General features: G+C 71.5%; 200 protein-coding genes, 3 tRNA genes and 6 pseudogenes (2 of these 209 cut by a window edge). 85 read left to right on the top strand and 124 right to left on the bottom strand.

Annotation, left to right across the window (positions count from 1 at the left end):
* A protein-coding gene (locus tag DJ476_RS19400) for an NADH-quinone oxidoreductase subunit D (protein WP_103418028.1) crosses the window boundary here: on the top strand, positions 1-509 show its end. The gene continues 634 nt to the left of window position 1, outside the view; 509 of the gene's 1,143 nt are visible here — the last part of the coding sequence; the start codon falls outside the window, past its left edge; its stop codon occupies positions 507-509.
* A gap of 52 nt (positions 510-561) precedes the next feature.
* Here the strand turns inward: DJ476_RS19400 and DJ476_RS19395 are convergent, their stop codons facing one another.
* The 4 genes from DJ476_RS19395 to DJ476_RS19380 form a co-directional block, all read right to left on the bottom strand.
* Complete coding sequence (locus DJ476_RS19395; protein ID WP_167480391.1) at positions 562-1,656, bottom strand: hypothetical protein; 1,095 nt, start codon at positions 1,654-1,656, stop codon at positions 562-564.
* A 141-nt stretch (positions 1,657-1,797) separates the two neighbouring features.
* Complete coding sequence (locus DJ476_RS19390; protein WP_112491142.1) at positions 1,798-2,763, bottom strand: ABC transporter substrate-binding protein; 966 nt, start codon at positions 2,761-2,763, stop codon at positions 1,798-1,800.
* Positions 2,764-2,838: 75 nt separating this feature from the next.
* Positions 2,839-3,513 (bottom strand): ABC transporter permease, encoded by a 675-nt coding sequence (locus DJ476_RS19385; protein ID WP_070204493.1) that lies wholly within the window; start codon positions 3,511-3,513, stop codon positions 2,839-2,841.
* 3 nt (positions 3,514-3,516) lie between these two features.
* Positions 3,517-4,335, bottom strand: coding sequence for an ABC transporter permease (locus tag DJ476_RS19380; protein ID WP_112491141.1), 819 nt, complete (start codon positions 4,333-4,335; stop codon positions 3,517-3,519).
* A gap of 191 nt (positions 4,336-4,526) precedes the next feature.
* On the opposite strand from DJ476_RS19380, the gene DJ476_RS19375 reads away from it, so the two are divergent.
* Positions 4,527-5,693 (top strand): ABC transporter ATP-binding protein, encoded by a 1,167-nt coding sequence (locus DJ476_RS19375; protein WP_103418024.1) that lies wholly within the window; start codon positions 4,527-4,529, stop codon positions 5,691-5,693.
* A 39-nt stretch (positions 5,694-5,732) separates the two neighbouring features.
* Here DJ476_RS19375 and DJ476_RS19370 read toward each other — a convergent pair whose 3' ends face one another.
* The gene (locus tag DJ476_RS19370; RefSeq protein WP_103418023.1) at positions 5,733-6,854 is read right to left on the bottom strand and encodes an alpha/beta hydrolase; all 1,122 of its coding nucleotides are present in this window, start codon (positions 6,852-6,854) and stop codon (positions 5,733-5,735) included.
* 189 nt (positions 6,855-7,043) lie between these two features.
* On the opposite strand from DJ476_RS19370, the gene DJ476_RS19365 reads away from it, so the two are divergent.
* Genes DJ476_RS19365 through DJ476_RS19355 form a run of 3 tightly spaced genes read left to right on the top strand, consistent with a single transcriptional unit; the run spans position 7,044 to position 10,231 of the window.
* Positions 7,044-8,867 carry a phosphatidylglycerol lysyltransferase domain-containing protein gene (locus DJ476_RS19365; protein ID WP_103418022.1) on the top strand — a complete coding sequence of 608 codons (1,824 nt, stop codon included), beginning with the start codon at positions 7,044-7,046 and terminating at the stop codon, positions 8,865-8,867.
* A gap of 33 nt (positions 8,868-8,900) precedes the next feature.
* A complete protein-coding gene (folP, locus tag DJ476_RS19360; protein WP_103418021.1) occupies positions 8,901-9,761 on the top strand; it encodes a dihydropteroate synthase in 861 nt (286 codons plus the stop codon).
* The gene (locus tag DJ476_RS19355; RefSeq protein WP_103418020.1) at positions 9,758-10,231 is read left to right on the top strand and encodes a nuclear transport factor 2 family protein; all 474 of its coding nucleotides are present in this window, start codon (positions 9,758-9,760) and stop codon (positions 10,229-10,231) included. Before folP ends, DJ476_RS19355 begins: the two co-directional genes overlap by 4 nt.
* A 16-nt stretch (positions 10,232-10,247) precedes the next feature.
* On the opposite strand, the gene DJ476_RS19350 is transcribed toward DJ476_RS19355, so the two are convergent.
* Positions 10,248-11,369, bottom strand: coding sequence for a hypothetical protein (locus DJ476_RS19350; RefSeq protein WP_162638757.1), 1,122 nt, complete (start codon positions 11,367-11,369; stop codon positions 10,248-10,250).
* Between the two features lie 283 nt (positions 11,370-11,652).
* Here DJ476_RS19350 and folB point away from each other — a divergent pair, with 283 nt between their 5' ends.
* The 3 genes from folB to DJ476_RS19335 all read left to right on the top strand — a co-directional run bounded on the left by folB (position 11,653) and on the right by DJ476_RS19335 (position 13,187).
* The gene (gene folB / locus DJ476_RS19345; protein ID WP_019762424.1) at positions 11,653-12,012 is read left to right on the top strand and encodes a dihydroneopterin aldolase; all 360 of its coding nucleotides are present in this window, start codon (positions 11,653-11,655) and stop codon (positions 12,010-12,012) included.
* Positions 12,009-12,620, top strand: coding sequence for a 2-amino-4-hydroxy-6-hydroxymethyldihydropteridine diphosphokinase (folK, locus tag DJ476_RS19340; protein ID WP_070204485.1), 612 nt, complete (start codon positions 12,009-12,011; stop codon positions 12,618-12,620). The genes folB and folK overlap by 4 nt, the downstream gene beginning before the upstream one ends.
* Before the next feature lie 75 nt (positions 12,621-12,695).
* Positions 12,696-13,187, top strand: coding sequence for a DUF3180 domain-containing protein (locus DJ476_RS19335; RefSeq protein WP_029394957.1), 492 nt, complete (start codon positions 12,696-12,698; stop codon positions 13,185-13,187).
* Between the two features lie 60 nt (positions 13,188-13,247).
* Here DJ476_RS19335 and folE read toward each other — a convergent pair whose 3' ends face one another.
* From folE to dacB, 6 genes and pseudogenes are all read right to left on the bottom strand, one after another.
* The gene (gene folE / locus DJ476_RS19330; protein WP_019762419.1) at positions 13,248-13,853 is read right to left on the bottom strand and encodes a GTP cyclohydrolase I FolE; all 606 of its coding nucleotides are present in this window, start codon (positions 13,851-13,853) and stop codon (positions 13,248-13,250) included.
* Positions 13,854-14,017: 164 nt separating this feature from the next.
* Positions 14,018-16,078: an ATP-dependent zinc metalloprotease FtsH gene (gene ftsH / locus DJ476_RS19325; RefSeq protein ID WP_112491139.1), complete on the bottom strand. Its 2,061-nt coding sequence runs from the start codon at positions 16,076-16,078 to the stop codon at positions 14,018-14,020.
* A 186-nt stretch (positions 16,079-16,264) separates the two neighbouring features.
* The gene (gene hpt, locus DJ476_RS19320) at positions 16,265-16,804 is read right to left on the bottom strand and encodes a hypoxanthine phosphoribosyltransferase (protein WP_070204534.1); all 540 of its coding nucleotides are present in this window, start codon (positions 16,802-16,804) and stop codon (positions 16,265-16,267) included.
* A gap of 103 nt (positions 16,805-16,907) precedes the next feature.
* Positions 16,908-18,058 (bottom strand): annotated as a pseudogene (gene tilS, locus DJ476_RS19315) (tRNA lysidine(34) synthetase TilS).
* Positions 18,059-18,245: 187 nt separating this feature from the next.
* Positions 18,246-19,382, bottom strand: coding sequence for a zinc-dependent metalloprotease (locus tag DJ476_RS19310; RefSeq protein WP_103418015.1), 1,137 nt, complete (start codon positions 19,380-19,382; stop codon positions 18,246-18,248).
* 94 nt (positions 19,383-19,476) lie between these two features.
* On the bottom strand, positions 19,477-20,961 hold the full coding sequence (gene dacB, locus DJ476_RS19305) for a D-alanyl-D-alanine carboxypeptidase/D-alanyl-D-alanine endopeptidase (RefSeq protein WP_112491138.1): 1,485 nt from the start codon (positions 20,959-20,961) through the stop codon (positions 19,477-19,479).
* Between the two features lie 86 nt (positions 20,962-21,047).
* On the opposite strand from dacB, the gene DJ476_RS19300 reads away from it, so the two are divergent.
* The 3 genes from DJ476_RS19300 to DJ476_RS19290 all read left to right on the top strand — a co-directional run bounded on the left by DJ476_RS19300 (position 21,048) and on the right by DJ476_RS19290 (position 24,528).
* Positions 21,048-21,542, top strand: coding sequence for an inorganic diphosphatase (locus DJ476_RS19300; RefSeq protein WP_018489364.1), 495 nt, complete (start codon positions 21,048-21,050; stop codon positions 21,540-21,542).
* Between the two features lie 176 nt (positions 21,543-21,718).
* On the top strand, positions 21,719-23,422 hold the full coding sequence (locus tag DJ476_RS19295; RefSeq protein ID WP_103418013.1) for a threonine/serine exporter family protein: 1,704 nt from the start codon (positions 21,719-21,721) through the stop codon (positions 23,420-23,422).
* Positions 23,423-23,562: 140 nt separating this feature from the next.
* Complete coding sequence (locus tag DJ476_RS19290; RefSeq protein WP_103418012.1) at positions 23,563-24,528, top strand: DUF368 domain-containing protein; 966 nt, start codon at positions 23,563-23,565, stop codon at positions 24,526-24,528.
* Between the two features lie 32 nt (positions 24,529-24,560).
* Here DJ476_RS19290 and DJ476_RS19285 read toward each other — a convergent pair whose 3' ends face one another.
* Positions 24,561-25,232 carry a DedA family protein gene (locus tag DJ476_RS19285; protein ID WP_103418011.1) on the bottom strand — a complete coding sequence of 224 codons (672 nt, stop codon included), beginning with the start codon at positions 25,230-25,232 and terminating at the stop codon, positions 24,561-24,563.
* Positions 25,233-25,382: 150 nt separating this feature from the next.
* On the opposite strand from DJ476_RS19285, the gene DJ476_RS19280 reads away from it, so the two are divergent.
* The 4 genes from DJ476_RS19280 to DJ476_RS19265 all read left to right on the top strand — a co-directional run bounded on the left by DJ476_RS19280 (position 25,383) and on the right by DJ476_RS19265 (position 29,460).
* Complete coding sequence (locus DJ476_RS19280; RefSeq protein ID WP_019762066.1) at positions 25,383-25,748, top strand: YbjQ family protein; 366 nt, start codon at positions 25,383-25,385, stop codon at positions 25,746-25,748.
* Between the two features lie 164 nt (positions 25,749-25,912).
* The gene (locus DJ476_RS19275) at positions 25,913-27,211 is read left to right on the top strand and encodes an ion channel protein (RefSeq protein WP_112491137.1); all 1,299 of its coding nucleotides are present in this window, start codon (positions 25,913-25,915) and stop codon (positions 27,209-27,211) included.
* A 163-nt stretch (positions 27,212-27,374) separates the two neighbouring features.
* Positions 27,375-27,998: an NAD(P)H:quinone oxidoreductase gene (gene wrbA / locus DJ476_RS19270; protein ID WP_019762064.1), complete on the top strand. Its 624-nt coding sequence runs from the start codon at positions 27,375-27,377 to the stop codon at positions 27,996-27,998.
* Positions 27,999-28,032: 34 nt separating this feature from the next.
* Entirely contained in the window at positions 28,033-29,460 is a 1,428-nt protein-coding gene (locus DJ476_RS19265) for a glutamate decarboxylase (protein ID WP_103418009.1), read from the top strand.
* Positions 29,461-29,470: 10 nt separating this feature from the next.
* Here DJ476_RS19265 and DJ476_RS19260 read toward each other — a convergent pair whose 3' ends face one another.
* The 5 genes from DJ476_RS19260 to DJ476_RS19240 all read right to left on the bottom strand — a co-directional run bounded on the left by DJ476_RS19260 (position 29,471) and on the right by DJ476_RS19240 (position 34,577).
* On the bottom strand, positions 29,471-30,334 hold the full coding sequence (locus DJ476_RS19260; RefSeq protein WP_404827520.1) for an ABC transporter permease: 864 nt from the start codon (positions 30,332-30,334) through the stop codon (positions 29,471-29,473).
* Positions 30,331-31,368 (bottom strand): ATP-binding cassette domain-containing protein, encoded by a 1,038-nt coding sequence (locus DJ476_RS19255; protein WP_112492567.1) that lies wholly within the window; start codon positions 31,366-31,368, stop codon positions 30,331-30,333. The genes DJ476_RS19260 and DJ476_RS19255 overlap by 4 nt, the downstream gene beginning before the upstream one ends.
* Positions 31,369-31,454: 86 nt before the next feature.
* Complete coding sequence (locus DJ476_RS19250) at positions 31,455-32,096, bottom strand: PadR family transcriptional regulator (protein ID WP_103418008.1); 642 nt, start codon at positions 32,094-32,096, stop codon at positions 31,455-31,457.
* A gap of 83 nt (positions 32,097-32,179) precedes the next feature.
* On the bottom strand, positions 32,180-33,637 hold the full coding sequence (locus DJ476_RS19245) for an aldehyde dehydrogenase family protein (RefSeq protein WP_112491136.1): 1,458 nt from the start codon (positions 33,635-33,637) through the stop codon (positions 32,180-32,182).
* Between the two features lie 58 nt (positions 33,638-33,695).
* Positions 33,696-34,577 (bottom strand): helix-turn-helix domain-containing protein, encoded by an 882-nt coding sequence (locus DJ476_RS19240; RefSeq protein WP_206304466.1) that lies wholly within the window; start codon positions 34,575-34,577, stop codon positions 33,696-33,698.
* Positions 34,578-34,927: 350 nt separating this feature from the next.
* On the opposite strand from DJ476_RS19240, the gene DJ476_RS19235 reads away from it, so the two are divergent.
* Positions 34,928-35,434, top strand: a complete 507-nt coding sequence (locus tag DJ476_RS19235) for an ATP-binding protein (protein WP_070204474.1) — start codon at positions 34,928-34,930, stop codon at positions 35,432-35,434.
* Positions 35,435-35,533: 99 nt separating this feature from the next.
* On the opposite strand, the gene DJ476_RS19230 is transcribed toward DJ476_RS19235, so the two are convergent.
* Positions 35,534-35,776, bottom strand: coding sequence for a DUF397 domain-containing protein (locus DJ476_RS19230; protein ID WP_019762059.1), 243 nt, complete (start codon positions 35,774-35,776; stop codon positions 35,534-35,536).
* 255 nt (positions 35,777-36,031) lie between these two features.
* On the opposite strand from DJ476_RS19230, the gene DJ476_RS19225 reads away from it, so the two are divergent.
* A complete protein-coding gene (locus tag DJ476_RS19225) occupies positions 36,032-36,580 on the top strand; it encodes a hypothetical protein (RefSeq protein ID WP_112491134.1) in 549 nt (182 codons plus the stop codon).
* A 99-nt stretch (positions 36,581-36,679) separates the two neighbouring features.
* On the opposite strand, the gene DJ476_RS19220 is transcribed toward DJ476_RS19225, so the two are convergent.
* On the bottom strand, positions 36,680-38,806 hold the full coding sequence (locus DJ476_RS19220) for an FUSC family protein (RefSeq protein WP_103418004.1): 2,127 nt from the start codon (positions 38,804-38,806) through the stop codon (positions 36,680-36,682).
* 36 nt (positions 38,807-38,842) lie between these two features.
* Positions 38,843-40,072 (bottom strand): DUF2786 domain-containing protein, encoded by a 1,230-nt coding sequence (locus tag DJ476_RS19215; RefSeq protein ID WP_112491133.1) that lies wholly within the window; start codon positions 40,070-40,072, stop codon positions 38,843-38,845.
* Positions 40,073-40,276: 204 nt separating this feature from the next.
* On the opposite strand from DJ476_RS19215, the gene DJ476_RS19210 reads away from it, so the two are divergent.
* Positions 40,277-41,950: a bifunctional 3'-5' exonuclease/DNA polymerase gene (locus tag DJ476_RS19210; RefSeq protein WP_103418002.1), complete on the top strand. Its 1,674-nt coding sequence runs from the start codon at positions 40,277-40,279 to the stop codon at positions 41,948-41,950.
* 63 nt (positions 41,951-42,013) lie between these two features.
* Here the strand turns inward: DJ476_RS19210 and DJ476_RS19205 are convergent, their stop codons facing one another.
* The 4 genes from DJ476_RS19205 to DJ476_RS19190 all read right to left on the bottom strand — a co-directional run bounded on the left by DJ476_RS19205 (position 42,014) and on the right by DJ476_RS19190 (position 46,275).
* Positions 42,014-42,922: a hypothetical protein gene (locus DJ476_RS19205; protein WP_103418001.1), complete on the bottom strand. Its 909-nt coding sequence runs from the start codon at positions 42,920-42,922 to the stop codon at positions 42,014-42,016.
* 178 nt (positions 42,923-43,100) lie between these two features.
* Positions 43,101-43,610 (bottom strand): SigE family RNA polymerase sigma factor, encoded by a 510-nt coding sequence (locus DJ476_RS19200; RefSeq protein WP_070204467.1) that lies wholly within the window; start codon positions 43,608-43,610, stop codon positions 43,101-43,103.
* Positions 43,611-43,793: 183 nt separating this feature from the next.
* Positions 43,794-44,654 carry a dioxygenase family protein gene (locus DJ476_RS19195; protein WP_103418000.1) on the bottom strand — a complete coding sequence of 287 codons (861 nt, stop codon included), beginning with the start codon at positions 44,652-44,654 and terminating at the stop codon, positions 43,794-43,796.
* 238 nt (positions 44,655-44,892) lie between these two features.
* Positions 44,893-46,275, bottom strand: coding sequence for a carbohydrate-binding protein (locus DJ476_RS19190; RefSeq protein ID WP_112491132.1), 1,383 nt, complete (start codon positions 46,273-46,275; stop codon positions 44,893-44,895).
* Between the two features lie 225 nt (positions 46,276-46,500).
* Here DJ476_RS19190 and DJ476_RS19185 point away from each other — a divergent pair, with 225 nt between their 5' ends.
* The 4 genes from DJ476_RS19185 to DJ476_RS19170 all read left to right on the top strand — a co-directional run bounded on the left by DJ476_RS19185 (position 46,501) and on the right by DJ476_RS19170 (position 49,747).
* The gene (locus DJ476_RS19185) at positions 46,501-47,184 is read left to right on the top strand and encodes a phosphotransferase (RefSeq protein WP_112491131.1); all 684 of its coding nucleotides are present in this window, start codon (positions 46,501-46,503) and stop codon (positions 47,182-47,184) included.
* A 154-nt stretch (positions 47,185-47,338) separates the two neighbouring features.
* Positions 47,339-48,286 carry an ABC transporter ATP-binding protein gene (locus DJ476_RS19180; RefSeq protein ID WP_112491130.1) on the top strand — a complete coding sequence of 316 codons (948 nt, stop codon included), beginning with the start codon at positions 47,339-47,341 and terminating at the stop codon, positions 48,284-48,286.
* Entirely contained in the window at positions 48,283-49,269 is a 987-nt protein-coding gene (locus tag DJ476_RS19175) for an ABC transporter permease subunit (protein ID WP_112491129.1), read from the top strand. Before DJ476_RS19180 ends, DJ476_RS19175 begins: the two co-directional genes overlap by 4 nt.
* A gap of 46 nt (positions 49,270-49,315) precedes the next feature.
* On the top strand, positions 49,316-49,747 hold the full coding sequence (locus tag DJ476_RS19170; protein WP_112491128.1) for a GntR family transcriptional regulator: 432 nt from the start codon (positions 49,316-49,318) through the stop codon (positions 49,745-49,747).
* 78 nt (positions 49,748-49,825) lie between these two features.
* On the opposite strand, the gene DJ476_RS35680 is transcribed toward DJ476_RS19170, so the two are convergent.
* The 5 genes from DJ476_RS35680 to DJ476_RS19145 form a co-directional block, all read right to left on the bottom strand.
* Positions 49,826-52,312 carry a serine/threonine protein kinase gene (locus DJ476_RS35680; RefSeq protein WP_318294742.1) on the bottom strand — a complete coding sequence of 829 codons (2,487 nt, stop codon included), beginning with the start codon at positions 52,310-52,312 and terminating at the stop codon, positions 49,826-49,828.
* Positions 52,313-52,585: 273 nt separating this feature from the next.
* Positions 52,586-55,570: a hypothetical protein gene (locus tag DJ476_RS19160; RefSeq protein ID WP_112491127.1), complete on the bottom strand. Its 2,985-nt coding sequence runs from the start codon at positions 55,568-55,570 to the stop codon at positions 52,586-52,588.
* A gap of 12 nt (positions 55,571-55,582) precedes the next feature.
* Complete coding sequence (locus DJ476_RS19155) at positions 55,583-57,427, bottom strand: HSP90 family protein (RefSeq protein ID WP_112491126.1); 1,845 nt, start codon at positions 57,425-57,427, stop codon at positions 55,583-55,585.
* Positions 57,428-57,638: 211 nt separating this feature from the next.
* Entirely contained in the window at positions 57,639-58,628 is a 990-nt protein-coding gene (locus DJ476_RS19150) for a hypothetical protein (RefSeq protein WP_112491125.1), read from the bottom strand.
* A 255-nt stretch (positions 58,629-58,883) separates the two neighbouring features.
* Positions 58,884-60,158: a DNA-methyltransferase gene (locus DJ476_RS19145; RefSeq protein WP_112491124.1), complete on the bottom strand. Its 1,275-nt coding sequence runs from the start codon at positions 60,156-60,158 to the stop codon at positions 58,884-58,886.
* 197 nt (positions 60,159-60,355) lie between these two features.
* On the opposite strand from DJ476_RS19145, the gene DJ476_RS19140 reads away from it, so the two are divergent.
* Together DJ476_RS19140 and DJ476_RS19135 are read left to right on the top strand one after the other, a co-directional pair.
* Positions 60,356-62,224 (top strand): AAA family ATPase, encoded by a 1,869-nt coding sequence (locus tag DJ476_RS19140; protein WP_112491123.1) that lies wholly within the window; start codon positions 60,356-60,358, stop codon positions 62,222-62,224.
* Positions 62,221-64,335, top strand: coding sequence for a hypothetical protein (locus DJ476_RS19135; RefSeq protein WP_112491122.1), 2,115 nt, complete (start codon positions 62,221-62,223; stop codon positions 64,333-64,335). Before DJ476_RS19140 ends, DJ476_RS19135 begins: the two co-directional genes overlap by 4 nt.
* 112 nt (positions 64,336-64,447) lie before the next feature.
* Here DJ476_RS19135 and DJ476_RS19130 read toward each other — a convergent pair.
* The 11 genes from DJ476_RS19130 to DJ476_RS19080 all read right to left on the bottom strand — a co-directional run bounded on the left by DJ476_RS19130 (position 64,448) and on the right by DJ476_RS19080 (position 81,954).
* A tRNA-Thr gene (locus DJ476_RS19130) sits at positions 64,448-64,521 on the bottom strand.
* Between the two features lie 118 nt (positions 64,522-64,639).
* Positions 64,640-66,172 carry an alpha/beta hydrolase gene (locus DJ476_RS19125; protein WP_103417967.1) on the bottom strand — a complete coding sequence of 511 codons (1,533 nt, stop codon included), beginning with the start codon at positions 66,170-66,172 and terminating at the stop codon, positions 64,640-64,642.
* Positions 66,173-66,253: 81 nt separating this feature from the next.
* The gene (locus DJ476_RS19120; protein WP_103417966.1) at positions 66,254-67,468 is read right to left on the bottom strand and encodes a DNA polymerase III subunit delta'; all 1,215 of its coding nucleotides are present in this window, start codon (positions 67,466-67,468) and stop codon (positions 66,254-66,256) included.
* Positions 67,469-67,576: 108 nt separating this feature from the next.
* Positions 67,577-70,975, bottom strand: coding sequence for a dTMP kinase (tmk, locus tag DJ476_RS19115; RefSeq protein WP_112491121.1), 3,399 nt, complete (start codon positions 70,973-70,975; stop codon positions 67,577-67,579).
* A gap of 179 nt (positions 70,976-71,154) precedes the next feature.
* Positions 71,155-74,028, bottom strand: coding sequence for a type I DNA topoisomerase (gene topA, locus DJ476_RS19110; protein WP_112491120.1), 2,874 nt, complete (start codon positions 74,026-74,028; stop codon positions 71,155-71,157).
* Positions 74,029-74,309: 281 nt separating this feature from the next.
* Complete coding sequence (locus DJ476_RS19105; protein ID WP_070204529.1) at positions 74,310-74,507, bottom strand: hypothetical protein; 198 nt, start codon at positions 74,505-74,507, stop codon at positions 74,310-74,312.
* An 808-nt stretch (positions 74,508-75,315) separates the two neighbouring features.
* Complete coding sequence (locus tag DJ476_RS19100; RefSeq protein WP_112491119.1) at positions 75,316-76,854, bottom strand: DUF7059 domain-containing protein; 1,539 nt, start codon at positions 76,852-76,854, stop codon at positions 75,316-75,318.
* 134 nt (positions 76,855-76,988) lie between these two features.
* A complete protein-coding gene (locus DJ476_RS19095; RefSeq protein WP_112491118.1) occupies positions 76,989-77,636 on the bottom strand; it encodes a small secreted protein in 648 nt (215 codons plus the stop codon).
* Positions 77,637-78,018: 382 nt separating this feature from the next.
* On the bottom strand, positions 78,019-80,472 hold the full coding sequence (locus tag DJ476_RS19090; RefSeq protein WP_112491117.1) for a sodium-translocating pyrophosphatase: 2,454 nt from the start codon (positions 80,470-80,472) through the stop codon (positions 78,019-78,021).
* Positions 80,473-80,926: 454 nt separating this feature from the next.
* Positions 80,927-81,376: an ATP-binding protein gene (locus DJ476_RS19085; protein ID WP_103417960.1), complete on the bottom strand. Its 450-nt coding sequence runs from the start codon at positions 81,374-81,376 to the stop codon at positions 80,927-80,929.
* Between the two features lie 224 nt (positions 81,377-81,600).
* Positions 81,601-81,954 carry an STAS domain-containing protein gene (locus DJ476_RS19080; RefSeq protein WP_003967428.1) on the bottom strand — a complete coding sequence of 118 codons (354 nt, stop codon included), beginning with the start codon at positions 81,952-81,954 and terminating at the stop codon, positions 81,601-81,603.
* Positions 81,955-82,033: 79 nt separating this feature from the next.
* Here DJ476_RS19080 and DJ476_RS19075 point away from each other — a divergent pair, with 79 nt between their 5' ends.
* Positions 82,034-84,514: a DEAD/DEAH box helicase gene (locus tag DJ476_RS19075; RefSeq protein ID WP_112491116.1), complete on the top strand. Its 2,481-nt coding sequence runs from the start codon at positions 82,034-82,036 to the stop codon at positions 84,512-84,514.
* A gap of 14 nt (positions 84,515-84,528) precedes the next feature.
* Here the strand turns inward: DJ476_RS19075 and DJ476_RS19070 are convergent, their stop codons facing one another.
* From DJ476_RS19070 to ssd, 7 genes and pseudogenes are all read right to left on the bottom strand, one after another.
* Positions 84,529-84,876 (bottom strand): Rv3654c family TadE-like protein, encoded by a 348-nt coding sequence (locus DJ476_RS19070; protein ID WP_103417958.1) that lies wholly within the window; start codon positions 84,874-84,876, stop codon positions 84,529-84,531.
* A gap of 154 nt (positions 84,877-85,030) precedes the next feature.
* Positions 85,031-85,387, bottom strand: coding sequence for a TadE family type IV pilus minor pilin (locus DJ476_RS19065; RefSeq protein WP_404827519.1), 357 nt, complete (start codon positions 85,385-85,387; stop codon positions 85,031-85,033).
* A gap of 106 nt (positions 85,388-85,493) precedes the next feature.
* The gene (locus DJ476_RS19060) at positions 85,494-85,721 is read right to left on the bottom strand and encodes a DUF4244 domain-containing protein (RefSeq protein WP_103417956.1); all 228 of its coding nucleotides are present in this window, start codon (positions 85,719-85,721) and stop codon (positions 85,494-85,496) included.
* Positions 85,722-85,804: 83 nt separating this feature from the next.
* A complete protein-coding gene (locus DJ476_RS19055) occupies positions 85,805-86,677 on the bottom strand; it encodes a type II secretion system F family protein (protein ID WP_103418039.1) in 873 nt (290 codons plus the stop codon).
* A 32-nt stretch (positions 86,678-86,709) separates the two neighbouring features.
* Positions 86,710-87,584: pseudogene (locus DJ476_RS19050) on the bottom strand (type II secretion system F family protein).
* 23 nt (positions 87,585-87,607) lie between these two features.
* A complete protein-coding gene (locus DJ476_RS19045) occupies positions 87,608-88,756 on the bottom strand; it encodes a TadA family conjugal transfer-associated ATPase (RefSeq protein WP_103417954.1) in 1,149 nt (382 codons plus the stop codon).
* On the bottom strand, positions 88,753-89,895 hold the full coding sequence (gene ssd, locus DJ476_RS19040; protein WP_112491115.1) for a septum site-determining protein Ssd: 1,143 nt from the start codon (positions 89,893-89,895) through the stop codon (positions 88,753-88,755). The genes DJ476_RS19045 and ssd overlap by 4 nt, the downstream gene beginning before the upstream one ends.
* 501 nt (positions 89,896-90,396) lie before the next feature.
* On the opposite strand from ssd, the gene DJ476_RS19035 reads away from it, so the two are divergent.
* On the top strand, positions 90,397-91,245 hold the full coding sequence (locus tag DJ476_RS19035; RefSeq protein ID WP_070204432.1) for an HAD family hydrolase: 849 nt from the start codon (positions 90,397-90,399) through the stop codon (positions 91,243-91,245).
* Positions 91,246-91,676: 431 nt separating this feature from the next.
* On the opposite strand, the gene DJ476_RS19030 is transcribed toward DJ476_RS19035, so the two are convergent.
* The gene (locus DJ476_RS19030) at positions 91,677-92,501 is read right to left on the bottom strand and encodes a Fic family protein (RefSeq protein WP_112491114.1); all 825 of its coding nucleotides are present in this window, start codon (positions 92,499-92,501) and stop codon (positions 91,677-91,679) included.
* A gap of 102 nt (positions 92,502-92,603) precedes the next feature.
* On the opposite strand from DJ476_RS19030, the gene DJ476_RS19025 reads away from it, so the two are divergent.
* A complete protein-coding gene (locus DJ476_RS19025; protein ID WP_103417951.1) occupies positions 92,604-93,599 on the top strand; it encodes an ATP-binding protein in 996 nt (331 codons plus the stop codon).
* 239 nt (positions 93,600-93,838) lie between these two features.
* Here the strand turns inward: DJ476_RS19025 and DJ476_RS19020 are convergent, their stop codons facing one another.
* Positions 93,839-95,173: a polysaccharide deacetylase family protein gene (locus DJ476_RS19020; protein ID WP_070204429.1), complete on the bottom strand. Its 1,335-nt coding sequence runs from the start codon at positions 95,171-95,173 to the stop codon at positions 93,839-93,841.
* 244 nt (positions 95,174-95,417) lie between these two features.
* Here DJ476_RS19020 and DJ476_RS19015 point away from each other — a divergent pair, with 244 nt between their 5' ends.
* The 6 genes and pseudogenes from DJ476_RS19015 to DJ476_RS35675 all read left to right on the top strand — a co-directional run bounded on the left by DJ476_RS19015 (position 95,418) and on the right by DJ476_RS35675 (position 103,880).
* Positions 95,418-98,057: a SulP family inorganic anion transporter gene (locus DJ476_RS19015; RefSeq protein WP_112491113.1), complete on the top strand. Its 2,640-nt coding sequence runs from the start codon at positions 95,418-95,420 to the stop codon at positions 98,055-98,057.
* A 235-nt stretch (positions 98,058-98,292) separates the two neighbouring features.
* Positions 98,293-100,290 (top strand): acetate--CoA ligase, encoded by a 1,998-nt coding sequence (gene acs / locus DJ476_RS19010; RefSeq protein ID WP_112491112.1) that lies wholly within the window; start codon positions 98,293-98,295, stop codon positions 100,288-100,290.
* A 236-nt stretch (positions 100,291-100,526) separates the two neighbouring features.
* Positions 100,527-101,938: pseudogene (gene nhaA / locus DJ476_RS19005) on the top strand (Na+/H+ antiporter NhaA).
* Between the two features lie 40 nt (positions 101,939-101,978).
* Positions 101,979-102,512: a phage holin family protein gene (locus DJ476_RS19000; RefSeq protein WP_018489467.1), complete on the top strand. Its 534-nt coding sequence runs from the start codon at positions 101,979-101,981 to the stop codon at positions 102,510-102,512.
* Positions 102,509-103,531, top strand: a complete 1,023-nt coding sequence (locus tag DJ476_RS18995; RefSeq protein ID WP_112491111.1) for an alpha/beta fold hydrolase — start codon at positions 102,509-102,511, stop codon at positions 103,529-103,531. The genes DJ476_RS19000 and DJ476_RS18995 overlap by 4 nt, the downstream gene beginning before the upstream one ends.
* A gap of 115 nt (positions 103,532-103,646) precedes the next feature.
* Entirely contained in the window at positions 103,647-103,880 is a 234-nt protein-coding gene (locus DJ476_RS35675; protein WP_078949752.1) for a hypothetical protein, read from the top strand.
* Positions 103,881-103,994: 114 nt separating this feature from the next.
* Here the strand turns inward: DJ476_RS35675 and DJ476_RS18985 are convergent, their stop codons facing one another.
* From DJ476_RS18985 to nth, 3 genes are all read right to left on the bottom strand, one after another.
* Positions 103,995-105,194: a MarP family serine protease gene (locus DJ476_RS18985; RefSeq protein ID WP_070204527.1), complete on the bottom strand. Its 1,200-nt coding sequence runs from the start codon at positions 105,192-105,194 to the stop codon at positions 103,995-103,997.
* Positions 105,195-105,285: 91 nt separating this feature from the next.
* Complete coding sequence (locus DJ476_RS18980) at positions 105,286-106,230, bottom strand: NUDIX hydrolase (protein WP_404827518.1); 945 nt, start codon at positions 106,228-106,230, stop codon at positions 105,286-105,288.
* Positions 106,231-106,340: 110 nt separating this feature from the next.
* Positions 106,341-107,291 (bottom strand): endonuclease III, encoded by a 951-nt coding sequence (gene nth / locus DJ476_RS18975; protein ID WP_318294741.1) that lies wholly within the window; start codon positions 107,289-107,291, stop codon positions 106,341-106,343.
* Positions 107,292-107,640: 349 nt separating this feature from the next.
* Here nth and DJ476_RS18970 point away from each other — a divergent pair, with 349 nt between their 5' ends.
* Positions 107,641-108,315 carry a Crp/Fnr family transcriptional regulator gene (locus DJ476_RS18970; protein WP_003967450.1) on the top strand — a complete coding sequence of 225 codons (675 nt, stop codon included), beginning with the start codon at positions 107,641-107,643 and terminating at the stop codon, positions 108,313-108,315.
* 114 nt (positions 108,316-108,429) lie between these two features.
* Here DJ476_RS18970 and DJ476_RS18965 read toward each other — a convergent pair whose 3' ends face one another.
* The 4 genes from DJ476_RS18965 to DJ476_RS18950 form a co-directional block, all read right to left on the bottom strand.
* On the bottom strand, positions 108,430-109,260 hold the full coding sequence (locus tag DJ476_RS18965; protein WP_112491110.1) for an MBL fold metallo-hydrolase: 831 nt from the start codon (positions 109,258-109,260) through the stop codon (positions 108,430-108,432).
* Positions 109,257-110,168: an NUDIX hydrolase gene (locus DJ476_RS18960; protein WP_112491109.1), complete on the bottom strand. Its 912-nt coding sequence runs from the start codon at positions 110,166-110,168 to the stop codon at positions 109,257-109,259. Before DJ476_RS18960 ends, DJ476_RS18965 begins: the two co-directional genes overlap by 4 nt.
* A 175-nt stretch (positions 110,169-110,343) precedes the next feature.
* Positions 110,344-110,814, bottom strand: coding sequence for a RidA family protein (locus DJ476_RS18955; protein ID WP_018489474.1), 471 nt, complete (start codon positions 110,812-110,814; stop codon positions 110,344-110,346).
* Positions 110,814-110,972, bottom strand: a complete 159-nt coding sequence (locus DJ476_RS18950; RefSeq protein WP_003967454.1) for a DUF4177 domain-containing protein — start codon at positions 110,970-110,972, stop codon at positions 110,814-110,816. Before DJ476_RS18950 ends, DJ476_RS18955 begins: the two co-directional genes overlap by 1 nt.
* 72 nt (positions 110,973-111,044) lie before the next feature.
* Between DJ476_RS18950 and DJ476_RS18945 the strand changes: the two genes are divergently transcribed.
* Together DJ476_RS18945 and DJ476_RS18940 are read left to right on the top strand one after the other, a co-directional pair.
* Positions 111,045-112,037, top strand: a complete 993-nt coding sequence (locus DJ476_RS18945; RefSeq protein WP_112491108.1) for an ArsA family ATPase — start codon at positions 111,045-111,047, stop codon at positions 112,035-112,037.
* The gene (locus DJ476_RS18940; RefSeq protein WP_318294740.1) at positions 112,034-113,620 is read left to right on the top strand and encodes an ArsA family ATPase; all 1,587 of its coding nucleotides are present in this window, start codon (positions 112,034-112,036) and stop codon (positions 113,618-113,620) included. Before DJ476_RS18945 ends, DJ476_RS18940 begins: the two co-directional genes overlap by 4 nt.
* A 152-nt stretch (positions 113,621-113,772) precedes the next feature.
* Here DJ476_RS18940 and DJ476_RS18935 read toward each other — a convergent pair whose 3' ends face one another.
* Positions 113,773-114,123: a WhiB family transcriptional regulator gene (locus DJ476_RS18935; protein WP_018489477.1), complete on the bottom strand. Its 351-nt coding sequence runs from the start codon at positions 114,121-114,123 to the stop codon at positions 113,773-113,775.
* A gap of 635 nt (positions 114,124-114,758) precedes the next feature.
* Between DJ476_RS18935 and DJ476_RS18925 the strand changes: the two genes are divergently transcribed.
* Positions 114,759-117,017 carry a transglycosylase domain-containing protein gene (locus tag DJ476_RS18925; protein WP_103417945.1) on the top strand — a complete coding sequence of 753 codons (2,259 nt, stop codon included), beginning with the start codon at positions 114,759-114,761 and terminating at the stop codon, positions 117,015-117,017.
* A gap of 317 nt (positions 117,018-117,334) precedes the next feature.
* Here DJ476_RS18925 and DJ476_RS18920 read toward each other — a convergent pair whose 3' ends face one another.
* On the bottom strand, positions 117,335-117,799 hold the full coding sequence (locus DJ476_RS18920; protein ID WP_019762656.1) for a GatB/YqeY domain-containing protein: 465 nt from the start codon (positions 117,797-117,799) through the stop codon (positions 117,335-117,337).
* Between the two features lie 79 nt (positions 117,800-117,878).
* Between DJ476_RS18920 and DJ476_RS18915 the strand changes: the two genes are divergently transcribed.
* Positions 117,879-118,817, top strand: a complete 939-nt coding sequence (locus DJ476_RS18915) for a metallophosphoesterase (protein WP_103417944.1) — start codon at positions 117,879-117,881, stop codon at positions 118,815-118,817.
* 90 nt (positions 118,818-118,907) lie between these two features.
* Positions 118,908-118,981: transfer RNA gene (locus DJ476_RS18910), tRNA-Pro, on the top strand.
* Positions 118,982-119,084: 103 nt separating this feature from the next.
* Here the strand turns inward: DJ476_RS18910 and DJ476_RS36075 are convergent.
* Both DJ476_RS36075 and DJ476_RS18900 read right to left on the bottom strand, forming a co-directional pair.
* Positions 119,085-119,297, bottom strand: a complete 213-nt coding sequence (locus DJ476_RS36075; protein ID WP_162638755.1) for a hypothetical protein — start codon at positions 119,295-119,297, stop codon at positions 119,085-119,087.
* Positions 119,298-119,390: 93 nt separating this feature from the next.
* The gene (locus DJ476_RS18900) at positions 119,391-119,966 is read right to left on the bottom strand and encodes a rhodanese-like domain-containing protein (RefSeq protein ID WP_103417929.1); all 576 of its coding nucleotides are present in this window, start codon (positions 119,964-119,966) and stop codon (positions 119,391-119,393) included.
* A gap of 83 nt (positions 119,967-120,049) precedes the next feature.
* On the opposite strand from DJ476_RS18900, the gene DJ476_RS18895 reads away from it, so the two are divergent.
* Positions 120,050-120,337 carry a metal-sensitive transcriptional regulator gene (locus DJ476_RS18895; RefSeq protein ID WP_010056191.1) on the top strand — a complete coding sequence of 96 codons (288 nt, stop codon included), beginning with the start codon at positions 120,050-120,052 and terminating at the stop codon, positions 120,335-120,337.
* A 44-nt stretch (positions 120,338-120,381) separates the two neighbouring features.
* Here the strand turns inward: DJ476_RS18895 and DJ476_RS18890 are convergent, their stop codons facing one another.
* The 3 genes from DJ476_RS18890 to DJ476_RS18880 form a co-directional block, all read right to left on the bottom strand.
* Positions 120,382-121,125 (bottom strand): sulfite exporter TauE/SafE family protein, encoded by a 744-nt coding sequence (locus tag DJ476_RS18890; protein WP_112491107.1) that lies wholly within the window; start codon positions 121,123-121,125, stop codon positions 120,382-120,384.
* A complete protein-coding gene (locus tag DJ476_RS18885; RefSeq protein ID WP_208853514.1) occupies positions 121,122-121,487 on the bottom strand; it encodes a rhodanese-like domain-containing protein in 366 nt (121 codons plus the stop codon). The genes DJ476_RS18890 and DJ476_RS18885 overlap by 4 nt, the downstream gene beginning before the upstream one ends.
* A gap of 61 nt (positions 121,488-121,548) precedes the next feature.
* Positions 121,549-122,913, bottom strand: a complete 1,365-nt coding sequence (locus DJ476_RS18880; RefSeq protein ID WP_112491105.1) for an MBL fold metallo-hydrolase — start codon at positions 122,911-122,913, stop codon at positions 121,549-121,551.
* 159 nt (positions 122,914-123,072) lie between these two features.
* On the opposite strand from DJ476_RS18880, the gene DJ476_RS18875 reads away from it, so the two are divergent.
* Positions 123,073-123,471: a DUF302 domain-containing protein gene (locus tag DJ476_RS18875; RefSeq protein ID WP_070204384.1), complete on the top strand. Its 399-nt coding sequence runs from the start codon at positions 123,073-123,075 to the stop codon at positions 123,469-123,471.
* A gap of 121 nt (positions 123,472-123,592) precedes the next feature.
* Here the strand turns inward: DJ476_RS18875 and DJ476_RS35665 are convergent.
* Positions 123,593-123,976 (bottom strand): annotated as a pseudogene (locus tag DJ476_RS35665) (MerR family transcriptional regulator); the annotation flags it as partial.
* Positions 123,977-124,008: 32 nt separating this feature from the next.
* On the opposite strand from DJ476_RS35665, the gene DJ476_RS18865 reads away from it, so the two are divergent.
* Positions 124,009-125,496, top strand: coding sequence for a SulP family inorganic anion transporter (locus DJ476_RS18865; protein ID WP_112491103.1), 1,488 nt, complete (start codon positions 124,009-124,011; stop codon positions 125,494-125,496).
* A 41-nt stretch (positions 125,497-125,537) separates the two neighbouring features.
* Here the strand turns inward: DJ476_RS18865 and DJ476_RS18860 are convergent, their stop codons facing one another.
* Together DJ476_RS18860 and DJ476_RS18855 are read right to left on the bottom strand one after the other, a co-directional pair.
* A complete protein-coding gene (locus tag DJ476_RS18860; protein ID WP_318294739.1) occupies positions 125,538-125,993 on the bottom strand; it encodes a VOC family protein in 456 nt (151 codons plus the stop codon).
* Positions 125,935-126,501, bottom strand: a complete 567-nt coding sequence (locus tag DJ476_RS18855) for a DUF317 domain-containing protein (protein WP_318294890.1) — start codon at positions 126,499-126,501, stop codon at positions 125,935-125,937. The genes DJ476_RS18860 and DJ476_RS18855 overlap by 59 nt, the downstream gene beginning before the upstream one ends.
* 668 nt (positions 126,502-127,169) lie before the next feature.
* On the opposite strand from DJ476_RS18855, the gene DJ476_RS18850 reads away from it, so the two are divergent.
* Together DJ476_RS18850 and DJ476_RS18845 are read left to right on the top strand one after the other, a co-directional pair.
* A complete protein-coding gene (locus DJ476_RS18850) occupies positions 127,170-127,850 on the top strand; it encodes an HAD family hydrolase (protein ID WP_112491102.1) in 681 nt (226 codons plus the stop codon).
* A 336-nt stretch (positions 127,851-128,186) separates the two neighbouring features.
* The gene (locus DJ476_RS18845) at positions 128,187-129,005 is read left to right on the top strand and encodes an SGNH/GDSL hydrolase family protein (RefSeq protein WP_112491101.1); all 819 of its coding nucleotides are present in this window, start codon (positions 128,187-128,189) and stop codon (positions 129,003-129,005) included.
* A 109-nt stretch (positions 129,006-129,114) separates the two neighbouring features.
* Here DJ476_RS18845 and DJ476_RS18840 read toward each other — a convergent pair whose 3' ends face one another.
* On the bottom strand, positions 129,115-129,525 hold the full coding sequence (locus tag DJ476_RS18840) for a nuclear transport factor 2 family protein (protein WP_208853513.1): 411 nt from the start codon (positions 129,523-129,525) through the stop codon (positions 129,115-129,117).
* 139 nt (positions 129,526-129,664) lie between these two features.
* Complete coding sequence (locus tag DJ476_RS18835) at positions 129,665-130,507, bottom strand: class I SAM-dependent methyltransferase (protein ID WP_103421533.1); 843 nt, start codon at positions 130,505-130,507, stop codon at positions 129,665-129,667.
* Between the two features lie 124 nt (positions 130,508-130,631).
* On the opposite strand from DJ476_RS18835, the gene DJ476_RS18830 reads away from it, so the two are divergent.
* Positions 130,632-132,461 (top strand): S9 family peptidase, encoded by a 1,830-nt coding sequence (locus DJ476_RS18830; RefSeq protein ID WP_112491100.1) that lies wholly within the window; start codon positions 130,632-130,634, stop codon positions 132,459-132,461.
* A 62-nt stretch (positions 132,462-132,523) separates the two neighbouring features.
* Positions 132,524-133,402 (top strand): annotated as a pseudogene (locus DJ476_RS18825) (SURF1 family protein); the annotation flags it as partial.
* Between the two features lie 445 nt (positions 133,403-133,847).
* Here DJ476_RS18825 and DJ476_RS18820 read toward each other — a convergent pair.
* From DJ476_RS18820 to DJ476_RS18785, 8 genes are all read right to left on the bottom strand, one after another.
* The gene (locus DJ476_RS18820) at positions 133,848-135,311 is read right to left on the bottom strand and encodes a hypothetical protein (RefSeq protein ID WP_112491098.1); all 1,464 of its coding nucleotides are present in this window, start codon (positions 135,309-135,311) and stop codon (positions 133,848-133,850) included.
* Between the two features lie 59 nt (positions 135,312-135,370).
* The gene (locus tag DJ476_RS18815) at positions 135,371-136,033 is read right to left on the bottom strand and encodes a SigE family RNA polymerase sigma factor (RefSeq protein WP_103421537.1); all 663 of its coding nucleotides are present in this window, start codon (positions 136,031-136,033) and stop codon (positions 135,371-135,373) included.
* Positions 136,034-136,361: 328 nt separating this feature from the next.
* A complete protein-coding gene (locus DJ476_RS18810; protein WP_112491097.1) occupies positions 136,362-137,438 on the bottom strand; it encodes an aspartate-semialdehyde dehydrogenase in 1,077 nt (358 codons plus the stop codon).
* Positions 137,435-138,706, bottom strand: coding sequence for an aspartate kinase (locus tag DJ476_RS18805; RefSeq protein WP_070204375.1), 1,272 nt, complete (start codon positions 138,704-138,706; stop codon positions 137,435-137,437). Before DJ476_RS18805 ends, DJ476_RS18810 begins: the two co-directional genes overlap by 4 nt.
* Positions 138,707-139,015: 309 nt before the next feature.
* Positions 139,016-139,798, bottom strand: coding sequence for a DUF1838 family protein (locus DJ476_RS18800; protein WP_112491096.1), 783 nt, complete (start codon positions 139,796-139,798; stop codon positions 139,016-139,018).
* Positions 139,799-139,880: 82 nt separating this feature from the next.
* Entirely contained in the window at positions 139,881-140,540 is a 660-nt protein-coding gene (locus tag DJ476_RS18795; RefSeq protein ID WP_070204373.1) for a DUF5063 domain-containing protein, read from the bottom strand.
* A 92-nt stretch (positions 140,541-140,632) separates the two neighbouring features.
* Entirely contained in the window at positions 140,633-141,232 is a 600-nt protein-coding gene (gene recR, locus DJ476_RS18790; protein ID WP_019762627.1) for a recombination mediator RecR, read from the bottom strand.
* 101 nt (positions 141,233-141,333) lie between these two features.
* Positions 141,334-141,678 (bottom strand): YbaB/EbfC family nucleoid-associated protein, encoded by a 345-nt coding sequence (locus DJ476_RS18785; protein ID WP_079167639.1) that lies wholly within the window; start codon positions 141,676-141,678, stop codon positions 141,334-141,336.
* Positions 141,679-142,223: 545 nt separating this feature from the next.
* On the opposite strand from DJ476_RS18785, the gene DJ476_RS18780 reads away from it, so the two are divergent.
* Positions 142,224-143,072, top strand: a complete 849-nt coding sequence (locus DJ476_RS18780; RefSeq protein ID WP_162638875.1) for an SLATT domain-containing protein — start codon at positions 142,224-142,226, stop codon at positions 143,070-143,072.
* Positions 143,073-143,341: 269 nt separating this feature from the next.
* On the opposite strand, the gene DJ476_RS18775 is transcribed toward DJ476_RS18780, so the two are convergent.
* The 3 genes from DJ476_RS18775 to DJ476_RS18765 form a co-directional block, all read right to left on the bottom strand.
* Entirely contained in the window at positions 143,342-143,992 is a 651-nt protein-coding gene (locus DJ476_RS18775) for a hypothetical protein (protein ID WP_070204370.1), read from the bottom strand.
* Between the two features lie 244 nt (positions 143,993-144,236).
* Complete coding sequence (locus DJ476_RS18770; RefSeq protein ID WP_103421541.1) at positions 144,237-144,929, bottom strand: GntR family transcriptional regulator; 693 nt, start codon at positions 144,927-144,929, stop codon at positions 144,237-144,239.
* Between the two features lie 142 nt (positions 144,930-145,071).
* Positions 145,072-146,445: an aspartate aminotransferase family protein gene (locus DJ476_RS18765; RefSeq protein WP_103421556.1), complete on the bottom strand. Its 1,374-nt coding sequence runs from the start codon at positions 146,443-146,445 to the stop codon at positions 145,072-145,074.
* A 158-nt stretch (positions 146,446-146,603) separates the two neighbouring features.
* Between DJ476_RS18765 and DJ476_RS18760 the strand changes: the two genes are divergently transcribed.
* The 3 genes from DJ476_RS18760 (at position 146,604) to DJ476_RS18750 (ending at position 149,878) form a co-directional block, all read left to right on the top strand.
* On the top strand, positions 146,604-147,212 hold the full coding sequence (locus tag DJ476_RS18760; RefSeq protein ID WP_112491095.1) for a DJ-1/PfpI family protein: 609 nt from the start codon (positions 146,604-146,606) through the stop codon (positions 147,210-147,212).
* Between the two features lie 4 nt (positions 147,213-147,216).
* Positions 147,217-147,738: a MarR family winged helix-turn-helix transcriptional regulator gene (locus DJ476_RS18755; protein WP_103421557.1), complete on the top strand. Its 522-nt coding sequence runs from the start codon at positions 147,217-147,219 to the stop codon at positions 147,736-147,738.
* A 373-nt stretch (positions 147,739-148,111) separates the two neighbouring features.
* Positions 148,112-149,878: a serine/threonine-protein kinase gene (locus DJ476_RS18750; RefSeq protein ID WP_112491094.1), complete on the top strand. Its 1,767-nt coding sequence runs from the start codon at positions 148,112-148,114 to the stop codon at positions 149,876-149,878.
* Between the two features lie 5 nt (positions 149,879-149,883).
* Here the strand turns inward: DJ476_RS18750 and DJ476_RS18745 are convergent, their stop codons facing one another.
* On the bottom strand, positions 149,884-151,224 hold the full coding sequence (locus tag DJ476_RS18745) for an MFS transporter (RefSeq protein ID WP_103421543.1): 1,341 nt from the start codon (positions 151,222-151,224) through the stop codon (positions 149,884-149,886).
* A 282-nt stretch (positions 151,225-151,506) separates the two neighbouring features.
* Between DJ476_RS18745 and DJ476_RS18740 the strand changes: the two genes are divergently transcribed.
* Positions 151,507-152,193 carry an MFS transporter gene (locus tag DJ476_RS18740; protein ID WP_112491093.1) on the top strand — a complete coding sequence of 229 codons (687 nt, stop codon included), beginning with the start codon at positions 151,507-151,509 and terminating at the stop codon, positions 152,191-152,193.
* A gap of 164 nt (positions 152,194-152,357) precedes the next feature.
* On the top strand, positions 152,358-152,903 hold the full coding sequence (locus DJ476_RS18735) for a TetR/AcrR family transcriptional regulator (RefSeq protein WP_019763161.1): 546 nt from the start codon (positions 152,358-152,360) through the stop codon (positions 152,901-152,903).
* A 219-nt stretch (positions 152,904-153,122) separates the two neighbouring features.
* Here the strand turns inward: DJ476_RS18735 and DJ476_RS18730 are convergent, their stop codons facing one another.
* A complete protein-coding gene (locus DJ476_RS18730; protein ID WP_112491092.1) occupies positions 153,123-154,640 on the bottom strand; it encodes a helix-turn-helix domain-containing protein in 1,518 nt (505 codons plus the stop codon).
* Between the two features lie 442 nt (positions 154,641-155,082).
* Between DJ476_RS18730 and dnaN the strand changes: the two genes are divergently transcribed.
* A complete protein-coding gene (gene dnaN / locus DJ476_RS18725; RefSeq protein ID WP_112491091.1) occupies positions 155,083-156,285 on the top strand; it encodes a DNA polymerase III subunit beta in 1,203 nt (400 codons plus the stop codon).
* 119 nt (positions 156,286-156,404) lie between these two features.
* Here dnaN and DJ476_RS18720 read toward each other — a convergent pair whose 3' ends face one another.
* Positions 156,405-157,295 carry a glycoside hydrolase family 19 protein gene (locus tag DJ476_RS18720; RefSeq protein WP_112491090.1) on the bottom strand — a complete coding sequence of 297 codons (891 nt, stop codon included), beginning with the start codon at positions 157,293-157,295 and terminating at the stop codon, positions 156,405-156,407.
* A gap of 546 nt (positions 157,296-157,841) precedes the next feature.
* On the opposite strand from DJ476_RS18720, the gene DJ476_RS18715 reads away from it, so the two are divergent.
* Positions 157,842-158,795, top strand: coding sequence for an aldo/keto reductase (locus tag DJ476_RS18715; RefSeq protein ID WP_103421547.1), 954 nt, complete (start codon positions 157,842-157,844; stop codon positions 158,793-158,795).
* A gap of 63 nt (positions 158,796-158,858) precedes the next feature.
* The gene (locus tag DJ476_RS18710) at positions 158,859-160,103 is read left to right on the top strand and encodes a serine hydrolase domain-containing protein (protein WP_103421548.1); all 1,245 of its coding nucleotides are present in this window, start codon (positions 158,859-158,861) and stop codon (positions 160,101-160,103) included.
* A 260-nt stretch (positions 160,104-160,363) separates the two neighbouring features.
* On the opposite strand, the gene DJ476_RS35660 is transcribed toward DJ476_RS18710, so the two are convergent.
* A complete protein-coding gene (locus DJ476_RS35660) occupies positions 160,364-161,299 on the bottom strand; it encodes a TetR family transcriptional regulator (protein ID WP_318294738.1) in 936 nt (311 codons plus the stop codon).
* Positions 161,300-161,420: 121 nt separating this feature from the next.
* Between DJ476_RS35660 and DJ476_RS18700 the strand changes: the two genes are divergently transcribed.
* The 10 genes from DJ476_RS18700 to DJ476_RS18655 all read left to right on the top strand — a co-directional run bounded on the left by DJ476_RS18700 (position 161,421) and on the right by DJ476_RS18655 (position 169,618).
* Positions 161,421-162,533: an IS701 family transposase gene (locus DJ476_RS18700; protein WP_241565784.1), complete on the top strand. Its 1,113-nt coding sequence runs from the start codon at positions 161,421-161,423 to the stop codon at positions 162,531-162,533.
* 122 nt (positions 162,534-162,655) lie between these two features.
* Positions 162,656-163,099 carry a MarR family winged helix-turn-helix transcriptional regulator gene (locus DJ476_RS18695; protein WP_018489542.1) on the top strand — a complete coding sequence of 148 codons (444 nt, stop codon included), beginning with the start codon at positions 162,656-162,658 and terminating at the stop codon, positions 163,097-163,099.
* A gap of 342 nt (positions 163,100-163,441) precedes the next feature.
* Complete coding sequence (locus DJ476_RS18690; protein ID WP_112491089.1) at positions 163,442-164,890, top strand: AMP-binding protein; 1,449 nt, start codon at positions 163,442-163,444, stop codon at positions 164,888-164,890.
* Entirely contained in the window at positions 164,887-165,147 is a 261-nt protein-coding gene (locus DJ476_RS18685) for an acyl carrier protein (protein ID WP_070204340.1), read from the top strand. Before DJ476_RS18690 ends, DJ476_RS18685 begins: the two co-directional genes overlap by 4 nt.
* Positions 165,148-165,303: 156 nt before the next feature.
* Positions 165,304-165,678, top strand: coding sequence for an ectoine synthase (locus DJ476_RS18680; protein WP_053560542.1), 375 nt, complete (start codon positions 165,304-165,306; stop codon positions 165,676-165,678).
* 84 nt (positions 165,679-165,762) lie between these two features.
* A complete protein-coding gene (locus DJ476_RS18675) occupies positions 165,763-166,893 on the top strand; it encodes an acyl-CoA dehydrogenase family protein (protein ID WP_103421552.1) in 1,131 nt (376 codons plus the stop codon).
* A 15-nt stretch (positions 166,894-166,908) separates the two neighbouring features.
* The gene (locus tag DJ476_RS18670; protein WP_103421553.1) at positions 166,909-167,628 is read left to right on the top strand and encodes a transglutaminase-like domain-containing protein; all 720 of its coding nucleotides are present in this window, start codon (positions 166,909-166,911) and stop codon (positions 167,626-167,628) included.
* Positions 167,629-167,761: 133 nt separating this feature from the next.
* Positions 167,762-168,577, top strand: coding sequence for a maleate cis-trans isomerase family protein (locus DJ476_RS18665; RefSeq protein WP_053560541.1), 816 nt, complete (start codon positions 167,762-167,764; stop codon positions 168,575-168,577).
* Entirely contained in the window at positions 168,574-168,816 is a 243-nt protein-coding gene (locus DJ476_RS18660) for a DUF6253 family protein (protein ID WP_019763170.1), read from the top strand. Before DJ476_RS18665 ends, DJ476_RS18660 begins: the two co-directional genes overlap by 4 nt.
* A 55-nt stretch (positions 168,817-168,871) precedes the next feature.
* Complete coding sequence (locus tag DJ476_RS18655; RefSeq protein ID WP_103419323.1) at positions 168,872-169,618, top strand: 4'-phosphopantetheinyl transferase family protein; 747 nt, start codon at positions 168,872-168,874, stop codon at positions 169,616-169,618.
* 80 nt (positions 169,619-169,698) lie between these two features.
* On the opposite strand, the gene DJ476_RS18650 is transcribed toward DJ476_RS18655, so the two are convergent.
* Positions 169,699-170,580: a ScbA/BarX family gamma-butyrolactone biosynthesis protein gene (locus DJ476_RS18650; RefSeq protein ID WP_318294889.1), complete on the bottom strand. Its 882-nt coding sequence runs from the start codon at positions 170,578-170,580 to the stop codon at positions 169,699-169,701.
* A 338-nt stretch (positions 170,581-170,918) separates the two neighbouring features.
* Between DJ476_RS18650 and DJ476_RS18645 the strand changes: the two genes are divergently transcribed.
* The 3 genes from DJ476_RS18645 (at position 170,919) to DJ476_RS18635 (ending at position 173,296) form a co-directional block, all read left to right on the top strand.
* Positions 170,919-171,551, top strand: a complete 633-nt coding sequence (locus DJ476_RS18645) for a ScbR family autoregulator-binding transcription factor (protein WP_029395135.1) — start codon at positions 170,919-170,921, stop codon at positions 171,549-171,551.
* Positions 171,552-171,776: 225 nt separating this feature from the next.
* Positions 171,777-172,496, top strand: coding sequence for an HAD family hydrolase (locus tag DJ476_RS18640; protein ID WP_112491087.1), 720 nt, complete (start codon positions 171,777-171,779; stop codon positions 172,494-172,496).
* Entirely contained in the window at positions 172,493-173,296 is an 804-nt protein-coding gene (locus DJ476_RS18635; RefSeq protein ID WP_112491086.1) for an SDR family NAD(P)-dependent oxidoreductase, read from the top strand. Before DJ476_RS18640 ends, DJ476_RS18635 begins: the two co-directional genes overlap by 4 nt.
* Before the next feature lie 161 nt (positions 173,297-173,457).
* Here the strand turns inward: DJ476_RS18635 and DJ476_RS18630 are convergent, their stop codons facing one another.
* From DJ476_RS18630 to DJ476_RS18605, 6 genes are all read right to left on the bottom strand, one after another.
* The gene (locus tag DJ476_RS18630; protein WP_103419327.1) at positions 173,458-173,874 is read right to left on the bottom strand and encodes a DMT family transporter; all 417 of its coding nucleotides are present in this window, start codon (positions 173,872-173,874) and stop codon (positions 173,458-173,460) included.
* 81 nt (positions 173,875-173,955) lie between these two features.
* Positions 173,956-174,276: a DMT family transporter gene (locus DJ476_RS18625; protein WP_019763176.1), complete on the bottom strand. Its 321-nt coding sequence runs from the start codon at positions 174,274-174,276 to the stop codon at positions 173,956-173,958.
* Between the two features lie 204 nt (positions 174,277-174,480).
* Positions 174,481-174,960, bottom strand: a complete 480-nt coding sequence (locus DJ476_RS18620; protein WP_103419328.1) for a nucleoside deaminase — start codon at positions 174,958-174,960, stop codon at positions 174,481-174,483.
* Positions 174,961-175,085: 125 nt separating this feature from the next.
* Positions 175,086-176,201: an oxidoreductase gene (locus tag DJ476_RS18615; protein WP_103419329.1), complete on the bottom strand. Its 1,116-nt coding sequence runs from the start codon at positions 176,199-176,201 to the stop codon at positions 175,086-175,088.
* A 1-nt stretch (position 176,202) separates the two neighbouring features.
* Positions 176,203-176,859: a DsbA family oxidoreductase gene (locus DJ476_RS18610; protein WP_112491085.1), complete on the bottom strand. Its 657-nt coding sequence runs from the start codon at positions 176,857-176,859 to the stop codon at positions 176,203-176,205.
* A 235-nt stretch (positions 176,860-177,094) separates the two neighbouring features.
* Positions 177,095-178,378, bottom strand: coding sequence for an adenylosuccinate synthase (locus DJ476_RS18605; RefSeq protein WP_026237801.1), 1,284 nt, complete (start codon positions 178,376-178,378; stop codon positions 177,095-177,097).
* A gap of 186 nt (positions 178,379-178,564) precedes the next feature.
* Between DJ476_RS18605 and DJ476_RS18600 the strand changes: the two genes are divergently transcribed.
* The 3 genes from DJ476_RS18600 to DJ476_RS18590 all read left to right on the top strand — a co-directional run bounded on the left by DJ476_RS18600 (position 178,565) and on the right by DJ476_RS18590 (position 180,384).
* The gene (locus DJ476_RS18600; RefSeq protein WP_112491084.1) at positions 178,565-179,446 is read left to right on the top strand and encodes a diacylglycerol kinase family protein; all 882 of its coding nucleotides are present in this window, start codon (positions 178,565-178,567) and stop codon (positions 179,444-179,446) included.
* Between the two features lie 57 nt (positions 179,447-179,503).
* Positions 179,504-179,791, top strand: coding sequence for a DUF1876 domain-containing protein (locus DJ476_RS18595; protein WP_053562909.1), 288 nt, complete (start codon positions 179,504-179,506; stop codon positions 179,789-179,791).
* A gap of 254 nt (positions 179,792-180,045) precedes the next feature.
* A complete protein-coding gene (locus DJ476_RS18590; protein WP_112491083.1) occupies positions 180,046-180,384 on the top strand; it encodes a hypothetical protein in 339 nt (112 codons plus the stop codon).
* A gap of 29 nt (positions 180,385-180,413) precedes the next feature.
* On the opposite strand, the gene DJ476_RS18585 is transcribed toward DJ476_RS18590, so the two are convergent.
* The 17 genes from DJ476_RS18585 to DJ476_RS18505 all read right to left on the bottom strand — a co-directional run bounded on the left by DJ476_RS18585 (position 180,414) and on the right by DJ476_RS18505 (position 198,395).
* On the bottom strand, positions 180,414-181,619 hold the full coding sequence (locus DJ476_RS18585; protein ID WP_112491082.1) for a cytochrome P450: 1,206 nt from the start codon (positions 181,617-181,619) through the stop codon (positions 180,414-180,416).
* Between the two features lie 153 nt (positions 181,620-181,772).
* Positions 181,773-182,435: a response regulator gene (locus DJ476_RS18580; protein WP_103419334.1), complete on the bottom strand. Its 663-nt coding sequence runs from the start codon at positions 182,433-182,435 to the stop codon at positions 181,773-181,775.
* On the bottom strand, positions 182,432-183,784 hold the full coding sequence (locus DJ476_RS18575) for a sensor histidine kinase (protein ID WP_112491081.1): 1,353 nt from the start codon (positions 183,782-183,784) through the stop codon (positions 182,432-182,434). The genes DJ476_RS18580 and DJ476_RS18575 overlap by 4 nt, the downstream gene beginning before the upstream one ends.
* Before the next feature lie 230 nt (positions 183,785-184,014).
* Positions 184,015-184,836, bottom strand: a complete 822-nt coding sequence (locus DJ476_RS18570) for an NmrA family NAD(P)-binding protein (protein WP_112491080.1) — start codon at positions 184,834-184,836, stop codon at positions 184,015-184,017.
* 89 nt (positions 184,837-184,925) lie between these two features.
* Positions 184,926-185,828 carry an alpha/beta hydrolase gene (locus tag DJ476_RS18565; RefSeq protein WP_103419337.1) on the bottom strand — a complete coding sequence of 301 codons (903 nt, stop codon included), beginning with the start codon at positions 185,826-185,828 and terminating at the stop codon, positions 184,926-184,928.
* A 240-nt stretch (positions 185,829-186,068) separates the two neighbouring features.
* Complete coding sequence (kynU, locus tag DJ476_RS18560) at positions 186,069-187,298, bottom strand: kynureninase (protein WP_112491079.1); 1,230 nt, start codon at positions 187,296-187,298, stop codon at positions 186,069-186,071.
* The gene (locus tag DJ476_RS18555; protein ID WP_103419339.1) at positions 187,291-188,139 is read right to left on the bottom strand and encodes a tryptophan 2,3-dioxygenase family protein; all 849 of its coding nucleotides are present in this window, start codon (positions 188,137-188,139) and stop codon (positions 187,291-187,293) included. The genes kynU and DJ476_RS18555 overlap by 8 nt, the downstream gene beginning before the upstream one ends.
* A gap of 128 nt (positions 188,140-188,267) precedes the next feature.
* Positions 188,268-188,681 (bottom strand): DUF3151 domain-containing protein, encoded by a 414-nt coding sequence (locus tag DJ476_RS18550; protein ID WP_112491078.1) that lies wholly within the window; start codon positions 188,679-188,681, stop codon positions 188,268-188,270.
* Between the two features lie 3 nt (positions 188,682-188,684).
* Positions 188,685-190,235, bottom strand: a complete 1,551-nt coding sequence (locus tag DJ476_RS18545) for an MFS transporter (protein ID WP_112491077.1) — start codon at positions 190,233-190,235, stop codon at positions 188,685-188,687.
* 60 nt (positions 190,236-190,295) lie between these two features.
* Positions 190,296-191,507: a MalY/PatB family protein gene (locus DJ476_RS18540; RefSeq protein WP_112491076.1), complete on the bottom strand. Its 1,212-nt coding sequence runs from the start codon at positions 191,505-191,507 to the stop codon at positions 190,296-190,298.
* 104 nt (positions 191,508-191,611) lie between these two features.
* Positions 191,612-192,643, bottom strand: a complete 1,032-nt coding sequence (gene fbaA, locus DJ476_RS18535; RefSeq protein WP_019766158.1) for a class II fructose-bisphosphate aldolase — start codon at positions 192,641-192,643, stop codon at positions 191,612-191,614.
* Between the two features lie 152 nt (positions 192,644-192,795).
* A complete protein-coding gene (pyrE, locus tag DJ476_RS18530) occupies positions 192,796-193,335 on the bottom strand; it encodes an orotate phosphoribosyltransferase (RefSeq protein WP_070204355.1) in 540 nt (179 codons plus the stop codon).
* Positions 193,336-193,431: 96 nt separating this feature from the next.
* Entirely contained in the window at positions 193,432-194,226 is a 795-nt protein-coding gene (locus tag DJ476_RS18525; protein WP_112491075.1) for an aldose epimerase family protein, read from the bottom strand.
* 34 nt (positions 194,227-194,260) lie between these two features.
* Complete coding sequence (locus DJ476_RS18520; RefSeq protein ID WP_208853512.1) at positions 194,261-195,361, bottom strand: SRPBCC domain-containing protein; 1,101 nt, start codon at positions 195,359-195,361, stop codon at positions 194,261-194,263.
* 126 nt (positions 195,362-195,487) lie between these two features.
* On the bottom strand, positions 195,488-197,116 hold the full coding sequence (locus tag DJ476_RS18515; RefSeq protein ID WP_112491073.1) for a polyamine aminopropyltransferase: 1,629 nt from the start codon (positions 197,114-197,116) through the stop codon (positions 195,488-195,490).
* A 125-nt stretch (positions 197,117-197,241) separates the two neighbouring features.
* Complete coding sequence (locus tag DJ476_RS18510) at positions 197,242-197,763, bottom strand: DUF2617 family protein (RefSeq protein ID WP_070204318.1); 522 nt, start codon at positions 197,761-197,763, stop codon at positions 197,242-197,244.
* Between the two features lie 356 nt (positions 197,764-198,119).
* On the bottom strand, positions 198,120-198,395 hold the full coding sequence (locus tag DJ476_RS18505; RefSeq protein ID WP_318294737.1) for a hypothetical protein: 276 nt from the start codon (positions 198,393-198,395) through the stop codon (positions 198,120-198,122).
* Positions 198,396-198,615: 220 nt separating this feature from the next.
* Here DJ476_RS18505 and DJ476_RS18500 point away from each other — a divergent pair, with 220 nt between their 5' ends.
* On the top strand, positions 198,616-199,800 hold the full coding sequence (locus DJ476_RS18500) for a pyridoxal phosphate-dependent aminotransferase (RefSeq protein WP_103419345.1): 1,185 nt from the start codon (positions 198,616-198,618) through the stop codon (positions 199,798-199,800).
* Between the two features lie 73 nt (positions 199,801-199,873).
* On the opposite strand, the gene DJ476_RS18495 is transcribed toward DJ476_RS18500, so the two are convergent.
* Both DJ476_RS18495 and clpB read right to left on the bottom strand, forming a co-directional pair.
* The gene (locus DJ476_RS18495) at positions 199,874-200,425 is read right to left on the bottom strand and encodes a type III secretion system chaperone family protein (RefSeq protein WP_084747317.1); all 552 of its coding nucleotides are present in this window, start codon (positions 200,423-200,425) and stop codon (positions 199,874-199,876) included.
* 287 nt (positions 200,426-200,712) lie between these two features.
* Complete coding sequence (clpB, locus tag DJ476_RS18490; protein ID WP_070204315.1) at positions 200,713-203,319, bottom strand: ATP-dependent chaperone ClpB; 2,607 nt, start codon at positions 203,317-203,319, stop codon at positions 200,713-200,715.
* A 182-nt stretch (positions 203,320-203,501) separates the two neighbouring features.
* Here clpB and DJ476_RS18485 point away from each other — a divergent pair, with 182 nt between their 5' ends.
* Positions 203,502-203,903, top strand: a complete 402-nt coding sequence (locus DJ476_RS18485) for a pyridoxamine 5'-phosphate oxidase family protein (protein WP_029395306.1) — start codon at positions 203,502-203,504, stop codon at positions 203,901-203,903.
* A 128-nt stretch (positions 203,904-204,031) separates the two neighbouring features.
* On the opposite strand, the gene DJ476_RS18480 is transcribed toward DJ476_RS18485, so the two are convergent.
* Both DJ476_RS18480 and DJ476_RS35655 read right to left on the bottom strand, forming a co-directional pair.
* Entirely contained in the window at positions 204,032-204,352 is a 321-nt protein-coding gene (locus tag DJ476_RS18480; RefSeq protein WP_015609572.1) for a Rieske (2Fe-2S) protein, read from the bottom strand.
* Positions 204,349-204,654: a hypothetical protein gene (locus DJ476_RS35655; RefSeq protein WP_244210375.1), complete on the bottom strand. Its 306-nt coding sequence runs from the start codon at positions 204,652-204,654 to the stop codon at positions 204,349-204,351. The genes DJ476_RS18480 and DJ476_RS35655 overlap by 4 nt, the downstream gene beginning before the upstream one ends.
* Positions 204,655-204,802: 148 nt before the next feature.
* On the opposite strand from DJ476_RS35655, the gene DJ476_RS18470 reads away from it, so the two are divergent.
* Positions 204,803-205,648 (top strand): helix-turn-helix transcriptional regulator, encoded by an 846-nt coding sequence (locus DJ476_RS18470; RefSeq protein ID WP_070204354.1) that lies wholly within the window; start codon positions 204,803-204,805, stop codon positions 205,646-205,648.
* Positions 205,649-205,822: 174 nt separating this feature from the next.
* On the top strand, positions 205,823-206,812 hold the full coding sequence (locus DJ476_RS18465; protein ID WP_103419347.1) for a helix-turn-helix domain-containing protein: 990 nt from the start codon (positions 205,823-205,825) through the stop codon (positions 206,810-206,812).
* 122 nt (positions 206,813-206,934) lie between these two features.
* On the opposite strand, the gene DJ476_RS18460 is transcribed toward DJ476_RS18465, so the two are convergent.
* The 4 genes from DJ476_RS18460 to dnaK form a co-directional block, all read right to left on the bottom strand.
* A complete protein-coding gene (locus tag DJ476_RS18460) occupies positions 206,935-207,390 on the bottom strand; it encodes a heat shock protein transcriptional repressor HspR (RefSeq protein WP_018489588.1) in 456 nt (151 codons plus the stop codon).
* Position 207,391: 1 nt separating this feature from the next.
* Positions 207,392-208,582 carry a molecular chaperone DnaJ gene (dnaJ, locus tag DJ476_RS18455; protein WP_103419348.1) on the bottom strand — a complete coding sequence of 397 codons (1,191 nt, stop codon included), beginning with the start codon at positions 208,580-208,582 and terminating at the stop codon, positions 207,392-207,394.
* 96 nt (positions 208,583-208,678) lie between these two features.
* Positions 208,679-209,329: a nucleotide exchange factor GrpE gene (gene grpE / locus DJ476_RS18450; RefSeq protein ID WP_112491071.1), complete on the bottom strand. Its 651-nt coding sequence runs from the start codon at positions 209,327-209,329 to the stop codon at positions 208,679-208,681.
* Positions 209,326-211,179, bottom strand: a complete 1,854-nt coding sequence (gene dnaK / locus DJ476_RS18445; protein ID WP_070204309.1) for a molecular chaperone DnaK — start codon at positions 211,177-211,179, stop codon at positions 209,326-209,328. The genes grpE and dnaK overlap by 4 nt, the downstream gene beginning before the upstream one ends.
* A gap of 624 nt (positions 211,180-211,803) precedes the next feature.
* Between dnaK and DJ476_RS18435 the strand changes: the two are divergent.
* A pseudogene (locus tag DJ476_RS18435) lies at positions 211,804-212,432 on the top strand (sugar transferase).
* Between the two features lie 97 nt (positions 212,433-212,529).
* Positions 212,530-214,797 (top strand): (Fe-S)-binding protein, encoded by a 2,268-nt coding sequence (locus tag DJ476_RS18430; protein ID WP_103419350.1) that lies wholly within the window; start codon positions 212,530-212,532, stop codon positions 214,795-214,797.
* 251 nt (positions 214,798-215,048) lie between these two features.
* Here DJ476_RS18430 and DJ476_RS18425 read toward each other — a convergent pair whose 3' ends face one another.
* Complete coding sequence (locus DJ476_RS18425) at positions 215,049-216,257, bottom strand: IS701 family transposase (protein ID WP_079167082.1); 1,209 nt, start codon at positions 216,255-216,257, stop codon at positions 215,049-215,051.
* A 142-nt stretch (positions 216,258-216,399) separates the two neighbouring features.
* Between DJ476_RS18425 and DJ476_RS18420 the strand changes: the two genes are divergently transcribed.
* Complete coding sequence (locus DJ476_RS18420) at positions 216,400-217,368, top strand: Yip1 family protein (RefSeq protein ID WP_070204307.1); 969 nt, start codon at positions 216,400-216,402, stop codon at positions 217,366-217,368.
* Between the two features lie 66 nt (positions 217,369-217,434).
* On the opposite strand, the gene DJ476_RS18415 is transcribed toward DJ476_RS18420, so the two are convergent.
* Both DJ476_RS18415 and dcd read right to left on the bottom strand, forming a co-directional pair.
* The gene (locus DJ476_RS18415; RefSeq protein WP_070204306.1) at positions 217,435-217,935 is read right to left on the bottom strand and encodes a phosphoribosyltransferase; all 501 of its coding nucleotides are present in this window, start codon (positions 217,933-217,935) and stop codon (positions 217,435-217,437) included.
* Between the two features lie 6 nt (positions 217,936-217,941).
* The gene (gene dcd / locus DJ476_RS18410; protein WP_112491070.1) at positions 217,942-218,517 is read right to left on the bottom strand and encodes a dCTP deaminase; all 576 of its coding nucleotides are present in this window, start codon (positions 218,515-218,517) and stop codon (positions 217,942-217,944) included.
* Positions 218,518-219,176: 659 nt separating this feature from the next.
* Between dcd and DJ476_RS18405 the strand changes: the two genes are divergently transcribed.
* Positions 219,177-219,247: transfer RNA gene (locus tag DJ476_RS18405), tRNA-Gly, on the top strand.
* 218 nt (positions 219,248-219,465) lie between these two features.
* On the opposite strand, the gene DJ476_RS18400 is transcribed toward DJ476_RS18405, so the two are convergent.
* Positions 219,466-220,632 carry a hypothetical protein gene (locus DJ476_RS18400; RefSeq protein ID WP_112491069.1) on the bottom strand — a complete coding sequence of 389 codons (1,167 nt, stop codon included), beginning with the start codon at positions 220,630-220,632 and terminating at the stop codon, positions 219,466-219,468.
* Between the two features lie 487 nt (positions 220,633-221,119).
* On the opposite strand from DJ476_RS18400, the gene DJ476_RS18395 reads away from it, so the two are divergent.
* Positions 221,120-221,314 (top strand): hypothetical protein, encoded by a 195-nt coding sequence (locus DJ476_RS18395; RefSeq protein WP_162638751.1) that lies wholly within the window; start codon positions 221,120-221,122, stop codon positions 221,312-221,314.
* 153 nt (positions 221,315-221,467) lie between these two features.
* Here DJ476_RS18395 and DJ476_RS18390 read toward each other — a convergent pair whose 3' ends face one another.
* From DJ476_RS18390 to DJ476_RS18380, 3 genes are all read right to left on the bottom strand, one after another.
* A complete protein-coding gene (locus DJ476_RS18390) occupies positions 221,468-222,604 on the bottom strand; it encodes a tyrosine-type recombinase/integrase (protein WP_112491067.1) in 1,137 nt (378 codons plus the stop codon).
* The gene (locus DJ476_RS18385) at positions 222,604-222,822 is read right to left on the bottom strand and encodes a helix-turn-helix domain-containing protein (protein WP_112491066.1); all 219 of its coding nucleotides are present in this window, start codon (positions 222,820-222,822) and stop codon (positions 222,604-222,606) included. Before DJ476_RS18385 ends, DJ476_RS18390 begins: the two co-directional genes overlap by 1 nt.
* Before the next feature lie 188 nt (positions 222,823-223,010).
* Positions 223,011-223,496 (bottom strand): helix-turn-helix domain-containing protein, encoded by a 486-nt coding sequence (locus DJ476_RS18380; protein WP_112491065.1) that lies wholly within the window; start codon positions 223,494-223,496, stop codon positions 223,011-223,013.
* A gap of 306 nt (positions 223,497-223,802) precedes the next feature.
* On the opposite strand from DJ476_RS18380, the gene DJ476_RS18375 reads away from it, so the two are divergent.
* The 4 genes from DJ476_RS18375 to DJ476_RS18360 all read left to right on the top strand — a co-directional run bounded on the left by DJ476_RS18375 (position 223,803) and on the right by DJ476_RS18360 (position 228,444).
* A complete protein-coding gene (locus tag DJ476_RS18375) occupies positions 223,803-225,020 on the top strand; it encodes a DUF3631 domain-containing protein (RefSeq protein ID WP_112491064.1) in 1,218 nt (405 codons plus the stop codon).
* Between the two features lie 181 nt (positions 225,021-225,201).
* Positions 225,202-225,999: a DUF2637 domain-containing protein gene (locus DJ476_RS18370; protein WP_112491063.1), complete on the top strand. Its 798-nt coding sequence runs from the start codon at positions 225,202-225,204 to the stop codon at positions 225,997-225,999.
* Between the two features lie 82 nt (positions 226,000-226,081).
* The gene (locus DJ476_RS18365) at positions 226,082-226,744 is read left to right on the top strand and encodes a MobC family plasmid mobilization relaxosome protein (RefSeq protein ID WP_404827517.1); all 663 of its coding nucleotides are present in this window, start codon (positions 226,082-226,084) and stop codon (positions 226,742-226,744) included.
* Positions 226,741-228,444, top strand: coding sequence for a relaxase/mobilization nuclease domain-containing protein (locus tag DJ476_RS18360; protein WP_112491061.1), 1,704 nt, complete (start codon positions 226,741-226,743; stop codon positions 228,442-228,444). Before DJ476_RS18365 ends, DJ476_RS18360 begins: the two co-directional genes overlap by 4 nt.
* A gap of 32 nt (positions 228,445-228,476) precedes the next feature.
* Here DJ476_RS18360 and DJ476_RS18355 read toward each other — a convergent pair whose 3' ends face one another.
* Positions 228,477-229,319, bottom strand: a complete 843-nt coding sequence (locus tag DJ476_RS18355) for an NAD(P)-dependent oxidoreductase (protein ID WP_112491060.1) — start codon at positions 229,317-229,319, stop codon at positions 228,477-228,479.
* A 300-nt stretch (positions 229,320-229,619) separates the two neighbouring features.
* Here DJ476_RS18355 and DJ476_RS18350 point away from each other — a divergent pair, with 300 nt between their 5' ends.
* Positions 229,620-229,665, top strand: partial view of a helix-turn-helix domain-containing protein gene (locus DJ476_RS18350; RefSeq protein WP_112491059.1) — the 5' end (the start) only. The gene runs 1,184 nt beyond the window's last position; the window shows 46 of its 1,230 coding nt (coding positions 1-46); it begins with the start codon at positions 229,620-229,622; the stop codon falls past the right edge of the window.

Genomic DNA, 229,665 nt, shown 5'->3' with positions numbered 1-229,665 from the left:
TCGGCGTGCTCTCCGCCGACGCGGTGCACGCGTACGGGGTGTCGGGGCCGATCGCCCGCGCCTCGGGCGTCGACTTCGACCTGCGGCGCGACGAGCCGTATCTCGCGTACGGGGAGCTGCAGGACACCCTGAAGGTGGTCACCCGGACCGAGGGCGACTGCCTGGCCCGGTTCGAGTGCCTGCTGGAGCAGACCCTCAACTCCCTGGACCTGGCCGACGCCTGCCTGGACCGGCTGGCCGGGCTGGAGCCGGGGCCGGTCAACCAGCGGCTGCCCAAGGTGCTGAAGGCGCCCGAGGGCCACACGTACGCCTGGACGGAGAACCCGCTCGGCGTCAACGGCTACTACCTGGTCTCCAAGGGCGAGAAGACCCCGTACCGCCTGAAGCTGCGCTCCGCGTCCTTCAACAACATCCAGGCGCTCACCGAACTGCTGCCGGGGACGCTGGTCTCCGACATGGTGGCGATCCTGGGCTCGCTCTTCTTCGTCGTCGGGGACATCGACAAGTAGCGGACCGCTTCCGCGGGCTTCTACTTCTGCGGGCTCCTGCTTCCGCGGGCTCCTAGGAGACCGCGCCGCGCAGCTCCGCCACGTCGATCTGCTCGGTCTCGTCGTGCGCGGTGAGGTCGATGACCTTGCCGACGGCCCGGTGCTGCGCCGCGCCCGTGCGGTGGACGGCGAGCGCCTCCTCGCCGACGACGTCCGCGAGGTCCTCGTTCTGCACGGACTCGATGGCGGCCTTCGCCTTCTGGCCGTTCTGCGTGCCGAAGAAGTCGAAGCTGCCCTGGGGGACCAGGTGGCGGCGGGCCGCCGCGTACGGCACGACGGCCGAGGCGGCGGGGACCGTACGCGGTACGTGGACGGGTGCGGCGGAGGCCGGGAGCGGGGAGGCGGGGGCCGGGAGTTGCGGGGCCGGGGCGGGCGGGGCGGTCGACGGGCGGCTCTGGCGGTGCTCGTCCGCCCCGGTGGCCGCCGCGTCCTTCCCCTGCGGGCCTTCCCCCTCCGCGCGCTTCTCCGGGCCCTGCGCCGGGCCCTTCTTCGCGGCCTGCTTCGAGGCGACCAGCTGCTGGGCCACTTCCGCGGCGCGGCGGGCCTCCTGGCGGGCGGCGTTACGGCTGAGGTTCCGCAGGGCCTCGTCGGCGCGGCGGTAGGCGTCCGGGGTGGGCGTCGACCGTCCGGCGGTCAGCTCGGGGGCCGGGGCGGACGACTCGACGGCGAGCTGCCTGCGGCCCTCCAGCGCGCTGGCCCGCTCGGTCTCGGCGTTGGCGTACCGGCGGAGCAGCCCCGCGTGCTCGCCGCGCAGTCCGGCCAGCTCGACGCGCTTGCGGCGGAGCTTGGTCTCCAGACGGGTGCGCAGCTCGCGCGACTCCTCCAGGTCCTGCTCCAGCTCGGCTATGCGCTCCTCGGCCCGCCACTCGTCCCGGGTGCGGGCCCGGGTCAGCTCGGCGACCCGCAGCCCCGCGGCCCGGTCCCAGCTGCGCATCAGATACGCGCCGGTCAGCGCGGCGGCGGCCACGGCGGCCACCAGACCGCGCAGCACGAGGGGTTCGGCCAGGAACCAGGCGCCGGTGGCACCGACGACCGACACTCCCGCCACCACGGAGGGCGGCAGGATTCTGTGAAGGGGTGGCGAATGGCGGTGGCGTCCACGTGGCATGGCCTGAAATTTACCGTGTGTACGCGCTACTTGGGGGGCCGCCCGGCAATCTTTCCCGGGTGGTTACCCGACGGCCCCCCGAAACCCCCTGTTCCTTGATCGAAAAAGCCGTCGATCAAGCACACCGCGGTCTGGCCACGCCTACTTCTTGATGAGGCCCTTCGACTCCAGATACTCCTTGGCCACATCGGCGGGCTTCGCGCGCTCGGCGTCGACCTTGCGGTTCAGCTCGGCGAGATCCTCCGTGGTGAGCGCGTCGGTGAGCTTCTGCAGCGCGGTGGCGATCTCCGGGGCGCCCGCGTCCTTGGCGTTGAGGACCGGCAGGACGTTGTCGGCGTTCTGGAGCTTCTTGTCGTCCTCCAGGAACACCAGCCCGTCCAGGACCGCGTCGGTGGTCGTCGTCAGGACCAGCTCGACCTTGCCGTCCCGGACGGCCTGCTTGGACTGCGGGGTGCCGACGCCCTTGGGGTCGATACCCGTCACATCGATGCCGTACGTCTTCCTGAGACCGGGTGCGCAGAAGGGCCGTACCTCGCACTCGTCGCCCGCCGCGATCTTCACCTTCAGCTTCGACTTCCCGAGATCGGAAAGGGTCTTGAGGTTGTGCTTCGCGGCGAATTCCTCGGATACCGCGAAGGCGTTCTGGTCGACGGCCTTCCCGGCCGGGAGCACCTTGAGACCCAGCGGACCGGCGAGCTTCTCCAGGGCGGCGACCGTGGCGGCGGTGTCCGGGGAGGCGAGGGGGTTGTTCTGGGCCTTGTCCGCCCCGTTCACCTTGGCGTTGAGGAATTCGGTGATGGTGGCCGCGTATTCGGGGACGACATCGATCTCGCCCTTCTCCAGCGAGGGCTCGTACAGCTCACGGTTCTTCACCGTGGTGACCGAGGTGCTGTATCCGGCGTCGTCCAGAATCTGGGCGTACAGCTCGGCGAGCACCTTGGACTCGGTGAAGGCGGCCGAGCCGACGACGAGCGAGCCCTTCTTGCCGTCGCCGCCCGAGGAGCCGCTCCGCTCCTGCTCCAGGGTGTCGCCGCCGCAGGCCGCCAGCGACCCTGCCAGCGCCACCATGCCGATGACCGCTCCGGCTATCCGCGAGGTCCTGCTCATGTGTTGCTCTCCGTCCGAACAGAGGAAAAGTGACCAGTGAGAAGAAGTGGGGGGGTGGGGGCGAGAGGTGCGTGCTCAGGCGGGCCGGCGGCGGCGCAGCGGGGACAGGGCCCGGTCCAGCGCCACCAGCGCCCCTTCCACCAGCAGGGCCAGCGCGGCGACCAGGACCGCACCCGCGAAGACCTGGGCGGTGTCGTAGGTGTTGAACCCGGCGGTGATGATCCGGCCGAGGCCGCCGAGGCCGACCATGGCGGCGATCGAGGCGGTGGCCACGACCTGGACGGCGGCGGAGCGCAGCCCGGTCATGATCAACGGGTAGGCGAGCGGCAGCTCGACCCGGACGAAGAGCTGCGCGCCGGACATCCCCATGCCCCGGGCGGCCTCCACCACGGACCGGTCCACCTCCCGCATCCCCACATAGGCGTTGGTCAGCAGCGGCGGTACGGCGAAGAGCACCAGCGCGATGACCGTGGGCCAGTAACCGGAGTTGCGCAGGGGCGTGAGCATGAAGAGGGCCAGCACCGCGAAGACCGGGACGGCCCGCCCCACGTTGGAGATGTTGACCGCGAGCGCGCCGCCCTTGCCGATGTGGCCCAGCCAGAGGGCGATCGGCAGGGCGATGGCGCAGGCCACCGCGAGGGCGGCCCCGCTCACGTACAGATGCTCGCCGAGGCGCTGTGCGGCGCCGCCGTCGCCCGACCAGTTGGTCCCGGTGGTGAGCCAGGTCCAGGCGTCGCCGATGACTCCCACGGGTCAGCCCGCCTCCACCTTCACCGGGGCGGGTGTCCCCGCCGGACCGCCCGAACCGCCAGGAGCGTCGCCCGGAACACCCGAAGCACCGCCCGGAGCACCGGGCGAGCCCTTCGGCCCGCCTGTGCCGCCCGTACGCGTCTCCCCCGTCGCCGCCGGTATACGCGTCCAGGGCGTCAGCAGCCGCTGGAGGCCCAGGAGCAGCAGGTCGGCGGTGACCGCGAGGAGCACGCAGAGCACGGAGGCGGTGAGCACCTGGGCCTTGAAGAAGCTCGGCAGCGCGTCCTCGATGAGATTGCCGAGGCCCCCCTTGCCGACGAGCGAGCCGACCGTGGTCAGCGCGACCGTCGACACGGTGGCTATGCGCAGTCCCGCCATCAGCGCGGGCAGCGCGAGCGGCAGCTCCACCTCCCACAGCAGCCGCCACGGCCCGTAACCCATGCCCCGGGCGGCCTCCTTGGCCTCCTGGGGCACCGCTTCGAGACCGGCCAGGATGTTCCGTACGAGGATGGTCAGCGAATAGAGCACCAGGCCCGTGACGACGAGCGCGGCGGAGAGCCCGAACAGGGGCAGCAGCAGCGAGAACATCGCCAGCGAGGGCACCGTGTAGAGGACCGTCGTCAGCCCGAGCACCGGTCCGGCGAAGCCACGGCCCCGGCGGGCGAGCAGCGCCAGCGGGAAGGCGACCGCGAGCCCGATGAGCACCGAGACCACCGTGATCCCGATGTGCTGCACGGTGGCGTCGGTCAACTCCTGGCTGCGGGAGCGCAGATACTCGCCGCAGATCCAGTCGTTCGTCGCCAGGCAGTTCGCTCCGGCCATCCGGCCCCCACCTCCCGATTCCCTGTCGTGTCCCGTGGCGCCCGTATTCCCCGGCACGTTCCGCCGTGTTCCCCGTCGCGCCCGATGTCGAACGGATGTCTGGCGAGCCTATCCTCGACCACTGACAATCGCGGAGGCTGTCGCATTCCGGCAACACGCCCTTCACGAAACGCCCGCCACAATGGGGACCCATGATCCGTTTCGAGCACGTCACCAAGCGGTACGCGGACGGCACCACCGCCGTCGACGACCTTTCCTTCGAGGTCGCCGAGGGCGAACTGGTCACGCTCGTCGGACCTTCCGGCTGCGGCAAGACGACCACCATGAAGATGGTGAACCGGCTGATCGAACCGACCGAGGGCACGATATTCCTCGACGGGGACGACATATCCGCCATCGACCCCGTCGAACTCCGCCGCCGTATCGGCTATGTGATCCAGCAGGTGGGCCTCTTCCCGCACAAGACCGTCCTGGAGAACACCGCGACCGTCCCCCATCTCCTGGGCTGGAAGCGCGGAAAGGCACGGGCCCGCGCCGCCGAACTCCTCGACCTCGTCGGACTCGACCCCTCCGTCTACGGTGACCGCTATCCGGAACAGCTCTCCGGCGGACAGCGCCAACGCGTCGGTGTCGCCCGCGCCCTGGCCGCCGATCCGCCCGTCCTGCTGATGGACGAGCCTTTCGGAGCGGTCGACCCGGTGGTCCGCGAGCGGCTCCAGAACGAATTCCTGAAACTCCAGGCCCAGGTCCGTAAAACCGTCCTGTTCGTCACCCACGACATCGAGGAGGCCGTCCGCCTCGGTGACCGTATCGCCGTCTACGGGCACGGCCGCATCGAGCAGTTCGACTCCCCCGCCACCGTCCTCGGCGCCCCCGCCACCCCGTACGTGGCCGACTTCGTCGGCGCCGACCGCGGGCTCAAGCGGCTCTCGGTCACCCCGATCGAGGAGAGCGACCTCGAGCGGCCCCCGGTCGTCCACCTCGACGACACCCTCGCGGAGGCCACCGCCCGGCTCCGCTCCGAGGGCGCGCGCTGGGCGGTCGTCCTGGACGGCCGGGAGAACCTGCACGGCTGGATCCCGGCCGACACCCCCGCCGACGGCACGGCCTCCGTACGCGAGCACGCCCGCCGGATGGAGGCCTGGCTTCCGCTCGGCGCCCCGCTGAAGCAGGCGTTCGCCACCATGCTCCAGCACGACGCCGGGTGGATCGCGGTCATCGACGAGGGGGGCGAGGGCCGCTTCCTCGGCGTCCTGACCCCCGCCCGGCTGCACGAGGCGCTGCGCCGCTCGATCGACGCCGACGCCCAGGCGCTGCCGCGCGCGGAGGTGGCGGTGGAGACGGTGGCCACGGCGTGAGCCTCCCGGCGCCCACCACCGCATGAGCCACCCGGGCCCTCACTGCGCGCTGAGACGCCCGCTCAGCCACTCCAGGGCCGGCGGGATCTCCCGGCGCCAGGTCGTGAAGTTGTGCCCGCCGCTCTCCAGCACGATCGAGGAGACCTGCGCGGGCGCCTTCACCTTGTCGATGAACTTCATCGTGCTCTTCAGGTTCCCCTCGCCCTGCCGGGACGTCGTCACCAGGAAGGACCCCCCGGACGGCGGCCGGTTCTCCAGCGTCCACATCAGGTTCGCCCGGTCCCGCAGCGCCTGGTTCCCGTGGAACAGGTCGCCGGTCGTCGGGTCCTCGGCCGCCTTGTAGTACGCCGACAGCCCGGCGCTCGCCGCGTACCGGTCCGGGTGGTGCAGGCCGATCTTCAGCGCGCAGTAGCCGCCGGTCGAGTTGCCGATGATCCCCCAGTTACGGGCCTGCTTCCCGACCCGGTACGTCTGCGAGACCGCCTCCGGGAGGTCCTTCGCGAAGAACGTCTCCGTCTGCGGCCCCTTCGGGATGTCCACGCACTCGGTGTCCCGGGGCGGGGCCACCGTCGGCCGCAGCATCACCAGGATCATCGGCTGCGCCTTGCCCGCCTTCACCCGCTCGTGCGCCGTACGGGGGTAGCGCAGGCCCTTGAAGAGGTTCTCCGCCGTCCCCGGGTAGCCGGTCAGCACCACGACCGCCGGGAACGTCCGGTCGGCGTACGCGCGCTGGAAGTACTCCGGGGGCAGGTAGACGTACGCCGGTGACTCGATGCCCGACTGCCGCCCCGAGACCACCACCTTGTCGATCCGCCCGCCCGCCGACGGCACCCCGCCGCCGGGGACGTCCGGCTTCTGCGTGCCGATCCGCGTCATGTGGCGCGAGCCGGCCGCCCCGTCCCGGTGGTCGGTGACCACGCCCAGCTCCTGCTCCTGGCCGAAGAGGTCGGCCCAGGAACCGTAGAAGAGGAACGCGTTGTTGGCGGCCAGGCCGACCGCGGCGAACAGCGTCAGCTGGGTCGCCAGCAGCAGCCCCACCCGGCCCGTCACGGCGGCGGCGCTCCGCCGGGCCAGGCGTGGCCAGAACCAGACCGTGGCGGCGAACAACGCCACGGCCGAGGCGATCGCGACCGCCAGAACTACCTTGCTGGTGAGACCCATGAGTGAGCTTCTCTCCACGTTCTCGTCGAGGCCCCCGGCGGGCACTCTCCGCACCGGTGAGCAGGAAATTTCCGGAATGTGGATGAACCCTCGCCACCCAACGCCCGTCCTACAGGGCGCACATCGTCCGTAGGGCCACGCCGACGGACCGAAGAATCTCTGCAATCTCATCTGGAGCCACGGGAAGCGATGTCTGTCACGGTAGATGGGGATAAATCGGTGTCGGTTCCACCACGTCTGCGGCGGCTGCTGCGCGGGCCCCGCCCCGAATCCGTACCGACGGTCGTCGGCACCGCCTGCACCGTCGTCGGGCTGATCGACGTCGCGGCCGGGGTCTTCCCGCGCTTCCGGCACAGCCGGATGCACTCCCTGGCCGAGGTGCTCCCCGGGGCGCTCGGCCCGTTCGCCGCCGCGCTCTCGCTGAGCGCGGGCATCCTGCTGCTCCTGCTCGCGCACGGGCTGAAGCGGCACAAGCGGCGGGCCTGGCGGGCGGCGGTGGTGCTGCTCCCGGCGGGGGCCGTGGCGCAGTTCGCGTACCGCCACTCGATCGTCGGCGTGCTGGTCTCCCTGACGCTCTGCGCGCTCCTGATCCGCCACCGCGACCAGTTCCGCGCGCTGCCCGACCCGCGCAGCCGCTGGCGGGCGCTGGCCAACTTCGTGCTGCTCGGGGCCTCTTCGCTGGCGCTCGGCCTGGTCATCGTCTCCGTCCACCCCGGCCGGGTCGTCGGTGACCCGTCCATCGCGGACCGGCTCCAGCACGTGCTGTACGGCCTGTTCGGCGTGGAGGGACCGGTCGACTACGCGGGGCGCACCAGCTGGACCGTGGCGTACTCCCTGGGCGCGCTCGGCCTGCTCACCGCCGTCACGACGATCTACCTGGCCTTCCGGCCCGAGCACCCGGCCGCCCGGCTCACCGAGGACGACGAGAGCCGGCTGCGGGCGCTGCTGGCCACCCACGGCGGGCGGGACTCGCTCGGCCACTTCGCGCTCCGCCGCGACAAGGCCGTCGTCTTCTCCCCCAGCGGCAAGGCCGCCGTCTGCTACCGGGTCGTCTCCGGGGTGATGCTGGCCGGCGGGGACCCGATCGGCGACGTGGAGGCCTGGCCGGGCGCGATCGAGCGGTTCATGGACGAGGCGAAGGCGCACTCCTGGACCCCGGCCGTGATGGGGTGCAGCGAGCGCGGCGGCGAGGTCTGGACCCGCGAGACCGGGCTCACCGCCCTGGAGCTGGGCGACGAGGCGGTGGTGGACGTCGCGGATTTCTCGCTCGCCGGGCGGGCCATGCGGAACGTGCGCCAGATGGTGGGGCGCATCGAACGCAACGGCTACGAGACCCGGGTCCGGCGGGCACGTGACATCGGCGCCACCGAGCTGGAGCGCATCCGCCGGGCCGCCGCCGACTGGCGCGGCACCGACACCGAGCGCGGCTTCTCCATGGCGCTCGGCCGGATCGGCGACCCCGCCGACGGCGACTGCGTGATCGCCACCGCCCACCTCCCCGGCTCCGAGGAGGGACCGCACGGCGACCTGAAGGCGGTCCTCCACTTCGTCCCCTGGGGGCGCGACGGGATGTCGCTGGAGCTGATGCGTCGCGACCGCTCGGCCGACCCCGGCATGAACGAGCTGCTGATCGTCGCCTCGCTCCAGGCCGCCGGGAAGCTCGGCGTCAAGCAGGTCTCGCTGAACTTCGCGATGTTCCGCTCGGCCCTGGCCCGCGGCGAGCGGCTCGGCGCGGGACCGGTGCTGCGCTGCTGGCGCGGGCTGCTGATCTTCCTCTCGCGCTGGTTCCAGATCGAGTCGCTGTACAAGTTCAACGCCAAGTTCCGGCCGCGCTGGGAGCCGCGCTTCATGGTCTTCCGCTCCAGCCGGGACCTGCCCCGGATCGGGATCGCGGCGATGCAGGCGGAGGGGTTCGTCAACTTCTCGCTGCCCCGCCCGTTCCGCCCGCGCGCTCAGCGCCCCTGCGGTCACACACCGCGTACGGCCCAGGAGCACGAGGTACGCGCTGCGTGACGGGCGGGCCGGACAGGCGCCTACGCTGGTGGCATGAGTACGACACGCGCGCGGGGCACGGTCCGAGGGCTGCCGGGGTGGGACCGCTGTGCGGTCATGGGCGTCGTCAACGTGACGCCCGACTCCTTCTCCGACGGGGGCCGCTGGTTCGACACGACGGTCGCGGTCAAGCACGGCCTCGACCTGGTCTCCGAGGGCGCCGACCTGGTCGACGTCGGCGGTGAGTCGACCCGGCCGGGCGCCACCCGGGTGGACGAGTCCGAGGAGCTGCGGCGGGTCATCCCGGTCGTGAAGGGGCTCGCCTCCGAGGGCGTCACCGTCTCCGTGGACACCATGCGCGCCCGGGTCGCGGAACAGGCCGTCGCCGCCGGGGCCGTCCTGGTCAACGACGTGAGCGGCGGCCTCGCGGACCCGGACATGGTCCCGGCCGTCGCCGCCGCCGGGGTGCCGTTCGTGGTGATGCACTGGCGCGGCTTCAGTGAGTCGATGAACAGCCTCGCGGTGTACGAGGACGTGGTCGCCGAGGTCCTCGCGGAGCTGCGGCAGCGGATGGACGCGGTGGTCGCGGGCGGACTCGACCCGGACCGGGTGGTGATCGACCCGGGTCTCGGCTTCGCGAAGCTGGCCCCGCACGACCTGGCCCTCGTCGCGCGCCTGGAGGAGCTGCACGCGCTGGGCCGGCCCCTCCTGGTGGCCGCCTCCCGCAAACGGTTCCTCGGCCATGTGCTGGCCGGGCCCGGCGCCACCCCGCCGCCCGCCCGCGAACGGGACGCGGCGACCGCGGCCGTCTCCGCCCTCGCCGCCCGGGCCGGGGCCTGGGCGGTCCGGGTCCACGAGGTGGGGGCCACCGCCGACGCCGTACGGGTCGCCCGCGCCGTCGAGGGAGCCGCGTGAACGAGGAGCACGCACGGGCCGCCGCCGACATCGCGGAGGTGGAGGCGGCCAACACCGCGTTCTACGAGGCGGTGGAGCGCGGTGACCACGAGGCCCTCTCCGGCCTCTGGCTGCCGGGCGAGGACCTCACCGTCTCCTGCGTCCACCCGGGGTGGCCGGTGCTCACGGGCCGGGGCGACGTGCTCCGCAGCTATGCGCTGATCATGGCGAACACCGAGTACATCCAGTTCTTCCTCACCGACGTCAACATCGCCATGACCGGCGACACCGCCCTGGTGACCTGCACCGAGAACATCCTCAGCGGCGGCCCCGCCGAGGACGGCGACGCCCTGGGCCCGCTGGTCGGCCAGCTGGTGGTCGCCACGAACGTGTTCCGGCGCACCCCCGACGGCTGGAAGCTCTGGTCGCACCACGGCTCGCCCGTCCTGGCGGAGACCGGCGAGGAGGACGACGAGGAGCCGTCCTCCTGACCTGATGGCCGGCGGCTCAGCGGTTCCAGGCCGGGAGGCCGGGGACGCCGGGCACGGTCAGCGGCTTCTCGGCGAAGAGATCGCCGCTGGTCGACGCGGTGACCGAACCGGGCACCACCTGGCCGTCGTCCAGGATCCCGGCCAGATCGTCGGTGAAGTCGCCGTTGACCGTCAGCGTGCTGGTGCTGACCACGGTCACCGTGTACGTGAGGGTGTCGCCGGCGTTCACCGGCCCGGCGGACGAGGCCGATTCCTCGACCGCGTACGAGGGCTCGGGGCACTCCCCGGCGTCCTGAACGGCCGTCGCGCCGTAGAAGCCGTTGCCGGTCGCCTCGACCACCGTGACGGGCAGCAGGGCGGTCGAGGCCTCCGTCGGCCCGTCGGTGAGCCGGTAGATGTCCCCGTTCGAGACGAAGCCGTACACGCTGCCGCCCGAGAGGGCCCCGCCGAAGACCTGCGGCACGGTGCCGATCTGCGTGACGGTGTTGTCCGGATGGATGCGGAAGACCGCCGACGGATCGCCGGCGGCCGAACCCGCCGCCGTGGCGAAGGCCAGGACGTCCCCGTCGTCGAGCGTCGGGAAGTCACCGGCCGAGACGAACCCGGCGGGGAACGAGGCGGGGTACAGGCTGCTCACCCCGGTGGCCGGGTCGATCAGGAAGATCTGCTCGGAGACGAAGGAACCGGCGATCAGCGTGCCGTCCGCCCGCGCGGTCAGACCGTTGACGGCGGAGTTCCCCTGCGACACCCGCAGATCGTCGAGCGGGCCGGTGACCGGCACCGACGCCGTCTCGGCACCGGTGACGGTGTCGATGGTGCAGAGCGTGGTCATGTCGGCCCCGGGGAAGTTGACCCCGTACAACGTCGACCCGTCCGGGCTGAACGCGATGTCGCCGTAGTCACGGGCGAGCGGCGCGGAGGACAGGACGTCCTCGTCGGGGCTGTACTGCACCAGCTGCGGGTCGGCGCCGCCGGTGTTGGCCCACACCGGGCCCGGCGGGCACTCCGCGAGTGCCGCCCGGGTCACCTGCCCGGACCCCGTCGGCGGCCCCGCCGCCACCGCCGCCCCGCCGGACGCCGTCACCGCGAGCGCGAGAGCGACCGCCGCACCCAGCAACCGTCCCCTGCCGGGAGACATCGAATTCCGCCTCATCAGACCTCCGTCATGCCGTCGGCGCGTCGGCGCGCCTCCGTCGGCACCGGGTCGAACTGCTGTATGCCTCCCACGCGGCACCCGCGGTGAAGACCGGGTTCACTCGCACAGGTGCGCACTCCGTCCGGCGGGTATCACCCCCTGAGGGGCCCGTCCGCGGCCCCCGCGGAGCAGGGCTGTCGGTGCGCGCGGGTAGATTCGGAAGGAGCGTCCCGTCGCCCGCACGCGGCCGGACGCCCTTGGACCAACGACAGCAGGAGTGATTCGCGTGGATCGTGTCGCGCTGCGCGGCCTCAAGGCCCGTGGGCACCACGGCGTCTTCCCCAAGGAGCGGGAAGAGGGCCAGACCTTCATCGTCGACCTGGTGCTCGGCCTCGACACCCGCCCCGCGGCAGCCACCGACGACCTGGCCCGCACCGTGCACTACGGCGTGGTGGCCGAGGAGGTCGTCGAGGTGGTGACGGGCGAGCCGGTCGATCTGATCGAGACGCTCGCCGAGCGCATCGCCCAGCGGTGCCTGAAGCACGAAGGGGTCCAGGAGGTCGAGGTCGTGGTGCACAAGCCGGACGCACCGATCACCGTCCCCTTCGACGACGTGACCATCACCATCACCCGGAGCCGAGCATGACCGCGTTTTCCACGGAGGGGCAGAGCGACCCGACCGTACAGCCGGTGCCCACCGCCGTCGTCAAGCAGGTGGACGCCGCCGACATCACCCTCTCCAACCCCAAGATGGCCGTGATCGCCCTCGGCTCCAACCTGGGCAACCGGCTGGAGACCCTCCAGGGCGCCGTGGACGCGCTGGAGGACACCCCGGGCCTGCGGGTCAAGGCCGTCTCCCCGGTCTACGAGACGGAGCCCTGGGGCGTCGCCCCGGACTCCCAGCCGTCGTACTTCAACGCGGTCATCCTCGTGAAGACCACGCTGCCCCCGGCCTCCCTGCTGGAGCGCGGCCAGGCCGTCGAGGAGGCCTTCGACCGGGTCCGCGAGGAGCGGTGGGGCCCGCGCACGATCGACGTCGACATCGTGTCGTACGCCGACGTCCTCTCCGACGACCCGGTGCTCACCCTCCCCCACCCCCGCGCCCACGAGCGGGCCTTCGTCCTCGCCCCCTGGCACGACATGGACCCCGAGGCCCAGCTCCCCGGCGCCGGCCCGGTCGCCGACCTCCTCGCGGGCGTCGGCCGCGAAGGCGTCCAGCACCGCGCCGACCTGGAACTGCGCCTGCCTGAGTAATCGTTAGGCTCGACGGGCACGAGCTGGAACAACAGCAGGCAACAGGCGGACAGGCGACGAAGGGCGGCTCACGCGGTGAAGCAACTACGGCTCGGGGTGCTGGTGGGCCTCTTCGCCGCCGCCGGTGTCCTCTCCTGGGGCGGCGCCCGCCTCTGGGACTCCCTCGGCACGCTCCCGAGCGTCCCGCTGGCCGCCTCCATCGTGCTCGCCGTGATCGCGGTGATCCTCCTGGCCACCGCCCTCTCCCTCCGCGCCCGCCTCCGCGCCCAGCGCGAACGCCGCCCCGGCGCCAAGGGCGTCGAACCCCTGATGGCCGCGCGAGCGGTCGTCTTCGGCCAGGCGAGCGCCCTGGTCACCGCCCTGGTCGCCGGGATGTACGGCGGCACGGGCGTCTTCCTGCTCTCCTTCCTCGACGTACCGCCCCGCCGCGACCAGGCCATCTACGCCGGCGCGGCGGTGGTGGCGGGCATCGGCGTCATCGCCGCCGCCTTCTTCCTGGAACGCGTCTGCCGCCTCCCCGAGAACGGCGACAACGACCACGACGGCACGGGGGCGGCGGCCGCGTAGAGCGGGCCGGGCTCGTGCCGTCGTCGGTCGATGGGGGTTCCGGAGGCGCTGCGAGGCGGGTCAGTTCGCCATGATGAGGCTCATCGCCTCGGCGCGCGTCGCGGGGTCGCGGAGCTGGCCGCGTACGGCCGAGGTCAGGGTCTTCGCGCCGGGCTTGCGGATACCGCGCATGGACATGCACATGTGCTCGCACTCGATGACGACGATGACGCCGCGCGGCTCCAGGATCGTCATGAGGGACTCGGCGATCTGGGTCGTCAACCGCTCCTGGACCTGCGGGCGGCGGGCGTAGACGTCGACCAGGCGGGCCAGCTTGGACAGGCCGGTGATCTTGCCGGTGGTCGCCGGGATGTAACCGACGTGCGCGACGCCCCTGAACGGCACCAGATGGTGCTCACAGGTGCTGAACACCTCGATGTCCTTGACCAGCACCATCTCGTCGTGGCCCAGGTCGAACGTGGTCGTCAGCACATCCTCGGGCTGCTGGTACAGGCCCGCGAATATCTCCTTGTACGCTCGCGCCACCCGCCCCGGTGTCTCCCTCAGGCCCTCGCGGTCCGGGTCCTCGCCGACGGCGATGAGGAGTTCACGTACGGCCGCCTCGGCCCGCTTCTCGTCGAATTCGCCGATCGATCCCTGGCCGTCCAGCGTCACCGGGTCGGTCATCTGTGCCTCGTTCCTCTGTGCTGCCCCGTGCGCGGTTCGCACGTGGACATCGCAGGCATACGGAAAAGCCGCGCCCCCACAGGCTAAAACCTGGGGGGCGCGGCATCCATTCCGGGCCTGGTGGGGCCTCCGTGACGGAGGTCTCAGCAGAGAGAAGGAGGGGGCTAGCTCTCGGGGCGGTCCTCGGGGAGCGACTCCGGGGTGGGAGTGATGTCCTTGGTGAGGTCCGTCGTCGGGGCGATCTCCGGCGGGGTGGCCGAGCCGTTGGCGGTGGAGGCGCCGTTGGTGAGGGCCAGCTCCTTGGGAGAGAGGACCGGGGGCCGCGTCGACGGGGTGCGCCGGGCGGAGCCGGTCCACGCCGGGCGGGCGGGACGCTTGACGATCGGGGCGAAGATCTCCGCGATCTCCTCCTTGTTGAGCGTCTCCTTCTCCAGGAGCTCCAGCACGAGGGCGTCGAGGATGTCCCGGTTCTCGACGAGGATCTCCCACGCGTCGTTGTGGGCGGTCTCGATGAGCTTCTTGACCTCTTCGTCGACCAGCGCGGCGACCTCTTCCGAGTAGTCGCGCTGGTGGCCCATCTCGCGGCCCAGGAAGGGCTCCGAGTTGTCGCCGCCGAACTTGATCGCGCCGAGCCGCTCCGTCATGCCGTACTGCGTGACCATCGCGCGGGCCGTCGCCGTGGCCTTCTCGATGTCGTTGGCGGCGCCGGTGGTCGGGTCGTGGAAGACCAGCTCCTCGGCCGCGCGCCCGCCCAGCATGTACGCGAGCTGGTCGAGCATCTCGTTGCGGGTCGTGGAGTACTTGTCCTCCTCCGGGAGCACCATCGTGTAACCGAGGGCGCGGCCACGGGAGAGGATCGTGATCTTGTGGACCGGGTCCGACTGGGGAGAGGCCGCCGCGACCAGGGCGTGTCCGCCCTCGTGGTACGCGGTGATCTTCTTCTCCCTCTCGGACATGATCCGGGTCCGCTTCTGCGGACCGGCCACGACCCGGTCGATGGCCTCGTCGAGGCTCTCGTTGTCGATGAGCTTCTTGTCGCTGCGCGCCGTCAGGAGCGCGGCCTCGTTCAGCACGTTCGACAGGTCGGCACCGGTGAAGCCGGGCGTGCGGCGGGCGACGGCGCCGAGGTCGACGTCCTTCGCGACGGGCTTGCCCTTCTGGTGGACCTTGAGGATCTCCAGACGGCCCTGCATGTCGGGGCGGTCGACGGCGATCTGCCGGTCGAAGCGGCCCGGGCGCAGGAGTGCGGGGTCGAGGATGTCCGGGCGGTTCGTGGCGGCGATCAGGATGACCCCGCCCTTCACGTCGAACCCGTCCATCTCGACGAGCAGCTGGTTGAGCGTCTGCTCGCGCTCGTCGTGACCGCCGCCCATGCCGGCGCCGCGGTGGCGGCCGACGGCGTCGATCTCGTCGACGAAGACGATCGCCGGGGCGTTCGCCTTGGCCTGCTCGAAGAGGTCGCGGACCCGGGAGGCACCGACACCGACGAACATCTCGACGAAGTCGGAACCGGAGATCGAGTAGAACGGCACCCCGGCCTCGCCGGCGACGGCGCGGGCGAGCAGCGTCTTGCCCGTACCGGGCGGCCCGTAGAGCAGGACGCCCTTGGGGATCTTGGCGCCGACGGCCTGGAACTTCGCCGGCTCCTGGAGGAACTCCTTGATCTCGTGGAGCTCCTGCACGGCCTCCTCGGACCCCGCCACATCGGCGAAGGTCGTCTTCGGGGTGTCCTTGGTGATCAGCTTGGCCTTGGACTTGCCGAACTGCATGACCTTGGAGCCGCCGCCCTGCATCTGATTCATCAGGAACAGGAAGACGACGACGATCAGGACGAAGGGCAGCAGCGAGAGGAGGATCGAGATGAAGGGCGACTGCTTCGACGGCGAGACGGTGTAACCCTTCTCGATGTCACCCGCCTCGAACTTCTGCTGGAGCGTGTCGGCGAGCTGGACGCCCTGGTTGCCGATGTAGCTCGCCTGGAACTTGGTGCCGGACTCGCCGGCCAGCTTCTGGCCCTTCTTCAGCTCGATCTTGAGGATTTGTTCGTCACCGGTGGTCAGCTTGGCCTGCTCCACCTGGTCCTTGCTGATCGCCTGGATCACCTTGGCGGTGTCCACCGTCTTGTAGCCGCCCGACGAGCCGACGACCTGCATCAACACGACCACGGCGAGGACGGCCAGCACGATCCACATGACCGGCCCACGGAAGTATCGCTTCACGTCCATCCATACGGAGCGAAGACGCCCCGTCCCTCCTGCCCGTAGGTAAATGCTGCTGTGTGTGAAAGCCCTGCTTGAAAAGAGTGCTCTTCGGACGGTACCCCAGCATGGAGGCCCGCGACCGCTGCGTGCGGCGGAGAAACCCGCTTTCGCAGCTTCAACGGCTCGCGGGCCGCAAGGGTTCCCCGGCGGTCAGCCGCCGTAGACGTGCGGGGCGAGCGTGCCGACGAAGGGGAGGTTGCGGTACTTCTCCGCGTAGTCCAGCCCGTAGCCGACGACGAACTCGTTGGGGATGTCGAAGCCGATCCACTTCACGTCGATGGCGACCTTGGCGGCGTCCGGCTTGCGCAGCAGGGTGCAGACCTCCAGCGACGCCGGCTCCCGGGAGCCCAGGTTGGACAGCAGCCAGGACAGCGTCAGGCCGGAGTCGATGATGTCCTCGACGATCAGGACGTGCTTGCCCTTGATGTCGGTGTCCAGGTCCTTGAGGATCCGCACGACACCGGAGGACTGGGTGCCCGCCCCGTACGACGAGACGGCCATCCAGTCCATCGTGACGGGGGTGGACAGCGCGCGCGCCAGGTCCGCCATGACCATCACCGCGCCCTTGAGGACGCCGACGATCAGCAGGTCCTTGCCCGCGTACTCCGCGTCGATCTTCGCGGCCAGCTCGACGAGCTTCGCGTCGATCTCTTCCTTGGTGAGGAGCACCGACTGGAGGTCGTTGCCCATGTCCTTCTCGTTCACCCGCGTCTCTTTCTTGCCTGCCGGGCCCCGGGGGTGCGCCCCCCGGGGCCCGGCCCGGCTGTTCGCCTGCGTTTGTGCCGCTCGCGCGTCAGCTCTGCCGAATGACCAGTCTGCCACCCTGCCGCCGGGCCTCGACGCGGCCGGGCAGGTTGATGGCCCGCTGGCCGCGCCAGCCGGTGATCAGGCGGTCGACTTCTTCGAGGTGGCGGGCGAAGAGGGAGCCGGCCGGCGCCCCGGCCTCGATGACGGCCCGGCGCAGCACCCGGCGGCGCACGGCGGGCGGCAGGACGTAGAGCTTGGCGCACTCCAGCTGGCCGGTCTCGTCGCGTACGGAGCGCTCCGCCTCGGCGGCCCAGGTGTCGAGGGCGTCGGCGTCGTCGCGGGAGAGCTGGGCCGTCCGGGCGAGGGCTTCGACGACGCCCTTGCCGAGCGCCTTCTCCAGGGCGGGCAGGCCCTCGTGGCGGAGGCGGGAGCGGGTGTAGGCGGGGTCGATGTTGTGCGGGTCGTCCCAGACGGGGATCGACTGGACCAGGCAGGCCTTGCGGGCGGTCTGCCGGTCGAGCTGGAGGAAGGGGCGGCGGTAGCGGCCGGCCGGTCCGGATGCGGCGGCCATGCCGGAGAGCGAGCGGATGCCGGAGCCGCGGGCGAGGCCGAGGAGGACGGTCTCGGCCTGGTCGTCGCGGGTGTGGCCGAGGAGCACGGCGGCGGCTCCGTGGCGCTCGGCGGCGGCGTCCAGCGCGGCGTAGCGGGCGTCGCGGGCGGCGGCCTCGGGGCCGCCCTCGCGTCCGACGTGCACGGCGACGGCCTCGACGGGGTCGAGGTCCATGGCGGCGAGCCGGGTGACGACCTCGGCGGCGCGGAGGCCGGATCCCGGCTGGAGGTTGTGGTCGACGGTGATGCCGCCGGCCCGGACGCCGAGCTTGCGGGCCTCGAAGGCGAGGGCCGAGGCGAGCGCCATGGAGTCGGCGCCGCCGGAGCAGGCGACGAGGACCAGCGGGGCGGCCGGCCGGTCGGAGAGAGCGGGCCGGTCGGGGAAGGCGGGCCGGTCCGAGAGGGCGGGGCTGCCCGCCGTGCCGGCCTCGGCGTAGCGGGGGCGGCGGCCGGGGCGGACGCGGTGGTGCGCCGGGGCTCCTGGGCGGGAGCGCCGTGGCCGTCGTGGCGGTGGAATTCGGTGAGGACGTCGTGGAGTACGCGGCGGACCGCCAGGCGTATCGCCGCGACCGCAGGATGGGGACCCATGTCCGGTGCCCTTCGTGGAGTTTCGGGAGGAGCGCCGAGCGCCGGAACGCGTGAGTCCCGTCACTCAGAGTGCGTCGATGGTGACAGAGGCAAGCTGTTCATCGAGCATTGCACGCCTTCCCATGCCCTCATGGTCCCTCGGATGGGTGATTGAAGGGCAGATTCCCGGACGTGGGCCGGAAAAGGGTCACGATTCCGCCTTGCGGTGCACCCTTGCGACCCACTCCGCGGGTTTGGCGATCTCCGCCTTGGTGGGGAGGGTGTTGGGCGAGGTCCAGACGCGGTTGAAGCCGTCCATGCCGACCTCGTCGACGACCGATCGTACGAACTTCTCGCCGTCCTTGTACTGGCGGAGCTTGGCGTCCAGACCGAGCAGCTTGCGCAGCGCCTGGTCGAGCCGGCCGGCGCCCTGGGCGCGGCGCCTCTGGAACTTCTCGCGGATCTCGGCGACGGAGCCGACGACCTCGGGGCCGACGCCGTCCATCACGTAGTCCGCGTGGCCTTCGAGGAGGGACATGACGGCGGTGAGGCGGCCGAGGACCTCGCGCTGGGCGGGGGTCTGGACGACGTCGACGAGGCTGCGTCCGCCGTCCTCGCCCTTCTCGCCCTCGGGGCGGCCCGCGCCGGAGAGGGACTGGGCGGCCTCGCGGAGCCGCTCCAGGAAGGTCATCGGGTCGACGTCGGTCTCGTCCAGGAACGTCTGGATCTCGCCCTGGAGGTGGTCGCGGAGCCAGGGGACGCCGGTGAACTGGGTGCGGTGGGTCTCCTCGTGGAGGGCGACCCAGAGCCGGAAGTCGTGCGGGTCGACGTCGAGTTCCCGCTCGACGTGGACGATGTTCGGGGCGACCAGGAGCAGCCGTCCGCCGCCGTCGGCGGAGCCGGGCAGCTCCCGGGTGGCGGGGGCGAAGGTCTCGTACTGGCCGAGGATCCGGGAGGCGAGGAACGAGAGCAGCATGCCCAGCTCGACGCCGGTGACCTTGCCGCCGACCGCGCCGAGGACGGCTCCGCCGGGTCCGCCCGGGCGGCGGCTCTCCATCTTGGCGAGCAGCGGGCGGAGCAGTTCGCGGAAGCCCGCGACGTTGGCCTTGATCCAGCCGGCCCGGTCGACGACCAGGACGGGGGTGTCCTCCGGTTCGGTCCCCTCGGGGATCATCCGGGTGAAGGCGCGGACGTGCTCCTCGGAGGCCTTGGCGTGCCGACGCAGCTCCGCGACGACGGCTCGGGCGTCCTCGCGGCTGATCTCGGGTCCGGGCCGGACCAGTCGGGTCGCGGTCGCGACCGCGAGGTTCCAGTCGACCATCTCTGCACCACCGATGCTCGTCATGCGTCAACCGTACGTGAGGGGGTCGCCCGGTGGTGGGGTGTTGAGCGGCTCTTCGGGTGCCGGGCGCTCCCCCGGCACCCGGGATCGTCCGGCCTCAGCCCGCCGTGCCGCCCGCGCCGGTGAGTGCGGCGGCCAGGGCGTCGAGGGCGGCTTCGGCGTCGGCGGGCACGGTGGAGCCGGAGGCGAGGAAGGCGAAGGCGAGCAACCGGCCCTGCGGGTCGACGACGGTTCCGGCGAGGGAATTGACGCCGGTGAGGGTGCCGGTCTTGGCGCGGATCAGGCCGGGGGTGCCGGTGGTGTCCCGGTAGCGGGTGCTGAGGGTGCCGGTGAAGCCGGCGACGGGGAGGCCGGTGAGGACGGGGCGCAGTCCGGGCCGCTCGGGGTCGGCGGCGCGGGCGAGGAGCGTGGTGAGGAGGGCCGGGGTGACCCGGCCCTGGCGGTCGAGTCCGCTGCCGTCCGCGAGGCGGGCTCCGGCGGTCGGCACCCGGAGCTTCTTGAGTTCGGTGGTGACGGCCCGGCGGGCGCCCGCGAAGTCGGCGCTCTCGCCCTTGGCGATGGCGGTCTGCCGGGCGAGCGCCTCCGCGATGTCGTTGTCGCTGTTGGTGAGGGTGCGCTCGACGAGGGCGGAGAGCGGGGCGGAACGGTGGGTGGCGACGGTACGGGCTCCGGCGGCCGGACGGGCCGCGCGGGGCTCGCCCCCGACCGTGACGCCCGCCGCCGTCAGCTCGGCGGCGAAGGCGCGGGCGGCGTCCCCGGCCGGGTCCTTGCTGCGGTCGGCGGGCCCGCGGTCGCTGTCGTTGAGCCGGCCCTCGTCGACCATCAGGGCCGTGACGGGCGCGATGTTGGGGTTCTTCCCGATGGGGTGGCGTACGGGTCCGGTGTAGCGGGAGGTGTCGTAGGCGAGCCGTACGGGGTCCTCGCCGTCACCGCCCAGGGCCTTGGCGGCGGTGGTGGCGAGCGAGCGCAGGGCGGCGGTGTCCAGGGTGGGGTCGCCGCCGCCGACGAGGGTGAGGGTGCGGCCGTCCTCGGAGAGCCGGACGGTGGTGGCGATGCGGTGGTCGGGGCCGAGGGCGGAGAGCGCGGCGGTGGCGGTGGCGATCTTGACGGTGGAGGCCGGGGTCATCGGGGTGGCCGCGCCGCGTCCGTACAACTGCTCGCCGGTGGCGGTGTCGACGACGGAGGCGGCGACCTGGGTGCCGAGTTCGGGTGCGGCGATGAGCGGGGCGAGGGCGGTGCGCAGACTCGCGGGATCCTGCGGGGCGGAACGGGTGACGGTGTCGAGCGCGCCGAGGACGGCGGGGGCGCTGGGGGCCGGTTCGGGGGCGCCGGGGAGCCTGCGACCGTGATGTACGCCACCTGTGGGGTGCTCGGCGGCTGCGAGCTGCCGCTCGGCCTTACGCTGACCGTTGTCCCAGGGACCGGCGGCGAGGACGGCGCCGGTGGCCACGACCAGGCCGAGCACGGCGGAGCCTGCGACGACCTGCCAGGTGTTGGACCCGTTGCGCTTGCTCTTCAGGTTCTTGATCCGGCCCCACGGGTCCGACGGGCGGTTCGACGGTTCTTCCACCGGCTCGGCCACCGTTGACCAGCCCCTTTCGCGAGCACTCTTCTGCGTGGGGGACACTTAACCACCAGTCGTATGTGTTGATCATGGAGGAGCCACCCGTGGAGTTCGACGTCACCATCGAGATCCCGAAGGGTTCGCGGAACAAGTACGAGGTGGACCACGAGACCGGTCGGATCCGCCTGGACCGTCGACTCTTCACCTCGACCAGCTACCCGGCCGACTACGGCTTCGTCGAGAACACCCTCGGCGAGGACGGCGACCCGCTGGACGCGCTGGTCATCCTGGACGAGCCGACCTTCCCCGGCTGCCTCATCACCTGCCGCGCCATCGGCATGTTCCGGATGACGGACGAGGCCGGCGGCGACGACAAGCTGCTGTGCGTCCCGGCGTCCGACCCGCGCGTGGAGCACCTGCGCGACATCCACCACGTGTCGGAGTTCGACCGCCTGGAGATCCAGCACTTCTTCGAGGTCTACAAGGACCTGGAGCCGGGCAAGTCCGTCGAGGGCGCCGACTGGGTCGGCCGCGCCGAGGCGGAGGCCGAGATCGAGGCCTCGTACAAGCGTCTCGAGGCCCAGGGCGGCAAGCACTGACGTCCCTCTTCCGGTTCCGTTCGTGAGCCGGACGGCCGTACGGGAACGGGCGGCACACCTTCACGGGTGTGCCGCCCGTTCCCGTGTCCGCCCCCGCCCGTCATGCGGTGGCCATGTCCGTGGCCATACTGGGCAGACGTGCGCCCGGAGAGACAGCCGAGGAGGAACGAGGTCGAGTGGTGGCGGAATCGGGCGGTCCGGAGGACCAGAAGCCCCAGTCCGACGAGGCACGGAGCGCTTTCGCCCCGCCTGCCGGGACCATGCAGCCGGTGCCGCCGCCCGAGGAGGACCATCCGACCTCGGAGTTCGCGATCCCGACCGGGGTGCACCCCGAGCCGGGCGGTACGCAGGGTTCCGGCGGCGGGTCCGGGGGCGGCTCCCAGTCGGACACGCTGGGTTCCGCTTTCACCCCGCCGAGCACCTACCGGGCCCAGCAGGCGCCGCCCGCGTTCACCCCGGCGCAGGGCATTCCGATGGTCAAGCTGACCAAGGAGGCGCCCTGGCAGGACCGGATGCGCACGATGCTGCGGATGCCGGTGACCGAGCGCCCGGCCCCGGAGTCGATCCAGCGCACGGACGACGACACGGGCCCCGCCGTGCCGCGCGTGCTCGACCTGACCCTCCGTATCGGGGAGCTGCTGCTGGCGGGCGGTGAGGGGGCCGAGGACGTCGAGGCGGCGATGTTCGCGGTGACCCGTTCGTACGGGCTGGACCGCAGCGAGCCGACGGTCACCTTCACCCTGCTGTCCATCTCGCACCAGCCGTCGCTGGTCGACGACCCGGTGACGGCGAGCCGTACCGTACGCCGCCGGGGCACCGACTACACCCGGCTGGCGGCGGTCTTCCGGCTGGTGGACGACATCACCAGCGAGGACACCGAGGTCTCCCTGGAGGAGGCCTACCGGCGGCTGGCGGAGATCCGCAGGAACCGGCACCCGTACCCCGGCTGGGTGCTGACGGCGGCCGCCGGGCTGCTGGCCGGTTCGGCCTCCGTGCTGGTCGGCGGTGGGGTGCTGGTCTTCCTCGTGGCGGCGGCGGGCGCGATGCTCGGCGACCGGCTGGCGTGGCTGTGCGCCGGGCGCGGGCTGCCGGAGTTCTACCAGTTCACGGTGGCCGCGATGCCGCCCGCCGCGCTGGGGGTGGCGCTGACGCTGACCCACTCCACGGACGTCCGGCCCTCCGCGGTGATCACCGGTGGGCTCTTCGCGCTGCTGCCCGGGCGGGCGCTGGTGGCGGGCGTGCAGGACGGGCTGACCGGCTACTACATCACCGCCGCGGCCCGGCTGCTCGAGGTCATGTACTTCTTCATCGGCATCGTCGCGGGCGTGCTGATCGTCCTGTACCTGGGGGTGCAGCTGGGCGCCCAGCTCAACCCGGAGGCGCAGTTCACCCCGTACAACGAGCCGGCGCTCCAGATCCTGGCCTCGATGGGGCTGAGCCTGGCCTTCGCGGTCCTGCTCCAGCAGGAGCGCTCGACGGTGCTGGCGGTGACCCTGAACGGCGGGGTGGCCTGGATCATCTTCGGGGCGATGGCCCGGACCGGGGGGATCTCGCCGGTCGCGGCGACGGCGGCGGCGGCCGGCCTGGTGGGCCTGTTCGGCCAGCTCTTCTCCCGCTACCGGTTCACTTCCTCGCTGCCGTACATCACGGCGGCGATCGGTCCGCTGCTGCCCGGTTCGGCCACGTACTTCGGTCTGCTGGGCGTGGCCCAGAACGACATCACCCGGGGGCTGACCTCGCTGTCCACGGCGGTCGCGACGGCGCTGGCCATCGCGATCGGGGTGAACCTGGGGAGCGAGATCTCCCGGCTGTTCATGGGGGCGCCGGGGGCGGTCGGCGGGGAGCGCCGCCGGGCGGCGAAGCGGACCCGGGGGTTCTGAGGAGGAGGCGGTCACCTCCGTCCCGCCCGCCGACCCCTCCCTCGTAGGCCTGGGCGGCGCGCCGCCTAGGATGGTCGCCTGCTCCCCTCAAGGCCGAGAGCCGCATCAGGGCCGACAGCCGACAGCCGAAACAGGAGATCATGGCGAAGCCATCCGGCCACCACGTCTTCAACGCCTTCCGCGGCGCTCTCATCGGCACCGCGGAGGCCGTCCCCGGTGTCAGCGGTGGCACCGTCGCGCTGATCACCGGCGTGTACGAGAAGCTGATCGACGGCGCCGGCCACATCACCAGCGCGCTGCGCATGGGCGCGTCCGACCTGCCTCGCGGCCGCGGGGCAGTGCGCGCCAGGGCCGAGCTGAGGAACGTCGACTGGGCCGTCCTGCTTCCGCTCCTGGTGGGCATGGCGGTGGCACTGGTACTCGCGGCCAAACTGATCGCACCGTTGGTCGAGGAGCACCCCCAGTACGCGTACGCCCTGTTCTTCGGCCTGGTGCTCGCCTCTCTGTGGGTGCCGTACTCAGGCTCCGGCAAGCGCTGGACCGTCGGGAACTACGCGCTCTGCGTGATCGTCGCACTGGGTGCCTTCGCCCTGACGGGGCTGCCGCCCGGCGAGATGCCGACCCATCCCGTGGTGGTCGCGCTGGCCGGTTCGATCGCGATCTGCGCCCTGGTGCTTCCCGGTATCTCCGGCTCGTTCCTGTTGCTGACCATGGGTCTGTACGAGCCGACGATCGAAGCCGTCAACGAGCGTGACTTCGGCTATCTCGCCGCCTTCGCCCTGGGCTGTGCGGCCGGGCTCGCACTCTTCGTCAAGCTGCTCAAGTGGCTGCTGGCGAACTACCACCACATGACGCTGGTCGTCATGACCGGTCTGATGGCAGGCTCACTGCGTGCGTTGTGGCCGTGGCAGGACCAGGACCGCGGCCTGCAGGCGCCCAGCGGCTCGGTCGGCCTGACCTGCGCCCTGTTCGCGCTCGGGGCCGCCGTGGTGATCGCTGTTCTGGTGGTGGAACACCGGGCGCAGAGCAGGAAGGCGGAGCCGGTTCCCCCCGCGCCGAAGCGCGGCCGACATGCGCGCGTCTCCTCCGGCTCCAGGCGCGGCTGAGCCAGGTCGGCCGCGCCCCTGAGACAGGATCCTCACCGACCGGCCCCTACGGGGCCGGTCGGCTCGTCAACCCCGGCGGCCTTCTTGCTCTGGCGGCGGGCCCTCAGGACCTCGACCGCGATCGGCAGCACGGAGATCAGCACGATCAGGATGAGGATCTTCTCGATGTGCTCGTGCACGAAGTCGATCTTGCCGAGCATCGCGCCGAGCACGGTGACGCCCACGCCCCAGAGCAGCGCGCCCACGATGTTGTAGATCACGAACAGGCGGTAGTTCATCCGGGAGACGCCCGCGATGATCGGCGTGAACGTACGCACGATGGGCACGAAGCGGGCCAGGACCAGGGACTTCGGGCCGTGCTTCTCGAAGAAGACGTGGGCCTTCTCCACGTTCTCCTGCTTGAAGAGGCGGGAGTCCGGGCGCTTGAAGAGGGCCGGGCCGACCTTGCGGCCGAAGAGATAGCCCACCTGGTCACCGAGGATCGCGGCGATGGCGATCAGGGTGCAGACGAGCCAGAGCGGGTACTTCAGCTGCCCGGTGGTGACCAGCAGACCCGTGGTGAAGAGCAGGGAGTCGCCGGGAAGGAAGAAGCCGATCAGGAGTCCGGACTCGGCGAAGACGATGAGCAGGAGGCCGGGAAGGCCGAACGTGTTGAGCAGATAGTCCGGGTCCAGCCAACTCGGTCCGAGGGCGAGCGTGTTCAAGGTTCGGGTCTCCAGGGTGAAGGGGGCGGCGGGGGCGCGTGGCGACCAAAGCTACCGACGCCCGATGAACGCCTTTGGTTCCTGTGGCGCACAGCGGGGATGCGCATCGTACAGAGCAGGCCGAAGCTGATCCCAGGAGGTGCCACAAACATGGGCATTGAGGAGTTCGGCGGCGGGCAGACCGCGCAGGCGGACGTGCTGGTCGTCACCACGAACGACGTACCGGGTTACCAGGTGACGCAGGTCATCGGTGAGGTCTTCGGACTGACCGTACGGTCGCGCCACCTCGGGAGCCAGATCGGCGCCGGGCTGAAGTCGATGATCGGCGGCGAGCTGAAGGGGCTGACCAAGACCCTGGTCGAGACCCGCAACCAGGCCATGGAGCGGCTGGTGGAGCAGGCGCGGGCGCGCGGCGCCAACGCGGTGCTCATGATGCGGTTCGACGTCACGGAGGCGGCGGACGTGGGGACGGAGGTCTGCGCGTACGGGACGGCGGCGGTGATCAGCAAGGTGTGAGCCCCGGGGGCAGCGGGGGCGGCCACGGGAGCCGCTCGGCGTGACGGCGGGAAGCGGTTCGGCGTGCCGACGGCGGGGAGCGGGTCGGTGTGACGTGGCGCCATCCGGGCCGCCGTCGAGGCGTTATGACCGGTTCGCGAACCTTGTGAATCTATGGTGAGCCGGTGGCTGCCCCTGAACCCTCCGCGCCCCCGTCCCCCGCTCCCCCGCACCCCGCCGCCGCCCCCGCCCGGCGGCTGGCGCTGCTCGTGGCGCCCGCGATCGCCGTCGGCGTGGTGTGCGCGCTGATCCTGCTGGGGGTCAGCCTGCTGGCCGAGCGGCTTCAGGACGTGCTCTGGGAGACCCTGCCCGACGCGCTCGGCGTGGGGCGGTTCTCCTCGCTCTGGATGATCGTCATGCTCACCGCGACCGGCCTCGCGGTGGGCCTGGTCCTGCGGGCCGTCCCCGGGCACGGCGGGCCCGACCCGGCCACCACCGGGCTGGTGGACGCCCCGATGCGGCCCGGCGTCGTTCCCGGGCTGCTCCTGGTGACCGTGCTCGCGCTGGCGGGCGGGGTGAGCCTCGGGCCGGAGAACCCGATCACCGCCGCCAACATCGCGCTCGCCTACTGGCTCGGCCGACGGGCCGCGCCCGGCGCACCGGCCGAGCTGTGGGTGGCGCTCGCGGCGGCCGGGACGATCGGGGCGCTCTTCGGCACGCCGATCGCCGCCGCGCTGATCCTCTCCGAGACGCTGGCCTCGCAGCCGGGCCCCGGGGCGTTCTGGGACCGGCTGTTCGCCCCGCTCGCGGCCGGTACGGCCGGTGCGCTGACCATGTCGCTGATCGCGGAACCCAGCTTCGACCTCTCGCTCCCCGCCTACTCGGGCCCGCACTTGGGCGACCTCCTCGCCGCCCTCCTGATCGCCTCGGCGGGCGCGGTGCTCGGCCTGCTGGCGGTGTACGCGTTCCCGTGGGCGCACCGGGCCTTCCGGGCGCTGCGGTACCCGGTGCTCGCGCTGACGCTCGGCGGGCTGGTGCTGGGGCTGCTCGGGGCGCTGGGCGGCCATCTCACCCTCTTCAAGGGGCTGGACGAGGTCAAGGAGATCGCCGGGGACCCGGACGGGTGGTCGGCCGGGGAGTTCGCGGTGATGGCGGTGGTGAAGACGGCCGCGCTGGTGGTGGCGGCCACCTGCGGCTTCCGGGGCGGGCGGATCTTCCCGGCGGTCTTCGCGGGGGTGGCGCTCGGGCTCTGCGCCCACGCTCTGGTCGGGGCCGTACCGCCGGCGCTCGCCGTCTCCTGCGGGGTGCTGGGCGTGCTGCTCGCGGTGACCCGGCAGGGGTGGGTGAGCCTGTTCACGGCGGCGGTGCTGGTCAGCGACGCGTCCGTGCTGCCGCTGCTCTGCGCCGCCACCCTGCCGGCCTGGCTGCTGGTGACCGGGCGGGCCCAGATGCAGCTGGACGGGGAGGGCCGGGCGCTGCGGTGAGGCCCCGAGCCCCACGTACGCGTACGGGATGGGGAAGACGCACACGTACGGAAGCGGGGTGGCTCCGTCCGGCGCGCCGGACCTCGCGAACCTCCGTATCGTCTGATGCGTACCGAAATGTACGCATGCGCAGCGCTGTCGCTGCTCCGACGGAGGTCCCCGCATGTCCACGCCCGTCAACGTCGCCGTCATCTACTACTCGTCCACCGGCACCATCGCCACGATCGCCCGGGCCATCGCCGAGGACGCGGAGCGGGCCGGGGCGCAGGTGCGGCTGCGCAAGGCGGCGGAACTCGCCCCGCAGGCGGCCATCGACTCCAACCCGGCGTGGGCTGCCAACGCGGAGGCGACCGCCTCCGTCCCCGAGGTCTCGCCGGACGACATGGTCTGGGCGGACGCGGTGATCTTCGGTACGCCGACCCGGTACGGGAACGTCACCGCGCAGCTCAAGCAGTTCATCGACACGCTCGGCGGGCTCTGGCAGTCCGGGCAGCTGGCCGACAAGGTCTACAGCGGCTTCACCGCCAGCTCCACCGCCCACGGCGGCCAGGAGTCCACGCTGCTCGCGCTGTACAACACGATCCACCACTTCGGCGGCATCCTCGTCGCCCCCGGGTACACCGACCCGTCGAAGTTCGTCGACGGCAATCCGTACGGCACCTCGCACGTGTCCGGGCAGGGCGACATCCCGGTCGGTGACGTGACCCTGACCGCCGCCCGGGTGCAGGCGGAGCGCGTCGTGAAGTTCACCCGGGCGCTGAAGGCCGGGCTCGCCGCCGAGAGCTGAGAAACCGAAGCCGACCGAGGAAGAGGACTGCCCCATGCCGCTCCACCGAGGCGCCCAGCCGCAGCGGGACGAACACTCCGAGGAGCGGCGCCGGCTCGCCCTCAACCCCTTCTACGGCGAGGCCGACCCGACGGCGGCGATGACCACCGCGCCGCCCCGGCACAAGCTCCCGGACGGGCCGCTGTCGCCCCTGACGGCGTACCGGCTGGTCCATGACGAGCTGATGCTCGACGGCAACTCCCGGCTCAACCTGGCCACCTTCGTCACCACCTGGATGGAGCCCCAGGCCGGGGTGCTGATGGGTGAGTGCCAGGACAAGAACATGATCGACAAGGACGAGTACCCGCGCACAGCAGAGCTGGAGCGGCGGTGCGTGGCGATGCTCGCGGACCTGTGGAACGCGCCCGATCCGGCGACCGCCGTGGGGTGTTCGACCACCGGGTCGAGCGAGGCGTGCATGCTGGCCGGGCTCGCCCTCAAGCGCCGCTGGGCCAAGCGGAACGCGGACCGCTATCCGGCGACCGCCCGGCCCAATCTGGTGATGGGCGTCAACGTGCAGGTCTGCTGGGAGAAGTTCTGCAACTTCTGGGAGGTGGAGGCCCGTCAGGTCCCGATGGACGGCGAGCGCTTCCATCTCGACCCGCAGGCCGCCGCCGAGCTGTGCGACGAGAACACCATCGGGGTCGTCGGGATCCTGGGCTCCACCTTCGACGGCTCCTACGAGCCCATCGCGGACCTGTGCGCGGCCCTGGACGCCCTCCAGGAGCGCACCGGCCTCGACATCCCCGTCCATGTCGACGGGGCCTCGGGCGGGATGGTGGCGCCCTTCCTGGACCCGGAGCTGAAGTGGGACTTCCGGCTGCCGCGCGTCTCGTCGATCAACACCTCGGGCCACAAGTACGGGCTGGTCTACCCGGGGGTCGGCTGGGCCCTGTGGCGTACGTCGGACGAGCTGCCGGAGGAGCTGGTCTTCCGGGTCAACTACCTGGGCGGCGACATGCCGACCTTCGCGCTGAACTTCTCGCGGCCCGGGGCGCAGGTGGTCGCGCAGTACTACACGTTCCTGCGCCTCGGGCGCGACGGCTACCGGGCGGTCCAGCAGTCCGCCCGGGACGTGGCCTGCGGGCTCGCCCGGTCGGTGGCGGAGCTGGGCGACTTCCGGCTCCTCACCCGGGGCGACGAGCTGCCGGTCTTCGCCTTCACGACGAACCCGGACGTCCACGCGTACGACGTCTTCGACGTCTCCCGCCGGCTGCGCGAGCACGGGTGGCTGGTCCCGGCCTACACCTTCCCCGCCAACCGCCAGGACCTGTCGGTGCTGCGGGTGGTCTGCCGCAACGGCTTCTCCTCCGACCTGGCCGCCCTGCTGATCGAGGACCTGAAGCTGCTGCTCCCCGAACTACGTTCGCAGAAGCATCCGTTGAGCCATGACCGGGCGGCCCGGACGGCATTCCACCACTGACACCCCGTGGCTAGCGGCTGAGCCGGGCGAACTTCCCCACCGCCAGCGGGAAGAACACCGCGATGATCGCCAACGGCCAGAGGACCGAAAGGAGTTGGGCGTGCTCGGCGGCCCAGGAGCCGGTGGCGCCGCCCGGGTTGCCGAACAACTCCCGTACGGCGGTGGCGGTGGCGGACATCGGGTTCCACTCGACCACCGCGCCCAGCCACCCCGGCATCGACGCCGGGGTGGCGAAGACGTTGGAGAGGAAGCCGACCGGCCAGACCAGGATCTGGACCGCCGTGACCAGCTCGGGGCGGCCCGCCACCATGGCCAGGTGGATGCCGACCCAGAGCATCGCGAACCGGAGCAGGAGCAGCAGCCCCACCGCGGCCAGCGCCGACGCGGCCCCGTTGTGCCAGCGCCAGCCGACCGCGTGACCGACCCCGGTCATCACGGCGAGCGCGGCCACCGACTGGAGCATGTCCGCGGCGCTCCGGCCGACCAGGACCGCGCCCGGGACCATCGGCAGGGCGCGGAACCGGTCGATGACGCCCTTGTTCAGGTCCTGGGTGACCGCGAACATCGTGCTCTCCAGGCCGAAGGCCATGGTCAGCGCGAGCATCCCGGGGACCAGGAACTCGGTGGGGTCGCCGTCCACGCCCCGGCCGCCGCCGACCAGGTACGTGAACATCAGGAGCAGCATCACCGGGAAGGCCAGGCCCACGACCACCTCGACCGGCTGCCGGGCCCAGTGGGCGAGTTCGCGGCGGGTCATCGTCCAGGAGTCGGCCAGGGCCCAGGCCAGGCGACTGCCGCCACCGCCGCCGCCCTGTTCCGCGGGTGCGGTCGGGGTCGCCTTCGCGCTGTCGCCGTACGCCGTCGTCGTGCTCATGCCGCCGCCTCCGTCCCGTGGGCCGTACGTCCGGCCGTTCCGTGCGCCGTACGTCCGCCGGCCCCGTCCTCCGTACGTCCGGCCGTCCCGTGCGCCGTACGTTCACCGGCGGGCCTGCCCGTCAGGGACAGGAACACCTCGTCCAGCGTCGGGCGGCGCACCGCGATGTCCTCCGCCTCGATGCCCGCCTCCTGGAGCGCCCGGACCGCCCGCGTGAGCGCCGCCATCCGGTCCGGGGCGGGGGCGCTGAGCAGCCGGCGGTCCGGGTCGAGCGCCGGGTCCCCGGGGCCCAGGAGCGCGGCCGCCTCCGCCAGGCGGGTGGCGTCGCGCAGGACGATGTCGATCCGGTCGCCGCCGACGAGCGCCTTGAGCTGGTCGGAGGTGCCCTCCGCGGCGACCCTGCCCCCGTCGATCAGGGAGATCCGGTCGGCCAGTTGGTCCGCCTCATCCAGATACTGCGTGGTCAGCAGGACGGTGGTGCCGCCGCCGACCAGGGACCGTACGGCGTCCCAGACCTCGGCCCGGCCGCGCGGGTCGAGGCCGGTCGTGGGCTCGTCCAGGAAGAGGACGGCCGGTTCGGTGATCAGCGAGGCGGCCAGGTCGAGCCGTCGGCGCATCCCGCCGCTGTACTGCTTGACCGCCTTGCGGCCGGTGTCCGCGAGCCCGAACCGCGCCAGGAGTTCGTCGGCCCGGCTGCCCGCCCGGCGTGCGCCCAGGTGGTACAGCCGCCCGAACATCTCCAGGTTCTGCCGTCCGCCGAGTTGCTCGTCCACCGCCGCGTGCTGCCCGAGCAGGCCGATCCTGCGCCGTACGTCGGAGGCCCGCTCGCGGACGTCGAACCCGGCCACCGTGACCCGGCCCGCGTCGGGGCGCAGCAGCGTCGACATGATCCGTACGGCGGTGGTCTTGCCCGCCCCGTTGGGGCCGAGCACCGCGTGGACGGTGCCCGCGCCGACCGTGAGGTCCAGCCCGTCGAGGGCGCGTTTTTCCCCGTACCTCTTGTGGACACCGTCCAGGACGATCGCCTCGGTCACGTTCCCCGCCACCCTTCCGCAGCCTCGTAGTCAAACTTGACTAGCGGCTCAAAAGTAAACCGGTCCGGCCCATTCGTCAAACTTGATTAGCTGTCGTCCCCGGGGTCCGGGACCCCCGTCGCGTACGGGTTCTCCTCGCCCTCGGCCAGCACCCCGACGAACGGGTCGCCCTCGCCCGCGAAGGTGTACGCGCCGCCCTCGATCCGCTCGATCAGCCCCCGGGTCCACTCCGCGCCCGCGTCGGCCGAGTGCACCCACAGGTTCATGATCTCGCCGATGTGGCCGAGGGATTCGGGGCCCTCCTCGGGCGTGTAGTACTCGGTGACCGAGTCCCGCCACTCCTTGATGCCCTCCACCCGCTCCTTGAGCAGCGCGACCGCCTCGTCGCGGGGCAGGTCGACGATGAACCCGATCGCCGCCGAGAGGACGTCGAGGTTCTGGTCGTACGAGCGGATCGCGTCACGCAGGAGGGTGCGGTACTCCGCGAGCCCCTCCTCGGTGACCTCGTACTCGGTGCGCGGCGGGCCACCGGCGGTGGAGGGGGCCGTCTCGTGCGCGAGGAGCAGTCCCTGCTTCGCCATCTGCTTCAGGGCGTGGTAGATCGAGCCGGGCTTGGCGTTGGACCACTCGTGGGCGCCCCAGTACTCCAGGTCGTTGCGGACCTGGTAGCCGTGCGCGCGGCCGTGCATCCGCACAGCGCCGAGGACCAGCAGCCGGATCGCGGACATGGCGCCCACCCCTTCCTATTCAACTTTGACTAGGGTAGCCCGGGCGGCCGGAAGGGGGGATCCGCCGGGGCCCCGGGGGCAGCTCAGAAGGGGAAGACCGCGCGGCCGTGCTGGATCGACAGCCACTTCAGCGTCGTGAACGCCTCCACAACCGCCTCACCGTTCAGCCGCCCCATACCGGACGTCTTCTCGCCGCCGAACGCCACCAACGGGTCGTCCTGGACGGTGGAGTCGTTGACGTGGAACATCCCGCTGACGATCCGCTGCGCGAACCGCACCCCGCGCTCCGCGTCGCCCGTGTGCACGGCACCGCTCAGCCCGTAGGGGCTGTCGTTGACGATCCGTACGGCGTCGTCCTCGCCGTCGAACGTCATCAGCAGGGCCACCGGGCCGAGGATCTCCTGCCCGGGCAGCGGGGAGTTCTCCGGGAGGTCGGTGAGGACGGTCGGCTCCACGACGTTGCCGCGGGTCCGCCCCCGGACGAGCGCGGTGGCTCCGTCCGCGACGGCCCGGTCGACCAGGGCGGTCAGGGCGTCGGCGGTCAGGGCGTCGACGACCGGGCCGATCCGGGTCTCCGGGTCCCGCGGGTCGCCGGACTTCAGGGCGGCCACGGCGGCGGTGAAACGGGCGGTGAACTCCTCGGCCACCGCGCGGTCCACCAGGATGCGGTTGGCCGCCATGCTGATCTGGCCCTGGTAGAGGAAGCGGCTGAAGACCGCCGCCCGGACCGCGTAGTCGATGTCGGCGTCCTCCAGCACCACCAGGGCGCTGTTGCCGCTCAGTTCGAGGATGGTCCGCTTGAGGTGTCCGGCGGCGGTGCCGGCTATGTGGCGGCCGACCCGGTCGGAGCCGCTGAACGAGATCAGCTTGGGGACGGGGTGCTCGATGAACGTGTCACCGATCTCGGCGCTGTCGGTGATCAGGACGTTGAGCAGTCCGGCCGGCAGCCCGGCGTCCTCGAAGATCTTCGCGATCAGCCCGCCGCCCACGACGGGCGCGCTCTGGTGGGGCTTCACGACGACCGCGTTGCCGAGCCCGAGCGCGGGCGCGACCGACTTCATCGTCACCAGGAAAGGGAAGTTGAAGGCGCTGATCACACCTATGACGCCGACGGGGAGCCGGTAGAGGCGGTTCTCCCGGCCGTCGGAGACCGCGGGCAGCAGCCGACCGGTGGGGCGCAGCGACTGCCGGATCGCCTCGCGCAGCACCTCCGTCGCGCTGCGGACCTCGTAGGCGGCGCGCAGCCGGGTGCCGCCCAGCTCGTCGATGATCGCCTCGACGATCTCCTCGGTGCGCTCCCCGACGATGCGCAGGGCCCGCTCCAGGACGGCCCGCCGCTCGTACGGATTGGTGGCGGCCCACTCCTGCTGCGCCCGCTCGGCCGCCCGGTAGGCCTGGTCGACCTCCAGCGCGGTCGCCACGGTGATGGCCGCGAGCTTCTCGCCGTTGTAGGGATTGAAATCGATGATGTCCCATGAGCCGCTGCCCGTGCGCCACTCGCCATCGATGTACTGGTGGGCCAGTTCATGGAAGAAGGACATGCAATCCCTTACTGCAGGCGTTCGCAGACTCCTGATGTGACGTCATCGTAACGAGAAATCACGTCAGTTGGAGGAGTCCGCGCAGGAGATCGCGGCTCTCCTCGGGCCCGGGGCTGTCCTTGCGCAGGCACCCCATGGCCTTTTCGTACTGCGCGACTTCCTCGGGCTTGTCCAGATAGAGCGCACTTGTCAGCTGCTCCAAATAGACAATGTCCGACAGATCGGATTCCGGGAATCGGAGCAGCGTGAACGAACCGCTCTCGCCCGCATGCCCTCCGTAACTGAAGGGCATCACTTGGAGCGTGATGTTCGGTTGCTCCGACATATCGATCAGATGCCGCAATTGGGCGCGCATCACGTCGCGTTCGCCGTACGGGCGGCGAAGCGCGGCCTCGTCCAGCACGGCGTGGAAGACCGGCGCGCGCTCGGAGACGAGGACCTTCTGGCGCTCCAGGCGCAGCGCGACCCGGCGCTCGATGTCGGCCTCCGACGCTCCGCGCATGCCGCGGGAGACGACGGCATGGGCATAGGCCTCGGTCTGCAACAGACCGTGCACGAACTGGACTTCGTAGATACGGATGAGGGAGGCCGCTCCCTCCAGACCCACATAGGTCTGGAACCAGCCGGGCAGCGCATTGCCGTAACTGTGCCACCAGCCCGCCACATTGGCCTCGCGGGCCAGACCGAGGAGCGCATCGCGCTCCGCGACGTCCGCGACACCGTAGAGCGTGAGCAGATCCTCGACGTCCCTGGCCTTGAAGCTCACCCGTCCCAACTCCATGCGGCTGATCTTCGATTCGGAGGCCCGGATGGAGTAGCCGGCCGCCTCACGGGTGATACCGCGCGACTCCCGCAGCCTTCTGAGCTGAGAGCCCAGCAGGATGCGCCGCACCACTGATCCACTCGACTCGCCTGCCGACACTGGCCCAACCCTCCCCATCGCCTACCGGGCACTCGGGGCGCCCCCAGAACCCCTCGACCCCGAAGCCAAGGATTCTGCCACCAAAACGCTTCAGCCCGTACTCATTCGATTACGGAAATGGGAAGACGTCCGGAAAGCTCCGAAACTGCCCGACGGAAGAAATACCCCGGAATCACCACGCTACCGGGCAGGTCCGGCGCGTGCACGTGCATCTGCCCTTGCATCTGCTGTGCGCATTGGGAAGCATGACCCCTGCGCACCTGCGTGCTCGTGTTGTGCCGCTGTACCCCCCGCAGTACCGCTGACAGGCAGTGCCGCTACAGCCGCGAATCCCGGGAGTGCCTCGTATGGGGACGAATGGATCGACGATGCTCGAGCCGTTACGGCAGGGGCTTCCCCCGACCGACCCCTCAGGGGTCGCCGGCTCGGCCTCCTGCGCTCTGCCCGCCCGCTACGAAGCGGTCGGCGGAGCACGGCAGTTCACCAGGTCCACCCTGGACCGGTGGGAGCTGAGCGACCGCTTCGACGACGTCGCCCTCGTGGTGTCCGAACTCGTCACCAACGCCCTGCGCCACGCGCTGCCGAGCGACCCGCCCCGGGAGTTCCAGGACCCGCCGGTGCGGCTCCATCTGATGCGCTGGAGCTCGCGGCTGGTCTGCGCGGTGCGCGATCCCAGCCGGGAGAGCCCAGTGGCGGGCGAGGCGGCGGATTCGGCCGAATCGGGCCGTGGGCTGTTCCTGGTGGAGTGCGTCAGCGACAGCTGGGGGTGGCACCCCTCGCCCGCGCCGGCCGGTGAATTCCCGTCGGTGCCGCTGTACGGCAAGGTCGTCTGGGCCCTGTTCCGGCTCTCGGACTGCGCGAAGAACGGGATGTGAGGGGCCCTTCGGGGCCCCGGGCCGCCGGAGCGGTTCGGCCTCCGGACGTGGGAGCAGGTCGGCCTCCGGAGCGGTTCGGTGTACGACCGCCGGAACGTTTCAGCCGCCGGTCGCCAGGTGGTCGAACTCGCCATCCTTGACGCCGAGCAGCAGCGCCTCGATCTCGGCCGGTGTATAGACGAGCGCGGGCCCGTCGGGATGGCGTGAGTTCCGCATCGCCACATCCCCTCCGGGCAGTTTCGCGAACTCCACACAAGATCCCTGGGAGTTGCTGTGCCTGCTCTTCTGCCAGACGACTCCGTGAAGCTCTGTGGCCGCCATGCCGTTGTACACGTGGTGCACAGGACGCTCCCCGAGTTGCAAGGTGCAAGTGTCAACTAGATCGGATCATAGCTCTGTTCATATGCGCATGCATGAGCAGATGCACGTGCACGCCGAGTGTTGCTTCGATTACAGGCTTTCCGCAGTGGAGGGTATCCGCCCTCGAGGAGAGACGAACAGCACGCGTATTCCGCTCCCGCTTACCGGAGTTGATGAGAAAAACCTTGGTAACGTGACGCGGTCTTTCGACCGGAAAACAGCAAGGGGGAACTCCACGTGACCAGGTTCGCAACCACCGGGGGTGTCGTGGTGGCCGCGCTCGCCGCCGCGCTGACGCTGACGGCGTGCGGCAGCGACGACGACGGGGGCAAGGGCTCGGGGCCGGACGCCGCGTCGAGCGCGAAGCCCGGCGACGGCCAGGGCTCGAAGGGCTCCGGCGTGGACGCCGCGGCGCTGGAGGGCACCTGGGTGGGGCTGACGGACGGCAAGAACGTCACCGTCTCCATCACCGCGGGCAAGGTCGCCCTCGTCGCCGACCAGGCCGTGTGCCAGGGCGACGTGAAGGACATGGGCGAGGTGATGCTCGCGCTGAAGTGCACCGGCGGCTCCACCGACCGCACGATGGGCACGATCGAGTCCAACGACGGCAGGAAGCTGGTCCTGTCGTGGGACGGCGGGGTGAAGGACACCCTGTCCAAGGCCGAACAGGGCAAGCTGCCGACGGACCTGCCGTCGCTGCCCTCGGACCTGCCGACGGACCTCCCGACGGGCGTGCCCTCGGATCTGCCGACGCTTCCGGAGATGCCCGAGCTGCCGTCCTCCTGAGAACGGCCCGTACGGGAGCGGTCTGTACGGGAACGGCCCGTACGGGAGCGGCCCGTACGGGAGCGGTTTCTGCGGGCGCGGCCTCCGCCGGGGCTCGGCTCAGTTCTTCGCGAGGGTGCTGCTCACCCGGGTGGAGCCGCCGCGCTCGTCCAGGGCGCGGGTGAACTCCTCCAGCGCCTCCAGGAGCAGGGCCGCGCCCCGGCGCACCACCGGGTCGCCCACCGGGGTCGTGCCGTCCTCCGTCGGGGTCGCCACGTCCCAGTGGGCGACCGCGTCCACCACCGGCTGCCAGTCGGGCAGGCGCCGCTCCCGTACCGCCTTGGCGCCCTTCTCGGTGGCCCGGCGCAGCGCCTCCGCCAGCTGGGCGGCGCCGGGCACCGGGTCGGCCGACCGGGCCGGAAGGTGGGCCTCCAGCACCATCGCGGAGCGGCCGAGCTGGGCCAGGGCGTGCTGGGCGTCGGTGGCGGCGGCCCGCGAGATGCCCCGGTGGCGTACGGGTTCGTGCTGGGCGGTCGCCAGCGCCTCCTGCCAGGCGACCCTGGCCTCCCGGGTGGCGATGAGGGCGTCCCGTACCTCCTCCAGGTCGCGGTGGGCCGGGTCGGCGTACCGGTCGACCACCGTCGCCGCGTACCGCCCGTCCGCCACCAGCCACTCGGCCAGCCGGTTGCGCAGCCGCGGGGTCTCCCAGGCCGGGTAGATCGCGTACGAGACCATCGCGAGGAGCCCGCCGACCAGCGTGAGCACGATGCGTTCGGTCACGGTCTGGGACCAGTCGTCGCCCGCCATGCCGAGCAGGAAGACGACGTAGGCGGTGACACAGACCTGGCTGACCGCGTACCCGGTGCGCATCAGCAGGTACATCAGCCCGGCGCAGACCACCGACAGCAGCGCGGAGAGCCGGGCGTCGGGGTGGGCGGTCTGCACGATCGCGGTGGCGAGGCCGACACCGACGAGGGTGCCGCCGAAGCGGGCCACGGAGCGGCCGTACGTCTGCGAGAACTCCGGGCGCATCACCATGACGGCGGTCATCGGCGCCCAGTAGCCGTGGCCGAGCGGCATCGCCTCACCGACGAAGTACCCGCACACGGCGACCACCGCGACCCGGATCGCGTGGCGCAGGATCGGGGAGCCGTGGTGCAGCTCCCGGCGGATCGCCTTGAGCACGACCGGCACGAGCCGCAGCAGGGTGGGGCGGTGGCGGGTGTCGGGGGCGAGGTGTTCGGGGAGCCCGCTGTCGGTGCCGGTACCCTCCGCGATCTCCAGGACGTCGTCGAGCAGGGCGGCGAGCCGGTCGGCGGCGCGGAGGGCGGGGCCGACGAGGATCACGTCGTTGTCGGGGGTCTTGAGGACGCCGAGGTCGGTGGCGGAGAGGTGGACGGGTTCGCCGTGCCGGACCGCCCGGGCGGCGGCGTCGAGCACGGAGCCGGCCGCGCCCAGCAGCTCGTTCACCCAGGCCCGCTCCAGGCCGTCGGCGGGGACGCCCATCGCCGGGTCGGCCAGCGAGGCGAGGACCGGGCGGAGCCGTTCCGCGATGCCCCGGGCGCCCTGCAGCTCGACGGGGCGGCGGCGGGCCTGGCGCGGGGTGACGGCGGCGGCGCTGCGGGCGGTCATCAGGGGCAGCGGGTCGAAGGGGGCGACCGGGTCGTGGCGCAGCCGCCGGGCGTAGTCGGCCTCGGCGGCCAGCGCGTCAGCGAGCGCGTCGCGCTGGGCGCCCCATCTCCGTACCGGGAACAGGACGATCAGCACCGCCTGGACCACCCCGCCGGCCAGGATCATCCCGGCATGGGCGGCGGCGTCCGCCACGGAGGTGGGCAGGGTGATCGTGACCAGCATGATCGCGACGTTGGACGAGGCGATGATCCCGCCCGTCGGCCCCGCCGCCCAGGCCAGCCCGGCGAGGAAGGTCCAGGCGCCGAGCAGGCAGAGGAAGAGCACGGGGTGCGAGGCGGAGACGTATCCGACGAAGGTCGACACGGCGAGGCTGGCGCCGGAGACGAGGGCGAGCACGGGGCGCGGGCGCCAGCTGCGCTGGAAGGTGGCGATGGCCGCCTGGAAGGCGCCGAACGCCGAGCTGGCCGCGATCTCGGGCCCGAAGAGGACCAGGCTCGTGCCGACGACGAGGGCGAGCCCGGCCGCCCCGCGGAAGGCGATGAGCGGTTCGAGTCGCTGCCGCTCGATCTCCAGCCCCGAGCGGGCGGTCTCCTTCAGCGCCCGGAGCCAGCTCATGGGCCGAGCCTAGCCCGAATTACGGACAAGCCTGACTTACGCCATGATTTCGCCGCCGCCGCGTCCGTGTCCGTTACCGCCGCGTCCGCGGTGGCCCTTCCCGGGGCCGCCCATGCGGGCCCGGTCGGCGGCCTCGGTGCCGTGGTTCCAGCCGTCCAGGTCGGTGGCGCCCCGGACCCGGGTGGTGGTGGTCCGGGGGAACATCCGCTCGGTGGTCTCGGTGACGGCGACGTCCCGGGCGGCGAGGACGGGGAGCAGGACGGTGGGGGCGGCGGCGCTCTCCGGGTCGGCCCCGGTGGCCGTGGCCGCGTCCGCCGTGGCCCGTTCGGCGCTGTCCGCGAGCCGGGAGCCGAGCCGCTGGGCGTACGCCATCAGGAACGACTGCCGGAAGGTCTTGGTCCGCTTACGGCCGGAGGCGCGCTGCCCGGCCTCCGCCCGGGTCATCGCGGCCGTCCCCTGCACCAGCAGCGAGGTGAACAGCAGCTCGACGACCTCCAGGTCCGGCTCGAAGCCGACGACGGTGCTGAAGCCGAGGTCGCCGTTCCACACGGCCTGGCAGCGGTTGGCGGAGGCGACGGCGTCGAGCAGGATCGCCTTCGCGCTCTCGTACGGGGGCTCCACCCCGATCCGGCACGCCCCGGGGCTCCCGGCGCTGTGGCTGCGGGCAGCTATGAGCGCCTCGTCGATGCTGTGCCGGGCCATCAGCTCCTGCGCCTTGGCCGTCAGCGCCTCGGCCTCCTCCGGGAAGCCGGTCGCCTCCGCCTTGGCCAGCAGCGCCCGGATCCGGGTGAGCATGCGCGGCTCGTCGGCGGCGGGCGAGCGGTGGAGGTGGTCGGCGGCGGTCCCGGGGGCCGGGCCGACGGGCTCGATCGCGGGGAGCCGGAGCAGTAGCCGGAACAGCTCCAGCAGGTCGGAGGCGTAACTGAACCGGTCCGGCTTGTTGCGCGGTGCGGGCGGCCGTCCGGGCAGCTCGTCGAGCTGGGCCCGCCAGCGGGGCGGCAGCTCCCCGTACCGGGCGGTCTCGGCGGCGATCAGCGTGGCCGCCAGCACCGCCCGCCGCTCGTCCAGCTCCAGCCGGACGAACCGGACCAGGTCGGCGGGGAGCCAGCCCCGCCCCCAGGCCCGGGTCACGAACTCCTCGCCGCGCCGGTGCAGCGCGTCGTCCGCGTCCGGGGCGGCGGCGAGCAGGGAGGCCCCGGTGTCCAGGGCCGCGTCGCCCTCCGCGTACAGCGCCGCCGCGCAGGCCTGGTCGATCACCGATTCCATCCGCCCAGGGTAGGCGGCCCTCCACCGGCCACCCCGGTCCCGGTCCTGCCGCTCAGGGCGGGCGGCCCGGCTCCGGACCCGTCGCCCGCGCCGGGGGCGCCGCCCGCACTGGGGGCGGCGGCTGTGCCGGGGGCGGCGGGTCCGGGGCCCGATGGCGGGTCCGGGCTCCGGGGCGTTGTCAGTGGTGGGTGCCAGACTCGCCCCATGACCGAACGGTGGGCGGTGGCGGCCGCGGACGGGGGTGGGGACGGGGCGCTGCTCGTTCCGCTGGCGGCGGACGGCACGCCCGCCGGTCCCGTGCTGGCCGAGCCCGATCTCGTCGAGTCCGTCCGCTCCCGGCCCGGGGTGGGGCGGTGGGTCTGGCGGTCCACCGACGGGATCTACCCCCGGCTGCTCGCCGCCGGGGTCCGCGTCGAGCGGTGTTACGACATCGAGTGCGCCGAGCTGCTGCTGCTCGGGCACGCGGGGCGGCTCGGCGAGCCCCGGTCCGCGGCCGCCGCACTGGCCCGGCTGGAGAACGCGCCCGTGCCGCCGGACCCGCCCGCCCGCTCCGCCGAACCCGGCGCGCAGTCCTCCCTCTTCGAGCCCTCCTCCGGCCCCGGCGTCCCCTTCGCGGGGCTGCTGCGGGTCTACGCGGACCAGGTGCGCCGCCACGACACCGCCGAGCACCCGGACCGGATGCGGCTGCTGACCGCGTCGGAGTCGGCGGGGATGCTGGTCGCGGCCGAGATGCACCGGGCAGGGCTGCCCTGGCGGGCCGATGTCCACCGGGAGGTGCTGCACGGGCTGCTGGGCGAGCGGTACGCGGGCGGGGGCGAGCCCCGGAGGCTGGCGGAGCTGGCGGACGAGGTGTCGGCGGCCTTCGGCAGGAGGGTCCGGCCCGATCTGCCCGCCGATGTGGTGAAGGCGTTCGCGCGGGCGGGGATCGCGGTGAAGTCGACCCGGCGGTGGGAGCTGGCGGAGCTGGACCACCCGGCGGTCGAGCCGCTGATCGCGTACAAGAAGCTGTACCGGATCTGGACGGCCCACGGCTGGAGCTGGCTCCAGGACTGGGTGCGCGAGGGCCGCTTCCGCCCCGAGTACCAGCCGGGCGGCACGGTCAGCGGCCGCTGGACGACCAACGGCGGCGGGGCCCTCCAGATCCCCAAGGTCATCCGGCAGGCCGTCGTCGCCGACGAGGGGTGGCGGCTGGTCGTCGCGGACGCCGACCAGCTGGAGCCGCGGGTGCTGGCCGCGATCTCCCGCGACCGGGGCCTGATGGAGGTGGCCGGTCATGACGGCGACCTCTACAAGGCCCTCTCCGACCGGGCGTTCCACGGTGACCGCGAACACGCCAAGCTGGCGCTGCTCGGCGCGATCTACGGCCAGACGTCCGGGGACGGGCTGAAGAACCTGGCCGCCCTGCGCCGCCGCTTCCCGCTCGCCGTCGCCTACGTGGACGACGCGGCCCGGGCGGGCGAGGAGGGGCGGACGGTGCGGACCTGGCTGGGCCGCACCAGCCCGCCGGTCGCCCTGGCGGGCCAGGACGAGGAGGCGGGCATCCCCCAGGAGGGCGGCGAGCCCTCCTCCGACGGCGGCCTGGCCCGGGCCCGGGGCCGTTTCACCCGCAACTTCGTGGTCCAGGGCAGCGCCGCCGACTGGGCCCTGCTCCTGCTGGCCGGGCTGCGCCGCACCCTCCATGAGCAGGGGCTCCGCGCCGAGCTGGTCTTCTTCCAGCACGACGAGGTGATCGTGCACTGCCCGGCCGAGGAGAGCGCCGCCGTGACCGAGGCGATCCGGGCCGCCGGCGAGCAGGCCGGGCGGATCGCCTTCGGGGAGACCCCGGTGCGGTTCCCGTTCACCACGGCGGTGGCGGAGCGGTACTCCGACGCGAAGTGACGCGGGACGGGGTGGGGCAGGGTGGGGCGGAGGGCGCTCCGGCCCACGGGGTCTGCCGGAGTGTCACTTCTGCTGGAGCCTCAGCCACTCCGGGCTGGTCGCCAGCGCGGTGAGCTGCTTCATGGTCAGCGCGGGCTCCGGCCGGGTGGCGGGTGTCGACTGCGCCCCGGAGTTGAAGGCCGAGACCACCACCCGCATGCCGTCGGGCCGCATCGTGTCCGCCGTCCACCAGACGACCCCCTTGCCGCCCTTCTCGCCGGGCACCTGGGAGGTGGCGAGCAGCGTGCCGTCGGGCAGCGTCATGGCGTCCTTGTACAGCTGCTCGGCGACGTCCCGCATGTCGTGCTGCACGTTTATCTGCACGAGGCTCTTGCCCTGTCCGTCGTCGACGACGACCGAGGCGAACTCGCCCCCGCTGTCGACCTTCTCCCCGACCGTGATCCCCTGGGGCAGCAGCTTCAGGAAGGTCGGCATCAGCAGGGTGTAGTCGAGCGGGGGTGCCGGCGAGCCGACGGGCCCCCCGCTCGGCGGCTCCTGCGACCGCTCACCCGCGGGCGGTGTGACCTGCCGGGTGGGTGTCGGCTCCGGCTGGGACCGGGTGGGGGCGGGGCCCGGCTGCGTGGGGGTGGCGTCCGGCCGGGTGCTCGGGGTGCCCTCGGCGTCGGGTTCCGGTGTGCCGGCGGCGGGCGAGGCTCCGTCGGGGGCGCCCGTCAGCGTGGCCGCCACCGGCCCGCTGCCCGCCACGTCCGAACCTCCTCCGGGGCCACCGCCCAGCAGACCGGCGCCGAACGCCCCGCCTCCGCCGACGAGGGCCAGGGCGAGCACGGAGCCCGCCACCGCGGCGCCCCTGCGGCGGCGGAGCGAGCGCTGTCCCTGGGCGAGGGCTCCGTCCACCACGGCGGTGCGGGCGGTGAGGTCGAAGGTCGCTCCGGTCCGGCGGAGCTGCTCGCTGAGTTCGTCTTCAAAGGGCATGGGAAACCACCACTTCTCGTTCTGGCAAGGTACTGATTCGGCAGGTGCTGGCTTGGCAGTGCTGGCTCGGCAGCTACTGATTCGGCGGGTACTGGCTCGCCGGATGGATGTACTGGCCGGACGCGCACCCCGGGTGCGCGGCGGGCGGCAGGCAGGCGGATGGGCGCCGGGCTCCGGGTCAGTGGGCGGCGAACTCCGCGATGCTGCCACCCAGTTGGGTGCGGAGCCGCCCGAGGGCCCGCACGCAGCGGGTCCGTACGGCGGCGGGGCTGACCTGGAGCGTGCTGGCGGTCTCCTCGATGCTGCGGTCCTCCCAATACCTCAGGACCACCACCGCCCGGTCCTTGGGCGCCAGTTGGGCGAGCGCCCGGAGCAGCGTCATCCGCAGCGCCGGATCGTCGGGGTCGGCCCGCGTGGCCTCGGGCAGCTCGGCCAGCGGGCGTTCCGTGGCGGAGCGGCGGCGCCGGTGGGTGAGGAATATCCGCACGAGCACGGTCTGCGCGTATGCCGCCGGATTGTCGATCCGGCGCGTCCGCCCCCAGTGGACGTACATCCGGCTCAGTGTCTCCTGCACCAGATCCTCGGCGAGATGCACATCACCACTGGTCAGCAGACAGGCCGACCGGTAGAGATGGCTCGCCCGCGCGGCGGCGAACTCCTTGAACTCCTCGGCACGCGATGTCCTCATGCCTTCCCCCGTCCATCGTTTCCGTCCTCCGTTCCGGCCTTTCACCTCATCGACGCTCCAGGGAAGGCCAAATGTTTCAGACCGCCGACGACGAGTCCCCCGGGCATGCGAAAGCGCCCCGTTCACGCGCCGGACGGCGTGAACGGGGCGCGGGGCGGTGGTGCGCGTCCGCTGCTGCCGTCGCTACCCGCGTTCCCACAGCGCGGGGACGTTCGGCGGCTCCCAGCCCGTCATGGACTGGTGTGCCTGCCGGCAGCGGTAGGCGACCCCGCCGTAGGTGACGCGGTCTCCCGCGCGGTAGGAAGTCCCGGGCGCCCAGGTGCCGCCCGGCGGATCGGTGGGCGGATCGGTCGGGCCGGGCGTCTGGGCGACGTCCAGCACGAAGTCGAAGGTGCCCTGGCGCCCGTTGCCGACGTTGCGGACGTTCATCAGCAGCCTCGGGTCGTACAGGGCGTCGGTGTTGTTCCGCGGCTCACCCGGGAAGTACAGCTGCGTGGTGAGGACGCGGCCCCCGGGGGCCTGCGCCTTCACATGGATGTGCCGCGTACGGCCCGGGTAGAGGCCCGGCACGATGGTGGTGAGGCTGAACGAGCCGTCGGCACCGGTGAACTGGTGCCCCCGGAAGGCGTACTGCACCATGTCGTACGAGCCGTTGGTGTCGGCCTGCCAGAAGTCGAGCAGCGCCCCGGAGACCGGCCGGCAGGACCGGCCGAAGACGTAGCCGCTCACGGTGAGCGGTACGCCGGGGGTGCCCGATGTCACCAGGCTGGTGCGCCGCGGGGAGTTGGGCTTGAAGTACGGGCCCTCCATCTGCGGCGGGGTCGGGTCGTCGCCGTCGTCGCACTGCGGGGTGGGGTCCAGCAGGACGTCCCCTCCCGATGATGCGGCGTCCCGGGCGAGCGCGACGCCTCCTCCGGCGAGCAGAGGAGCCGCGCTCGCGACGATCGCGGCCTTCAGGAGACCTTTGCGGCTGATGCGCCGCCGGTCGGTGGAGGCCTCGTCGGTCCCGGAGGCGTCCGGCTCGTGGGGGGTTGCGTTGTCCATTTGTGGGGTCATGACAGTTTCCTCGGAGTCCTCGGTGCGGGGAGCGGAGAGGTTCAGGAGGTTCGGTGACGCCGGATGTCGTTTGATCTGGTGCCCCAGCCCTGGCCCCGGCCCCAGCCCCGGCCCCGGCTCGGGCGGCGGTGGGTTCCGCCGCCGCCCGAGGTCCGGAACAGAAGGCCGGAGTCAGAAGGCAGAGGGCAGGAGCAGGGGGGTCAGGAGTCTTGGCCCGGGCGGGCCGTCAGACGCGCTGCCAGAGGGCCGGGACCACGTCCGGGGTCCAGCCGGGCTGGGCCGTGTGCGCCTGGAGGCAGCGGTAGGTGGAGCCGCCGTACGTCACCGTGGAGCCGACGGCGTAGGAGGTGCCGGTCGCCCAGGTGCCGCCCGGCTGCTCGGTGGGCGGCTGGGTGGTGGGCGTGTTGGTCGGGGTCGGCTGGCCGCCGCCGCTGGTGACGAGCGTCAGCCCGTACGCCTGCAGGGCCGGGAGGAGCGGCTGGAAGTACGTCGTACCGCCGGAGCGGCAGTTGCCGGAGCCACCGGAGGTGACGCCCTGCGCCTGGCTGCCGGAGATGTACGCTCCGCCGGAGTCGCCCGGCTCGGCGCAGACGCTGGTGCGGGTCACGCCGGAGATGGTGCCCTCCGGGTAGGTGACGCTGGTGTTGAGCTGCTGGATCGTGCCGCAGTGCCAGCCGGTGGTGGAGCCGGAGCGGCAGACCGAGGCGCCGACGACGGACGGGGTGGAGCCGGCGACGGTCACATCGCCGCGGCCGTAGCCGTTGACCAGGGGCTTGGGCACCCAGTTGGCGTTGGTGGCGACCCAGGCGTAGTCACGGCCCGGGAAGGTCGAGCCCTGGAAGCTGCCCTGGGCCTGCTGGTTGACGCCGGTGGTCGTGGTGCCCACCCGGCCGCAGTGGCCGGCGGTGACGAACCCGTTCTGGGTGCCGCGCGTCACGGAGAAGCCGACGGAACAGCGGCCTCCGCCGCCCATGTAGTACGCGTCGCCGCCCCGGATGTCCGCGAGGGCGCGGGGCTGCTCGGTGGTGCGGGCGACGGTGATCAGCTGGTCGCTGACGCCCGCGGCCTTCGCGAACGCCTCGCCGGCCCGGACGTCCGTGGCGTTGACGACGACCCGGTTGGCCTCGACGTCGACGTACCAGACGGGCACGTTCTTCGGGGCCTTGCTCCGCGCCGCCTTGTCGAGGGCGTCCTTGGCCGCTTCGAGGCGGTCCAGGCTGTGGCCGACGACCTCGGCCCTGGCGCCCGCCTTCGTGATGAGCGCGGCCGCGGAGGCGTCGGTGGTGGAGACGGTGAGGTCCGCCTTGTCCCCGCTGACCCGGACCCCGGCGTAGCTGGCGCCGAGGGACTTCTCCAGGCCGGTGGCGATGGCGGCGGCGCGGTACTCGCCGGCTATCCGGGTCCTGGCCTCGTTCTCGTCGAGCCCGAGGTCGCGTTCCATGGCGGCGAGCAGTCCGGGCGAGAGGCTGTCGGCGGAGACGGCCGGGGCGGCGGAGTCCGCGGGGCCGGCGGACGCCACTCCGGTCAGTCCCGCGAGGGCGAGCGCGCCCACGGCCACCGTGGCGGTAGCGGTGGCGAGCACGCGTCTGCGGAGCTTGGTGTTCTCCACGTAACTCTCCTTGTTTCAGGGGGGTGTCCGGTCCGGAAGGGGGTTGGTCCGGACCAGGGAATTGCCGACACCGTAGCGGCGCGCGGACCGGGCACAGGAGATCCCGTTCACCCCCTCCTCCCGCGTTATGGGGCCCTTCCGGAGCGGCATACCCCCGGGGTCGCGGCCTCGCGCCGAGGGGCCGGTGTCTCCCCTTCACCGGTACGCCCGGGTAGGTTCGGCCCCATGCACACAGGGCAACTCCTGGGCTCGGGACGCACCGCCGACGTGTACGAACTCGACGGCTCCTGGGTCCTTCGCCGCTACCGCGACCGCTCCTGCACCACGGAGGAGCTGGCCGTGATGTCGTACGTCCGTGCCTTCGGGTATCCGGTGCCGCGCATCGGACCGCCCGCCGACGGGGCCCGCCCCACCGATCTGGTGCTCCAGCGGCTCTCCGGCCCGACCATGTCCGAGGCGCTGCTCGCGGGGACTCTGGGCACCGCCGAGGGGGGCGCGCTGCTCGCCCGGCTGCTGCGCGAACTGCACGCGATCCCGCCCCGCGTCTCGGCCGACCCGGGTGACTGCATCCTCCACCTCGACCTGCACCCGGCGAACGTGATGCTGACGGAGCGGGGTCCGGTGGTGATCGACTGGTCCACCGCCGCCGAGGGCCCGCCCGGCTTCGACCGGGCCATGTCGGCGCTGACCCTGGCCCGGGTGGCGCTCGACCCGGAGTTCCCGGCACCGGAGGCTCAGGCCCGTACGCTGCTGGCCTCCCTGCTGGCGGAGCTGGCCGACGACGGGGGCGCCGACGCCGCCGACCTGGCCCGCGCCCGCGCCCACCAGCAGGAGAACCCGTTCCTGACGGCCCCCGAACGCGACTGCCTGGAGGCGGCGGTGGGACTGGCGCTGAGCTGCGCGCCGTAGGAATCCGAGTCCGCGCGGACCGCGCCTGACACACCCCCTGCCCCTGCCCCCATCCCCCTGCCCCCCGGAGGCACGCCCACCTCGCACGCTTGACAGCCATTCCCTCAGAACACCATGATTCCATTAATTGACTAATGGAATCGAGGCGAGGCGCGTGGCAGACACGAGCACTTCGAGCGGGACCACGGGCAGCTGGGCACTGGAAGCCCGCGGCCTGGGCAAGCGCTACTTCGGCGACCGCTGGGCGCTGCGCGACTGCTCCTTCCGGATCCCGGCCGGGCGCATCTGCGGGCTGGTCGGCCCGAACGGGGCCGGCAAGAGCACCCTGCTCGGACTGGCGACCCGTCAGGTGCAGCCCACCACCGGCGCGTTGAGCATCTTCGGGACGCCGGTGGACAACCCCTCCGTGATGCCGAGGTTCGCCTTCCTCGGTCAGGAGAAGCCGCTCTTCAAGCGGTTCACCGTCGCCGACACCCTGCGGATGGGCGCCGAACTCAACCCCGGCTGGGACGCCTTGGCGGCCGAGCGGATCGTCCGCTCCGGCAACATCGCGATGCACACGCGGATCGGCGCGCTCTCCGGCGGCCAGCGCACCCGGGTGGCCTTCGCGCTCGCCTTCGGCAAGCGCCCCGACCTGCTGCTCCTCGACGAGCCGATGTCGGACCTCGACCCGCTGGCCCGCGACGAGATGAGCACGCTGCTGATGGCGGAGGCCGTCGAGCGCGGCACCACCGTGGTGATGTCCTCGCATCTGCTCACCGAGCTGGAGGACATGTGCGACTACCTGCTGGTGGTCGCGGAGGGCAGGATCCGGATGGCCGGTGACGCCGACGCGCTCGTCCCCGCCCACACCCTGGTGACGGGCGTGGTCCGGGACGGCCGCCTGCCGTCCGAACTCGACCGGCACACCGTGGTCGAAACCCGCGTCCAGGGACGGCAGTTCCACGCGATGATCCGGCCCAAGGGCCCGCTGCCCGCCGACTGGGAGAGCGCCGAACCCTCCCTGGAGGAGGTCCTGCTCGCCCACCTCCGCTCACCGGGCGCGCCCTCGCTCTACACCCAGGGCGCCCGCGTCGAAGCCGAAGGGAACCAGGCCGCATGAGCACCCCCACCTCCACCTCCCCCGTCGACGAGGGCCGCGCCGAACTCCGCCCCCGGCGCCGCCTGTTGCGCGGCCTCCCCTGGCTCGTCCTGCGCCAGCACCGCATCGCCCTGATCTACGTCCTCGGCCTCTCCGTGCTCGGCACGCTCGCGATCCTCTACCAGCGCCACGAGATGGCCGGGGCGCTGGACGCGGCCGGCTGGCCGGGGAAGGAGGTCCGGTACGCGGTCGAGGACACCCGGGGGTACGGCTACATCGTCGCCCTCCTCGGCGGCATCCCGCTGATCCTCGCCTTCTTCGTCGGCGCCCCGCTGATCTCGGCCGACCAGGAGAACGGCACCGCACAGCTGGTCACCACCCAGTCCGTGACCCGCCGCCAGTGGATCGTCGCCAAACTGGGCTTCGCCTACGGACTCGCACTGGTCTGCGGGGTGATGCTCTCGGCCGCGTTCACCTGGTGGTGGGAGCCGCACCGCGCCTTCTTCTCCAGCAAGTGGGTCGAGGGCACGATCTTCGACAGCACCGGCCCGGTCCTGCCCGCGCTCCTCCTCTTCACCACAGCCCTCGGCGTCACCGTCGGCGTCGTGGTGCGCCGCCTGCTGCCCGCCATGGTGGTGACGTTCCTCTTCACCGTCGTCACCCAGTTCGTCTGGGACGAGCTGCGGGTCGAGCTCGGCTCCACCCGGATGTTCACCTACCCGCTGGACAGCGAACTCCCGTCCCGCTTCGACGAGTCGTACGAGGTCGACCGCTGGGTCGGCAACGCGAAGGGCGACCTCTTCGGCTGGGGCACCTGCGCCGAGGCCACCGACGAGGCCCAGAACGCGTGCATCGCGAAGCACGGGATCATCAACAACGTCATCGAGTACCTCGACTACGACCAGATGGCGGCGATGCAGTGGACCGCGGCCGGCATCCTGCTCGCCGGTACGGCGCTCCTGACGGGGTTCGTCCTGTGGCGGGTCTCGGCCCGCCCGCTGTAGGGGCGGTGCGCATCCTCTACGTAAAGTGTCGGCAATCGAGCGGAAGGTGAAGTCCGTGGTCGTGTTCCGCATCGACCGGCGCAGCGGGGTGGCGACGTATCTCCAGATCGTCCGCCAGGTCGAGCAGGCGCTGCGCATGGGGGCCCTGGAGGAGGGCGACCGGCTGCCCACCGCCGCCCAGGTCGCCGCGGACACCAAGGTCAACCCGAACACCACGCTGAAGGCCTACCGCGAGCTGGAGCGGGCGGGCCTGGCCGAGGTGCGCCAGGGGGCGGGCACGTTCATCACCCGCTCGCTGGCCCGCCCCCAGACCGCCCCGGACTCGCCGCTCCGCGCGTCCCTGGCCGAGTGGATGGACCGGGCCAGGGCGGAGGGGCTCTCGGGCCAGGACGTCTCGGACCTGTTCCACTCGGCGTTCGGGGCGGCGTATCCGGGCGAGGCGTTCGGGACCGGGTACGCGGGGAAGCCGGAGGGCTGACCTCCCGCTTCCCCGGCGCTCACCCGACGCTCGACGCTTCCCCGGCGCTTGTCGGACCGGCTTTCCGCAGCCGGTCGGTCAGGCCCGGTTGTAGCGGTAGCCGCTGCCGTGGGCCGGGCCGACGTCGTGCAGGATGCCGGACCCGGCGACGGTGTAGAAGGAGGGATCCCCGTCGCGGCACATCCCGGTGGAGCGCGCCTTGTCCACGGTGGCGGTACCGACGTTGATGCGCTGCCCGCCGTCGGCCACGGAGGTGAGCTTCGCCGTGTACTCGCAGTGCCCCGTGCCCTGTACGTCGGCGATGAGGGTCACCGCGACCTGCCCCGGGGCCGCCCGGCGGATGACCACGGTGTGGGGCTGGAGCGCGTCGTACTGCGACGCCCGCGTCCAGGTCCCGACGAAGTGCTGCGGCACACGGTTGTCCGCGGCCGGCGGGTCGGGGTCCGTGGTGGGCGGCTTCGGCGCGGTACCGGACCCTGAGCCGGACCCGCTGCCCGACCCCGAGCCGGAACCTGTTCCAGAACCCGAGCCGGAACCCGATCCCCCGGCCCCGGAGCCGCTGCCCGATCCGCCACCGGACGCGCCGGAGCCGCTCCCGCCGGACGGGGAGGCCGCCGAGCCGTCCGCTCCGCCCGATCCGGAACCGCTGCCCCCGGAAGCGGCGGCACCCCCGGAACCGGAAGCCTCCCCGGCGCCCGCGTCACCGCCTCCGTCCCCCTTCTCCCGGCCCTTCCCGTCGCCGTCCCCCTCTTCCTCCGTCTTCTCCTTGTCCTTGCCCTTGCCGTCCTTGTCGTCCTCGCCACCGCCGGTGGGTCCCGCCGAGGGCGGGGCGGAGGCGCCGTCGCCGGCTCCGGCGGGCGCGGCAGCGTCGGTGTCACGGCCGTCAGCACCGCCGCCCGGCCGGTGCTGCAGGAAGGCGACGGTGGAGCCGGTTGCCAGTACGGCGAGGACCGCGGCCGCCACGACCCACATGCGCCGACGGCGACGCGGGGCCTTGCCCCCGGACTCCCCGGCGGAGACCACGAGAGCGGGCGGAGGCGGGACCGCCGCTTCCGGTGCCGCTTGCGCCTCTGCGGCGCCCTTCGAGCCTTCGGGGGCGCCCTTCGGACCGGGGTCGGCCTCGGATGCGCGTACGTCTTCCGCCTCGGGATCGCGTACGGGCTCCGATCCAGCGACGGCCCCGGGCTCGCTCACGGCTTCCGCCCCGGGGTCGCGTACGGGCTCCGATCCAGCGACGGCCCCCGGCTCCCGTGCAGCTTCCGCCCCCGGCTCCCGTACGGCCTCCGATCCGGGCTCGCGTACGCCCTCCGCCTCAAGCGCCCGCTCAGCCTCCGATACGGCTACGGGTACGACCCCCGCCCCATCCCCCGATACGGCCCCCGCTTCCGCCCCGACGTCAGGCCCCTCCCCAGCTCCAGCCTCCACCTCGGCCCCGCCCACCGGCTCCGGCCGCAGGTCGGCCGTAGCGACATCCGGGCGCGCCCCCGACGCTTCCACCACCCCAGCAGCCCCAGCAGCCGCGGTCCCTGCAGCCCCCGCAGTCCCGGCAGCCCCAGACGCCCCGGACACCCCCGCCCCCGCGCTCTCCGCCCTCGGCACATCCGCGTCCAGCAGCACCGCCGCCTGCCGGGCCAGCCGGGCGAGGAGCTGGGGCGGCAGCCACGCGCCGCCGCGCAGGGCGGCACCCGGGCTCTCCGACGTACCGATGTCCGCCAACAGAGCGTCCACACCGGGACGTTCGGCGGGCTTCTTCGTCAGGCAGCGGCCGATCAGCTCGCGCAGCGGGGCGTCGCCCACCCCGGTGAGGTCCGGGGCGGACTCGACGATCCGGTACATCACGGCATGCTGGTTGCTCGCCCCGTTCCCGAACGGCAGCTGGCCCGTGGCCGCGTACATCAGGACGCAGCCGAGTGCGAAGACGTCCGCCCCCGTGCCGGTCTCCTCGCCGAGGATCTGCTCGGGCGCCATGAACCCGGGCGAGCCGATGACCATCCCGGTGCTGGTCAGCAGCGACTCGACGGATACCTGGAGCGCGCGGGCGATGCCGAAGTCGATGACGCGGGGGCCGTCGACGGTGAGCAGCACGTTGGACGGCTTCAGGTCGCGGTGCACGATCCCGGCGGCGTGGATGCCGCGCAGCGCCCGCAACAGCCCCTCGGCCAGGGCGTGTACGGAGTCGGCGGGCAGTGGCCCGTGCTCCCGTACGGCCTGTTCGAGGGAGGGTCCGGGCACATAGCCGGTCGCCACCCACGGGTGGTCGGCGTCGGGATCGGCGTCCAGGACCGGGGCGGTGTAGCGCCCGCCGACGCGGCGGGCGGACTCGATCTCGCGGCGGAAGCGGGCCCGGAACTCCCCGCTGGAGATGTGCTCCTCGTGGACGACCTTGACGGCGACCGTACGGCCCCCCGCCGAACGCGCCAGATAGACACGGCCCATGCCGCCCGCGCCGAGCCGGCCGAGCAGCGGGTAGGGCCCGATCCGGTCCGGATCACCGGCCACGAGGGGGCGTATGCCCTCCATGGCCGTGTACCGCTCGTCGCCGTGCTGTTCCCTGCTGCCGCTCATGCTGACCCGATCCCCCGATGGCCCGTTCCCCCGCGGTCACCCGCGCACGGCACAGGATAGAAGCCGTGCCCGTACGAGCGTACGACCGGCCCGGTGATCACCGACCTCAACTGAGCGCCCACATCCGCCCGTTACGGACACACACCACCAGCACGGGCACGGGCACGGTCACGGTCACGGGACCAGTACCGACACCGACTCCCGGCACCAACCCCGAGGTCCAGCAACAGCGGCGGGGGCAGGGGCGACAGCGCGTCCCCACCCCCGCCCCCTTTACGCCTCGTCGCGCAACTGCGCCGCCAGGGAGGCCAGCGGCTCGCGCTCGTCGGTGTGGCCGAGGGCCGCCAGCCGGTCCACCGCCGCGTCGAGACGGGTGAGCGCGGCGGCGGGCCGCTCCAGGTAGACCCCCTCCACGATGCCCGCGAGCCGGACGCACTCCGCCCACTCACCGGCGCCGCCCGTCTCCGGCCCCGGCTCCCCGACGAGGGCGAGGGCCTTCTCCAGGGCGGCGAGGGCGTCGTCGTACTGCCCGGCATAGGCGTTGACCCGCCCGTGCTCGTAGGCCAGGGCGCTGTCCAGGGACCGGCCCACGGGCTCGAACCCGGCCGCACGGGCCTCGTCGGCGATCCGTCCGGCCGTGGCGAGATGGGCGAGGGCGGCGTCCAGCCCGTCGGGCCCCTCCTGCTGGGCCTGGAGGCGGGCGAGTTCGCGCAGGCAGTTGCTGAGCTGCTCGTGGCGCGGGGCCAGGGCGTGGGCGGCGAGCGCCCGGCCGACCGCCTCACCGGCCCGCTCGAACTCGCCGGACTCCGCCAGCAGCATCGCCGTCTCGGCGGCGATCATGGCGTGGCTGCCCGGGTCGTCCTCCCAGCCGGCCGACTCGGCGGCGAGGGTGACGAACTCCGCCGTGGCGGCCTTGAGGTCGTCCCCCGCGTGCAGCGCACGGGCCCGGACCAGCCGCAGCTGGGCCACCAGCCGGTCGTCCACCTTCCCCGCCGCCACGTCCGGTTCGGTCAGCAGCGAGTCGAGCAGCGCGATGCAGTCCTCGATCCGGCCCAGGTCGAGGCAGAGCTGGGCCGCGTTGCTGTACGCGCAGAACGCGTCCGTCCGCTTCTCCGCCCGCAGCTCCGCCTCGGCCGCCCGGGTCAGGTGGGTCAGGGCCTCGTCGGGGCGGCCGAGGTGCATGCAGGCCTCGGCGAGATCGCCGTGCAGCCGGCCGGTGTCGACCGCGTCGGCGGGCCAGGCCGCGGCCAGGCGCAGCCCCTCCGTCAGATCCGCGTACGCGGCCGACGCGTCCCGCAGACCGAGCTGGAGCCGGCCGCGCAGACCGAGGACGCGCGGCAGATGCCAGGCGGGGCCGTGCTCCGTCAGCCGCTCGCGGAGGGCGTCGGCCTCGGTGACGGCGGCCGGGAGGTCGCCGGAGAGCGCGTACGTACCGGCGCGCAGCAGCATCGCGCCGGAGACCTGCCCGTCGATGGAGTGCCGGAGGGCGAAGGTCTCCAGCAGCTCGACCTCGGCCAGGACCGGGGCGACATGCTCCTGGTCCCCCGAGGCCTGGAGGCGCAGCCCGAGCGCGGAGGCCCGCAGCCGCAGCAGCCGCCCCTCGATGTACGGAGCGAGACCGGGCGTCTCCTCGTGCAGCCGGACCAGGCCCGCGTGGGCCTCGGTCAGAGCGTCGGCCATCACCTTCCCCTCCCCGCCTTCCGAGGGAGTCTCAGCGGGGATCTCGGCGGCGGCGAGCAGCGCGCAGGCGCGGGCGAGCGCCGCGTCACCCGGCGCACCGGCGTCGTCGTACAGCCCGGCGGCCTCCTCCTGGAGATCGACGGCGACGGCGAACTCGTCCCGCTCCGCCGCTCGGTTGGCCTCGTCGGAGAGCAGGTCCGCGCAGAGCCGGACGTACGGGCCGACGGCCGGGTCGTCCGGGTGGGTGTAGCCGGGGGCGGCGACGAGGGTACGCAGCCGGGCCCAGCACGCCCGCGCGTCCGGGTGCCCCAGCTCGTCCAGTTCCCGTGCGCGCAGGATGAGTTCGGGCACGGCCTCCGGAAGGGCTTCGACGGTCCGGGGGGCGGTGGGCGCGGCCGCCGTACCGGAGCCGGTGGCCGCGTCCGTACGGGAGGCGCCCTCGGCCAGGTCGTCCAGCCCACGGCTGCGCAGGGTCAGCTCCAGCGCGTCCAGGAGCGGGGCCCGGTCGAGCCGCTCCCGGCGGTGCTCGGAGTGGAGGGTGGTGCCGTTACGGGTGTCGAAGCGGGCGGCGAGGCCCTCGCCCCGCTCCCGTACCTCGGCACGCAGCGAGGCCACGGTCCAGCCGCGCCCGGCGTACCCGGCGACGGGCAGCTCACCGTGGCCGAGGCTCTCGACCCGGCTCAGCAGCACCTCGACGCCGGTCAGGAAGTGGAGCAGGTCGAGCGGGGACTCCACCTCGTCGAACAGGTTCCGGTTCTCCGCGAGGAGTTCGACGCCCCGGCCCTCGTTGCCGGTCAGCGCGCAGAACTCCAGGTGACGCCCGACCTCACCGGCCATCCCCGGGTTGCGGCGGCAGGCGCGGTACCCGGCGAGGTGCAGCTCGCGCGCCCGGTCGGCGCGGCCGGTGCGCACCAGGGGGAGCAGGGCGTACGAGACGGAGCGGGCGGGCTCCTCCTGGCAGGACTCCTTGCCCGCCAGGACGGGCGCCCAGATCTCCAGGGCGCGTTCGTCGTCGCCCGCGTCGGCCCGGTGGAGGGCGCGCTCGCGGATCTCGCAGGCCTCGCAGTCGCTGAGCGGGGTGCGGCGGCGGGCCGCCCACAGCTCGTAGGCGAGGGTGGTGTCCTCGCCCACGTGGGCGGCGAGCTGGTAGGCCTGCCCGTAGTACGGCTGGAGGCCGAGCCCGGCCTTCTCGTACCGGTCGCGCATCTCCCCCAGCCACTGGCGCAGGCTGGTCAGCGGTATCTCGGGCAGCGCGATCAGGGCGTTGGCCACCCACTTGAACCGCCAGAAGAGCTGGTGGCGCAGGCGCTCGTCGAAGGCGTCGGGCTGCTCGTCGAAGAGGGTGAGCAGCCGGGCGAAGACGACGGGCGACTTCCGGGGGTCGGAGCCGTAGGTGTACGCCTCCTGGAGTTCGAGGAGGGCGTGGATGAGCGGTACGGGCTCGTCGAACCGCTCGGCGGCGTCGACGAGTTCCTCGGCGGTGACGGTCCTGGTCCGGCCGTAGGGACGCCGGTGGTTCTCCTGGAGGGCGTGGAGCAGCTCGTCGGTGCTCTGGGGGTGGGGTGCGTCGGTCGGCATCGTCGGCTGTCCTTAGCTGTCCTCGCGCAGGGAGCTGTCCTTGCGCAGGGCGTGGGCGAGAAGGTCGAGGAAGGAGCGGTTGATCAGGCTCGACTCGGCGGGCCTGAGCGGGCGCCGGGAAAGCAGCGCGGCCTGCCCGTAGAGGGCTTCGGCGCTGGTACGGGCGAGTTCCGGCTCGTCGATGGCGACGGCGGTGCGCACCAGCGGGTTGAGCTGGTTGAGGATCAGCTGGGCGCGCGGGGCCTCCTGGCGCAGGGCGCCGAGGATGTCGCCCCAGAGGCCGCCCTCCTGCTCGCGGGCGAGCTGGGAGCGGGTCCGCTCGTGCCGGGCCTCGCGGCTGTCGACGAGGAGGGCGGGCGCGGAGGCGGGGTGGAAGGTGCGCAGCGCGACATCGCAGTCGAAGACGGCGAGGGCGTCGCGGGCCAGGGCGAGGTAGGCCGCGGCGGCGAGTTCGGTCTCCCGGTCGACGGGGTCGAGGTGGGCGGTGAGGGTGGCCGGGTCGAGGTCGGCGACGCTCGCGCCGGGCCGGATCTCGGGGAGCCGGTGGACCAGTTCGCGGTCGTAGGTGTAGCCGCCGTTGACGACGCCGAGCCCGGCGGCCGACGCGATGGCCGCGACCTGACGGAACTCCTCCACGCTCGAGGTCACCAGCACCGTGCGGTGGGTGCGCGCGAACTCGTCGAGGGTGGTGTGCCCGTCGGTCGTCTCGAACGGCAGCCAGGGCAGCAGCAGCCGCAGGATCTCGTCGTCGTGCACGGCCAGGGACTTCACGGCCAGGTGGTGCGTCTGCAGGAACCGCCCGAGCAGCTCGGGATCGCTGGCGGCGGCCCGCGCGATCCACTCCCGCAGCCGCTCGGCGAGGGCGTCGCGTACGGCGGCGAGGGTGTCGTCCTCGTACAGCGCCTCGCGGGACGCGGTCGGGCGCAGGCTCTCGGCGTCGATGACACAGCGGACGAAGAAGGCCCACTCGGGCAGGATCTCGTCGGCCTGCTCGGAGAGCAGCATGCCCTTGACGTGCACCCGGTGCCCGTGGCGGCGCCCGGCCGGCACCGCCTCGGGCAGCACACAGGCGATGCCCTTCAGCCCGACGGCCGGGAGGTCCAGCTCGATGGTGTCCAGCGGCGCGAACCCGAAGACCTCCTGGCCGTACGCCGCGAGCGCGCGGGACCGGGCGCCCGGCGTCGGATACGTACGCGCCCAGGGCGCCGGCTCGGGGTTGACGGAGACCCCGGCCCCTCCCGAACCGTCGTCGAAGACCACCGGATGCCGCAGCAGCGACCCGAAGTGCCGCCCGAGCGCCTGCACCTGGGTGGGCCGGGTCCACTCGCCCGCATCGCTGCGCGGGGTCAGCGTGACGGTGGTCCCGGGCCGCGTCCGCGCGGAGGCGGGCAGGGTCCGGACGCTGTAGCTGCCGTCCCCGTGCCCGCGCCACTCCACGGCGGGGGCGTCGGGGGTGCGGGCGGACCGGCTGAGGACATGGATCTCATCGGCGACGAGAAAACAGGACAGCAGCCCGATCCCGAACTGCCCGATGAAGTCCCCGCGCTGCTCGGCGATCCCCTCGGCCCGCTTGCTGCTGCGCCCGATGGTGGCGAGGAAGGTGTGCACGTCGGCCTCGCTGAGCCCGACCCCGTCGTCCTCGACGCGCACGACGGACCCGTCGGCGTACAGACGGATGCCGAAGGCGTCGGCGGGGGCGGCCGGTTCGAGGGCGTGCCGGGCGGTCAGCGCGTCCACGGCGTTCTGGAGAAGCTCACGCAGATAGACGCGGGGGCTGGAGTAGAGGTGGTGGGAGAGGAGATCGACGAGGCCGCGCAGATCGACTTGGAAGGCGCGGTCGGCGGGGGTCAGGGTCATGGAAGCGTCCAGGGAAGAAGATCAAGGGCAACGGGTAAGAGCGCGGGCACGGACGAGAACCGGCCTGCGCGGGCACGGATCGGAACCGCCCTGCGCGGGCACGAACCGGAACCGGCCTACGCGGGCACGAACCGGGACCGCCCCGCGGGGACATGAACCGGAACGGACCTACGCGGACACGGACCGGAACCGGCCCGCGGGGGCACCGGCCTCAGCCGCGACGGGCGCGCCGGTCGAACTGCTCCTCCGGGTCGGCGAAGTAGTCCCAGGGCCACTCGGTGCGGGCGCCGTCGAGCGCCTGGAAGACGCGGCGGACGGTGTGGCGCTCACCGGCGAGGGAGAGGGCCATGGCGAACGTGTTGAAGTCGTACTGCCACCCGGGGCTGCGTACGTAGGAGGGGTGGAGGATGCTGTGCTCGGCCGCGGCCCGCAGCTCCGCCCGGATCTCGTCCGTTTCGAGGCAGTCCCCGCCGTCCGACTCGACCCACTCCTCGATACGGGCCATGGCGATCACACAGCCGAGCCGATGCCCCTGAGGAGCCCGCTGGAGCGCCTCACGGGCGAAGGCCAGCGCCTCCCCCTGCTCGCCGCCCCACCGGGGCTGCAACTGCGAGAGCCAGTCGATGTGGATGTCCAGGTCCAGCGGCTCCCGCCGCAGGGCGGCGTCGAACCGGGCCCGGTTCACCTCGTCCCCCAGCGACATCCCCCGCCCGGAGGTGAGCAGCCACCGCCAGGGCGTGACCCACCCGCTCTCCAGCTCCACGGCGGCCAGCAGTTGTTCCTCCGCGATGGCGAGCCGCTCGCCGAAGACCTGCCACTGCTCCCGCGTGACATCGACGGCCCGCGCCGAGGTTCGGGCCTCCCACCCCCAGGTGACATGGCGCGCCCCGGATATCAGCAGAGCGGCGGCCCGGTGCTCGGCATCCCCCTCCACGGCCTGCCCGATCCACTCCTCCACCCCGCCCACACCGACCAGCTCCCCGAGCACCTGGTGGTCCCGCCCGAGGTCGAAGGGCTCGAGCCCCGCCTTGACCCCCTCCCAGTCCCCTCTCCCGGCAGCCTGCACCACCGCAAGCACCCGCCGGTCCCCGAGCGCCCGCAGCCTGTAGCTCTCGCCCTTCCGCCTCCGCTCCCCCGGCAGGGCATACGGATCCCCCGCCCCCGCTCTCTCCCCGCCCCTGCCGAACAACTTCCCGAGCATGCCCGAGCCCTCCCCTGATGCCGCGTGATCTTCGGGTGCAGCATAAGGGGGGCCTCTGACAGGGGCTCTACGGGATATTCACAGGGGCTTCACGTGGGGGGGAAGTGGCGGATGGCCTCAACCGTCCCTCGAAGGAAGGTGCCGATCCCGCAGGGGAACACCGGACCAGCCGACGAAACCCCAGGTCAGCACTGACCTGGGGTTTGCACGGGCCGCTTCAGGGTTCAAGAACTCGCTGCCCGGCAAGAAAAATCGTCAGGCGATGCCGGTCATCGGAAGAGTCTGGGCAGTCGCTGTCGAAGACGGTGCAGCAGCAGCCACGAATCCACTGTTGGGTGCGGCCGCGATGGCCTCCTGCGCTGTAGCCAGGTAGCGGGGAGACACATCAATACCGACGAAACGCCGACCGAGCGCGCGAGCCGCAACACCAGAGCTGCCACTACCGACGAATGGATCGAGGACCAGATCATTGACGTCGGTGCTCAGCGCGATGCAACGGCCGGGCAGAGCCGTGGGGAACTGAGCACCGTGCCCACCCCGGCCACTGGACGTGGGCATGACCCAGACATCCGACAGCTTGTCCGACTCCCACCCGACGTTTCGCCCGCCGAGCGCCGGCCCGGTGGTGCGGTAGGCGAGCTTGTTGAACTTCGGGGCCCGGGTCGTCGAAAGGTGCAGAACGTACTCCAGCCCTCGGCTGACACGCGAGTTCTGCGGTTCAGGGGTACTGCTTGTCTTTACCCAACTAATGACGCTTTTGACGTAGTAGCCGATCCGACTGGCCCGCTCAGCAACCTGGGAGGGGATCATGCACTGCTCCCCATCCTCGAGGTAGGAGTGCCCAGCGCTGTACCGGCGGCAATCGTAGTCGCCCCAGGAACGCCCGTCCTTGCCCTGCATCGCCCTGAGTGTTTCGGCGGCGTTACTACGGATCTGAGTACGGGTGTTGTAGGTATCACCCAGATTCCACCAGACCGACCCATTCGCGCTCACCTTTGAGCGAAGCTGGTGCAAAATTTGCACCGTGTGCCTCACAAAGCCCTCAGGGGTTTGCTCGTGGCCGTAGACGGCCTCCTCGCCATCCGCCCAGACGACGCTCGTGGCGTCCTCGTAGATGCGCACACCCCAATACGGAGATGACGTAACAACGCACTGAACGGACATATCAGCCAGATAATGCAGACGGTCCAGCACATTACCCTGGAGGAGCTCGAACTCCTCCGGCTCGGCTCCCGGCGTTGCCGACGAAGGAGAAAGAGAGGCAAGGTAGGGCAGAACTTTGCTGCGGGGAACGAAAGTCTCGCTGAATGCATCCTGATCCAAAAGCAACAAGACATCGTCGACCGACACCTCACGGACACGGGCACGCCCCACAACGCGCCGAATGAAGGCCGGAGACATGCCGACGACCGGCGCAACCGCCTCCACCGGGAATTTGTCGGAACGCCCCTCCCAAGCGGAACGGTCCAGCGTGACTACGGGGGTCTTCGGCTTGATATCGGGCAGCCGAGGATTTGAAGCGGTAGCCACAGCGTTCCCCTCTGTAACATATGTGGTATCGACGGTCGAACCCTACCGCAGGCGCCGACCCGACCAGGATACGGACGCCGCTGTCCCGCTAGTCTGTGTCGGTGCCGTGGCGCCCTTCCGTGTAGCACCAGGGCAGGGAGGGCGCCACCCACAGACCGATCGACCGCCGCAGGCACGCGGCCAGACAGGGGGAGCAGATGCCACGTTGTTCGCAGGAGGCGCTGGAAGAAGCGCTGCTTCAGCTGGCCGAGCACGCCGGGGGCAACAAGCACCGGTCGAATTGGATGTCCAATTTCCTGGCCGCTTGCCGAGTCAAGGCGGCAGGCTATTCGAACACCATCCAGGGCGCCAACCAGGCCGTGGAGGACCTCTTCGTACTGCTGCCCGACAGCAGGGAGCACGGCCGTATCAATCCATTCGTGGCACCCGACTCCGTCAGCCGCTGGTTGAAGATCGCCGACTCCGGCCGGTCCACTGTTTGGAACACCGGGACCCGCAGCGGCAGACAGCGGGTTTTGTTCAATAAGGAGCACTTCAAGCACGGCTTGCGGGACGATGCCATCGATATCCTGCTGAAAGGAATCGGCAACACGACGCTCCCCGGTCGGGACGCACTGGCCCTGTTCCTCACCCGCAATCACGACTGGCACGAAGAGCCGTCCCGAGAGAAGTTGCACCAAGTAGCCCGTCACCAAATCGGGCTGAGCCAAGATGAATTTATACGAATTACTTCGAACAGGATGCTGAAGCACCCCGTCCTGGGTGAGCCGGAGTGGAGTCCCGATCTGATCGAAGCACCCATGCATCAGTCTCAAGCCCCCAGCCGTCGCACCGGGGCACCGGCTCACGAGCAGGAGGCTCTGCCGGAACCGGAGCACAGGCCTCAGCAGAAGAGCACGGCGGACGCGCAGGATGACGAAGGGTTCGGCTGGACAGAAGGCGTATGCCACCACTCCCTGCGCGATGTGGATATTGAAACCCTGACTCGTCAGGTATTGGAGAGCCTCGCAAGTCAGCACATAGTTCTGCCCGATGCAGAGCGACTTGTACAGCGTTGTGTGAGTGCCCTTCTCGTTGGCAACCTCGTACTCCAGGGACCACCCGGAACCGGCAAGACCACTTTGGCGCGACTGCTTGCGGATGCCTTCGAGGTCGACTGGATCGGGACCACCGCCACGAGCGAGTGGTCCCCGTATCACGTCGTCGGTGGCTTCCGCACGGCCTCCGACGGAGGTCTGGCTGCAGCCCATGGCGAGGTGACCCGTGCCGTCCTGCAGTGTGCCCGCATCGTCCAGCAGGACAGCCGAGCAGATGTGGAAGGAGAGGCGAGCGACGATTCGTTGGCCGGCTATCAGGCAGCCTGGCTGTTCATTGACGAGTTCAATCGCGCCGACATCGACAAGGCGATCGGCTCTCTGTTCACTGTGCTGTCCTCCTTTGACGCACAGCACTTGCAGAAGACTCCGGTGGAGCTCTGGTTCGAATCCACCCCGAGCCGGCAGAAGCTGTGGGTCCCGGCCCGCTTCCGGATCATCGCCACGATGAACGATCTGGACACTTCTTTCGTCAACCAGATCTCGCAGGGCCTGACCCGACGCTTTCAGTTCATCACCGTCGGAGTGCCCACGGAGCGCGCGAGCTCCCAGCAGGAACTCACTGACGAGCTTTGCCAGGCTCTCGCATCGGCCCATCGCTGGCTGAGCACTACCTACGGTCAGGTCCTCCGCCCCGGTTCGCTGGAAGAGGCGAGGGAGGCGTCCCAGACTGAGATGAAGCGTTTGCAGAGCATCGTCGACGGGCTGCGACAGCCCGATACAGGACCGGGTTGGCCGGTGGGCACCGCCCAGGTAGTGGATGTCCTGCGTCTGATGCTGCTCCAGTGGGCAAGCAATCCGGCCGGAGACCTGGCGACCGTGCTCGACGATGCCGTGGCCGACCGCATGGTGCCGCAGATGGCAGGCGTAGGCAACGAATGGCAGACATTCGTCGAGCTCTTCGAGGCCCAGGGCTTCACCGCTGCGGCTCGGGCCCTGCGCCATCTGGCCGACCCCCACCACACACCGTGAACGCCTCCGTAGCGCCGGACGATGGTTCCAGCCGGCTCGAGCGGGATCTCAGCGAGGAGCGTCACACAGGGGCCGCTACCAGTGGCGCCCTGAGCACGGTGGCGCGGCGCGCGGCCATCGCCACCGCTCTCACAGTCGTCGGCCGGTACTTCTCTACAGGGCTCCAGCCACTGACTCCGCAAGTGGCGCTCGGCCACGCCGACCGAAATGGTCACGTCGGCGTGGAGTCGACAGATGCCTTGCTGAATGCCCTGCGGCTGCGGGCAGGGCTCGCAGCCGCTCGGCGCATACGGCTGATTCTCGAGCAGATCGCGGGCAGAGCAACCTTCCAGTACGAGCTGCGGGCCGCAGAGAGCACCGGACAGGTTACCGGTCAGCTGGACGTGAGCCGGTACCTGACGGCGCGCGGTGCTGTCACGGATGTGCCGACGTATCCAGTACTCAGGGTGCAGCGGACGGAGCGCACTCCGGAGAACGTCCTCGCTGCTTACGCCACGCGCTGGATTCTGCGCGAGCTACACACATGCGTGGCAGCGATCCGTATCCCTTCGGACGGGCCCGAGCAGCGCCGCTATCAAGAAGAACGGCAGGCGCTGGAGCGCGCCCTGCAACTACCGTGGCTGAAGGCATGCGTCCCGGCGGCAGCCCGGATGCGCCATCGGAAGGCCGAACGCGACCTGCTCGGCTCAGTGAAGCGACGACTGCAGCGCCGCGAGATAGCGAACACCGCACCTTATACGGAGCTGGTCGCCTGGGTTGAAAGTGTCCTTGTCGACGAGCCCGTGGTCGACTCCGGGGACCTGGAGTGGGATTTCTACGACGATCGGTTCGACACCCGTTTGTTCGAATTGTGGTGCCTGCACATGCTGGCAGCGGAAATCTCCCGGCAGCTCGTGGTACCTGTACCAAAGCTGGACCCGGGTTGGCGCACCGGCCGCCCGGCATACACCTGGCACCAATACGCGGGAACGATCGAACTGTATTTTCAGCGATCCCTGTCTCTCATTGCGCCCGGGCGGCCTGCACGCTGGCGCCGCGACGACAACAGGCCGCTCGGTGGGGTGCCCGACATGGTCATCCGGACAGTACGACGCGACAACCCGGCCGCTGAGCGCTTCGCGGTGATCGACCCCAAACTGCGTCAACGTGGCGGCCCGCCGACAGAGGAGCTGTACAAGATCCTCGGCTACCTTGACAACTTCGGCCTCTCCGCCGGCCCGCTCGGCGCGGTCCTGTTCCATACGACCGGTACAGAGAACCTGAGCGGTTACACCTACCGCGCACACGACCCAGGCAGAGAAGGCTCCGACGCCGACGGGGAAGGACGGCTGTACGCAGTCCGGCTCAACCCTGCCACACCTGAGGCAAGCCAGGAAGCACTGGCTCCGCTTGCGACCACCATCCTTGGCCTGCTCGACATCCCCCGACTGGACCAGTACGCGAACGAAGGACCTGCCACCGACGACGAGGGTGAGCGGTTCTACCGCGCGAAGCAGGCCGAGCTTCAAGCCTGTACAGACACGATCCCGCCTCAGCTCCTCAACCAGTCACGTCATCGCGTCCGCATGGCGCTCGGTGACGCGCGTTGGCAAAGCCTTGGCGAACAGGCCCAGGCCATGCTTGCAACCGCCGAGTACATCGGATTCTCCCTGCTCGCAGACTCCGATGCCGGGCGAGGGAGGACGGGATACGACTACTCCGGCCCTGTGATCGGGATGTGCGCCAGCATCGAGAGCGTTTTGCACGACCGCATCATCTCCCCTGCCACGACACACGACACCACCCTCCATGGAGAGTGCGCGAAAGCAACACTCGGCAATGTCATCCGCATCATCGAAGACAGTCTCAGCGGTATCAGCAACCCTCAGCCGAAGCACCTGGCAGTACTCGCCCACCTTGACACCACGGGCGTGGACAAGAATGCCGTGCGCAACCTTGTCCCACCCCTGCGGCGGATCAGCCAGAGCTTTCGTAACCCAGCTGCCCACCGGCATGTGCTGACACAGCAGACCTGGACCAGGTTGTGGCAGATCGCGGTCAGCGAAGACAGAATCCTGACGCAAGTGATCGATGCTGTGACACCGCTGTCCAGCACAGGCGACGGCAACTGAATCGGTTCCGGCATAGCGCTGCCACCGCGGCACCAAGGGCGCAAGCCCTCCTCGGGTGACCGGGGAATCAAAAACCCCGGGTCAGTGACTATCTGACCCGGGGTTTCATCGGAGCCGCCTTCGGGATTCGAACCCGAGACCTACGCATTACGAGTGCGTTGCTCTGGCCAACTGAGCTAAGGCGGCACGCCCTGTCGCACTATGGTGCGATCAGCAGCGGGGCCAAGTCTACACAGTTTCCGGGGGTGCTCCGCACACCGCGTCCCCGGGGGCGTCTGTGCTGGTCAGGGCCGGTGTGGGGAGGTCAGGTGCACTTCTTGCCGTCGGTGGGCGGGGTGCCCTCCAGGAGGTAGGTGTTGATCGCCGTGTCGATGCAGTCGCTGCCCCGGCCGTACGCGGTGTGGCCGTCGCCGTCGTAGGTGAGCAGGGTGCCGGAGTCGAGCTGGGCGGCGAGGGCCTCGGACCACTTGTAGGGGGTGGCCGGGTCGCGGGTGGTGCCGACCACGAGGATCGGGGCGGCGCCCTTCGCCTCGGTGCGGTGGGCGGTGCCGGTGGGCTTGGTGGGCCAGTAGGCGCAGTTCAGGGAGGCCCAGGCGAAGCCCCGGCCGAAGACCGGGGAGGCTTTCTCGAAGTCCGGGACCGCCTTCTCCACCGCGTCGGGGCCGTCGAAGGCGGGCGGGAGGTCGAGGCAGTTCACGGCGGCGTTGGCGAACATCAGGTTCGCGTACTTCCCGTCCAGGTCGCGCTCGTAGTAGCTGTCGGCCAGCGAGAGGAGGCCTGAGCCGTCGCTGCGCTGGGCGCCCTCCAGCGCCTCGCGGAGCTGGGGCCAGGCCGCCTCGTCGTACATCGCCGCGATCACTCCGGTCGTCGCCAGGGACTCGCCGAGCTTGCGGTCCTCGTCGCCCGTCGGGATTGGCTCGGCGTCCAGGTCCTTGAAGAGCTGCTTCAGCGCCGTCGCCGCGTCCGCCGTGGACGTCGTGCCCAGAGGGCAGTCCGGCTGCTTGACGCAGTCGGCGGCGAAGGACTGGAACGCCCCCTCGAACCCCGCCGTCTGGTCGCGGTTCAGATCGACCGCCGGGAGGGACGGGTCCATCGCGCCGTCCAGGACCAGGCGGCCGGCCCGGTCCGGGAAGAGGTCCGCGTACGTGGCGCCCAGGAACGTGCCGTACGAGGCGCCGACGTAGTTCAGCTTCCCGTCGCCCAGCAGGGAGCGCAGCACGTCCATGTCGCGGGCCGTGTCGACGGTGGAGACGTACGGGAGGATCTCGCCGCTCCGCTTCTCGCAGCCCTGCGCGAACTTCTCGAAGGCGTCGGTGAGCTTCCGGACCTCCGCCTCGTCGTCCGGGGTCTGGTCGACCTGGGTGTAGGCGTCCATCTCCTTGCCCGTCAGGCACTCCACCGGCTCGCTGCGGGCCACGCCGCGCGGGTCGATGGCCACCATGTCGTAGCGGGCGCGCACCGGGGCCGGGTAGCCGAGCGCCGCGTACCCCTGGAGATAGCCGATCGCGGAGCCGCCGGGGCCGCCCGGGTTCACCAGGAGCGAGCCGATCCGCTTGCCGGGGCCGGTGGCCTTCTTACGGGAGACGGCGAGGTCGATGTCGCCGTCGGACGGCTTGTCGTAGTCCTTCGGCGCCTTCATCGTCGCGCACTCGAACCCCTCCACCCCGCAGTCGCGCCAGCTCAGCTTCTGCGCGTAGTACGAGTCCAGCCCGGCGGGGGCGGCCGTGCCGGTGGCGGAGGCGCTCGGCGACGAGCCTCCGCCGCTGCAACCGGAGGCGAGCAGACCGGCCGTGCCGATCCCGATGGCGAAGGTGCGGAGCAGGCGCCTGGTGTTCATTCTGGGAGCGTATCCGGCAGGTGACGAGTCGTCCGATTCCCTGCTCATTCGGGTGAACCGGAGCCGGGCCCCCCAGGTCCGTCAGCCCGCTCTCAACGACATCGTCATCGCCTCCACCGCCAGCAGCGGCGCCACATTGCGGTCCATCGCCCGGCGGCACGCGATCACCGCCTCGATCCTGCGCAGCGTCTGCGCGGGCGTCGACGACTCCGCGATCCGGTCCAGCGTGTCCTGCACATCCGCATTGGCGATGGCGATCCGCGAACCGAGCTGGAGCGCCAGCACATCCCGGTAGAACCCGGTCAGCTCGGTCAGCGCCAGGTCCAGGCTGTCGCGCTGCGTACGCGTCTTGCGGCGCTTCTGCTTGTCCTCCAGCTCCTTCATCGCCCCCGCCGTGCCGCGCGGCATCCGGCCCCCCGCGGCCGCGCCGAGCGCCGCCTTGAGGTCCTCGGTCTCCTTGGCGTCGACCTCCTCCGCCTGCTGCTTGGCGTCCTCGGTGGCCGTGTCGATCAGCTCCTGGGCCGCCTTGAGGCAGCCGCCGACATCGGCGACCCGCAGCGGAACCTTGAGCACCGCCGCCCGGCGTGCCCGCGCCCGCTCGTCCGTGGCCAGCCGGCGCGCCCGGCCGATGTGCCCCTGGGTGGCCCGCGCCGCGGCGTGGGCGCGCTCCGGGTCGACGCCGTCGCGGCGGATCAGGACGTCCGCCACGGCCTCAACCGGCGGGGTGCTCAGGGTGAGGTGGCGGCAGCGGGAACGGATCGTGGGCAGCACGTCCTCCAGCGAGGGCGCGCACAGCAGCCAGACCGTGCGCGGCGCAGGCTCCTCGACCGCCTTCAGCAGCACGTTGCCCGCGCCCTCGGTGAGCCGGTCGGCGTCCTCCATCACGATGACCTGCCACCGGCCGACCGCCGGGGAGAGCTGGGCGCGGCGGACCAGGTCGCGGGTCTCCTTCACACCGATGGAGAGCAGGTCCGTGCGGATGACCTGGACGTCGGCGTGCGTACCGATCAGGCTCGTGTGGCAGCCGTCGCAGAAGCCACAGCCCGGCTCCCCGCCCAGCGCCCGGTCCGGGCTGGTGCACTGGAGCGCGGCGGCGAAGGCCCGGGCGGCGGTGGCCCGCCCGGAACCCGGCGGTCCGGTGAACAGCCAGGCGTGGGTCATCTTCGAGCCCTGCGCCTCGGGGTCCTCCGGCCTGCCGTCGGAGACCGCCGTGACCAGCGCGTCGGCGTCCCTGGCGGCGGCGGAGAGCTGCTCCCTCACCCGGTCCTGCCCGACCAGGTCGTCCCATACGGTCATCGGTCACCGCCTTTCGGATTCCATTGTGGGGGACGCCACTGACAGTCCGGCCCGCCCACCCCCTCGGGGGCGGACGGGCCGGATGCCGGACGTCGGTGTGCCTGTACGTCAGCCGCGCGGGCGGCGCCCCCGGCCGCCGGTGGGGCCGTCGTCGTCGTGCCCGCCGAGCAGTTCGTCCGCCAGCGTCGGCAGGTCGTCGAGCGGGGTCTCCTCGGCCCAGTCCGGACGGGGGCGCTTGCGGCGGCTGCGGGAACCGCCGTCCGCCGGGGCGGCCGCCTGCGGGTCCTCGATCTGCGGCAGCTCCCGGGTGCGCTCGTTCTCGCTCTCCGCCGGGGAGGGGTCCGGCGCCTCGTCCCGGAAGTAGCCCTTGGGCACCCGGTCGGCGGGACGGGAGGGCTGATCGCCGCGTACGGGCGGCAGCACGGCAGTCTCGTCGGCGTCAGGAGCGGCACCGACGGCACGCGGGTCCCGTGAACCTCCCGAGTTCCGCGAGTCCCGGGGATCGGTGGAGTCGGAGGCTCCGGCTTCACGTGCGCCCCAGGCGCTGCGGGCACCACCGGCGTCACGGGAGTCCCGCGCAGCACGCGGGTCCCGCGCAGCACGGCCGCCCCCGGCGTCACCGCCCTGGCGCCCCTCCTCCGTGACCCGCGGCAGCATCGCCGTCACGTCGTCGTCCGGGCGGGACGCCCCCGCACCGGACTCCTCCGAACCGGCCCCCTCCGGACGCGACGCCCCCGGACGCGCCGTCGGCACCGGCTGCGTGATCTCGTTCGGGTTCACGATCGGTGTGGGCACCGTGAGCTCGTTCTCCGGAACGGTCGGCCCGTGCCCCTCCGACCGCGAGGACGCCTCGGACCGGGAGTCACGAGAAGCGCGCTCCGCCTCCGTACGCGCCGCCTCCGCCCGAGCCGCCTCCGTACGCGCCGCGGCCTCCGCCTCGGCCCTCCGGCGGGCCTCCTCGGCCCGTACCAGCGCCTCTTCGGCCTTCCGCTGCTTCTCCAGGCGGAGCGCCTCGGCCTCCTTGCGCTGCCGGGCCTCCTCCTCGGCCTGCTTGCGGAGGCGTTCCTGCTCGGCCTCGCGGGCCCGCTCCTCGGCCTCCAGCCGGCGGCGGTCCTCCTCGGCGCGGCGGCGGGCCTCCTCGGCGCGCTGCCGGGCCTCCTCCGCCTGGCGCTCGGCCTCGCGCTGCCGCGCCTCCTCCAGCTCGCGCTGCTTGCGCTCCTCCTCCTCGGCGCGCAGCCGGGCGAGCTGCTCCTGGCGCTCCTTCTCCAGGCGCTCCTCCTCGGCCTTGCGGGCGGCCTCTTCCTCCGCCTTGCGCCGCGCCTCCTCCTCGGCCTTGCGCCGGGCCTCCTCGATGGCCTGGATCTCGGCCTCGGAGAGCGGAAGGAGCTGGTCAAGCCGGTGACGTACGACCGTGGTGATCGCCTCGGGCTCCTGCCCGGAGTCCACCACCAGGTAGCGCGTCGGGTCTGCGGCGGCCAGGGTCAGGAACCCGGACCGGACCCGCTCGTGGAACTCCGCGGGCTCCGACTCCAACCGGTCCGGCGCCTCCGTGAACCGCTCGCGCGCGGTCTGCGGGTCGACGTCCAGCAGCACCGTCAGATGCGGTACGAGGCCGCTCGTCGCCCACCGGGAGATCCGGGCGATCTCGGTCGGCGCCAGGTCGCGGCCCGCGCCCTGGTAGGCGACGGAGGAGTCGATGTAGCGGTCGGAGATGACGATCGCGCCCCGCTCCAGCGCCGGGCGGACCACGGAGTCGACGTGCTCGGCGCGGTCGGCGGCGTACAGCAGCGCCTCGGCGCGGTTGGAGAGACCGGCGGAGGAGACGTCCAGCAGGATCGACCGCAGCCGCTTGCCGACCGGGGTGGCCCCGGGCTCACGGGTGACGACGACCTCGTGGCCCTTGGACCGGATCCAGTCGGCGAGCGCCTCGACCTGGGTGGACTTGCCCGCTCCGTCGCCGCCCTCCAGGGCGAGGAAGAAGCCGGTGGCCGCCGGGGCGACCGCCGGGTCGCCGCCGCGCAGCGCCTCGCGCAGATCGCGGCGGAGCGGTACGCCCGACCGGTCGTCGGTCTTCGCGACGACGATCGCGGCCAGCGGCAGCAGCAGGGCGCCGACCAGCATCAGGGTGAAGGCGGCACCGCCGTGGGCGAAGACGAAGTCGCCGGAGGCGGAGGCCAGCCGGTGCTGCCCGATCGCGGCGGCGAGCAGCGGACCCGCGACCGTGCCGAGCGCGACGAGCACCCTGACGAGCGCCTGGAGGTGCTCGGTGGTCCGGCCCTGCCGGGCCGGCTCGGTCTCCTGGTCGATGATCGCGTGCCCGATGTTGGCGGTGACCCCGGCCGCGTAGCCGGCCAGCAGCGCGATCGCGATCCCGGTCGCCGTGTCCGGCACCAGGCCGAGCGCGAGGAGCGCGATGCCCGTGGTGGCGGTGGCCAGTGCGAGGAGGCGCCGCCGCGACAGGGTGGGCAGCACCTTCTGCGCCGTACGGATACCGAGGGCGGTACCGCCGGTCAGCGCGAGGATCAGCAGCGCGTACGTGACGGGCCCGCCGCCCAGGTCGTAGGCGTGCAGGACGGATACGGCGGCGGCCGCGGCGATCGCTCCGGCGACGGCGGCGCAGACGGCGACGGTCAGCGGGAGCGCGCCCGTACGACCCTTGTCGGGGCGGCCGTCGTGGGTGGGGCGGCGCAGCCCTTCCAGGGGCGAGCGCGGCCGGGGGGTGGCGGTGTCGGGCAGTTCGAGGAAGTACAGGGTCGAGATGGAGGCCGAGAACAGACCGGCCGCCACATAGGAGCCCAGCGCCGCCTGGTGGAAGGAGAACCACTCCAGGCCCGTGCCCAGGAGGTTGCCGATCAGTGTGGCGGCCAGCAGGACCACCGCGGCGGCGGGGACGGCGAGGAAGTTCGTACGGAGCGACAGCCTGCGCAGGGCGTCGAGGTGGTCGGGGAGCGGGCGGACGGCGGCGCCTTCGAGCGGCGGGGCCGGCAGCAGCGCCGGGGCGGCGCTCTCCTTGGCCACCGCCCACAGACGCTCGGCCGCACCGGTCACAAAAACAGTAATGAGGACCATCATGAGCGCCTTGTCCGGCACCCAGTCGATCCACAGCGGGGCGATGATCAGCAGGGCGAGCCGCAGCCCGTCCGTCCCGATCATCAGCCACCGCCGGTCCAGCTTCCCGCCGGGCGCCGTGAGCGACGTCAAGGGCCCCAGGAGTACGGCTCCGAAGAGCACGGTGGAAAGGATCCGGGCACCGAACACGGCGGCGACGGCGAAGGCCGCCCCGCGGTATCCGGCCCCGAATGAGCCCTCCAGGACCGCTGCTTGCAGCGACAACAGCACCAGCACGAGAAGGGCGAGTGCATCGCCGATACCGCCGACGAGCTGGGCGCTCCACAACCGCTTCAGCGGGGGAACACGCAGCAGGGCTCGTACGGCGCGCTCGCGTGAGTCTGCGGCAAGTGTGTCGGAGGTGGGGCTCACGACCGTTGGCTGCTCGGCTCGCGTCATCCGCCCAGCCTATCGGCAGCGACACGGTGACTGTCGGCCCGTCCGAACATATGGCCACAGATCACTTCCGGCCGACTCGCCCACGCCCTCTTGACGTGACGCTGCCCGGCACCTCTATAGGCAGGTGCCGGGCAGGATCACGCGGTGGCCGAAGCGACCAGTCCTCGGTCGGTCCTCGGTCAGTCCTCCGAAGAAGCAGCAGAAGAAGCAGAGGCAGCCTTCTTAGCCGCCGTCGTGGCCTTCTTGGCCGTCGTCGTCTTCTTCGCAGCGGTCTTCTTGGCGGCCGTGGTCTTGGTGGCCGCCGTCTTCTTCGCGGCCGTCTTCTTGGCCGTCGCCTTCTTCGCCGGGGCCTTCTTCGCCGTCTTCTTCTTGGCGGGTCCCTTGGCGCGCTTCTCGGCGAGCAGCTCGTAGCCGCGCTCCGGCGTGATCTCCTCGACGCTGTCACCGGTCCGCAGGGTGGCGTTGGTCTCGCCGTCGGTGACGTACGGGCCGAAGCGGCCGTCCTTGACCACCACCGGCCGCTCGCTGACCGGGTCGGTGCCCAGCTCCTTCAGCGGCGGCTTGGCCGCGGCCCGGCCGCGCTGCTTGGGCTGGGCGTAGATCGCGAGGGCCTCTTCGAGGGTGATGTCGAAGAGCTGTTCCTCGGAGGTGAGCGACCGGGAGTCGGTGCCCTTCTTGAGGTACGGGCCGTAGCGGCCGTTCTGCGCGGTGATCTCCACGCCCTCGGCGTCCGTGCCGACGACGCGCGGCAGCGACATCAGCTTGAGGGCGTCCTCCAGGGTGACCGTGTCCAGGGACATGGACTTGAAGAGGGAGGCGGTCCGCGGCTTCACCGCGTTCTTGCCGGTCTTCGGCGTCCCCTCGGGCAGCACCTCGGTGACGTACGGGCCGTAGCGGCCGTCCTTGGCGATGATCTGGTTGCCGCTGACCGGATCCGCACCCAGCTCGAAGTCGCCGCTCGGCTTGGCCAGCAGCTCCTCCGCCAGCTCGACGGTCAGCTCGTCGGGGGCCAGGTCCTCGGGCACGTCGGCACGCTGGTGGCCCTCGGCGTCCTTCTCGCCCCGCTCGATGTACGGGCCGTAGCGGCCGACGCGGAGCTTGATGTCGTTGCCGACGGGGAAGGAGGAGATCTCCCGGGCGTCGATCGCGCCGAGGTCGGTGACCAGCTCCTTCAGACCGCCCAGGTGGTCGCCGTCGCCGTTGCCCGCGTCGGACGCGGAGCCCGCACCGGCCGGGTCGTCGCCGGAACCGGCCGCTCCGAAGTAGAAACGCTTCAGCCACGGCACGGACTGGGCCTCGCCCCGCGCGATGCGGTCGAGGTCGTCCTCCATGCGGGCGGTGAAGTCGTAGTCGACGAGCCGGCCGAAGTGCTTCTCCAGCAGGTTGACCACGGCGAAGGAGAGGAAGGACGGGACGAGCGCGGTGCCCTTCTTGAAGACGTAACCGCGATCCAGGATGGTCCCGATGATCGAGGCGTACGTCGACGGGCGGCCGATCTCGCGCTCTTCCAGCTCCTTGACCAGCGAGGCCTCGGTGTAGCGGGCCGGAGGCTTGGTGGCGTGCCCGTCGACCGTGATCTCGTCGGCGGTCAGCGCGTCACCCTCGGCGACCTGCGGCAGCCGGCGCTCGCGGTCGTCCAGCTCGGCGTTCGGGTCGTCGGCGCCCTCGACGTACGCCTTCATGAAGCCGTGGAAGGTGATCGTCTTGCCGGAGGCGGAGAACTCGGCGTCCCGGCCGTCGCTCGCCCGGCCGCCGATCTTGACGGTGACCGAGTTACCGGTGGCGTCCTTCATCTGGGAGGCGACGGTCCGCTTCCAGATCAGCTCGTAGAGCCGGAACTGGTCGCCGGTGAGGCCGGTCTCGGCGGGCGTGCGGAAACGGTCGCCGGAGGGGCGGATCGCCTCGTGCGCCTCCTGCGCGTTCTTGACTTTGCCCGCGTACGTACGCGGCTTCTCGGGGAGGTAGTTCGCCCCGTACAACTGCGTGACCTGGGCCCGGGCCGCGGCGACGGCGGTGTCGGACAGGGTCGTGGAGTCCGTACGCATGTAGGTGATGAAGCCGTTCTCGTACAGCTTCTGCGCCACCTGCATGGTCGCCTTGGCCCCGAAGCCCAGCTTGCGGCTCGCCTCCTGCTGGAGGGTGGTCGTACGGAACGGGGCGTACGGGGAGCGCCGGTACGGCTTCGACTCGACGGACCGGACCGCGAAGGAGGAGTCGGCGAGCGCGGCGGCCAGGGCGCGGGCGTTCGCCTCGTCCAGGTGCAGCGTCTGGGCGGAGCCGGCCTTGAGCTGCCCGTCGGGGCCGAAGTCGCGGCCCTGGGCGATCCGGCGGCCGTCGACCGCGCTGAGGCGGGCGGTGAGCGTCGAGGGGTCGGAGGCGTCACCGGTACGGCCGGTGGCGAAGGTGCCGGTCAGGTCCCAGTACTCGGCGGAGCGGAAGGCGATGCGCTCGCGCTCCCGCTCGACGACGAGGCGGGTGGCGACGGACTGGACGCGGCCCGCCGACAGCTTCGGCATGACCTTCTTCCACAGGACCGGCGAGACCTCGTAGCCGTAGAGGCGGTCGAGGATACGGCGGGTCTCCTGGGCGTCGACCATGCGCTGGTTCAGCTCGCGCGGGTTGGCGACGGCGGCCCGGATCGCGTCCTTGGTGATCTCGTGGAAGACCATCCGGTGGACCGGGACCTTGGGCCGCAGGACTTCCTGGAGGTGCCACGCGATGGCTTCGCCCTCGCGGTCCTCATCGGTGGCGAGGAAGAGTTCGTCGGACTCGGCCAGCAGCTGCTTGAGCTTCCTGACCTGGGCCTTCTTGTCGGCGTTGACGACGTAGATGGGCTGGAAGTCGTGTTCGACGTCCACGCCGAGGCGGCGGACCTCGCCGGTGTACTCGTCCGGGACCTCGGCCGCGCCGTTCGGGAGGTCGCGGATGTGCCCGACGCTCGCCTCGACGACGTATCCGGGGCCGAGATAGCCCTTGATCGTCTTCGCCTTGGCAGGCGACTCGACGATGACGAGTCGGCGGCCGCCCTGTGCGGTCTCGCTGGTCGGGGACAACTTCGCTCTTCTCTCCGGTCGACACTCGATGGGCATCCGGGCAGCGCCGAAGCGCTTCCCGCGGTGCTGTCGCTGCGGAGTGTGACGGTACAACCCGCCCCCGTGTCAAACGGCAAAAGCCCGCAACGGCCACTCGAACGGTAACCCGACTTCCGCCATTCCTGCCGCCCGGACCGTCGGGTCCGCGCCGTGCGAAGCCCTGGCCCACGGATATCCGGAAGGGGTGGAGGTGTCCGCCGAGCAGCCCTGGGACCGGTGCGCGGCCCCGGCGGTGGAGGGGGTCAGACGAGCGTGAAGCACCAGACGCCGAGGGCGAGGAAAAGTACGCCGAAGAGGGTCGTGAGTGCGGTGGAGGCGATGGGGCTCACACCGTGCAGCACCGGCGCACGGTGCAGGGCGCGCGCCCCGGTCCAGACGAGGAGGGCGGCACCGAACAGTGCGAAGGCCGTGCCCGCGAAGACTGCTGCGACGCTCTCCATGTCGTACCTCTCGACCTTCCGAACCCTCTCGTACCGCCCGAGCACGCCGTCGTACTGCTCGATCATGAGGGAGGCTGCCACCCCGGAGCGTCGCCGACACGAACCCCGGGTGAACAGCACACACCCACCGGGAGTACCGGGGCTGCCACAAGCCGTGAGGGCGGTCGGGGGCGGGGCCGTGGCGGGGGCGGCGCCTGGGGCCGTGCATGGGGCGGGGTCGCCGCCCGGCGGTGTCCGCACGGGCCGTGTCGGCATGCGCCCGGTAGCGCTGCACGCCGGTGACGGCACGCGCCGGTATCGCCGTACGTCATACGTGGTACGGATCCGGCCACGCCGGAAGTCAGGGGCATGTCACCCGAACAAGGCCCGGACTCCCCCGGTACGGCCCCGGGCACCGAGCCCCCACCCACAGCCGCGAAAAGCACCGGGACGGACCCCGGCGGACCGCCCGCGAACCCGGTAGCGGAATCAGTGGAGCGGACAGGGACGGGACGGCGGCGGACGCGAAGGAGCTGGTAAAGGGGGTGTCGGGAGGGCAAGGCAGCGTCGGCCCGTTCCGGAGCGGAGTGCGGCGGCACGGCCGGGGCGACCGGCACCCGGTGGGCCGTACCTGCGTTCGCCGGAGATCACCGCCGTGCCGCCGTGGACGCGTACGGCGACCGGTCCGGACACCGCGCTACGCGGCGGACAGAGGTGAGCCGTCGGCCACTCGGAACGCACGGGACGCACGGGACGCACTCACCAGGAGACCGAGGGAGAAGGCCGGTATATCCGCCCCCCCAAAGCCCGTTCCCCCCGTGACGGCCCCTCAGCCGAGCCCCTCCTCCCGTACGGCCCCGGCCACCGGCACCGGCTCCAGGAAGCCTTCCTCGACCAGGAGCCGGATCGCCTGCGGGGTGCGGTCGCGCAGGAGCACCGGGTCCTCGGACATCAGCTGGGCGATGGCGTCGAGGATCCGCCCGGCGGGCAGCGAACCGTCGCACACTCCGGCAAACCCGGCGGCCACCGCGTCCACCTTGGTCGCCCGCATCATCCCTCGGTGCTGACGCAGCACCACATGCTCGGGATCCTCCGCCCCGGGCAGGCCCACCTGCTCCTGCACCACCTCGGCGGCGAGGGTGAAGTGCCCGGCGAGCAGCGCGGCGTCGTCCTGGTCGCGCAGATAGTCCTGGCGGGCGAAGTGCTCCTGCACCGCCCGGCCCAGCGGCTGCTGCACGGCGTGCGGCCACTCCTCGACGACGATCGACGGGCGCCCCTCGGCCGCGGCGGCGGACCGGCGCAGGGTGATCCACCCGAAGCCGACGGACGTGGTCCCGCGCGCCTCGAACTCGTCGAGCCAGGCCTCGTACCGCTCGGCGTACGCGGCCGGGTCGCTGCGGTGGTCGCCGCTGTCCCGCAGCCACAGCTCGGCGTACTGCGTGACGTCCTGGACCTCGCGCTGGACGATCCAGGCATCGCACCCGGCGGGCACCCAGGAGCGCAGCCGGTCCTGCCACTCCTCACCCTCCACGTGCTCCCAGTTGGCGAGGAACTGGGCGTATCCCCCCTCGTTGAGATGGTCGCCCGCCTGCCGCACCAGCGTGCGGCACAGCTCGTCACCGGCCATGCCGCCGTCCCGGTAGGTGAGGCGGGCGCCGGGCGAGATGACGAAGGGCGGGTTGGAGACGATCAGGTCGAAGGTCTCGGTGCCGACCGGCTCGAAGAGCGAGCCCACGCGGAGGTCGGCGGGGGCGGCGCCGGAGAGGGCGAGGGTGAGCCGGGTGAACTCCAGGGCAAGGGGGTTGAGGTCGGTGGCGGTGACCCGGGTGGCGTGCTGGGCGGCGTGCAGTGCCTGGATGCCGGAGCCCGTACCGAGGTCGAGGGCGGAGGCGACCGGCGTACGGACGGTGATGGAGGCGAGCGTGGTGGAGGCCCCGCCGACGCCGAGGACGACGCCCTCCTCGCGGGAGCCGATGCCGCCCGCACCGCCGACCGCGCAGCCGAGGTCGGAGACGATGAACCAGTCCTCGCCGTCCGGCCCGCCGTACGGCCGTACGTCGACGGTGGCGCGGACCTGGCCGTCCTGGAGGCGCGCCCAGCCGTCCTGGACGCACTCCTCCAGCGGCAGCGCGGCGCGGGCCTGCTCCTGGGGGACGGGGCGCTGGAGGAGGAACAGCCGGACCAGCGTGTCGAGCGGCGACGCTCCCCGGGTGGCGCGCAGGGCGGGGACCGTCTCGCTGCGGGCGAGCGCGGCGTAGGCGGCCGCGCCGAGCCGGTCGAGGAGGCCGTCGGCGGTGAAGTCCGCGGCGAGCAGCGCCTCGCGGAGGGTGGCGGTGTGGTCGGGTGCGGGAAGGCTGGTCTCACTCACCCGACCATTGTGGCCGGTCCCACTGACAACGGCAGCGGCCCGGACACCCACCGGGTGTCCGGGCCGCCCCGCGTCAGGACCGTTCCACCGGCCCTCGGGCCCTCAGACCGCCGGGGATCCCCGAAGGCCGCAGGTCACGACTTCTTCTCTTCCGACTTCTCCTCCGAGGCCGAGGCCGAGGGAGTGGCTGCCGCGTCCGGCGCCGCGGATCCCCCGGGGCTGGCGGGCCCGGTCGAGGCCGCCGACTTCTGGCAGCCCTTCTGCTTGGACATCGCCGTGCCCAATTCACCGGACTCCAGCTTCTTCAGCGCCTGGTCACCGTTGGTGCTGATCTTGTGCAGCTCCTCGGCGATGCCCTTGAGGCCGTCGGCGAACTTCGCCTGGTCCTTGATCTCGATGGCCTCGACCTTGACCTTCAGCGCCGCGTAGGCCTTGGAGGCGTCGTTGAGCTCCTTCACGGCCTCCTTCTGCATGGTCTCGCCATCGTCGACCGGCGGCGGACCGGCCGATTCCACGGCCTCGCCGAGCTCCTTGTACGCCTGGGAGATCTGCTGGAAGGCGATCGAGTCGGCTTCCCGGACATCAGCGGGCTTGCTGTTGTCGGCGGTCTGCTTCTGGATGGAGGCGTTGGCGTCGGTGATCTTCTGGAGCTGGGGCTGGAACTGGTCACAGACTTTCTTGGCCCAGTCGTTCACCTTGTCGCCGCTGTCGTCGCTGCAGCCCGACAGCGTCAGTACGAGTACCGCACCGCCGGACAGGGCGGCCGCAAGCTTCTTGTTCACCGGATGGGTCCCTTCCAAGGCTCTCGGCCCCGGAACTTACACGCCGGGAGGGCTCCATCCGGGTGCCGGGCATCTGATACACCCCCTTTTGAAGCCATTTGCACCAAGGGAAATGAGGGAGATGCCACTCCGCCGAGGAATCCGACGCCCATACGGTCACTCACCGGAACGGTGGTCCCCATGAGGCGCCCGCCTCGCGGGTGCGGGCCCCTCATGGGGACCGGCCGCCCGATGGGGAGACGAGCGGGCGGGGCGGCACGTCAACACGTGCCGCCCGCCCGCCAAGTGACCTCCCGTCACGCGGGGAGCCCGGATGGTTCGGAAGCGGCGAATCCCCTTCCGTAACCACCCCCGCGCAGCCACCTGTCCCCGCGCACCCCGCTCACGGGGCCGCCGCGGGGTCGGGCGACGGGAGCGACGGGCCGCCACCCCCCGGCGCACCGCTGTCGTCGTCGCCCACGGCGATGCCGCGCCGCTTGGAGACGTACACCGCGCCGACGATGACCGCGATGGCGAAGACGGCCACCACCGCCCGCACCCAGGGGTTCGCGTCCGTTCCGTAGCTGAACTGCACGACCGCCGGGGCGATGAGCAGCGCGACCAGGTTCATCACCTTCAGGAGCGGGTTGATCGCCGGGCCCGCCGTGTCCTTGAACGGGTCGCCGACCGTGTCACCGATCACGGTCGCGGCGTGGGCGTCGCTGCCCTTGCCGCCGTAGTGCCCGTCCTCGACGAGCTTCTTGGCGTTGTCCCAGGCACCGCCGGAGTTGGCGAGGAAGACCGCCATCAGGGTGCCGGTGGCGATGGCTCCCGCGAGGTACGAGCCGAGCGCGCCGACGCCGAGGGTGAAGCCGACCGCGATCGGCGCCAGGACCGCGAGGAGGCCGGGCGTGGCCAGCTCGCGCAGGGCGTCCTTGGTGCAGATGTCGACGACCCGTCCGTACTCCGGCTTCTCCGTGTAGTCCATGATCCCGGGGCGCTCGCGGAACTGCCGCCGGACCTCGTGGACCACGGCTCCGGCCGACCGGGAGACCGCGTTGATGGCCAGCCCGGAGAAGAGGAAGACGACCGCCGCGCCGAGGATCAGGCCGACCAGGTTGTTGGGCTGCGAGATGTCCAGGCTCAGCCCCAGCTCCCCCGCCCCGGCGCCCACGTCGGCCACCGCCGTGGCGATGGCGTCGCGGTAGGAGCCGAAGAGGGCGGCCGCCGCCAGGACGGCGGTGGCGATGGCGATGCCCTTGGTGATGGCCTTGGTGGTGTTGCCGACGGCGTCCAGGTCGGTGAGCACCTGGGCCCCGGCGCCGGTGACGTCCCCGGACATCTCCGCGATGCCCTGGGCGTTGTCGGAGACCGGTCCGAAGGTGTCCATGGCCACGATGACGCCGACCGTGGTAAGCAGCCCGGTCCCGGCGAGCGCCACCGCGAAGAGCGCCAGCATGATCGACGTACCGCCCAGCAGGAACGCCCCGTAGACGCCGAGGCCGATCAGCAGGGCGGTGTAGACGGCCGACTCCAGGCCGATGGAGATGCCGGCCAGCACCACGGTCGCCGGGCCGGTCAGGGAGGACTTGCCGATGTCCTGGACCGGGCGGCGCTTGGTCTCGGTGAAGTAGCCGGTGAGCTGCTGGATCAGCGCGGCCAGGACGATGCCGATGGCCACCGCGACCAGGGCGAAGACCCGCGGGTCACCGCCATGGGACGCGACCGCCTCGTCGGTGACCCCGCTGAGTTCGGCGTACGAGGACGGAAGGTAGGCGAACGCGGCCACGGCGACCAGGACGAGCGAGACCACCGCGGAGATGAAGAAGCCCCGGTTGATCGCGGTCATCCCGCTGCGGTCGGCGCGGCGCGGGGCGACGGCGAAGATCCCGATCATCGCGGTGACGACACCGATCGCCGGGACCATCAGGGGGAAGGCCAGGCCGGAGTCACCGAAGGCGGCCATGCCCAGGATGAGCGCGGCGACGAGCGTCACGGCGTACGACTCGAAGAGGTCGGCGGCCATGCCCGCGCAGTCCCCGACGTTGTCGCCCACGTTGTCGGCGATGGTGGCGGCGTTGCGCGGATCGTCCTCCGGAATGCCCTGCTCCACCTTGCCGACGAGGTCGGCGCCCACATCGGCGGCCTTGGTGAAGATGCCGCCACCGACCCTCATGAACATGGCGATCAGCGCCGCGCCGAGGCCGAAGCCCTCCAGCACCTTGGGCGCGTCGGCCGCGTAGACGAGAACCACACAGGAGGCGCCGAGGAGCCCGAGCCCCACGGTGATCATTCCGACCACACCGCCGGTACGGAAGGCGATTTTCGTCGCCCGGTGCGAGACGGCGGTGAGATCCTTTTCCGGCTCGCCCTCTCCCGGAGTCGCCTCACGCGCGGCGGCGGCCACGCGCACATTGCTCCGTACGGCGAGCCGCATACCGATGTATCCGGTCGCCGCCGAGAAAAGCGCACCCACCAGGAAGAAGAGCGAACGCCCCGCGCGCTGCGACCAGTTGTCGGCCGGCAGCACCAGCAACAGGAAGAACACGATCACGGAGAAAACACCGACCGTGCGCAGTTGCCGCGCCAGATAGGCGTTGGCGCCCTCCTGGACCGCCGCGGCGATCTCCTTCATCCGTTCGGTGCCCTCACCGGCGGCCATGACCTGGCGCACCAGCAGCCGGGCGACGACGAGCGCGGCGACGGCCACGACCGCCACGATGATGACGATCAGCCGGTTGTCGTCGGTGAGGACCGCCGCCGCGAGGGAGACGGGCCCGTCGGAAAGTGCGGATTCTTGCGTCGGTGCAGCCATTGCGGCCGGTGCAGCCATTGGGGTGGTGAAGAACTCCGCCATACGTCCTCCTTGACGCTCAGCGCTCAAGACGTGGACGGATTGTAGGGAGCGGAACCGGATCAAAACAGTGGTCCGGAAGAGAATTGATCGCGCTCCCCCCAACGCCGAAAGATCGACGGATGATTCTTCTCGAATGCAGTAATGGGGCGGGCACATTACGCAGGAGAATTACGTGGCCGTATTACGGGGAAGCGAGCCCGCATGACCCGTGCCGACCACGTGGAGCCGCAGGGGCCGTACGGGCCACATGAGAAAGGCCCTGCCGGGGGGCGGGCAGAGCCTCGGAGAATCCGGTACGGGCAGCAGCAGCCGTACGTCACGTCACGAGCCACGCCGCACGGAACGAAGCAGCCCGGCAGGGGCTACACAGTACGGAGAGCAGGACAGGTCAGCGCGACGCGGCACAGCACAGCACGGACCACGCCGTACGGGACAGCACGTCCCCCGGGATGCCTCAGGGGTGCACCGTGGCGAGGGCCGTCGGCCAGCTCATCCGGATGGTCCCGCCGCCCGCACCGGACCGGACCTCCACGTCGTCGACGAGTCCGCTGATGACCGCGAGGCCCATCTCGTCCTCGCCGCCATCGCCCTCGGCCTCGTCCGGGCCTCCGGACGCGCCGTGCGCTCCGGGCGTGGCGGGGTCGCTCCCGGGGCCGGGGACACCGTCACCGACCTCGATGGAGAACGCCTTCTCCTCCTCGGTCAGCACCACGTTGACCGGCTCGGTGATGCCGTGGCTGCGGTGCAGCCCCACGGCGCGGCTGCACGCCTCACCGACGGCGAGCCTGACTTCGTCGAGCACCGCCTCGTCGACGCCGGCCCGGCGTGCCACGGCGGCCGCCACCAGGCGGGCCGTCCTGACATGTTCAGGCTGGGCACTGAAGCGGAGTTCAACGGTGGCCATGCCATCCCCCTGGAACGTTCGGGCGTACGCGTCAGAGGCCCCGGGCCTGCAGCCCGGCACCCCTGTTCTCCTCCTCCGGAGGCCGACAGAATCCACAGCCGCGGGATCGACGGAACCGACAGCCGGCCCGAAGGCCGACCGCCTGCCCGTCGCGGCCCGGTCGCTGCCGCTGTCGGTTCGATCCACTGCCTGACGACCGGTCCGGGGACCGGTCGAAGCCGACCTCAGTCGGTGGCGGCGACAGCCTCGTCGACCGTGGTGTGAATCGGGAACACCTTGGTCAGACCCGTGATCCGGAAGATCTTGAGAATGCGCTCCTGGTTGCAGACCAGGCGCAGCGAGCCCTCATGGGCCCGGACACGCTTCAAGCCGCCCACGAGCACGCCGAGGCCGGTGGAGTCGAGGAAGTCGACACCTTCCATGTCGACAACCAGGTGGTAGCTGCCGTCATTCACCAACTCGACCAACTGCTCGCGCAGCTTGGGCGCGGTATACACATCAATCTCGCCACCGACCTCGACGACCGTACGGTCGCCACCAGGCCCGGACACATTGCGAGTCGACAGGGACAGGTCCACGGATCCTCCAGCACCTTGCTATCGAGCGGTCGCCCCTCGGTCTCCCCGACGGAGGCCAGGGGACGGATCGCCAGCCGCGATGGCATTCAATCACTTACCAGCAGCCATGCACGACGCCTTGGGACCATTGTCCGTCACGCCAGTGACACACTCGGTGCCGATGGCCAAGAATCACCGTCCCGGACGACCACCCGAGAGTGGGGACACGCGCCCCTCTCCCGCCATGATCCTCGACCGGCTCGCCACAGGGGCGGGCCGGGCCGCGCGCATCACTCATACGGAGCACTTGCCCCCCAGATCGGGAACCCATGCCATCTGGCCGGATCGCATCCGGCCAGAAGTGATCTCGGCGATCGGGAAGGCCGGGATCGACCATCCGTGGGCCCACCAGGCGGCCGCCGCCGAGCACGCGCTGGACGGCGAATCGGTGGTGATCGCCACCGGCACGGCGTCCGGCAAGTCCCTCGCGTACCTCGCCCCGGTCCTCAGCACCCTGCTGGACGGCTCCGAGGCCCCCAACGGCCGCGGGGCGACCGCCCTGTACCTCGCCCCCACCAAGGCGCTCGCCGCCGACCAGCGCCGCTCCGTGAAGGCCCTGGCGGCGCCCCTGGGCAACGCCGTCCGACCCGCGGTCTACGACGGCGACACCCCGGTCGAGGAGCGCGAGTGGGTGCGGCAGTACGCGAACTACGTCCTGACCAACCCCGACATGCTGCACCGCGGAATCCTGCCGTCCCACCCCCGCTGGTCCTCCTTCCTGCGCGCGCTCCGCTTCGTGGTGATCGACGAGTGCCACACGTACCGCGGCGTCTTCGGCTCCCATGTCGCCCAGGTCCTGCGGCGGCTGCGCCGCCTCTGCGCCCGTTACGGGGCCGACCCGGTCTTCCTGCTGGCCTCCGCCACCGCCGCCGCCCCCTCGGTCGCCGCCGGGCGCCTGACCGGTCTGCCGGTCAGGGAGGTGTCCGACGACGCCTCCCCGCGCGGCGAGCTGGCCTTCGCCCTCTGGGAGCCCCCGCTGACCGAGCTGCACGGCGAGAAGGGCGCCCCCGTCCGCCGTACCGCGACGGCCGAGACCGCCGACCTGCTCACCGACCTGACCGTCCAGGGGGTCCGCTCGGTCGCTTTCGTACGTTCCCGGCGCGGCGCCGAGCTGATCTCGGTCATCGCCAAGGAACGCCTGGCGGAGGTGGACCGCTCCCTGCCCGGGCGGGTCGCCGCCTACCGCGGCGGCTACCTCCCGGAGGAGCGCCGGGCCCTGGAGCGGGCCCTGCACTCCGGCGAGCTGCTCGGGCTGGCCGCCACCACCGCCCTCGAACTGGGCATCGACGTCTCGGGCCTCGACGCCGTCGTCATCTGCGGCTATCCGGGAACCCGGGCCTCCCTCTGGCAGCAGGCGGGCCGCGCCGGCCGGTCGGGACAGGGCTCCCTGGCCGTCCTGGTCGCCCGGGACGACCCGCTGGACACCTATCTGGTGCACCACCCCGAGGCGCTGTTCCAGCAGCCCGTGGAGTCGACCGTGCTGGACCCGGACAACCCCTACGTCCTGGCCCCACACCTGTGTGCCGCGGCTGCCGAGCTGCCGCTCACCGAGCCCGACATCGCACTCTTCGGGCCCGCGGTGCCCGAGCTGCTGCCGCAGTTGGAGGCCGCGAAGCTGCTGCGGCGGCGGGCGTCGGGCTGGCACTGGACCCGCCGCGAGCGGGCCGCCGACCTCACCGACATCCGGGGCGGGGGCGGGCGCCCCGTCCAGATCGTCGAGGAGGGCACCGGGCGCCTGCTGGGCACGGTCGACGCGGCCGCCGCCCACACCGCCGTCCACGAGGGCGCCGTCCACCTCCACCAGGGCCGCACCCACCTGGTCCGCAAGCTGGACCTGGAGGACTCCGTCGCCCTGGTCGAGCAGGCCGACCCCCCGTACTCGACCGTCGCCCGCGACACCACGGCCATCTCCGTCCTGGAGACCGACACCGAGATCCCCTGGGGCCAGGGGCGGCTCTGCTACGGCTCCGTCGAGGTCACCAACCAGGTCGTCTCCTTCCTCCGCCGCAGACTCATCACCGGCGAGGTCATGGGCGAGACCAAGCTCGACCTGCCTCCCCGCACCCTGCGCACCCGTGCCGTCTGGTGGACCGTCACCGAGGACCAGCTCGACGCCGCCCGCATCAACCCGGAGATCCTCGGCGGGGCCCTCCACGCGGCCGAGCACGCCTCGATCGGCCTCCTCCCGCTCTTCGCCACCTGCGACCGCTGGGACATCGGCGGCGTCTCCATACCGCTGCACCCGGACACCCTGCTGCCGACGGTCTTCGTGTACGACGGCCACCCGGGCGGTGCCGGATTCGCGGAGCGCGCCTTCCACACCGCCCGTGCGTGGCTGACCGCGACCCGCGAAGCCATCGCCTCCTGCGAGTGCGAGGCGGGGTGCCCCTCCTGCATCCAGTCCCCCAAGTGCGGCAACGGGAACGAGCCCCTCCACAAACGAGGCGCCGTACGCCTCCTCACCGAACTCCTCAAGGCGGCACCGCCCGAGCCCTCCGCGACGGACCGGCCCGGGACCTGACGGATCACGCCCGGTCACGGGGGCGAGCGGCCCGCCTCCCCGTGCGGCGCTGCCGTCGGAGGACCGGCGCGGGCCCTGACCGCGGGCTCGTAGGGCCCGAAGCTCGACCGGGCGACCACGTCCGCGACGTCCCCGTGCACCGTGCACCGGACGATCACCGCGTCCTGCGCCAGGGCCACCCGCCGGGCCGCCCCGCAGGCGGCCTCCGGTCCCTCCCACGCCCGGTCGGCGGCCGCCAGAGCCGCCAGATCCGCGGCACCGCCGGCCCGGTGCCGAGCAGCCACCGCCTGCCCGAGCGCCAGGACGACGGCGAACACCACACACAGGGCCGCCGCGGTGACCGCCACCCACACGGTCGCCACTCCCCGGTCCGCCGCCCGTGCCGCTGCCCGTTCTCCTGTCCGTGCCGCCGCCCAGGGGTGCCGGTCGGCTGACCGCCTCCCTCTGGCCCGGAGCCGGGCCCGTGGGCGCAGGCGGGCCCAGTACCGGAGACAGCACGGCCGAGACACTCCGCGCTCAGGGCACGTCGACGTCAACGACGTCATGGCCGACACCCCCCACCGTGTCCTCGGCCAGGGCGACTGCCTCGGCTCCCAGCGTCAGGGACAGCACGCCAGGGCCCGGAGTGGGCGCCTCCACCCGGACGCGCCACAGGTCCCCCGCTCTCCCCACCTCGACCCGGGCGCGCCGGGGCGCCGTGTCCCTCGCCGCTGCCAGCACCGCCGTCTCCGGCTCCGAACGTGCCGCTGCCCGCGCCCCAGCCCGTGCCGCGTCCACGCACCGGATCTGGTCCGCAGCCGCCACCAGAGCCCAGAGCAACGCCATGGCGAAGGCCACCAGCACCGGGATCACCACGGCCGCCTCGGCCGTCACCGCCCCACGGTCCCGGCGCCAGGAACGGCCCGGGTCTCCCGTCCGCCTCCGGCCGCGCATCCGCCCCGGGCTCCGCCGCCGAACCGCCCCCTGGCCCGTCCCGCCCTCAGAACTTCGCATCGAGCGCGCCCTCGACCAGGGATTGCAGCGCCGACAGCACCGGCCCGCTGTTCACCACCTTGTAGAGCACGGCGGCGAAGGCACAGGCCGCGATGGTGCCGACGGCATATTCGGAGGTGGTCATTCCGCGATCGGACGAGCGCCCGAGCCTTGCCACCCACCGCGCGAAGCCTGCCACCGTGCCGACGGCTCGCTCTGTGATCTTCTTGTTCATTTCATCCCCCGATGGACATGATGGATCTCGTGGATCACGAATGTTGAGAGTGGCTCTCGCCCTCGAGTGAGAGCCGGACCGGCCTAACCCGCCGCCAGCAGCCCGCCGGCCAGGCCGATGATCACCGGCGCCACCCCGACCGCCAGGAAAGCCGGCAGGAAGCAGAGCCCGACCGGCGCGGTGATCAGCACCCCGGCCCGCTGGGCCCGCGCCACGGCCGCACCGGCACGCTCGGCGCGCATCGCCTCGGCCAGCCGGGACACTGGCTCCGCCGCCGGGGCCCCGGTCGAGCCGGCCCGGTGCAGGCAGCGGGCGAGTGGGCCCGCGCCCGGTATCTCCCCGAACCGCCCCCACGCCTCGGCAGGCTCCCCGCCCAGGCGGATCTCGGCAGCGGCGCGGGCGAGCCGGTCGCCGACCGGGCCGCCGATGGACTCGCCGACGGCCTCCGCCGCCTCGCGGGGTCCGGCGCCGACGGCGACGCAGGCCGCCAGCAGATCGGCGGCCAGGGCGAGCTGCCCGGCGATCGCGGCCTGCTCCTCCCGGGTCTCGCCCGGGCCTGGCCGGGGCCGGGAGCGCTGCCAGCGCCACGTTCCGTACGCCGCGGCCGAACCGACGGCACACCCCAGCAGGCCGCCGACCAGCACCCATCCGGTCAGCCAGGCCCCCGCCGGAGCCGCCCACAGCCTCACGCGGGCACACCCCCAAGCCCCGGGCCCAGCCCCGGCATCAACACCGCCACCCGCACCGAACCGACCCGCTGCCCGTGCGCCACCGCCCGCCCGGACGCCGCTCCCGGCCCGATCCCGTACGACAGCCGTCGGGGGCCACCACCCGGCTGGTGGGGCCGGAGTGGCATCCAGCAGCACCGCGCCCCGACCTCGTACCGTTCGGCCCCGATGCCGTGCCGTCACCGCGATTGCGAGCTGCACCGCAGCGCCCGCCAGCGCCACCGCCATCCCCAGGATGTGGAGAACTTCTGCCCTCGCACTCACGGTGCCTCCCCTCCGCGCACGATCCGGCAGGCCCAGAAGAGCCCGGCCGCCTCCAGGAGCCCCCGACCACCAGGCAGAGCAGCCCACCCGGCGTGTGGAGCAGCACCCGCAACGGCTCGGCCCCGAGCGCGGCGCCCAGCCCCAGACCCGCCACCGGCAGCAGCGCCAGGACCACGACGGTGGACCAGGCCCCCGCCAACTGGGCCCGCAACTCCTCCCGTCTGCGCCGGTCGGCCCGTAACGCCGTCTCCAGGCGGTCCAGCCCGGCCGCCAGACCGGCGCCCCCGTCCACCGCCACCCGCCAGCACGCGGCCATCCCCGACAGGCCCTCCAGCCCCGGCCCCTCCGCCGCCTGCCGCAACGCGGCGGGCACATCGCCCCCGAAGCGGGCGGCCGCGAGCACGGCAGCCTCCGCGTCCCCGAGCCACGCACCGCCTCCCGGCTCGTTCTTGGCCCGCGGCTCCGCCTCCGCCGCGCACTCCCGCAACCCGGCCAACAGGGCCTGGCCCGGCTCCTGTCCGGCGCGCAGCTCCCCGACCACGGCCCCGCACAGCGCCGCCACCGTGTCCGCCGCCCGCTCGCGCTGCCGCCTCCGGGCACGACCGAGCAGCCACCTCCGTGCCAACGGCACCGCCACAGCCCCCGCGAGCAGCGGCAGCACCGACGCCCCCAGGACCGCGAGCAGCACCGCGACCGGAACGCACCACCACTCGCGCCGCTCCACCACCAATTCCCGGACCCTGAGAAGGGAAGACCCCGGCCGTGGCTCGACCGGCCCGTCCACGAACAGGACCCGCGCCCTCCGCACCCCGGGCTCCCGCATCGCGACCAGCCAGACCGCCGCACCCGCGCAGAGGGCCGCCAGATGCATCGCATAGCCATGCACTCCCCCGTTCACATCACACCCCCGATCAGCGACTCCAGCCGCGCCCAGCCCCGCTCGGGGACGAATCCGTCGGCGCCCCAGCTCAGGGCGGGCACGGTGAACACCAGCCCGGCCGCGTCCCGTTCGAGGACATGTACGTCAGCGATCCGGCGCCGGCCTGCCCGGTCCCGTACGAGATGCACGACCACCGAGAGCGCTGCCGCCAACTGGCTGTGCAGGGCGGTCCGGTCCAGCCCGGCGGCGGTCCCCAGCGCCTCCAGCCGGGCGGGCACATGCTCGGCAGCATTGGCATGGACCGTGCCGCAGCCTCCTTCATGGCCGGTGTTCAGGGCGGCCAGCAGCTCGGTCACTTCGATTCCTCTGACCTCTCCCACAACCAGCCGGTCGGGTCGCATCCGCAGCGCCTGGCGTACGAGATCGCGGAGGGTGACCCGGCCCGCGCCCTCCTGGTTGGCGGGGCGGGACTCCAGGCGCACCACATGGGGGTGGTCGGGGCGCAGTTCGGCGGAGTCCTCGGCGAGCACGATCCGTTCGTCCGCGCCGACGGCCCCCAGCAGACTGGCGAGGAGGGTCGTCTTGCCCGCCCCGGTGCCTCCGCTGATCAGGTAGGAGAGGCGGGCCTCCACCATGGCGCGCAGGATCCGGTCGCCACCCGGCGGAACGGTCCCGGCCGCCACCAGCTCCGCCAGGGAGAACGCCCGCGGGCGCACCACCCGCAGGGAGAGGCAGGTCGAGCCGACGGAGACCGGGGGCAGCACGGCGTGCATCCGTGTCCCGTCCGGCAGCCGGGCGTCCACCCACGGCCGGGCGTCGTCCAGCCGTCGGCCCGCCACCGCGGCGAGCCGCTGGGCCAGCCGCCGCACCGCCGCGGCGTCCGGGAAGGTGATGCCCGTCAGCTGCAGGCCGCCGCCCCGGTCCACCCACACCCGGTCGGGCGCGGACACCAGCACGTCGGTCACTTCGGGGTCCGCGAGCAGCGGCTCCAGCACACCGGTCCCGACGAGTTCACCGCGCAGCTCGGCCGCTGCCCCGAGCACCTCCGCGTCGCCCAGCAGCCTCCCCTGGGCCCGCAGCGCGGCAGCCACTCCGGCGGGTGTGGGCGCGTCCCCACTGCGCGCCAGCCGTTGCCGTACGGCGTCGAGCAGCGCGTCGGTCATGGCGCCCCTCCCCCGGCCGGGGCGGCGGAGTCGGGCTCGCCCGCTGCCGCTGCCTGCTCCCAGAACGCCGCGCAGAAGCGGGCCAGCGGACCCCGGGCGCTGCCTCCGGGCGGTGTCCCGCCGTCCTGGGCGGCCAGGAGGCCGGGTTCCAGGGGCAGTTCACCGACGAGTGGCAGGCCGAGGGCCTGGGCGACCCAGCGCTCGTCGAGACCGGCCGCATACGGTCCCCGGGCCACCACCCGCACGTCGTCCAGCACCATGCGAACCGTGGACGCCACACGTTTCGCCGCCGCGACCGCCCTCAGCTCGCCCGGTACGACGAGCAGGCCCAGGTCGAGCTGGGCCAAGGCTTCCGCGACCCCCTCGTCCACCCGGCGCGGCAGATCCACGACCACCACTCCGCCGAGCCTGCGCGCGGCGGCCAGGACCGCCTGGACGGCCTGGGGCGCGATGGCCGTCTCCTCGTCGCGGCCCCAGCTCAGTACCCGCAGCCCGTGGAGGGCGGGCAGGGAGTCCTCCAGGGCCCCGCCGCCGAGGCGCCCCTTCGAGTGGGCGAAATCCGGCCACCTCATGCCCTCGGCCCGTTCCCCGCCGAGCAGGACGTCGATGCCGCCGCCCAGCGGGTCCGCGTCGATCAGCATCGTCCGCCGTCCGGCCCTCGCGGCGCTGACGGCGAGGGCGCAGGCCAGCGTCGATGCGCCGGAGCCGCCCCGTCCGCCGATCACCCCGACGGTGAGCGCCGGCCGGCCGACGCCCTCGGCCGCATTGGCGATCTGATCGACGAGCCACCCCTCCGCTTCCGGCAGCCGCAGCACATATTCGGCCCCGATCTCGACCGCCCGCCGCCAGACGTCCGGGTCGTCCTGGTCCCGCCCGACGAGCATCACCCCCCTTCTGCGGGCGGCGCCGCGACACCGTGCGGCAGCGTCGTCGCCCACCAGGACCATCGGGGCCTGCTCCCAGCCGCCACGCCGCCCGGGCTGCGCGGGCGGCCCGTGATGGACCTCCGGCTCCGCCCCGGCGGCCGCGCAGAGCCGCAGCAGGTCGTCGAGCAACTCCACGTCCTCCGTCACGATCAGCGGCCCGCCGCGTCGCCCTCCGGCGACCGTCAGCCCTTCTCGCGTAAGGGATCCAGCCACGATCTCCGCCCCCTTCTCACTGCCCGTCCAGTGCGGTTCGCGGCGATCTCGGAGCGTTTCCGAGATGCGCGATTCCGGTACCCGCGGACTTCGCGGGAGGAATCAACGTGCAGCACCCCGGAAAAAGATGTGGATCTTGCTCCAAAACTGTGGACAACTTCGACGTTGTGAATATCTCCGTCACCCGAACCAGCGACTTCCGGAGCGCAGCCCCGCTGCTACACACTGTGACGAGACGGAGCCGGTGTCGACGCCTCGCACGAGCGGGCCCATGAGGCCCGGAAGGGAGGGAAACGCTGGGCCCGGGGATCGGAAACGCATCCGGACATGCGACGACCCCCGCCGGGGGGGAGAGCGGGGGTCGTCCCCACGGCCGACTCGGGGGGGAGGAGCCGGACCGGGGTTAGCACGGTCGCGAACGATCCGTGACTTCCATGGTGTACCCGAGGGCCTTCTCAGGCAAACCCACGCGCCGGATTTTACGCCGAATGGCGGGCCCCTATGCTCAGCGTTGTGGAAAACTGCTTCTCGCCGCGCACAGCAGCCTTCTTTGACCTGGACAAGACGGTCATTGCGAAGTCTTCGACGCTGACCTTCAGCAAGTCCTTCTACCAAGGCGGACTGATCAACCGCCGCGCCGTACTGCGCACCGCGTACACACAGTTCGTCTTCCTGGCCGGGGGCGCCGATCACGAGCAGATGGAGAAGATGCGTGCCTACCTCTCCGCCCTCTGCAAGGGATGGAACGTCCAGCAGGTCAAGGAGATCGTCGCCGAGACCCTGCACGACCTGATCGACCCGATCATCTACGACGAGGCGGCCACCCTCATCGAGGAGCATCACACGGCCGGCCGTGACGTGGTCATCGTCTCGACCTCCGGCGCGGAGGTCGTCGAACCGATCGGCGAACTGCTGGGCGCCGACCGTGTCGTCGCCACGCGCATGGTCGTCGGTGACGACGGCTGCTTCACGGGAGAGATCGAGTACTACGCCTACGGACCGACCAAGGCCGAGGCGGTGCGGGCGCTCGCGGTGTCGGAGGGGTACGACCTTTCGCGCTGCTACGCCTACAGCGACTCGGCGACCGACGTACCGATGCTGGAAGCGGTCGGCCACCCCCACGCGGTCAACCCCGACCGCGCGCTGCGCCGCGAAGCGACCCTTCGCGAGTGGCCGATTCTCGTCTTCAACCGCCCGGTCCGGCTGAAGCAGCGGCTGCCCGCCTTCTCGATGCCTCCGCGACCGGCGCTCGTGGCCGCCGCCGCGGTCGGGGCCGCAGCCGTCACGGCGGGTCTCGTCTGGTACGCCAGCCGTCGACGCACCGCAGGCGGCGCGGCACTCCCCGGCTGAACCGGCCCACGACAAAGCTCACGACCAAGCCCACGACGGAGAAGTCTCGCCACCGACCAGCACCATCAGACAGCGATGCCCGATTCGCCCTTGATTGAACCTAAAAGTAAAGAAGTCCGGCCAGGGCTTTCCCTTCCCCCGGTCCTGGAGTACAAAGGAGTCAACGGCCCGCGAGACCAAGGACATCCGCGAGGATGACCTGTTACGCAGTGACGGCCCCACGGACCGAGCACGAAAGCCGAGCACCCACGCGACGTCGACCCGTCGATTACGGGCCAGCCGCACCAGGTGACGGGCAAAGTACCCGACCTGATGGGCAATTTACGAGGACGCTTGGTAACTGGGCGGACGTGCCAGCGGCGGTACCGCATTTCGGTACCGCCGCAACCCTTTCCCGGCCTCGCACAGCCCGCCGCCCACCCGGGCGTCGCCTACGCGGCGCCGCGCTGCAGGGCCTCGCAGACCGCCGTCGACTCGCGCACGCCCAGCTCGACCGAGCGCCCGCAGTGCGCGATCCACGCCGCCAGGCCCTCCGGGGTCCCGGCCGTGTACCCCTCGAACGCCGCGACGTACGCCGCGCGCCCTTGTTCCGCGTGACCCACCTCGGCCGGGCAGATGGACTTCGGGTCCAGTCCGCTGCCGATCAGCACGATGCGCTCGGCCGTCCGCGCCACCAGGCCGTTGTGCGAGCCGAACGGGCGCAGCGCCAGCAGCTCGCCGTGCACCACCGCGGCCGTCACCAGAGCGGGGGCGGCGGTGCCCGCGATGATGAGCCGGGAGAGCCCTTCGAGCCGCCCGGCCACCTCGTCGGCACTGGGGAGCGGTCCGTCGATCAGCGGCTCGTCCACGGTCTCGCCGGCCAGCCGCGGACGGCCGACGGCGTCGTCGGGCGCGGCGCCACCGGCCGCCACCAGGTGCAGCCGCGCCAGCACCCGCAGCGGCGACTGCCTCCAGATGGAGAGGAGTTGCCCGGCCTCGGCGGTGAGCCTCAGCGCGGCGCCGACCGTACGCGCCTCGGCCTCGCCGCTGAAGTCGGTGCGCCGGCGCACCTCCTCCAGGTTCCAGTCGGCACCGGCGAGCGCGGCCGACCCCCGGGAGCCCCGCAGCGCGGCCTCGGCGGTGACCTCGTTGCTGCGGCGGCGCATGACGCGGTGACCGTAGACCCGGTCGACGGCCTTGCGTACGGAGTCCACGGCATCAGGCACTCCGGGCAGAGAACCGAGCGTGGCGAGCGGATCCGAGGGAGTCGTACTCATAAGAAGCGAGGCTACGCGCCCCCTACGCGCGGACCGCGCCCAAGTGGCCATCTTCACGAACATCGACAGCGCACCGCGATCGACCCACTACCCTAGGTGAACATGAAGATCGCTTTCGTCGGGAAGGGCGGCAGCGGAAAGACCACGCTGTCCTCGCTCTTCATCCGCCACCTCGCCGCCAACGAAGCCCACGTCATCGCCGTCGACGCCGATATCAACCAGCACCTGGGGGCCGCCCTCGGTCTCGACGAGACGGAGGCCGCCGCGCTGCCCGCCATGGGGGCGCACCTCCCCCTCATCAAGGACCATCTGCGCGGCACCAACCCCCGTATCGCCTCAGCCGAGACGATGATCAAGACGACTCCCCCCGGCGAGGGCTCCCGGCTGCTGCGGGTCCGCGAGGACAACCCGATCTTCGACGCCTGCGCGCGTACGGTCCGGCTCGACGACGGGGAGATCCGGCTGATGGCCACCGGCCCGTTCACGGAGTCCGACCTCGGGGTGGCCTGCTACCACTCCAAGGTCGGGGCGGTCGAACTCTGCCTCAACCACCTGGTCGACGGTCCGGACGAGTACGTCGTGGTGGACATGACGGCGGGGTCGGACTCGTTCGCCTCGGGAATGTTCACGCGCTTCGATATGACGTTCCTGGTCGCGGAGCCGACCCGGAAGGGGGTGTCGGTGTACCGCCAGTACAAGGAGTACGCGCGGGACTTCGGCGTCGCGCTGAAGGTCGTCGGCAACAAGGTGCAGGGCCAGGACGACCTGGACTTCCTGCGCGCGGAGGTCGGTGACGACCTGCTGATCGGGGTGGGGCACTCCGACTGGGTACGGTCCATGGAGAAGGGGCGGCCGTCGCGGTTCGAGCTGCTGGAGGCGGACAACCGGATGGCCCTCCAGGCCCTCCAGGACGCCGCCGAGGACTCGTACGAGCTGCGCGACTGGGAGCGCTACACCCGGCAGATGGTGCACTTCCACCTGAAGAACGCGGAGAGCTGGGGCAACGAGAAGACGGGCGCCGACCTGGCCGCCCAGGTCGACCCCTCCTTCGTCCTCGGTGAACCGCGCGCGGAGGCGTCCGTCCCCGCAGCCGTCTGACGGAACGTCGACCGCCCGGCCCAACACCCCGGCCGACGCGTCAACGTATCTGCACCACCCGCCCCTCCCGTCACCCGGCGCCTGTCGGCCGGGGTGACGGGGGCGACCGTGGCGGCATCACCGCGCCGGCGCCGGCATCGTCACGGTGCCGGTGCCACAGCACCGATACCGGCGCGGCCCGGGAAGGGCGCGGGCCGGTACGGCGCGGGGTGGTGCGGGGCGGGGTCGGACGGAGTCGGTCAGCCCGCGTTCCGGGGCGCCGGCTCCGCGGCCTCCGGTCCGGCCGCCTTCTCCTTCTCGCCCTGCTGAGCAGCGGCGGCCTGGGCGCCCAGGTAGGTCTTCCATCCCTGCTTGGGCGCCTCGCCGACGCCGAGCGTGGTGAGCTTGGCCAGCACCTGCGGGTCCTGCGCGTCCAGCCAGTCCGCGAGTTGCCGGAAGGACACGCAGCGCACGTCCTTCTTCGTACACACCTTCGCGATGGTCTCCTCGATGGCGCGCATGTAGGTGCCGCCGTTCCAGGACTCGAAGTGGTTGCCGATGATCAGCGGCGCCCGGTTGCCGTTGTACGAGCGGTCGAAGGCCTGGAGGAGGCCGTCGCGCATCTGGTTGCCCCAGTACGTGTGCTGGGAGGGGTCGCCCTGGGTCTTCGTACCGGACTGGTTGACCATGAAGTTGTAATCCATGGAGAGGGTCTCGAAGGCACGGCCGGGCATCGGGACGAGCTGGAGCGGGATGTCCCAGACGCCGTCCTTCTTCTTGGGCCAGACCTGGTTGCCGACGCCGCTGGAGTCGTAGCGGAAGCCCATGGTCCGGGCCGCGGCGACCATGTTCTTCTGGCCCTCGAGGCAGGGGGTGCGGGCGCCGACCAGTTCCTGGTCGTAGTCGAAGGGGAGCGGTGCCTCGTTCTTGAGCTCGGGAGCGTTGGTCTTCCAGTTCTTGACGAAAGCTTTCGCCTGGCTGATCTCGCTCTTCCACTCCTCGACGGACCAGGTGCCCACTCCGCCGTCCTTGCCGCAGAAGTGGCCGTTGAAGTGGGTGCCGATCTCGTTGCCGTCCTTCCAGGCGGCGCGCAGTTCGGCGAGGGTGTCGCGGATACCCTCGGTGTCGTTGAAGCCGATGTCGGACCGGCCCGCCGCGTGCTGCGGCGGGGCGTAGAGGGATCGTTTCTCTTCAGGCAGCAGATACACACCGCTGAGGAAGTACGTCATTTTCGCGTCGTACTTCTTGCCGACGCTTCGGAAGTGGGAGAAGAGCTTCTGGCTGTCCTCTCCGGCGCCGTCCCAGGAGAACACCACGAACTGCGGGGGCTTCTGACCGGGTGCCAGGCGCTGGACGGCCGGCATGTTCGGCTGGACGCCGGTGAAGGCGGTGGAGCCGTCGCCGATGAGCTTGACGGCGCTTTTGGGGGCGGCCTCCGGAGCGTTCTCCTTCGCGCCGTGGGCCCCCTTCTCGGCTCCCGCACCGGCACCCCCGGACGCGGAACTGCCGGATCCGGCACCGGAACAGCCCGCGAGTACGGCGACCAGCGCCGTGGTCATGACGCCCAAGGCGATCCTCTTCGTGGCGGCCATCATCCGCCCACCTCTTCCCTGCAGCTCTGTTTGCGTCGAGTGCCGACACGGCGCGGTCAAACTCGCACGCACCCCGGCAGGGAGAAGGGCGACAGGCCGAATGAAAAGCTGCCTATTCACTTGAACGAGTGATGTGATGACCTAAATGCCGCAAATGCGAACGGCTGAACTTTACTCTCCATTACCATTCATTTACCGAGAGTTGAGAAATCCGCCGTTACGCGCCGTGCCCCAGGAGAGGGGGAGCATGCCCGCCTGCACCCCCACTCGCCATGACCGCGCGTCCCGCCGCACCCGCCCATCGCCCCGCCGACCACCCCGTCTCCGTCCACGCATCGCGGGCGCGGACGTGTACGCCTCGATCACCGTCTTCCTCATCGCCGTCCCGATGGCGCTCGGCCTCTCCCTCGCCGTGGGCGCCCCACTGGAGGCCGGGTTGGTGGCCGCGGCCATCGGCGGCATCGTGGCCGGGCTGTTCGGCAGCGCCCCGCTCCAGGTCAGCGGCCCTTCCGCCGGGCTGACCGTCGTCACGGCCGAGCTGATCCAGATCTACGGCTGGCGCACCACCTGCGCGATCACCATCGGCGCCGGACTCCTCCAGATCCTCCTGGGCACCCTGAGAGTCGCGCGCAACGCGCTCGCCGTCAGCCCGGCGATCGTGCACGGGACGCTCGCCGGCATCGGCGTGGCCATCGCGCTCGCCCAGCTCCACATCATGCTGGGCGGATCGCCGCAGAGTTCCGTCGTCGCCAACGCCCTCGCGCTGCCTGGTCAGTTGGCCGTGATCGGCGGGGCGGCTCCGCTCATCGGGGCGCTGACCGTCGCCGTCGTGCTGCTCTGGCCCCGGCTGCCGGGGCGGGCCGGACGGACGGCGCGGAGAATCCCGGCCGCCCTCGCCTCGGTGGTGATCGCGACGGCGGTGGCGGCGGTGGCAGCGCCCGGACTCGCCAGGGTCGACCTGCCGTCCTGGCGGTCGCACGCCTTTCCGGAGCTGCCCCACGGGCCCGTTCTCGCCCTGGCCACCGCGGTGTTCACCGTGATGCTGGTGGCCGGCCTGGAATCGCTGCTCGCCGCGGTGGCCGTCGACAGGCTGGCCGCCGACCGGGCCGGGGAGCCGGTGAAGCCGCCGTCCCCCGCGATCGGCTCCGCCACCGCCGCACCGCCTCAACGGTCCCACCTGGATCGTGAGTTGCGCGGTCAGGGTGTCGCCAACACGCTCAGCGGGCTGCTGGGCGGGCTGCCGGTGGCCGGGGGTGTGGTGCGGGGTTCGGCCAATGTACGGGCGGGGGCGACCGGCCGCGCCTCCTCCGTGCTGCACGGAATCTGGGTGCTTCTCGCGGCGGCCCTGCTGGTCACCGTGTTCGAGTGGATCCCGCTGGCCGCGCTCGCCGCCCTGGTGATGGTGGTCGGGGTCCAGATGGTGAGCTTCGCGCACATCCGCAACGTCCATAGACACCGGGAGTTCCCCGTCTACGCGGCCACGGTCGCCGGGGTCATCGGCTTCGGCGCGCTGACGGGGGTCGCGCTCGGGGTGGCGGTTGCCGTGGTCGTCTCGCTGCGGCGGCTGGGCCGTACGAAGATGACCGTGAGCGAGCAGGATGGACGCCATGTGGTCACCGCCCGCGGCCAGCTGACCTTCCTGTCCGTCCCCCGGCTCACCCGGGCCCTCGGACAAGTGCCACCAGGTGCCGACGCGATCGTCGAGCTGGACGGGTCCTTCATGGACCATGCCGCCTACGAGGCGATCCAGACATGGCGCGGCGCCCGGATCGCCCAGGGTGGCAGCGTCGCCTTCACCGGCCGGTCCGGCGACAGCATCGCCCTCGCCGGTCGGTCCGACGGTGGCGTCGATCTTCCCGGCCGACCCGGCGACGTCGCCGACACGCCGACCGCCGCCGCGGCCCACTCCTGCTGCCGCCCCTGGACCCCCTGGCGCAACCACCACTGCCACGACCGCCCCACAGAACCCACCCACGGCACGAACACCACCAGCACCAGCACCAGCAGCCTCACCGAAGCGGTCATCGCCACGCCCGGCTCCGCCCCGGACACCGCAAGACCCAAGAGCGCCCATCGTCTGCGCAGCGGCCTGACGTCGTTCCAGCGGAACACCGCGCCCCTGGTCCGCGACGAGCTGGCCCGGCTCGCCTCCGAAGGACAGAGCCCCTCCCAGCTCTTCATCACCTGCGCCGACTCCCGCCTGGTCACCAGCATGATCACCGCCAGCGGGCCCGGCGACCTCTTCACCGTGCGCAACGTCGGCAACCTCGTTCCCCCGCCCCACGCCCTGCCCACCGACAGTCCGCCCACCGGCACCCCGCCAAGCGACGCCCCGGCCACCCCCACCACGCCCGCCACCAGCGGCGACGACTCGGTGGCCGCGGCGATCGAGTACGCGGTGGAGGTGCTGCGGGTCGAGTCCATCACCGTCTGCGGGCACTCCGGCTGCGGTGCCATGCAGGCGCTGCTCAGGGGCGAGCCGGAGACCGGTCCGGACACGCCGCGCACCCCGCTGTGGCGGTGGCTGCGGCACGGTCTGCCGAGCCTGGAGCGGATGGCGTCACGCCGTCACCCCTGGGCACGGATCTCCGGTCGGCTGCCCGCCGACGAGGTCGAGCAGCTCTGTCTCACCAATGTGGTCCAGCAGTTGGAGCATCTGCGAGCGCACGAGGCCGTGGCGCGGCGGCTCGCCGAGGGAACGCTCCAACTGCACGGCATGTACTTCCACGTCGGTGAGGCGCAGGCATATCTGCTGACCGAGGGGGCCGGCTCCGGGACGGGCCACGACGAGGTCTTCGAGCGGGTTGGTACGGAAGAACCGGAGCCCGCCGCCGCCCGACCTGCCGCCTGCACCGCCGCCCACCCCGCCACCTGCACCACAGGCTGATCCACCGTCTGAACCGGACAGCCCCCGGGTCCGTGAGACCTGATGACCCCACTCCACGCCGCACACCCGACAACAGCACGGAAATCCGACAGGGCGACTTTGCGCCACATGCCGTGAACACACGTCGTAAAGCCGTCCTGACCAGCGGAGCGGGATCATGCTTCCATACACGAAGACACAGGTCTAAACCAATTCCCGGCAGACACTTGTCACCCGGCCCCGCGCCTGATGAGCTATGCCCCGGGACACAACGGACACCCTGGGACTGGGAGAAGTCGTGAGCAACGAGAGCCTGGCCAACCTGCTTCGGGAAGAGCGGAAGTTCGCTCCACCTGCAGCTCTGGCCGCCAACGCCAACGTCACCGCAGCGGCGTACGAGCAGGCCGAGGCGGACCGGCTGGGCTTCTGGGCCGAGCAGGCCCGCCGCCTGACGTGGGCCACCGAGCCGACCGAGACCCTCGACTGGAGCAACCCGCCCTTCGCGAAGTGGTTCGCGGACGGCAAGCTGAACGTCGCGTACAACTGCGTGGACCGTCACGTCGAGGCGGGCAACGGCGACCGGGTCGCCATCCACTTCGAGGGCGAGCCCGGCGACAGCCGCGCCATCACCTACGCGGAGCTGAAGGACGAGGTCTCCCGCGCCGCCAACGCCCTGACCGAGCTGGGCGTCAGCAAGGGTGACCGAGTCGCCGTCTACCTCCCGATGATCCCCGAGGCCGCCGTCGCGATGCTGGCCTGCGCCCGCATCGGCGCCACGCACTCGGTGGTCTTCGGCGGCTTCTCCGCCGACGCCATCGCCACCCGCATCCAGGACGCGGACGCCAAGGTCGTCATCACCGCCGACGGTGGGTACCGCCGGGGCAAGCCCTCCGCGCTCAAGCCGGCGGTCGACGACGCCGTCTCCCGTATCAAGAGCGTCGAGCACGTCCTCGTCGTCCGCCGCACCGGTCAGGACACCGCCTGGACCGAGGGCCGCGACGTCTGGTGGCACGAGATCACCGGCCGCCAGTCCGCCGAGCACACCCCCGAGGCGTTCGAGGCGGAGCAGCCGCTCTTCATCCTCTACACCTCGGGCACCACGGGTAAGCCCAAGGGCATCCTGCACACCTCCGGCGGCTACCTCACCCAGGCGGCGTACACGCACCACGCGGTTTTCGACCTCAAGCCGGAGACCGATGTCTACTGGTGTACCGCCGACGTCGGCTGGGTGACCGGCCACTCGTACATCGTCTACGGGCCGCTGGCCAACGGCGCGACCCAGGTCATGTACGAGGGCACGCCCGACACCCCGCACCAGGGGCGTTTCTGGGAGATCGTGCAGAAGTACGGCGTCACGATCCTCTACACCGCGCCGACCGCGATCCGTACGTTCATGAAGTGGGGAGACGACATCCCCGCCAAGTTCGACCTGAGCAGCCTCCGGGTCCTCGGTTCGGTCGGTGAGCCGATCAACCCCGAGGCGTGGATGTGGTACCGCAAGCACATCGGCGCCGACAAGTGCCCGATCGTGGACACCTGGTGGCAGACCGAGACCGGCGCGATGATGATCTCGCCGCTGCCGGGCGTCACCGAGACCAAGCCGGGATCCGCCCAGCGCGCCCTGCCCGGGATCTCGGCCACCGTCGTGGACGACGAGGCCAACGAGGTGCCGGACGGCGGGGGCGGCTACCTGGTCCTCACCGAGCCGTGGCCGTCGATGCTCCGCACCATCTGGGGCGACGACCAGCGGTTCCTCGACACCTACTGGTCACGTTTCGAGGGCAAGTACTTCGCGGGCGACGGTGCCAAGAAGGACGAGGACGGCGACGTCTGGCTGCTCGGCCGGGTCGACGACGTCATGCTCGTGTCGGGCCACAACATCTCGACCACCGAGGTCGAGTCGGCGCTCGTCTCCCACCCGTCGGTGGCCGAGGCGGCCGTCGTCGGCGCGGCCGACGAGACGACGGGCCAGGCGATCGTCGCGTTCGTGATCCTGCGCGGCAGCGCGACCACCTCCGACGAGCTGGTGGCGGAGCTGCGCAACCACGTCGGGGCGACGCTCGGGCCGATCACGAAACCCAAGCGCGTCCTGCCGGTGGCCGAGCTGCCCAAGACCCGTTCCGGCAAGATCATGCGCCGTCTGCTGCGCGATGTCGCCGAGAACCGCGAGCTGGGCGACGTCACCACGCTCACCGACTCCTCGGTGATGGACCTGATCACCACCCAGCTGCCCTCGGCCCCCTCCGAGGACTAGCGGCTTCCCCGTACGGCTCGCATGGGCACCCGGCCACTGGCCGGGTGCCCATGCTGCGTCTACCCCACCTTCTCACCGGGTAGTGGATGATCACCCGTGGTGATGGAACCACCCCAGGTAGAGTGGGCGCTTGCAGTCATAACTTCATACAGATATCCACAGGGGCGCCGGGAAGTCTGGTCGGCACGTGTCATCAGCCATGCCGTTTTCGCCATACCGATTCGGAGGACCCCTTCGTGGCCCCGCCCACTCCCACTCCCACCCCTCCCCCGTCCCCCCGCACGCTGTTCGGACGGCTTCCGCTCCCTGAGCGGAGCTATGTGGCCGAAGCCCTTCGCACCGAGACCGTCGGTGGCGTTCTGCTCCTGGTGGCCGCCGTGGCCGCGCTCATCTGGGCCAACACCTTCGGCAGCTCGTACGAAGCGGTCAGCGATTTCCATTTCGGCCCCGGCTTCCTCGGTCTGGACCTCTCCGTCGCGCACTGGGCAGCGGACGGGATGCTCGCCATCTTCTTCTTCGTGGCGGGCGTCGAGCTGAAGAGGGAACTGGTCGCCGGCGAGCTGCGGGACCCGAAGAAGGCCGCTCTGCCCGTGGTGGCGGCCATCTGCGGTATGGCCGTGCCCGCGCTGGTCTACACGCTCACCGTGGTCGTCGGCGGCGGTTCCCTCTCCGGCTGGGCCGTGCCCACCGCCACCGACATCGCCTTCGCCCTGGCCGTGCTAGCGGTGATCGGCGCCTCGCTGCCTTCCGCGCTGCGCGCCTTCCTCCTCACCCTGGCTGTCGTCGACGACCTCTTCGCCATCCTGATCATCGCGGTCTTCTTCACGTCGGATCTGAACTTCCTGGCGCTGGGGGGGCCGTCGTCGGCCTGGTCGTCTTCTACCTGCTGCTCCGCTTCGAGGTCAGGGGCTGGTACGTATACATCCCCCTGGCACTGACGATCTGGGCCCTGATGTACAACAGCGGAGTCCACGCCACCATCGCCGGTGTCGCGATGGGTCTGATGCTGCGCTGCACGCGTCGGGAGGGCGAGGCGCACTCTCCCGGGGAGCACATCGAACACCTGGTCCGCCCGGTCTCGGCCGGGGTCGCCGTTCCGCTGTTCGCACTGTTCGCAGCCGGGGTGTCCATGAACGGCGAAGCGCTGGCCAGCGTCTTCACCCGGCCCGAGACCCTCGGCGTCGTTCTCGGTCTGGTCCTCGGCAAGACGTTCGGCATCTTCGGCGGTACGTATCTCGCCGCCCGCTTCACCAAGGCCGAGCTGAACAAGGACCTGGCCTGGGCGGACGTCCTCGCCCTCGCCTCGCTGGCGGGCATCGGCTTCACCGTCTCCCTGCTGATCGGAGAGCTCGCGTTCGCGGACGACGCGGAGATGACCAACGAGATCAAGGCCGCCGTGCTCATCGGTTCGCTCACAGCGGCCCTGCTCGCCTGTGTCCTGCTCCGGATGCGGGTCCGCCAGTACCGCGCCCTCTTCGACGCCGAGGAGCTGGACGAGGACGGATCCGGCGTCCCGGACATCTATGAGCAGGACGATCCGGGGTACCACCTGCGGATGGCCGCGATCCACGAGGAGAAGGCGGCCGAACACCGCCGTCGCGCCGAACAGGCCGGGGCAGCGGGCAACCGACCGGAGAGTCCGGCATGATCTGACATCGGATGTGTCGAAGACGGAGAGGGAGTCAGGGATGAGCGACCCCGGCAACTACGCGGGCAGCACGGACCGCAGCATCGGGCAGTTGGTCGCCGCGGCGACGGCCGAGATGTCCGCGCTGGTGCACGACGAGATCGCCCTGGCGAAGGCGGAGGTGCGCCAGGACGTCAAGCGCGGGGCGATCGGCAGCGCCGCGTTCATCGCCGCGGGGGTGCTGCTCCTCTTCACGATGCCGATGCTGAGCTTCGCGGCGGCGTACGGGATCCACAACCTGGGCCTGGGCCTGGCCTGGTCGTTCCTGATCGTGGCGGGCGCCTTCATCCTGCTGGCGGCCCTGATCGGCTTCATCGGGCTGCGGAAGTTCAAGAAGATCAAGCCGCCGGAGAAGTCCATCGCCTCCGCCAAGCAGACCGCCGCCGTCCTGCAGAACGCCAAGCCGCACCCGCGCCCGGCGATCGAGGCCGACGCGATCCTCAGGCGTTCCGGCTCCAGCCTCGCGGCGGGCAAGGGCGTCGAGAGCCTGCCGGGCGGGGACAAGGCCGCCTCTGTGGCACGCTCGTCCACATGACGGTTCCCGATTCCAGCGCATTCGGCCCGGCGGGTGCGGCGCGCCCGCCGGGCTCGGTCGACCCGGCGGGCGCATCGACGAGTCCGGCCGGCCCGGCCGGTGCCGGAGGCCCCGTACGGCTCGACGGCCCCTGGACCCACCGCGATGTGGCGGCCAACGGGGCGCGGTTCCACATCGCGGAGATGGGCGAGGGGCCGCTGGTCCTGCTCCTGCACGGGTTCCCGCAGTTCTGGTGGACCTGGCGCCACCAGTTGCCCGCCCTCGCGGAGGCGGGCTTCCGGGCCGTCGCGATGGACCTGCGCGGGGTGGGCGGCAGCGACCGGACGCCCCGCGGTTACGACCCCGCCAACCTGGCGCTCGACGTCACCGGGGTGATCCGCTCCCTCGGTGAGCCGGACGCGGCCCTGGTCGGCCACGATCTGGGCGGCTACCTCGCCTGGACGGCCGCGGTGATGCGGCCCAAACTGGTGCGCCGCCTCGCCGTCTCCTCCATGCCGCACCCGCGCCGCTGGCGCTCCTCAATGCTGTCGGACTTCGCCCAGTCGCGGGCGGGCTCGTACATCTGGGGCTTCCAGCGCCCCTGGCTGCCGGAGCGTCAGCTCGTCGCGGACGACGCCGCCCTGGTGGGCCGGCTGGTCGAGGAGTGGGCCGGGCCCCGGAACCCGGAGTTCCCCGACGAGGAGACCCTGGGCGTCTACCGGCGGGCCATGAGCATCCCCTCGACCGCCCACTGCTCGATCGAGCCGTACCGCTGGATGGTCCGCTCGATGGCTCGTCCCGACGGGGTCCAGTTCAACCGGCGGATGAAGCGGCCCGTCCGCGTCCCCACGCTGCACCTGCACGGGTCACTCGATCCGGCGGTCCGGACCCGGAGTTCGGCGGGGTCGGGGCAGTACGTCGAGGCGCCCTACCGGTGGCGACTTTTCGACGGTGTCGGTCACTTCCCCCACGAGGAGGATCCGATCGGCTTCTCCACCGAACTCATCAACTGGCTCAAGGATCCCGAGCCCGACCGGTAGCCGCGCACCCGCCCGGGGCACGGCTGTCCGACGAACAGCCACTTGCCTGCCGCATAAGCCAATTGGCTGACTCGCGCACGATTACCGACCTTGGGTCACGGGCAGACGTCGGGGTATGGGCTGGACGCACGACTTCACTGACGAAGCACGCAACCGCCGCTCCACCGCGACAGCCGGTGCGAGCACTCATGAGGGGGGCGGCCCTCTGGGCCGGGTGCACGATGTGCAGGACCTTCATCATCACCGGCCCGGGGCTCACCAGCCCGGGAAACACCGGCTCGGGATCTCGCGCATCCTCCGCCGTCGGGCCCGCTGGGTCTCGGCGCGGCTGCGCCACCCCCGCAGCTGAACTCTCCGGTACCTCCTGACCACCCCGCCCCCGCCGATCCGCCTGCGCTGACCGGCGGGGGTCTTCATCGGTTACGGAGCGCCCGTGACCGGCCTCGGAGCCTCGCAGCCGACCTCAGAGGGCGCAGCCCTGGCTGTCGACCTGCTGGTTGGCCGTGCGGCCGATCTCGATGTCCTCGCGGATCTCGTCGGCAGTCAGGGCGTAACCGGTGTCCGGGTCGTCGAGGGACTTGGCGAACACCACCCCGTACACCTTTCCGTCCGGGGTGAGCAGCGGGCCTCCGGAGTTGCCCTGGCGGACGGTCGCGTAGAGGGAGTAGACGTCGCGTACGACGGTGCCGCGCTGGTAGATGTCGGGGCCGTTGGCGTCGATACGGGCGCGGACGCGGGCGGAGCGCACGTCGTAGGCGCCGTTCTCCGGGAAGCCCGCGACGATCGCGCTGTCGCCGGTCCTCGCGTCGTCGCCGGTGAACTCCAGGGGCGTGGCCCGGAGGTCGGGGACGTCCAGGACCGCGATGTCGCGCTGCCAGTCGTAGAGGACCACCTTGGCGTCGTACAGCCTGCCCTCGCCGCCGATCTGGACGGTGGGCTCGTCGACACCGCCGACGACATGGGCGTTGGTCATCACGCGGCGCTCGGCGAAGACGAAGCCGGTGCCTTCGAGGACCTTGCCGCAGCTCGGGGCCGTACCCACGACCTTGACGATCGACTTCTTGGCGCGGGCGGCGACCGGGCTGCCCACGAGGGCCGGGTCCGGAGGCTGGACGTCGGTGATCGGCTCGTTGGCGAAGGGGCTGAAGACCTGCGGGAAGCCGTTCTGCGCGAGGACGGAGGAGAAGTCCCGGAACCACGGCGGCGCCTGTTGGGGCATCACCCGGGAGATCCCGAGGAGGACCGAGGAGTTGCGGACCTCCTTGCCGAGGGTCGGCAGCGAGGTGCGGGCCAGCGGCAGGGCGATCAGCCAGGCGACCAGCAGCATGGCCACCACGTTGACCAGGGCACCGCCGGTGGCATCCAGCGCGCGGGCGGGCGACCAGGTGATGTATCTGCGGAGCTTGTTGCCCAGGTGGGTGGTGAAGGCCTGGCCGATCGAGGCGCAGACGATCACGACGACGACGGCCCCGATGGCGGTCGCGGTGGAGACCTCCGCCCCCTCGGTCACCCGGTCCCAGATGATCGGGAGCAGGTAGACGGCGATCAGACCGCCGCCGATGAAGCCGATCACCGACAGGATGCCGACGACGAAACCCTGTCGGTAGCCGATGACCGCGAACCATACGGCGGCGAGCAGCAGCAGGATGTCCAGCACGTTCACCGTCAATAGCCTCGCAGTTTCGTCACCTGGCCCGTCGGGGGTGACGGGGTCCGGGCCGGGCCCGGTACAGCGCAGCAGGACAGCAAGGGTGTCATGCGCGCCAGTCGAGCGGCACCTGTCTCGCCCGGTCCCAGGGGCGTTCCCAGCCCGCGTAGTGCAGGATCCGGTCGATCACTCCGGCGGTGAATCCCCAGACCAGAGCCGATTCGACCAGGAAGGCCGGGCCGCTGTGCCCGCTCGGGTGGACGGCCATGGCCCGGTTGGCCGGGTCCGTGAGATCCGCCACGGGAACCGTGAAGACCCGGGCCGTCTCCGCCGGGTCCACTACCCCGACCGGGCTGGGCGCACGCCACCAGCCGAGGACGGGCGTCACGACGAAGCTGCTGACCGGGATGTAGAGCCGGGGCAGCACGCCGAAGAGCTGGACGCCCCGGGGGTCGAGGCCGGTCTCCTCCTCGGCCTCGCGGAGCGCGGCGCGCAGCGGCCCGGTGGTGGCCTGGTCGCCGTCCTCGGGGTCGAGCGCGCCGCCGGGGAAGGAGGGCTGGCCGGCGTGGGAGCGCAGGGTGCCGGAGCGCTCCATGAGCAGCAGCTCGGGGCCGCGTGCCCCCTCGCCGAAGAGGACCAGGACGGCGGACTGCCTGCCCGCGCCACTCTCGGGCGGCAGGAAGCGGCTGAGCTGGTGCGGGCGGACGCTGCGGGCGGCCTCGGCCACGGGGTCGAGCCAGGCGGGCAGACCGGCGGTGGTCACGTCGACCGCCGTACGGTCCGCCGTGGCCGCCGTATGGTCTGCTGGGGCCGCTGCACGGTCCGCTGCCGCGCGCTCCGTCGCCGTACGGTCCGTCGCGGGGCGCTCGGCCGCCGTACGGTCCGTCGGCGGGTGGTCCGCCGCGGGGCGGTTCACCGCCGTACGGGTGTCGTCCGCGCGGGTGACGGGCGGGCGATTCCCGGATGGCCGGTTCTCGGACATGCCGTTCCCGGGCATGCGGTTCTCGGGCGTGCGGGTGTCCGCGTGTGCGTCGGTCTGCGTGTGCGTCATGGGCACCCCCTCGTTCCCCTGGTTTCACAACGCCTGTCGTCGGCCATTTCGTTCCGAGCCATTCCGTGGTTCGTCGGGCGGGCGCTCGATGCGACGCTCCCTCAGCTCCCTCAGGCGGCCCCCAGCGCGGGAGCGGGCTTGCCCGGGAAGTCCGGGGGCGGGCTGAGCCGCTGGCCCGGATAGCCGCCCATCTCGTACTTCAGCAGTTTCCTGGCCTTCTCCGGGTCGGTCTCCCCCTCACCGTACGAAGGACAGAGCGGGGCGATGGGGCAGGCACCGCAGGCCGGTTTACGGGAGTGGCAGATGCGGCGGCCGTGGAAGACCACCCGGTGCGAGAGCATCGTCCACTCGCTCTTCGGGAAGATGTCGGCGACCACCGCCTCGACCTTCACCGGGTCCTCCTCGTCCGTCCACTTCCAGCGCCTCACCAGGCGGCCGAAGTGCGTGTCGACAGTGATCCCCGGTACTCCGAACGCATTGCCCAGAACGACATTGGCGGTCTTGCGGCCGACGCCGGGCAGCTTGACCAGATCCTCCAGACGGCCCGGGACCTCGCCGCCGAAGTCGTCCCGCAGGGCGGCGGAGAGGCCGAGGAGGGACTTGGTCTTGGCCCGGAAGAAGCCGGTCGGCCGGATCAGCTCCTCCATCTCCTCCGGGACGGCCGCCGCCATGTCCTCGGGCGTCGGATAGGCGGCGAAGAGCGCGGGGGTGGTCTGGTTGACCCTCAGGTCGGTGGTCTGGGCGGAGAGGACCGTGGCGACGAGCAGCTCGAAGGGGTTGCGGAAGTCCAGCTCGGGGTGGGCGTACGGATAGACCTCGGCCAGCTCCCGGTTGATCCGGCGGGCGCGGCGGACCAGCGCGAGGTGCGACTCGCCCTTGGGGACCTTGACGGCCTCGGGGGCCTTGGCCGCTTTAGCTGGTTTAGCCGATTTATTCGACTTGGCGGCTTTGGCCGTTTTGCCCACCTTGGCGGCCCCCGGGGTCTTGGCAGGCGCTTCGGCAGACGCCTTGGTCGGCGCCTTGGCGGCCTTGGCCCTCGTCCCGGACTTCGACGATGTCACTGCGGGCCTCCTGGCCGTCTCGCGGACCGGCTTCCCCGGCCCTCCCAAGGAGCCATTTGCGGCACTCTCCGGGCGAACCGGGGAGTGTTCGCCCACAGCGGAATCGCGCTTCTCCGACACCCCATCAGCCCCTTCGGTCCGCGTTCTCCCCGGCATTCTGGACACCCGGCCAGCCTAGAGCCCGCCACTGACAACCGCCCCGGTCACCGCGTATCCACCCCCGATCGGCCCCCTGCCGTAGGGAACGGCACGCCCGTGCGTCAAACTGGTTTGTGATTGATCGCACTGTTTTACCGTCCGGCATGATGGGGACCACGGTTCCCTGAACAGGCCGACAAGGAGAGAACTCGTGGACGACGTTCTGCGGCGCGCCCCGCTTTTCGCGGCGCTCGATGACGAGCAGGCCGCGGAGCTCCGCGCCTCGATGAGTGAGGTGACCCTCGCGCGCGGCGACGCGCTTTTCCACGAGGGCGACCAGGGTGACCGCCTGTACGTGGTCACCGAGGGCAAGGTGAAGCTCCACCGCACCTCGCCCGACGGGCGCGAGAACATGCTGGCCGTGCTCGGCCCCGGAGAGCTGATCGGTGAGCTGTCGCTCTTCGACCCCGGCCCGCGTACGGCGACCGCCTCCGCGCTGACCGAGGTCAAGCTCCTCGGCCTCGGCCACGGCGACCTGCAGCCCTGGCTGAACGCCCGGCCCGAGGTGGCCACCGCGCTGCTGCGCGCGGTCGCCCGGCGCCTGCGCAAGACCAACGACCAGATGTCCGACCTGGTCTTCTCCGATGTGCCGGGCCGGGTCGCCCGCGCCCTCCTGGACCTGTCGCGCCGCTTCGGCGTCCAGTCGGAGGAGGGCATCCACGTGGTCCACGACCTCACCCAGGAGGAGCTGGCCCAGCTGGTCGGCGCCTCCCGCGAGACGGTCAACAAGGCCCTCGCGGACTTCGCGGGCCGTGGCTGGCTGCGGCTGGAGGCCCGCGCGGTCATCCTGCTGGACGTCGAGCGGCTGGCGAAGCGCTCGCGCTGACGCACGGAGGGCCCGCGCCTGTCGGAGTACGTCCGGTGGGCACGGGCCCCTCACGTTCAAACAGGCCTCTATAGGGGGCCTCTCACGTCGGGCAGGCCTCTATAAGAGGGGGCCTCAGATGAGCCCGTGCCCCGCGAGGTACTCCAGCTGGGCCCGTACCGACAGTTCGGCGGCCGGCCACAGGGAGCGGTCGGCGTCGGCGTAGACCCGGGCCACCACCTCCGACGGCGTACGGTGCCCCGCCTCCACCGCCGTCTCCACCTGGGCCAGCCGGTGTGCGCGGTGGGCCAGATAGAACTCCACGGCCCCCTGGGCGTCCTCCAGGACCGGCCCGTGGCCCGGCAGCACCGTGTGCACCCCGTCGTCGACCGTCAGCGAACGCAGCCGCCTGAGCGAGTCCAGGTAGTCCCCGAGCCGCCCGTCCGGGTGCGCGACCACCGTCGTACCGCGGCCCAGGATCGTGTCGCCCGTCAGCACCGCCCGGTCGGCGGGCAGATGGAACGAGAGCGAGTCGGCGGTGTGGCCCGGCGTCGGGACCACCCGCAGCTCCAGGCCGCCGGTGGTGATCACATCGCCCGCCCCGAGGCCCTCGTCCCCCAGCCGGAGCGCCGGATCCAGTGCCCGTACGTTCGTCCGCGTCAGCGCCGCGAACCGGCCCGCGCCCTCCGCGTGATCGGGATGGCCGTGCGTGAGCAGGGTGAGGGCGACGCGGCGCCCGGACCGCTCCACCGCGTCGACGACGGCCCTCAGATGTACGTCGTCGAGCGGCCCGGGATCGATGACGACCGCGAGATCCGAGTCGGGCTCCGCGACGATCCAGGTGTTCGTGCCGTCGAGCGTCATCGCGGACGGGTTCGGCGCGAGGACGTTGACCGTACGTGCGGTGGCGGGCCCGGAGGACACCACTCCGCGCGGCTGCCCCGGGAGGGCGGCTGCGTCGCTCATGCCTCGCCCCCGTCGTCCTCGCCCGATACGGGCCTGTGAGGGGACACGTGCTTGGTGAACTCGTCGTGCCCCGGCCAGCTCAGCACCAGCTCATCGCCCTCCAGACGGGCCTGCGCGAGTACGGGGGTCAGATCCTGGGCATCCGCCGCCCCGAGCGCCTCGGCGGCCGTCCTGAACGGCGTCAGGGCCCGCAGCGTCGACACGGTGGGCGGCATCATCAGCAGCTCGCCCAGGTCGTAGCGGCGGGCCGCCTCCCCCGGCGCGATCCACACCGCACGGTCCGCCTCCGTGGAGACGGCACGGGTGCGCTGCCCCTCGGGGAGCGCGGCGACGAAGAACCAGGTGTCGTACCGCCTCGGTTCGAACTCGGGCGTGATCCACCGCGCCCAGGCGCCCAGCAGGTCCGAGCGGAGCAGCAGCCCGCGCCGGTCCAGGAACTCCGCGAAGGACAGGTCCCGGGCCACCAGCGCCTCGCGGTCGGCCTCCCAGTCGGCCCCGGTCGTATCGCCGACCACGGTCCCGGCGGTCTCCCCGGCGAGCAGGACCCCCGCCTCCTCGAACGTCTCGCGCACCGCCGCACAGACGATGGCCTGCGCCTCGGCCGCCGTCGCCACGCCGAGCCGGGCGGCCCAGTGCTCCAGGGAGGGACCGGCCCACCCGATCAGCCGGTCGTCGTCGCGCGGATCGACACCGCCACCCGGATAGGCGTACGCACCCCCGGCGAACGCCATGGAGGTCCGCCGGCGCAGCATGTGCACGACGGGGCCGGGCGTCGGGGCCCGGTGCCCCGGATCGCGGAGCAGCATCACGGTGGCGGCCTGCCGGGGCGTCACGGCCGTCAGCTCACCGGCGGCGAGCGCCCGGATCCGGTCGGGCCATTCCGGGGGGTACCACTGACCTTGGGACATGGCCGGAGGCTATCCGGAACCGCGCCGATGTTCGAGAGGCACCGTGATCATCACAGCGCCGCGACACGGACCGACACGCGCCGTACACACGACGATCCCGCCCGGCCACGGGGACCGGACGGGATCGGAGAACGTACGAGGAGAACGTACGAGGAAGACGTGCGAGAAGGGGCCCTCAGGCCTCGACGAGTTCGACCTGGACCTCGACCTCGACCGGCGCGTCCAGCGGCAGCACGGCGACGCCCACGGCGCTGCGCGCGTGCACGCCCTTGTCGCCGAGGACCGCGCCCAGCAGCTCGCTCGCACCGTTGATCACGGCGGGCTGCCCGGTGAAGTCGGAGGCCGAGGCGACGAAGCCCACGACCTTCACGACGCGCTTGATCCGGTCCAGATCGCCGGCGACCGACTTCACGGCGGCCAGGGCGTTGAGCGCGCAGGTCTTCGCCAGCTCCTTGGCCTCGTCCGGCGTCACTTCGGCGCCGACCTTGCCGGTGACGGCGAGCTTGCCGTCCACCATCGGGAGCTGCCCCGAGGTGTAGACGTACACCCCGGACTGCACGGCCGGCTGGTACGAGGCCAGCGGCGGCACGACGGCGGGCAGGGTCAGGCCCAGCTCCGCGAGCTGTGCCTCGACGGCGCCCGCCACTACGCCTTCTCCCGCTTCAGGTAGGCCACGAGCTGCTCGGGGTTGTTCGGCCCGGGCACGACCTGGACCAGCTCCCAGCCGTCCTCGCCCCAGGTGTCCAGAATCTGCTTGGTCGCGTGCACGAGAAGGGGCACGGTCGCGTATTCCCACTTGGTCATGGGCCTGACTGTAACGCCTGGCACCGACGGTCCCGTGCGTAGCCCGGGGCCGGACTGGTTAGGCTCGAATACGTGAGCAGGTTCCAGGTCGTCAGCGGCAAGGGCGGTACCGGTAAGACCACGGTCGCCGCCGCCCTCGCGCTCGCCCTCGCGACCGAGGGCAGGCGCACCCTCCTCGTCGAGGTCGAGGGCAGACAGGGCATCGCGCAGCTCTTCGGTGCCGACGCGCTGCCCTACGAGGAGCGCAGGATCGCCGTCGCGCCGGGCGGCGGCGAGGTGCACGCGCTGGCGATCGACGCCGAGCAGGCGCTCCTCGACTACCTCCAGATGTTCTACAAGCTCGGCGGCGCGGGCCGGGCGCTCAAGAAGCTCGGCGCGATCGACTTCGCCACCACCATCGCGCCCGGGGTCCGGGACGTTCTGCTGACCGGCAAGGCGTGCGAAGCCGTACGCCGCAAGGACAAGCAGGGCCGGTACGTCTACGACCACGTGATCATGGACGCTCCGCCGACCGGCCGGATCACGCGCTTCCTGAACGTCAACGACGAGGTCGCGGGGCTGGCCAGGATCGGCCCGATACACAACCAGGCCCAGGCCGTGATGCGGGTCCTGAAGTCCCCGAAGACCGCGGTCCACCTGGTGACCCTGCTGGAGGAGATGCCGGTCCAGGAGACCGCGGACGGCATCGCCGAACTGCGCGCCGCCGACCTCCCCGTGGGCCACGTCATCGTGAACATGGTCCGCCCGCACGTCGTCGACGAGGAGACCCTGCGCACCGCCGCGACCGGCCGCCGCAAGGAGATCGCCAAGACGCTGACCCGCGCCGGAGTGACCGGCTCCGCCGCCCTCGTACGGCCCCTGATCGAGCAGGCCGCCGAGCACGCCCAGCGCGTCGGCCTGGAGCGCGAGCAGCGTGCCGTGCTGGCCGGCCTCGGCCTGCCGACCGCCGAGCTGCCGCTGGCCGACGACGGGGTGGACCTCGCCGCCCTGCACGACCTGGCCACGGAGCTCCGTAAACAGGGCGTGGGGGAAGGGGCGGATTCATCAGGGGGGACGGATTCATGAGTACGGGCACCGGCACGGGCAGCGGCATCAACACCGGCACAGAACCCGGCACCCGCACGGGAAGCGGCACCGGCACTGGCACGGAGGGGCTTCCCGGGCTGGACACCGACGCGCTGCTCGACGACCCGGGGATCCGGATCATCGTCTGCTGCGGCTCCGGCGGTGTCGGCAAGACCACGACCGCCGCGGCCCTCGGCGTACGGGCGGCCGAGCGCGGCCGGAAGGTCGTCGTCCTCACCATCGACCCGGCCCGCCGGCTCGCCCAGTCCATGGGCATCGACCAGCTGGACAACGTCCCGCGCCGGGTCGACGGCATCGCGGGCGACGGCGAACTGCACGCCATGATGCTGGACATGAAGCGGACCTTCGACGAGACCGTCGAGGCCCACGCGGACGCCGAGAGGGCCCGCGCGATCCTGGAGAACCCCTTCTACCAGTCCCTGTCGGCCGGGTTCGCCGGTACGCAGGAGTACATGGCGATGGAGAAGCTCGGGCAGCTGCGGGCGCGCGACGAGTGGGACCTGATCATCGTCGACACCCCGCCCTCGCGCTCCGCGCTGGACTTCCTGGACGCGCCCAAGCGGCTCGGCTCGTTCCTGGACGGGAAGTTCATCCGGCTGCTGATGGCGCCCGCGAAGGTGGGCGGCCGGGCCGGGATGAAGTTCCTCAATGTCGGTATGTCGATGATGACCGGGACGCTGGGCAAGCTGCTCGGCGGCCAGTTCCTGCGGGACGTGCAGACGTTCGTCGCCGCGATGGACACCATGTTCGGCGGCTTCCGCAGCCGCGCCGACGCCACGTACAAGCTGCTCCAGGCCCCCGGTACGGCGTTCCTCGTGGTCGCGACCCCGGAGCGGGACGCGCTGCGCGAGGCCGCGTACTTCGTGGAGCGGCTGGCGGCGGAGGACATGCCGCTGGCCGGTCTCGTCCTCAACCGGGCGCACGGCAGCGAGGCGTCCCGGCTCTCCGCCGAGCAGGCGCTGACCGCCGCAGAAAATCTTGACGACGCCCGCATTGTGGATCAGGCGACCGGGAAGGCTGGCCTTGGTGACCGGGAGACCCCCGCCCCCTCGGCCGCCCACCCCGAAACCGCCGCGCCGCTCTCCCCCGAGCACGGACATGAGCACGACGACTCCACGCACGACCACGAGACCGCGTACGAGCACGAGACCAGGCACGAGCACGACGACTCCACGTACGAGCACGACCACGCGAACCGGCCCGAGAAGAAGCACGCGAAGAGCACCGAGAACGCCGATGACTCCGATGACGCGGACAGGACGACGGACGACGGCTCGACCACCGAAGGCGGCGCCGACGCATCCGGCACGTCCACCGAAGCCGACGAAGCCCCGCTGGACATCGACGAACTGACGGCCGGTCTGCTGCGTCTGCACGCCGAGCGCATGCAGGTGGTCGCGCGCGAACAGCACACCCGCGACCGCTTCACCGAGCTGCACCCCGAGGTCCCGGTGACCGCGGTGGCGGCGCTGCCGGGCGATGTGCACGACCTGGACGGCCTGCGGGCCATCGGCGACCGACTGGCGACCGGTTCCTCCCCGGCCCCGGCCGGAGCGGCGTAGACCTCGGCCCCCCGCGCTCCCGTACTCCGCAGTCCCGACGATCAGCGGGCATCCTGCCCTGATCAGCCGGCAGCCCTGATCCGATCAACCGGCAGCCCTGCCCGAGCTGCCCGCCCTCCGGGGCTGCCTGCCCCTCCGAACCGCGCGGGCGCCTAGCCCACCGCGGCGTACGTCTCCTGAAGCTCGTCGTCCTCCAGCCCGATCACCGCGGGCAGCATGCCGGTGGACCGCTCGTACTCACTGCGTGCGGTCTCCAGCAGGCGGCGCCAGGACGTGACGGTGGGCCGGCGGCGCAGCAGTGCGCGGCGCTCCCGCTCCGTCATTCCGCCCCACACGCCGAACTCGACGCGATTGTCCAGCGCGTCGGCCAGGCACTCGGTCCGCACCGGGCATCCGGTGCACACCGCCTTGGCCCTGTTCTGCGCTGCCCCTTGTACGAACAGTTCATCCGGATCGGTAGTGCGGCAGGCTGCCTGCGCACTCCAGTCGGTTACCCAGCCCATGCCGGCGCCGTCCTCTCCCGAATCGAGGCTCCCCCACGGCGGTAGCGGCATATTCACCGCTGCCAGTTGAGGACGTTACGGAAGGCGGGGACAGCACAACACCCCCTTCGGGCCCAATCTTGAATGGTCCGAACGGACTATGCGTATGCGGCAGATCACCCAGGGGAGTGAGGGGAAGACATGCACGACTAACGCCGCGAAATCGGGACAGTACACCCGAATGGCAAGGGGCGTTCAGTGACACACGGGGCGATTTCGGGAGCGCCGCGATGTGCGATTCACCTGTGCGTCGGCCGGGAGAAGAATGACCAGAAGAGGTGCATGGGGTTGCAGGGGGGTTGATACGGAACCGGACAGCTGTGACAGTTGAGAGCAGCTTAGGCCAAGGCCTGTCCGCCTGTCCGGCGAATGACAACGTCGGCACGAGAACGCGGACGCCTGCCGTCATGGCCATGCGGCCCCATCCATGCCTCCGAAGCGGCCACATCCGTGCCTCCATGCCTCCATGCCTCCGAGGCGGTCACCCCCGGTCTCGGGTGCGGTCACCCCCGCCGGATGTCACGGTCTGGTACGCGAACGCTCCGAGGGCCCCCCGTTCCTACAGAACGCTCATCACTACGGATTAGGCTGCCCTCATGCCAAAGAAGCGCTCGGGCGGGGGTCTCACCACGACCCAGCAGGCCGCCAAGTTCCTCGGTGTCGCCGCGCTCTCCGGAGCTGTCCTGGCAGGCATCGCGCTGCCCGCGGCCGGAGCGTTGGGGCTCGCCGCCAAGGGGACGGTCGAAGGGTTCGACGAGATCCCCTCCAACCTGAAGACTCCGCCGCTCAGCCAGCGGACCACGATCCTGGACCGCGACGGCGGTGCGATCGCGACGGTCTACTCCCGCGACCGGACGGTGGTCCCGCTCAAGGACATCTCCCCGTACATGCAGGACGCGATCATCGCGATCGAGGACTCCCGCTTCTACGAGCACGGGGCGGTCGACCTCAAGGGCATCCTGCGCGCGATGAACCGCAACGTACAGACGGGCGGGACCGCGCAGGGCGCGTCGACCCTCACCCAGCAGTACGTGAAGAACGTGTTCGTCGAGGAGGCGGGCGACGACCAGGAGAAGGTCGCGCAGGCCACCCAGCAGACGATCGGCCGCAAGGTCCGCGAGCTGAAGTACGCGATCCAGGTCGAGGAGGAGCTGGGCAAGAAGAAGATCCTGGAGAACTACCTCAACATCACGTTCTTCGGGCAGCAGGCGTACGGCGTCGAGGCCGCGTCCCAGCGCTACTTCTCCAAGCGCGCCAAGGACCTGAAGCTGGAGGAGGCCGCGCTGCTCGCCGGCATCGTCCAGTCACCGACCCGCTACGACCCGGTCAACGACACGGAAGAGGCCACGAAGCGCCGCAACACCGTGCTGGCCCGGATGGCCGCCACCCGCGCCATCACGCAGGCCGAGGCCGACAAGGCCATGGAAACCCCGATCAAGCTGAAGGTGAGCAAGCCGAAGAACGGCTGCATCACGGCCGTCAGCGGTTCCGGGTTCTTCTGCGACTACGTACGCAAGACGATCCTGACCGACCCGGCGTTCGGCGAGACCGAGGAGGAGCGCTCCAAGCTCTGGAACCTCGGCGGGCTCACCATCAGGACCACGCTCGACCCGCGCGCCCAGCAGGCCGCCAACCAGGCCGCGACCGCCCGGGTGAACAAGGACGACAAGTTCGCGGCCTCCGTGGTCCAGGTGCAGCCGGGCAGCGGCAAGATCCTCTCGATGGGCCAGTCCCGCCCGTACGGCCTGGATCAGAAGCAGAACGAGACCGTGCTCAACCTCGCCGTCAGCAACAAGATGGGCGGCAGCACGTACGGCTTCCAGGTCGGCTCGACGTTCAAGCCGTTCACCGCGGCGGCGGCGCTGGAGAAGGGCATCGGCCCGGAGACCTCGTTCTCGACGGACTGGAAGATCACCCTCCAGGAGAAGGACTTCCGGAACTGCTCCGGCTCCCCGGCGGGCTACGCGGAGTGGCCCCTGCAGAACGAGCTGGAGTCCGAGACCGGCTCCTGGGACATGACCAGTGCGCTCGGCAAGTCCATCAACACCTACTTCGCGCTGCTGGAGCAGAAGGCCGGCCTCTGCGAGACCGTGGAGATGGCGAAGAAGGTCGGTTACGAGCGCGGCGACGGCAAGAAGATCGTGGAAGCGCCCTCGATCACCCTCGGCAGTGAGGTGAGCACCCCGCTCTCCATGGCCTCCGCGTACGCCGCGTTCGCCAACCGGGGCACGTACTGCACGCCGATCGCCATCGAGTCGATCACCGACCCGAACGGCAAGAAGCTCAAGGTCCCCCAGTCGGCCTGCTCGCGGGCGATGAGCGAGAAGACGGCGGACACCATCAACCAGATGCTCAAGGGCGTGGTGGAGGACGGCACCGGTACGCAGGCGGGGCTGAGCGACCGGGACAACGCGGGCAAGACGGGTACGACGAACGACCGCAAGGACGCCTGGTTCGTCGGGTACACGCCGAACCTCTCGACCGCGGTGTGGGTCGGGGACGACATCGGCGAGAAGAGCTCGATGTTCAACGTCACCATCGGCGGCCAGTACTACCCGAAGGTCTGCGGCGGCTGCCTCCCCGGCCCGATCTGGAAGATCGCCATGACCGGCGCGCTCGACGCCGCCGAGACCCCCTCGTTCAATCCCGTCTCCGTCCCCCGGGCGAAGGAGAAGGAGGACAAGGAGAAGGGTGACGGCGACCGTGAGGGCGGCCGTGGCGGCGATGGCGACCGCGAGGACGGCAAGCCCGGCCGCGACCGGACGCCCGGCATCCAGCTCCCGCCCGGCCTGATCGGCGGCCCCGGCGGCGGCGAGGACCAGGACCAGCGGGGCGGCGGCAGGTCCGGCCCCTGAGCCGGAGACGTACGTACGAAAAGGGGGCGCCCCGGTCGAAGGACCGGGGCGCCCCCTTTTCGTCTCCCTCGGTGGGCCGGGCGGCCTGAGGGGCTGGGCTTGAGTGGCCCTTGAGGGGCTGGGCTTGAGGGGCTCGGCAGCCTTCCACACCGGGCTCGGCAGGCCGGCTTCCCTGCCGGGCTGAGCCCGCGAGGAACTCCAGCAGTCTCGGCTTCCTGACGGACTCGGCCCGCAAGGAACTCCGGCGGTCTCGGCTTCTCTACCGGGCTCGGCCCGCGGGGAGCTCGACAGACTCAGCCTTCTGCCCCCTGACGGACTCAGCCCGCGAGGAGCTTCTTCACTGCGGCGGCGACGCGGCCGCCCTCGGCGAGACCGGCCACCTTGGGGTTGACGATCTTCATGACGGCGCCCATGGCACGCGGCCCCTCGGCTCCGGCGGCCTTGGCCTCCTCGACGGCGGACGCCACGATCGCGTTCAGCTCGTCGTCGGTGAGCTGCTTGGGCAGGTACTGCTCCAGCAGCTCACCCTCCGCCTTCTCCCGCTCCGCCTGCTCGGCCCGGCCGCCCTGGGCGAACGCCTCCGCCGCCTCACGGCGCTTCTTCGCCTCCTTGGCGATCACCTTCTGCACCTCGTCGTCGGAGAGCTCGCGCGCCGACGTGCCGCTGACCTCTTCCTTCGTGATCGCGGTGAGGGTGAGCCGAAGGGTGGACGAGGTCAGCTCGTCACGCGCCTTCATGGCCGTGTGGAGGTCTTCCTTGAGCTTGGACTTGAGCGTGGTCATGCCGTGATTGTGACAGGTACGGGGCGTACGCCGCCCTCCGGTTTTCCTCGGGCCGCACCGGGTCTGCGACGATGGACGCATGCGCGCACGCTACGGAGTCCCCCTGAAAGTCACGGCAGTCGGCGCGGCGGTCGGGGCTGCCGGTCTCGCCTACGCCGCCGGGTTCGAGGCCCGCTCGTTCCGCCTGCGGCGGGTGACCGTTCCCGTACTCCCGCACGGGGCACGTCCGTTGCGCGTCCTCCAGGTGTCCGACATCCACATGGTGAGCGGCCAGCGCAAGAAGCGGGCCTGGCTCCAGTCGCTGGCGGGCTTGCGCCCGGACTTCGTGGTGAACACGGGCGACAACCTCTCCGACCCGGATGCCGTACCGGAGGTGCTGGACGCGCTCGGGCCGCTGATGGAGTTCCCGGGGGTGTACGTCTTCGGCTCCAACGACTACTACGGGCCGAGGCTGCGCAACCCGGGCCGCTACCTCCTGGAGAAGATCCAGGGCAAGCACGGCCTCAACGGCAACGAGCCCGTCGTCGGCGCCGTCCACAACCCCTGGGAGCCGATGCGGGACGCCTTCGACGAGGCGGGCTGGCTGGACCTGTCGAACACCCGGGGCCGGCTCAAGCTGGACGGCATGGAGATCGCCTTCACGGGCCTGGACGACCCGCACATCAAGCGGGACCGGTACGCGGAGGTCCAGGGCGGCCCGGAGACCGGCGCCGACCTCTCCATCGGCGTGGTCCACGCCCCGTACCTGCGCTCCCTGGACGCCTTCACGGCCGACGGCTACCCCCTGATCCTGGCGGGCCACACCCACGGCGGCCAGCTGTGCATCCCCTTCTACGGGGCCCTGGTCACCAACTGCGACCTGGACACCGACCGGGTCAAGGGCCTGTCCACCCACACAGCGGGCGGCCACCGCGCCTACCTCCATGTCTCCGCAGGCTGCGGCACCAACCGCTACACCCCGGTCCGCTTCGCCTGCCCGCCCGAGGTCACGCTGCTGACGCTCGTAGGGCGGGACTGAGGGGCGGGGCCGGGGGCCGAAGAAAGCGGATTTCGCCTCCGGCCGCAGGTGGGCTAAAGTAATCGATGTCGCCGGGAGACCGGTGGACATCGGGGTGTAGCGCAGCTTGGCAGCGCGCTTCGTTCGGGACGAAGAGGTCGTGGGTTCAAATCCCGCCACCCCGACAGCTAAGTAGCAGGTCAGAGGGCCGGTACTGATTTCAGTACCGGCCCTCTGGCTTTGTGCGTTACTGCCGCACCGGAGGCGCAGGAGTGCCGAAGATGCCGTTCATGGCCGTTTCTGCTCCTCGACGGGACGTCGGCGCTGCCGTCGCTGATCAGCACCGATACGGAATTCGCGCTGGAAGAGCGGCTTGCCGGTATCGGTGCTGTGGTGGCCGACCGGCTCGTCCTGCTGGTTCTCGCGGCCGGCGTCATGGGGGCGGCGCTGTACGTACTGCTGCGGCCCGTCCGAAAGCGGCGCAGTGACGTCGATGAGCAAGAGCCCTCCGCGCAGAGCTGACGTGACGTGCCAAGCGGCAGGTTCAAGGGCGGGGGCCGGTTGGCCGAGCCCCCGCCCTTATGTCGTCGCAGATCAGCGGCTGCGCAGTTCCGCCAGCGTGCGGTCGAGGTCGTGGGCACGGGGGCGGTTGTGCGGGAGCTTGGTGAGGATCGTAGCCATGCCGCAGGTGTTGGTGAGTGCGGAGAAGACCAGCCCGCCAGCAATGCCGGCCGACAGGATCTGGAAGGCCGGGTGGATGAGAACGCCGAGCAGAAGGCCGAGCAGGACGAGGGCGCCGGCCGTGAGGCGGACCTGGCGCTCCATGCCCCACACGGTGCGGGCCGAGCCCTGCGGACGGTGGAGTTCGTGGCCGCCGGCAGCCCAGGCTCCGGTGCCGCCGGAGAGGGTCGTGGTGGTGATGCCGTTCTCGGCGAGGATCTTGCAGGCGTTCTCGGAGCGGGCACCGGATGCGCAGACGACCAGTACGTCCTTGCGGTGTGCCGCGTCGCGGATGTCGGGCAGGGCGCGCTGGATGTGGTCCAGGGGGATGTTCAGGGCCCCGGGCAGGTGACCTGCGGCGTATTCGCCGGGGGTGCGGACGTCGATGACGGTCAGTTCGTGCAGGCGGGTGCGGGCTTCACCGGTACCGAGGGCGGTGGGCGTGGTCATGGCGAGTGTCATCCTTTGCTGTCGGCGGGGCTCCCGCACGGGGGAGTATATTTACCCCTGGGGGTATGTGATGAGGAGTGGTGATGGAGCTTGATCTGGCGGGCGCGGAGCTGAAAGCGGTTCTGAACCGGTTGCGCCGTGCGCAAGGGCAGATCTCCGGGGTGATCCGGATGATCGAGGAGGGGCGGGACTGCGAGGAGGTCGTGACGCAGCTGGCGGCTGCGTCCCGGGCTCTGGACCGGGCGGGTTTCGCGATCATCGCCACCGGGCTCCAGCAGTGCCTCACCGAGATGGAGGACGGCAGTCGCTCCGGCGAGGACCGGGATGAGATGCGCGCCCGACTGGAGAAGCTGTTCCTGTCCCTGGCCTGATGAGGCCGACCGGAGCGCGGCGGTGATGGTGCTCACCGCTCGGCTCAGACGATGACGTCCATGAGCATCCAGAGCGCCACCGCCAACAGAACGTAGGCGAAGATGCGCTGGAGGCGCTGCCCGCTGATCTTGGTGAACAGGCGTTTTCCGTCCCAGGCACCGAGGATCGCCGCTCCGGTGAAGGGGGCGATCACTTCCCAGCGCACGTCCCCTCCAGCCCCTGTTCTGGCGGTGAGAGCGGCCAGGGAGTTGACGGTGATGACCAGGAGGCTGGTGCCCACTGCCTGCCTCATCCGCAGGCCGAGGACGCTGACCAGGGCGGGGACGGCGAGGAACCCCCCGCCGACGCCGAGGAAACCGGTGACGGCACCGAGCCCGGCTCCGGTGACGGCTGCTTTCGCCGGGCGTATCCGCTCGGGCGGCGCCGATTCGGTGGGGCGCAGCATGCGCAGGGCAGCCAGGGCGGCGATGGCTGCGAACGCTGCGGTGAGTACGGCGGCGGGCAGGTGCCCGGAGGCGGCCCCGGCGAGGAAGGCCGGGACGATGCCCGCGAGTGCGAATGGGGCGCCGGTCTTCCAGGCGACGTTGCCGTCGCGGGCGTGGGCGAACAGGGCGGTGGCGGAGGTCGCGGTGACGATGATCAGGCTGGCGGTGGTGGCCGAGGCCGGGGAGAAACCGAGCAGGTAGATCAGGGCGGGGACCGCGAGGACGCTGCCACCGCCGCCCAGGGCGCCGAGGGCCAGTCCGATGACAGCCCCGGCGACGAGGGCGAGTATGAGGGTGCTCACGCTATCGAGCCGCTGTTCCCGCGCTCGTCGACGACCGGATACCCGGCGGCGGCCCACGCGTTCATGCCGCCCTCCACGTCCACCGCGTCCGCGCCTCGTTCGGCCAGGAGCTTCGCGGCCTGCTGGGAGCGGTGCCCGCTGCGACAGATCACCACCAGCGCCCGGCCCTGCGCGGTCGCGGGCAGTGCCCCACCCGTAACCAGGCCGGTCAGCGGGGCGTGCACAGCGTTGGGGGCATGCCCGGATCTCCACTCGCCTTTCTCGCGCACGTCCAGCAGAACGGCATCGGACCGATCACCGCCGGTAATGGCCTGCGCCTCGTCGACGGACACGCGCTTCCGGCTCTTGCGGAAGAGGAACATCAGATACCCGCCTCATCTTTCATCGGCGCCCCCCCTGCGGGGGCGCCGGCCTGGTGCCTGGTCAGCCGGTCAGGACGGTCAGCCCGGCCTTCTCGGCAGCGTCGAAGCCGTCGTCCACGGCCACCACCCGCCTACCGGCGGCATCCAGCAGGGAGGCGGCGATGCCCGCGCGCATTCCGCCCGCGCAGTGCACCCACACCGTCCCGTCCGGCACCTCACCGATGCGGCGGTGCACCTGGTGGATCGGGATGTGCACCGAGCCGGCTATCCGGCCTTCGGCGCGCTCGGAATCACGGCGCACGTCCAGCACGACGATCTCGTCCATGTCCTGACCTGCCAGCTCGGCGAAGGTGGCGCGGGCGAACGAGGCAGGTCGCTCCCCTTCTCGCAGCCATTGCGACGGGCCACCGGTCGCGGCGGAGGCGGGCCGGTCGATGCCGACGCGGACCAGTTCCCGCTGGGCCGCCGCCAGCTGCTCGGCACTCTCGGCGAGCAGGGTGACGGGCTTGCCCCACGGAATCATCCAGGCCAGATACGTCGCGAGCTTGCCGTCCAGCTCGAAGTTGAACGAGCCCGCTACATGCCCCTCGGCGAAGGCGATCCGGCTGCGAAGGTCCACGACCCACTCCCCGGCCGCGAGCCGGGTCGCGATCTCCTGCGGATCGGCGACCGCGGGCGGAGTCATGTCGACCGGGTCGGGCCCGCCCGCGTTGGCCGGGCCCATATGCGTGTAATAGGCGGGCACGTCCTCCAGGCCGGCGAGCAGGTCGGCGACGAACGTGTCCACGTCCACCGTCAGGGCCGCGTTCGCCGCCTTCTCCTTGCCGATCGTCGTGCTGTCGCCGTCGGCCTGCGCGGAGGAACAGAAGCTGCCGAACCCGTGGGTGGGCAGCACGGCCGTCTCGTCCGGCAGCGCTTCGGCCAGGCGGTGCGCCGAGGCGTGCTGGGCACGCGCCAGCTCCTCGGTCAGACGGGGCTCGACGAGATCGGGACGGCCGACCGTCCCGATCAGCAGGGATCCACCGGTGAACGCGGCCACCGGCCGGCCCGCCTCCCGCAGCACGTACGCGGTGTGGTGCGGAGTGTGTCCGGGAGTCGCCATCGCCGTCAGGTCCAGGTCGGCGGTGCTGTCGATATCGACCGCGTCCCCGTCGCGCACGGGAGTGCGGGCGAAGGAGACGTGCGCACCGGCGGGCACCAGGTAGGCGGCGCCCGTGATCCGGGCCAGCTCCAGTCCGCCGGTGACGTAGTCGTTGTGGATGTGGGTCTCCACCACGTGCGAGATACGGACCCCGCGCCGGGCGGCCGCTGCCAGCACCTGATCGATGTCCCGGGGCGGATCGACAGCCACTGCGGCCGCCGGACCGCCGGCGAGATAGCTGCGGTTGCCCAGACCCTTCACCTCGATCACGTCAACGAAAAACACCGTGATGCTCCTTCCGTACGAAAATTACCCCCCGGGGTATGCAATCCACCGTAGCACTCTTACCCCCGGGGTATATTTCGACTTGGGTGGCAGCAGTCATCCGTACTGCGGACCGGCCGTGTCGCCGGCCGACCGCTCCCGCGAACGAGGAGGCAGGCAATGGGCTACGACCGCACCGTGAGCGTGAAGGGATCGTTCGAGCAGGTTCAGCGCGAGGTCCGTGACGCACTGGCCGAGCAGGGCTTCGGGGTCCTGACGGAGATCGACGTGCAGGCCACGCTGAAGGCGAAGCTCGGGCATGACATGGAGCCCTACCTGATCCTCGGCGCCTGCAACCCGCCCCTCGCACACCAGGCCCTGGAAGCCGACCGCTCGATCGGCCTGTTGCTGCCGTGCAATGTCGTCGTGCGCGCCGAGGGCGACCAAGTGGTCGTGCAGGCCGTCGATCCCGGCACCATGGTCACGCTGACCGGACTCGATGCGATGGCGCCCGTGGCCCGGGAAGCCACGCTCCGCCTGGACGCCGCTCTCACCTCCCTGAAGGGAACCGGCGCATGAGCACCGACACCGGGAACCACCCGCAGACGGAGCACTGACCAGCTGGACCGGGCCGCACCCGGGCCGGGGCGGCCCGCAGGGAAGGCGATGCCTGCCAGGGGTGGCGCGCGGTGCGGTCCTGGAAGCGGGCGGCAGGAGCGTTCTGCTCCAGGCGGGCGCCCAGCGTGACGGCGAAGTCCTCGGCACGTTCCAGCTGGATGCGCAGCTTCTCCACCTGCTCGGCGGCGGCCTGCTGGCAGGTCCGCACGCGCTCCAGCAGCGCCTCGCGCTCGCCGTCTTCGAGAGCGTCGTCGCCGTCGAGGCAGTCGGCGGCCTCCAGCAGATCGCGCATCTGGTCCAGAGTGAAGCCGAGCGGCTTCATGCGGCGGAGGACCATGAGCCGGGCGACGTCGGTCTCGGTGTAGAGGCGGAATCCGCCCTGGGAGCGGGCGGAGGGGATGACCAGGCCGGTCTCCCGCGCCTCCGCCCGCACGCCTCCGGCCGGTCTGCCGGTGTGCCCGAGCACGACAGGTACGCATCTCCTTGTCTTCTGCTGCTGTGACTCCCACCGGACGGCTGCGCGGCCTCAAGCCCGACTGGCTGCACAACCCCAAGGTCTGGCGCACCGAGATCCTGGCCGGCCTGGTCGTCGCGCTTGCCCTGATTCCCGAGGCGATCTCCTTCTCGATCATCGCCGGTGTCGACCCGGCGGTCGGCCTGTTCGCCTCGTTCACCATGGCCGTGGTCATCTCGATCGTCGGCGGGCGCCGTGCGTTGATCTCCGCCGCCACCGGCGCCGTCGCCCTGGTCATCGCCCCGCTCAACCGCGAGCACGGCCTGGGCTACCTGATCGCCGCCGTCATCCTCGCCGGTGTCATCCAGGTTGCCCTGGGCGTGCTCGGCGTGGCGAAGCTGATGCGGTTCGTCCCGCGCTCGGTGATGGTCGGCTTCGTCAACGCCCTCGCCATCCTGATCTTCATGGCCCAGGTCCCCGAGATGCGGGACGTGCCCTGGGCGGTGTATCCGCTGATCATCGGCGGGCTGGCGCTCATGGTGTTCTTCCCGAAGGTCACCAAGGTGATCCCGGCCCCGCTGGTGTCCATCGTCATCCTGACCGTCATCACGGTCGCGGCCGGCATCGCGGTGCCGACCGTCGGTGACAAGGGCGAACTGCCCTCCTCGCTGCCGGTGCCGGGCCTGCCGGACGTGCCCTTCACCATGGACACCCTGACCACGATCGCCCCGTACGCCTTCGCGATGGCCCTGGTCGGCCTGATGGAGTCGCTGATGACCGCGAAGCTGGTCGACGACATCACCGACACCCACTCCTCCAAGACCCGTGAGTCCATCGGCCAGGGCATCGCCAACATCGTCACCGGCTTCTTCGGCGGCATGGGCGGCTGCGCCATGATCGGACAGACCATGATCAACGTGAAGGTCTCAGGCGCCCGCACCCGCCTCTCCACCTTCCTCGCCGGGGTGTTCCTGATGGTGCTGTGCATCGTCTTCGGCCCGGTCGTCTCCGACATCCCCATGGCCGCCCTCGTCGCCGTCATGGTCATGGTGGCCTTCGCGACCTTCGACTGGCACTCCATCGCCCCGAAGACACTGAAGCGCATGCCCGCCGGTGAGATCGCCGTCATGGGCATCACGGTGATCGTGGTGGTCGCCACCGACAACCTCGCCATCGGCGTCGTCGTCGGCTCCGTCACCGCCATGATCATCTTCGCCAAGCGCGTCGCCCACCTCGCCCGCGTCCACGCAGTCACGGACCCCGACGGCAGCAGCGTCGTGTACTCCGTGACCGGCGAGCTGTTCTTCGCCTCCTCCAACGACCTCGTCGGGCAGTTCAACTACAACGACGACCCCGACCGGATCATCGTCGACCTCTCCGCCGCCCACATCTGGGACGCCTCCTCCGTCGCGGCCCTCGACGCCATCGAGACCAAGTACGAGCAACGCGGCAAGACCGTGGAGATCATCGGCCTCAACGACCCGAGCGCCGACCTCCACTCCAAGCTCACCGGCGAACTCACCAGCCACTGACTGACCCCCGCACCCGCAGCCCCACAGCCCAGGACCCCGCCTCACCGGCCGGAGTCCCGTCGTCTCTCCCCAGCCCCTACTCCGACGTAGGACCCCGATAGGTGCCGAAAGGTCCACAGGTTGCACTCCGGGTCCTGCACCGTGCACACGTGCGCCGCAGCCCCCGACTCGAGCCGCGTCTCGTGCGGCGCTTCGAGGACCTCGCCGCCCGCGTCGACCACCCGCCGGTGCACCGCGTCCACCTCGTAGACCGCGCTGGTGCCCGCCCGCATCCGCCCGTGCACGCTGTCCGTGTGCCTCGTCGAGCCGAACACCAGCGCACCACCGCCAGGCCGGCTCAGCTCCGCATGCCCGATCCCGCCGTGCTCACCCGACGCAGCAACCACCTGCTCGAACCCCAGCACGTCCACCAGGAAGCGCAGCGCCGCCTTCGTGTCGTCATAGTGCAGGACCGGCCAGACCGAGGGCAGGGAGGCACCAGGCGATATACCGATCAACGTAGGCAGTCAGGCACCACACCCCAAGAGCCCCACGGCGCCAGCGCGCACCACAGATACGGTTCTCCCGGAGCGGGTTCCGCCCACGCCTGCCAGCCGACCAGGTCAGGGCGCGGGTCGGCATCCTCGATGAGCGGCGGCAACACCTGCAGGGACATGCTGCAGGAAAACCCGGGGCCATGGCGGTAGTACCGGGCCGGTCCGCATCCCTGTACCAGCCCCGTGCGGCGAGTGCGTTCAGGACCGTCTCGGGACCCTCGCCCACGCCATCAGGCGCCTCGCGGGCGTCGATCACGACAAGGAGATCGGCGAGCGCCTCGCACGGGACGCCCGCGGTGAAGTACGCATTCCACTCCGTCATCGCGGAGGCGGCATGAGGGCGGGCAGACAACTGCCAGGCGACGGGCAGTCCGCCCAAGGAGAACGGGTAGGCCGAAAGGATCCACTCGGCGCCGCACAGCCCGTCCGGGCTCACAAACAGCAGGGTGTTGCGAGAGGTCGGCCACATACGCCAACCGAGGCCCACCAAGGTGTCGCCGATCTGCTCGGCCAGAGCGCCGTCATCACCGGCCAGGTGGCGCGGAGTAACCCAGTACACCGGGTCCGACGCGCCGGGGCGGAAGGGATCGTTGAAGTGGTGCGGGTACAGGGGCGCCTCCGTGGACTCGGGGAAGAATGCTCGGCTGGGTGTCGTACGTTGACATGCCTTGCCGTAGCGCACCAGTCGTTTCTGCGGAATTCATATCTGCCCCTGGCGAACTGGTGAAAAGTGAACAGATTCGCCCCGCTAAGTAGGCCGCCTTCACCAGCGACATCTGGCGCGACCGCTCGCGAAGGCAGGGCCAGCACCGGTCTCCGGTTTCCCTAACCGGGGACCGGCGACTATCGCGCCGCTTTCAGGGACCAGTCAGGGCGCATCCTCACCGGGCTGGTCGGTGTCGGTTTCACGTAGGCCGGCGGGCCCGCGTTGGAGTGCTCGCGCATCGCGCACGTGCAGCTCGGCCTCACCGCCTCGCACAAAGACGCCCAGTCGTGTCCCCCATAGGACGGTTCGGTTGTCGCGAGTGCGCTCGCTGAAACGCACCGATGGCCCCTCCGGATGCGCAACCTCAGGATCACCACCGTGAAGTCCCCTCTTCAGTAGCGGCGCATCCGTTCCGGCTAAGGTCGTCACCTATGCAGCGGCTGGTGCTCTTCGATCTCGACAACACCCTGATCGACAGGAACGGTGCCATCCAGGATTGGGCCGTTCAGTTCGCCGCTCGGCACTCCCTCGCTGACCACGCCGCCACGCAGTTGGTCGAGTTGGTCCAGGAACGAGCTTTTCCAGTCACCTTCGAAACCATACGGGCGCAGTACCGTCTCCAGCCCTCCGCGAAGACGCTGTGGAGGCAGTACTGCTCCGACATCGCGGCGGCGGTCAGGTGCCCTGAGAGGATACTCGCGGGCCTGGATGCCCTACGAGCCACCGGCTGGCGAGTGGGTGTCGCCACCAACGGAGCCACCGATATTCAGAACGCCAAACTCCAGGCAACCGGTCTGATCGATCGCATCGATGGCGTCTGCGTCTCGGAGTCCGTCGGGGCACGAAAGCCCGCACCCGCCGTCTTCGAGGCGGCAGCCGTAGCGTGCGGCTCCCTTATTTCCCAAGGTGGCTGGATGGTGGGCGACAACCCGGAGACCGACATCGATGGAGGTCGTCGAGCGGGCCTACGCACGATCTGGATCCCCAACGGGCGGGCCTGGCCCAACCGGCTCGCCGCACCTGACCATTGCGTACCCGACGCGGGGACGGCCATCGCGCTGCTGCTGGCCAGTGACTGGGAGGCCCGCCCCACCGCCTCGAGGCGGTCGTGAGGCGCATTGCGCCGTCCGGCTGAACTTGCCTTCGGCCGCCCCAAGCCTCCCGCACTCCGAGCCGCCCGAATCAGCACCGGAGCGAGGCCGGAACAGGGGCACGCGAGCGCACAACATTTTCTGGAACTCACTTGCTCCATCACGGAGTTGAGGGTTCATCTACGCGCGGAGCACCGGGCTACCCACGATCAACCGGGCATATCAGACGACTTCTTGCGCAGGCATTACCGGTGGGTATCGCGAGCTGCTAGACACGGCTTCGCTCCTTCAAGCCTCACTCACCCCCACACGCTCAACACCCCCACCTTCTCCCCCCCACTTCGAAGGACGAAAGCCATGTCCGTACGCAGGATCTGGGCATCCCTCTCCACTTTCACGCTCGCCGCCGTGGCCGCTCTCGGTATGGCCGGGACCGCCGTCGCGGCGGACTCCGCGGCCGAATCCGCCGCGGCCGGTGGCTATGTCGCGCTCGGTGACTCCTACTCCTCCGGGGTCGGCGCCGGGGACTATCTGCCCGACAGCGGTGACTGCCGGCGCAGCGCCAACGCCTATCCGCAGCTGTGGGCGGCGGCGAACTCCCCCACCTCGTTCGCCTTCGTCGCCTGCTCCGGTGCCACCACGTCCTCCGTCGCCAGTGGTCAGCTCGGGGCGCTGGACGCGTCCACCACGCTGGTCAGCGTGACGGCCGGAGGCAACGACGTCGGGTTCGCCGATGTCATGCAGGACTGTGTGCTGGGCAGCGAAGCGACCTGCATCAGTAGTGTCGACGCAGCGATCGCCAAGATGAACAACTCCCTTCCCGGGAGCCTCGACTCGCTCTACGCCGGTATCCGCGCCGGGGCTCCCTCCGCCCAGGTCGTGGTTCTCGGGTATCCGCGCTTCTACCAGCTGTCGGGGAGCTGCGTCGCGGGGCTGACCGAAGCCGAGCGGGCGGCGATCAACAACGCGTCGGACGTGCTGAACGGGGTGCTCGCCAAGCGCGCCGCCGATGCCGGGTTCACCTTCTCCGGCGTCGTCGACGAGTTCACCGGGCATGAGCTGTGCTCCGGCGACGCCTGGCTCCACAGCGTGACCGTGCCCGTCTACCACTCGTACCACCCCACCGTCGCCGGGCAGTCGGGCGGCTATCTGCCGGCCTTCCGGTCGGTGTTGTAGCCCGGGCAGATACACCTGTAGCGGTGTGACGGAGTGATCGAGGCGGCTCGCCGGGCGGGGCCTGGCGGGCCGCCTCCGCGCGTCGGCCTGGTGCCGTCGGCCCGGCGGATCAGTAGCGCTCCACCAAGTGCTCGCGGCCCGCCGGGGGTTCGTACGCCTCCGGCCAGAAATCCGTCACCCCGGTGATCAGGCCCTGGTCGTCGAAGGTGAAGAAGTGGATGGCGTGCAGCTCCTCCGGGCCGACCGTGAACTCGGTCCGGGCGGCGGCCTGGCGGCCTTCCGCGTCGGCGACGATCCGCTCGATCCGGACGTGCCAGTCGCCCGGGTACTCCTGGTTGAACCGGAGGTAGCGGTCCTTGCCCCGGATGAGCTCGCGGGTCTGCGGCAGCTCGTACACCACGTCGTCCGCCAGGGTCGCCGCGAACGCCTCCCAGTCCCGGGCGTCGGCCGTCGCCCAGTACGTCTCCACCGTCGTGCGCAGGCCGGCCGTGGTGGTGCTTCTGCTCGTGTCGTCGGTCATGGGAAGAAGTGTGGACCTCGGCACTGACAATCCCCGGAGAGCCATCACTGACCTGCGGTCATGTGGTCATGTGGTCACGTGGTCGATCTTCCGGGGAGACGTCGCTGACCCCCGTCATGCCTTCTGCTGCGGATTCGGCTCATCCACCGTGCGGCTTGGGGCGGGTCGCCTTGAGCGAGTACATCAGCGGGATGCGCGGGCGGTCCGCCGGGAAGCGGTAGTAGCCGTCCGACTGGCGCTCCAGCGTGCCGAAGCGGGGGAAGAGCGAGACATCGTGCTCGCGAAGGAACTCAATGCGCAGGCCGGCCGCCGCGAGCGCCGTCACCACCTCGCCCACCGGGTGCTGCCACTCGACGCTGCGGTTGTGCACGGTCGGCGCGTCGAAGTCGGCGTACGTCCCCGGAGTCTCGTCCACCCAGGCCTCACGGCTGAAGTAGTCATGGGTGACGACCGAGCCGGTCCCGTCGTCCAGGGTGTCGGTGAGCGGGTGGAACTCCGCCAGGTAGAGGAATCCGCCGGGCGCCACCAGCGAGGCCGCCGTCTCGGCCCAGCGCTCCATGTCGGGCAGCCAGTTCAGCGCGCCGACGCCCGTGTAGACGATGTCGTACGAGGAGTCGGGGACGGCCGAGGGGGCGTCGTACACATCGGCCGCCACGAACGCCGCGCGGTCGGGGCCCAGCCCCAGCGATTCCGCGAGGCCCCGGGCGGTCTCCACGGCGGGCTCGGAGAAGTCCAGGCCCACCACCTGCGCGGCACCGTGCCGCGCCCAGGACAGGGTGTCCAGGCCGATGTGGCACTGGAGGTGCAGCAGGGTCTTTCCCGTGACGTCACCGACCTCCGCCAGCTCGAACGGGCGCAGGGCGTCCTTCCCCGCCCGGAACGCCTCCAGGTCGTAGAAGTCGCTCGCCGCGTGTATCGGCACACGCTCGTCCCAGCGTGCGCGGTTGGCGTCCTGCCAGTCGTCCGGAGTCGGGGAGTACATATCCGAAAAGTTACCCACCGGACGGAAGCCTCGCGAGCCGTTATCCACAGGCGGACACGGCCGGTCCGATCATCACAGGGGGGTTGTGGACGGCCCGCTCCGGCCGGGCTCGGGATCGGGTTGGATGGAGGGCATGAGCGAATCGGAGAACGTCTCGACCATGCCGGAGTGGGAGCAGCGGTTCCGCGCGCCCAGGGTGTCCCTGCCCGACTGGGCCGAGGACGCGCCTGACCGCTCCCTCTTCGTGTCCAACGCCACCGGGACCTATGAGCTGTACGCCTGGGACCGGGCGAGCGGGCGGCAGCGCCAGGTGACCGACCGGCCCAACGGAACCACCGACGGGGTGCTGACGCCGGACGGCGAGGCCATCTGGTGGTTCAGCGACACCGATGGCGACGAGTTCGGCGTGTGGATGCGCCAGCCGTTCGGCGGCGGGGAGGACGAGCCCGCCGCCCCGGGGCTCGCCCCCTCGTATCCGGCGGGCCTCGCCATCGGGCGCGACGGCTCCGCCGTGATCGGCCGTTCCACGGATGAGGACGGGACGACCATTCACCTGGTGCCGGCCCCGGGCGGTGGCGAAGCCGTCGAGATCTACCGGCACCGGGAGTCCGCCGGGGTCGGGGACCTGTCGTACGACGGGACGCTCATCGCCCTGGAGCACACCGAGCACGGCGACGCCATGCACTCCGCCCTGCGTGTGGTGCGCCCGGACGGCTCCACGGTGGCCGAGCTGGACGACACCGAGGGCGGCACCAAGGAGCTGGGGCTCGCCGTGCTGGGCTTCGCGCCGGTGGCCGGTGACACCCGGCTCCTCGTGGGGCACCAGCGCCGGGGCCGCTGGGAGCCGATGATCTGGGACCCGGTAGCGGGCACGGAGACCGCGCTCCCCGTCGACCTGCCCGGTGACGTGGGCGCCGAATGGTATCCGGACGGCTCCGCGCTGCTCATCGAGCACAGCTTCGAGGCCCGCAGCGAGCTGTGGCGGTACGAGCCGGGGGCCGCGGAGCCCGTGCGGGTGGAAACCCCCGCCGGGACGGTGTCGGGCGCCACGGCCCGCCCCGACGGCACCGTGGAGTACCTCTGGTCCTCGGCCGCGCAGCCGCCCGTGGTGCGGTCGACCAGCGGTGCGGTGGTCCTGGACCCGCCGGGTGCGAAGGCCCCGGCGTCGGTGCCCGTCGAGGACGCGTGGGTGGAGGGGCCGGGCGGCCGGATCCACGCCCTCGTGCAGAGGCCCGCCACCGGGGAGGGGCCCTTCCCCACCGTCTTCGAGATCCACGGCGGGCCGACCTGGCACGACAGCGACGCCTTCGCCTCCGGCCCGGCTGCCTGGGTGGACCACGGCTTCGCCGTCGTACGGGTCAACTACCGCGGCTCCACCGGCTACGGCCGCGCCTGGACGGACGCGCTCAAGCACCGGGTCGGCATGATCGAGCTGGAGGACATCGCCGCCGTGCGGGAGTGGTCGGTCGCCTCCGGGCTCGCGGACCCGCGGCGCCTGGTTCTGGCCGGCGGCTCCTGGGGCGGCTATCTCACCCTGCTCGGCCTCGGCACCCAGCCCGACGCCTGGGCACTGGGGCTGGCGGCGGTGCCGGTCGCGGACTACGTCACGGCGTACCACGACGAGATGGAGGCCCTGAAGGCGATGGACCGCACGCTGCTGGGCGGCACGCCGGAGGAGGTGCCCGAGCGGTTCGAGGCCTCGTCCCCGCTGACGTACGTCGACGCGGTGCGCGCCCCCGTCTACATCTCGGCCGGCGTCAACGATCCGCGGTGCCCCATCCGCCAGGTGGAGAACTACGTGGACCGGCTGGCGGCGCGCGGCGCGGTGCACGAGGTCTACCGGTACGACGCGGGGCACGGCTCGCTCGTGGTGGAGGAGCGCATCAAGCAGGTGCGGCTGGAGCTGGAGTTCGCCCTCAAGCATCTGGGGGGTGGTGCCGTCCAGGGGGCGTAAGGACCGGATAAATGGGCGACCCCGCTCCGGGGGGCCGGAGCGGGGAACCGTACCTTGGAGGGGTGTACCGGTTCCTGCTGACCCCGCGATGGTGGGGGATCAACCTCTTCGTCGTGCTGGCCATCCCGTTCTGCGTGTTCATGGGAACCTGGCAGCTCGGCCGCTTCGAGGACCGTGTGCAGTCGCACGAGCAGGCGACGAAGCAGCCCGATCCGAGCACCCGGGCCGCCGAACCGCTGGACGAGCTGCTGCCCGTCGACAAGGTGACGTCCGGCCGCCCGGCCGTCGCGACCGGGACGTACGCCGACCAGTTCCTGGTCCCCGGCCGTGAGCTGGACGACCGCCGCGGCTTCTACGTCCTGTCCCTGCTGCGTACGGAGGGCGGCAAGGCCCTGCCGGTCGTCCGCGGCTGGCTGCCCGGCACCGCGGGCAGCATCCCCGTACCGGCCGCGCCGCAGGGCGAGGTCACCGTGACCGGCGACCTCCAGGCCTCCGAGAACATCCACAGCAACGGCGTCAACGCCCGGGGCGGGCTCCCCGAGGGCCAGCTCGGCATGATCAGCGCCGCATCCCTGGTGAACCTGGTCGACTACGACGTGTACGACGCCTGGATCACGCTTCCCGAAGCCGAGGCGGGCGGGGCGGCGGGCCCGGACGACGCGTTGAAGCCGGTCCCCGCCGCAGCTCCGCAGGGCAGCGGGCTCGACCTGAAGGCGTTCCAGAACCTGGGGTACACGGGCGAGTGGTTCGTGTTCGCCGGCTTCGTGCTCTTCATGTGGTTCCGCCTGGTCCGCCGCGAGGCCGAGACCGCCCGCGACGTAGCCCTCGGGCTGGTCCCGGAGGGCGGGGAGCCGGGGGTTGGTGGGGCCGGAGAGGTTTCAGGGGCCTCGGGGGATGGTGGGGCTGCCGAGGACGATGGGGCTGATGGGGCTGATGGGGCTGCCGAGGCCGCCGGTGGGGCCGCCGGTGAGGCTGCCGAGGCCGCCGGTGACGTCGAGGCCGGTGGGGCCGCCGGTGGTGCCGGGGCCGGTGCTGTTGAGGCCGGTGGGGGTGCGGAAGCCTCCGGGGGCGCCGTACAGGGGTCTCAGGGGTCGAAGACGGCGGGGACCTCACACGGTTCGTAGGCCGTCGTCCGTAGTCCCCGGCCCTGGTTCGTTAGTCCCTGGTCCTAGTTCGTGGTCGCTGGTGCCTGGACCGTGGGTCGCGCGCCTCGGCCTGGGCCTCGGTCCCAGGCCGGGCCGGGTCCCGATGTCGGGTGCGGGTCGGCCCTGTGCCCCGAGGTTGGGCCTGCGCTTCGGCTCTGCACCTGCTCCAGGCTCAGCCCCGGGGGGCATCGGTCCTGGACTCGCCTCCGCCCTGATGCCGCGCTCGCCGTCGCCCCTGGTGCTACGGCGCGGTGGGCAGGACGCCTGTTCGGTAGATCGTGCCCGAGCAGGCGTTGTTGATCTTCGTCTCGGCCGTGGGTGCGCCCGACTCCGGTGTGTGGGTGACGGCGATGCTGCCGTCCATCGTGGCGCCGTCCTGCCGCAGCGACTGCGTGTCGGTGCCGGAAGGCCCCGATGCCTCGCCCGTCGATCCTCCCGAGCCGTCCGGCGAGGGGGTGGGGGTGGGTGAGGGGGCGACGGTCGGGCAGGTGTCGGTCGGCACCCACGCGAACTGCACCTCGTAGGCCATGGAGGGCTTCAGCAGCACCGTGCCCGGCTCCTGCGAGGGGTCGGGGAGGCCGGAGGCCGCGTCACCCGCCGTGTGCTGGACCACGTTGATCTTGAGCGGATCGGCGGCGCCGAGGGCGGTGACGCCGACGGTGCCGTTGCTGCTGACCGTACAGTCCGTGCCGGACACGTTGGCGATCCGGAAGCTGCCGTACACCTTGCCTTCGGCGTTCGGGGCGCCCGCCGCCGCGGAGACGACGCCGAGCTGGCCCGGGTTGCAGGCGCGGAGCGTGGCGAGGTCCGAACTGGGGGGTGCGGATGCGCCGCCCGTCGCGGTCCCGCCGCCCGGGTCCTCCGAGCTGTCCGGCGAGGTGCTCGCGGAGGGGTCCGGCTCGTCCGCGCCGTCCTGGCTCTCCTGGTCGGTGGGCTCCGGGGTCCGGTGGCCCGGGGCCTCGGGGCCAGGCGCCTCGCCGTTGCCGCCCTGGGCCTGCTCGCCGTGGCCGACGATGGCGGGGGACGCGGTGGACGTACTGTCCGAGTTCGCCACGTGCACGAAAGCGGGGACCGCCGTGCCGATCAGCAGGGCCGCCGCGGCCGCGCCGACGGCGGCCTGCCGCCGCCTGGCCCGCCGGGCGGGCACCGCGCGCTGCAGATGCTCCAGGGTCCGGTCGGAAGGTTCAAGGCCTCCCACGGCCCCGTGCAGCATCCGGCGCAGGGCGACCTCGTCCAGCTCTCCGTCGATGCCGAAGCCAGCGGTGCCGAAGCCACCGGCACCGAAGCCGTCGGCACCAGAGCCGGTGGCAGCGGAGCCGCCGCGATCAGAGGTGCTGCCCGGGCCGCCATCGGGTCCGGATCCGCCCCGGCCGCTCCCGAAGAGGTCGGTCAGCGTGCCGGCGAGGTCGTCCCCGGCGGAGCCGCCGCCGGACTGCGGCCTCGCGCCGTCGTCGGCCGTTGCACCCTCCTCGGCCGACGCACCAGCCTCGGCCGACGACGACCCCGGCCCCGGTTCCGGTTCCGCTTCCCGGGCCGCGTCCGGCTCCCCCGGACCCCCCGGCGCGGCCTCGTCGTGCTGACCGTCCGGTCGGCCCGGCTGAACCGACCGGTCGGACTGATCGGAACGGTCCGGCCGGTCCGGCCCGTTCGTTCCGTGCGCTCGGTCCGGATCGGTGTGCGGAGTCTTCTCCGGCCCGTCGTTCACAATTCCGTTTCCCGTCGGGTCATTCTCGTGCCTGTGCTCGTGCCGGTGGCGGTGCCCGCTCATGTCTGGGCCTCCATCACGACGCGCAGCGCCGCGATACCGCGCGAACCGTACGCCTTCACCGACCCCAGCGAAACTCCCAGCGTCTCCGCGACCTGGGCCTCCGTCATGTCCGCGAAGTACCGCAGCACCAGCACCTCGCGCTGGCGCCGCTGGAGCCCCTTCATGGCCTTGATCAGCGCGTCCCGCTCCAGCTGGTCGTACGCACCCTCCTCCGCACTCGCCATGTCCGGCATCGGCTTGGAGAGCAGCTTGAGCCCGAGGATGCGGCGGCGCAGCGCGGAGCGCGAGAGGTTGACGACGGTCTGGCGGAGGTAGGCCAGGGTCTTCTCGGGCTCCCGGACCCGGTTGCGCGCGGAGTGCACGCGGATGAACGCCTCCTGCACCACGTCCTCGCAGGACGCGGTGTCGTCCAGCAGCAGCGCCGCGAGGCCGAGCAGGGAGCGGTAGTGGGCGCGGTAGGTCTCGGTGAGGTGGTCGACCGTGGTTCCCGCTGCCACCGTCTCCTCAGCACCCCCGCGCTGCGAGGGCAGCTGGGCCGGGCGTGCGGCGGGCATGGGCGCGATCACCGGCATGCCGCCGGGCGCGCGGGGGCGCCGGAGCGGACGCACGGCCGCGCCCCGCAACGGACCCGCCACTGTGATGTCGAGAACCTCTGCCACGCCTGTTGGACACGCTTCCCCCCGCCAGGGTTGTACGCGTACGGCGTCACGTTCGACGCTGTGCGACATGCCCTCATACGCACCTGCTCTTCCCCAAATACCCCGTATGCCACGCATATGCGCCCCCGCCGCGCAAGAAGTGACGGCATAGACGCATCCCGGCCCATGCGTGGTTGCAGGCGGCCGGTAAATCATCGTCGGATACGACAACGCCCCAGCTCAAGAGGTTCAGACCAGGTAATTGCTCATAGGGCGTTCACAGATTCTACAAAACAGGTTCGACCCGTACGAACGAGATCTGCGCCGCACGTCCGCACGGCGGGCCCCCTCAGACGGAGGTAATTTCGGCGGCCACCGATTCCGCGATCTGCGCGACGTTCAAAGCCGCACCTTTACGGAGATTGTCCCCGCAGATGAACATTTCCAGGGCCCGGGAATCGTCCATCGAACGCCGTACCCGGCCGACCCAGGTGGGATCGGTGCCGACCACGTCGGACGGAGTCGGGAAATCCCCGGAGGCAGGGCTGTCGAAGAGGACGACGCCCGGCGCGGTCGCCAGGATCTCGTGGGCCCGGTCGACGGCGACCTCGTTCTCGAAGCGCGCGTGGACGGACATGGAGTGCGCGGCGACGACGGGGACGTACACGCAGGTCGCGCTGGTCCGCAGCTCCGGCAGCCCCAGCACCTTGCGGCACTCCTCGCGGATGGCCAGTTCCTCGGAGGACCAGCCGTCCCCCGCGTCCGTACCGGCCCACGGCACGACGTTCAGGGCCACGGGCGCGGCGAACGGGCTGAAGGGGCCGGTCGACGCGCCGTCACCGAGGGCACGGCGTACGTCTCCGGGGTGGGTGCCCAGCTCCGTACCGGCCACCAGCGACAACTGTTCGCGCAGGGCCGCGACCCCGTCCCGGCCCGCGCTGCTGACCGCCTGGTAGGAGGAGACGATCAGTTCGCGCAGCCCGAATTCGGCGTGGAGCGCGCCGACCGCGACGATCAGCGAGAGCGTGGTGCAGTTCGGGGAGGCGACGATGCCACGTGGTCTGAGCCGGGCGGCGTGCGGGTTGATCTCCGGGACGACCAGCGGGACGTCGTCGTCGAGCCGGAAGGCCGCCGAGTCGTCGATCACGACGGCGCCCTTGGAGGTGGCGATCGGGGCCCAGCGGGCGGAGACCTCGTCCGGTACGAGGAAGAGGGCCACGTCGATGCCGTCGAACACGTCCTCGCTCAGCGCGAGGACCTCGCTCTCCTCACCGCGCACGACCAGCTTGCGGCCGGCCGAGCGCGGTGAGGCGACGAGTCTGACCTCGCCCCAGACGTCCGCGTGCTGCGAGAGGATCCGGAGCATGACGCCGCCGATCGCCCCGGTCGCACCGACGACCGCGAGCGAAGGGCGGCGTGCGGTCATCGGCCGGTGCCTCCGTAGACGACGGCCTCGTCGGAGTCGCTGTCGAGGCCGAAGGCGGTGTGCACGGCGCGCACGGCCTCGTTGACGTCGTCGGCACGGGTGACCACCGAGATGCGGATCTCGGATGTCGAGATCAGCTCGATGTTGACGCCCGCGTCGGAGAGCGCCTCGAAGAAGCCGGCGGTGACGCCCGGGTTGGTCTTCATACCGGCGCCGACCAGGGAGATCTTGGCGATCTGGTCGTCGTAGCGCAGCGACTCGAAGCCGATGGAGCCCTTGGCCCGCTCCAGGGCGTCGATGGCCTTGCGGCCCTCGGCCTTGGGGAGGGTGAAGGAGATGTCCGTCAGGCCGGTCGACGCGGCGGAGACGTTCTGCACCACCATGTCGATGTTGACCTCGGCGTTGGCGATGGCGCGGAAGATCGCGGCCGCCTCGCCCGGCTTGTCCGGCACGCCGACGACGGTGACCTTGGCCTCCGAGACGTCGTGGGCGACTCCGGAGATGATCGCGTGCTCCACCTTCTGGTCCCCTTGCGGCTCGTTGCTGACCCAGGTCCCGCGCAGTCCGGAGAAGGACGAGCGGACGTGGATCGGGATGTTGTAACGGCGTGCGTACTCGACGCACCGGTGCAGCAGCACCTTGGAACCGGACGCGGCCAGCTCCAGCATGTCCTCGAAGGAGATCCAGTCGATCTTCTTCGCCTTCTTCACGACCCGCGGGTCCGCGGTGAAGACGCCGTCGACGTCCGTGTAGATCTCACAGACCTCGGCGTCCAGCGCGGCAGCCAGCGCGACGGCGGTCGTGTCCGACCCGCCGCGGCCGAGCGTCGTGATGTTCTTGCCCTCCTGGCTCACGCCCTGGAACCCGGCGACGATGGCGATGTTGCCCTCGTCGATCGAGGTCCGGATGCGGCCGGGCGTGACGTCGATGATGCGCGCTTTGTTGTGGACCGAGTCGGTGATGACACCGGCCTGGCTGCCCGTGAACGACTGGGCCTCGTGGCCCAGGTTTTTGATCGCCATCGCCAGCAGGGCCATGGAGATCCGCTCACCCGCGGTCAGCAGCATGTCGAACTCACGGCCGGTAGGCATCGGAGACACCTGCTCGGCGAGGTCTATCAACTCGTCCGTCGTGTCGCCCATCGCGGACACCACGACAACCACCTGGTTGCCGTTCCTCTTGGCGTCGACGACTCGCTTGGCGACCCGCTTGATGCCCTCGGCATCGGCTACGGAGGAGCCTCCGTACTTCTGCACGACAAGGCCCACGTGCGCTCCTCGCTCAGTCATTACTGCGGTCGGCTCAGTTTAACGAGCAGCCCGGAATCGACCCGTCCTTACCAGATGGTGAGATGTCCCGCCCACAACCCGGCACGGCGTGTCGACCCGAACTGCTCGTACGAGGCTGCTGCCCATCCCGGAGGAGCGCACTCCCTTTTGTGTCCCAGCCCACACCTTCGGGGCGGAATGCGCGAGCGGGAAGCGCCGGTCGGCGTACGCCTGTCCCCCTCGTCCCGGGGACTGCCCGGGGACTGCCCGGGGACTGGGAACTACCCGGGGACTGGGGACTCCCGGGGACTATCGCGGCGGGTGGAGCTTCCTGAAGTACGTCCAGCTCGTCTCGTTCGGCTCGCTCCACGCCTCCGGGGCGTGGGCGAACTCCGGATGACGGTCCGCGATGTAGGCGCGCGTACGCTCCGGGACCTCGTCGTACGAGCCCAGCTTGCGCCCCCGGCAGTGGAAGGTGAGCCCGCCGGGCCGCTGCCCCTGGGCCATCCACGGCAGCCACGGCGACATCCGGGACCACGACATGGTGGCCGGAACGCTGGGCGCCGGGCCGGCCAGGTCGGCGCGGTCGGCGAAGAACTGGAAGAGCTCCAGCGCCTTGTAGGTGTCCCCGGCCGAGTGGTCGGGGTACCGGTCCACCGGCAGCGGCGAGGGATAGGCGAGCGGGATCTCCAGGCTGAAGCAGACCTGCCCGCCCAGCTCGGTCACCGGGACGGGGAAGGGCCGCCACTTCTGGTTGGCCGGGTCGTTCCAGACGTGCACCACCGGCCGGTCCTGCCAGGTCTCCAGGATCTCGCGGCTGACCGGATCCAGGTAGAACGCGGCCTCCCGGGTCAGCAGCTGATACGCGTCCGGCCCGGCCTCGGCGTCCTGCACCAAGCGGGCGACGTTGAGCCCCTCGAAGCCGAAGACCCGCCGGTAGGGCTCGTCGGGGGCCCAGGAGTAGACGTCTCCCGTCCACCAGTACGTGACCTCCTCACCGTCCAGCGAGGCGCGGGTACGGGCGAGGGAGCGGAGCAGCTCGGCGGGGGTGGGCTGCTCGGCGGGGGCCGGCTGTGCGAGTGGTGTCGTCATACGCACCACTGTGCGCCATACCTCGGCCCCTCGCGGTCGCTCGCCGATGCGGCCCCGGGCCGACGTGGGCCGCCCCGGGCCCCTACTTCACCGGTCGCAGGCCCAGCGGGCCCGCGATCTCCTCCAGCATCACGCGGCCCGCCTCCTCGGCGAGGTTGTCCTCGCCCGGGTCCTGGTCGGTGTCCAGGCCGTCCAGCTCCTCCAGGGGCTGGCCGAGGCGGATGTGGGCGACCAGGGACTGGAGGGCGCGGAGGGCGGCGGAGGCGGTGGAGCCCCAGTTGGAGAAGTAGGAGAACTGCCACCACCAGAGCGCCTCGGCCGTGCGGTCCGCCTCGTAGTGGGCGAGGCCGTGGGAGAGGTCGGTGACCAGGTCGGCCAGGTCGTCGGAGATGCGGTGCGGGACCGGCGCCTTGCGGGGCTCGTACGGGTCGAAGACCTCGGAGTAGACGTCGATCGGCTCCAGCAGGGCGGCGAACCGCTCGCGCAGGCCGTCCGCGTCCGGCTCGGCGCCGAGGTCCGGCTCGTACCGCTCGTCGGGGAGGACGTCCTCGTACGCGCCGAGGCGGCCGCCCGCGAGCAGGAGCTGCGAGACCTGGAGCAGCAGCACCGGAACGGCCTCTTCCGGCTCCTCCACCTTGGAGACCTCGGTGACCGCGACGATGAACGTCTTGATCTGGTCCGCGATCTGGACGGCGAAGTCGCCCGGGTCCTGCGTGACGGAGTTCAGCGTGGCGTCAGACATCGAGGGGACCTCCCGTGGGCGCGGTCACAGACGGTGAAGCGGACGGCGGTGCGGAGGGGCGCCGGGGGCGGGCGGTGCGTACGGCCTCGGTCTCAGACATCCAGCAGCCGCCTCCCCTCGAACGCGCGGCCCAGCGTGACCTCGTCGGCGTACTCCAGGTCGCCGCCGACCGGCAGACCGCTGGCCAGCCGGGTCACCCTGAGGCCCATCGGCTTGACCATCCGCGCCAGGTACGTCGCGGTGGCCTCGCCCTCCAGGTTGGGGTCGGTCGCGAGGATCAGCTCCGTGATGGAGCCGTCCGCGAGCCGGGCCAGCAGCTCGCGGATGCGCAGGTCGTCCGGGCCGACGCCCTCGATGGGGCTGATCGCCCCGCCCAGGACGTGGTAGCGGCCGCGGAACTCGCGCGTCCGCTCGATCGCCACGACGTCCTTCGGCTCCTCGACCACACAGATGACGCTCGGGTCGCGACGCTGGTCCCGGCAGATCCCGCACTGCTCCTGCTGGGCCACGTTGCCGCAGACCGCGCAGAACCGGACCTTGTCCTTGACCTCCAGGAGGGCATGGGCCAGACGGCGTACGTCGGTGGGCTCGGCCTGCAGGATGTGGAAGGCGATCCGCTGCGCGCTCTTGGGACCGACGCCGGGCAGCCTGCCCAGTTCGTCGATGAGGTCCTGAACCACGCCTTCGTACAACGGAACGCCTTTCTTTCCTCTGCTTTCCGCTCCGTACGGTAGTGGGTACGGGGCGGTACCAATAGGCCCCCGGCGTCAGCTCCGGGCGGCCACCGGCGATGTCAGAACGGCAGGCCCGGGATCGAGCCGCCGCCGCCCAGGCCCTGCGCCAGCGGGCCGAGCTTCTGCTGCTGGAGCGCCTGCGCGTTCTCGTTGGCCGCCTGCACGGCCGCCACCACGAGATCGGCGAGCGTCTCGGTGTCCTCCGGGTCCACCGCCTTAGGGTCGATCACCAGGGCCCGCAGCTCGCCGGAGCCGGTCACGGTGGCCTTCACGAGGCCTCCGCCCGCCTGGCCGTCGACCTCGGTCCGCGCCAGCTCCTCCTGGGCGGCGGCGAGGTCCTGCTGCATCTTCTGGGCCTGCTGGAGCAACTGCTGCATATTGGGCTGGCCACCACCGGGAATCACGGTCACTCCTGGCATTTCGACGACAAATGTTTCGGTAAGCCGAGCCTACGTGCTCCCCGGTCACCGCGCTCCACCCACCGGGGATCTCCGGGGGAGCGATACGGGTCGACGCGGACCGATGGGGATCGACGCGGATCGGCGGGGGACCAACTCTTTCGGGTGAGATTCGCGGCCGTCGCGGAGGGTCCTATACCTGACCAGCGACCCCATGCTGATGAGAATCCCTCGATTTCGGCATCACAGCCCACCATTCGGCGGTAGGAAGGGCGTGCACATCGATACGCGTGCGCGCATGGTTGGTGACGCACGGTTACTTACACAGAGTGCAGAGGAGTGCCCCGGTGAGTCAGCCGGAGATGCAGCCCGAAGGGCCGCCCCGCAAGGAGTCCGATGCGGGTTCCGGTGAGAGCGGAGTGGATTGCTCCACTTCTGGCTCACGGGCCGGGGGAGCCGCGGGGACCGGAGGCGTCGGAGGTGCCGGGGGCGCCGGAGGGACTGCCGGGGCCGGTGGAGCCGGCGGGCGCGGTGGCCGTGGTGGCCGTGCGGTGGGTAGCGGCGGGGGCCGCGGGCGGGGCGAGCCGGGCGGTGGTGGCGGGTCTGGTGGGTCCGGCGGATTCGGTGGGTCCGGTGGGTCCGGTGGGTCCGGTGGGTCCGGTGGGTCCGGTGGGTCCGGCGGATTCAGTGGGGCCGGTGGATTCCGTGGGTCCGGTGGGCGGGATCTGACCGGGCGGCCCTTCCCCCTCGGGGACTGGGGCGAGCCCGCCGAGCGGCTCGACGAGCTGTACCGCTGGGTCGAGTCCGGCGCCCTCGCCACGGCCGACTGGTATCTGGAGGACCGGGCCTGGAAGCGCCGGGGAGCCCGGGCCCTGCGGTGGGGCACCGCCGCCGGGGTCGTCGCGGGGGCCGCGCTGCCGCTGCTCGACCTGACCGGGACGCTCGGCGGGTCGGCGGGGTGGGGGTATCTGTCGCTGCTGCTGGGCGCCGCCTGCATGGCCTGCGACCGGTACTTCGGGCTGACCTCCGGCTGGATAAGGAACCTCGCCACGGCCCAGGCCGTGCAGCGGCGGCTCCAGGTGCTCCAGTTCGACTGGGCCTCGGAGTGCGTACGGGAGACCCTCGGGCCGACCGAGGGGACCGCCAGCGAGGCGGCGGAGCGGTGCCTGGGGGTGCTGCGGCGGTTCTCCGAGGACATCACGGAGCTGGTGCGGTCGGAGACGGCGGACTGGATGGTGGAGTTCCGGGCGGGGCCCGCGCCCATGGGGACGCAGGCGCTCGTCTCCGGCAGCGCGGGAGGGCGGGCCGAGCCGGGGGCGCTGCCGGGGCGGTTCTCGATGCCGTCCGTGGCGGCCCGGCCGAACATGCCTCGGCAGCGGCCCCCGGAGGCGCCGCGGTAGTCGGGGCCGTGGGCCCGGGGCGGTACGGGGGTGCGCCCCCGGGCGCCCGGGCCCCGCGTCCTCAAGCGCCGGACGGGCTGGGTTTGCTCCCCGGCCGGGTCGGTCGGCGCGGGAGCCCCCTCGTGAGGGTTCCGTCCTCAAACGCCGGACGGGCTGGAGGTGTGCGGGCAAGCTGGAGTGTGCGGGCGAGCGCGGGAGTTGCGCGGGCGGCTGGGGGGCGTGTGCGGGCGGGAGTTGTGTGGTTGGGGTGGGCAGGCCCGCAGGAGTGTTCAGCTGAAGATGATCATTGAGCCTTGGGCCAGCGAGCGGGTCGCCGCCGCGTGCAGGCCCAGCCAGACGTGGCGTTCCCTCGCGAACGGGCTCTCGTCGTACGGGACCGGGCTCGCCGGTTCCTCCAGGGTCGTGGGGCCCGGGGGCGGTTGCGGGGCGGCCGGAGGGTTGGCCGGGTCGATGCCGATGGCCGGGGCCACGTACTCCAGCTCCCGCAGCAGGCCGTGCGCGGAGCCCAGCGGGCCGCCGCCCGCCAGCAGGGCGTCGTTCGAGAGCGGGGCCGGGAAGTCGACCGGGACGTACGCCCCCGCGTGGTCGTAGTGCCAGACCAGGTGCGACTGCTGGGCCGTCTGCTCGAACATCTCCAGCAGCTGTTCGTAGTCACCGCCGAGGCCCTCGACCGGGGTGACGGCCAGGCCGCTCAGCTGGAGCAGATAGGCGCGGCGCAGATAGTGCAGGGCGTCGTAGTCGAAGCCCGCCACCGGGGCCACGTCCCCGTTGAGGCCGGGCATGTAGGCGAAGACGGGGACGGGCGGCAGGCCCGCGTCGCTCAGCGCCCGGTCGTAGACGGCGATCTCTTCGGCGAAGGGGTTGTCGGGGCTGTGGCACAGCACATCGACGAGGGGGACCAGCCACAGGTCACAGGCCACGAAGTCTCGCTCTCCAACGGGTTCGGCGATCGTCGGAACAGCGTAATGGGAGGTGAACCCCGCGCACAGGGCCCCGGCAGCGCGCGGGCAGCCGCGACGCCGACGTGAGCGGGCCCGGCCCCGGCCCCGGCAGCGCGACGGGTGCGGACGGGCCCGATCCCGGCGTGGACGGGCGCGGACGGGAGCCCCCCGCGCGGAAGGGCGCGATCCCGCGCGAACAGCCGCAGCCCCGCCCGGGCGGGCGCTATTCCGGGGCCGGGATCCGTCGTTCCCGGGTCTCCAGGTGGTCCGCCCAGGCCAGGGCGTGCGCGTAGTAGTCCTGCATCACCGCGAGCACCCGCGCCTCGTCGCCGGCCGCGATGGCCTCGACCAGTTCCTCGTGGCCGAACCACAGCACATGCTCGTCCGCGTGCTCACCGCGCAGCCGGTGGACGGTGAACACCCAGGCCTGGACCCGGAGTTTGGTGAGGAAGGCGCTGATGTACGGGTTGAGGACGAAGGCCCCCAGCTCCCGCCAGAAGCGGAGGTCGTACCCGATCAGTACGTCGAGATCGCCGCCCTTCGCCGCACGGACGGCCTCCGCGGCCCGGCGCCGGATCGAGGCGAGCGCTTCGGCTCGGACGGCGACCTGGTCGGCCGGGGAGCGGAAGATGCCCTCGACGACAAGGGAGCGGGCCTCCACCATCGCCCGGTAGTCCCGGACCGTGAACTCGTGGACCTGGAAGCCACGGTGCTGGTCGGAGGAGAGCAGCCCCTGCGCGGAGAGGTCGAAGAGCGCCTCGCGGACGGGGGTCGCGGAGACCCCGTACTGCTCCGCGATCTGCTTGACGGTGAACGCCCGGCCCGGACGGAGCCGCCCGGCCAGCACCTCGTCGCGCAGCGCGTCGGCGATCTGCTGGCGCAGCGTACTGCGGGTCACACCTCCGCTCGGCCCCATGGGCGGCCGCCCTTCCCGTTCGTCAGCCGTGTTCAGCCGGATTCGGCCGTCTTCCGGCTCGGGTCACCTTAAGGCAGGTGCCCGCCGTGCCCGATTTCGGGCACGGCGGGGGGCGATTGCGTACGCGAGAGTGGCCGTACGGCTACACCGTGTGCTCGTCGGCCACCGCGAGCGCGATGTCCAGGGCCGCGAGCCCCTCCTTCGCCTCGGCCTCGGTGACGTTGCAGGCGGGGACGGCGTGGGTGCGGTTCATGTTGATGAACGGCCAGAGCCCCTGCTTCTTCGCGGCCGCCCCGAAGGCCGCCATCGGGGCGTTGGCCTCGCCCGAGGCGTTGTACGGGACGAGCGGCTCGCGGGTCTCCCGGTTCCGTACCAACTCCAGCGCCCAGAAGGCGCCGAGGCCGCGCACCTCGCCCACCGAAGGGTGGCGTTCGGCCAGTTCGCGCAGGCCGGGGCCGAGGACGGTCTCCCCGATCCGGGCCGCGTTCTCGACGACCTTCTCGTCCTCCATGACGCCGATGGTGGCGACGGCGGCCGCGCAGGCGAGCGGGTGGCCGGAGTAGGTGAGGCCGCCGGGGTAGGGGCGGGTCTCGAAGGTCGCGGCGATCTCGGCGCTGATGGCGACGCCGCCGAGCGGTACGTAACCGGAGTTGACGCCCTTCGCGAAGGTCAGCAGGTCCGGCACGACGTCGAAGTGGTCGGCGGCGAACCAGGCGCCGGTGCGCCCGAATCCGGCCATCACCTCGTCGAGCACGAAGACGATCCCGTACCGGTCGCAGATCTCGCGCACGCCCGCGAGGTAGCCCGGCGGCGGGGTCATGATGCCGGCCGTGCCCGGGACGGTCTCCAGGATGATCGCGGCGACGGCCGCCGGGCCCTCGAAGGCGATCGTGTCCTCCAGGTGCTGGAGCGCGCGGGCGCACTCCTCCGCCTCGGTCTCCGCGTAGAACGGCGAGCGGTAGAGGAACGGCGCCCAGAAGTGGACCACGCCGGCCGAACCGTTGTCGGAGGGCCAGCGGCGGGGGTCGCCGGTGAGGTTGATCGCGGTGGAGGTGGCGCCGTGGTACGAGCGGTAGGCGGAGAGCACCTTGGGGCGCCCGGTGTGCAGCCGGGCCATGCGGATGGCGTTCTCGACGGCCTCGGCCCCGCCGTTGGTGAAGAAGATCTTGTCCAGGTCGCCCGGGGTGCGCTCGGCGATGAGGCGTGCGGCCTCGGAGCGCGCCTCGATCGCGAACGCGGGCGCGAACGTGGCGAGCTTCCCGGCCTGCTCCTGGATCGCGGCGACCACGGTGGGGTGCTGGTAGCCGATGTTCGTGTAGACGAGTCCGCTGGTGAAGTCGAGGTAGCGGTTGCCGTCGTAGTCCCAGAAGTAGGCCCCCTCGGCGCCGGCCACGGCGAGCGGGTCGATGAGGCCCTGGGCGGACCAGGAGTGGAACACGTGCGCGCGGTCCGCGGCCTTCACGGCCGCACCGGCCGCGGGGTCGGCGTACGGGGCATGAGGGGCATGAGGGGTCATGCGGGGAGCGTAGGCGCTGGTGGGGGCGGTCTCCATGGCCATGTTGTACGGCGTTGGGCGCGGAGGTCGGCAGGGTGTCGGGTCCGGGGCGCGGTTGCTTCTTTTGACAGCATGCTGTCTTCATGACAGGCTTCTGTCATCTACTCCGGGAGGTCATCATGACCAGCACCAGCAGCAGAGCGGTTGTCCATCTCGCCGTGTACGACACCCTCGCCGACTGGGAGACCGGGTACACCACCGCCTTCCTCGCCCAGAACGGCTACCGGGTGCGGACCGTGGGGCCGGAGCGGGAGCCGGTCACGACCATGGGCGGGCTGCGCATCCAGCCCGATCTGGCGCTGGCGGAGCTGCGGCCCGAGGACAGCGCGCTGCTGATCCTTCCGGGGGCCGGGCTCTGGGACGCGGGCGACGACCTGGCCCCGTTCGCCAGGGCCGCGCGCGCCTTCCTCGACGCGGAGGTGCCGGTCGCGGCGATCTGCGGGGCGACGGCGGGGCTGGCCCGCGAGGGGCTCCTCGACGACCGGGCGCACACGAGCGCGGTCTCCTTCTACCTGGCGGCGACGGGGTACGGGGGCGGCGCGCGGTACGTGGACGCCGACGCGGTGACGGACGGCGGGCTGATCACGGCCGGGCCGACGGAGCCGGTGGCACTGGCGCGGGAGGTCTTCGGGCTGCTGGGGGTGTACGGGCCGGAGAAGCTGGGGGCCTGGTACCGGCTGTTCCACGACTCGGACCCGAGTGCGTACGAGGTGCTGGAGGGTGAGTGAGCGGATGGGGGGCGCGGAGAGCGTGGGGGAAGTCCCTTCCCGGCAGGAGTTGCCGTCCCAGCAGGAGTTGCTGAGCCGGGCCGCGCTGACGGTGTTCCGGCTGAACGGGCAGTTCCTCGGTGTGGCCGAGGAGTTGGCCCGGCCGAGCGGGCTGACCGCCGCGTGGTGGCAGGTGCTGGGGGCGGTGCTGCGGGAGCCGTTGCCGGTGGCGGGGATCGCGCGGGAGATGGGGATCACCCGGCAGAGCGTGCAGCGGATCGCGGACCTGCTGGTGGGGCGGGGGCTCGCGGAGTACGTCGAGAACCCGGCCCACCGCCGGGCGAAGCTGGTGCGCGTGACGGAGGCGGGGCGGGAGGCGGTGTCGCGGATCGACCCGCCCCACGCGGAGTTCGCCGCGCGGCTCGCGGGGGTGCTGGGGGTGGAGGCGCTCGCGGAGACGGTGGAGGTGCTGGAGCGGTTGGCGGGGGCGGTGGAGGAGGCGGTGGGCCAGTCAAGCCCGTCCGGCGGGGCCGGCGCCCACTCCTAGCCCGTGCGGGGGCCGTTCCTGCCCGTGCGGGGGCCGTTCAAGCCCGTCCGGCGTTTGAGGACGGAACCCTTGCCCTGGTGGGGGCGCGCCTGAATGCCGGGGTTTCCCGGGGCGCCGCCCCCGCCCGCGCACCGAACCCGCGCTCCCCGGTTCCGTCCTCAGACGCCGGACGGGCTGGGTGTGCACGCCGGACGGGCTCAGGATGCACGCCGGACGGGCTGGGAGGGCGCGCGGGACGCCGGGTGCGCGCGCCGGACGGGCTGAGGCTTGGCGGAACCGGAACCGGGGCCGTGACGGGATGTGTCGTAGAGGGCGGCGGCACCCTCGCACCGGCGGGGCTATTCTCGTGCGGGCCGCAGGGGAGGAAGCGCACATGGACAAGCTCGGGCCCGACGACCCGTACCGCATAGGCGCCTACCGCCTCCTCGGCCGCCTGGGCGAAGGCGGCATGGGCCAGGTCTTCCTCGCCCGCTCCGACCGCGGCCGCACCGTCGCCCTCAAGCTCGTCCGCCGCGAACTCGCCGAGCAGCCCGAGTTCCGCGCCCGCTTCCGCCAGGAGGTCCGGGCCTCGCACCAGGTCGGCGGCGCCTGGACCGCCCCGGTCCTGGACTCCGACACCGAGGCCCCGATCCCCTGGGTCGCCACCGGCTACGTCGCCGGGCCCTCCCTCCACCGCATCGTCTCCGGCCGCCCCGGCGCGCCCCTCACCGACTCGGGGGCGTACGGACCGCTGCCGACCCGGTCCGTCCAGCTCCTCGGCTCCGGGCTCGCCCACGCCCTCCAGCACATCCACCGCGCCGGGCTCATCCACCGCGACCTGAAGCCGTCCAACGTGCTGCTCACCATCGACGGCCCCCGGGTCATCGACTTCGGCATCGCCCGCGCCCTGGAGTCCCTGGCCGACGGCGACCTGACCCGCACCGGGGCGATGATCGGCTCGCCGGGGTTCATGGCCCCGGAGCAGGTGCGCGGCGAGCGGGTGACGACGGCGTGCGACGTGTTCTGCCTCGGTTCCGTGCTCGCGTACGCGGCGACCGGCCGCCTGCCGTTCGGCGCGGCCGAGAGCGGTGGGGTGCACGCCCTGATGTTCCGGATCACCCAGGAGGACCCGGACCTGTCCGGCGTCCCGGCGGAGCTGGCCGACGTCGTACGGGAGTGCCTGGCCAAGGACCCGGCCGCCCGGCCCTCCACCGACGACCTCCTGGCCCGGCTGGGCGAGGCGGAGGCGGACGAGCCCTGGCTCCCCGCCACCCTCATCGCCCAACTCGGCCGACACGCCGTGGGGTTGCTCGACGCGGAGGACCCGGAGCAGCCGACGCGCCCCGCCGCCCCTCCCGCCTCCGTCCACGCGCTCCCCACCCAGATCGCCCCGGGCCCCGCCACTCCGCCCCCGGCCGCACCGGTCACGCCCGTCGCTCCCCCGCCGGCCCCGACCCCGCCCCCGTACGCGCAACAGCCCCGGACCCACGCCCCGTACGGGCAGAGCTACGACCCCGGCCCGGCCTACAACACCCCGCTTCCGCCCGGCTACTTCACCTCGGCGACCGCCCCCGCCCCCGCACCCGTGCGCCGCTCCACCGGGGCGACCGTCGCGCTCGTCGCGGTGGCGATAGTCGTGGCGATCGGGGCGGGCGGGTCCGTGTACGCGTTCATGAACCACCAGGGCGGTGACACCCCCACCCCCGGCCCGTCCTCCTCCACCGGCAATTCCGCCGGGAGTTCCGCCGGGTCCTCCACCGGATCGTCCGGCGACCCGGCCGGCACCGGCGACGAGGGGGCCGTCCCCGAGGACTACCTCGGCACCTGGACCGCCTCCCTCCCCGGCGAACGAGGGGCGTCCACAAGAAAATTGATCATCCGTCAGGGAGGCGTCGGCGACCAGGTCCTCTCCCTCACCGCCGAAGGCCCCCTGGCGCTCGGCGCCACGTACCACTGCGAGTTCACCGCTCCCCTCGCCGCCCGGCCCTCCGCCGACGAAGACGAACCGGTCCTCATCGGGCCCTCCACCGTCTCCGTGGGCCGCCCCGCCTCCTCCTGCTCACCCGGGAAGCCCACCGAGCTGACGCTCCTCCCGGACGGCACCCTGCGCCGGGCGACGACGGGTTCGGGCGAGAGCATCGTCTACACGAAGGCGGAGTGACTCGGCTACACCGGGTCGGAGTGAGCGGAGGTCGCGCCCCCGCCCGCCGCGCCCCTGCTCGCCACACCTCCGCCCGCAGCACCTCCGCCTGCCGCGCCCCCGCCCGTCGCTTCCCCGCCGTCCCCGGCCACCGGGGTGGCCGTCCGCCGCCGCAGCGCCCCCGTGATCAGCGCAGCTCCTCCCAGCAGCACCAGCACCACGATCATCGCCGCCCGCAGCCCCACGTGGTCGGCCAGGAAGCCGAGCGAGGGCGGGCCGACCAGGAACGCCGCGTACCCGGCCGTCGACACCGCCGCGACCCGGGCCGAGGCGTCCCGCTCCCCCTCACCCTCCCCCGCCGCCGAGACCGTGACCGGGAACCCCAGCGAGGCCCCGAGCCCCCACAGCACGACGGCCGCCCCGGCGAGCAGCGCGCTGGACGAGAACACCACCAGCGCCACGCCCACGGCCGCCACGACCGCGCTCGCCCGCACCACGGCCGCGGGCCCGTACCGCACCAGCAGCGGCCCGCCCGCGAACCGGCCCGTCGTCATCGCGACGGCGAACAGCATGAACGTCAGCGAACCGGCCGTCGCGCTCGTCCCGTGACCGTCCACCATCAGCAGCGGCAGCCAGTCGTTGGCCGAGCCCTCCGCGAACGCCATGGCCAGCACGATCAGCCCGATCAGCACCAGCCGCCGGTCCCGCCAGACCTCCACCTGGGCCCGCCACCCACCGGCCCCGGCCCGCTCCCCGGCACGGGGCTCCGCGTCCTCCCGGCCCGTCCCCGGCGGAATCGCCCGTACGGTCCAGATCCCGGCCGCCGCCACCGCCACGGCCACCGCCGCGAGGTGCCAGCCGACCGGGAACCGTATCGCCGTCAGCCCCATCCCCAGCAGCGCGCCGACCACCGTGCCGAGGCTGAAGCAGCCGTGCAGCACCGGCAGGACCGGGCGCCCCACGGTCCGCTCCACGGCGGCGCCCTCGATGTTGAACGCCACCTCCGCGAGCCCCAGCCCGGCACCGAACAGCGCCAGTCCGCCGAAGACCCCGCCGGAGACCTCCAGCGCCGCGCCCCCGGCGATCACCAGCAGCCCCGCGACGAGCAGCCCCGCACCGAACGTGATCACCGTCCGTCCGCCATGCCGGCGGACCAGCCCGCCGGAGACCAGCACCCCGGCCATCGAGCCGACGGAGAGCCCGAAGAGGACGAGCCCCATCGCCCCCGTGGAGACGTCGAGCGCGTCCCGTACGGCGGGGGTCCTGGCCACCCAGGAGGCCATGCTCACCCCGGTGGCGAGCATGAAGAGGAAGAGCGCGGCCCGCCAGCGGCGGGTGCGGGCGTCGACGACCGGAGTGACCTTCATCGGAACGGAGCCTCGGCAGACAGGAGAGGACGGGAGGGAGCAGGAGGGACAGGGGCGCGGGAAGGCGCGGGAGAGCGCAGGCAGTGGAGCGTACGACCGTACACCTGAAGCGTACGTTCGTACATACGCTGCGCGGCCGGTACGCCGTCGCCCTCCGCACCCCCGACCGGAACCCGCCCCCGCCCGGAACCGCCGCCCCCCGGAACCATCCGTGCGCCGCCGACGTCCCCGGGGCCGTACCGCTCTCCCCGACGCCGTCCCCGCCCCGACCGAAGGAGCCCCGTGCAGTCCGCCCTCGCGCTGCCGTCCGCCGCCTCCCTCACCACCGGTTCCCTCACCTGGTCGCTCCTCGGCCTTCTCTTCGCCGCCGTGCCCGTCCTCGCCTGGGCCCGCACCGCGCGCACCCGGAAGGTGGGTACGGCGGTCGGGGCCGTCCTCGCCGTGGCGGGCGGTCTCCTCGTCGCCGTGCAGCACGGGTGGGTCACCGGCATCCCCCGGGCCGACGCCCACCTCCTCCTCGGCGTCACCGCGCCGCTCGTCATCTGGTGCGGGGTCCGGTGGGAGCGGGCGCGGCGGGGGCCCGCGTCCGAGGAGTGGGAGCGCCGCCGGAGCAGGTCCGCCGGGGCGCTGGGGGCGTACGTCGGGCTCACCGTCATCGGCTCGCTCTTCGCGTTCCTGCTCGCGGGCGGGGCGGACGTACCGCCGAAGGGGGCCGTTCCGGCGCTGCCGCCCGGTCTCGTGGCGCTCGCCGAGGACACGAGCTGCGGGTCGTCGAGCTGCGCCCGCACGGTGACCGTGGGCAGCCGGGACGGGCTCACCAACACGGAGATCATCCGCGCGCTGGACCACCCCGCGGGCTGGACCTGCCGGGCCAACGGGTGGCTGCTGGACCGGCGGAAGCTCTGCGTCGACGTGGCCGAGGCCAACGGCAAGGTGCAGCTCAACGTCTCCCTCAGCGACCTCGTCTGACCGCGCTGCCCCGCAACTTGTCCGACCCGCTCCCCCGCCCGCGTCCGATCGCGCTGCCTCATACGCGTCCGACCACGCTCGCCCGCCCGCGTCCGACCGCGCCCGCACGCCCGCGCTCTATGCTGCGAGCCGGAACGGACACACGCCGAACGAGGAGGCGCCGGGTGGCCACAGGGCGCACCGACCCCGACCGGCGGGACCGCATCATCGACGCGGCGCTCGACCTGATCGCCGACGAGGGCGTGGCGGGCATCTCGCACCGCAAGGTGGCCGCGCGCGCCGGGGTGCCGCTCGGCTCGATGACGTACCACTTCGTGAGCATGGACGAGCTGCTCCACGAGGCGTTCACTCGCTTCTCCGGCACGATCGTGGCCGTCTTCGAGGAGCGCCTCGGCGCCGCCACCACCCCCGACGAGGCCCGCGAGGCCGTCGCGGACCTCGTCCACCACCTCTCCGGCGGCAACCAGCGCGAGCTGGTCCTCACCCACGAGCTGTACACCCTCGCGGCCCGCAAACCCGCCTACCGCGAGCTGACCCGCACCTGGATGAGCCGCAGCCGCCGCGCCCTGGAATGGCACTTCGACCCCGCCACGGCCCGCCAGCTCGACGCCCTCATCGAGGGCCTGTCCATCCACCGCGCCCTGGAGACCGAGCCGCACGACCGGGCCCTGACGGTGGAGGCCATCGCCCGGATCACCGCATCGACGTGACAGGGGCCCGTCCCCGCCGCCGCGTGCCGACGGGGACGGGCTTCCGCGCGCCGACGTGGGCGGGGCTGCCGCCGCGTGCCGACGCGAACAGGCACCCGCGTGCCGGAACACGGTCGGCCGCGTGGTCTCACGCGAGAAACCCGGCCACCCCGGCGGTCGCCCCCGGGTACCGGTCACGCCGGACCAGGACACGGACCGTACGTGGTACGCGGCTCCGGTTCACGAAGTAGCCGCCAGTTCCCGGGCCCTGAGCGCCAGCCACAGGTCGTAGCGGGCGCTCGGGGGACGGAGCAGCGATCGCTGGAACACGGTCTCCAGCCGGGTCAGCCGCTTGCGGGCGCCGGGGACGGAGATGCCCAGCTCGGCCGCCGCCGGGCCGATGCGGCCCTCGCAGGCCAGCCAGGCACGCAGGGTCTCCCCGGCCCTCCCGGAGCCCGGTGCCCGTTCCAGCGGGGCCAGTTGGTGGGACGCCCACTCCTGGACCGCGGGGCGGCGCAGGACCTCGTCGAGGTCGAGCGCCGCCCCTTCCGGCGGTAGGGGGACGGCGGACGGCGTGCAGGCCGGGGCGGGGGTCGCCCGGATGCGCAGGGCCAGGTCGAGCGCCGACTGGTCGGCCAGCCGGTCGAGGTCCAGGCCGAGCAGTTCGCCGATGAGCTTGAGGCGGGCGGCCAGGGTGTTGCGGTGGACCTTCAGATGGTCGGTCGCGTGGGACGAGAACGCCAGCCAGGAGGTGGCGGTGGCCGCCAGCTCCTGGGCCCCGGGGTCCTGCGCCCGGCGCGGGACATACGTCAGGAGCGGGGCGAGCAGGGCCTCGGCCCACTGCCGCCCGGCGTCACCGACGACGAGCGCCGGTTCCGGGGCCGCGCCGAACCGGACGTGCCGGCCGGGGAGTTCGCGGGCCACGGCCAGGGCGTGGAAGGCCTGGCGGTAGCCGGTCGCGGTCTCGGCCAGCGGCACCCGCTCACTGATCCCGACCACGCACTCGGCCACCAGGGCGGCGACCTTCTCGTCGGTGGTCGTACCGGTGTCCTCCTCCGTGCCGTCCGCCGGCATCACCAGGATGAGGTGGCGGGCGTAGACGGGGCAGCGCACGATCCAGGACCGCCCGCCGTCCGCCTCCGCGCAGACCCGGGCCACCTCGTCGCGGCTGCCCCGGTGGCACTCCACGACACAGACCCGTACGGGATCGGGCAGCCGGGGGCGGAGCGCACCGGCCACCTGGTGGGCGATGGAGAGCTGGCCCGTCATCAGCAGATGCAGCACCGCCTCCCGGCCGCGCGACTCGGCCAGGTCCACCCGGCGCCGCTTCCGCTCGACCGCCTCGGCCTCCCGGCACAGGGAGAGCGGCATCAGCGCGTCGGCCAGCAGCGTGGCGAGCCCGGCGGCGACCGGGCGTGGGGTGACGACCGCGAGGAGCGGGGCGGGGGTCTCCTGGCCGTCCCGCGCGTGGGGGGCCGTGGAGGGTTCGTGGAGCGGGAAGAGCAGCGTGGTGTGCGTGCCGGTGTCGTGCGAGTACGCCAGGGCCCCGCGGCCGGTCAGCGCCCGCACGCCTTCGGCGACGAGGGCGGCCACATCGGGGACGTAGGTGTGCCGGGCCCGGCCCGCGTCGCCGGGGACCGTGCCCGACGCGTTCAGCACCGTACCGTCGGAGCCCACGATTCCGGCCCAGCCGTCGGCCCGCCCCGCCAGCCAGCGCAGCAGTTCGGCCGTGCCGCCGTTGCGGGCCAGCCGCTGCATTCTCAGGACGTCGTCGGCCCGTTGCCGCGCTCGCACATGATCCCCCGATCACCACTGTGCGGACTGTTACCCCCGCCGGCGCCCCACTGGGCGCATTGATCCTCCCCGTTCCCTACCCACCGGTCTATGGTCCGAACGTGGTGTTCCGGTACGGCTGACGGTAGGGACACGCCGTCCGGGGCGCCCGCGGTTCCGGCGGCAGCGGCTCACGGGGGTGGTCGCTGTCGCCGGATTCCGCATGTCCGGGTGCCCGGAGCCTGTTGCCCCGGCTGGTGTTCCCGCACGTCCCGGCTGATGTTCCGGCCTGCCCTGGCCGGTGCTTCCGCACGCCCTGACTGTTGTTCCCGCCCGCCCCGGCCGGTGTTCCCGCACGTCAGGGGCGTTGTCAGTGGTGGCCTCTAACGTCGTGAGGGTCCGGACGACTGGGAGAAGAGGCCCCGCCATGGAGTTCCGTATCGAGCGCAGTGCCCTGGCCGAAGCGGTGGCCTGGGCCGCCCGGGTGCTGCCGGTCCGCTCCCCCGTTCCCGTCCTGGGCGGGCTGCTGCTGGACGCGGAGGGCGGGCGGCTGCGGGTGAGCGGGCTGGACTACGAGGCGTCCGCGCGCATCGACGTGGAGGCCGCCGAGATCCTGCGGCCCGGGAAGGTGCTCGTCATGGGGCGGCGCCTGCTCGACATCTGCAAGGTGCTGCCGGAGGGGGCGGTGGAGTGCGCGCTGGAGGGGTCGCGGTTCACCGTCTCGGGGGACGGCGCCCGCTTCGGCCTCTCCGTGCTCCCGCTGGACGACTACCCGGCGCTGCCGTCGCTCCCGCGCGTGCGGGGCGCGGTGGAGGCGGCGGAGTTCGCGGCGGCCGTCGCGGATGTGGCGGTGGCGGCGGGGCGGGACGACACCCTGCCCGCGCTGACCGGGATCCGGCTGGGGCTCGACGCGGGGTCGGGGACGATGACGCTCGCCGCGACCGACCGGTACCGGTTCGCCGTACGGACGTTGCCGTGGAAGGCGGCCGGGGCGGGGGCGGGTGAGGGGGCCGGTTCCGGGTCGGCTGCGGGGGCTGGGTCCGAGGCCGGGGCCGGTTCCGGTGAAAGTGCCGATGTGCTGGTCTCCGCCCGGCGGTTGACCGAGATCGCCCGTTCGCTGGGGCGGTCCGGGCTGGTGAGCGTCGCCCTGGACGCCGGTTCGGCCGGGTTCGAGCACGCGGGGATGCGGACCACCGTGCGGCTGCTCGACGGACGGCTCCCGCGCCACGAGAAGCTCTTCGCGATGGAGGACCCGGCAGTGGCGGTGGTGGAGCGGGCGCGGCTGGTGGAGGCCGTCAGGCGGGTCTCGGTGGTCGCCGACGGGGACGGGCCGGTCCAGCTGGCGTTCTCCGCCGCCGACAACTCCGTACATCTGCAAGCGGGTTACGAGGACGACGTGGCCTCCCAGCGGCTGCCCGCGACCCTGGAGGGCGCCCGCGAGATGACCGTGGCGTTCAACCCGGCGTATCTGGCGGACGCCCTGGCCTCCTTCGACGAGCCGTCGCTGCGGCTGCTGATGATGGGGGCGGGGCAACGGGCGATGATCACGGGCGAGGGGGAGCCCGGCCGGGACGTCTCCCCTCCCCGCCACCGGCATCTGCTGATGTCGGTCAAGCCGCCGCTGCTCTGACGTACCCGATCCTGCCGACCGCCCCCGGAACGCCGGAACGGGGGCCCTCCCGGCAGCAGCCGGGCGGACCCCCGTACGGGACGGGTCGCGCGGGGAACGTTCGTGGAACGCGCCCGGAATCAGCAGCTCAGGTTGGAACCGGTCGTGGTGCCGAGGGCCTGCGTGAACTGCGTGAACTTGTCGATGCGGCTCTGGACCTGGGCCGGGTTGCCGCCGTTGCACTCGATCGCGCCGTTGATGGAGCGGATCGTCTCACCGAAGCCGGGGCCGTTGACGATGGCGTTGTGGCCCGTGACGGTGCCGGGGCCGGTCTGGGTGTTCCAGTACCAGAGCGCGGTCTTCCAGGCGATGGCGGCGTTCTGCTCGACCAGGTAGGGGTTGTTCAGCAGGTCGATGCCGAGCGCGTCACCGGCGGCCTTGTAGTTGAAGTTCCAGCTCAGCTGGATCGGGCCCTTGCCGTAGTACGCGGACTGGCCGGCGGGGCAGCCGTAGGGCTGGCTGGCGTCGCAGTAGTGGGGGTAGTTCGCCTCGTTGACTTCCTTGATGTACACCAGCCCGCCGGTCTCGTGGCTGACGTTGGCGAGGAAGGCCGCGGCCTCGCGCTTCTTGATCTCGTCGCTGCCGGTGTTGGCGAAGGCGGGGTACGCGCTCAGGGCGTCGGTGAGGCCCTGGTACGTGTAGAACGAGTTCCGGTTCGGGAACATCTGGTTGAACTGCGCCTCGCTGACGACGAACCCGTCGCTCTGGCCCGGGTCCTCACCGCCGCCGCCCGTGCCGCAGGCGCCGTTGTCGGCCCAGACGTCGGAGGAGCCCGGACGCTCGTTCTGGGTCCACCACTTGGCGGTGTAGTTCCGGCCGTTGTACGAGGCGGTCTGGCCGCCGGTGTAGACGGACGAGGAGTTCCAGGCGCTGAAGCACGTGGCGGCCTGCGCGGTGGCGGCGGGGAGGACGACGAGCGCCGCGACGACCGCGCCGAGCGCGACCAGCAGGCTGAGGACACGTTTGAACACGTGAGCACACTCCTTAGGCGCGGCGCTACGTCCGGCCGTGCGCCGCCGTGGGGGTGCCGACACTCAAGCGACGATGGTCTGGACCTGTCAAGGTCTAGACCAGCTTTCGTGACGCTGCCGCACGCGTCACGGAGGGCCGCCACCGCCTTCTGACAACGATGCCATCCCACCTCTCAACTGGCCTGATTCTGCCGGATGTTCCTCCCGGTCGCGGTCCGGGAGGGGCGGAAACCGGAAGTAAAAATTCCAGGGCCGTCCAGCATGCGGAACGCCGCCGGACCTCCCGGGCCGGGAACCCGCCGGACCTCCTGGACCGGGAAACCCGTCGGACCTCCCGGTCCAGGAATCCCATCGGACTTCCCGGCCCGGGGAAACCCGTCGGACTTCCGGCCCCGGACACCGCCGGACTCCCCCGCCCCGGAACACCGTCGGACTTCCCGAAGTCGTCGGAGGTCGGCAAGTAGGAGCGGAATGCTGTGCTCCGGCTGCCGGGGCTGCTGCCATGAGGGGGTCACATTCCTCTGTGGAGAAGGAGGTTCGCCCGGGATGCGGACCACAACGATGGGCAGGGACGGACCGGTCGTCGGCCGGCTGGGACTGGGGGCGATGGGCCTCTCGTACCGCTACGCGCCCGGCCTGACGGACCGGACCAAGGCGGTGTCACTCGTCCAGGAGGCGGTCGACCTCGGGGTCAACCTGCTGGAGACGGCCGACGCCTACGCGGACGGGGAGAACGAGCGGCTGATCGGTGAGGCCATCCGGGGGCGGCGGGACGAGGTGGTGCTCTGCACCGGCGGCGGTCTGCTCGGCAACCCGGACGGGGTGCTGCGGCCCGCGGGCGGTCCGCAGGCGCTGCGGGACGCGGTCGACGAGAGCCTGCGCCGGCTGCACGTGGACCACATCGACCTCTATCTGCTGCGCCGCATCGACCCCGCCGTACCGCTGACGGAGAGCTGGGGCGCGCTGGCCGAGCAGGTCTGGGCGGGCAAGATCCGCATGCTGGGGCTGCCCGTCGTCACCGTGGAGCAGGCCCGCGAGGCCGAGGCCGTGCACGAGGCGGCGGCGATCGGCGCCGAGGTGTCGCTCTTCACGCGGTGCGGCCTCGACGACGTCGTGCCGTACGCGGTGGAGCGCCGGATCGCCCTGCTGGCGGGTGCCCCGCTCGGGCGCGGGCTGCTGACCGGCGCGTTCTCCCGCACCGAGGACCTGGCCCCGGACGACTGGCGGCGCACCCAGCCGCGCTTCGCCCCGCGGGCCATCCGCCACAACTTCGCGCTCACGCAGGCCGTCGCCCAGGTGGCGGCCCGGCACGAGGCCACCCCCGCGCAGGTCGCCCTGGCGTGGCTGCTCCGGCTCGGTGACCACGTGGTGCCGCTGCCCGGCACGCGGGCCTCGTACCACCTCGCGGAGAACCTCGGCGGGGACCGGATCCGGCTGACCGAACAGGACATGACCGACCTGGAGTTCCTGCCCTATCCGGCGGGTTCGGCCGAGGTGTGAGCCGGACCCGGAGCACCCGCGTACGGCTGTTCCTGACTCCCCACCACTTCTGGAGTTCCTGACATGACGACCTCACTGGTACGGCAGGTCCTCCCGCGGCCACGGCCGCGGGCGGCGACGACCGACGTCCACGGCACCACGGCGCCCGGGTTCGCCTCCGTGCACCACTTCTTCGAGCGGGCCTGCCGGGAGGCGGGTCCGCCCGGAGCCCAGGGAGCCGCGCTGGCAGTCGTACGGGACGGTGAACTGGTCGTCGACCTCTGGCAGGGCACCGCCGACCCGGTCACCGGGACGCCGTGGACCGGCGACACCCTCGTGCCGCTGTTGACGGGCTCCCACGCCGTGCTGGCCACGGCGGTCCTGCTCCTGGCGGACATGGGCGCGCTCGCACTGGACCGGCCGGTGGCGGAGTACTGGCCGGAGTTCGCGGTGCGGGGCAAGGGCGCGGTGACGCTGCGGGACGTCCTGACGTTCACCGCCCGGCTGCCGGGCATGGAGGCGGGGATCGACCAGCGGGACGTGGAGAACCCGCGCATGATGGCCGCGCTCCTCGAAATGCACAGTCTGGAGGACGACCCCCGGGCCGGGGGTGTGCTGCACGGGCCGTGGACCGCCGGGTGGATCGTCGCGGAGGTGGTCCGCCGGGTCGACGGCCGCGATCTCGACCTGTTCTTCCTGGAGGAGATCGCCGGTCCGCTGGGCCTGGACGTCCACTTCGGGCTCGTACCGGACCAACTGCCGCACACCGCCCGCATCTCGTACGGCGCGGACTTCCGCTCCCGGTTCCCGGCGCCGGACGGCGGGGCGGACGGTGGCGCGGCGGATCTCTGCGGGCGGGTGTGGAACAACCCGTCGCCGTTCCCGGCGGACGCCGGGGTGTGGAGCGAGAGCCGGCGGCGGTACGCGATCATCCCCTCGCTGGGGGCGTACGCGTCGGCCCGTGGTCTCGCCCGGCTCCAGGGCGTCCTGGCCGCCGATGCCGTACGGGCTCCGGGCGAGGAGCCGTTGCTGCTGTCGCGGCGCACGCTCGACCAGGCGCGGAGCTTCTGGGTCGAGGGGCTGGACCCGCTGCTCGGCGGGGTCAGCGCCTACGGCGAGGGGGGCCTCCAGCTCCTCGACGACGGGCTCCACCCGGCCGTCCGCGCCGGGGCCTTCGGCCACCAGGGTCCGGGCGGGATCGCGTACCAGGCCTGGCCCCAGGCCCGGACCGGCGCCGCCTGGATCCGCGGCCGTCTGACGGCGGGCCCGGGCGCCCGCCTCCTGGACGAGGTGGCGGGCGCGGTGGACCGGGCGCTGCGGGCGGGGTGAGGGCCGGGGCGGGGCAAGCAGCTGGGCTGCGGGCCGATGGCCGCCCGGGGCGGGGCCGACTGCCTGGGCCTGCGGGGTGCGGCGGGCGCCCGGGGCGGGGCCACCACCCCGGGTACCCGCCCCGGCCCCGCACGGCCGGCCCGGTCAGCCCTCGCCCCGCACGACCGACGAGCTCAGCCCCGCCCCCGTACGACCGGTCCGGTCAGCCCCGCCCCGTACGACCGGCCCGGCCCTCACCCCGCCCCGTACGACCGACGAGCTCAGCCCCCGCCGCGCCTCGCGGTTCCGGTCATGTCCGCCGACGCGTCCCCCGAGGCCGCCACCCGGTCACGCCGACCGCCTTGCTCGCCCCGGCCGTCCGCGTCGCTCCGATCGCCCCGGCCCCCTCGGTCGCCTCCGTCACCCCGGCCACTCCGGCCACCCAGCTCACCCCGGTCGTCCCCGTCACCCCGGTCACGCCGACCGCCTTGCTCGCCCCGGCCGTCCGCGTCGCTCCGATCGCCCCGGTCGCCCCGGACCCCCCGGTCGCTCGGCCCACCCCGGTCGTCCCGGCCACCGTGCTCGCCCTGATCGTCCCCCTCGCTCCGGTCGCCCCGGCCGTCCCGCTCGCCCCCGCCACCCCCCTCCCCCCGGTCCGCCGCAAGGCCGTGCAGGACGACGTCCCAGACGGAGTCCCAGACCGCGTCCCACGCCGCGTCGCGGGGGGTGCCCTGGGCGGCCATCGCGCCCTCCGCGAGGTGGGCCAGCATCGCCACCGCGTCCTCGGGCGCGACGCCGGGGCGGAGCCGGTGGGCGCCGTGGGCCCGGTCGAGCAGGTCGCGGAGGACGGGGAGCCAGGTCTCGGCCAACGGCGGTGCGTCCTCCGGCGGATCGGCCTCCAGACGGCGTGCGGCGCGGACGAAGCGGTCCTCGTGCGCCAGCCGGGCCAGCGTGGCGATCAGGGTGCGCAGCTCCCGTAACGGGTCGGCGGCGGGGGCGAGTTCCGCCAGACAGCGGTCGAAGCGGGCGCGCCCGGTGGTGCGCACCTCGTCGGCCAGGGCGGTCTTGTTGCGGAAGTGGAAGGTCAGAGCGCCGATCGAGGTCGTGGCCCGCCAGGCCACCCGCTGGAGGGAGGCGCCCTCGTAACCGCGCTCGGCGAACTCGTCGGCCGCCGCCTCCAGCACGGTCTGGCGCGTCCTGGCCGCCCGTTCCTGCATGCGCCTTCTCCTTGAACCTCGGTAAGTCGTCGTGCTTCTCCCTCAGAAATATAACGAACATTCTCTATGTTTGTTAGTCTGCTCAGCGACGCTCACCTGGGAGGGACCTGCAGTGACGACGATGCACGAAACGCCCGAGATGGCGACGGGCCGAGCGCTGGACGAGCTGTCCCGCCTCCTCTTCGGCCATTTGCACCGCTCCGACCAGCAGCGCTGGGGGCATGTGTACTTACAGGGGCTGCTGCGCACGCACGGCAAGAAGACCGTGCGCCGCATGGCGGCCACCGTGACCGGCTCCGAGGCGGCGGCGTCGTCGCTGCACCAGTTCGTGAACGCCAGCCCCTGGGAGTGGACCCCGGTCCGCGGCCGGCTGGCCCGCTGGGCCGCCCGGTCGCTGCCGGTGCGGAGCTGGACCCTGGCGCCGACGGTGCTGCCCAAGCGGGGCGACCACTCGCCCGGGGTGCACCAGCGCTTCCTGCCGGAGTCCGGTCGCACCGTCAACTGCCAGCTGGGACTGGGTCTGTTCCTGAACACGGGGCAGGCGCACATCCCGGTCGACTGGCAGCTCTTCCTGCCTCCCCGGTTCACCCGGGACCCCGCCGTACGCGACCGGGCGAAGATCCCCGCGACAGCCCAGGCCCAGCCGCTGTGGGACCACGCCCTGCACCTGGTCCAGGAGATGACGTCCTGGACGGACGACGGGCGGACCGCACCGGTGGTGGCCGACCTGACGACCCTGTGCGACATCGCACCGCTGGCGCAGCGGCTCCAGGGCAGCGGACACGCCTTCGTGCTCGCCGTCCCGGGGCAGACCGCCCTCGGCGGACCCGAACTGCCGCCGGGCGAAAGGCCGTCGGCGCGTGCACTGCTGCTGCGCCGCGGGGTGCGGCACCCGGCGGGCGCGGGCCGGCAGATCATCTCGTACGAGACCCCCGTGCGCGGGGTGCGCCCGAGCGGTGAGCACACCCAGGGGGCGGGCCGGCTGATGGCCGAGTGGGACGCGGGCACCGGGCGCCCGGGCCGGATCTGGCTGACGAACATCACCGACCGTCATCCGGCCGAACTGCTGGAGCTGGCCCGCTCGCCCCGGGGGGCGCAGTCCGCCGTCCGGCGCATGGGCGAGGACTTCGGGCTCCTGGACTTCGAGGGCCGCTCCTTCCCCGGCTGGCACCGGCACATGACGCTCGTCTCGGCCGCCTACGCGTGCGCCGCCCTGGAGGGCATGACCCCCTGACCCACTACTTGCGCATACAAATAAATATCGGCCAGAGCCCGCCTTGTGGGCTCCGGCACTCCCCAGATGATTGCATGGGCATGTATCTTGTTGTTATCGCAGTCGAGAAGGGGAGCTGTTCCATGACGATCAACCAGCAGCCACGCGCCGCCTCCGATCAGACCATGTGGGAGGCCGTTCTCGGCCTGCACGCCTTCGTGGAACGCCAGCTCGCGCACACCCTCCAGCGCCGCTACGGCGTCGGCCTGTCCGAGTACCGGGCCCTGGAGACCCTCCACCAGGCCGAGAACGGCGAGTGCCGCATGCAGGAGCTGGCGGACCACATCGGCCTGGGCCAGAGTTCGGTGACACGCCTGGTGGGACGGCTCGACAGCGCGGGGTACGCCTACAAGGACAGCTGCACCGACGACAAGCGCGGCGTCTTCGCCGTCATCACCGAAGAAGGCCGCAAGCGCTACCAGGAAGCCCGCGCCACATACGCCGACGTCCTCAGCTCGGCCCTCAACACCGCGAGCGCCGACGCCCAGCTCGCCCGGGCGGTGCAGGCGCTGCGCAGCGCCGCCTGACACGACCACGCCGGACGGCGGGAGGCAACCGGGGCGACCCGGCGCCCCCGCCGTCTTTTGCATGTTCGGGCTTCTTCCGCAACCAGCGAGGGTGTGGCCTGGATCACACGAACGCCCTATCTATTTGCTTGACCATACAAATAGAGACCCGTAGATTCTCTCTCGTAGCCAGATCTCGCGGCCTCACGGCCCGGCTCGTCCGGCTCAGCCCGATCGCGTACCCGGCTCGCGCAGCTCGATCGCGCAGCCGGACCGCACAGCCGGATCCTGCCGCCAGATCGCCCAACCACCGAGGGGGGACCGTTGCCATCGCCTCGCCTGTTACAGGCATTCAGCAGACATGTGCAGGAACAGCCCGACAGCACCGCGCTCGTCGCCTCCGGCGAACGGGTCACCTACGCGGAGCTGGAGCGGCTGACCCGCCTCGCCGCCGCGGACCTGGACGGCGCCGGCTTCGGATTCGTCCGCGCCCTGTGCGTACCGGCCCACAAGTCGCCGGAGACCATCGCCCTGCTGCTGGCGGCCTGGCGCCAGGGGATCAACACCCTGGTCCCCTCCCCGAGTCTGGGCGCCGCCGCCCTGGCCACGCTCACCGCCCAGGCCCACGGCCCGCTGACGGCCACCGCGGTCCCCGGCGGCGGCGTGATCCTGGCGCGGGAGGAGACCGACCCCGCCCTGGCGGACGGCTTCGTCGTCCCCGACCCCGCCGAGTCGCTGCTGACCCTCACCACCTCCGGGTCCACCGGCGTCCCCAAGCTCGTCCCGATCCGGACCGAGGCCTTCGACCGGTTCGCCGACTGGGCCACCGGGAAGTTCGGGCTCGACGGCTCCACCCGGGCCCTGAGCTTCTCGCCGCTCAACTTCGACCTGGCGCTCCTGGACGTCTGGACGGTCCTGGAGGCCGGCGGCACGGTCGTGCTGGCCGACGCCGGGGCCAGCGGGGACGCCGGCTATCTGCGGGAACTGGCCCTCGCCCACGAGGTGACCCTGGTCCAGGGCGTGCCCCTCCTCCACCGGCTGCTGGCCGCGGACGGGGCCCGCTACCCGGCGGTCCGTACGGTCGTCTTCACCGGGGAGGCCGTCTCCGAACAGGGGCTGCGGGACGCGTTCGCCGCCTGCCCGGGCGCCCGCTTCCACAACGTCTTCGGCTGCACCGAGACCAACGACAGCTTCATCGAGGACATCGACCCGGACGCGTACGTCCATCCGCTGCCCATCGGCACCCCGATCGACGGCACCGACGCGGTGCTGCTGATCGACGGGCCCGGGGGCACCGAGGTCCTCCAGGGGCCCGGCACCGGTGAACTGCTGGTGCACACCCCCTTCCAGACCGGCGGCTACCTCGAACAGGCCCGCAACGCCCACGCGTTCATGCCCGACCCGCGCGGCGGCGGCGCCATGTTCTACCGCACCGGCGACCTCGTCCACCGCGACGCCGACGGCCGCTACTTCCTCCAGGGCCGTACCGACTTCCAGGTCAAGGTGCGCGGCGTGCGCACCAACACCCTGGAGGTCGAGACCGTCCTCGGCGCCCACCCGGACGTCGTCGAGGCCTGTGTCGTCGCCCTGCCCTGCCCCGAGGCCGGCAACCGGCTGCACGCGGAAGTGGTGCGCCGGGACGGGGCCTCCCTCAGCTCGCTGGGACTGCGGGCGTACGCGGCGAAGCACCTGCCGCGCCACGCCGTGCCCAGCTCGGTCGGGCTCGCCGGCACCCCACTGCCGAAGACCCCGACCGGCAAGCCCGACCGTAACTCGATCAAGAACAACCGACTGAACGGAGACGCCCCATGAGCACCGGTGCCAACGACCCGATCCGCGCCTACATCGTCAACGAGTTCCTCGCCGGCGAGGACGCCGAGGACCTGACCGACGACTTCGACCTCATCGAGAGCACCGTCGTCAACAGCCTCGGCCTGGTCCGCCTCATCTCCTGGATATCCGAGACGTACCACATCCCCGTCGACGACATCCCCCTGGAGCCGGCCGCCTACCGCACGCTCGCGGACATCCGCGGCTTCGTCGCGCAGGCCGCCCCGGCCTCCGTCTGACCCCACGAGCCCCACCGCCCCATCCCCGTACCGCCCCTCCCCCCACGCTCACAGAGACACGCACGCACAGAGACACACGCACAGGCACACACGCACCAGGCGCACCAGCACACGTCCAGCACACGTCCAGACAACAGCGATGACAGGAGTACTCCCATGATCGTCCGTTCTCTCTCCGACGTCCCCGCGGTCGAGTGGGGCAGCGGCACCAGCCACCGCCTGCTCACCGAGGCGGACGGTATGGGCTTCACCGTCTGCGAGACGCTGGTCCGCCAGGGCACCACGAGCGGGCTGCAGTACCTCGGCCACCTGGAGGCCTGCTACTGCATAGGCGGCTCGGGCGAGGTCGTCACCACCGACGGCACCCGTCACAAGATCAAGACCGGGACCATCTACGCCCTGGACCAGCACGACGCCCACCACCTGATCGCCTCCGACGACGAGGACCTCCTCCTCGTCTCCGTCTTCAGCCCGGCGCTGCGGGGCGACGAGAAGCACTCGCTCTCCGAGGACGGCTTCTCCCGCTACTGATCCCGCCGCCGGGTGCGGGGCCGCGACGGCGCGGCCCCGCACCCGGCCCACCCCGCGACCGGCGAAAGGCAAGGCAGAGCCCTCATGGCAGCAGAGAAGGACACAGACACCTACGGCATCACAGCGCCGTACGGCGACGAGCTGAACGACGACGTCGCCCGCTGGGACCGGGCCGGCGAGTTCCCCCAGGAGAAGTGGAAGCCGCTCCAGCGCTCCGGCCTCTTCACCCTCCCCTTCGCCCCGGAGTACGGCGGCGCCGGCCGGACGCTCACCGAGACCATGGCCGCGCTGGAGGGCCTCGGCCACACCAGCCGGGACGCGGGCCTCAACTTCTCGGCGTCCACGCAGATCGTCAGCGTCGGCATCCCGCTCCAGGCGTTCGGCTCCGAGGAGCTGCGCTCGCGCTACCTGCCGCGGGTCACCTCCGGCGAGGCCATCACCGCGCACGCGATCACCGAGCCGGGCCACGGCTCGGACGTGATGAACATCCGGACCACGGCCGTCCGCGAGGGCGACGAGTACGTGATCGACGGCGGCAAGATGTTCATCACCAACGCCCCCGTCGCCGACCTCTTCCTGCTCTACGTCCGCACCGGCAAGCCGGGCGCCTTCGGGCTGAGCACCTTCCTCGCCGAGCGCTCCACACCGGGCCTGAAGATCGGTGAGCCGCTGGAGACGATGGGGCTGCGCACCTCCCCGATCAGCGAGGTCACGCTCGACAACGTCCGGCTGCCCGCCGCCAACCGGCTCGGCAGCGAGGGTGCCGGCTTCCTGATCATGGACTACGTGATGAAGCGGGAGGTCCTCTTCTCCTTCGCCGTCAACCTCGGCGAGATGACCCACCGCCTCAAGCGCGTCGTCGAACACGCCACCACCCGCCAGCAGTTCGGCACCGCCATCGGCAAGAACCAGGCGGTCTCCCACAAGATCGCGGACATGAGGATCGCGGTGGAGACGGCCCGTAAGTGGCTGTACGACACCGGGCGCAAGGTCGAGCAGGGCACGGACGCCTCGCTGGACGTGGCCGCCACCAAGATCGTGGTCAGCGAGGCCAACCAGCGCACCGCCCAGCACGCCATCCAGATCTTCGGCGCCCGCGGCTATCTGACCGACACCGGCATCGAGCGCGAGCTGCGCAACGCCACCTCCGGCTCCATCTACTCCGGCACCAACGAGATCCAGCGCAACTGCATCGCCGCCCTGATGGGCCTGTGACGAGAGGCATCCGCCATGACCGACACCCTGACCGAAGCCGTCCCCGCGACCCCGACCGCCGAGGACCTCGACCGCCTCACCGCGGCCACCGACTTCCTCGACCACGACCACGAGACCGTACGCGCCTTCGTGGACAAGGCCCTCCAGGGGGTCGACCGCGCCACCGCCACCCCCGTCGAACTCGCCGTCGCCCTCTACTACGCGGTGCGCGACGGGATCCACTACGAGGTGTACGGCGCCGACCTGTCGCCGCAGGGGCTGAAGGCGTCCAGCATCATCTCCGGCGGCAAGGGCTTCTGCCTGCACAAGTCCGTGCTCTACGCCGCCGCCTGCCGCTCCGTCGGCATCCCGGCCCGGCTGCACTACAGCGACGTCCGCAACCACCTCGCCTCCGACCGGCTGCGCTCCTACATCGGCGGCGACGTCTTCTTCCACGGCCTGGCCACCGTGTACCTGGACGGTCAGTGGCTGAAGGTGACCCCGGTCTTCAACAAGCTGCTGTGCCGGCTGTACGGCATGACCCCGCTGGAGTTCGACGGCCGCTCCGACAGCCTCTACCACCCCTTCGACGCGCAGGGGCGGCAGAGCATGGAGTTCCTCACCGACCACGGCGACTTCGACGACGTCCCGTACGAGTTCGTCATGGGCAACATGCGCCGCAAGCACCCGAAGTTCCTCGACGCGGAGGGCACCGGCACGGTGAGCGGCGGCTCGCTGGCCGACGAGGCGAGCTGAGCCCCTCCCGCTCCCCTCCCCCTCCCGCTCCCTCTCCCCCTCACCCCCTCCCCTCCCCTCCCCTCCCCCGCAGGCATGTCACGTCAGGTCACGTCAGAGCAGAAGCACGGCAGAAGAAGAGGAGAAGCACCCCATGACGCAGTTCCAGGCCCGAGAGGACGGCTGGGGCGCCGTCGCCCGCGTCGGTGTCGTCGTTCCGCACGCCGACGTCGGGCCGGAGTCCGAGCTCCAGGCGATGGCCCCGCGCGATGTCTACATCCACGGCTCCCGCGTCCACTTCGGGGCGATGCGGCCCGGCGGCGAGATGGACCCCAAGATCCCGCACGACCCGGTGCGCGCCTTCATCGACCCGCCCTTCATCGACGACGCGGTCGAGCTGCTCGCGGCCTCCCCGCTGGACTCCATCGCCCTGGGGTTCACCAGCTCCGCCTACGTCCTGGGCGCCGACGGCGAGCAGAAGCTCTTCGAGCGGCTCGCGGAGCGGACCCGTGGCATCCCGCTCACCGGCACCACCCACGCGGCCGCGGCCGGGTTCCGCGCGCTGGGCGCCGAGCGGATCGCGCTGGTCAACCCGCCGTGGTTCGACGACGAGCTGTCGGCCCTGGGCGCCTCGTACTTCGGTGAGCGGGGGTTCGACGTCGTCCACCACGCCCCCTGCGGCCTCCCCAGCAACCAGAAGCTCATCACCCCGGAGGCCCTGGTGCAGTGGATCGAGTCCACCGTCGCCCCGCAGCAGCCGCAGGCGGTCCTGGTCGCCGGCAACGGCATCCGCGCCGTGGGCACCATCGCGGGCCTGGAGGAGCGGATCGGCCTCCCCGTCCTCACCGCCAACCAGGTGCTCTTCTGGCACGCGCTGCACCTGGCGGGCGGCACCGAGGCGGCCGCGCGGATCAGCGACTACGGCGCCCTGTTCGGCGTCCGTCCCGAACCCGGGAGCGTGACCGGATGAGCCTGCTGCCCGCGTACGGCTACCAGGCCGCCGTGCAGGAGACCTGTGACACACCGGAGTACCACATGCCCCTGGTGTGCTGGCACGACGACGACAACGGCGTGCGCGGCCTGGTGCTGTACCGCGGGGCGCTGCGCCCGGCGGAGCAGGTGCCGGGGTTCCGGCGCTATCTCGCCGCCGAGGGTCTGGAGCAGTACGCCACGACCGGCCCGTGGCCGCTGCTCGCAGCAACCGCCTGATCCGACCCGTGGCGGGGACCGGCCGGGTCCCCGCCACATCAGGAGCCGTATCGACATGACACACGACCTCAAGTGGTCCGACGCGCCTCCGGGCGAGATCCGCGACCAGGTGGCCGTCTGGATCGTCCGGGCCCCGGCCGGGCAGCGCCTGCCGCCCGACGGGTCCCCGCCCGACTGGCTCGACGAGAAGGAACGGAGCCGGCTGGCCGCGATCCCGCAGCACTCCGGCAAGGAGGCCTACGCCTTCGCCCACTGGGCGCTGCGGAGCGTCCTCGGGTCCTCGCTCAGCTGCCCGCCCCGGAGCGTCGGCTTCCTGCGGCAGCCGTGTCCCGGCTGCGGCGGGGCGCACGGCAGACCGGCCATCCGCGATCCGGACCAGGGCGGCGAACCCCCGGAGTTCTCGATGTCGCACAGCGGGGACCACGTCGCCATCGCGGTCGCCGAGGCCACCATCGGCATCGACATCGAGTCCCATCCGACCCCGGAGTCGGTCGCCGGCTATCTGCCCTTCCTCCACCCGAGGGAGCAGCAGTGGCTGGGCGGCCGTCCGGACGACGAACTGGTCCGGGACTTCGCCCGGCTGTGGACCCGCAAGGAGGCCATGGCCAAGGCGACGGGCCAGGGCATGGCGGCCGTCATGAACCGGCTGGACCTCACCGGCCAGCCGCTCGGCTGGCGGGTGCGGCAGCTGATCGCCCCGCCCGGGTACGAGGCCAGCTTCGCGGTCCCGGCCTCGGTGCACCTGGAAGTCACCATGCACGACGAACTCCCGTATCCAATGCCGGAGTTGGAGCAGGTCTGACCAGTGGCGGGCGGTCCGTACCTCTGTGGAGGGGAGGTACGGGCCGCCCGCCGCTCCATGTCGTGCGCGGACGGCACGGGCTAGGCGACGGTCACCTCGGAGGTGAAGACCCGGACGCCGTGCTGCTCGATGGAGACGGGGACGCGGCGCCGCCCCGTACCGGCGGGGACCGGGGTACCGGCCACGACGACGGCGGGGGCGTCGAGTTCGACGTACCGGACGAAGTCCGTACGCATCCCGATGACGGCCGCGGTGCCGCCACCGTCGACGGCGTGCGCCGCCTGCCGGGCGGCTTCGAGCAGGAGCATCCCGGGCACATGGTCGACCGGGTGGTCGAAGAGGACCGGGTGGGCGGGGTCGACCCGCAGCAGCCACCGGCCGGGCCGCTCGCCTCCCAGCGCGGGAGAGAGGACCACGTCGGCCGGGAAGTCCCGGCCCACTCGGTGCGGCTCCACCGGCGGGCCCGCCGGGAGGCAGTGCTCCAGTGCGGCGTGGACGTCCGCGTAACTCCCGCGCAGCCTGCGGTAGATGGCCTCGGGCTGGTTGTTGAAGCGGGTGTGCGCGATGCCCATCAGCCGCTTCCCCAGGTGGACGTCGATGTCCATGGTCATCCCGGCGAACCTGTTGCCGCGCCGGACCACGTTCGAGCAGGTGACGACGAGACGGACCTCGTCCTCGGCGGTGGTGACCAGCGAGGCCAGCGGCTCGACCGCGAAGCTTAAGTACTCCCACGCCTGTTTGTGCTCACGCGGGACGCCGTGCACGGCGTGGGAGAGCAGCGGCACCGCCTGGCGTACGGTCTCCGCGAGCAGCAGCGGGTCGTACGCTCCCTGCGACGGCCGGTAGAACGCGTGCCCCTTCGGCCAGCGCGCCGTGATCACGAAGCGTCCCGGGCACGGCTCGGTCCACGTGCTGAGCAGTACTTCCTCTCCCCGAAGCTTGTGCACCTGCCACTGGTGCACCTGCGCGCGCCGGACCGTCGGCCGCTCGACCGGCGCCTGCCGGACAGGCGCCTGCCGGACCGGCTGCGCGTCACGTCTCAGCACAGAAACAGACAACGTGGACCCCCCAGATCGTTAGTTGCTCGTGGACGACTACACAGAGGCGCGCTCAGGGCACTCCATGCACCGACCCAAAAATAATGTTTCTTTTGTTTTACTGGGTCAAGAGGTTAAGGGCGCCGGGTTTCCTCTGAGGTAAGTGGGGCGCATAACCGACTCAACTTGGCGAAAAGGTACTCAACTTGACGGCGATCGGGCCGGGTAACATAAGGAGCATTCTTTTCGGGAAGGTGAAGGGCATGGCGCAACCGAAACAGGAGCGAGCGGAACAGACCCGTCGCGCTCTCCTCCATGCAGCAGCAGAGGTCTTCGACGAGTACGGCTACGCGGGAGCCAGCATCACCCGCATCCTCAAGCGCGCCGGTGTGACGGCAGGGGCGCTCTACTTCCACTTCGGCTCCAAGGAGGACCTGGCCAAGGCGGTGATGAACAGCCAGCCGGAGACCCTGGTCCCGCTGGTCGCCGCCGGCGGGCTGCAGCGGCTCATCGACCTCACGCTCGTCTGGTCGTGGCAGCTCCAGCGCGATCCGCTGCTCCGGGCCGGCGTGCGGCTGACCAACGAGCAGACCTCCGCGGAAGGCCCGGCCAACGCCGACCCGTACGAGAAGTTCCGCGCGATCATGACCGGCTATCTGCAGGAGGCCCAGGAGGACGGCGAGCTGCAGCCGGGCGTCGACCCGGCCGTGGTGGCGGAGTTCGTGGTCGCCGCCTGTACCGGGATGCAGATGTACTCCAACGTCGTCAGCGGCCGCCGGGACCTCCCCGAGCGCACCCAGCAGATGTGGAACCTGATCCTCCCGGGCATCGCGGTGCCGTCCGTGATCACCCGCGCCGAGGCGACCCCTGCCCGGGGCGCCGCGATGATGCCCTGACCGCACCGGCCCACGGACCGGACCGATCGCACGCACCGACCGATCGCACCGACTCCCCTGACCGCACCGGCCGAACCGGCCCCCGCCCACGGGCGTCCTGATCACCGAGGCCCTGACTGAGGGCTTCCTGATCACGGGCGCCCTGATCACACACGTCCTGACCGCCCCACGACCGCTCTGCCCGCAGACCGTGCCTCCCGCCTCGGACGATCCCTACGGAGCCGCATGCTTTCCTTACGCCTGGCCGCGCTGAACATCGACGGTGTCCTGCTGAACGACACCTTCAGTCCGGTCATCCACCAGTTCGTCACCAGCAGGGGCGGTACGTACTCCGCCGCCCTGGAGCGATCCGTCTTCTCCCAGCCGCGGCACATAGCCGGCCGGCGGCTCGCGGCCGCCGTGGGTGGCGGCTTGACGGGCGAGGCGGCGCTCGCCGCCTACTTCGAGGAGCGCGCCGCCCACGTCGACCGCCACCCGGTCATGATCACACCGGGCACCCGCCAGCTGCTGCACCGGCTGCGGAGCGCGGGCCTGCGCACGGTCTGCTACGGCGGCCTGGGCAAGGAGCACTTCGACCACCATCTGGGCCGCTACGCCCACCTGTTCGACGGCCCCGGCTATGTCTGCACCAACGACTTCCGCCCGGGCCTCCGGGAGATCACCGAGGACGTCTTCGGCCTCCGCCCCGCCCAGGCCCTCTTCGTCGACGACGTCGCCCGGGTCGCGGACGCGGCCCGCGAGCTGGGCACCGCCTTCGTCGGCCGCCCCTCCGCCTTCGCCCACAGCCACCAGCGCGCGCTCATGCGGGAGGCAGGCGTACGCCACCTGATCGACCGCCTGGACACGCTCGACGACGGCCTGCTGCGCCGGATCGACCAGGAGATGAACGCGGACACCTTCTGGAGCGCCTCCCTGACCGCGGCGGGCCGGGGCGGGTACGCGTGACGCCGGGCGGAGGGCCGCTGTCCGGCGGAGCGCCCCCGGGCGACGGGCTGCTGTCCGGCAAGGTGGCGCTGATCACCGGCGCCTCCAGCGGGATCGGCGCCGCTGCGGCCCGGCACTTCGCCGACGAGGGGGCCGCCGTCGTGCTGGTGGCCCGCCGGGCCGCCCAGATGGAGGAGGGCGCCGAGCGCATCCGGAAGGGCGGCGGCCGGGCCGTGGCCGTACCGGGCGACGTCACCCGCCCCGCGGACATGGAACGGGCCGTGGCCACGGCGGTCGACCGGTTCGGCCGCCTCGACTGCGCGTTCAACAACGCCGGTCACGCCAGCGCCGGAACGGTCCTGCACGAACTCCCCGACGAGGACTTCGACCGCACGCTGGACGTCAATCTGCGCGGGGTGTGGAACTGCCTGCGCGCCCAGCTCCCCGCCATGCTGGCGGCGGGCGGGGGCGCGGTCGTCAACACCTCCAGCGTGGCGGGCGTCCGGGCCACCGCCGCGTCGGCCGCCTATGTGGCCGCGAAGCACGCGGTCATCGGCCTCACCAGGGCGGCGGCGGCCGAGTACGGCGAGCACGGCATCCGGGTCAACGCCCTCGTGGTGGGCGGCACCGACACGGAGATGATGGACGCCCTCCGCCCGCCCGGCCCCGCCGTGGGGGCGGGCTTCGGCTCCCAGGGCATCCAGCGGCGGCTGGCCGACCCGGTCGAGATCGCCCGCGCCGCCGCCTGGCTCTGCTCGGACGCCTCCTCCTTCACCACCGGGACCGCCCTCGCGGTGGACGGCGGCCGCACCGCCAAGTGACTTCCTTGGCAAGCGAGATGAGCGACATGACGGAACGCCCCCGGCGGCTGCCGCCCATTCCTGATGGGAGGCAGCCGCCTGGGGCGTACGGTCGTCGTGCGTACGGTTGCGACGGCTGCGGTCGTGGTGGTTACGGCCGTCGTGGCTACGGTCGTGGCGCGTCAGACCTGGAGCGCGCCGGGCCGGTCCGTGACCTGCTGGGCCGCCGGGGCCGGGGCGACCGCCTCGGGCTTCGTGCGGTCGGCCAGCTTCAGCCAGATGACACCGACGATGATGACCGTCAGCCAGATGCCCTTGGCGAGGGTGAGGGTCTCGTCGAAGAAGACCGGGCCCAGGACGGCGGCGCCGACCGCGCCGATGCCGGCCCAGACCGCGTAGCCGATGCTGACCTCGATCGTGCGCAGGGCCAGGCTCAGTGCGTAGAGCGTCAGCAGGAAGAACACCACGGCGACCAGGGACCAGGTCAGGACGGTGAAGCCTTCGCTGCCGCCGACGGCGAGCGCGTATCCGATCTCGAAGACTCCGGCGAGCAGGAGCGAGAGCCAGGCGTTGGTGGGGTTCTTGACCGCGTTGGACATGGGAGGTGGATCCTCTCTGAAATGGCGTCAGATGGTGTGCGGGGAGCGCCGCGTGCGCGGCCGGGGGTAGTGCACCCGGGCTCAGGCGGAACCGCTCAGCTGAAGGCCGACGACGCCACCGATGACGAGGACGATGCCGATCGCCTTGTTCCAGTTCAGGCGCTGGCCGAAGAAGAGCGCGCCGAGGATGGTGATACCGACGCCCGCGACGGAGGTCCACAGGGCGTAGCCGACGCCGACGTCGAAGGTCAGCAGCGCCTTGCTGAGGAAGAAGGTCGCGGCGGCACCGCTGGCCAGGGTGATGGCGGTCCACTTGCGGTTCTTGAAGCCCTCCGCCTTTCCGGCGGCGATGGCGACAGCGATCTCGAAGGCGACGGCGATGGCGAGGTAGAGCCAGTGCATGGGAGGTCCTTCCGTGCGGTGGGTGAGGAGGGGAGTGAGCGTGGGGGAGGCGGTGCGTGCGGCGGTGTACGGCGATGTCGCGGGGCCGGGCCCCGGCCCAGGGGCCTGGGTCAGCACCGGGCTCCGGTGGGTGCCGGAGCCGAGGCCCTGGTCAGCACCGGGCTCCGGTGGGTGCCGGGGCCCGGGCCGGAGCCGGGGCCCCGGTCAGTGCCGGGTCCGGCTCATGGTGAGGAAGTCCTGGAACGGGGCCTCGGCCTCGGGGAGTTGGAGCGCGGTGACCTTGATGGGCCAGCGCTCGGGGTCCTCGGCGAAGAGGGAGTACGTGCTGGTGTAGTCGAAGCCGTACCGGGCGGCGGTCCGGCGGTCGGCGGTGTGCACGATGTGGCCGACGCCGGCGAACCGCGCCGCCATGTAGCACAGGGCGCAGGGCTCGCCGGAGGCGATCAGGGTGGCCCCCGCCACGGCGCGGATGCCGTGCCGGGTGGTGGCCTCGCGGAGGGCGACGACCTCGGCGTGCGCGGTCGGGTCGTTGTCCTCGCGGACCCGGTTGAAGCCGGTCCCCAGGATCCGCCCGCCGCCCACGACGACACCGGAGAAGGGGATGCCGCCCTGGGCGACGTGCTCGCGGCTGAGCCGGATCGCTTCGTGGGCGAAGCCCATCAGTTCGCTGTCGTGTGTACCCATGGCAGTTCGTCTCCCGAGTTGCCCTGTATCTTTCATTTGCCTGCACATGCAATCGGATGGCTCCACAGGTCTCCGCCGTTGACGCGACCCGATGGACTTAATCTTGCATGTGCATATAACTGGTGTCAAGCGGTTGCGTGCGTACGGGCGTTGTCCAAGGTCGCCAGCGGTTCCAGCACCTGCGGATCGAACGGCGCCGGAAGAGCCCCCGCGGCCACCTTGTGCGGCAGGTCGGGGTTGGCCAGCGCGCCCGTCCCGATCGCCAGGACGTCGGCGTGCCCCTCGTCCAGGACGCGCCGCGCCACCCCGTCCTCGTGCAGCCCGCCGTTGGCGATGACGGGGAGCCCGGTGACCTGCCGGGCGAGCCCGGGGAGCGTCGGCCCGTCCGGCGACCAGTCCCGCCCACTGCCCGCGAGGTGCAGATAGTCGGCCCCGGCCGAGGCTGCCGCTGTGAAGAGGACGCGCGCCTCGGCGTCGCCGCCCGGCCACCGCCACCCGAAGTCGTTGATCTTCCCCTGGGAGAACCGGACGCCGACCGGGAAGCCGGGCCCGGCCGCGCCTCTGACCTCGGCCGTCACCTCCCGCACGAGCCGTGAGCGCCCCTCGGCGTCCCCGCCGTACCCGTCGGTGCGCAGATTGGTGTACGGGGTGAGGAACTGGTCGAGCAGATAGCCGTTGGCCGCGTGGATCTCCACGCCGTCGAAGCCGGCCTCACGGGCACGTACGGCCGCGGCGGCGAACCCCTCGACCGCCTCGGCGATCTGGGCGCGGGTCAGCTCCAGCGGTACGGGCCAGGGGCCGCTGCCCCGGTACTTGTCCAGCTGCTCGCCCTTCGGCCGTACCGCCGAGGGGCCCGCGGTCCGGTCGCGGAACCGGTTGCCCTGCGCGAGGGCCCCGGCGTGCATCAGCTGGAGGACGATGCGCGCACCGGCGGCGTGCGCCCGGTCGACGACGGCCCGCCAGGCGGCGGCCTGCGCCGCGTCCGTGATGCCGGGCTGGTGCAGATAGCCCTGGCTGAAGGCGGTGTCGGTGTAGGTCCCCTCGGTGATCAGGAGCCCGAAACCGCCCTGGGCGAAGGCTTCGTAGTACTCGGCCATCTGCTCGGTGGCCCGGCCGTCCCCGGTGGCGGAGACCCGGGTCATGGGGGCGACGGCGAATCTGTTGCGCAGGTCGAGACCCGCGAACCGGCAGGCGGTGAGGGCTGGATGGGGACGTAACGCGCTGGTGCGGGCGTCGCTCACGTCAGCACGTCCCGTCGATGCCGCAGGCCGCGCCGTAGCCGGCTTCCTCCGCCTGCCGGGCCTGCGCGTCCAGGATCGCCTTGCGCAGCTGGGCCGGGCGCGGGACGCCCTCGATGCGGATGTCCCCGACGAGCAGGGTGGGGACCGACTGCACCTGGTGCGCGGCCGCCTCCCGCAGGGCCTCCTGGTGCCGGGCGCGGTAGGTGCCGTCCGCCAGCGCGGCCCGGAACCCGGCCTCGTCCAGGCCGATCTCGGCCGCCAGGGCGGCGAGGACGTCGACCTCCCCCAGGTCCCGGTCCTCCTGGAAGAAGGCGCGGAACATCCGCTGGTTGTAGGCGTCGCCCAGGCCGTGCTCGGCCGCGTACTGGTACCCCTCGAAGGCGAGGGCGGTGTAGGGCTGGGGCGAGACGGTGGGGAGCGTGATGTCGACCCCGAGCCGCCGGGCCATGGGGTAGACGGCCCGCTCCCAGATGGCGGGCAGATACGCGTCCTCCGGCCGCAGGGTGGGCTGGGGGTGGGCACGCAGCTCGAAGGGCATCCACTCGACTTCCACGTCGACGCCGACGTCCTTGATCGCCTCTTCGATGGGGCCCTCGGCCAGCATGCAGAAGGGGCAGACGTAGTCGGACCAGATCTTGATCTTCACGGGATCAGCCATGCGCAGGCTCCAGATAATTGATCGCGCAAGCAACAACATCTCTCGACGGGGCGACGGGAGACGGAAGGGATCCCCAGAAGGTTGCACGATCATGCACTTTAGTGTCAAGTCCCGTCGTACCCGCCCGACGCGTGTCCAAGGCGGGTACGGCGGCGCACCGGGGCAGCGAAAACGGCGGTGGCCCCCAGCCTCGCAAGGCTGGGGGCCACCGCCGCGGTACCGCCCGGGCTCGCTCCTACAGGAACGAGTTGATCTCGATCGTCTCGGTCCGGCCGGGGCCGACGCCGATGGCGGAGATCGGGGCGCCCGACATCTCCTCCAGGGCCTTCACATACCCCTGCGCGTTCTTCGGCAGGTCGGAGAAGGTCTTGGCCTTGGTGATGTCCTCGGACCAGCCCGGCAGGGTCTCGTAGATCGGCTTCGCGTGGTGGAAGTCGGTCTGGTTGTACGGGAGTTCCTCGACGCGCTTGCCGTCGATCTCGTACGCCACGCAGACCGGGATCCGCTCCCAGCCGGTGAGCACGTCCAGCTTGGTGAGGAAGAAGTCGGTCAGGCCGTTGACCCGGGTCGCGTACCGCGCGATCGGGGCGTCGAACCAGCCGCAGCGGCGGTCACGGCCGGTGGTGACACCGCGCTCGCCGCCGATGCGCCGCAGCGCCTCGCCGTCCTCGTCGAACAGCTCGGTCGGGAACGGACCGGCGCCCACGCGCGTCGTATAGGCCTTGAGGATGCCGATGACGCGGCTGATCTTCGTCGGGCCGACACCGGCTCCGGTGCAGGCGCCGCCCGCCGTCGGGTTCGACGAGGTGACGAAGGGGTACGTGCCGTGGTCGACGTCGAGCAGGGTGCCCTGGCCGCCCTCGAAGAGCACGACCTTGCCGTCGTCGATGGCTTCGTTCAGGATCAGGGTCGTGTCGGCGACGAACGGCTTGATCTGCTCCGCGTACTGGAGCATGTCCTCGACGACCTTGCCGGCCTCGATCGCGCGGCGGTTGAAGACCTTGGCCAGGAGCTGGTTCTTCTGCTCCAGGGCGGCCTCGACCTTCTGCTCCAGGATCGACTCGTCGTAGAGGTCCTGGACGCGGATGCCCACCCGGTTGATCTTGTCGGCGTACGTCGGCCCGATGCCCCGGCCCGTCGTACCGATCTTGCGCTTCCCGAGGAAGCGCTCGGTCACCTTGTCGAGCGTGACGTTGTACGGAGTGATCAAATGAGCGTTACCGCTGATCAGAAGCTTGGACGTGTCGACGCCACGCTCGTTCAGACCGCTCAGCTCGGAGAGCAGGACCGCCGGGTCGACCACGACACCGTTCCCGATGACCGGGGTACAGCCCGGCGACAGGATTCCGGAGGGGAGGAGATGCAGTGCGTACTTCTGGTCGCCCACGACGACCGTGTGACCGGCGTTGTTACCGCCCTGGTATCGCACGACATAGTCCACGGATCCACCGAGGAGATCGGTGGCCTTCCCCTTGCCCTCGTCACCCCACTGAGCACCGAGCAGCACAAGTGCGGGCACAGGCGTACACCCCTTCCGGGCGGGGCATGTCCAAGGTCAGGGGGCGTACGTCAAGGTCGTACCTGCCGCACGACGATGTACGGCAAAGCCTGAGCCGTCGAACCGGGTGCCCCGGAATAGACGAAGCCCCTGGCGCAATAGCGCAAGGGGCTCTTGCACCAAGATGCTACCCGAGGAAGGACCGAGGTGTCGGCTGCAGAGCCCCCCGGCGACGGCGACGACCAGCTTCTCGTGGTCATCGACCCGGCCGCCCGCAGGACCGACGGCGAGTCCGTCCGCATCGCGAAGGACGTGCTGAGCGCCGGCTCGCACGCCAAGATCTGCCTCCCGGACACCCCGGAGGAGTTCGCCCGCGCCCTCTCCCGGCGGGGCTCGCGCCGCCCGGTCGTGGTCGGAGACGACCACGCGCTGCTCCGGGCCGTGGCCCAGCTCCACAAGGAGCGGGAGCTGGCCCGGGGCGTCCTCTCCCTGATCCCCGTGGGCGCCGCGCACGCCCTGGAGGTCGCCCACGCCCTCGGTGTCCCCCGGGGCGCGGTGGCGGCCGCCCGGACGGCCCTGGACGGGGCGGTACGCCGCCTCGACCTGCTGGTGGACGACAGCGACGGCGTGGTGCTCGGCCGCCTCCGCATCCCCGCCCCCACCCCCGCGCCCGGCGTGGGCGCCCCGCACACCGGGGTCACGGCCGTCTGGGACACCTGCCGCTCCCTGATGACCTCCCTGGTCCGCCCGGCCGCCCCCGGAGCCGCCGCCGCGCCCCCGGGGACGTATCGGCTGCGGGTCGAGGCGGACGGGGTGCTCCTGAGCGACCTGGACGCGCCGGTACGAGACGTCTCGGTGCTCTCCCAGGGCGACGGGGGCCTGGCCGACGTGGTGGTCCGCATCTCGGACGGCGAGGAGGTCACGGTGGAGGCCAAGGCCGTCACCGTCTCCGGCGCGGACTTCCGCTACCGGGCCGACATACAGACCGCGGGCCCGGTCCGCACCCGGACCTGGACCGTCCGGGCGGGCGCCTGGGGCCTGATGCTGCCGCTCCCGGCGAGCGCGGACGGCACGACGGGCGCACGCTGAAAGGGTACGTACGGGAGGAAAGGGTACGTACGGCAATCGGCCGCGGAGGTGACCGTCATGACCGCAACCGCCACGCCCAGAGTCACGGTCGGCTGGCACATCGACCTCGAATTCGAGGAGGACTCGCACCGCACGCGCGCCGCGGCCCTCGTCCGCCTCTCCGACGGAACCGAGGTCCGCGCCCACGGCTACGCCAGCCGCCACCCCTCGGACGAGGACCAGCAGCGGGTCGGCGAGGAGATCGCGGGGGCCCGCGCCCTCAACGAACTGGCGATGAAGCTCCTGACCAAGGCCCACGAGGAGATCGACGAGGCCTCGGGCCGCACGTCGTACCCGCTGACGTGAAATAGCCCTCCAGGCGTACGAGGGCGGGGCCGGGCCTACATATCCAGCCCCCTCCCACCCCGCGCTTCGGAGCGGGGCCCGCATGTCCCGCCTCCCCCGCGCCTCGGGCCGGGCCCGCATGTCCCACCTCCCCCGCACTTCGGGGCCGGGCCCGCATATCCAGCCCCTCCGGCGTTTGAGGAGCGGGGGGCCGGGGGCGGCGCCCCGAAAGCCGGGGCGGAACCGCGCCCGCACCCCACCGCGTCCCCCGCCACATGGAGACGCGACGACAAGAGGCCCTCACCGGCACCGCAGGCTGCGCCATCGCCGTGTTCGGCGCCCTCGTGGGGATGGCGGTCTGGTTCCCGTACGGCAGGCGGGGCCTCTCCGGCGGCTTCGAGGGCGAGACCGCCCCGGTGGTCTTCCTGCTGGGCGTCCCCGTCATGCTCCTCGGCGGGGCGACCGCCGCCCTGGCCCTCTTCGCCCTCGTACGGGGCCGGTGGCGCCCCGCGCTCGGACTGCTCGCGACCCTCACCGCCCTCGCCGCCTTCGGCTACGGCTTCGACGTGCTGGGCGCCCCCCGGGCCCTGGAGGACTGCGGCTCGCCCTGCTGACGGAGCCGTACCCGGAGGCGCCCCGCCGCCTACACCTCCACCACCAGCTCCTTCAGCCCCCGGATCACGTACCCCGGCTGCCACTCCGGCTCCGCCACCATCCGCATCGCGGGCGCCTTCCGCAGCAACTCCCCGAAGGAAGCCTCCAGTTCGAGCCGGGCGAGCGGCGCGCCCAGGCAGTAGTGGATGCCCGCGCCGAACGTGATGTGCGGGTTGTCCACCCGACCCAGGTCCAGCCTGTCCGGCTCCGCGAACCGCTCCGGGTCCCGGTTGGCCGAGCCGAACAGCAGCGCCACCTCCGCGCCCCGCCCGATCACCTGCCCGTCGATCTCGATGTCGTCCAGCACCCACCGCTCGAACATCTGCAACGGGGTGTCGTAGCGCAGGAGTTCCTCCACGGCCGTGGGCAGCGAGGCGGGCGCGGCCCGGAGGGCGGCGAGCTGCTCGGGGTGGTGGAAGAGGGTCCGCCACCCGTTGACCGTGGTGTTCACCGTCGCCTCGTGGCCCGCGTTCAGCAGCAGCACGCAGGTGGAGACCATCTCCTGCTCGGTCAGCCGCTCGCCCTCGTCGTGGGCGGCGATGAGCGCGGAGATCAGGTCGTCGCCGGGGGCCCTGCGCCGCTCGGCGATGAGTCCGCGCAGATAGGCGGAGAACTCCTCCGACGCCCGCACGGCCGCCTTCGCCGTCTCCTCCGACGGGTTCAGCTCGAACATCCCGCAGATCGCCGCTGACCAGGGCCGCAGCGGCCCCCGGTCCTCCTCCGGCACGCCCAGCATCTCCGCGATCACGGCGACGGGCAGCGGTTCGGCCACCTCCCCCAGCAGGTCGCCGCCGCCCCGCGCCACGAACGCGTCGACCAGCCCGGCCGCCAGCCGCCGTACGGTCGGGGCCAGGTTCTCGACCGTACGCGGGGTGAACGCCTTGGAGACCAGCCGCCGGATCCGGGGGTGGTCGGGGGCCTCCAGGTCGAGCAGCCCCTGCCCGTTGAGCGTGGTGAACGGCTCGTGCGCGGCGGGCGGCGGGGTCCGGCCGAACTCCTCGTGGGTGAAGCGGTGCAGATACGTACGGCCCAGGCGCCGGTCGCGCAGCAGGGCCGATACGTCGGAGTGGTGCGGGATCAGCCACTGCCCGGTCGGCTCGAACCAGTGCGCCCGGCCGGCGGCGCGCAGGGCGGCGTAGGCGGGGTAGGGATCGGCGACGAACGCGGGTGACCAGGGATCGAAGGACACGTGCATGACCCGACGCTACCCGCGTCCACCACCACCGCAAGGGGTCGGCACCACCGCAAGAGCCCCGCCCCGGGCAACCGCCGCACCGCCCCGCCGTAAACAGCCGCCACCACAAGCCCCCGCACCGTGCGTCCCCCGGCCGCCCCACCCCGACCCGCCCTACCCCGGCGTCACCAGCCTCGCCTCGTACGCGAACACCGCCGCCTGCGTCCGGTCGCGCAGACCCAGCTTCACCAGGATGCGGCTCACATGCGTCTTGATCGTGGACTCGGCGACGATCAGGTGCGAGGCGATCTCCGCGTTGGAGAGCCCCTGCGCGATCAGGACGAGCACCTCCGTCTCGCGCTCCGTGAGGTCCCCGACCCGGGCGAGGGCGGGCGGTCTCGGGGCCTCCGCGAGCTTGGAGAACTCGGTGATCAGGCGCCGGGTCACGGTCGGCGCGAGCAGCGCCTCGCCCGAGGCCACCACCCGTACACCGTCCGCGAGCTGCCGGGCCGAGGCGTCCTTGAGGAGGAAGCCCGAGGCCCCGGCCCGCAGCGCCTGGTACACGTACTCGTCCAGGTCGAAGGTGGTCAGGACCAGCACCTTGGCGTCCACGACCTGCGCGACGATCTCGCGGGTGGCGTCGATGCCGTTCATCCCCGGCATCCGGATGTCCATCAGGACGACGTCCGGGAAGAGGGCGGCGACCTTGTCGACGGCGTCCCGGCCGTCCACCGCCTCCCCCACGACGGTGATCCCCGGCATGGCGTTGAGCAGGACGGAGAAGCCCTCGCGGACCATCATCTGGTCGTCCACGATCAGCACGCGGATGTCGCTCATGCCCGGTCCGCCTTCTTGTACGGGACGACTTCGGCGCCCGGCGCGGCGGCGGGCTCGTCCGGCTCGCTCTCCGCCGGCGGTACGGGCAGGAAGACCGCCACCTCGTACCCGCCGTCCTCCGTCGCCTCGGCCGTCATCACCCCGTTGAGCATCGCCACCCGCTCCCGCATCCCGGTGATCCCGTGCCCGGCCCCGGGCGACGGCTTGACCAGGCCGGTCGCGGGCCCGTTGACGATCCGCAGCCCGATCCCGCCGAGGACGTACGAGACCTCGACCCGGGCCGTGGCGCCGGGCGCGTGCCGCAGGGTGTTGCTGAGGGCTTCCTGGATGATCCGGTACGCCGACAGCTCGACGCCCTGGGGCAGCTCGCGGACGGCCCCGGTGATCACCTTCTCCGTCTCCAGGCCCGTCTCGCGGACGTTGTCCAGGAGCCCGTCGAGCACGGCCAGGGTGGGCTGCGGGGCGTCCGGGGCCTCGTAGTCCTCCGCCCGGACGACCCCGAGGACGCGGCGCAGCTCGGTGAGGGCGGCCACCGCGTTCTCGCGGATGGTGACGAAGGCCTGCTCCAGCTCGGGCGGCGGGTTCTCCACCCGGTAGGGGGCGGCCTCCGCCTGGATCGCGACGACCGACATGTGGTGGGCGACCACGTCGTGCAGCTCCCGGGCGATGGTGGTGCGCTCCTCCAGCAGCGTGCGCCGGTCGCGCTCGGCGGCGGTGACGGTGCGCTGCACGGTGACCTCGCGCTCGGCGTCGCGCACCTCCCGCTCGGCGTCGCGCCGGACCTGGAAGACGGTGACGACCAGCAGGGCGAAGGCCGACAGGACGGCCATGGGCGCAGTGATGGACGGGTCCCCGCCCTCCAGGAACACCCCGAACAGCAGGGTCAGCAGCCACATCCAGACCGCCGTACGCGGCCGGGTCCGGGCCGCCACGACCACCAGCACCACCACCTGGGCGATGAAGGCGCTGGCCCCCCAGAGCCCGTCGGTGCCCAGGAGCGCGCAGAAGAGGGTCGCGGCCCAGGAGGCCCAGAACGCGGCGACCGGCCGGACCAGGGTCATCGCGACCGGGATCGCCGGCACCAGCCCCATGAGGAGGCGGAAGTTCCAGGTGGCGAAGCCGGACATCATCACGATGAAGGCGGCGAACAGCACCAGGGCGTGCGGGGTCCACACGAGGGCCCGCCGCAGCCCCTCGGGCAGCCGGCGTATGAACCGCCCCTCCGGCGAGAGGGGCGGCAGCGGGCGGTAGGCGAACACATGGCGGAAGAGGTCTTCCCGCAGGCCGTCCATCGCACCGGCGGCCGCCCGGATCTCCGGGCTACTGGTCTTCGTCTGGGTCTCGGTCACGTTTCCACGGTAGGTGGCGGCGGAGTACGGGTCGTCCCTACCGAAGCTGATTCCGGGGCGTCCCCCTCAAGGACTACCTACCCCCTACCGGTGGCTGTTCCGGCCCGTTCACGGCCCGCTCCCGCCCCGTTCACACCCCACTCGCGCCCCCACTCGCGCCCTACGCACGCCCGGGGGCGGCGCCCCCCGAGGCCGCCCCCGCACGCACGTACCGCACGTCCCTCGCGGCCCTACGGACGGAAGAACTCCGCGTGCTCCCCGGCCCACTGCGCGAACGTCCGCGCCGGGCGCCCGGTGACCTTCTCGACGGTGTCGATCACCGTCCTCCCCTCCGGCGGGGTGTCCCGGTAGACCGCGATCAGGAACCCGATCACGTCCTCGGGCATCCCCTTGGCCCGCCACCCGGTGACCGCCTCCTCCTCGGTCAGCTCGATCAGCTCGACCGCCCGGCCGCGCGCCGCCGCGATGGCAGCGACCTTGTCCCCGACGGTCAGCGCCTGCGGCCCGGTGATCAGGTACACCTGGCCGCCGTGGCCGTCCTCGGTGAGCGCCGTCGCCGCGACCGCGCCGATGTCCGACTCGTGGACCATCGCGCTCAGCCGGTCGACGAAGGGCTCGCGGACCACGTCGTCGGCCTTGATGCCGGGCGCCCACTCCAGGGCGTTCGCCATGAACTCGACCGGCATGACGACGGTCCAGGCGAGCCCGCTCTCCCGTACCGCGGTCTCCATCGGGGTGTCCCCGCCCCCGTTGAGCACGGTCACCCGGCGCACCCCCGCCTCGCGGGCCAGCCGCATGATCTCCTCGCCGGTCGTGAGCGGGGCGAAGAGGCCGCCGTCGAAGGTGATCAGGTGCAGCCCGGTGACGCCCTCCAGCGCGCTCTCCAGCGAGGCCGGGTCGGCCAGGTCGCCGCGGACGACGTCGACGCCCGCGGGGAACTCCGCGCGCGCCGGGTCGCGGGTCACGGCCCGGACGTGCGCGCCGCGCTCCAGCAGCTGCTCGACCACTCGACGGCCGACCGTTCCCGTGGCTCCGGTCACCAGGATCGTCATGGCGGATCTCCTTCGTTCGGTTCGACATCGACCAACGTAGGGACCCTTGCGGTCAGCTTCTGTCCGCGATGCGCGACGGACTCACGGCCTCACCACGCCAGCTGCGTGATCTCCTCCGCCACGATCGCGCACGCGTCGGCGGCCGGGTCGATCAGCGGGAAGTGCCCGACGTCCCCGAGCAGCGTGAGCCCGACCATCTCGCCGGACTTCGCCGCCGCGTCGACGTACGCCTCCGAGACGGCCCGCGGGACGACGATGTCGTCCTCGCCGTGGACGATGGCGGTGGCGATCCCGGTGGGCAGCAGGGCGGCGGGGTCGGCCTGGGCCGTACGGTCGTCGCGGTCGCCCGACTCCCCTCCCCCGCCCAGCAGTTGGGTGACCGCACCGCCGCACACGCCCAGCTCCACGGCCGACGCGAAGTCCGCGATCGGGGCCAGTGCGACGACCCCGCGCAGCGGCGGCGGGGCAGGCAGATGCCACGGCGACCCCTCGGGCAGGACGTGCCGTGCCGCCGCCCAGAGCGCGAGGTGCCCGCCCGCCGAGTGGCCGGTGACCACGATCCGGCGCACGTCGGCCTCCGGCAACTCCCGTGCGGCCAGGGCCGGTACGGCGTCGAGCGCGGCGGCCACGTCGTCGAGGGTCTCCGGCCAGCGCCCCGCGACGGGGTCGCCGCCGGGCGTCGGCTCGCCCTCGCCGCCGCGCCGGTACTCCACGCTCGCCACCGCGAACCCCCGCCGGGCCAGGAAGTCCGCGAGCGGGGAGACATGGGCCCGGTCGTACGGGGCCCGCCAGGCGCCGCCGTGCAGCAGGACGACGAGCGGGGCGGCGGTGCGGCCGTCGCGCGGGGCGTAGAAGTCGACGACCTGGTCGGGGTGGTCGCCGTAGGCGGCGGTCCGGTCGGGGGCGACGGCGGGATGGGCGAACGCCGACGCGCTCTCGGCCTCGTCCCGATCACGCGCCGCAGAGTCCGGGAAACCCGGGGAATCCGACATGCTGCTCAACCGTCCTATGCCCGTGGCCTGCGCCTGTGTCCTGTGCCTGTGTCAGGTGCCCAACTGGGTTGACCTGCGGGGACGGTACCAGCCATCGGCACCGCCCCCGCCCGGTCGCGCAGACATTGACGGGCCGTCAGCTTGTCAGGGTCTGCACCAGCACACGGGCCCTCAGCCCGCCAGGGTCTTCACAGCACACGAGCCGTCAGTCCGCCGAGGTCTCCCCCGGCGCACGGGCCGTCAGCCCGCCGAAGTCTCCTCCAGCACCTCGGCCAGGACCCGCGCCGCCCGTTCCGCGTCCGCGAACCCCACGTACAGCGGGGTGAAACCGAACCGCAGCACGTCCGGCCGCCGCAGATCGCCCACGACACCGCGCTCGATGAGGCTCCGCATCACGGGCTCGGCCTCGTCGCAGCGCAGGGCGACCTGGCTGCCGCGCTCGGCGTGCGCGACCGGGGTGACCGAGGTGACCCGGCCCGCCGGCACGTACGCCTCGACGCACTCCAGGAAGAAGTCCGTCAGGGCGAGGGACTTGGCGCGGACGGCGTCCACGGAGACCCCGTCCCACACGTCCAGCGCCGCCTCCAGCGTGAGCATGGAGACGATGTCGGGCGTGCCGACCCGGCCCCGTACGGAACCGTCCGCCGGGGTGTAGTCGGGGGTCATGCCGAACGGGTCGGCGTGCGAGTTCCACCCCGGCAGCGGGGAGTCGAAGACGGCCTGGTGGCGCTCGGCGACGTACAGGTACGCGGGCGAACCGGGGCCGCCGTTCAGGTACTTGTAGGTGCAGCCGACGGCCAGGTCCACCCCGTGCTCGTCCAGACCGACCGGCAGGGCCCCCGCACTGTGGCAGAGGTCCCACACCGCGATCGCGCCCGCCGCGTGGACGGCGGCGGTCAGGGCGGGCAGGTCGTGCAGCCTCCCCGTACGGAAGTCCACCTGGTTGAGGAGGACGGCGGCCGTACGGTCCCCGAGAGCCCCGGGTACGTCGGCGGGGTCGACCGGCACGATCCGGTGGCCGGTCAGCCGGGCGGCGGAGGCGGCGATGTACCCGTCCGTGGGAAACGTCGTGGCGTCAACCAGGATCTCGTCGCGTCCCCCGCCCGCGAGGGCGGCGAGGCGGGTGGCCGCGACGACGGCCTTGAAGACGTTCACGCTGGTCGAGTCACCGACGACGATCTGCCCGGCGGCGGCCCCGACGAGCGGGGCGATCCGGTCCCCGATCCGCTCGGGCGCGGTCCACCAGCCGCTCTCGCCCCAGGACCGGATGCGCAGCTCGCCCCACTGGCGGGCGAGGACGTCCTGCACCCGGGCGGGGACGTGGACGGGGAGCGCGCCGAGCGAGTTGCCGTCGAGGTAGACGCCCTCGTCGAGGGCGAAGAGCTTCCGGCGGTCGGCCAGCGGGTCGGCGGCGTCGAGCTTCAGGGCCCGCGCGCGGAGGTCTTCCGCCGTGGTCGTGGTCTCAGACATGGCTGCGCGCCGTCCACAGCTCGGGGAACACGTTCTTCGTGGCGCGCTTCTCCAGCCAGGCGACCCCGGCGGAACCGCCGGTACCGGTCTTGGAGCCCATCGCGCGCCGGGTGGCGACCAGGTGGTCGTTGCGCCAGCGCCAGACCAGCTCGCCCACGTCGGTGAGCAGCTCACCGAGGCGGACCAGCTCGTCGTTCTGGTCGTCGGAGGCGTAGATCTCCGCCCACACCGCCTCCACCTCGGGCGAGGGCACGTACCGCTGGGTCAGGTCCCGGTTGATCACGGCCTCGGGAATGGCGTACCCGCGCCGGGCCAGCAGCGCCAGCGTCTCGTCGTACAGGCTGGGCTCCCCGAGCGCCTTCTCCAGCTCGGCGTACACCCGGGGCGCGCCCCGGTGCGGCACCAGCATGGAGGCGGACTTGTCGCCGAGCAGGAACTCCATCCGCCGGTACATCGCGGACTGGAATCCGGAGCCCTCGCCGAGCGAGCCCCGGTAGGAGTTGAACTGGGCGGGGGTGAGTCCGGCGAGCGGCCGCCAGGACTCGTTGAGCGCCTCCAGCTCGCGCAGCGACCGCTTGAGCGCGTCGCGCGCGACGGGTATGCGGTCCTCGCGCAGCGCGCGGGTGGCCGTCTCCCACTCATGGACGATGACGGTGAACCACAGCTCCATGACCTGGGTGGTGACCAGGAATACCATCTCGCCGGGGTCGTCCGAGCGGAGGTGCTGGAGGTGGGTCAGGACATCCGCCTGGACATAGTCCTCGTACGGAGTCGTGCCCGCGAAGTCCAGGTACGGGGTGTCCGCACCGGTGGCTTCGGGGTCGGGGTGATTGGTCGACATCGCTGTCTCCTCGACACGAGCTTCCGGGTAGCGGTCCGCCCCTTCCATGAGGTGATGGGCTCCGGTCCCCTGCTCGCATACTAAGCGCCTCCCCGCCCTGTGCGCGTGGGCGGGGAGCGCCGGGAAGGTCAGCTGAGGATGTCGGCGGCGGTCGGGGAGGAGTCGCGCAGGAACGTCGAGCAGCGCTCGTGCTCCTCGGTCTCCCCGATGGACCCGGCGGCCCGGGCGAGGGCGTGCAGGGCGCGCAGGAAGCCCCGGTTCGGCTCGTGCTCGAACGGTACGGGGCCGTGGCCCTTCCAGCCGGCCCGGCGCAGGGCGTCGAGGCCGCGGTGGTAGCCGGTACGGGCGTACGCGTACGACTCGACGACCCGGCCGCCCTCGAACGCCTCGTCGGCGAGCTGCGCCCAGGCGAGCGAGGAGGTGGGGTACTTGGCGGCGACCTCGGCGGGCGGGGTGCCGGCGGCGAGCAGCTCGCGCGGCTCGGGGTCGTCGGGGAGGCGGGTCGGGGCGGGGCCCCCGAGCAGGTTCTCGTGGATGGACATGGATCAAGTGTGCCTGGAGCGGGGCGCGGGCGGGGCCTCACCCGGGTCATGCGGAGCGGGATCCTCCAGGGGCGGGGCCACGACCCCGCAGTGCACGGTGCACTCGGGCCGCTCCTCCTCCCGTTCCCCGGCGGCCGGGGCGGGCGGGGTGCGGACGGTCCACCAGGCGAGGAGCGCGCCCGCCACCAGCAGCACGGCACACATCGGCATCGCCCGCCGGAAGGTCGCGGCGAACTCGCCCGCGTCCCGGTAGGCCTCCGGGCCCATCCCGGCGAGCAGCGGCAGCGCGGCCACGGCGATGAGCCCGGCGGCCCGGGCGGCGGCGTTGTTGATCCCGCTGGCCAGACCGGCCCGGCCGGTGTCCACGGCGGCCAGGACGGTGGCGGTGAGCGGGGCCACGACCACGACGAGCCCGGCGCCGAGCACCAGGACGGCGGGCAGCACCTCGGTGACGTACCCGCCGAAGGAGGCGCTGCCCGGGCCCACCCGCAGCATCAGGAGCATCCCGGCGGCGGCCAGCAGCGGGCCCACCGTGAGCGGGATGCGCGGCCCGATCCGCCGCCCCAGCTCGCCCGACCGGGCGGAGAACAGCAGCATGAGCACCGTGGTCGGCAGCAGCGCGGTCCCGGCCCCCAGCGCCGAGTACCCGGCGACGACCTGGAGCTGGATGGCGGAGAGGAAGAAGAAGCCGCCGAGCGCCGCGTAGACGCAGAAGGTGACCAGGTTGACCGAGGTGAAGAGCCGGGAACGGAAGATCGACGGCGGCAGCATGGGATCGGCCCGCCGCCGCTCCACCCGCACGAACACCACCCCGAGGGCCACCCCGGCGAGGGCCGCACCGATCACCAGCGGCGAGGCGCCCCGCCCCGGCGCCTCGATCAGCGCGTACGTCACCCCGGCCAGCGCGAGGGCCCCGAGCGCGGCCCCCAGCGCGTCGAACCGGCCGTGCGCCGACGGATCACGCGACTCCGGTACGTGGCGGAGGGCGACGGGGACGCAGATCGCGGCGAGCGGCAGGTTCAGCAGGAAGACCCACCGCCACCCGGGCCCGTCGACGAGCCACCCGCCCACGAACGGCCCCACCGCCGCCCCGACCCCGCCGAACCCGGACCAGAGCCCCACGGCCCGCGCCCGGTCGTCCGGATGGAAACTGGCCTGGATGAGCGCGAGGGACCCCGGCGTGAGCAGCGCCCCGCCGACCCCTTGCAGGGCCCGCGCGGCAATGAGAACGCCCGCGTTCGGCGCGACCCCGCAGAGCAGCGAGGCGGCGGCGAACCACACCACCCCCACCAGGAACACCCGCCGCCGCCCGTACCGGTCCCCGAGCGCCCCGCCCAGCAGGATCAGCCCGGCGAGGGTGAGCATGTAGGCGTTGACGGTCCACTGGAGCGCGGCGAGATCGGTGTCCAGGTCGGCGCCGATGCGGGGCAGGGCGACGTTGATGACGGTGGAGTCGAGCATCGCCATCCCGGACCCGAGCACGGTGGTGAGCACGACCCACCGCCCGACGGGCGAGGCGACCCGGATCTCCCCGGGGGCGGAGGCAGCGGCCATGAGGTCAGCCTGCCCCGGCGTGCCCGCCCCCGCACTCCCGTGCCCCCGTACCCCCGCTCCTCAAACGCCGGAGGGGCTTGAGGTGACCGCCCGAACCGCCCGTTCCAGCGCCGCCACCCCCCGCTCCACCTTCCCCCGGGGACACCCCACGTTCAGCCGGACGAACCCCGGCGCCCCGTACACCGCACCGCCCATCACCGCCACCCGCTCCCGCTCCACCAGCACCCGCTGCAACGCCTCGTCGTCCACGACCCCGGCCGGCCGCAGGTCGATCCAGGCCAGGTACCCGGCCTGCGGCGGCTCCCACCCCAGCTCGGGCAGGTCCGCGGAGAGCCGCTCCGCGACGTACGCCAGGTTCCCCGCCACATACGCCCGCACCGCGTCCAGCCACGCCGCCCCCTCCCGGTACGCCGCGATGTGCGCGGTCAGCGAGAGGACCGCCGGGGACGCCAGCCCCTCCCCCGTCTCCATCCGCCGCAGATACTCCGCCCGGTCCGCCGGATCCCCGATGAGCCCGTACGAACCGGTCAGCGCCGGGAAGTTGAAGGCCTTGGACGCCGAGGTGATGAGCGCCCAGCGCCCCCCGGCCGCGCCGCCACCACCGCCGCCGTCCCCGACCACCCGTGTCCACGGCACATGACCATCCCCCGCGTACTCCTCGTGCACGAAGTCCGCATGGATCTCGTCACTGATCACCGCCACCCCGTGCCGTGCGGCCAGCTCCGCCGTCCGGGTCAGCTCGGCGGCCGTCCAGACCCGCCCGGTCGGGTTGTGCGGCGAGCAGAGCACCAGCACCTTGGCGTCCGCCCGCGCCAGCTCCCGTACCAACGACTCCTCGTCCCCCACCGGCACCCCGCGCAGCTCGCGCCCGAGCCCGGTGATGGCCTTGCGGAAGCCGTCGTACGTGGGGGTGTGGACGACGACGCCGTCCCCCTCGCCCGTCCACATCTGGAGGAGCTGGGAGAGCTGGTTGAGGACGGACGGGCCGTAGACGAGCTGCCCGGTGTCGATCTCGGTGCCGTACCGGGTGGCGTACCAGTGGGCGACGGCCGAGCGGAAGTCGTCCTGCTTCCAGGTGGTGTAGCCGAAGACGCCGTGGTCCAGCCGGTCCCGCAGCGCGGCCAGCACCTCGGGAGCGGTGGTGAAGTCCATGTCGGAGATGGTGAAGGGCAGCAGCCCGTCGACCCCGAACCGGTCCGCGACCCCGTCCCACTGGACGCACCAGGTGCCCCGGCGGTCGACGGCGGTGTCGAAGTCGTACAGCGCGGCCACGAGCGGCCCTCCTTGCTCTCGTTCACTCGGCACGGCAACGGGCCCGGCCCCCTGGAGGGGAACCGGGCCCGACGCCGTACATCCGTACCGAACTGCCGGTGTGGCTACTTCAGCTTCGTGCCGGTGGAGCGCAGGTTCGCGCACGCCTCGGTGACGCGCACGGCCATGCCCGCCTCGGCGGCCTTGCCCCAGGTGCGGGGGTCGTAGGTCTTCTTGTTGCCGACCTCGCCGTCGACCTTCAGGACACCGTCGTAGTTGCGGAACATGTGGTCCGCGACCGGGCGGGTGAAGGCGTACTGGGTGTCGGTGTCGAGGTTCATCTTCACGACGCCGTTCTCCAGCGCGGTGGCGATCTCCTCGGCAGTGGAGCCGGAGCCGCCGTGGAAGACGAAGTCGAACGGCTGGCTGCCGGCCGGCTTGCCGTACTTCTCCGAGACGCCCGCCTGGAGGTCCTTCAGCAGCTCGGGGCGGAGCACGACGTTGCCCGGCTTGTAGACGCCGTGGACGTTGCCGAAGGAGGCGGCCAGCAGGTAGCGGCCCTTCTCGCCCAGGCCGAGCGCCTCGGCGGTGCGCAGCGCGTCCTCGACGGTGGTGTACAGCTCGTCGTTGATCTCGTGCGTGACACCGTCCTCCTCGCCGCCGGTCGGGGTGATCTCGACCTCAAGGATGATCTTGGCGGCGGCGGCCTGGGCCAGCAGCTCCTGGCCGATGGCCAGGTTGTCCGCGAGGGTCTCGGCCGAGCCATCCCACATGTGGGACTGGAACAGCGGGTTCAGGCCCTTGGCGACGCGCTCGGCGGAGACGGCGAGCAGCGGACGTACGTAACCGTCCAGCTTGTCCTTGGGGCAGTGGTCGGTGTGGAGCGCGACCGTGACGTCGTACTTGGCGGCGACGATGTGCGCGAACTCGGCCAGGGCGACCGCGCCCGTCACCATGTCCTTGTTGTACTGGCCGCCCAGGAACTCCGCACCGCCCGTGGAGATCTGGACGATGCCGTCGCTCTCTGCCTCCGCGAAGCCGCGCAGGGCCGCGTGCAGGGTCTGCGTCGAGGTGACGTTGATGGCCGGGTAGGCGAACTTGCCCGCCTTGGCCCGGTCGAGCATCTCGGCGTAAGCCTCGGGGGTTGCGATGGGCATCTGACCGCTCCTTGGAATGTGCGGATGTGCAGGCTGTGGAGTCCCTGACCTGGGGGCGACGTCATCGTCGCCCCCATCTTCCCAGACTCTCCATCCGGCTCCACCCGGCGGACCCTGTTTCACGTGAAACCGTCGGGTCCGCCCGATATGGCTCAGGCCAGGCCGAGGTCGGCCACCGAGTAGACCTGGACGTACGGCAGACCGGCCTCCGCGATGGCCGGGGCGGCACCGCGCTCGACGATCACGGCGACGGCGACGACCTCGCCGCCCGCCTCCCGTACGGCCTCGACGGCGGTCAGCGGCGAACCACCGGTGGTGGAGGTGTCCTCGACGACCAGGCAGCGGCGGCCCTTCACGTCCGTGCCCTCGATCCGGCGCTGCATCCCGTGGGCCTTCTGCGCCTTGCGGACGACGAACGCGTCCAGGCTCTGCCCGCGCGCGGCGGAGGCGTGCAGCATCGAGGTGGCGACCGGGTCGGCGCCGAGCGTCAGCCCGCCCACGCAGTCGTAGTCCAGCTCGGCGGTGGCGTCCAGCATGGCCTGGCCGACCAGCGGCGCGGCCTTGCCGTCCAGCGTGATCCGGCGCAGGTCGATGTACCAGTCGGCTTCCAGACCCGAGGAGAGGGTCACCTTGCCGTGCACCACGGCCTTGTCCTTGATCTGCTGGAGCAGCTCAGCGCGTACGTCAGTCATGGTCACGAGGGTAAGCGGTACGGCCCCCGGCCCCGAGCCGAGCCTCGAAGCCGCGCCCCGGAGCCCAGCCTCGGAGCCGCGCCCCGGGACCGAACCTCAGAGCCGCGTCCAGCTCCAGGTCGTCGTGATCTCCAGCGGGTCGATCGGGGTGACCAGCCGGGGCGCGGTGTTCAGCCCGTTCGGCGGCCCGGACTGCGGCTCGACACAGATCGCCTCGTCCTGCTCGTCGTAGATCACGACCCACTCGCTGCGGCTCTTCACCGTCAGCTCCAGCTGCTCCGGCCAGGTGAGCGTCACGTCCACACCGTCGGGCATCCCGAAGCAGTCGTCCCACGGACCCGGTACGGGGTCGATGCGCCGCCCGGTCGGCAGGTGGTCGTCCCCCCGCCCCTCCTGCCAGCCGGCGTCGAAGGAGAGCCGGGCGTCCTGGCCGCCGAGGCTGCGGTGGAACCAGGGGTGCCAGCCGGCCTGGGCCGGGAAGGAGGTGCCGTACGTCTCCACGGCGAGGGCGAGGGTCAGCGTGTCCTCGGTCAGCTCGAAGGTCTGGGTCACCCGGCCCTCGTACGGCCAGGGCTCGGCGAGGTCGTAGTAGAAGGCCGCCTGCGCCTTCTCCACGTGGGCGGTCCGCCAGGTGGTGTCCCGGCCGGTGCCGTGGATGGCGTGCGGCGGGGAGTTCAGGGGCAGTTGGTGGGTGACGTCGCCGTTGCGGAACTCCCCGTACCCGGTCCGCCCGCACCAGGGCACCATCGGGAAGCAGCCGTACCGCTCGCCCTGGCGCAGCAGCTCGGTGGAGCCGATCCGCAGACTGCCGATCCGGCAGCCGTGGGCGGGATGGACGGTCAACTCGGCGTCTCCGGCACTCAGCCTGACGTTCTCTTCGCTGCTGCTCACCCGACGACCCTACTGGCGGTCTCCTGGCGGTGCCTCACCTACGGCGCCGCAGCGCCCTGCTCAGCACGACGGCGGAGGCCAGCGCGAGGACGGCGGCCGGGGCGACCCAGCGCAGGGTGGTGCTCGCCCCGCCCGCGTCCGGCGAGGGCACGGGGGCGTACCGGCCGCGCGGCGGCGCGTGGTCGACCTCCTCCGCACTGCGCCCGATCATGGTGCGCCGGGCGTGCGCGGCCTCGGCGGGCGGCTCGTCGGGGACGGTGAACTCGACGCCCGCGACGGGGTCGAGGGAGGGCGGGGGGACGGGCGAGTCGAATACGGAGGCGGACTCGGCGGCCCCGGCAGGCCCGCCGGACGCGGCGGCCCCGGGAAGGTCAGCGCCTTCGGGGGTGCCCGTGGCCTCGTCCGCTGCGGAGGACTCCACGGGCTTGCCGGGCTCCGGAACGCCGACGGGCCCGGAGGACTCGGCGGCCCCGGCGCCCGTACCGGCATCGGAGCCGGACTCGGCGGGCTCAGCGGGCTCGTCAGCCCCGACAGCGGAACCGGGCTCAGCGACGGAGCCCGTACCGGCACCGGCACCGGCCCGCTCGCCGTCCCGGCCGTCGGCGGGCGGCTCGACGTCTCCTTCGAGCCCCTCGGCCGAGACGTCCTCCGCGCTCCCGGGGGCCGGGTCCTCCCCCTCCCGTACGGCCAGGGTCTCCGTGACCAGCTGCTGGGTGAAGCGGTCCAGGAGGCGCTGGGCGGCGGTGAGGGCGGCGCCCTCCTCCAGCTCGGCCAGCCGGCCGTCACCGCTCGCCGTACCGCCGTACGTGAGGGTCGTGCCGCCGTCCGCCGCCGTGAGGGAGACGGTCAGGGCCAGCTTCACCACACCGGTCCCCCGGGCCTCCACGCCCTCCCCGGTCACCGTGAAGCGGTCGCCGTCCGCGCCCTCCGCCGCCTCGGGGCCGGAGAGCTTCAGCTCGCCCCGGTACGTGATGGTGTGGCCGCCGGCCCGGAACTTCAGCCGGCCCGCCAGCGGCGAGGCCGATCCGTCGGCGTCCTGCTGGATCCCCGGGACGCAGCGGGCGACCCGGACGGGGTCGCCCAGCGTGCGCCGCAGGGCCGGGACCGGGACCGGAACGAACACCTGATGCTCCATACCCACCGAGCCTAATCGCCCCCGGCCCGCACGTCAGGACTTCCCCCCGCCCGGCTCCTCCCCGCTCCACCCCCTCTGCCGCCCCGCCTCCCTCCGCCGCCCCGCCGCCCGCTGGCGCGCCCGCCCTCACGCGTCCTCCCAGTAGCGCGGGTGGATCAGCGTGGACGGCGCCTGCCCCGGCAGCCGCAGCCGGTCCGCCGCCCGCGCCCCCTCCCGCAGCTCCTCCTCCCCCAGCGAGCGCGGTACGGGCGCTCCCGCGCCGAGCCCCGGCTCCCCCACCGGCCCGGCCGCCGCCGCGAGCAGGAACCCCCACTCCTCCGGCGCCCGCCCGCCACCGGGGCCGAGCCGGTCCGGGCTCGCGGTGGAGCCGGAAGGGTGGACCGAGGGATGGGCCGAGGGGCGGGCCGGGATGCGGTACGGGCGGGTGGCGAGGCCCCCGGCCCGTACCGAGGCCTCCACCGTCCAGAAGGTCTGCGGCCGGGCCACCGGCGGGCCCGCGTGGACCACGAGACGCCCCCGGGGCGCCAGGGCCTCGGCGATCAGCCCGTAGAACTCGGCGGAGTACAGCTTCGTGCTGGCCGTGATGCCCGGGTCCGGCAGGTCGGAGATCACCACGTCGTAGCGGTGGCGGTCGGCGCGCAGCCAGGTGAAGGCGTCCGCGCCGACGGCGGTGATCCGCGGGTCGCGGTAGACGTGGTCGTTGAGGCCGGCGAGGGCGGGGTCGGTGCGGGCCAGCCGGGTGACGGCGGGGTCGATCTCGACGACGGTGACCGAGCGGACGTCCGCGTACCGGAGCACCTCGCGGGCGGCGAGCCCGTCGCCGCCGCCCAGGACGAGGACACGGGCGCGGGGCCCGTTCATCGCGGGGTGGACCAGCGCCTCGTGGTAGCGGTGCTCGTCGCGGGCGCTGACCCGCAGCCGGCCGTCCAGGTAGAGGTCGAGGGAGTCCCGGTCGGTGCCGGTGAGGACGACCTCCTGCACCCCGGTCTGCACGGCGACCCGCACGTGGTCCCCGTAGACCGCCCGCCGCGCCGCCCGCTCGAAGTCGTCGACCAGGAACGTGGCGGTGGCCAGGACGAGGATCACCGAGACGTTGACCAGGAAGAGGAGGCGGCGGGTGCGGGGCGTGAGGTCGCGGCGGAAGACCCACAGGACCAGCGCCCCGCCGGCGGCGGCGTTCACGGCGCCCGTGACGAGCGCGCCGGTGAGCTGGCCGAGCATCGGCAGCAGGAGGAAGGGGAAGGCCAGCCCGCCGACGAGCGCGCCCACGTAGTCGGCGGCGAAGAGGTCGGCCACGGCCCCGCCCGCGTCCTGCCGGTCGACGCGCTGGATCAGGGTCATCAGCAGCGGGATCTCGGCGCCGATGAGCACCCCGATGGCCAGGGAGAACCCGACGACCGGGTACCGCGACTCACCGAGCCAGGCGAAGGAGGCGTAGAGCACGAGCGCCGAGGAGCCGCCGATCAGCGCGAGGGCCGCCTCGATCAGCCCGAAGCCGACGGCGGCGTGGCAGCGCAAACGTTTCGCGAGGAGCGAGCCGACGCCCATGGCGAAGACCATCACGGAGAGCACCACGGAGGCCTGGGTGACCGAGTCCCCGATCAAGTAGGAAGCGAGGGCGACCAGTTCCAGCTCGTACACGAGACCGCAGGCCGCGCAGACGAAGACGGCGGCGAGGACGAGGAACCGGCCGGTCCTCGGCCGTACGGGAAGCCGCGCCGCGCCCCCTCGCAGCGACACCTGCTGGTCGATCATGCTGCGAACGCTACGTCACGACCTGGTCGCCGCCTGTCACCCACAAGGGTGCAAGTACCGCCCGGCAGCCACCCGCACCCGCACACCTGAACGGACCTGTACCCGCACCCGCGCGCTCGCCCCCCTCACGCCGCGGGCGCCGGGATGCGCACCCCCACCCGGGTCCGGGTGACCACCAACTGCCCCTCCTGCGGGTACGCGTGCCAGGTGCGCCACCGCACCTGGCCCTCGATGCGCTGGGCGAGCATGGCGGTGAAGGCGTACGGGGAGCCGGGGAAGGTGCCGGCCAGTCCGTGCGGGTGGTCGCTGACGAGGGCGAGCAACTCCTGGGCCCGCCCCGCGAACTGCCCCTGCGTGAGGGTCTCGACGCGCGCCGCGAATTCGTACTCCCAGTCCCCGAGCCGCTTGGCGACACCGAGAGGGAGGGGGGTGCTGCTGCCCGGCATACAGGCGACGGTCTCGGAGCAGACTCCCTGCTCCTCCTGGAGAAGGACCTGGTGGGAGGCGCCGAGCAGCCTCAACTGGAGTTCGGCGCCACCGAGCCGGAGGTCGAGGACGGCGAGGGCGGGAAGCGGCTCCCGGCCCAGGGTCCAGGCCAGGTCGGCGGCGCGGGTATCGGAATAGGCCGTCTGGAGGGTGGTGAGCATGGGTCGGCTCCGCAAACACACATGGACACATGGACAGCGGGCGCCCCCTGGGCATGCGTGTGGGAGGAGGGGAGCGCCCGATCTGGCCCAACTGGGGTCCGAGGGCTGAATATTCTCTTCAACGAGGGAATCACGAAGTACGCCGCACTCGCAGCGTTTTTACCCAACTTGACGCGGTTTCCATCCCCTCGGGGGCTGCCCGGTTCAACTGTTCAACGATTTTCCTCTGCGTGGCTCAACGACAGGGCGCCCGAAGGGAGTTCACCCTCGGGCGCCCGGCGGCGGAACGGCTCCGGCGGCCGTGACGGCCTGCCACTCCGGCCGGCTCCGGCGACGGTGACCGTCCGCCGCCCCGCTCAGCTGCCCCCGCCGCAGCCACCGCCACCGCACGACGAGCCGCCGCCGCAGGAGTGGCCGCCGGAGTGGCCGCCACCGGAGCCGCAGGACGAGCCGCTGTGCCCGCCGCCCGCCCACCAGCCGCCACCGCCACCGCTGCCGCCGTCCGACGAGGCCCGGCGGCCGCCGCCGCCCGCCCGGGCCGGAACGCGCTTGACGCTGGTCAACCGCGCCAGGACCACCATCAGACCGACAAAGATCCCCACACCGATCAGCACCGTGATGAGAACGGTCATGCCGCTCACCCGCCTTTCCCCCGAAGCGCGGTTCCCCCGTCGCTTCCTTCGCGTTTCTCTCTGTCTTTCTCTCTGTTTCTCTGCGCTCTCTGTGTTTCTCTTCGCGCCGTTGCGATGCGTACGTGGCCTTGCGATGCGTACGTGCCAGGGAAATCCCCACCTCCCGGGCGCCCCAAAGCAGACTTGAGCAACTCCAGAGCTTGGGCGCAGGATGACGCCCATGACACAGGGACAGCAGGGACAGCAGGGACGACCGCTGCTCAACAGCCGCCTGGCCGGGTTCGGGACGACGATCTTCGCGGAGATGTCCGCGCTGGCCGCGCGGACCGGCTCGATCAACCTCGGCCAGGGCTTCCCCGACACCGACGGCCCCGAGGAGATCCGGGAGGCGGCGGTCCGGGCGCTGCGCGCCGGGCACGGCAACCAGTACCCGCCGGGCCCCGGCATCCCGGAGCTGCGCAACGCCGTGGCCGACCACCAGAAGCGCTTCTACGGCCTGAACTGGTCCCCGGAGACCGAGGTCCTGATCACCACCGGGGCCACCGAGGCGATCGCCGCCGCCCTGCTCGCCCTGGTGGAGCCGGGCGACGAGGTCATCGCGTTCGAGCCGTACTACGACTCGTACGCCGCGTGCATCGCCCTGGCGGGCGGCGTCCGCGTCCCCCTCACCCTGCGCGCCCCCGCCTTCCGCCCGGACCTGGACGAGCTGCGCGCCCTGATCACCCCGCGCACCCGCCTGCTGCTGCTCAACTCCCCGCACAACCCGACCGGCGCGGTCCTCACCCCGGAGGAGCTGAGCGGGATCGCCGCCCTGGCGGTGGAGCACGACCTGCTGGTGGTGACCGACGAGGTGTACGAGCACCTGGTCTTCGAGGGCGCGCACCACCCGATCGCGGCCCTGCCGGGGATGCGCGAGCGTACGGTCTCCATCTCGTCGGCCGGCAAGACGTACTCGTACACGGGCTGGAAGATCGGCTGGGTGACGGCCGACGCGCCACTGGTGACGGCGGTGCGCTCGGCGAAGCAGTACCTGACGTTCGTGAGCGGGGGCCCGTTCCAGTACGCGATCGCGGAGGCGCTCCAGCTCCCCGACGCCTTCTTCACGGAGTTCCGCGACTCCATGCGCCGCAAGCGCGACCTGCTCGCCGGAGGGCTGCGGAGCGCGGGCTTCCAGGTGTACGAGCCGGAGGGAACGTACTTCATCACCACCGACATCTCCCCGTTCGGCGAGGAGGACGCGTACGCCTTCTGCCGGGCCCTTCCGGAGCGGTGCGGGGTGGCCGCCGTACCGAACTCGGTCTTCTACGACGACCCGGAGGCGGGCCGCAGCCAGGTCCGGTTCACCTTCTGCAAGAGGGATGAGGTCTTGGAGTCGGCGGTGGAGCGGCTGCGGCGGCTGGGCTGAAACACGCGGGCGGCCCGGGCGGTGGTCGTGGTGACCGCCGCCCGGGCCGCCGGCGTGGATCGAGGGGCCGGGCTCAGGCGCCCGCGGACTCCGTACCCTCGCCGTCCGTCTTCTCCTCGGCCGGGGCGAGGCCCAGGCGCTCCAGGAGCCACTTGTCGAACTCGATCGACGCGCGCACCCAGCTGACCGTCGAGGAGACGAAGTGCTCCAGGCTGACGCCGGTGCCGATGAGCATCTGCGCCTCACCGATCAGCCGGACGGAGCCCGCCTCGCCCTCCTCGCCCTCGTGGGAGTGGGTGTAGACCTTGGGCCACAGGGTGCGGCGGTTCCAGTCGTCGATGGCGTCGAGGAGGACGGGACGCTGGTCGAGCGCGTGGGGGCGGTCGTAGAACGTACGGACCGAGAAGACCTGCTGCTCGTCCTCGCCCCGGAACATGAAGTACGTCCGGAACTCTTCCCACGGCGCCGCGAGGTCGCCCTCGTCGTCGACGACGTACTTGAGCTCCATCTGGTCGAGGAGCTGCTTGACGAGGTCCTGGTCAGGGACGACGGGGCCCTCCGGTCCTGCCGCCTGCGGTTCGGGCTGGCCCCCGAAATTAGGAATCGAGGACGGATCGATGCTCACCGTAATTTCCCTTCGTGCGGTTGGCGGCCATCCTCTCCCATGGCGGGCGGGGCATGGCAAGCCCGCACGGCCCCTATCCGCCACAAGCTGACAGAGAGCGGGCGGCGGCGGGGCCGTGCGGGCGTATGCGTACGGTGCGCGAGGAGCCGTGACTCCCCGCGTACGGGGTTACGGGGCGGGGCCGGGCCCGGGCGCCGCGGGGCGGCGCGGGCCGCTCCCGCAGCGGGCCCGGGCGATTCCGGGGGCCGGTCCGGGTGTCACGAGGCCCCGGGGGGGCCTCCCTGGCGTTACGAGGCCCGGGGCGCCGGGCCCACGGTCAGGCCGCCCTCGTCCTCCTCCTGGGCGCGGTCCACCCGTACGGTGTCGCCGTCCCGGATCTCGCCGGAGAGGATCTCCTTGGCGAGCCGGTCCCCGATGGCCGTCTGGATGAGGCGGCGCAGCGGGCGCGCCCCGTACGCCGGGTCGTTGCCCTCCTGGGCGAGCCAGGCGAGCGCCTCGGGGGTGACGTCCAGGGTGAGGCGGCGGTCCGCGAGGCGCTTGGCCAGCCGGTCGATCTGGAGGCCCGCGATATGGGCCAGCTCGTCGCCGGAGAGGGCCGAGAAGACCACCAGGTCGTCCAGCCGGTTGATGAACTCCGGCTTGAAGGAGGCCCGCACCACCTCCAGGACCTGCTCCTTCTTCACCTCGGGCTTGACCAGCGGGTCCATCAGGAACTGGCTGCCGAGGTTGGAGGTGAGGACGAGGATGGTGTTGCGGAAGTCGACCGTGCGGCCCTGGCCGTCGGTGAGCCGGCCGTCGTCGAGGACCTGGAGCAGGATGTCGAAGACCTCGGGGTGGGCCTTCTCGACCTCGTCCAGGAGCACGACGCTGTACGGGCGGCGGCGGACGGCCTCGGTGAGCTGGCCGCCCTCCTCGTACCCGACGTAACCGGGCGGGGCACCGACCAGGCGGGCGACGCTGTGCTTCTCGCCGTACTCGCTCATGTCGATGCGGATCATGGCCCGCTCGTCGTCGAAGAGGAAGTCCGCCAGCGCCTTGGCCAGCTCGGTCTTGCCGACGCCGGTGGGGCCGAGGAAGAGGAACGACCCGGTGGGCCGGTCGGGGTCCGCGATCCCGGCGCGCGTACGGCGTACGGCGTCGGAGACGGCCTGCACGGCCTCGGTCTGGCCGATCAGCCGCTTGCCCAGCTCGGACTCCATCCGCAGCAGCTTCTGGGTCTCGCCCTCCAGCAGCCGCCCGGCCGGGATGCCGGTCCAGGCGCCGACGACGTCCGCGATGTCGTCCGGCCCGACCTCCTCCTTGACCATGGTGTCCTTGGAGGCCTCCTGCTCCGCCTCGGCGGCCTCCTCCAACTCCCGCTCCAGGCCCGGGATCTCCCCGTACAGCAGCTTGGAGGCGGCGTCGAAGTCGCCGTCGCGCTGGGCTCGTTCGGCCTGGCCGCGCAGCTCGTCGAGGCGCTCCTTCAGCTCACCGACCCGGTTGAGGCCCTGCTTCTCCTTCTCCCAGCGGGCGTTGAGGCCGCGCAGCTCCTCCTCCTTGTCGGCGAGGTCGCGGCGCAGCTTCTCCAGCCGCTGCTTGGAGGCGGCGTCGGACTCGTTCTTCAGCGCCAGCTCCTCCATGCGCAACCGGTCGACGGAGCGCTGGAGTTCGTCGATCTCCAGGGGCGAGGAGTCGATCTCCATCCGGAGCCGGGAGGCGGCCTCGTCGACCAGGTCGATGGCCTTGTCGGGGAGGAAGCGGGAGGTGATGTAGCGGTCGGAGAGGGTGGCGGCGGCGACGAGCGCCGAGTCCGCGATCTGGACCTTGTGGTGGGCCTCGTAACGGCCCTTGAGACCGCGCAGGATCGCGATGGTGTCCTCGACGGACGGCTCGGCCACCAGCACCTGCTGGAAGCGGCGCTCCAGGGCCGGGTCCTTCTCGATCCGCTCGCGGTACTCGTCGAGCGTGGTCGCGCCGACCATCCGCAGTTCGCCGCGGGCCAGCATCGGCTTGAGCATGTTGCCCGCGTCCATGGCGGAGTCGCCGCCCGCGCCGGCGCCGACGACGGTGTGCAGCTCGTCGATGAAGGTGATGATCTGGCCGTCGCTCTCCTTGATCTCGGAGAGGACGGTCTTCAGGCGCTCCTCGAACTCGCCGCGGTACTTCGCACCCGCGACCATCGCGCCGAGGTCCAGCGAGACCAGCCGCTTGTTCTTCAGGCTCTCGGGGACGTCGCCCTTGACGATGCGCTGGGCGAGCCCTTCGACGACGGCGGTCTTGCCGACGCCGGGCTCACCGATGAGCACCGGGTTGTTCTTCGTCCGGCGCGAGAGCACCTGCACGACGCGGCGGATCTCCTGGTCGCGGCCGATGACCGGGTCCAGCTTTCCGTCGCGCGCGGCGGCCGTGAAGTCGGTGCCGAACTTCTCCAGGGCCTTGTACTGGCCCTCCGGGTCGGGTGTGGTCACCCGGCGCCCTCCCCTGCTCGTCTCGAATGCGGCCAGCAGCTTCTTGGCGGTGGCCCCCTGTCCGTCGAGGATCTCACCGGCGCGCCCGCCCTTCGCGGCGATGCCGATGAGCAGGTGCTCGGTGGAGAGGTACTCGTCGCCCAGCTCCTTCGCTCGCTGCGCCGCGTCCTGGATCACCGCCAGCAGCTCACGGTTGGGCTGCGGCGGGGCGACGGTGGAGCCGGTGACGCTGGGGAGGCCACCGAGCAGCTTCTCGGTCCCGGCGCGCACGACGGCCTGGTCGGCCTCGACGGCGGCGAGCAGGTCGGTGATGTTCTCGTTGTCCTGGCCCCCCAGCAGTGCGAGGAGCAGATGGCCGGGGGTGAGGTCGGGGTGCCCGTCCTTCACGGCCCGGTCACTGGCCGCGTTGATGGCGTCCCGGCTCTTGTTGGTCAGCTCGGCGTCCACGGGTGCTTGCTCCTCCTCGCAGCTGGGGGTGGTGGTTCCTGTCCCTTGATGTATCCAGCGTACACAAAGTTGAGTCTATTCCGCTCAAGGCAATCGGACCGATTTTCCGGGCCCGGGAACCCAGAGCTGGGGGGGCACAGCCCGCCACCGCGCGGGCACGGGCGGCCGCCTACGCTTCCCCCATGGCAGACGTACGGAACCCCACCCCCGAGTACCTCGCGTTCTGGCGCGAGCGGCATGTGTGCACCCTGACGACGCTCCGCCCCGACGGCACGCCGCACGTGGTCCCGGTGGGCGTGACGTACGACCCGGAGGCCGGGGTGGCACGCGTGATCACCGGCAGGGGCACCCGCAAGGTCGCCAACATCCTGGCCGCCGGACCGGAGGGGGCACGGGTCGCCGTCTGCCAGATGCACAAGGCCCGCTGGGCCACGCTGGAGGGCCGCGCGACCATCCGTACGGAGCCGGAGGTCATCGCGGACGCGGTGAGCCGTTACGCGGAGCGTTACGAGCGCACGCCGAGGCAGAACCCGGAGCGCATCGTCATCGAGATCGCCCTGGACCGGGCCCTCGGAAACGCCTGACACCCGCAACCCCTGACACCCGCCCCGCCCGTACGGGGACAGCACAACGGCGCCACCGTGTTCAGGTCACGGTGGCGCCGCTGTGTGGGGGAAGCGCCTGGAGCGACAGGTGACGACGGGGGAATCGCTCAGGCACTGCGGGGGGTGGCGGAAAGGGGTTCTGACGCGATCAGCTCGTGGTCCCGCTGATCGAGGTTCACAAAGATCATCCCGTACCTGACGGCGCAGCGGACGGGCTGCGGCGCGCCACGGGGGCGTCGGAGGCACCGATAGGCGCGGACGTCCTCGTCCTCTTCCATCACGACGACGATCGGCTCTCCGAACAGGGTGACCATCAACGAGTCGCCACGGCGGGGGAGTGCCGTGAGCAGATCGATGAAATGCCACCCTGAGCGATAGGCGGTTGCCATCTCGCGCCGGAAGGTGCGATCGTCCGGCGGCGTGGTCATGCGACCGGGTGGCTAGAGGTGACACCCCAGGTGATATCACCGGAGAGCGTGACCGATGCGGCCGACCGGGAATCGGGCTTCGGTGCGGTCCAGGTGATGTCCTCGGCGCCCTGGGCCGCCAGGGTCCCAAATGCCAGAGCCCCCACGAACACTGTGGCAAGCACCGAGCGAAGCATTCGCTTATACATTTCGGCTTCGTCCTCACTGGATGGATTCATCTCCCCCGCACCAAGACGATGTCTCATCCGCATACGCGAACACCACCGGCTCGGTGCATCATGTTCCTGCAGGTTCAGGAACATGGGGGGTGGACATATGGCCACAAGCAAGTCAAAAGCGGCACATCCTCACGGCATCACCGAACTATGCGATGCGGGACAGCGCGTGTATGCCAACGCGCTGCGATCCGGACGGATCCCCCGCGCGGATGCCGACCCGGCCCCTTGCCTGATGGACTTCGCCCTGCTCCACCCCGATCCCGACGACGCCGGCTGGCTGCGCCCGGTTTCGCCTTCCGCCGCACTCGCCCAGCGACTCCACCCCATCGAGCGGGAGATACAGGAGCGAAGGCGACATTCCGTGGAACTCGTCGACTCCTTCGAGCCCTTCATGGACATCAGCGCCCAGGACCCGCCGACGACGCACGCCATCACCGTGCTGGAAGGCAGCACGCGCATCAACGCGGCCATCGACGTGGCCACCGCGGAGTGCCGTACCGAAGTCCTGACCGTGCAGCCCGGCGGCGGCCGGAGCGAGGACATCCTCAGCAAAGGCCTCGAACGGGGCAAGGCCGTGGTGGACCGCGGCGTCAGCATCCGCACCCTCTACCAGCACACCGTCCGCCACCACCAGGGAACGTTCGCCTATGCCGAGCGCCTGGCCAGCGGCGTCGAGATCCGGACGCTCGAGGAACTGGTGGAGCGCATGCTGATCTTCGACCAGACCGTCGCCTTCATCCCCGCGAAGGACGACCGGACCGCGGCTCTGGAACTGCGGCACCCGGGGCTCATCTCCTACCTCACCAGAGTCTTCGAGCAGCTCTGGCAGCGCGCCACGCCCCTCCTGGAAGAGATTCAGTACGACCCGACGCCCGCGGGCATCAGCGGCGTGCAGAGATCCATCGCGCAACTCCTGGTGGAGGGGCATGTGGACGACTCCATAGCGCGCCGACTGGGCATGAACGTACGGACCTGCCGGGCGCACATCGCCAAGCTCAACGCGACCCTGGGCAGCAACAGCCGGGCGCAGCTGGGCTATCTGATCGCGCTGTCAGGAATCCTGGATTCGGACTCCTGACAGCGCGGCCCCCGTGCGCGAACCCGGGCGTGACGGCACAACGGGGGAGAAGGCAGTCGACGCCCGGGGTCCGTCGAGAGAGTTCCCGGCTCCCTCGACATCCCCACACTCCCCTCACAACTACGCTGGCACCACCGTCAACTTGTTGCACTGCATAAAGCAGGGGGATCCCAAATGGGCAGCAGTGAAGGCAGATTAGGACATAGCCCGCACGACAACGACGTACTGTGCGATGCGGCGCTCCGCCTGTACGAGCGGTCCCTGCGCGCCGGACGGATAGCGCGGGCCGATCTCACCGACGTTCCCTGTCTGACCGAACTGCCCCTGCTCCACCCCGATCCGTGGGACGACGCGTGGATGCGGCCCGTGCCTCCGTCGGCCGCTCTGGCCCATATCCTCCAGCCGGTCTCCCGGGAGATCGACGAACGACTGCGCCTCGCGACCGCCCTGAGCCGGTCCCTGTTCCCCCTGACCGCCGTGGCCCACGACGACCCCAACCACGCCATCACCGTGCTGGAGGGGGGCCGGGCGATCCAGGCCTCCCTCGACGAGGCGACCGCCACCGCCACGGACGAGATCCTGACGGCCCAGCCCGGCAGCAACCGCCCGGCCGACAGCCTCCGGGCGGGCCTGGCCAACGCCCGCACCGCCATCCGCCGCGGGGCCCGGATCCGCCACATCTACCAGCACCCGGCCCGGTACAGCGGCTCCATCAGGGACTACCTGGCCCAGGTCCCGGCCCAGCACCTCCAGGTGCGTACGACCGAACTCACCGTCGAGCGGCTGATCATCGTCGACCGGTCTGTCGCCTACATCCCCGGCTCCGCCGACCGCAGCACCGCCCTGCGGATCAGCCACCCCGCCCTCGTGGCGTATCTGATCCAGGTGTACGAGGTCCTCTGGGCCCAGGCCGTCCCGCTGGCCGAGAACCACCAGGCGACCCCGCCCGACGCCCGGGTCACCGCCGTCCAGGGCACCATCGCCCGCCTCCTCGCCGAGGGCCACGTCGACGACGTGGTCGCCCGCAAGATGGGCATCAGCGTCCGCACCTGCCGCTCGCACATCGCCAAGCTCATGCAGACCCTCGGCGCCACCAGCCGCACCCACCTGGGCGCCCTGCTCGTCCACTCCGGCATCGCCGAGGCCGGTCACGGCGGCGTGTGAGGGCTCCGGAAGCGCCTACGGCAGCGGGGCCGGGAGAGCGGATGAAAACGCTCTCCCGGCCCCGCTGTTCGCAGAAGCAGACACACGCACAGACGCCGGAGCGGACTCAGGCGTACCGTGCCCTACTCCCCCGCGGGCCGCTTCGGCTTCGGCCGCCACACCACCAGCGCGCCCGTCTGCTGCACGTCCTGGTACGGCACGAGGTCGCGGCGGTACGAGGCGTGGACCTGGGCCTCGCGCTGCTGCATGGCGACCGCCGCGCCGTCCACCGCCGCCGAGAGTTCCGCGACGCGCTGCTGGAGCGCGGCGACCTGGTTCTCCAGCTCGATGATGCGCTTGATGCCCGCCAGGTTGATGCCCTCGTCCTGCGACAACTGCTGCACGGTGCGCAGCAGCTCGATGTCGCGGGCCGAGTAGCGCCGGCCGCGGCCGGCCGTGCGGTCCGGGGAGACCAGGCCGAGACGGTCGTACTGGCGCAGCGTCTGCGGGTGCAGGCCCGAGAGCTGGGCCGCGACTGAGATCACGTACACCGGCGATTCATCGGTCAGCTGGTACGGATTGCGTCGACGGCCGTCCATCTCAAGCTCCCTTCGCGGCCTGGAACAGTTCCGCCCGCGGGTCCTCGTCCGCGGTCGCCTTGCGGTAGGCCTCCAGTGCGTCCCGGGCCTCCGGGCCGAGGTCCTTGGGAACCGCCACCTCCACGGTGACCAGCAGGTCGCCGCGGGTGCCGTCCTTGCGGACCGCGCCCTTGCCCCGGGCGCGCATCGTACGCCCGTTCGGGGTGCCGGCGGGCAGTTTCAGGGTGACCGAGGGGCCGCCGAGGGTGGGGACCTTCACCTCGCCGCCGAGCGTCGCCTCCGCGAAGGTGACGGGCACGGTGACCGTGAGGTTGTCGCCCTTGCGGCCGAAGACGGGGTGGGCGCCGACGTGGACGACCACGTACAGATCGCCGGCCGGTCCGCCGCGCTCGCCCGGTCCGCCCTTGCCGCGCAGCCGGATCCGCTGGCCGTCGGAGACGCCCGCCGGGATCCTGACCTGCATGGTGCGGGCCGACTTGGCCCGGCCGCTGCCGTGGCAGACGTCGCACGGGTCCTGGGCGATCAGGCCCCGGCCCTTGCAGTCCACGCACGGGTCGGTGAGCGAGAAGCCGCCGCCGCTGCCGCGCGAGACCTGGCCGGTGCCGACGCAGGTCGGGCAGACCCGGGGGGTGCCGTTCTTGTCGCCGGTGCCGGAACACGCCTTGCAGGGCGCCTGGCTGGACATCCGCAGCGGGACCGTGGCCCCGTCGACCGCCTCGCTGAAGCTGAGCGTCACCTCGGACTCGATGTCCTGGCCGCGCCGCGGCTGGACGCGGGTGCCCGCACCGCCCCGGTTGAACAGCCCGCCGAAGACGTCGCCGAGACCGCCCCCGCCACCGCCGAACCCGCCGCCGGCACCGCCCTGTCCGCCCGGGCCGCCCCCGCCGAAGAGGTCGCCCAGGTCGAAGTTGAAGTTGCCGCCCGCACCACCGGGTCCGGCGCGGAAGCCACCGTTGCCGAAGAGCGCGCGCGCCTCGTCGTACTCCTTGCGCCGCTTGGAGTCACCGAGGACGTCGTTCGCCTCGGAGATCTCCTTGAACCGCTCCTCCGCCTTGGCGTCACCCTTGTTGGCGTCGGGGTGGAACTCGCGGGCGAGCTTGCGGTACGCCTTCTTGATCTCGGCGTCGGTGGCGTCCTTGGGAACGCCGAGGACCTTGTAGTAGTCCTTCTCGACGAAGTCCTTCGTGCTCATCGACGTCCCTCCTTCCGGACGATCGGCCGAGCGGCCGGCCCGTGGGCCGGCCGCCTGACCGGTCGGTGTGCACCCTGGTGGTCGGACGGGTTTCCGTCAGACCTCCTCGGTGCCACCGCTCTCCTCGTCGTCTGTCTTCTCTTCCTTGGCCGACGCGGGCGTGGCGCCCGGCTGCGGCTCGGCGACGGCCACCCGCGCGGGGCGGATCGTGCGCTCGCCGATGCGATACCCCGGCTGGAGGATCGCCACGCAGGTCGTCTCGGTGACATCCGGCGCGTAGCTGTGCATCAGGGCCTCGTGGATCGTCGGGTCGAAGGGCTCGCCCTCCTTGCCGAACTGCTGGAGGCCCAGCTTCGCGACGACGGTCTCCAGCGACTCGGCGACCGACTTGAAGCCGCCCACCAGCTCGCCGTGCTCCCTGGCGCGGCCGACGTCGTCGAGCACGGGCAGCAGCTCGGACAGGAGGTTCGCCACGGCGATCTCCTTGACCGTGACCCGGTCCCGCTCCACGCGGCGGCGGTAGTTCTGGTACTCGGCCTGGAGCCGCTGGAGATCCGCGGTGCGCTCGCTGAGCGCCGTACGGGCCTGGTCCAGCTCGGCCGTCAGGCCGACCGTCCGGTCGGTGTCCCCGGCCGGGGCCGCCGCCTCCTCCTCGGAGGGCGCGGCAGCCTTCGGCTCGGCGTCATCAGGGGTGGCGCCGGAGGGGACGTCGGGCTTCTCCTCGAAGCCCGGAGTCTCCTCGGTCACGCCGCACCGCCCTTGGTGTCCTTCTCGTCATCCACGATCTCGGCGTCGACGACATCGTCATCGGCCTTGGCCTGGGCGCCGCCCGGAGCCTCGGCACCCGTCGCCGCACCCTCGGCCTGGGCGTTGGCGTACATCGCCTGGCCCAGCTTCTGGGAGACGGCGGCGACCTTCTCGGTGGCCGTACGGATCTCGGCGGTGTCCTCGCCCTTGAGCTTCTCCTTCAGCTCGCCGACAGCGGTCTCCACCTCCGTCTTGACGTCCGCGGGGACCTTGTCCTCGTTGTCCTTGAGGAACTTCTCCGTCTGGTAGACGAGCTGCTCGCCCTGGTTGCGCGACTCGGCGGCCTCGCGGCGGGCGTGGTCCTCCTCCGCGTACTTCTCGGCCTCCTCGCGCATCCGGTTGACCTCGTCCTTCGGCAGCGAGGAGCCGCCGGTGACGGTCATCTTCTGCTCCTTGCCGGTGCCGAGGTCCTTGGCGGCGACGTGCATGATGCCGTTGGCGTCGATGTCGAAGGCGACCTCGATCTGCGGCACACCGCGCGGGGCCGGCGGCAGACCGGTCAGCTCGAACATCCCGAGCTTCTTGTTGTACGCCGCGATCTCGCGCTCGCCCTGGTAGACCTGGATCTGCACGGAGGGCTGGTTGTCCTCGGCCGTCGTGAAGATCTCGGAGCGCTTGGTCGGGATCGTGGTGTTGCGCTCGATGAGCTTGGTCATGATCCCTCCCTTGGTCTCGATGCCGAGGGAGAGCGGGGTGACGTCGAGGAGCAGGACGTCCTTGACCTCGCCCTTGAGGACACCGGCCTGGAGCGAGGCGCCGATGGCGACGACCTCGTCCGGGTTCACGCCCTTGTTGGCCTCCTGGCCACCGGTCAGCTCCTTGACGAGCTCGGCGACGGCCGGCATACGGGTGGAGCCACCGACGAGAACGACGTGGTCGATCTCGGAGAGCTGGATGCCCGCGTCCTTGATGACGTTGTGGAACGGGGTCTTGCAGCGGTCCAGGAGGTCCGCGGTCAGCTGCTGGAACTGCGAGCGCGTGAGCTTCTCGTCCAGGTGCAGCGGGCCCTCGGCGGACGCCGTGATGTACGGCAGGTTGATCGTGGTCTCGGTCGAGGACGACAGCTCGATCTTCGCCTTCTCCGCGGCCTCGCGGAGACGCTGGAGAGCCATCTTGTCCTTGGACAGGTCCACGCCGTGGCCGTTGGCGAACTGCTTCACCAGGTAGTCGACGACGCGCTGGTCCCAGTCGTCACCACCGAGGTGGTTGTCACCGTTGGTGGCCTTCACCTCGACGACGCCGTCACCGATCTCCAGGAGGGACACGTCGAAGGTGCCGCCACCGAGGTCGAAGACGAGGATCGTCTGGTCGTCCTTGTCCAGGCCGTACGCCAGGGCGGCGGCGGTCGGCTCGTTGACGATGCGCAGGACGTTGAGGCCCGCGATCTCACCGGCCTCCTTGGTCGCCTGACGCTCGGAGTCGTTGAAGTACGCCGGGACGGTGATGACCGCGTCGGTCACCTTCTCGCCCAGGTAGGACTCGGCGTCGCGCTTCAGCTTCTGCAGGATGAAGGCGCTCATCTGCTGCGGGTTGAAGCTCTTGCCGTCGAGGTCGATCTTCCAGTCCGTGCCCATGTGGCGCTTGACGGAGCGGATGGTCCTGTCGACGTTGGTGACCGCCTGGCGCTTGGCGACCTCGCCGACGAGCACCTCGCCGTTCTTGGCGAAGGCGACGACGGACGGCGTGGTCCTGGCGCCTTCGGCGTTGGTGATGACGGTGGGCTCGCCGCCTTCGAGAACGCTGACGACGGAGTTAGTCGTGCCCAGGTCGATGCCGACCGCACGTGCCATTTCAATTCCTCCAACTGACTACTTGAGTGGATCTGACTCAAGAATGCACGACGCCGACCATCGAGTCAACAGACCTGAGTCGGGCCGACTCAACTTAGGTGCCGGTACGCGTCCCCCTCGCGCCGCTCCCCCGCCCCACCATCCCACCGTGGGATCGTTCTGTCACAAAATGCCGCGAGCCGGTCGGAAACGTCATCGATCGGCTGGTACAGGCACAGGCACACCATCGGACTCCGAACCCCGGGCGGGCGCGATGCGGAACGCGAGACAGCGGCGCGTGCGGCAGAAGAACCAGCAGAGGAAGACCCAGAGACAACGGGAGCAGCAACAGCAACGGCCGCAGCACCTCCTGGCACCAGCCCCTGAGGAGCCGCGCACCCCACCGCCGTACGCAACGAAGCCGTACGCCCCCGACCCGTACACCCCAGACCCGCACGCCCCAGACCCGCACGCCCCCGACCCGCACGCCCCCGACCCGCGCACCCCGGGCCCATACGCCTCCGCCTCCACCCCGCACGCCCCTGACGCACCCGCCCCGCCCCGCACGCCCCCGGCGCACACCCCCGCACCCCACTCTCCTCCGGTACCGCGCGCGGCCACTTCCCCTCCCGCCCCGCCGCGCGCCTGGCGGGCCTGACCGACCGGGCCGGGGGGATCGCGGACCGCATCGCTCCCCGCGCATCGCCCGAACGCCTCCTGGACCTGGCCCTCGGCACCGCCCTCCTCATCGCGGCCGCGCCCGCCCTCGCCGCCGGGGCCCTGGCGCTCGCGGTCCGGCGCGGACCCGACGGCGTATGGGACCGCAGCCCCCGTACGGGCCTGGGCGGCCGGGTCTTCACCCTCCGCTCCCTGCGCACCCGTCGGCTCCGGCTCGACCTGCTCTCCCGGCTCCCCCATGTCGTCCGGGGGGACCTCTCCCTCGTAGGACCGGCCCCGCTGGCCCCCGGTGACCCGCGCGCCGCCTGCCCCGGGGCCCGGCAGTGGCGGCAGGAGCTGCGACCGGGGCTGACGGGTCTGGCGCAGGTCAGGTCGGGTTCCGGCATGCCGTGGGACGACCCCGCCCTGCTGGACCAGCACTACGCAGAGCACCATGGAGTCGTGCTCTACCTGGCGGTCCTCGTGGAAGCCGTACGCAATCCCCTGCGCACGGCGCTCCGGAAGGCGCGCCCCGGTGGCGGCACGGACCCCGTACAACCAAGGCACACCTGAGCGACACAGATCACCGCCCGCCCGGCTACAGCGGGGTGGAATAAGTGGATAGTGTCAGCACAGACTAATTAAGTTACTGCTTAGTAGTAGTGGGCAGTAGTCAACTGGATCCCGCTCTCGCAGGCCCGAGGAGCCCTACTCATGCAACTCGCCGCGATCATCGTGTCGCTGGTGCTGACGGTCGTCGGCGTTGCGCTCATCTGCCGAGCCGTCGCGCAGATCTACCGCTTCGTCCGTCTCGGACAGCCGGTACCAGCAGGCAGCCGCACCGACGACCCCAAGGCCCGCACGATCACGCTGGTCAAGGAGTTCCTGGGCCACACCCGGATGAACCGGTGGGGCATCGTCGGCTTCGCCCACTGGTTCGTCGCGGTCGGCTTCCTGACGCTGCCGCCCACGCTGCTCCAGGCGTACGGCCAGCTCTTCAAGGCCGACTGGGTGCTGCCGGTCATCGGCACGTTCCTGCCGTTCGAGATGTACATCGAGTTCATCGGCCTGATGACGGTCGTGGGCATCCTGGCGCTGATCGTGATCCGGCTGCTGAACCTGCCCTCCCGGGCCGGGCGCAAGTCGCGGTTCGCGGGCTCGAAGGCCTGGCAGGCGTACTTCGTCGAGTACATCATCCTCACCATCGGCCTCGCGATCCTGGTGCTGCGCGGCCTCGAGGGCGCGATCCACCACGTCGAGAGCTACGACGCCGCGTACTTCGTGTCGTACCCGCTGGTCCTGGCGTTCAAGGGCCTGTCGCTGTCCACGCTCCAGACGCTCATCTACTTCACCGCGATGATCAAGATCGGCACCTCGCTGATCTGGATGATCACGGTCTCGCTCAACACCAACATGGGTGTGGCCTGGCACCGTTTCCTCGGCTTCCCGAACATCTGGTTCAAGCGGAACGCCGACGGCGAGGTCGCCCTCGGCGCGCTCCAGCCGATGACGACGGCCGGCAAGGAGATCGACTGGGACGACCCGGCCGAGGACGCGGTCTTCGGTGTCTCCCAGGTCGAGCAGTTCTCCTGGAAGGGCATCCTCGACTTCTCCACCTGCACCGAGTGCGGCCGCTGCCAGTCGCAGTGCCCCGCCTGGAACACCGGCAAGCCCCTCTCTCCCAAGCTCCTGATCATGTCGCTGCGCGACCACGCGCACGCCAAGGCGCCGTACCTGCTCGCGGGCGGCGGCAAGACCATGGAGGGCGAGGAGAAGGCGAGCGAGGAGCAGCTCAAGGACGTCCCCGCGGCCGCCCTGGCCGAGGCCGAGCGCCCCCTCATCGGCACCGCCGAGGAGAACGGCGTCATCGACCCGGACGTCCTGTGGTCCTGCACCACCTGCGGCGCCTGCGTCGAGCAGTGCCCGGTCGACATCGAGCACATCGACCACATCGTCGACATGCGCCGCTACCAGGTGATGATCGAGTCCGCGTTCCCGTCCGAGGCGGGCACGATGCTCAAGAACCTGGAGAAGAAGGGCAACCCCTGGGGCCTGGCCAAGAAGGCCCGGGTCGAGTGGACCAAGGAGGTCGACTTCGAGGTCCCGATCGTCGGCAAGGACGTCGAGGACCTCACGGAGGTCGACTACCTGTACTGGGTCGGCTGCGCGGGCGCCCTGGAGGACCGGGCCAAGAAGACCACCAAGGCCTTCGCGGAGCTGCTGCACATCGCGGGCGTGAAGTTCGCGATCATGGGCGGCGACGAGAAGTGCACCGGTGACTCCGCCCGCCGCCTGGGCAACGAGCCGCTGTTCCAGCAGCTCGGCCAGGAGAACGTGGCCATGCTGAACATGGCGTACGGCGAGGACGACGAGGACGAGACGACGAAGAAGCCCAAGTCGTCGAAGAAGATCGTCGCGACCTGCCCGCACTGCTTCAACACGATCGCCAACGAGTACCCGCAGCTCGGCGGCGAGTACGAGGTCATCCACCACACCCAGCTGCTCCAGCACCTCATCGACGAGGGCAAGCTGATCCCGGTGACCCCGGTCGAGGGCCTGATCACGTACCACGACCCGTGCTACCTGGGCCGGCACAACAAGATCTACACCCCGCCGCGCGAGATCATCGCGAAGGTCCCGGGCCTGCGGAACGAGGAGATGCACCGCCACAAGGAGCGCGGCTTCTGCTGCGGTGCCGGTGGCGCCCGGATGTGGATGGAGGAGCGGATCGGCAAGCGCATCAACACCGAGCGCGTCGACGAGGCCCTCGCCCTCAATCCGGACATCGTCTCCACCGCCTGCCCGTTCTGCCTCGTCATGCTGACCGACTCGGTCAACGGCAAGAAGAACGACGGCCAGGCCAAGGAGTCCGTCCAGGTCGTGGACGTCTCCCAGCTCCTCCTGGAGTCCGTGAAGACCCCGGTCGACCCGACCGGCGGCACGGAGCAGGTGGACGAGCCGGAGCCCGAACCGGCAAAGTGACGTAACGCATCGGCGTGAAGAGAGCGGCCGGACCTGCCTCGGGGGCAGGACCGGCCGCTTTTCCGTGCCCGGGGCGTTCTCCGCGGCCAGGGCGCCCCTGAACTCCCCTGAACTCCCCCGCGTACGCCCCCTAGTAGGGCTTTGTTAGGTGGTGTCGTAGGGCTGCCATGGGGTGGGTTGTCGGCAGGTGGGGCAGGTTCCGGTCCAGGTGGCTAGCAGATGTTGGAGGAGGGCCAGGGCTTGGTAGAGGGTCAGGCCCTGGCAGGGACTTTTGGGCATGACCGCTGCTCGGTCAGGAAGAGGTGGGCGGCGGTGACGAGGGTGACGTGGCGGTGCCAGCCGGTGAACGAGCGGCCCTCGAAGTGGTCCAGGCCCAGAGCTGTCTTCAGCTCGCGGTAGTCGTGCTCGATCCGCCACCGGGCCTTCGCCAGCCGGACCAGATCCTTCGTCGGGATGTCGGCGGGCAGGTTCGAGATCCAGTACTTCACCGGTTCCGCCTCGCCTTCGGGCCATTGCGCGATCAACCAGACCAGAGGGATCGTGCCGTCAGCTGCCGGTTTCGGGCGGCGCCCGGCGAGACGGACCCGCAGGAGTACGAAGTGCGCGTTCATCGCGGCCTTCGAGCCCATGCGCCAGGTCACAGCCCGGCCGCTGCTGCGTCCAGCAGCCAGCACATGCTCGCGCAGGGCTGCCGGGCGGATGCGGTAGCGGGGAAGCGGACGGGGGCCGAGACCGCCGTAGTCGGGCGTATGCGGCACCGCGTCCTGACCGTGCGCGGTCATCTCGCCCTTCACCTGGAGCACCCAGGCATGACCGCGTTCGTCCAGACCGCGGCGGAAGTCGGCGTTCGCGCCGTAGCCGGCGTCCGCGACGAGGACCGCGGGCCGCAGACCGGTGGCGGCGAGGTCGTCGAGCATGGCCAGCGCCAGTTGCCACTTGGGGCGGTGGCGCTCGGTCTCGGGAATCCGGCAGGCCCGCCGACGGGCCTCGGCTTCGGGCTCGTCCCAGGCGGTGGGCAGGAACAGCCGCCAGGACAAGGGACATGAAGCCGTGTCGGAGGCAGCGTGGATGCTGACACCGATCTGGCAGTTGCCGACCTTGCCCAGAGTGCCGGAGTACTGCCGGGCCACGCCCGGCGAGAAGACACCGTCCTTCGGGAAGCCGGTGTCGTCCACCACCCACGCCTGCGGTCGCACCGCTGCCACCGCCCGCCACGCCAGACGGGTCCGGACGTCCTCGACCGGCCAGGTCGAGGACGTCATGAACTGCTGCAACTGTTGGTGATCGACCCCGAGCCGTTCCGCCATCGGCTGCATCGACTTCCTCCGACCCTCCAGCAGCAGGCCCCGCAGATACAGAGCACCCTTCTGCCGCTGGTCCCGCCGCACCAACGGCGCGAACACCTCCGAAGCGAACTCCTCCAACCGACCCCGCACCACGGCAAGCTCCCCAGCCCTCATACAGCCAGCGAACTACCACACACCCAAAGTGACAAGACCACCTAACAAAGCCCTACTAGGGGATGTCACAGCTCGGCCGCAATGGCGGACGGGTTCCCCGGCCCCCCGCTCCCGACCGCCGAGCACCAGGTACGTTCGATGGGTGGCTGGATTCAGGATCGGACGCGGCCGGGACAACCGCACCCCGCAACAACCGCAGCAGCAGCGGCAGCAGCCGTACGGAGGGCAGGCACCACAGCCGCCGTACGGTGCTCAGCCCTGGCCGACGGCAGGAGGCGGCGGCAACGGCTCGGCGCCCCCGCCGTACAACGCCCCGTACAACAACGGCGGCGGCTACGGGAACCACGGACACGGCGGTCACCACGGCCAGGCCCCCCAAGGCCACGGCGGCGGTCACCACGGCGGTCACGGCGAGCCGGAGTACTTCGGCGACCCCTACGCCGGTGCCCCCGCACCCCACGACCCGTACGCCAACAACCCGGGCCACACACAGGCGTTCCGCGTCGACGAGGACCCGTACGGCGACGGCAGCACGTACCACGCCGGTTCCGCCCCCGCCCAGCCGACCGGCCCCCGGCTGCACTGGAAGCAGCTGCTGACGGGCATCGTGATGCGCCCCGGCCCGACGTTCTGGCAGATGCGGGACTACGCGGTCTGGGGCCCGGCGCTGATCGTCACGTTCCTCTACGGCCTGCTAGCGCTGTTCGGCTTCGACCAGGCGCGCGACGAGGCGATCAACGCGACGATCTCGACGGCCGTCCCGTACGTCCTCTTCACCGGCGTCGGCTTCGTCATCGGCGGCCTGGTCCTCGGCGCGGTGACCCACACCCTGGCCCGCCAGCTGGGCGGCACGGGCTCGTGGCAGCCGACGGTGGGCCTGTCGATGCTGATCATGTCGATCACGGACGCCCCGCGCCTCCTCTTCGCCCTCTTCCTGGGCGGCGAGAACTCCCTGGTCCAGATCGTGGGCTGGCTGACCTGGCTGGCGGCGGGCGCGCTGTTCACGTCGATGGTGAGCAAGTCGCACGACCTGCCGTGGCCGAAGGCGCTGGGAGCGTCGGCGATCCAGCTGATCGCGCTGCTGTCGATCATCAAGCTGGGCACGATCTAGGAACACGGGAAAGGCCCCGGAGCGCACACGGCACTCCGGGGCCTTTTCACGTACTGCTCCACCGGGCTACGCGTCGAGAACCTGCCCGTCCCGCCGGACGACGGGCTTCTCCACGCTCCAGGGGAAGTTGATCCAGTCGTCGGTCTTCTTCCACACGTACTCGCACTTCACGAGGGAGTGGGACTTCTCGTAGATGACGGCGCTGCGGACCTCGGCGACGTGGTCGACGCAGAAGTCGTGGACGAGCTTGAGGGTCTTGCCCGTATCAGCGACGTCATCGGCGATCAGAACCTTCTTCTCCGAGAAGTCGATCGCGTTGGGGACGGGCGCCAGCATGACGGGCATCTCCAGGGTCGTCCCGACCCCGGTGTAGAACTCCACGTTGACCAGGTGGATGTTCTTGCAGTCGAGCGCGTAGGCGAGCCCACCCGCGACAAAGACCCCACCCCGGGCAATGCTCAGCACGACATCGGGCTCGTACCCGTCGTCGGCGACGGCCTGGGCCAGCTCGCGCACGGCGCGCCCGAAGCCCTCGTAGGTAAGGTTTTCCCGCACGTCACTGGCCACGATTGATCACACCTGAGTCCGATGGAAGTTCTGGAAGGACCGCGAGGCGGTCGGCCCCCGCTGCCCCTGGTACCGCGACTCGTACCGCTCGGAGCCGTAAGGGAACTCGGCGGACGAGGACAGCTTGAACAGACACAGCTGCCCGATCTTCATCCCCGGCCAGAGCTTTATCGGCAGGGTCGCGAGGTTCGACAGCTCCAGGGTCACGTGGCCGGAGAACCCGGGGTCGATGAACCCGGCGGTCGAGTGCGTCACCAGCCCGAGCCGCCCGAGGGAGCTCTTCCCCTCGAGCCGGGAGGCCAGGTCGTCGGGGAGCGAGATCACCTCGTACGTGGACGCCAGCACGAACTCGCCGGGGTGCAGGATGAAGGCCTCGTCCCCCTCCGGCTCGACGGTCCGCGTCAGATCAGGCTGTTCCACCGCCGGATCGATGTGCGGGTACCGGTGGTTCTCGAACACCCGGAAGTAGCGGTCCAGCCGCACGTCGATGCTCGACGGCTGCACCATCGAAGGGGCGTACGGATCAATGCGGACTCGCCCGGCGTCGATCTCGGCCCGGATGTCCTTGTCTGAGAGAAGCACGCCCCGAGGATACGCAGAAGGCACGACCCCACCCCAACCGGACCGGCCCCCGTGCCTTCCGCCACCACCTCTACGGCTTCGCGCCTATGGCTTTCCGGCTACTGCCTTGCGCCTTCCGGCTTCCGGCTTCCGGCTTCCGGCTTCCGGCTTCCGGCTTCCGGCTTCCGGCCGACGCTCGCCAGCTATCGCCTTCAGGTTTCCGGCTAACGCCTTACGCCATCAGGCCTCCGGGCGGCGCTCTCCGGCCTACCGCTTCTCGGCCCCCACCGGAACGGCCTGCCGCAACCGGGCGCACCGGGGGCACCGGAGCAACCGCCCCGGCCCGATCCGGTCGGCCCCGAGCTGCTGCATCGGGAACGACGAGGTAGCGAAAACGTGCCCTTCGGCACAGCGGACGACGGTGCGCTCCATCGACTCCATCAAGTCCCTTCCCCAACCGCATATGGATGAGAAAGCCACATTAGGGGATGAACAGGACGCCATCACAAACGGCACTCCGACCACCCACGCTACGCCCCCAACTCCCGCCAGCCCCAACCATGTCCACCCCCGCCCTCCACCACGGGAACGACGCACAGACCCTGCGGCTCATACGCCGAGGGTCTGACATGGGGTAGAGTGTTGAACGGTGCAGCGCCGATGATCATCGGCAACGCCTCGCGGGTGTAGTTTAATGGTAGAACATGAGCTTCCCAAGCTCAGAGCGCGAGTTCGATTCTCGTCACCCGCTCTTCCACGAACCCCCAGGTCATCTGCCTGGGGGTTCGTCGTTGTCTAGACCTCTTGTGCTGCGGCGTGCCCTCTGCGTGCCCCAAGTTGCCGACACTCGCGTCTGCAGGGCATGAGGCACTCGGAGGTCAGGGGTCACGCCGACTCGGCGAGACCCGCGCCACGACGCAGTCAGTGCAATCGCCCCTGGCTTACGAGACGAGGGCACCAACCAGATTCCTAGTCGCCTGCCTCTACACCCTTTTCGGCTTTATCTGGACGATTGCACGCATAGGGATGGACATACCTGCCCGCGTTGAAGGGGGTGAACCAACTCTCGATGTCCATCGGCGCTACTCCCAATGATGCGAGAGCCGGTTCCTCATCAATTCCGTCCGCCGCATCGTCGTAGAGCCACTCATGATCCATGTCCTCATAGACCTGATCAGCGAACGACTCCAACGCTGACGAGGCGCCCGCGTCAAGCAGCCCATACAGGTCCAGGGTGCTCCGGGCCTGCTCCAGCAGCAGCTTGAGCAGGAGTTCTTCGGCCACGCAACTGAGCTGCTGAAAGGTCCCGTGGGTGAAGCGGGTAGTCATAGCAATCGCCGTGACAAGCAATCGCCTCGCGAACGAGGCGCTGTACTGCAGCGCGTAGCGCCCGGGGAGCCCCTCCAGAACCCAGAAGGGCCGCTCGCTCTCGGCAACGGTCGTCCTGTACTGCGTGAGAGTCTGCAGGTCCTGGAAAATTTCATCCACGAGCAGATGGATGCCGTGCACCAGCGCCCCTGCTGCGAGACGGGCGTCATTGGCGGAGACGCCAAAGGCAAAATCGTCCTCGGCGTCCCCTCGGCCCCCTTCGTCGACGGCCCCGAACATTTCGGGATCGAAAGCTCTCAGTTCCTCGGCCATCGAGCCGAGCGAGACGCGCATGGCCTCGCTCTCAGCAGCCTGATCAACCTCGGTCCAGGGTTCGCCTCCCGCTCCTCGAACCGGTTGAGCATGCCGATCCCTACGGGCTGCTGGATCGTCAGGCGGCGCATCCGGTCCGCCTGACGCGTCGAGGCTTTCCTTTACCGATTCGGGGTGCAGTTCAACCTGACAGCGATCGACGGTCCACTCCGACAACAGCTCCGAACGATCGAGGAGCTCGACCACAACGGATCCGACAGCGTCCTCGGCAAGTTCCAGCGAGGGGGCGTCAACGAAGACCTTCAGCAGGGCACCACCGGGGTACACCGCGACGATGGAGTCGAGGAGAGCGACCTCAAGGCCCTCTGGACCCTCGATTGCCTCGACCGATGCAAAGCCGCGCTCAAGTAGGGAAACTGCACCCGCACGTTGCAGCGGATCCATCTCTGGAGCGCCTTCAGGAATCTGGGTGTCCACAGTCACGACGTAAGTCACGCGCTCAAGAATGGCAGGACAGATCCACCACAGGTCTGCGATTGAACAATATTGAGCACCGCCTGGCAGAACTAGATCGACGCTGTGGCGTGAAGGTTCACGCTGAGTTCACCACCGGACCTTGGCCCACTGCGATCTCGCCGGATAGCCTGCGCGCCCTGCTTCGGGCGTGCCACGATGGACGAGCTCAAGCACGACGAGCACGAGGTCGGCGGCAGGGGCGGGAATCCCTGCCGCGGGTCTTCGCTCTCCTGGGTCGACGTACCAGGAGAGCGGAAACACTCGAAACCCTCAACACCGTAGAGATCCACGCACAACATCTTGGGGGCGGCCGGTAGTTGCGGGTCGGCTCCGCGCGGATCTGAAACGTCGGCAGGTCCTCAGCTAATGGCCACTAGTACCAGGTGGTCGAGCTGAGGCTGACCTGCCACTGAAGCTGATCTGCCCCGGGTTCGACCACCGCGAGTTGGATGGGGTGGATACCCTCATGCTGCCGAACTTCCGGACCCGGATGATGCTTGTCGTCATCGCCGTGCTGTTGTCCCTCGTGGTCGCTCTTGTGACGGCCTTTATCTTCTACGCTGCCAAGGAAAGCTCCCTAGTCACGTTGACTGCCGGGGGCGGCGCCTTTGTCGCCACGATGACCCTGGCCCTTGGAGTGTGCGCACTGTTCTCCCAATAGAGCGCGCATCACCAAGCCGCCAAACTGAGATGGGGCGGGCCGCCGCGGTGGCCCGCCCCATCTACACCTGCCGCGATGCAAGAGCACGACGTATTCAGTCAGCCGTCCGCCGAACTTCGAGCAGTCGGGACCGCCTCGATGCTCTGCCGCTCGTCACCTCTCACGCTCAGCGGCCTGCATGCGTTGGGAGCGCACACGCATATCCAGCCCCTCCGCCACCTCCCGCTGCCGCTCCCCGTCGGAGTGTTGGTAGATCAGCGCCGCCTTCTCCGAGGACTGGCCGGCGCGGACCATCGTGTCCTTGAGCGTGGCCCCCGACTGGGTGGACAGGGTGTGGCCGGTGTGGCGGAGGTCGTAGAAGCGGAAGCCCTCCGGCAGGCCCACCTTGGCGCGGGCCCTGCGCCACTTGCGGCCGAAGGAGGACCGCCGGAATGGCGCGCCCCGCTCACCGACGAACAGGAGGCCGTTGGGCTCCTTCTCCGCGTACCAGTCCAGGTGGCGTTTCACCTCGATGTGCAAGAAGGCCGGGAGGAAGACGGTTCGGCGTCCGGCGGTCGACTTCGTGTCGCCCTCGACCCGGCGGCCTGTGGTCAGCTCCGGCGCGGCGTCGCTGATCCTGGCCGCGAGCGGTTCGAGCGTGACGTCGGGCCGCCGCAGTGCCGCCTGCTCCTCCGGCCGCATCGGCCCGTAGGCGCCGAAGTAGACCATTAGCCGCCACCTGGGGCCCATGGCGTCCGCGAGCGCGTCGACCTGTTCGACGGTGGCGGTAGGGCGTTCCTTCGCCCTCTCGCTGCCGGCGCCCCTGATCCGGCAGGGGTTGCGGCGGATCAGCTCGTCGTCGGCGGCCGTCTCCATGATGGCCTTGAGGAGGCGGTACGACTTGGCGACGGTCGTCGCACCGGTTGCCTCCAGCCGCTCGGCCCGCCAGGTACGCACACCGGGCGGTGTGATGTCGTCCAGGTTCACCGAGGCGAACGTGGGCAGCAGGTGCAACCGCAGGAGCCTGCGATACAGCTCCTCCGTGGTGGCCGAGAGGCCGCGCTCCTCGACCCACTGGACGGCGTAGGCAGCGAAGTTGACCGCCCCGGCGTCCGGATCAACCCAGTGCTTGCGCTCGATGTCGGCCTGGGTGAGCGTGAGCCAGGTCTGGGCGTCCGTGCGCGTCGAGAAAGTCTGCGGGGCGGTACGGCGGCTGCCGTCCGGGGCCCAGTAGCGTGCCTGCCAGCGCCCCGAAGGCAGTTGGCGGACCGTGCCGAATTCACGCCGCCTCTGCGGCTTGCGGGTGGCCATCAGGCGGCCTTCCCGTAGCGGGAACGCTCATCGCGGAGAGTCGGCACGGTGCGCTCATCGATGTATGCGGCGATGGCGCTGTCGGGTATCCGCACGGGCTTGCCGAGCTTGACGTAGCGGATACGGCGCTCCTGGACGAGTCGCCGGATGAAGCGCACGCCGGTGCCGAGACGTTCGGCAGCCTGCTCCACGGTGAGGAGGGGGTCGGTGGTGGTCACCTCCTCCGACTGGAGGGTGCGCTGAGCAGGGACGTGCGGTATCGCCGAAGGGCGCAAGATTGGTGCTCCGGTTCTGGCCGGCGGGCAGGGCGGCAACCCTGGGCTGGCCTGGTGTCGTTCAGGGATGGGACGGGTGATGCGTCCACAGCGGGGGTTTGCGTTCCCACTGCGGCGGCTGGATCGGTCCGCTACGCGTCGGAAGCGGGACCGTACTCTTCGTTGATCTTGATCAGCTCGGTCGCGATGGCGTTGGAGACCATCACGTCGGCTTCCTCGCGGATGTCCGGGTGGTCGGCGAGGTAGGCGTCGAGCTGGTCGCGGGCTCTCCGTGCCTCGTGGTTGGCGCGGTTGGAGGCCCGGTAGGTGGCGACGACGTTGTCGATCAGCTCCATGGCGCGGCCCATGGTCGCCAGGCTGGGCGGCCCGACGAAGTTGCTGAGCGGGACGCCGAAGATCTCGGCGAAGCCGATGGCCTCGTCGAGGTTGATGCGGCGCTTGCGGTTCTCGATACGCCAAACCGCGGACGGGTTCATGTCGAAGCCCGCGTCGTTCATATGGTCGGACAGGGTCGTGGTGCTCCAGCCGCGCTTCTCCCGCTCCAGCTTGATCCGCACAGTGGCGTTCTCTTCGCCGCTGAGGAGCACCCCCTCAAAGCCCTCTTCGTCATCCGACATCGCCGCCTCCTCTCGCTCTCCGCGTTCACCGCCACTTCGGCGCATGCCATAACGCTAGCATCGCTTCTGCCGATCGCAAAGTGCTATGCGATACGCATAGGTAGTGGTACAGTTGAAACTCCCCAGCAGACCGCACCGGTCCGCTGGCGCGCGCTTCGACCTGCCCGAAAGCACAAAAAGCCCCCCGGTGACCCAACACCGAGGGGCTCAGCGCGCAAACCTCATGCCGCCCATCCCTGAACGACTGACCTGCAAGCCGGGATTGCCGTCCCATTGGCCTGCAAGCAGAGGAGCTACATGTCCAGTATGGACGATCCCGCCCCGAGCACGCCATCTCTTCCCGTCGGCGCAGCCGCCTGGCCGCCCGTGGCCGTACCCGGCCGCCCCCGTCCCGACGAGGACGGGCCCTCCTCCGAACAGCACCACCTCGCCTCCGCCTCCGAAGGCGAAGAAGTCCTCACGTCGCTGCGGGAGCAGATCCTGCGGTACGTGGTGATGCCGAGCGAGGAGGCATCAGTGGCGGTGACATTGTGGGTGGCGGCGACGCACCTGCAGACGGCGTGGCAGCACGCGCCGCGTTTGGCGGTGGTGGGGCCTGCGAAACGGTGCGGTAAGTCGCGGCTCCTGGACGTGATCACCGAGAGCGTCCACAATCCGCTCATCACGGTCAACGCCTCGGCCGCCGCGGTGTTCCGGTCGATCACCGACACCCCGCCCACCCTGCTGGTCGACGAGGCCGACACACTCTTCGGGTCCGCGAAGGTCGCGGAGAAGAACGAGGAGATGCGCGGCCTGCTCAACGCAGGTCACCAGCGCAACCGCCCGACCCTGCGGGTCTCAGGACCCAACCACGAGGTGTCGAAGTTCCCCACCTTCGCCATGGCAGCCCGCGCCGGGATCGGGGACCTGCCTGACACGATCATGGACCGCTCGGTCGTGATCCGTATGCGGCGCCGCATGCCGGGCGAGAAGGTCGCCGAATTCCGTACCTTCCGCGACACCCCGCCCCTCCACGCCCTGCGCGAGCGACTCGCCGCATGGCTGGGCCCACTCCACGCCAGCGCGATGGAACTGACACCCGCCATGCCGGTCGAAGACCGGGCGGCCGACACCTGGCAGCCACTGGTCGCAGTCGCCGACCTCGCCGGCGGCACGTGGCCTTCCCTCGCCCGCAATGCTTGCCGGGTCATGGCAAAGCACGAGGCCGAACAGGACCAGGACCGGAGCAGCCTGGGCATCCGCCTCCTGGCCGACGTCCGCCGCGCCTTCGCCTCCGAGGGCAACCCACCAGCGCTGCGCACCAGTCGGCTCCTGGACATCCTCAACCAGGACGCCGAGACCCCCTGGCCGGAGTACACCGCCAACGGCCTCACTCCACGGGGCCTGCAGATCCTGCTCAACGAGTACGGCATCAGCTCTGCCCCCAAGCGCTTCCACGGCAACGTCCAGGCTCGGGGCTACACCCGTCGGCACTTCGCCGACGCCTGGGCCCGCTACTGCCCCGAGCCCGCACCCGAAGCCTGACCCCGCACGACCCGTCACGACTCGTCTCCGCGCAGGTCAAAGCGGTGACAGGTCGAGATCCGGTGACGAGTCGTCTCGACGTCACCGCCACACCCGCATCTGCCCTGACCAGGCATGCGACATGTCGTGACGGGTCCCCGCGCCCCTGGGCCGAACCTCGCACCTCCTGGAGCACTCCCCCTTGCCTTCACTCACCCTCGCCGCAGGACCGTCGACCGCGCTGCCGCCCTTGGCACCGGCCATCCGCACCGGCGTCGCACTGCTGGCCGTGGCCGCCTTCGCGCTTTCCTACGACGCCCTGCGTCAGATGGCCGCCGCCAGCCACATCCATCCCACGCTCACCTACGCCTTCCCGCTCGTTATCGACGGATTCATCGCTATCGGGATCGGCGCCCTGCTCGTCCTACGGACCGCACCCTTGTCCGCCCGCCTCTACGTCTCGGCACTGGTCGGCATCGCCACCGCCACCAGCATCTGGGCCAACGTCCTGCACGCCATCCGCCTCAACCAGCAGAACCGGCGCAGCGCACTCGCTCTCGACGACCTCACCGTCGGGGCCATCTCCGCCATCGCCCCGCTCGCCCTGGCCGGAGCCGTCCACCTCTACCTCCTAGTCCAACGGCGCCCTACGCGAACGATGCCCCGCCCCGAGGCGCACAAAGACGGAGCCACCTCTCCCGAAGACGGGGTGACCCCCACACCGGCCCCGGTGCCCGACGCCGATGTGGCCAAGGCCCCTGCGGTATCCGTGTCTCAGCCCACCCAGCCACGTGGCAAACGTCGCGGCCGACCGAGCGCCACCTTCGAGCAGGCAGTGGAGATCGGACGTACGGCTCCCATGGGACGTGGCGGCCAAATCTCTCGCCGCCACATCGAGGCGGCCGTCCACGCCAAGGGACTCGGCATCGGGCGGTCCCGCCTGGACGAGGTCAAGAACCTCCTCCAGGCCGAGCTCGACCAAGCCCGCACCACGGCGTAGGCCCGCACCCTCCCACCAACTGCTCGCCTCGGAATCGCCGGGGCGAGCACGGCTTCCCCTTCGTACGGTCAGAAAGCCCCTCATGCACGAACAGTCCACGCACCCCCTCACCCACGCCTCTCGGCACCTCACCTCCACCCCAGCCCCAGCCCCAGGCGGAGCAAGGTATGGCGTTGGACCGTCCAAGGGCCGGTCCAACGCAGGTTCCTCCGCCCCGGGGGTGGCGGAGGGTCTCGGGCACCAGGGGGCGCCCGAGCAGGATCAGCCCATCGACACCTCCAGCGCTGCCGTGCCGCAACCGCGTGCCTCCGAAGCCGCCGCGCTCCACCGCGTCGCCCGCCGCCGCGACCGCAACGAGACCCAGCGCACCGCGCGCGTCGATGTCCGCTACAGCACCGAAGAGAAGGCGGACATCGTCGCCAAGGCCCGCTCGCTGAACATCGCCGCCGCCCACTACGTCGGTGCCGTCGTCATGGCCCACCTCGACGGGGACCTCGCCTTGCCCGGTCAGCGCACCCCGCTCGACGACTACATCGATGAACTCACCACGCTCCGTGGCGAGGTCGCCAAGATCGGCCACAACATCAACCAGATCGCCAGGAAGCTCAACTCCGGCGACCTCCCTCACTCCGGCGACACCACCACCCTGGCCCAGGCCGAACGCACCCTCGCCGCGGTCGGCACCGCCGTCCGCCACATTGCGGAGGCCACCAACCAAGCCGTCGCCACAAAGAGCCACCGATGATCGCCAAGATCAGCAGCGGCAAGAGCACGGCCGGCCTCATCCGCTACCTCTACGGACCAGGCCGCGCCAACGAGCACATCGATCCCCACCTCGTCGCCTCCTGGGACGGCTATGCCCCCGACCCCGGCCGCGCCGACGACATCACGGCGGCCAGGAAGCAGCTCGTCGACGACCTCGATCTGCGCGTCAAGCAAGCTGATCGACTGGGCCGCGCCCCGAAGCAGCACGTGTGGCACTGCTCCCTACGTGCGGCACCCGGCGACCGCCTCCTCGACGACGGCGAGTGGGCGGACATCGCCCGTCGCGTCGTCGCGGCCGCCGGCATCGCACCGACGGACGACCCGGACGGCTGCCGCTGGATCGCCGTGCGCCACGCCCCCGATCACATCCACATCGCCGCCACAAAGGTCCGAGGTGACCTCCGCTCAGCACGTCACTGGAACGACTACCTCACCGCTGACCGCGAACTCGCAGCCATCGAGAAGGAATACGGGCTGCAACGGGTCATCCGCGGTGACCGCACCTCCGCGAAACGGCCCCATCGCGCCGAACAGGAGAAGGCCCTGCGGAACGGCCAGGCCAAGGCTGCCCGCGAACGCCTGCGCACCGTGGTCCGCACAGCGGCGGCTGCCGCCACAGATACCGAGGAGTTCCTCGGTCTGCTCACCCACTCCAAGGGGGTTCTCGTCGAGGTCCTGCACTTCCCCTCGGGAGAACCACGCGGCTACAAGGTCGCTCTGGAGAACGACCGGAACGCCAAAGCAGAACCGGTGTGGTTCTCCGGCTCCACGCTGGCGCCGGATCTCTCCCTCCCGAAGATCCAGAGCCGTCTCGCCGCAGCAGAGGTCCCAGCGTCCGCCGCCGAGGAGCCTCTCAGGCCGCACCCATGGCATCAAGCCACCGCAGCCACCGAGCGCATCCCCCACCATCTCGACCAGCCGGACGCCGAAGCCGCCCAGGCCCACCTGGCCGCCTTCGGTGAAGCGCTCGACGCCGTAGCTCTCACCGCACCGCCGGACATTCGTACCGAACTCCGCTCAGCGGCCTCAGCTTTCGAGCGCGCGACCCGGTCGCGCGTCCGCGCCGAGCACCACCACGCTCGTGCCCTACGCGGCGCGGTCAAGGCGATGCTTCGCGAGCCGGCACCGAAGGACGGAGCCGCCTTGGCTATGTTCCTCGACGCTGCACTCCTCGCCGTCATCGCCGCCGCACGCTGGCACGACCGACGAGAGCACGAGCAACAGGTGGCCTCAGCTCACAAGAGCCTGCTCCACCTCCAGGCCGCCTACGACCACATGGCAGCCACGCCCCTACTGGTCCTCGGCCAACTCCGACCGTCCCAGAACCTTGCGGACCGATACGTCCGGCTCATCCGCCAGGCCGCCCCGGCGCACGCCGACCAGATCCTCGCCGACTCTGCCTCGCAGGCGCTGACCACCGCAGTGGCCCAAGCAGAGACAGCGGGCCACGACCCCAAACGCCTGCTGCAGCAGGCAGCAGACGAACGAGCCCTCGACGACGCACGCTCCCCGGCACGCACCCTCACCTGGCGCGTACATCGGCTCTCGCAGAGGCCGGCTCCCAGTCGACGAGCTCTGGCGGCACAAGCTCGCAGCACCGGACTACGCCACGTGCCCTCGCCCGAACCTGCGGCGACGGTCCCACCCACCATTCCCGCGTCTCGCCCTCGGCGGAGGTGATCGTCCAGCGGCTACCCCTCAGCGTGAACGAATCAACGGCTCTTCTCTGACCGGAGCTGGGAGAGGGTGTGCACGACCGGCAGGTCGAACTGGTCCTTGTCCTGCTCCCAGCAGGCGAGCACCCGAGCCGTGGCTTCGGCCATGTCCGTGGGCAGATCAGCCGCGCGGAGAGTATCGGCGACCTCTTCCATCTCGGGCGCCCAGCGCCAGGCTCGGGCTGCAACACTCGGCAGGTACTCCGGATCGGAGAGAATCGCGGAGATCATGATCTCGGCTTCGGCCGTGAGCTGATCACCGACTCCATGGGCGTCGGCGAGCGCGTGAGCGATGCCGGCGAGGGTGCGAGCGGCCTTCTGGTAGCTGGCAAAGGCCATCTTCAGCGCGGAAGCGGAACCGGGTGTGTCCCCGACCCGGCACACCTGCAGCGCAGAGTCCGTGAACAGCGACGCCACCAGCTCGACGGGAGAGTCGGCCCCTGCGAGATAGAGCCGTGTGGCACGCCCCTCACCCGGCGGCTGACCGAAAACGGCACCGTCGACAACTGCGGAGCCGGGGCGGATCTCGTCGGCGATGCGCCGTACGCGTTGAGGGCTGATGGCGTTCACATCGGCGTACACCCCCGCGAAGCCGTGCGCGGCCACCGCCGCCGCAACGTCCTCCGCCGCCTGTGGTGGGCACACCGAGAGAACGACCGCGCTTCGGGACAGCGCTTCCGCGAGCGAGTCGTACGCCGTGGCACCGGCTTCCCTCCCGCGGAGCCAGGTGTTCTCACTGCGGCCCTTGGTCACCGACAGTGCCTCATGGCCGCCGGCGACGAGCTCGGCGGTGATCGCCGCGCCCATGGTTCCAGGGTGGAGGACGGTCACGGTGATCACTGGCTGCCTCCGGCGGTGCGCGACGTGGAAAGTTCCTCATCCCCATGATCCGCTGTCGTTCGGCACCGGCGGCTTCGGAATCAATGCCTGATGGCCGTCTGGGCACTGATGGCGGACAGAAGTGCCTCCGGTCTCGGACTCGCCGTTCAGGACGGGACAGCGGTACACGGGCCGCGGCCCCGACGGTCCTTGCAGCTCGTCTCACGCTGAAGCCGCGTCATGGGTACCGTGCAGGAGACGAACTCTGTACGGACAGACCGGCGGTCGCGCCGGATCGTCCGGCGGCCGGGAGGTGTCCTGATGCTGGAAGAAGCCGAGGAGATCGGCAAGCGCGCTCGCAGGGCGC

This window comes from Streptomyces bacillaris, from assembly GCF_003268675.1.
GTDB lineage: Bacteria > Actinomycetota > Actinomycetes > Streptomycetales > Streptomycetaceae > Streptomyces > Streptomyces bacillaris.
This window is presented reverse-complemented; position numbering and strand designations above follow the sequence as displayed.

Coding starts and splice junctions, on each gene's coding strand:
- hpt (WP_070204534.1), bottom strand. CDS start 16,804: ATGGGCAACGACCTCCAGTCGGTGCTCCTCACCAAGGAAGAGATCGAC.
- DJ476_RS19055 (WP_103418039.1), bottom strand. CDS start 86,677: ATGGCGGTGGCGCTGGCGGGCGCTGCGGTGCAGCTCGCAATCGCGGTG.
- DJ476_RS19200 (WP_070204467.1), bottom strand. CDS start 43,610: ATGAGGACATCGCGTGCCGAGGAGTTCAAGGAGTTCGCCGCCGCGCGG.
- DJ476_RS18850 (WP_112491102.1), top strand. CDS start 127,170: ATGCAGCGGCTGGTGCTCTTCGATCTCGACAACACCCTGATCGACAGG.
- DJ476_RS18460 (WP_018489588.1), bottom strand. CDS start 207,390: ATGGACGGCCGTCGACGCAATCCGTACCAGCTGACCGATGAATCGCCG.
- DJ476_RS18585 (WP_112491082.1), bottom strand. CDS start 181,619: ATGCACGTGTCCTTCGATCCCTGGTCACCCGCGTTCGTCGCCGATCCC.
- DJ476_RS18895 (WP_010056191.1), top strand. CDS start 120,050: ATGGAGCTTGATCTGGCGGGCGCGGAGCTGAAAGCGGTTCTGAACCGG.
- DJ476_RS18950 (WP_003967454.1), bottom strand. CDS start 110,972: ATGACCAAGTGGGAATACGCGACCGTGCCCCTTCTCGTGCACGCGACC.
- DJ476_RS35655 (WP_244210375.1), bottom strand. CDS start 204,654: ATGTTCCTGAACCTGCAGGAACATGATGCACCGAGCCGGTGGTGTTCG.
- folK (WP_070204485.1), top strand. CDS start 12,009: ATGACCGCGTTTTCCACGGAGGGGCAGAGCGACCCGACCGTACAGCCG.
- DJ476_RS19195 (WP_103418000.1), bottom strand. CDS start 44,654: ATGGACAACGCAACCCCCCACGAGCCGGACGCCTCCGGGACCGACGAG.
- DJ476_RS18390 (WP_112491067.1), bottom strand. CDS start 222,604: ATGGCCACCCGCAAGCCGCAGAGGCGGCGTGAATTCGGCACGGTCCGC.
- DJ476_RS19140 (WP_112491123.1), top strand. CDS start 60,356: ATGCCACGTTGTTCGCAGGAGGCGCTGGAAGAAGCGCTGCTTCAGCTG.
- DJ476_RS19370 (WP_103418023.1), bottom strand. CDS start 6,854: ATGGGTCTCACCAGCAAGGTAGTTCTGGCGGTCGCGATCGCCTCGGCC.
- DJ476_RS18800 (WP_112491096.1), bottom strand. CDS start 139,798: ATGACGACACCACTCGCACAGCCGGCCCCCGCCGAGCAGCCCACCCCC.
- folP (WP_103418021.1), top strand. CDS start 8,901: ATGAGTACGACACGCGCGCGGGGCACGGTCCGAGGGCTGCCGGGGTGG.
- DJ476_RS18380 (WP_112491065.1), bottom strand. CDS start 223,496: ATGTCGGATGACGAAGAGGGCTTTGAGGGGGTGCTCCTCAGCGGCGAA.
- dnaJ (WP_103419348.1), bottom strand. CDS start 208,582: ATGAGCACGAAGGACTTCGTCGAGAAGGACTACTACAAGGTCCTCGGC.
- DJ476_RS18700 (WP_241565784.1), top strand. CDS start 161,421: ATGCACGAAACGCCCGAGATGGCGACGGGCCGAGCGCTGGACGAGCTG.
- DJ476_RS19380 (WP_112491141.1), bottom strand. CDS start 4,335: ATGGCCGGAGCGAACTGCCTGGCGACGAACGACTGGATCTGCGGCGAG.
- DJ476_RS18485 (WP_029395306.1), top strand. CDS start 203,502: ATGGCAGACGTACGGAACCCCACCCCCGAGTACCTCGCGTTCTGGCGC.
- DJ476_RS18630 (WP_103419327.1), bottom strand. CDS start 173,874: ATGTCCAACGCGGTCAAGAACCCCACCAACGCCTGGCTCTCGCTCCTG.
- DJ476_RS18365 (WP_404827517.1), top strand. CDS start 226,082: ATGCACGAACAGTCCACGCACCCCCTCACCCACGCCTCTCGGCACCTC.
- DJ476_RS18680 (WP_053560542.1), top strand. CDS start 165,304: ATGATCGTCCGTTCTCTCTCCGACGTCCCCGCGGTCGAGTGGGGCAGC.
- DJ476_RS18470 (WP_070204354.1), top strand. CDS start 204,803: ATGGACTTCGCCCTGCTCCACCCCGATCCCGACGACGCCGGCTGGCTG.
- DJ476_RS19220 (WP_103418004.1), bottom strand. CDS start 38,806: ATGAGCTGGCTCCGGGCGCTGAAGGAGACCGCCCGCTCGGGGCTGGAG.
- DJ476_RS18675 (WP_103421552.1), top strand. CDS start 165,763: ATGGCAGCAGAGAAGGACACAGACACCTACGGCATCACAGCGCCGTAC.
- dnaK (WP_070204309.1), bottom strand. CDS start 211,179: ATGGCACGTGCGGTCGGCATCGACCTGGGCACGACTAACTCCGTCGTC.
- DJ476_RS18430 (WP_103419350.1), top strand. CDS start 212,530: ATGCAACTCGCCGCGATCATCGTGTCGCTGGTGCTGACGGTCGTCGGC.
- DJ476_RS18620 (WP_103419328.1), bottom strand. CDS start 174,960: ATGGGTACACACGACAGCGAACTGATGGGCTTCGCCCACGAAGCGATC.
- DJ476_RS19185 (WP_112491131.1), top strand. CDS start 46,501: ATGCACACAGGGCAACTCCTGGGCTCGGGACGCACCGCCGACGTGTAC.
- DJ476_RS19030 (WP_112491114.1), bottom strand. CDS start 92,501: ATGAGTACGACTCCCTCGGATCCGCTCGCCACGCTCGGTTCTCTGCCC.
- DJ476_RS19025 (WP_103417951.1), top strand. CDS start 92,604: ATGAAGATCGCTTTCGTCGGGAAGGGCGGCAGCGGAAAGACCACGCTG.
- DJ476_RS19365 (WP_103418022.1), top strand. CDS start 7,044: ATGTCTGTCACGGTAGATGGGGATAAATCGGTGTCGGTTCCACCACGT.
- DJ476_RS18770 (WP_103421541.1), bottom strand. CDS start 144,929: ATGGGGCCGAGCGGAGGTGTGACCCGCAGTACGCTGCGCCAGCAGATC.
- DJ476_RS18730 (WP_112491092.1), bottom strand. CDS start 154,640: ATGCAGCGGCTGGCCCGCAACGGCGGCACGGCCGAACTGCTGCGCTGG.
- DJ476_RS18940 (WP_318294740.1), top strand. CDS start 112,034: ATGAGTACGGGCACCGGCACGGGCAGCGGCATCAACACCGGCACAGAA.
- DJ476_RS18855 (WP_318294890.1), bottom strand. CDS start 126,501: ATGTGGCCGACCTCTCGCAACACCCTGCTGTTTGTGAGCCCGGACGGG.
- DJ476_RS19015 (WP_112491113.1), top strand. CDS start 95,418: ATGCCCGCCTGCACCCCCACTCGCCATGACCGCGCGTCCCGCCGCACC.
- DJ476_RS18660 (WP_019763170.1), top strand. CDS start 168,574: ATGAGCCTGCTGCCCGCGTACGGCTACCAGGCCGCCGTGCAGGAGACC.
- DJ476_RS19160 (WP_112491127.1), bottom strand. CDS start 55,570: ATGCCGACCGACGCACCCCACCCCCAGAGCACCGACGAGCTGCTCCAC.
- DJ476_RS18875 (WP_070204384.1), top strand. CDS start 123,073: ATGGGCTACGACCGCACCGTGAGCGTGAAGGGATCGTTCGAGCAGGTT.
- DJ476_RS18980 (WP_404827518.1), bottom strand. CDS start 106,230: ATGACGCACACGCAGACCGACGCACACGCGGACACCCGCACGCCCGAG.
- DJ476_RS19175 (WP_112491129.1), top strand. CDS start 48,283: ATGAGCACCCCCACCTCCACCTCCCCCGTCGACGAGGGCCGCGCCGAA.
- DJ476_RS35675 (WP_078949752.1), top strand. CDS start 103,647: ATGGGCTGGACGCACGACTTCACTGACGAAGCACGCAACCGCCGCTCC.
- DJ476_RS18515 (WP_112491073.1), bottom strand. CDS start 197,116: ATGATCGACCAGCAGGTGTCGCTGCGAGGGGGCGCGGCGCGGCTTCCC.
- DJ476_RS19240 (WP_206304466.1), bottom strand. CDS start 34,577: ATGGGGAGGGTTGGGCCAGTGTCGGCAGGCGAGTCGAGTGGATCAGTG.
- DJ476_RS18915 (WP_103417944.1), top strand. CDS start 117,879: ATGCGCGCACGCTACGGAGTCCCCCTGAAAGTCACGGCAGTCGGCGCG.
- DJ476_RS19215 (WP_112491133.1), bottom strand. CDS start 40,072: ATGGAATCGGTGATCGACCAGGCCTGCGCGGCGGCGCTGTACGCGGAG.
- ftsH (WP_112491139.1), bottom strand. CDS start 16,078: ATGGACGTGAAGCGATACTTCCGTGGGCCGGTCATGTGGATCGTGCTG.
- DJ476_RS18925 (WP_103417945.1), top strand. CDS start 114,759: ATGCCAAAGAAGCGCTCGGGCGGGGGTCTCACCACGACCCAGCAGGCC.
- pyrE (WP_070204355.1), bottom strand. CDS start 193,335: ATGACTGACGTACGCGCTGAGCTGCTCCAGCAGATCAAGGACAAGGCC.
- DJ476_RS18565 (WP_103419337.1), bottom strand. CDS start 185,828: ATGTCGGATTCCCCGGGTTTCCCGGACTCTGCGGCGCGTGATCGGGAC.
- DJ476_RS18580 (WP_103419334.1), bottom strand. CDS start 182,435: ATGAGCGACATCCGCGTGCTGATCGTGGACGACCAGATGATGGTCCGC.
- DJ476_RS19075 (WP_112491116.1), top strand. CDS start 82,034: ATGGCATTCAATCACTTACCAGCAGCCATGCACGACGCCTTGGGACCA.
- DJ476_RS18830 (WP_112491100.1), top strand. CDS start 130,632: ATGGAGGGCATGAGCGAATCGGAGAACGTCTCGACCATGCCGGAGTGG.
- DJ476_RS18465 (WP_103419347.1), top strand. CDS start 205,823: ATGGGCAGCAGTGAAGGCAGATTAGGACATAGCCCGCACGACAACGAC.
- DJ476_RS19000 (WP_018489467.1), top strand. CDS start 101,979: ATGAGCGACCCCGGCAACTACGCGGGCAGCACGGACCGCAGCATCGGG.
- tmk (WP_112491121.1), bottom strand. CDS start 70,975: ATGACGCGAGCCGAGCAGCCAACGGTCGTGAGCCCCACCTCCGACACA.
- DJ476_RS19375 (WP_103418024.1), top strand. CDS start 4,527: ATGATCCGTTTCGAGCACGTCACCAAGCGGTACGCGGACGGCACCACC.
- DJ476_RS19395 (WP_167480391.1), bottom strand. CDS start 1,656: ATGCCACGTGGACGCCACCGCCATTCGCCACCCCTTCACAGAATCCTG.
- DJ476_RS18845 (WP_112491101.1), top strand. CDS start 128,187: ATGTCCGTACGCAGGATCTGGGCATCCCTCTCCACTTTCACGCTCGCC.
- DJ476_RS18965 (WP_112491110.1), bottom strand. CDS start 109,260: ATGAGCGACGCAGCCGCCCTCCCGGGGCAGCCGCGCGGAGTGGTGTCC.
- DJ476_RS18545 (WP_112491077.1), bottom strand. CDS start 190,235: ATGGCCGCTGCCTCCGCCCCCGGGGAGATCCGGGTCGCCTCGCCCGTC.
- DJ476_RS19155 (WP_112491126.1), bottom strand. CDS start 57,427: ATGACCCTGACCCCCGCCGACCGCGCCTTCCAAGTCGATCTGCGCGGC.
- DJ476_RS19205 (WP_103418001.1), bottom strand. CDS start 42,922: ATGCCCTTTGAAGACGAACTCAGCGAGCAGCTCCGCCGGACCGGAGCG.
- DJ476_RS18840 (WP_208853513.1), bottom strand. CDS start 129,525: ATGACCGACGACACGAGCAGAAGCACCACCACGGCCGGCCTGCGCACG.
- DJ476_RS18655 (WP_103419323.1), top strand. CDS start 168,872: ATGACACACGACCTCAAGTGGTCCGACGCGCCTCCGGGCGAGATCCGC.
- DJ476_RS18755 (WP_103421557.1), top strand. CDS start 147,217: ATGGGGGGCGCGGAGAGCGTGGGGGAAGTCCCTTCCCGGCAGGAGTTG.
- DJ476_RS18505 (WP_318294737.1), bottom strand. CDS start 198,395: ATGACCGTTCTCATCACGGTGCTGATCGGTGTGGGGATCTTTGTCGGT.
- DJ476_RS18665 (WP_053560541.1), top strand. CDS start 167,762: ATGACGCAGTTCCAGGCCCGAGAGGACGGCTGGGGCGCCGTCGCCCGC.
- DJ476_RS18625 (WP_019763176.1), bottom strand. CDS start 174,276: ATGCACTGGCTCTACCTCGCCATCGCCGTCGCCTTCGAGATCGCTGTC.
- DJ476_RS19235 (WP_070204474.1), top strand. CDS start 34,928: ATGCTCGAGCCGTTACGGCAGGGGCTTCCCCCGACCGACCCCTCAGGG.
- DJ476_RS19105 (WP_070204529.1), bottom strand. CDS start 74,507: ATGGAGAGCGTCGCAGCAGTCTTCGCGGGCACGGCCTTCGCACTGTTC.
- DJ476_RS19020 (WP_070204429.1), bottom strand. CDS start 95,173: ATGATGGCCGCCACGAAGAGGATCGCCTTGGGCGTCATGACCACGGCG.
- DJ476_RS19060 (WP_103417956.1), bottom strand. CDS start 85,721: ATGAACAAGAAGATCACAGAGCGAGCCGTCGGCACGGTGGCAGGCTTC.
- DJ476_RS19120 (WP_103417966.1), bottom strand. CDS start 67,468: ATGACCGTATGGGACGACCTGGTCGGGCAGGACCGGGTGAGGGAGCAG.
- DJ476_RS18395 (WP_162638751.1), top strand. CDS start 221,120: ATGCTGCCGAACTTCCGGACCCGGATGATGCTTGTCGTCATCGCCGTG.
- DJ476_RS18550 (WP_112491078.1), bottom strand. CDS start 188,681: ATGTCCATCCACGAGAACCTGCTCGGGGGCCCCGCCCCGACCCGCCTC.
- DJ476_RS18510 (WP_070204318.1), bottom strand. CDS start 197,763: ATGCTCACCACCCTCCAGACGGCCTATTCCGATACCCGCGCCGCCGAC.
- DJ476_RS19250 (WP_103418008.1), bottom strand. CDS start 32,096: ATGTCCGCGATCCGGCTGCTGGTCCTCGGCGCTGTGCGGATGCACGGC.
- DJ476_RS18640 (WP_112491087.1), top strand. CDS start 171,777: ATGCTTTCCTTACGCCTGGCCGCGCTGAACATCGACGGTGTCCTGCTG.
- DJ476_RS18360 (WP_112491061.1), top strand. CDS start 226,741: ATGATCGCCAAGATCAGCAGCGGCAAGAGCACGGCCGGCCTCATCCGC.
- DJ476_RS19210 (WP_103418002.1), top strand. CDS start 40,277: ATGACCGAACGGTGGGCGGTGGCGGCCGCGGACGGGGGTGGGGACGGG.
- DJ476_RS18375 (WP_112491064.1), top strand. CDS start 223,803: ATGGACGATCCCGCCCCGAGCACGCCATCTCTTCCCGTCGGCGCAGCC.
- DJ476_RS18900 (WP_103417929.1), bottom strand. CDS start 119,966: ATGACCACGCCCACCGCCCTCGGTACCGGTGAAGCCCGCACCCGCCTG.
- kynU (WP_112491079.1), bottom strand. CDS start 187,298: ATGTCTGAGACCACGACCACGGCGGAAGACCTCCGCGCGCGGGCCCTG.
- DJ476_RS18765 (WP_103421556.1), bottom strand. CDS start 146,445: ATGACCCCTCATGCCCCTCATGCCCCGTACGCCGACCCCGCGGCCGGT.
- DJ476_RS18750 (WP_112491094.1), top strand. CDS start 148,112: ATGGACAAGCTCGGGCCCGACGACCCGTACCGCATAGGCGCCTACCGC.
- DJ476_RS19035 (WP_070204432.1), top strand. CDS start 90,397: ATGCTCAGCGTTGTGGAAAACTGCTTCTCGCCGCGCACAGCAGCCTTC.
- fbaA (WP_019766158.1), bottom strand. CDS start 192,643: ATGCCCATCGCAACCCCCGAGGCTTACGCCGAGATGCTCGACCGGGCC.
- DJ476_RS18920 (WP_019762656.1), bottom strand. CDS start 117,799: ATGACCACGCTCAAGTCCAAGCTCAAGGAAGACCTCCACACGGCCATG.
- DJ476_RS19280 (WP_019762066.1), top strand. CDS start 25,383: ATGGGCATTGAGGAGTTCGGCGGCGGGCAGACCGCGCAGGCGGACGTG.
- DJ476_RS18570 (WP_112491080.1), bottom strand. CDS start 184,836: ATGACGATCCTGGTGACCGGAGCCACGGGAACGGTCGGCCGTCGAGTG.
- folE (WP_019762419.1), bottom strand. CDS start 13,853: ATGACCGACCCGGTGACGCTGGACGGCCAGGGATCGATCGGCGAATTC.
- DJ476_RS18645 (WP_029395135.1), top strand. CDS start 170,919: ATGGCGCAACCGAAACAGGAGCGAGCGGAACAGACCCGTCGCGCTCTC.
- DJ476_RS18795 (WP_070204373.1), bottom strand. CDS start 140,540: ATGTCTGACGCCACGCTGAACTCCGTCACGCAGGACCCGGGCGACTTC.
- DJ476_RS18835 (WP_103421533.1), bottom strand. CDS start 130,507: ATGTACTCCCCGACTCCGGACGACTGGCAGGACGCCAACCGCGCACGC.
- DJ476_RS18885 (WP_208853514.1), bottom strand. CDS start 121,487: ATGTTCCTCTTCCGCAAGAGCCGGAAGCGCGTGTCCGTCGACGAGGCG.
- DJ476_RS18500 (WP_103419345.1), top strand. CDS start 198,616: ATGACACAGGGACAGCAGGGACAGCAGGGACGACCGCTGCTCAACAGC.
- DJ476_RS18590 (WP_112491083.1), top strand. CDS start 180,046: ATGGAGACGCGACGACAAGAGGCCCTCACCGGCACCGCAGGCTGCGCC.
- wrbA (WP_019762064.1), top strand. CDS start 27,375: ATGTCCACGCCCGTCAACGTCGCCGTCATCTACTACTCGTCCACCGGC.
- DJ476_RS35660 (WP_318294738.1), bottom strand. CDS start 161,299: ATGCAGGAACGGGCGGCCAGGACGCGCCAGACCGTGCTGGAGGCGGCG.
- DJ476_RS18745 (WP_103421543.1), bottom strand. CDS start 151,224: ATGAAGGTCACTCCGGTCGTCGACGCCCGCACCCGCCGCTGGCGGGCC.
- DJ476_RS19045 (WP_103417954.1), bottom strand. CDS start 88,756: ATGACCGACGCGCTGCTCGACGCCGTACGGCAACGGCTGGCGCGCAGT.
- DJ476_RS18760 (WP_112491095.1), top strand. CDS start 146,604: ATGACCAGCACCAGCAGCAGAGCGGTTGTCCATCTCGCCGTGTACGAC.
- DJ476_RS19125 (WP_103417967.1), bottom strand. CDS start 66,172: ATGAACACCAGGCGCCTGCTCCGCACCTTCGCCATCGGGATCGGCACG.
- DJ476_RS19310 (WP_103418015.1), bottom strand. CDS start 19,382: ATGACGAGCATCGGTGGTGCAGAGATGGTCGACTGGAACCTCGCGGTC.
- DJ476_RS18610 (WP_112491085.1), bottom strand. CDS start 176,859: ATGGCTGATCCCGTGAAGATCAAGATCTGGTCCGACTACGTCTGCCCC.
- DJ476_RS19265 (WP_103418009.1), top strand. CDS start 28,033: ATGCCGCTCCACCGAGGCGCCCAGCCGCAGCGGGACGAACACTCCGAG.
- DJ476_RS19290 (WP_103418012.1), top strand. CDS start 23,563: ATGGCGAAGCCATCCGGCCACCACGTCTTCAACGCCTTCCGCGGCGCT.
- DJ476_RS18935 (WP_018489477.1), bottom strand. CDS start 114,123: ATGGGCTGGGTAACCGACTGGAGTGCGCAGGCAGCCTGCCGCACTACC.
- acs (WP_112491112.1), top strand. CDS start 98,293: ATGCCCCGGGACACAACGGACACCCTGGGACTGGGAGAAGTCGTGAGC.
- DJ476_RS18995 (WP_112491111.1), top strand. CDS start 102,509: ATGACGGTTCCCGATTCCAGCGCATTCGGCCCGGCGGGTGCGGCGCGC.
- DJ476_RS18425 (WP_079167082.1), bottom strand. CDS start 216,257: ATGAGGGCTGGGGAGCTTGCCGTGGTGCGGGGTCGGTTGGAGGAGTTC.
- DJ476_RS19085 (WP_103417960.1), bottom strand. CDS start 81,376: ATGGCCACCGTTGAACTCCGCTTCAGTGCCCAGCCTGAACATGTCAGG.
- DJ476_RS18670 (WP_103421553.1), top strand. CDS start 166,909: ATGACCGACACCCTGACCGAAGCCGTCCCCGCGACCCCGACCGCCGAG.
- dnaN (WP_112491091.1), top strand. CDS start 155,083: ATGGAGTTCCGTATCGAGCGCAGTGCCCTGGCCGAAGCGGTGGCCTGG.
- DJ476_RS19150 (WP_112491125.1), bottom strand. CDS start 58,628: ATGCTCGGGAAGTTGTTCGGCAGGGGCGGGGAGAGAGCGGGGGCGGGG.
- DJ476_RS18595 (WP_053562909.1), top strand. CDS start 179,504: ATGACCGCAACCGCCACGCCCAGAGTCACGGTCGGCTGGCACATCGAC.
- DJ476_RS18960 (WP_112491109.1), bottom strand. CDS start 110,168: ATGTCCCAAGGTCAGTGGTACCCCCCGGAATGGCCCGACCGGATCCGG.
- DJ476_RS35680 (WP_318294742.1), bottom strand. CDS start 52,312: ATGAGCGGCAGCAGGGAACAGCACGGCGACGAGCGGTACACGGCCATG.
- DJ476_RS19245 (WP_112491136.1), bottom strand. CDS start 33,637: ATGTCCTTCTTCCATGAACTGGCCCACCAGTACATCGATGGCGAGTGG.
- DJ476_RS18710 (WP_103421548.1), top strand. CDS start 158,859: ATGACGACCTCACTGGTACGGCAGGTCCTCCCGCGGCCACGGCCGCGG.
- DJ476_RS19260 (WP_404827520.1), bottom strand. CDS start 30,334: ATGAGCACGACGACGGCGTACGGCGACAGCGCGAAGGCGACCCCGACC.
- DJ476_RS18555 (WP_103419339.1), bottom strand. CDS start 188,139: ATGTCGACCAATCACCCCGACCCCGAAGCCACCGGTGCGGACACCCCG.
- DJ476_RS19350 (WP_162638757.1), bottom strand. CDS start 11,369: ATGTCTCCCGGCAGGGGACGGTTGCTGGGTGCGGCGGTCGCTCTCGCG.
- DJ476_RS18685 (WP_070204340.1), top strand. CDS start 164,887: ATGAGCACCGGTGCCAACGACCCGATCCGCGCCTACATCGTCAACGAG.
- DJ476_RS18715 (WP_103421547.1), top strand. CDS start 157,842: ATGCGGACCACAACGATGGGCAGGGACGGACCGGTCGTCGGCCGGCTG.
- DJ476_RS18810 (WP_112491097.1), bottom strand. CDS start 137,438: ATGACCGCACGCCGCCCTTCGCTCGCGGTCGTCGGTGCGACCGGGGCG.
- DJ476_RS18520 (WP_208853512.1), bottom strand. CDS start 195,361: ATGGAGCATCAGGTGTTCGTTCCGGTCCCGGTCCCGGCCCTGCGGCGC.
- DJ476_RS18695 (WP_018489542.1), top strand. CDS start 162,656: ATGACGATCAACCAGCAGCCACGCGCCGCCTCCGATCAGACCATGTGG.
- DJ476_RS19390 (WP_112491142.1), bottom strand. CDS start 2,763: ATGAGCAGGACCTCGCGGATAGCCGGAGCGGTCATCGGCATGGTGGCG.
- DJ476_RS18480 (WP_015609572.1), bottom strand. CDS start 204,352: ATGACCACGCCGCCGGACGATCGCACCTTCCGGCGCGAGATGGCAACC.
- DJ476_RS19090 (WP_112491117.1), bottom strand. CDS start 80,472: ATGGCGGAGTTCTTCACCACCCCAATGGCTGCACCGGCCGCAATGGCT.